The following is a 219337-nucleotide window of genomic DNA, read 5'->3' as shown; positions in this document are numbered from 1 at the left end:
CGCAATCCTGGTTTCTTGCGCGGCGGCCGTTCCGGCCATGCCCGCTGCACATGCGCCTGCTGCCAGCAGGGAAGCGACTTTCACAACTACCGTCTTGACCATGGGTACTCCTGGTTCCGTTTCTTGATGATGGCTAGGCGATGCGCTGCCGATCACGGGCTGCGCGCGCCTCGCATTGTTGCCGAGCGCCCCAACTTGTATATACAGGATAACCCGGGAGAGCCGTTTCGGTGCATGCCGTCAGGAAAATGCACCAGATTGCTGTCTATACAGGAAGGGTGGCGGGACGGGGTTTGCGATTGCAAACCTCGTGCCACAGTCATGCCGATGCCGCTGGGGGACAATCCGGCTTCGCTCTTTTTTTCTCCGTCTCGCCCTCGCACTGCCCGCTCCCGCCCTGTGTCCTCGCTCGCTCCCCTCCCCCTCGACGCTCCCGGCAGCAGCAGCGCACCCGCCGACATCCTTCACGAAGTCTTCGGCTACTCGCAGTTCCGCGGGCCGCAGCAGGAGATCGTCGACCATGTGGTGGGCGGCGGCGACGCCCTGGTGCTGATGCCCACGGGCGGCGGCAAGTCGCTCTGCTACCAGATACCGGCCATTGCGCGGCAACGTGCGGGGCGCGGCGTTTCGGTCGTGGTGTCGCCACTGATCGCGCTGATGCACGACCAGGTCGGTGCACTGCACGAGGCCGGCGTGAACGCGGCGTTTCTCAATTCGACGCTCGACTGGGAACAGACGCAGGACGTGGAGCGCCGCATGCTGCGCGGCGAAATCACGCTCCTGTATGCGGCGCCCGAGCGCGTGAATACGCCGCGCTTTCTCTCGCAGCTCGACTCCCTGAAGGAGCGCGGCAAGCTCTCGCTGTTCGCGATCGACGAGGCGCATTGCGTGAGCCAGTGGGGCCACGACTTCCGGCCCGAATACCGCGCGCTCACGGTGCTGCACGAGCGCTACCCCGGCGTGCCGCGCATTGCGCTCACCGCCACGGCCGATGCGCTCACGCGCGCCGACATCGTCGAGCGGCTGCAGCTCGAGGAAGCGCGGCAGTTCGTCTCCAGCTTCGACCGGCCGAACATCCGCTACACCATCGTCGAGAAGAAGGACGCGACCACGCAGCTGCTGCGCTTTATCGAGCGTGAGCACGAAGGCGATGCGGGCGTGGTCTATTGCCAGTCGCGCAAGCGCGTGGAAGACGTGGCCGTGACGCTGCAGGGCGCAGGCATCAATGCGTTGCCCTACCACGCAGGCCTGGATGCCGCGGTGCGCCAGAAGCACCAGGACCGGTTCCTGCGCGAGGAAGGCATCGTGATGGTGGCAACCATCGCCTTCGGCATGGGCATCGACAAGCCCGACGTGCGCTTTGTCGGCCACCTCGACATGCCCAAGAACATCGAAGGCTACTACCAGGAGACCGGCCGCGCGGGCCGCGACGGCGCACCTGCCGACGCCTGGATGGCCTACGGCCTGCAAGATGTGGTGAACCAGCGCCGCATGATCGACGAGAGCCCCGCGGGCGAAGAGTTCAAGCAGGTGATGCGCGGCAAGCTCGATGCGCTGCTGTCGCTGGCCGAGGCAAGCGACTGCCGGCGAGTGCGCTTGCTCGGCTACTTCGGCGAAAAGAGCACGCCCTGCGGAAATTGCGACAACTGCCTCAACCCGCCGCAGGTGTGGGACGGCACCGACGCCGCGCGCAAGCTGCTCTCCACCATCTATCGCGTGCAGCAGCTGAGCGGCATCAGCTTTGGCGCGGGCCACATCATGGACATCCTGCGCGGCAAGGAGACCGAGAAGGTCAAGCAGTTCGGGCATGAGCGCATCAGCACCTTCGGGCTGGGTGCGGAGTTCAGCGAGGTGCAGCTGCGCGGCGTGCTGCGGCAGCTCATTGCCACGGGCGCGCTGGCGGTGGATGCCGAGGCCTTCAACACGCTGAAGCTGACCGAAGGATCGCGCCCGGTGCTCAAGGGCGAAGCGAATGTCACGCTGCGCGAATCGATTTCGTCGCCGGCAGAGCGCAAGCCGCGGCGCGAAAAGGTGGCCAAGGGCGCGCCGTCGCCGGCCGCCGCCAAGCTCGACGATTCCGGCAAGAAGCGCTTCGAGGCGCTCAAGGCCTGGCGCGCGGAAGTGGCGCGCGAGCACAACCTGCCGGCCTACGTGATCTTCCATGACGCAACGCTGGCTGCCATTGCTGAGCGCGCGCCGGCCACGCTCGAGGACCTGCAGGGCATCAGCGGCATCGGCACCAAGAAGCTCGAGGCCTACGGCGCCGAAGTGCTGCGGGTCGCCTCGGCTTTCTAGGGCCCTGCGCCTTCGCGCTTGTTTCGTTCTGGTCAGCTCGCCGGCGGCAGCGTGATCGGCACCGGCCGCGTGAGCAGGTCGACGTAGAGCTCGAAGAAGCGCGCGTTGTCGAACTTCTTCACCACCGTCATCTTCTGCAGCGTGGGCCCCGCGGGCTGCGCGCTGTAGCCGATGGAACGGCCGTTTTCGGCGGCGCCGGGCCGCGCGACCACGTCGACATAGCGCTCGACTGTCTGCGTGGCGTAACTCGGATCGATGAGGTAGGCGAGCGTGAGCGTGTCCCAGATGTTCTGCGTGTACGCCGGGTTGTTCTCGAAGCCGTTGGTGCCGCTGAAGCCGTAACCGTTGAGCTGCCTGAACACCTCGGTCACGGCAGTCGGCTTGGCCGGGTGCGCAATGCGGTCGTAGATGGGCTTGGTCAGAAACACGGTGTCGGTCACGTCGAGCGGCACCACCACTTGCGGGATTGGCAGGCGCACGACGAACTGCGCCGCCTCGGGGTCGAACCACCAGTTGAACTCGGCGAACTTGGTGGTGTTGCCCGCCACGTCGACGGCGCCGCCCATGTAGATGATCTTCTTGATGAGCGGCACGATCTCGGGGTTCTGCTTGACCGCAAGAGCAATGTTGGTGAGCGGGCCAATGGCAAGAATGGTGATCTCGTTGGGGTTGGCTTTCACGGTGTCGACGATGAAGTCGACCGCGCTCTTGCGCTGCAGCACCGTGTGGGTTGCAAAGCCGTCGGGCGAGGGCTTCAGGTCGGCGTCGGTCTTGGGCTCGGGCGAGCTCCAGGCACCCAGGTAGCCGTCGCCCCCGGAGCCGGCGGCCATCTCGGCCTCGATGGTGGCGTAGTTGTGGTTGAAGGCGTAGTTGGCGCCGGCATAGATGCCGATGCGGTTGCCCACGCCAAGGCGCTCGACCGACATCAGCGCATCGGCCACGCCCTGCTTGAGCCACTGGTTGCCCGAGACCACGCTGATGCCCATGACCTGCACCTTGCCCGACGCCTGCAGCTGCGCGGCCATGACGCCCAGCTGGCCGTCGTCGCTCATGGTGTTGTAGTCGCTGTCGATGATGATCTTTTGCGCAGGAGGCGGGCCCGAGCCGTACCCCGGGGTGAGCCCGATGCCGCCGTTGTTGTTGCCGCCGCCTCCGCCACAGGCCGAAAGCACCGTGGCCAGCAAGGCTGCGGCCATCCATTGGCGGCGCTGAATCCGAATCTTCATTCCGGGCTCCTTTTTGAGTGGTTCTGCCATGTAGAACTAAATGCCAAACGATTGCGCAAACGTTTGCTACAACTCTAATGGGCAGGCCACGGGAGTGGCGAAGGGCAAGGTTTCAAGCGGTAACCGCGACACCGCGCGGACGCAAATCAGCTTGGCGAAGGCGCGGCTTCGAGCAAGCGGATTTCGCGCAGTGGCGTGCGATGAAGCAGGTAGGGCTGCTCTGCGGCAGCGTCCGGCTTTTCAAGCCCCGGAAGCGTCTTGGCCGAAGCGGATGCGGGGCATGCACCGCCATTTCGTATCGCCAGCGCGGCCGCCAGGCGGGCCTCGGCCGGGTCGCCGAGCGCATGATCGAAATCATCGGCCACGGTGCAGCTGGGTGCGAAGCCGTCGCCATAGTCGCCAAAGTCCTTGGCATTGACGCCCTGGAACTGAATGGCGAAGTAGCTGGTGCCGCAGTTGTCCTGCGGCGAAAAACCGTAGGGCTTGCCGCAGGTGGCGCCGCCCACAAGGTTGACCTGCACGTCGACGCCGCGCAGGCTGTTGATGACCGACTCGCTCGCCGAGCAGGTGTCGGGCCCAACCAGCACCGTGACCCGCGAGAGGCCGAGCGTTGGCAGCGGCGTGCCGCTGCGGCTGGTGCCGTAGAACGGAATGACGGCCTGCGCAGGCGTCAGGTTGAACGGGTTCTTGTCGTTGAAGACAAGGCGCTCGAAGGTCTTGCCCGAGGTTGCGGCCGGCGAAGCCACCATGGTGGCCAGCCGGCTTGCAATGTTGAGTTGGCCGCCGCCGTTGTAGCGCATGTCGAGCACCAGGTCCTGGATGCCGCTGCCGGCCTTCAGCTGGTTGACCGCATCGATGAGCTGCGCCTCGGAGGTGGTGATGTGGTCGTTGAAAAGCAGGTAGCCCACTCGGCCGCTGCTGGTGTCGATGGTCTTCACGTTCTGCACCGGCGTGCGCGTGATGCTCGCGGCCGCCAGCGTCACGGTGCGCGTCGCACTGCCTTCCTGCAGCTTGAAGGTGTGCGATTCGCCGACGGTGGTGGGCGAGATGCCGCGGTTGATGACGGTGGTGTTGGTGCCCTCGATCACGTCGATGCCGTCGACTTCGAGCACCTTTGCGCCGCGTGCGATGCCGGCCGATGCCGCAGGCGAACCCGGCTCGGTGAAAGCAATGCGCAAATCGCGCGGCCGCGAGTTGCGCACGAACGCGAACTCCATGCCGTAGCCCGGTGCCACGCCGTTCTGCGAAAGCTGCCGGTACCGCTCGGTGTCGTACACGTAGTGAAAGCGGTCCTTCGCACGGCCCGATGCGGTAGTGGCCGGGCTCTTGAGCACGCTGAAGTAGGCGACCGGCGTGGCGTAGTCGGCAGCCTTCAGGGTGGTCGGCACCTCGCCATACCAAAGATAGGTTTCGTTGATCCAGCCGCGCACCCAGCGCTTTTCGTCGGTGAGAGAGCCGGCCTTGTCGGGGTACGAGGTGCCGGTCTCTGGGTTGGTGCCGGTGCGCGGCGCGGCACAAAGGCCGGCCACGGTGGCCGATGCGACGATGGCGTCGTCATTGCCGCTGCTCGCGGGGGCCGCGGTGGTGGGCGGCAGGATGATTGGCAGCGCGACGCCGCCGCCGCCCCCTCCTCCTCCTCCACCGCCGCAACCGGCCAGCACGACGGACGCACAGGCGCAAACAATCGCCAATGCCGCTTGCATGCGTGCGGTGGAGCGCGGCTTCTTCAGCGCGTTCGCTTCGAGTGGATTCATCGAGCCCCTCCTCGCGTCCGCTGCGGCGGACGGTACTTGTTTTTTACCGCTTACCCGGCGGCCGTGCGCTGCCGCGGTACCTACTGCACGAAACCCATGCCGCGCGATTCGCGCACTTCGGGTTTGATGCGGTGCTCCGCCTCGAGCTGGTCAAGAAATTCGGCGGACGAAAAATCGACCGCCAGAATATCCGTCTGCCGTTTCACGGCCGCAAAGTCGCCCGGGCACAACTGCCTCATTTGCGCCAAGCGTGCCTTGGCTTCCGCGGTGAGCAATGCCGCATCGCCGGCCAGCGCCTCGGTAATGAACATGCGCTCGCGCTGCGCTGCGGTAAGCGGCATGAACTTGATCTTGAAGGTAAAGCGCCTGAGTGCCGCCTGGTCGAGCCGATCGAGCAGGTTGGTGGTGCAGATGAAGACACCGTTGAAGCGCTCCATGCCCTGCAGCATCTCGTTGACCTCGGTCACTTCGTACGTGCGCTGCGCACCGCGCCTGTCTTGCAGAAAGCTGTCGGCCTCGTCGAGCAGCAGCACGGCTTTTTCGGCCTCCGCCTCCTTGAACATGGCGGCCATGTTCTGCTCGGTTTCGCCGACGTACTTGCTCATGAGATCGCTGGCCTGCTTGATGATGAGCGGCCGGCCGATGGCCTTGGCGATGTGCTCGGCCAGCGCGGTCTTGCCGGTGCCCGGTGCGCCATAGAAGCACAGCGTGCCATGGCCCCGCGCCTTGATAGCCGCCACGATGCGCGGAATTTCAAAACGGGTCTCGACGTTGAGCATGTCCAGGTCGTAGGTGGTCACGCTGCGCCGTTCGCCCAGGCCGGTGTCGAGCGTGCCAAGCGCGAGGTCGGCATTCTTGAGCTGCCGCTCGATCAGCGCTTCCATCGATGCGCCCTCGGTTTGCGCCAGCCCCGCAAATCGCACCGCGGTGCGGATCTGCGCGGGCGTGAGGCCCTTGCGTTCGGCGAGCTTGGCGGTAAAGGCCTCGGACACCACGATGCCCTCGAGCGTTTTCTTGATCAGCTGCTCGCGCGCGCCGGGCGGCGGCGACTTGAGTTCGAGGTGATACGCAAAGCGGCGCCGGAACGCGGGGTCGATCTGCTCGATGCGGTTCGTGACCCACAGCGTCGGCACCGGGTTGGCTTCGAGGATCTGGTTGACCCATGCCTTGCCGCTCACGCTGCCGCTGGTGGGCGCCGGAATCTGCTCGGCACGCGCCATGAACTGCGCGGCTTCAGTGCTGATGGGCGGAAACACGTCTTCCACCTCATCGAACAGCAGCGCGGCCTGGGCGCTGCCCTTGAGGAACACCTGCGCAATCTGCAGCGAGCGGTAGCGGTCGCGGCCACTCAGCGAGTTGCCGTCGCGGTCGGCGTATTCGACCTCGAACAGTTCGAGCCCCGCAGCCTGCGCCACCACCTTGGCGAGCTCGGTCTTGCCAGTGCCGGGCGGCCCGTAGAGCAGCACGTTGACGCCGGGCTCCTTGCGCGCCACCGCGGCGCGCAGCAGCGTGACGAGCATTTGCGCGTCTTCCTGCACAAAGGAAAAGTCGTGCGTGGTGAGCGTGCTCTTGGCGGAGGGCCGCGTGAACACGGCCATGAGTTCGTTGTGGTCGCGGTATTCGCGCATCAGCACCGGCGGCAGCTTTTCGCTCACCTTCATGAGGTCGGCCAGGTCGGTGATGTTGTGCTCGGAAATCAGGTTTTCGACCAGGCCGATGCGCTCGAGGCGCGAGCCCGCGCGCAATGCTTCGCCCACCTCGCTCGCGTTGACGCCCGCAATGTCGGCAATGGCCGCATAGGCTTCGGGCGCATTGTTGACCTTGAATTCGACCAGCAGCGAACGCAGGTCGCGCTGGTAGCGGGCGAGCGTGCCATAGAGCAGCAGCGCACGCTCGGCCTTGTTGAGCTGCAGCAGGCCCGCGAGCGCATCGATGTTCTTTTCGACCAGCGTCGATTGCTTGCGCAGCGCGTGCGTGAGCCAGTCGCGCGTGACGGCCAGCACAGAGAGCAGGTCCTTGGGGTGGTCCTTGGCGTATTCGTCGAGGTAGAAGAAGAGCGTGCCTTCTTCATACGGGCCGCGCCACACGCCGTGCCGCTCGAGCAGGGTGCGGCCGTCGAAATCTTCTACGCCTTTCCAGGCCTCGTTGCCCGCGCAGCGGCGGCCGAGAAATTCGCGCAGCCGCTGCAGCACCGCAACGGGCCACACCAGGTGGCGGCCGGTGAGCGACAGCAGGCCGTTGATGTCGCGGCGCACGTTGAAGCGCGGCCCCTGCTTGGCGGCGAGCGTGAGCACGAAGTGCGAGCACATGAGCTCGAGCACCGGCGCACCCTTGAGCCCGGGCGACGGCAAGGCCTGCCCGCGTACCGCAGCAGCCACGACATCGACACCCGCACGCTTGACCATCAAACAACCTCCAGACGAGGAATTTCCTGGAGCGACCATAACGCAGACTTTTAGCTTGGGGAAGACGCCGGAACGGTAAAAACCCTGATGGTGCGATTCCAGCCACAATGCCCGCCATGGTCGGAATCGAAGAAATCCGGCGCGCCGCGGCGCGTCTGCAGGGTCAGGTGCTCAATACGCCCTGCGTGGAGTCGCGCACGCTCTCGGAGATCGTGGGCGCGCAGGTCTACCTGAAGTTCGAGAACCTGCAGTTCACATCCTCGTTCAAGGAACGCGGTGCGTGCAACAAGCTGGTCGATCTTTCGGAGAACGGCCCCGCAGGCGACGGCAAAGAAGCCGCGCGCGGCGTGATCGCCATGTCGGCAGGCAACCATGCCCAGGGTGTGGCCTATCACGCGCAGCGGCTCGGCCTTCGCGCGCTCATCGTGATGCCGCGCTTCACGCCCGGCGTCAAGATAGAGCGCACGCGCGGCTTTGGCGCCGAAGTGGTGCTGCATGGCGACACGCTCGACGCGGCGCGCGCGCATGCGCTGGAACTGGCCGAACGCGAGGGGCTGACCTTCGTACATCCGTATGACGACGAGGCCATCATCGCGGGACAGGGCACGGTGGCGCTCGAAATGCTCGACGTGGTGCCCGATCTCGATGTGCTGGTGGTGTCGGTCGGCGGCGGCGGTCTGATTGCCGGCATGGCCGTTGCGGCGCGCGACCGCAAGCCCGGCATCGAAATTGTCGGCGTGCAGACCACGCGCTTTCCGGGCATGGTGAATGCCGTGAAGGGCACGCAGCACCTGCAGGGCAAGAGCACCATCGCCGAGGGCATCGCGGTTGGCACGCCGGGCGTACTCACGCGCGAGATCATCGCCAGACATGTGGACGACCTGCTGCTGGTCGACGAGGGCGACATCGAGCAGGGCGTGCTGATGCTGCTCGAAATCGAGAAAACGCTGGTCGAGGGCGCCGGCGCCGCGGGCCTTGCGGCGCTGATCCGGCATCCGGAGCGCTTCAGGGGCAAGCGCGTAGGGCTGGTGCTTTCGGGCGGCAACATCGATCCGCTGCTGCTTGCAGCCATCATCGAGCGCGGCATGGTGCGGGCCGGCAGGCTGGCGCGCGTGCGGGTGAGCGCACGCGATGTGCCGGGCTCGTTGGCCCAGATCACGGCCACTGTGGCGGAAGCGGGCGCTAACGTCGATGAGGTTCATCATCAACGCGCCTTTACCATGCTGGCAGCGCAGAATGTCGATATCGAGCTGGTGCTGCAGACCCGCGGACGGGCCCACCTGGCCAGTGTGCTGGGCGCGCTGCACGACGCCGGCTTCGAGGCCGAGGAACAGCACTGAAGGGGCCCTGGCAACCCCCTAGACCGCCGGGCCGGGGCCCATCGGTAAAATGCCCGCAGTTTTGTATTTGTGTATTCAAGGTACTTTCAATGTCCAACCCTACGCCCGTCGAGCCGCACCACGCGGCCGCCGTTGAAAAAGACGCCGTCGAATCGGTCGTTCACCTGATGCCGCTCGTCCTGCCATTGGCCGGCGGCGTGCTGATGCTTTTGCTTGCATCTATCGCTGTCTATTTGGCCTGACAGGCATTAGCGTCTCCGTCCGCGGGCTTTGCGGCCCGCGTTGACGCAGTCTCCCAACGCGAAACGTTTTCTCAAACGGACCTCCGTGCCTCGATGGCGCGGCGTCCCGTTCGGAAAGACGATTTTTCAACTTAGGAGATTTCCGATGAACGCACCCACGATGCAGGGCCTTGCCATTCAGGCACCCTCATACGTCAAGAACGCAAAACTGATTGCCTGGGTGGCCGATATGGCCGCGCTCTGCAAACCCGAAGCCATCTACTGGTGCGACGGCAGCAAGGAAGAGTACGACCGCCTCTGCCAGAAGCTGGTCGACGCGGGTACCTTCAAGAAGCTCAACCCGGCCAAGCGCCCCAACTCCTTCCTCGCGGCTTCAGACCCGAGCGACGTGGCGCGCGTCGAAGACCGCACCTTCATCTGCTCCGAAAAGAAGGAAGACGCCGGCCCCACCAACAACTGGATGGCCCCGGCCGAGATGCGTGCCACGCTGCAGCCGCTGTTCGACGGCTGCATGAAGGGCCGCACGATGTACGTGGTGCCGTTCAGCATGGGCCCGCTCGGCTCGCCCATTGCGCACATCGGCATCGAGCTTTCCGACAGCCCCTACGTGGCGGTCAACATGAAGATCATGACCCGCATGGGCAAGGCCGTGTACGAAGTGCTCGGCGCCGACGGCGAGTTCGTGCCCTGCGTGCACACCGTGGGCGCACCGCTCGAGCCGGGTCAGAAGGACGTCACCTGGCCCTGCAACAAGACGAAGTACATCGTTCACTACCCCGAAACGCGCGAGATCTGGAGCTACGGCTCGGGCTACGGCGGCAACGCGCTGCTGGGCAAGAAGTGCTTTGCGCTGCGCATCGCCTCCACCATGGGCCGCGACGAGGGCTGGCTCGCCGAGCACATGCTCATCCTCGGCGTGACCTCGCCCCAGGGCAAGAAGTACCACGTGGCGGCCGCTTTCCCCTCGGCCTGCGGCAAGACCAACTTCTCGATGCTGGTGCCCCCGGCCGGCTTCGACGGCTGGCAAGTGACGACCATCGGCGACGACATTGCCTGGATCAAGCCCGGCAAGGATGGCCGCATGTACGCCATCAACCCCGAAGCAGGCTACTTCGGCGTGGCCCCCGGCACCAACCTCAAGACCAACCCTAACTGCCTGAAGAGCCTGGACCGCGACGTGATCTTCACCAACGTGGCGCTCACCGATGACGGCGACGTGTGGTGGGAAGGCCTTGAAGACGACGTGCCCGGCAAGAAGCTCCCCGAGCACCTGATCGACTGGCAGGGCAAGGACTGGACGCCGCAGATCGCCAAGGAAACCGGCGCCAAGGCCGCGCACCCGAACTCGCGCTTCACCGTGGCCGCCACCAACAACCCTGCGCTCGACCCGGCCTGGGACGATCCGGCCGGCGTGCCGATCGACGCTTTCATCTTCGGTGGCCGCCGCTCGACCACGGTGCCGCTGGTGACCGAAGGCCGCAACTGGACCGAAGGCGTCTACATGGCCGCCACCATGGGCTCGGAAACCACCGCCGCCATCGTCGGGCAGGTGGGCGTGGTGCGCCGCGACCCCTTCGCCATGCTGGCCTTCATGGGCTACAACATGAGCGACTACTTCCAGCACTGGCTCGACCTGGGCAAGAAGCTGGAAGCATCGGGTGCCAAGCAGCCGAAGATCTACACGACCAACTGGTTCCGCAAGGGTCCGGACGGCAAGTTCGTGTGGCCGGGCTACGGCGAGAACATGCGCGTGCTCAAGTGGATCATCGACCGCATCGAAGGCAAGGCCGAGGGCGTGGACCATGTCTTCGGCGTGAGCCCGCGCTATGAAGACCTCAACTGGACCGGCCTGGATTTCAGCGCCGAGCAGTACGCCACCGTCACCAACATCGACAAGGCTGCCTGGCAGGCCGAGCTGAAGCTGCACGCCGAACTGTTCGAACAGCTGGCGCATCACCTGCCGAAGGAACTGCCTGAAACCAAGGCGGCCATCGAGCAGCGCCTCGCGGCCTGACGCTTGCCACCGTGCGCCGCAAGCCGCACCAACGAAAAAAAGCCGCCCTAGGGCGGCTTTTTCATGACTCGGCCAGCGAAGCGATCGAAAGATCAGTAGTAGCGCGAGCTGTTCATGCGGCGCATGGCTTCGTAGAGCGTCGGCATGCGGGCGTCGTTGGTGCGTGCAGCCTTGCGGGCCGCTGCGTCCACCTTGGCAACGGCGGCGGTCGAAGCCTTGCCTTCCGACTGCTGGCGCCACACGGCGGCTTGCAGTTCTTGCATCACGCGCGGGTCGCTGTGCGCGGTGGCAAGAAAGCGAGCGTCGGCGCGGCTGGCCGCACGGCGCTGGGCGGCTGCGTTCCACAGGCCCGCAACCTTGCTGGCCGGTGCGCGCAGCGAGCTGGCAAAGAGAGCGATGCCGGCAAAAACGGCGCCGCAGAGCACGGCCCAGGCGGCGAGCAGAGCGCCTTCGTCCCAGGTTGAAACGAGCTTGTCGCCCACCACCAGCACCGCCGCGATCACGGCGACGACGAGCAGGGCAATCAGCGGGCGCGAACCGTTTGCGCTGGCGCGTGCGGCCTTGATCTGGCCGAAAAGAACCTCGGCGCGCTGCACGCCGGGGTGGGAAGTGGGTTGGTCAACGTGGACAAAGCTGGTCATGATGGAATCCCTCCAGGGATAAGTGGCTGAGTGCCGATGGGGTAGATATTAGGGTTTGCCCTAGTGTTACGCCACTTTATCTTTCTGATGTTTATCATTCACAACACTGATGGACGTCAACTTTCGCACACTCGACCTCAACCTCCTGCGCGTCTTCGACGAGGTCATGGCGGAGCGCAACCTGACCCGGGCGGCGCGCAACCTCTCGATCACACAGCCGGCGGTGAGCAACGCGCTGCGCCGCCTGCGCGAGGTGCTGGGCGACGAGCTGGTGATGCGGGCCGGCGCGGGCGTGGAGCCCACGCCGCGCGCTCTGGCGCTTTGGCCCACCGTGCGCGAGGCGCTGCGGCAGCTGCAGCACACCTTGGCGCCGGGCGAGTTCGACGCCGCGATTGCGGACACCACTTTTCTGTTGGCCATGGCCGACGCCACGGCCGCCGAGCTCATTCCGGGGCTGGTGCAGATCGTGGAGAAGGAAGCGCCCGCTATCTCGCTGCGCGTTCTGCCGCTTACAACCCGCGATCCGCGGCGCATGCTCGAGCAGGAAGAAGTCGACATGGCAATCGGCTACTTTCCGGCCGTGATCGCCAGCCTGGCGGCACGCGGGCAATCGGGCGTGGGGGTGGCTTTCGAAACCCAGCGCCTCTACCTGGGCCAGTACGTTTGCGTGATGCGGCGCGGCCATCCGCTGGCGAATGCACCGCTCACGCTGGACGACTACTGCGCCGCGCGGCACCTGCTGGTGAGCTTTTCAGGCCGCCCGTACGGCTTTATCGACCAGACGCTGGGCGCCCTGGGACGGGAGCGGCGCATCGTGGTGACGGTGAACCAGTTTTTCACGGCCGGTCGCGTCGTCGCCAATTCAGACCTGCTCACGGTGCTGCCGCGGCATTTCGTCACCGTGACCGGCATCGACGACCAGCTGGTGCTGAGAGACCTGCCCTTCGACCAGCCGATGGTGCACGTCGATGCCATCTGGCACCGGCGCGCACAGCACCTGCATTCGCACGAATGGCTGCGCACCGCGCTGCTGCGCTCCGCCGCGGCGGCTTTTGCGGATTCGGTACTCGGGCAAAAGGTGCCCGGGTGAACCGCCGCGGGTTTTCTTAGCGAACGACGGAGAGCCAGGCGCTGGCTGCAACACGCAGTTCCTGCGCCTGGTGGGCATCGAGGCCGGCACGGGCGTCGGCGCTTTCCATCAGCGCGGCGGCGTGGCTGACCGAAGCGTTGGCATTGGAAGAACTGAAGAAACGGGCCACTTGGGCAATGAGGCTGAACATGACAGTGCGCTGCTCTTGGCTGCGCTGGAGTGGTTGATGTACCAAGAATAGGGGTTATCCCTAATATTGAAAGCCCCAGTTCATGCGCTTTATGCATGGGTTGATTCACGAGGGCCTGCCCTAGACTGAGCAAGATGAAGCTGCAACTGCTCTCCGACCTGCACCTGGAGTCCCACCCCCGCTTTCACGCCGAGTCGGTGCCCGGCGCAGACATGCTGGTGCTGGCGGGCGACATCGGCTCCTACCAGGAAGGCTCCCGCCTGACGGACCCCGACTTCGGCCTTGGCCGCTTTTCCCCCCGCAACGGCTGGCCGGTGCCGGTGATCTACGTGCCCGGCAACCACGAGTACGACAACACCGATTTCGACGCGACCCACGAGCGCCTGCGCGCGCTTTGCGCGGAACTCGACATCCTGTGGCTGGAACGCGAAACGGCCGTCATCGGCGGCATCCGCTTTGTCGGCACCACCCTCTGGGCCGATTTCGACGCGCTGGTGGAGCCTACCGACGGCTTGGCCGACGCGCTCAAGAAGCGCGGCAAGGCCATGCGCGCAGCCGACTTCTACCTGGAGAAGGCGGCCACGGTGCGCAGCGGCCAGCCGTTCATGGCCGGTGCCATGCGCGAGCAGGCCCTGCTGTGCCAAGCCTGGATCGAGCAGGCGCTGGCCGAGCCCTTCGACGGCACCACGGTTGCCATCACGCATTTCGCGCCCAGCCTTGCCAGCGCCGATCCGCGCTACGGCCTTACGCCGGGCACTGCCGGTTTCTGCAATTCGCTGGATGCGCTGCTTCCCCGCGCCCAGCTGTGGCTGCACGGCCATCTGCACTGCCCGTTCGACTACGTGAAGGACGGCTGCCGCGTGGTCGCCAACCCGCTCGGCTACAAGGGCAAGGGCGAACAGGAAGGCTTTCGGCCCAACCTGCTGATCGAAGTTGCCTGAATCCAGGCCCAGGGCTACAGCAGCTCTTCACCCACGATCGGCAGCAGCAGCCAGTTCTTGAAGCGCAGCCAGAGAAACTCGCCGGGCTCGTCCTCGTGGACGATGTCGCCGCCCGCATCGTCGTATTCCAGCCACTGCACGCGGCGGCCATTGGGACCGATCCGCAGCCGGTAACCCAGGCTCACGCGCCCGCCGCTCAAGAGCTTTTCGTAGTCGGCCACCAGTTCCGGGCTGTCGATCACGAGCCCCATCTCGGTGTTGACCGCTGCGGAGCGGTGATCGAGGTTCATCGAGCCGATGAAAAAGCGCTGGTCGTCGATCACCGCGATCTTGGCGTGCAGGCGGCTGATCGACTGGCCGAAGTTGCCGAAGTGCGTCGAACGCGCGGTAAGCATCGGCGCAATCTCGTAGATGTTGACGCCGATCTTCAGCATGTCGGCGCGATAGCGTTCGTAGCCGGCATAGGCCAGCGGCTCGTCGGTCGCGCCCAGCGAGTTGGTTACCACGGTGATCTTCCCCCCGCGATCGATGGCCGCCTTCATCATGGCCATGCCGCGCGTGCCGGGAATGAAGTACGGCGATGCAATCTTCACTTCATCGCGGGCCGAATTGATGACGCCCAGCGCACCCTCGTTCACGCTGCCCGCATAGGCTGCCACGGGCGCGCGCGTGATCTTGGCGGGGTCGTCGACAAAGAGCGTGAACGGCGCCCAGCGCAGGTCGATCTTGCCGGTGGTGAGCTGCTCGCCCACCGGCGACCTGTTCATCACGTCGCGCTGGCGAATCGGCACGTCGGGCTGCGCGGTGCCGGCAATGGCATCGAAGCGCCTCTGCGCCTCGTCCGCCGTCATGCGCGGCGGCGCTATGCGCTCGATGGGCCACGCATGCTCGCTGTTCCAGTAGCGGTCGAAGCCTTCGGACATCTGGCGCACCACCGGCCCGCTGGAGAGCACATCCATGTCGATGAAGTTCGCCGCCGTGCCGCGCATGAAGTATTCGTTGGCGATGTTGCGTCCGCCCGAAACGGCAAAGCTGTTGTCGGCCACCAGCAGCTTGTTGTGCATGCGGTGGTTGATGCGGCCGAAATCCGAGGCCGAGAACAGGAGCCGCAGCGCGAGCGAGCCAGCCCGCGAAGGCAGCGGGTTGAACAGCCGGACCTCGATGTTCGGAAAGGCTGAGAGCGTAGCGAACACCTCGTCCTCGCCGGTCGTGTAGAGGTCGTCCACCAGGAGGCGCACCCGAACGCCGCGCGACGCCGCGTCGCGCAGTTCGCGCAGCAGCAGCAGGCCGACGTCGTCGTTCTGGATGAGGTAGTACTGCACGTCGAGCGACTTCTCGGCGTGCCGCGCGAGCGAAATGCGGGCGTCGAAGGCAAAGGCCGCTTCCGGCAGCAGCCGGAAGCCCGACAGCGGTGCCGCTCCACCGGGCGAGGCCGGCTGCACGAGCTGGCCGAGCGCCGTGCCGGCCACCTCGGTAAGCGCCGTACTCGGCGCGCGCGGCTGCGGCGGCGGCAGGCCCGCACAGCCCGACAGCCACGCCGAAGCCATGGCAACCCACACCAGGGCCGCGAGCCTGCGGATCAGCGAAGTGGCCGTCATGGCCCGCACTGTAGCCCGTGTAGCACGGACCGCGTGCGGGCGGGCCCTATGATCGACGCCACAAAAAAGGGAAAGAACACGCGTGCTCAACGGCTTGTGGCTGGGTTTCTTCGGAATGGCGATGCTGGCGGCGCTCGGGCGCTGGCTCGTGGGCGGCGACCCGGCCGTCTTTGCGGCCATCGTCGAAAGCCTGTTCGCCATGGCGCGGCTCGCAGTCGAGGTGATGGTGCTGCTGTTCGGCACGCTCACGCTGTGGCTCGGCTTTCTGCGCATTGCCGAGGCGGCGGGGCTGGTGGGCTGGCTGGCGCGCCTGCTCGGACCATTGTTCCGGCGGCTGATGCCTGGCGTGCCCGCCGGCCATCCGGCGCTGGGGCTAATCACCATGAACTTCGCGGCCAACGCGCTCGGGCTGGACAACGCAGCCACGCCCATCGGCCTCAAGGCCATGCGCGAACTGCAGCGTCTGAACCCCGACCCGGTCACGGCCACCAATGCGCAGATCCTGTTCCTGGTGCTCAACGCGTCGTCGCTCACGCTGTTGCCGGTAACCATCTTCATGTACCGCGCGCAGCAGGGCGCCGCCGATCCGACGATGGTGTTCCTGCCCATCCTGCTGGCCACCAGCGCATCGACGCTCGTGGGCCTGCTCTCGGTGGCCGTGGCGCAGCGCCTGCGGCTGTGGGACCCTGTGGTGCTGGCCTACCTGGTGCCGGGCGCGCTGCTGCTCGGCGGCTTCATGGCGCTGTTGGGCACCCTGTCGGCGGCGGCCATTTCTTCGCTCTCGTCGCTCATGGGCAATCTCGCGCTGTTCAGCGTGATCATCGTCTTCTTGCTGGCCGGGGCGATCCGCCGCATCAAGGTCTACGAATGTTTCATCGAGGGCGCAAAGGAAGGCTTCGACATTGCGAAGAACCTGCTGCCCTACCTGGTGGCCATGCTGTGCGCGGTGGGCGTGCTGCGCGCCTCGGGCGCGCTCGAGTTCTTGCTTGGCGGCCTGCGCTGGCTGGTCGACATGGGCGGCTGGGATTCGCGTTTTGTCGACGCCATGCCCACCGCGCTGGTCAAGCCCTTCTCGGGCAGCGCGGCCCGCGCAATGCTGATCGAAACCATGAAGACACAAGGCGTGGACAGCTTTCCCGCGCTGGTGGCAGCCACCATCCAGGGCAGCACCGAGACCACCTTCTACGTATTGGCCGTGTACTTCGGCGCTGTGGGCATCCAGCGGGCGCGCCATGCCGTGGCCTGTGCGCTTCTGGCCGAGCTGGCGGGCGTGGTGGCGGCCGTCTCGGTCTGCTACTGGTTCTTCGGCTGAGCCGCATCGCGCGGGTGCCGCCGGTTTAAGCTCAGAGGCCTATGAAGAAAACCTCCGCCTCAAGGTCGCAAGCCGAATCGCCCGCCGGTCCGGCGGCATCCGGCGCCGGTGCGCCGCTGGAGGCCGCGGAAACCAAACGCTCGACCTACCACCACGGCAACCTGCGCGATGCACTGGTGATGCGCGGCATCGAGATCCTCGATGCGCAGGGCCTTGCCGCGCTGAGCCTGCGCCAGGCGGCGCGCGACGTCGGGGTGTCGCAGACGGCGCCGCTGCACCACTTCGAGGGCAAGTCGGGCTACCTCGCGGCCATTGCCGCGCAGGGTTTTCGCATGATGTTCGACCAGCGCATCCGCGCATTGCGCAGCCTGCACGATCCGCGTGAACGGCTGCTCAGCGTGATGCTCGCGCACCTGCAGTTCTCGCTCGAGCGGCCCGCGCTGTTCCAGGTGATGTACGGCCCGGCCATTCCGCAGAAGCTGCAGTTCCCCGACCTGGAGCAGGCCGCCACGCGCTCCTACGGCATCCTGGAAACCTGCGTGGGCGACTACCTGAGCCACCGCAACGTGCCGCTCGCCCGCGTGCGGCCGGCGGCGCTGGCCGCGTGGACCGCCTGCCATGGCCTGGCCACCGTGATGGTCGACCGCCAGAACGCCTGGGACATCGTCGGCAAGGACCCGATGAAGATCGGCCACGACGTGTTCTCGATCTTCATCGCGGGGCTGGACTACCAGCCCGCGGCCGCCTAGCCCGGGGCCACCTCGAACAGGCCGGCGGCGCCCATGCCGCCCCCGACGCACATCGTCACCACCACGTACTTCACGCCGCGGCGGCGCCCTTCGTGCAGCGCGTGGCCGGCCATGCGAGCACCCGACATGCCGAAGGGATGGCCGATGGCGATGGCGCCACCGTTCACGTTCATGCGCTCCATCGGAATGCCGAGCCGGTCGGCGCAATGGAGCACCTGTACCGCGAAGGCTTCGTTGAGCTCCCAAAGGCCGATGTCGTCGACGGCAAGGCCTGCCTGCCGCAGCAGCCTGGGCACCGCAAAGACCGGACCGATGCCCATTTCGTCGGGTGCGCAGCCGGCCACCGCAAAGCCGCGGAACCAGCCCAGCACCGCAAGCCCGCGCCGCGCTGCCAAGTCGGCGTCCATCACCACGCAGGCGGCCGCGCCGTCGGACAGCTGGCTGGCATTGCCCGCGGTGACGGTGCCGTCCGCGAGCACCGGCTTCAATCCGGCCAGCGTTGCGGCGCTGGTGCCGGCGCGCGGGCCTTCGTCGCGCGCCAGCGTGGCGGCCTCGTCGCGCGTGGTGCCGTCACGCTCGTGGCGGCGCACAGTGGTGTGGATCGGCACGATCTCGGCGTCGAAGCGGCCCGCCGCCTCTGCCTCTGCCTGGCGCTGCTGGCTCAGCGCCGCATACGCGTCCTGCCGCTCGCGCGAGATGCCGTAGCGCTGCTGCACCACCTCGGCGGTCTCGAGCATCGGCATGTAGACCTGCGGCGCATGCGCGGCCAGCCAGGGCTCCTCTCGCATGAACTGGTTGGTGTGCTCGCGCACGCAGCTGACCGATTCGGTGCCGCCGGCCACCGCCACCTGCAGGCTGCCCGCGCGCACCGCCTCCGCGGCGATGGCGATGCTCTGCAGGCCCGACGAACAGTAGCGGTTGACCGTCATGCCCGGCACGCTCTCGGGCAGCCCGGCGGCAAGGGCCGAGATGCGCCCGACGTTGAAGCCGTTGGCGCCTTCGGGAAAGGCGCAGCCGAGGATCACGTCTTCCACCTCGTCGGCGGGAATGCCGGCACGCGCCACCGCATGCCGCACCACGTGGGCACCGAGCGTGGCGCCATGCGTCAGGTTGAGCGTGCCGCGAAAGGCCTTGCCGATCGGCGTGCGGGCGTAGGAAACGATGGCGGCATCACGCATGCTGGGGTTCCAGAAGATCGAAGGGGAAAACAGCGGGCGCCGTTGGGCTCGTGGCCGAGGCGCCGCGGTGCAGCGCAACGGCCTGCAATGCCTGCATGGCTTCGGCCTCGCCGGCAAACACCGCGAACCCGGCCTGGGCGAAGGCGGCCCGTACATGCGCATGGGGGCTGTAGACCGCGAGCGGCTTGGCCGCGCCGTCCATCACCGCCCGGCTTTCGCGCACGAAGCGCGCGAGGTCGTAGCTCGGTCCGCCCACCGCCAGCAAGCCCAGCACGGCGGCGTCCACGGCCGCGTCCTGCAGCACCACCTGCATCACCGCGCCGAGCAATGCCGGTTCGGCCAGCAGCATCGCCGTCAGGTCGACCGGATTGCGGTTGAGCGAAAAATTGGGCAGCAGTTCGGCCAGGCGCTGCTCCGCGTCCGCCGACAGCCGCGCCAGCGGCAGCCCGCGCGCCTGTGCCTCGTCGGCCGCCAGCACGCACGACGCACCGGAGTTGCTGACAACCGCGAGCCGCGGCACCCCGCCCGCGCCGCCGGCACCGGGCGCCGGTCCAAGGTACAGCGGCACGGCGCCGACAAGCTCGACCAGGCCGCCCACGGTGCGGCAGCCGTGCGACTCGAACATGGCGTCGAGCCCCGCACCGGCCGCCCCGCCCGAGCCCGTATGCAGATCGGCCGAACGCCTGCCGTGCGCCGAACGCCCGGAGCGCACCGCCAGCACCGCCACGCCGCTCTGGCGCGCCGTTTCGAGCGCCGCGGCCATGCGCACCGGGTCGGGCACATGTTCGACATAGAGCAGCACCAGCCGCACGCCGGGTTGACGCGCCAGTGCATCGACCAGGTCGGCCGTGTCGACATCGGCCTCGTTGCCGGTGGCGGCCACGCAGCGCACGCCCCAACCCGCTTCGCGCAGCAGCGCATAGGCGGAGACACCGAAGGCGCCGCTTTGCGAGACGATGGCCACCGGCCCGTCGAGCGGCGCATGGTCGCTGTAGATCGAGGCGAAGGAAAGCACCGCACCGCTGTCGAAACTGGCGACACCGATGCTGTTGGGCCCCACCAGGCGCACACCGCCGGCCCGGGCGATGCCGGCCAGGGTTTCCTGCCGGGCGCGGCCCTCGGCGCCGACCTCCGCATAGCCCGAGGCGAACAGCAGCGCATGCCCCACGCCCAGCCGCGCGCACTCGGCAAGCTGCTGCTCCGCCTGATCGGCACCGATGCACAGCACCACCGCATCGGGCACCTCGGGCAGCTGGTCGAGCGCCGCATAGGCCTGCAGGTCCTGCACCTCGCCGGCGCGCGGATGAACCGGATAGATGCGCCCGCCGAAACCTTGCTCCAGCAGGTAGCGGATCGGCCGGCCGCCGACCTTGTGCGGGTTGTCGGACGCGCCGACCACCGCCACCGAGCGCGGCGCCAGCAGCCGCTCGAGCGAGGGCCGCACCCGCGCCGGCACGGCTTGCGCCAGCACCTTCAGCTGCGCCTTGAGCAGCTTGCCGGTGGGGCTGGCGGGCAGTTGCGCCATCACATGCACCTCGGCCGGCACCTTGTACGGCGCCAGGCGTTCGCGCAGAAAGGCGCAGAGCCGCGCGGTGTCGATGCTGCGGCCCTGCAGCGGCTCGACGAAGGCGACGATCTCCTCGTCGCCCGGCACGCTGCGGCCGACCACCGCACACTGCGCCACTTCTGCAAAGGCGGCAATCGCTTTCTCGACCTCGGCCGGGTACACGTTGAAGCCGCCGCGGATGATCATCTCCTTGCTGCGCCCCACAATGGAAAGATCGCCCGCTGGCCCGAAGACGCCGATGTCGCCGGTGTGCAGCCATCCCTCGGCATCGACCGCCGTGCGCGTTTGCGCCGGATCGCGAAAGTAGCCCTTCATCACGTTGGGCCCGCGGATCAGGACTTCGCCGCGCTCGCCGCGCGCAACGGGCCGTCCGTCTGCATCTGCGAGCACCACCTCCACGCCCGGAATCGGCCAGCCGGCGGTCACGTCCGCGGGCGGCGGATGGCCGAAGGTGCGGGTTGCCGCGGGTGCCGACTCGGTCAGGCCGTAGCCGTGGTGCAGCGGCAGGCCGAGCAGCGCCTCGGTCTGCGCCTTGCGCGTGGCGTCGACCAGCGAACCGCCGATGTAGGCCATACGCAACCGGTTGGGGATCAGCGGGCGGCCCTGCTGCTGCGCCCACTCGTGCAGCCGCGCGTACATCGCGGGCACGCCCTGGAACACCGTCACCTGTCCACTGGTGATCGCCTCGGCCAGCAGCCCCGCCGAGAAGCGGCCCACCAGGCGCAGCGTGGCGCCGGCGCGCAGCGCGCACAGCAGCGCGGAGATCAACCCGAACGAATGCGAGATCGGCAGCGCGTGGAAGATCACGTCTTCCGGCAGCAGCACCTGCTGCACCATCGAGGCACGGGTGACGAAATCGAGATTGGCGTGGGTCAGCATCACGCCCTTGGGCAAGCCGGTGCTGCCCGATGTGTAGATCATCAGCGCGACCTCGCCGGACGCATCTTCGGGCGCCGTGCCCGGTCCTTCACAGCGCTGCAGGCGCCCGCCCGGCGTGCAGGCGAGCACGCCGCCGGCACCACGGCGTTCGGCGTGGGCCAGCGCCTCGCCCGACGCGCCGGCCGCGAAGTACACGAGCCGGGGTTCGCAGTGCGCACAGATCGCATCGATCTCGCCGCCCGACATGCGGGCATTGAGCGGCACCGCCCAGCCGCCGGCGCGGATGGCTCCGAGCAGCAGCACCACCATGTCCTCGCTGTTCTCGCCCACCAGCACCATGCGCTGGCCCGGCGCGAGGCCGGCCTCGGTGAGCGCGGCCGCCGCTTCTTCGATGCGCGCAGCCAGTTCCCCATACGACAGCGCGCGCCCTTCCTCCAGCACCAGCGCGGCGTGGCCACCGCGGCCTGCTGCGGCCACTTCGTCGACGATCCGGTCGATCCTCATGAATCGTCTCGCGGTGCGGCAACCGGCCCGCCGGGTTCCGAAGCCACTTCGCGCAGCGCCCGGTCGCGTGCGTCCTGCCCGCGTATCGCTTCGCGCATGTCGCGCCAGGCCTCGTCGTCCAGGTCGGCAAGTTCGGTGAAGGAGGCGCCGTTCTGCCGATGCCCTGCGCCGTCGATGGCGATGGTTTCGCCGGTGATCCACTCGACGCCGTCGGCCATCAGGAACACCGCCAGGTTCTGCAGCTCGGGCATGCGGCCCAGCCGGTTCATCGGGTTGCGTACCGCGCCGTCTTCCCAGGCCGCCTTGGGGCTGAGCCGGCTGTTCGCGCCTTCGGTCGGAAAGATGCCCGGCGCGATCGCGTTCAGCCGGATGCCGTAGCGGCCCCACTCGATGGCGAGCGACTTGGTCATCACGTCCACGCCGGCCTTGCTCATGGCCGAGGGCACCACGAACGGCGCGCCGGTGCGCACCCAGGTCACGACGATGGAGATCACCGAGCCCTTGTGGCCGGTGGCGATCCAGCGCCGCCCGACATGGTGGGTGACGTAATAGGTGCCGTGCAGCACGATGTTGGCGACCGCGTCGAAGCCGCGCGGAGATACGTCCTGCGTGCGGCTGACGAAGTTGCCGGCCGCGTTGTTGACCAGCCCGTCGAGCGGACCGTGCTCGGCCCAGATGCGCTCGACCATGGCATCGACGGCATCGGCATGGCGGATGTCCACCGCGTGCGCGCGCACCACGCCGCCGTGGCGCTCCATGAGCTCGGCGGCGGTGGCGTCGAGCATCTGCTGGCGGCGGCCGCAGATGTGGACCTCGGCACCCAGTTGCAGGTAACGCTCGGCAATCTCGCGGCCGAGGCCCGAGCCGCCGCCGGTCACGAGGATGCGCTTGCCGCGCAGAAGATTGGCTTCGAACATGCAATGACTTTCAGTGAGACTTACTCGAGGACGATGTGCTTGGCACGGATCAGCGGCGCCCAGCGCTCGCGCTCGCGGCCGATGTAGGTGTTGAACTCGGCGGCCGTCAGCGCCGGCGGCACCACCAGGCCGAGCGCCTCGAACTGGTCGCGGAAGCTGCGGTCCACCACCGCGTGCCCCGCAGAGGCGTTCAGCCGGTTCACCACGTCGGGCGGCGCGTTGCGGGGCAGCATGAGGCCGAACCAGGTGGTGACCTCGTAGTCCGGGTAGCCGCTCTCGGCGACCGTCGGCACCTCGGGCAGGGCCGGCAGCCGCTCGCGGGTGGTCACCGCCAGCGGGCGCAGCTTGCCGCCGCGCACCAGGCCCATGGCACTGCCCGTGGAGTCGGCAAAGAACTGGATGTCGCCGGCCATCAACGCCGCCTGGGCGGGCGCGCTGCCGTTGTAGGGCACATGCACCAGCGAGACACCGGTGGCGCTTTGCAGCAGTTCGACGGCCAGGTGCAACGAACTGCCGGTGCCGGTGGACGCGTAGTTGAGCTTGCCAGGGTTCGCCTTGGCTTCGGCGATCAAGTCGCGCAGCGTGCGGTGCGGCGAGCTGTTGCCGACCAGCATCACGATCGGCGTGACCGCGACGCGGGCCACGGGCTGCAGCTCCTTCTCGGGGTTGTACGACAGCTTGGGATAGAGCAGCGGATTCAGCACCGCCGTGGCGCCGGTGGCAAACAGCACCGTGTAGCCGTCGGGCTCGGCGGAAGCCACCAGGCGCGCGCCCAGTGCGGTGTTGGCGCCGGGCTTGTTGTCCACGATCACGGGCTGGCCCAGGTCCTTGCGCATGCGCTCGGCCAGCGCCCGCGCCAGCACGTCGCTGATGCCCCCCGGGGTGTAGGGCACAACCAGCCGGATTGGCCGGTCCGGGTAGGCGCCGGCTGCCGAGGCGGCGGCGCTGAAGAGCGCGAGCATGGCGAACGGCGCCCACTGCCGCAGGAACCGAGAGAGTTGTCGTCCGAGCATGTCGTCTCCTTTTTCTGGCTCGCCCCGGGGCCGTGGCAGGGCGCGAATTAATCTTATCAGCGTTAAGTTAATAAGAAAATATAGGAGCTTTCCCTATGCGTTTCAGGGAGTAAGACTCTTGGCAATCAAAAGATTAATCTGATCATCAACAAGATCAGCTGCATCCGAAAGGCGCCGGTCGGCGGCTCGCCCGGCCTTCGGCCAGAATAGAGCGGCGCCATCCTGCGCACTCTCTGGCTTTTCCGTGAACGCTCCCGCCCAGGCGCAACCGCCTTCCTTTTCGACCGAAGAATTCCGCAGCGCGCTCGGCATGTTCGCCACGGGCGTGACCATCGTCACCGCGCGGTCGGCCGACGGCGTGCTGGTCGGCCTAACGGCGAATTCGTTCAACTCGGTATCGCTTGCGCCTCCGCTGGTGCTGTGGAGCCTGGCGCGCGCGGCGGGCTCGATGCCGGCGCTCAGCACCGGTTCGCACTACGCCATCAACATCCTGGCGGCCAACCAGAAGGAATTGGCCGAGCGCTTCGCCACCAAGAACATCGACCGCTGGGCGGACGTGGCCTTTACCGAAGGCCTCGGCGGTGCGCCGGTGCTGGCGGGTGCGGCGGCAAGCTTCGAGTGCTTCAACCGCAGCCGCTACGACGAAGGCGACCATGTGATCTTCGTGGGCGAAGTGGAGCGATGCACGCACAACGCTGGCGCCTCGCCGCTGCTGTTCCACGGCGGGCGCTTCTACACGGAACATCCCTTGTGAGCCGTGCTGCCGCCCTCATGCCCGTGCTGCTGCTGGCCGCCCAGGCCGCGGCAGCGCAGGATGCGGGAGCACCGCTCAAGCAGAACTGGTTCGACGACCCGTTCTTTCGCGTTTCCGCCGGCCTCGCCGCTTGCGCCGTGCCGCAAGGCCCCTTCTATACCGCGGAGGAACGGCGCGCCCAGACCCATTCGCGGCTGGAGCGCGGCACCAGCTGCTGGCTGGCCGGCAAGTGCACCGACAGCAACGCCTATCGCTACGACAAGCCGCTCGCGCCCAAGGTGCGCGCCGCGCTGCTGGCCGTGCCGGGCGTGCAGAAGAGCAGCGTATGGGTGGTCATCCAGCGGCGCTGGGTCTACCTGCAGGGCTGCGTGCCCTCGAGCGCATTGGCCCGCAAGCTCGAACACGCCGCACGCGCGGTGCCCGACGTCGAGACCGTGGTGCCCGACCTGATGATCGGCACCCGCGGCAAACCACCCTACCCGACAGCCGGCCAGTGAGCAAAGCATTGGCGGCAACACAAGCGACAACAAAGACAGCAACGAGACGAATGATCCAGCGCAAGACCCACCTCGACTCCCTCGCCATCGGCCTTCTCATCGCTTGCTGCGCGTTCTGGGGGCTGCAGCAGATTCTCATCAAGACCACAGTCACCGAGGTGCCGCCGCTCTGGCAGGCTTCCATTCGCATGGCGGGCGCCGTCGTGCTGCTGTGGCTCTGGTGCGTATCGCGCCGGGTACCGCTTTTCGAGCGCGACGGCACGCTGCCGGGCGGCCTCTTGGTGGGGCTGCTGTTCGCGGGCGAGTTCGCCTGCATCTACCTGGGCCTGCAGCACACCTCGGCCTCGCGGCTCACGGTGTTTCTTTACACCGCGCCCTTCTGGGTGTCGCTGCTGCTGCCGCGCTGGGTGCCGGCCGAACGCCTGCGGGGCTTGCAATGGCTGGGCCTCGTCATCGCGTTCGCGGCCGTGGTGTTCGCATTCAGCGAGGGCTTCGGGCATTCGAGCTCGGGCCAATTGCTCGGCGATGCCATGGGGCTCGTCGGCGGCATGCTCTGGGGCCTGACCACGCTGGCGCTGCGCACCACGCGGCTGGCCACCGCGAGCGCCGAGAAAGCCTTGTTCTACCAAGTGGGCGTGACCGCGGCGGTGTGCCCGGTGATCTCGCTGGTGCTGGGCGAAAAGTGGGGCTTCTCGTATTCAGCCTGGGCATGGACATCGATCGGCCTGCAGACCGTGATCGGTGCCTTCGCGAGCTATCTCACCTGGATGTGGCTGTTGCGGCACTATCCCGCCACGCAGATGTCGTCGTTCAGTTTCTTGACGCCGCTGTTCGCGCTGGTGTTCGGCGTGGTGCTGCTCAGCGAACCGCTCACGCTGCAGCTCATGGTGGCGCTGGTGGGTGTGGGCCTGGGCATCGTGATGGTCAACCGGCGGAGGGGCCGCCCATGAAAGACACCGATTTTCAGCCGGTGCTCGACGAAATCGTCGCCACCCTGCGCCCGTTGCTGGGCACGGCCGGCACGGTGGCCAGCTACATACCGGCGCTGGCGTGCATCGATCCGCGCCAGCTCGGCATTGCGCTGCGCACCTGCCAGGGCGCCGAGGCTTTTGCGGGCGATGCCGAAACGCCGTTCTCGATCCAGAGCGTGTCCAAGCTCTTCACGCTCACGCTCGCCATGCAGCGCATGGGCGACGCGCTGTGGGAGCGCATCGGCCGCGAGCCTTCGGGAAACCCCTTCAACTCTTTGGTGCAGCTGGAAAACGAGCACGGCAAGCCGCGCAACCCCTTCATCAATGCGGGCGCCATTGCCGTGGCCGACCGCCTCGTGAGCCAGGCGCGCGCCAGCGGCGGCAGCGCCAAGGCCGACATTCTTGCGTTGATGGGCAGCCTGTGCGGCGAGCCGATTTCATTCGACGACGAGGTGGCGCGCTCCGAAGCCGCCACGGGCTTTCGCAACATCGCGCTGGCCAATTTCATGAAGAGCTTCGGCAAGATCGACAACGACGTGGCCGATGTGCTGGACACCTACTTTCACCAATGCGCGCTGCGGATGAACTGCCGCCAGCTTGCACGGGCGGCCGCGTTTTTGTGCCGCGACGGCGCGCATCCGATCGACGGCCAAGCCGAAGTCACCGGCGAGCGGCAGACGCGGCGCATCAACTCGCTGATGCTCACCTGCGGAACCTACGACGCGGCGGGCGACGTGGCGTTTTCGATCGGCCTGCCCTGCAAGAGCGGCGTGGGCGGCGGCATCGTGGCCGTGGTGCCAGACCGGCTCACGCTGTGCGTCTGGTCGCCGGCGCTGGACGCCACAGGCAACTCGCTGCTCGGCATGAAGGCGCTGGAGCTCTTCGTTGCGCGCACCGGTCTGTCGGTCTTCTGAGCGCTGAGTGCTCGTTCGCTGGCGCGGGCGAAAATGAGCCGCACACGAACACAAGCACCCGAATGACCGAAGCCACAGATTCCACCGACTCCGACGACACCCTCCCCCTTCAGGAACCCCGCCTCTGGCGCGACGGCCAATGGACCGCCCGCGTCATCAAGAACGAGGAAGACGACGGCTGGGCTGTCGAGATGACCCGCCACGGCGACCCCGAGCCAGCGCTGGTCGGCCCCTGGACCATGGGCCGCGACAAGAAGAACCCGAAGCCGCTCGACGGGCCCGCCTTCTCCACGCTGGTGAAGACCGCCGCCGAAGTCATTCGCCGCCATGAGCAGCAGCTGCACGCCGCGCTCAACAAGAGCGTGACCGTCACCGCCCGCAACGACCAGCGCGTGCGCGTGTCGCTCGCCATCGTGCCCGACGAGGACAGCCCCTCCGCCACGCTCACCGCGCATGACGACGCGGACGACACCGAGCTTGCCAGCGTCAACGTCTCGCCGGCCTTCAGGCTCACCACGTCCAGCGCCACGGCCTGGATCGAATCCGACTACGCACGCCCGCGCTGAAGGCCGCCGCAATCAGCGAAATGACGTATGGGCAGCCCCCGCTGAGTTGAGAACAATCGGCTTCGACGACACCAACCCGCCGCATCGCAGACAAGCCCGAGCCGGATGAACACCGGCCCGGGCTTTTTTCTTGTTTCTCAACCATCCTTCAGGAGCAGCGTCATGCGACATGGTGATATTTCGAGCAGCAGCGATTGCGTGGGCGTTGCGGTCGTCAACTACAAGATGCCCCGCCTGCACACCAAGGCCGAGGTGCTGGACAACGCCCGCAAGATCGGCGAGATGCTGGTCGGCATGAAGAAGGGCCTGCCGGGCATGGACCTGGTGATCTTTCCCGAATACTCCACGCACGGGATCATGTACGACACCAAGGAGATGTACGACACCGCCGCCACCGTGCCCGGCGAGGAGACCGCCATCTTTGCCGACGCCTGCCGCCGCGCCAACGTGTGGGGCGTGTTCTCGCTGACCGGCGAGCGCCACGAGCAGCATCCGGACAAGGCGCCCTACAACACGCTCATCCTCATGAGCAACCAGGGCGAGATCGTCCAGAAGTACCGCAAGATCATGCCCTGGGTGCCGATCGAGGGCTGGTACCCGGGCGACCGCACCTACGTGAGCGACGACCCCAAGGGCATGAAGATCAGCCTCATCGTCTGCGACGACGGCAACTACCCCGAGATCTGGCGCGACTGCACGATGCGTGGCGCCGAGCTCGTCATTCGCTGCCAGGGCTACATGTACCCGGCCAAGGAGCAGCAGATCCTGGTGTCCAAGGCCATGGCCTTCATGAACAACACCTACGTGGCGGTGGCCAACGCGGCGGGCTTCGACGGCGTGTACTCGTACTTCGGGCACTCGGCCATCATCGGCTTCGACGGCCGCACGCTCGGCGAGTGCGGCGAGGAAGAAATGGGCATCAACTACGCCGAGCTTTCCATGGGGCTGATCCGCGATGCGCGCAAGAACGGCCAGTCGCAGAACCACCTGTTCAAGCTCATGCACCGCGGCTACACCGGCGTCATCAACTCGGGCGACGGCGACAAGGGCGTGGCCGAATGCCCGTTCGACTTCTACAAGCAGTGGATCAACGATCCCGAAGCTGCGCGCAAGCAGGTCGAGTCGTTCACGCGCAGCACCATCGGCACCGCCGAGTGCCCGATCGAAGGCCTGCCGAACGAGCGCACGCAGAGCTGAATCAGAGCTGGCGAAACTCCGTCAGCACTTTCAGCACGCTCAACGTGGCGCCGTCCAACGTGGCGCGGTGCCGGTGTGCAATGCCGAGGCGGCGCGTGAGCCTGGGCGTCACCGGCAAGATCTGCATGCGCTCGTTCAGCGCTGCGTCGGTGGACTGCTGCAGCGGCAGCAGCGCGGCGCCGTAGCCGGCCGCCACCAGGCTGCGAATGGCGGCGTCGTAGTTCAACTCGATGCGTGCGCGCGGCGCGAAGCCGGCCGCCGCAAACCACTCCATCGTGAGCCGGTACATGTGGGTGGTGGCCTCGTTGAAGATCAGCGGCTGCGCCGCCAGCCAGGCCGGCGTCACGCGCTTGGGCGCCTTCCAGCGCTGCGGCACGAAAGCCATCATGGCCTGGTCGCGCCACGGCGTCACGACCAAATCGCGCAGCGGCGGCTGCGGCACGGCCACCAGGCCAATGTCGAGCGTGCCCGCAGCCAGCCGGGACATCGCATCGTTCGAGCCGAGGATGCTCACCTCCACGTCGATGCCCGAATGCCCCACGCCCAACGCCTCGAGCACCTGCGGCAGCAGGTCGACCACCACACCGGTGGACGTGCCGAGCCGCACGCGGCCGGTGCGGCCTTCGGCCTGGCGCTTGACGGCCTCGATGGCATCGTCGGTGTCCCGCAGCAGCTTGCGTCCGCGCTCGACCAATGCCGCGCCCGCCGCGGTGGGCGTGACGCGGCGGTTGCCGCGCACCACCAGTGAGGTGCCGAGCCGCGATTCGAGTTCGCTGATGTGCAGGCTCACGGTGGGCTGCGCAAGGTGCAGCGCATTGGCCGCCGCTGAGAAAGTGCCGAGGTCGGCAATGGCAATGAGCGTGCGGAGCTGGTCGAGGTTGAGGTGTCGCATCAGGAATGCTGATTGGAAGTGTCAGGAATCTCAACTTCCACAATAGCATGCGTCGCCGCAAGATCGGTGCTCCCAACAAGGAGCCCATCGTGACAGCGCCAACGCACTCGCCCTTTCATCAACGCCTGATGCATGCCTTGCGCAGCTGGCGCCGCCGCGCCGCAGAACGCCGCCGCAGCCGCGCGGACTCGCGGCATCTGGCCGGCATGAGCGACCACGAGCTGCGCGACCTGGGCATCGGGCGTAGCCAGGTCAGCGCGCTGCTGGACGAGCACAAGTACTGAAAGCGAAAGACTGTTTTTTTCTGCCTCCGCAAAATTGAGGTTCAATCCGGGGCGTGTCCAAACCCGCTGAACCCGCCCCGCTTTCCATCGAACTCACCTCGCCGCAATCGGTCGACGGCCGGCGCGCGGCCTTCCAGTCGCTCTGGCTGCTCGCGCGCATGAAGCATGCGCACGACGCGGAGGGCGGTCTGGTGCGGCTGTCCGACCTTCGCGGCGAAGTCACGGACGCGAGCACGCTGCGCATGGTGGTGAGCCGCGCCTTTCGCGACTTCAAGGCCTGGAATGTAGAGGTCGGCTGGGGCGAAGACACGCAGCGCGAGCCGCGCTTCTTGAACGACGAGCGGCGCAGCCAGGGGCCCTTCTGGTTGCCCGCGGCGGAGGCGAAGCGTGTGCACCTGCTGGTGGGTGGCCGCGCCGCCACCTCGGCCGAAGTGGCCTCTTTCCTCGGACTGCGTTCGCGCAAGAAGACTTCGGCCGAGCCGGGCTCGCCGACGCCACCCGATGCCGTGCACCTGCAAGACGCCGCGTTCTGGAAACAGCTGGTCGCCTCACAACAGGCAGCAAGGCAAGGAAGGCTCATGGCACCGGTGGCGGGCAGCGGCGGTGAGGGTGCCCAGCCGGCCAGCGCGCTCGAGTCGATTCGCCTTGCCGGCACACTGGCCGCCACGGACTTCCAGCGTGCGCTGGTCACGCTCAACGAGGCGATGCTGTGGCGCCGGCTCGGCGACAACGAACAGGCGCGCCGCCGCCTGCAGGCGCTCAAGCAACAGCGCCTTGCGCACCACGTGGCGGGCAACGACTATCTGGGTGCGATGGAATGCATCGTCTCGGCCTGGTGCGCCTACACCGCGCGCGACCTGCCGCTGGCCGAATCGCTGCTGGGCGGCATGGCCGGCGACGCGGCGCGCGGGCTGGTGCTGCGCCACCACCCCGACGTGCGCTTCGAGTGGTGCAACCTCTGGGCGCTGGTGTGCCGCTCGCGTGCGCTGGGGCTTGCCGCCGACGACAAACCCGCCTCCGCGGCACTGGCCGAAGAGGCATTGCGCCGCTTCGGCGAAGCGCTCGCCGCGGCCTTCGAATCGCACTCCTTCGATGCGGCGCAGCACGTGGCTGCCAACATGGGCATGGCCGCCTGGCTGTTCGACCGCGTCGGCCTCTCCGACCTGCCCGCCCTTTCGCACGACGGCAATGCCGACACCACGCGCCGCGCCGTGCAGTGGATCGCGTTCAGCGAATGGCTCTGCGGCCATACCGACGGCCAGGGCCGCTCCGCGTGGAATGCGATCTACCTGATGCGCATCGCACGCGGCCATTGCCGCCCAGAGCCGGAGCCCACGCTCGCGCAATTCCGTGCGCAGAATCCGCTGGAGCCGGCCGACATATCGAGGCTTGCCGGCCCGCTTGCAGATGCTTTCGATGCTGCGCATTGGCCGCCTCGCTGGGTCGACGTGGCAAAAGCACGGCTGGCCGATCACCTTGCGGGACGCCGTCGTTATCCGGGCCTGCAGCATTGCAGCCTCCTCTTCGAGCACGCCTGGTATGCGGCGCATGCGGGCGACCTGCAAGCAGCCGAGCAGTCGCTGGGCCTTCTGCGCGAAGCGCTGCCGCAGCTTGTGCCGAGCGACCGCGCCTATTTCACCGAATCATGGAACGACACGCTGCCGGCCGAGCTCGTGTTGGAGACAAGGCCGCCGCGCCGGCCCGCGGCGCGGAAGAAGGCGGTTCAAAAGTCCGGCAAGCTCAGCTAGCCGGCATTTGCCAGCACATGGCGCACGCGCTCGCGCAGAACCGGCAGGACGTCGCGCTCGAACCACGGATGGTGCTTGAACCAGCCCGTGTTGCGCGGTGACGGATGCGGCAGCGGGATGAAGCGCGGTGCGTACTCCGCAAAGGCCTCGACGGTTTCCGTCACACCGCCTTTGCTGGTGCTGCCCAGGAAATGGCGCTGCGCATACTGGCCGATGAGCAGCGTCAACTCAATGTGCTTCATCTGCGCGAGCAGGCGTTCATGCCATAGCGAAGCGCACTCCCTGCGCGGGGGCAAATCGCCGCTGCTGCCGCGGCCCGGGTAGCAGTAGCCCATCGGCATGATCGCCACTCGCGCCGGGTCGTAGAACACTTCGCGGTCGATGCCGAGCCAACGGCGCAACTGCTCGCCGCTCTTGTCGTTCCATGGCACGCCGGTGTTGTGCACCGTCATGCTGGGCGCCTGGCCGACGATCAGCAGCCGCGCACTTGCGCTGGCCTGCACCACGGGCCGTGGCCCCAGCGGAAGGTGGGCGGCGCATGCGCTGCAGCTGCGAATTCCCGCGAGGAGTTCATCCATGACCGAGCGGTCCGCGTCGGACGTTGTACCTGCCTTGTACCCGTTACTTGCCGAACGGCCGAAAGAATCCGTCGAGCTCGCCGCCTGTGGCCGCGCCCGCAAACCCGTCGAAGCGCCCCTCTTCCGCCAGTGTGCGCGCGGCGCGGATGAACCCGCCCCAGGCCGCGCGTGCAAGTGCACCGCCCACGCTCACGCGCCGCACGCCGAGTGCGGCGATGTCCTGCATGGTGAGTTCGCTCGTCGATCCGACAAGCAGGTTGACCGGCTTGGGGGCCACGGCCGCGACCACCGCAGCAATCTGTTCGCGCGTCTTGATGCCAGGTGCGTAGAGGCAATCAGCGCCGGCCTCGGCATAGGCCTTGAGCCGCGCGACGGTGTCGTCCAGGTCGGGTCGGCCCGCGAAGAAATTCTCGGCGCGGCCGATCAGCAAGGTGTCACCGCCCGCCGCATCGATCGCTTGGCGCGCAGCGCGGAGCCGCTCTACCGCCACGCCAATGGGAAAGAGCGGGTTCGCGGCATCGCCCGTCGAATCCTCGATGGAGAGGCCGGCCACACCGGTGTCGATGGCGAGCCGCACGCTTTCGGCAACGCCTTGCGCGTCGGCTGCAAAGCCGTTCTCGAAGTCGGCGTTCACCGGCAGGTCGGTGGCAGCGACCAGTTCGCGCAAATGGTCGAGGATCAACCCGCGTTGCAGCGCGCCGTCAGACTTGCCTCGAGACCATGCAAAGCCCGAACTGGTAGTGGCCAGCGCCTTGAAGCCCAAGCCTTCCAGGTAGCGTGCGCTGCCCGTGTCCCACGGGTTGGGAATGACGAAGCAGCCCTTCTCGTGAAGGTCGCGGAAGTCGGCGCGTTTTTGCGCGATGGTGCGGGTCATCGAAGCCTCGTCTTTCTGTCTTGCGTGCAAAAGATGGAGTTTTAACGCAACTGCGCCGGCATTGCGCACTCGCACCTTTCGGTGTTCTGATCGGCCCCCATGCCTCACGTCATCCTGCTCTTCATCCATCTTCTCGCCGCCGCCTTCTGGGTGGGCGGCATGGCGACCCTGCACTTTGCGGTGCGCCCCGCCGCCGTTGCCACGCTGGAGCCGCCGCTGCGCCTGCGCACGATGGCCGCGGCGCTGCGGCGCTTCTTCGTCGGCGTGGATGCGGCGGTCACCCTGCTGTTCGCGACCGGCGTGGCCATGATCCTGCTGATGGGCGGCTTCCGCGGCGTGCACTGGCGCGTCGAGGCGATGATGGGGATTGCCATCGTCATGGCTGGCATCTACGTGTACATCCGCGCCTCGGTGTTCAAGGCGCTGCGGCGGGCGGTGGATGAAAGCGCGTGGCCTGTCGCGGCAGGGCGGCTCGACATGGTGCGCAAGCTGGTGAGCCTGAATCTCGCGCTCGGTGTGGTGGTGTTCGGCGTGGCGATTGTCGGGCGCGCCGGCTGAGAGCCTGTGGTGGTTGCTCGTTGGAGCCGCCGCTGTTCAGGGCTGGTGCAAAGGCCACCGGGTACTCCCCTCCGCGAATGTCCCCCGCGGCTGCGCCCCTCCTCCTTTATTTCGCTGCGGAGGAGGGGCGGAAGCCCGCAGGCCGGGGGACATTCGCGGAGAAAGGTACCCCGTCGGCGGGTGCGCTCCCCGAACAAGGCACCCCACGATCGTCGAAAGGCTCCAAGCAGAGGATCGACCGTCAGTGCTCGCCCAGCGCCGCACCGTCCACCGGCTTCAGCAGCCACTGCGCGATGTCCTCGCCCAGCTTGTAGGTCACGACACCGACCATGCTGCAGGTACTGCGCGGCATGCCGAAGTAGATGAACATCTGGCGCTGCGCGGTGAACTTCGCGGGCGCGTCGCCCTGGCGCTCCAGCGTGCCGCGCAACTGAACGATCTTTGGGTCACCATAGAGGCCGCCCGCGTTCGCCAGCAGATCGGTAATTTCCAGCTTCAGCACGGGCGCGGCCTGCGCGTTGGCGGGTGCCGGCGGCGCGAGCAGAAATTCGTAGGGTTCAACCAGCTGATCCTGCACGGCTTGACGTAGCGAGGCAGGCACATCGCATGCGTCGTCGGCCTTCGACAGTTGCACGCCCTTGGTGGTGGTGCCGTAGGCGATGGCGGGCATGACGACGCTGTTGCGCGGCGTGGCGGTCGCGGGCGGTGGCTCGGGCGTGGCCGGTTGGCGCGAGCCGCAGGCGGCCAGCAGCGTGGCGACGGCCAGCGCGGACATGGCGACGGAAAGTCGCGCGGTCGCACGCGCGGCAGATGAATGTTCGGACATTGAAAAGCTCCCTTGAAAAATCGTTGTATGCGCGATGGCGCGCGCCGATTCTCCGCGAAGCTCAACGGGCGGAGCGGTAGTCGAGGTGCGGGTGCATTCGGGGAGGGTGCATTCAGGGCGTGCGCAAAGGCCACCGGGTACTCCCCTCCGCGAATGTCCCCCGGCCTGCGGCCTCCTCCTTTATTTCGCTGCTCTGTGCAACGCACCCGCTGGCGGGGTGCCTTGCGCAGCGAAATAAAGGAGGAGGCCGCAGGCCGGGGGACGCCGGGGGACATTCGCGGAGCAAGGTACCCCGTCGGCGGGTGCGCCGCCCTGAACGAACAGCCCGCCGAAACCAAAACCGCGGCAACCAGGAGACACGGAATCAACCCGCCGCGCCCTTGAGTTCGACGCTGTTGCCGTCCGGATCGGTGATATACATCGAAGGGCCATTCCCCTCGGCACCGAAGTTGTTCTGCACCTCGCCGTGCACCGGCACGCCGTGTCGGGCCATCAACGCGCGGATCGCCGTTTCGTCGAAGGGCTCGATGCGCAGGCAGATGTGGTCGACGTTGCGGCCTTCCTTGCCGGCCAGGGCGCCGCCCTGCTTGCCGAGCGGGCCATCGAGCGTGACAAGGTCGATGAGGTTGGTGCCGGCGCGCAGATGCACCAGGCCGAGGTCGTCACGGCGCTTCTCGACGACGCAGCCCAGCACATCGCGATAAAAGGCAATCGACTGCTCGACGTCCTTCACGCGCAGCACGACATGATCGATGCGCAGCACCGAGAACGGTGGGCTGTGCATCGGGTCGGTCATGGCCGGTTCTCTTTTCTTTAAACCACGCCCGCCGCGCGCAGGGTGTCGAAGCGCGCGGCGTCGATGCCGAACTCGGCCAGCACCTCGCGCGTGTGCTGGCCCAGCGCCGGCGGCGCATGGCGCAGCACCGGCGGCGTGGCCGTCAGACGCAGCGGGCTCGCCACGCCGGTGATGCTTTCGATGCCGTCGCCCGCATCGCGCGGCAGCGTCACGGCCAGGCCGCGCGACTTGACCTGCGCATCGTCGAAGGCTTGGGCAATGTCGTTGATCGGGCCGCAGGGCACGGCCTTGTCCTCGAGCAGCGTGACCCAATCGGCGGTGGTTCGGGTGCGCGTGAGCTCTTCCATCATCGGAATGAGCACGCCGCGGTGCTTCACGCGCAGGGTGTTGGTGGCAAAGCGCGCATCGGCCGCCCACTCCGGGTGGCCGGCCGCCTCGCAGAAGCGCGCGAACTGGCCGTTGTTGCCGATGGCCAGCAGCATCGAACCGTCCAGTGTCGGAAAGTCTTGATAAGGCGCAAGGCTCGGATGCGTGTTGCCCTGGCGCTGCGGCGCCTTGCCGGTGTTGAGAAAGGCGCTCGCCTGGTTGGCGAGGATGGCCATGCCCACGTCGAGCAGCGCCATGTCGATGTGCTGGCCTTCGCCGGTGCGGTCGCGCACCTGCAGCGCCGCGAGGACCGCAGTGCTCGCATAGACGCCGGTGAACAGGTCGGTGAGCGCCACGCCCACGCGCAGCGGGCCGCCGCCTGGCACGTCGTCGGGACGGCCGGTGATGCTCATCATGCCGGTCATGGCCTGGATCATCAGGTCGTAGCCCGCGCGCTCGGCATACGGGCCGTCGTGGCCGAAGCCGGTCACGCTGCAATAGATGAGCCGCGGGTTGGCCGCGCGCAGGCTCTTGTGGTCGAGCCCGTATTGCTCGAGGCCGCCGGTCTTGAAGTTCTCGACCACGATGTCGGCCTGCGCCGCCATCAGCTTGAGCAACGCCTGCCCATCGGGCGTGGCCATGTCGACCGTGACCGAGCGCTTGTTGCGGTTGCAGGCGGTGAAGTAGCTGGCCTGGTCGGTGTCGTTACCGTTCGCGTCCTTGATGAACGGCGGGCCCCAGGTGCGCGTGTCATCGCCCACGCCGGGCCGCTCGATCTTGATGACGTCGGCACCCAGGTCCGCAAGGATCTGCGTACACCACGGGCCCGCGAGCACGCGGGACAGATCGAGAACTTTGATGCCGCCGAGGGCTGCTGTACTGGTCATTGGATCGTCTATTCCTTGAGAAGAATGTAATCGCCGTTCTTGTCGTAACGCACTATGTTTTTTCCCGTCTTGATGCACAGCACGCCGCCACATTGGGTCAGGGCACCGGAGTGCGTGGCGCGGACGATCGCGGTGCTGAAGTCGGCTTGCCGGGCTGCTTCCAGGCTCTTCCAGACCAGGTAACCGGAGCCGCCGGCCGCCAGCACCGCTCCGACCAGCAGTGCGAGCCCGGCTTTCCAGATCAGGCCGCGCTGGGTGCGCTGCAGCGCAGCCCTCTGCTCATGCAGATTTGCCGCTGTCTGCGTCGCCTGGCGCGCAGTCTGCTGCAATTCATGGCTGCACTGGTCCAGCGCCTGCTTCAGCCCGCGCCTGATCACCTCTTGCGCAAGCGCGCCAATGGTGCTTACGGTTTCTTGTGCCAGTTGCTGCCCCGCCAGCCCCAGGCCCTGCGCAGTCTGCATCAACCGGTCGCCGCTTTGCGACACTTCGAGCACGCACTGCCGGCTGCGCTCCTCCAGCAAGTCGGTCAGGGCCGCCAACCGAATGGCCAATGTCTTGAGTTCTTCGGAATTCATTCTTTTTGCTCCCTGCATCATCCAAAGTCACATGCACATCACCGGCCCGCTTTGCCGGGGGGCGGCTTGCATCATGACGGCCTGTTCCGCCATTGCTTGTGCTTGCTGCGCCGCGAGCGCCGCCTCCCGCTCGGCCTGGTTGTGTTCGCGGCCTGCCTGCAGCCATTCCTGCCCCGAAGTGGACACGAGGAACTCCTGGCTCACCCCACGCATGGCGGCCCCATCGCGGGCCATGGCCGCGTCCGTCAAACGAATGAACAGGTCGTCGGTGCTGCCGCGCGGCGCGGACGGTTCGTGCGACAGCCCGCCCAGCTGCGTGGCTGGGGCAAGGCCGTGGCCGTTGTCTGCAATCGTGAACGGACTCTTCCTGATCGGAAGCGTGCGGTATGGGTCTTGCGCGTCGAACTGCATGGCCTTCTCCTGGCGCTCCAGCCGCACGGCACGCGCGTCGTCGAGTTCCCGGAGCCGGTCCCGGTCCTTGATGAGATCGTAGGTGGGCGCTCCCGCCATCGTCCCCTTCAACTCATCGCTGAACTGGTACCAGGTGCCTTTCTTCGGAAAATACTGCGCATGAAGGTCCTTGGTGCCGATCTTGTCGGGATCGTTATGCGCAAGGGTTCGGGACGCGGTGCCTGTCGCCAGGGTGAGCTTGCCCAGATACGTGAACGCATCGAGAGGGCGGTCGTACTCGAGCGCAATGACATCGGCCGTGGTGAAGCCGAGCCGCCTCGCGCCCAGGGCCGAGCTATCGAGCATCGTGTGCCAGATCTTCTGCGCATCCGCCTCGGTTCCATTGCGGCGGGCGGCTTCGAGAAGTTGGCGCGGTGTCCAGGCGTTGGGGTCGATGCGGGCGTTTTCGAAGGCTTTGTCATGCGCCTTCTGTACATCGCGGATTGGCAGGTTCAGCGCCAGTTCAGGACGCGGAACATGCCCCTCCTTGGTCGCCATGTGATCAAGCCGAAGCGCAAAGTCCTGCTGGATCAAGTCCTGGCCGAATTTTTCCCAGTCGCGCTCACTGAGATGGCGGCCGTCCGCTACCGCTTGCATCTGCGCGTAGCTGTTGGCCACCGCGCCCGGCATGCTGTCGTTGCGCACCACGCCCAGCGCCAGCAGGCCGTAGCCGTCATTGCCCGGGTGCTGCGCCAGGTAGTTCCAGTACAGCACGCGGTTGCCTGTCGCCGCGTAATGTTTGAGGACGTCCATGTCCTGCTGGTTGAGTCCCGCCATATGCTCCCCTTTGTTTTAGCGTTGAATGTTGATCACAAGTGCCACCTACTCAGCGCACCCGGTATTGCTTCAGGCGCTTGCGCAGTTCGGCTTCGAAGCGTTTCCAGTCCTTCAGGAGGACGCGAGAGTAGTCGATGCTGATCGAAAGCATGTGCTCTGGAATTACGAACCGGTGCGTGCATGAGGTGCCCCATGGACCAACCCACTCCACACGGTCTTCGCTGATGGCATAGCCGTCGGGCTTGAGGTGCGAGCCACACTTGATCAGTGTCGTAAGGCGGCCCTCGGCATCACGGTCGAGGTACCAGTCTTCCTGATTTTCCAAACGATAGTCAATGGACTCATAGCCATCGATGCGCTCCCGCTCCTTTTTGTGCGCTCGAAACTTCTGCTCGTTCACGTAGTAAGGGATAAGCCCGAAACGAGGGGGCTGCCTATCGCGCTGGTCCAACTTTTCATACCGATAGTCGGAGGGGTAGTCGATGAACTTCTCCAACAGCGGTCCGATGGACACGCGGTTGACGTATTCGAGAGAGCTTCTGATCAGCGTGTGCGCACGTTCCGCCTCCGAGCGCTTGCCCGGCAGCGGCGCCTGCAGGTCGGGCCACTGCATCAGCAAGACCACCCCGCCCTGGAAGTCCGGCCCCATCTGGTCATAGAAGTGGTTGGCCGGAATGCGGTAGCGGTTCGGCCCCAGGCAGGTGTCGACGGGCTCGTCGTTGTAGCCCGACCAGCGGTGAGGCTTGGCACCTTTCATGACCCAGCGGCTGGGTTCGTACATCTTGTAAGGCAACTCGACGCAGGGCTCCAGCGCCTCAGGCGGCGCTTCGCTTGCAAAGGCTGGCAAAGCGATGAAGCCTGCGCCAGCAATCATTGCCAAGGAGCGCAGCAAGCGATTGCGCGGGGTTCGGCTAAACGCGGCAAGCAATGCGGGCTGCGCTTGCCAAACTGCGGCCACGAGGGGCGCAAGAATGCCACGGACCGGCGACGGGGGCGTCGTTCTTTCCATTGATGTTCCGGGCCCTTTCAAGAGCCCGGTCTCCCTGATATTTATTCCCCCATCATATGTGGCAGCTTGCGGCGCCCCCTCAGCTTCCGCGGCAGCGATCGTTCCTGCCGGGAAGTAACGTGTCTTAGTTCGCGAAAGCCGCAATGCCCGTGATCGCGCGGCCCAGGATCAGCGCGTGGATGTCGTGCGTGCCTTCGTAGGTGTTCACCACTTCCAGGTTCACCAGGTGCCGCGCCACGCCGAACTCGTCGCTGATGCCGTTGCCACCCATCATGTCGCGCGCCAGGCGGGCAATGTCGAGGGCCTTGCCACAGTTGTTGCGCTTCATGATCGAGGTGATCTCGACCGAGGCGGTGCCTTCGTCCTTCATGCGGCCCAGGCGCAGGCTGCCTTGCAGGCCCAGCGTGATCTCGGTCTGCATGTCGGCCAGCTTCTTCTGGATGAGCTGGTTGGCCGCGAGCGGGCGGCCGAACTGCTTGCGGTCCAGCGTGTACTGGCGGGCGCGGTGCCAGCAGTCTTCGGCAGCGCCCAGTGCGCCCCACGAGATGCCGTAGCGTGCGCTGTTGAGGCAGGTGAACGGGCCCTTCAGGCCCTGCACTTCGGGGAACGCGTTTTCTTCAGGGCAGAACACGCCGTCCATCACGATTTCGCCGGTGATGCTGGCGCGCAGGCCCACCTTGCCGTGGATGGCGGGGGCGCTCAGGCCCTTCATGCCCTTTTCGAGCACGAAGCCGCGGATCGGGCCCACGGTACCGCTTTCGCTGACTTCCTTGGCCCACACCACGAACACGTCGGCGATGGGCGAATTGCTGATCCACATCTTGGCGCCGCTGAGCGAATAGCCGCCCGGCACCTTCTTGGCGCGCGTGACCATGCTGCCGGGGTCGGAGCCGTGGTCGGGTTCGGTCAGGCCGAAGCAGCCGATCCATTCGCCGGTGGCGAGCTTGGGCAGGAATTTCTGCTTTTGCGCTTCGGTGCCGAATTCAAAGATGGGCACCATCACCAGCGAGCTCTGCACGCTGGCCATCGAGCGGTAGCCCGAATCGACGCGTTCGACTTCGCGGGCGATCAGGCCGTAGGCGACGTAGTTGAGGCCGGGGCCGCCGTACTGTTCGGGAATGGTGGGGCCGAGCAGGCCGAGCGCGCCCATTTCGCGAAAGATGGCCGGGTCGGTTTCGCCGGTGCGAAAGCCCTCGATGACGCGGGGCGCCAGGCGCTCCTGGCAGTAGGCATTGGCCGCGTCGCGGATCATGCGTTCTTCATCGGTCAGTTGTTGGTCGAGAAGAAGGGGGTCGTCCCAGTGGAATTGCGCTTTGGCGGCCATGTGGCTGTCTCCGGAATAGGGGAAAAAAAAGAAACCGAGGGGAATGAGCCGATCCTAGCCATGCAAGGGGCCGGGCGCAAACGATGAATCCTCACCCAGATATGCGCACGACGCACATCTCGCCGCTGCGCACAAAGACGTTTCCATTGGTAGCGGCATCGTCCCAGTCATACACTAGCGGCATACATGCGCCGCAAGATCCCACCCCTGCAGACCCTCGTGTGCTTCGACGCCGCCGCGCGCCACGAGAGCTACACCCGCGCCGCGCAGGAACTCGCGCTCACGCAAAGCGCGGTGTCGCGCCAGATCGGCACGCTGGAAGCCTTCTTGGGCGTGGCGCTGTTCCGCCGCACCCGCCACGGCGTGGCGCTTACCGCGAGCGGCGCCGCCTACGCGCGGCAGATCACCAAGCGGCTCGAAGCCATGGAGCGCGACACGCTCGACGCCATGGCGCACCAGGGCGAAGGCGGCTCGCTTTCGCTGGCGGCCGTGCCCACCTTTGCCACACGCTGGCTGATGCCGCGCCTCAAGGGCTTTGCGGCGCTGCAGCCCGACGTGGTGGTGCACATCGAGACGCGCACCCGCCCTTTTCTTTTTGCCGATGCGGAGTTCGATGCCGCGCTGTATGCCGGCACGCCCGCGCAAGTAGAAAACTGGGCCGGCACGCGCGCACTCATGCTGATGCACGAAGACGTGGTGCCGGTCTGCAGCCCTTCGCTTCTGCCGCGCGGCAAACCGGTGGCGCCCGCAGCCATCGCGAAGATGCCGCTGCTGCAGCAAAGCACGCGGCCCGACGGCTGGCGCCAGTGGTTCGACGCGCAGCAGATCGACGCACCCAACGCGCGTGGCGGCCCGCGCTACGAGCTGTTTTCCATATTGGCCGCGGCCGCTTCGCACGGCCTGGGGGTCGCGCTGATGCCCACCATGCTGGTCGCCGATGAGCTTGCGCGCGGCGAACTGGTGGTGGCCTGCGCGCGGCCGCTCTCGGGCGAGCGCAACTACTACCTCGTAACACCCGAGCGCGCCGACCAGCGGCCGCTGCTGAAGTTCTTCAGCGACTGGCTGCTGGCCGAGGCACGGCGCGACCCATCCTGAGACGCTGCCGATATGATGGCCTGCATCATCGCGCGGGCCGTCTCTTGCACCCCTCACACCATGCTGAACAACCTCGTCCCCTTTCTCGTGCACTGGGCCATCACAGCGCTGTCGCTGTGGGTCGCAAGCCTGATCTTCCGCGGCCTCAAGTTCGAAAGCACATCGGCGCTGGTGATCTCGGCCCTGCTGCTCGGCCTCGCCAATGCCGTGGTCAAGCCGCTTTTAATCGTGCTCACGCTGCCGTTGACGCTGCTCACCTTCGGCCTCTTCCTGCTGGTGATCAACGCGCTGATGATCATGCTGGTGGCCGCGCTGGTGCGCGGGTTCAAGCTCTCGGGCTTCTGGACCGCGTTCTTCGCAAGCATCTTCATCTCGCTGCTGAGCATTGCGATCGGCGCGCTGGTGAGCGGCAGCGACCCGGCCACCAACATCCAGATGCCGACGGGCAGCGGCAAGTGGATATAGCCGGCGAGCAGGTATAGGCAGGCAACCTTGGCCGGACGTGGTGTCCGAAAACGGCCAGCGCCGCCGCCATTCCGGCAGCACACTGGCCGCATGCCGATCTCTCCCGAAAAATCTGTTGCCGTCCTCGACTGGCCGCGCATCGAAACCGAACTCGCCACGCGCGGCTGCGCCGCGACGGGCGTGCTGTTAAGCCCCAAGGAATGCACCGCACTGGCTGCGCTCTACGACGAGCCCGGCCACTTCCGCAGCCGCGTGGTGATGCAGCGCCACGGCTTCGGCCAGGGCGAGTACCAATACTTTGCCAACCCGCTCCCTCCGTTGCTCGCCGAGTGGCGCAGCGCCCTCTACGAGCGCCTGGCGCCTCTTGCCAACGCATGGGCCGCAGCCATGGGGCAGCCGGCCGACTACCCGGCGGACCACGCCTCCTACCTTGCGCGCTGCCATGCGGCGGGCCAGTTGCGCCCCACCCCGCTGCTGCTTCGCTATGACGAGGGCGACTACAACTGCCTGCACCAGGACTTGTACGGCGACCTGCAGTTTCCGCTGCAGCTCACGGTGCTGCTGAGCCGGCCGGGCGAAGACTTCACGGGCGGCGAATTCGTGCTGACCGAGCAGCGGCCGCGCATGCAGTCGCGCGCGGAGGTGGTGCCGCTCGCACAGGGCGAAGCGGTGATCTTCGCGGTGAACCAGCGGCCGGTGGCCGGCACGCGCGGCACCTACCGCGTGAGGATGCGGCATGGCGTGAGCCGGGTGCGCACGGGCCGGCGGCATACGCTGGGAATAATTTTCCACGACGCGCACTGACCCAGATAGTTCCCTTGCGCCGCTGAAGTGTTGCATCGGACGCGAAATTCTGCACACCTCCATTGAAAACTTAAGTGCGTTAGTAGCGCACTGCACACTTACGCTGACACCTGTTAGCGCACCCACCGCAAAATGACCGCTGCATTCCTCGACGGGGCAGCCGTCCTTTGCTTCTGTGGAGACAACACCAACACCGCCAAGGGCCACGGGCCCCTATCGCAAGCCGCGCCGCTTCAGAGTGGACGTGGGCACGGTCGTCAGCGCCGTCGCCCTGAGCCAGTCGCTGCTGCTGGTGGCGCTGGGCTACTGGGGCTCGCAGCGCTTGGTCTCCAGCATCGGCCAATCGGCCCACAAGGCAAACCACGACCGCACCGAAGACAAGGTGCTCGCCTTTCTGGCCAAGACCGAATCGGTGGTGGGCGCAATCAGCGACTCGCCCAACCTGCGCCCCGCGGGCGACAACAACGGCCAGACCGCCGAGCTGCTGTGGACGCTGCTGCAGCAATCGCCCGAACTCGACAGCACCTACGTGGCCAACGACGACGGGCAGATGCTGATGGTGTTGCGCTACCCCGCGCTGGCGGTGCGGCAGATCTCGCGCGGCCCGCAGTTCACCACCGAGACATGGCAGTACAAGCCGGCGTCCGACACACCAGGCGGCGTGCGGCAGCGCTACGGCACGACGCACATCGAGGCCTACCGCAGCAGTTACGACCCGACCAAGCGCAGCTGGTACATGCAGGCCCGCCAGGCCAAGGGCCCGATCTGGACGCAGCCCTACGTTTTTGCCGCCGCGCAGGAGCTGGGCGTGACCTATGCGTTGCCGAGCAGGCGCGGCCCCGAAGAAGGCAGCGACGGCGTGATGGTCGTGGCGGGCGACGTGTCGCTGGGGCGGCTGTCCGAATTCGTGCGCCTCTTCAGCAGTGGCAGCGGCCAAGGCAACAGCGCCCTGCTGAGCGCCGACTATCAGGTGCTTGCCCGCAGCGACGTGCCCGGCGTGGTGCGCGAACTGGCGCCGGCCAAGGGTGGCGTGCTCGGCGCGCTGCATGAGCACATGGTCGCCGACGGCCTTGCGGCCGGACCGCACGACACCAGCTTTTCCATCGCGTTCGACGGCAAGCGCTATCTGGTGCAGCACTCGCGCATTCCGTCCACCGGCTGGCAGCTGGTCAGCTGGGTGCCTGAAGACATGCTGCTGGGCGGCCTGCAGCGCGCCGTGCTGTGGGGGCTGCTGCTGGCCGTGATTTTCCTGGCGGCAACGCTGCTGCTGTCACTGCGGCTTTCCAAGCTGGTCACGTCGCCGGTCGAGAACCTGTCGCGCATTGCGCGGCGCATCGGCCTGCTGGAGCTGGACAACCTGCCCCGCGAGCCGAGCCGCGTGCTCGAAATCCAGCACCTGGACCAGGCCCTGGACGAATCGGCGCGAAGCCTCAAGGCCTTCAGCAAGTTCGTGCCGGTGGATGTGATCAACCGCCTCATCGCCGAAGGCCACACGCTGGCGCCCAGCGGCTCGCCGCGGCGCATTGCGGTGATGTTCACCGACGTCGAGGGCTTTACCCGCATATCCGAATCGCTCGAGGCCGATGTGCTGGTAGGCATGCTCACCGAGTATTTCAATCTTGCAGCGCGCGTGTTCGCACAGCACGGCGGCGTGATCGACAAGTTCATCGGCGACGGCATCATGGTGCTGTGGGGTGCGCCGGCAGACCTGCGCGACGCCGAGTACCAGGCCTGCACGGCGGCCCTTCAGCTGCACGCCGAAATGGGCGAGCTCAACCGCAAGTGGCGCGCCGAAGGGCTGCCTGAATTCCGCACGCGCATCGGCATTCATACCGGCGTGGTGATTGCGGGCGTGCTCGGATCGAACGACCGCCTGGCCTACACGGCATTCGGCGACGTGATCAACGTGGCGAGCCGCATCGAGGGCATCAACAAGCAGCTGGGCACGCAGACGCTGGTGTCGGAAGCCACCTTCGAGGCGCTGCGCGGGCGCCTGCGCACGCGCCGCATCGAGGAAGACGCGGAGATTCGCGGGCGCCGCACGCGCATGGTGCTCTACGAACTGCTGGCCTGAGCCGCGCGCCGCGCCGCAAAGGCCACGAACCAGTCGAGGCTGCCCGGGTTGGCCATGGCCTCGCGGTTGACTACTTTCTCGATCGGCTGGCCGAGCAGCAGCTTCTTGATGGGCAGCTCCTGCTTCTTGCCCGAAAGCGTGCGCGGGATTTCGTCGACCTGGAAGATGTCGTTGGGCGCAAAGCGCGGCGAAAGCGAGGTCTTGATGGCGTCGTTGATCTTCGCACGCATGGCGTTGTCCAGCGGCACGCCGGGGCGCAGCACCACGAACAGCGGCATGTAGCTTTCGCGGCCGAGGTATTCGAGATCGACCACCATCGAGTCGAGCACTTCGGGCAGGCCTTCCACGGCGCTGTAGATCTCGCTGGTGCCCATGCGCAGGCCCTGGCGGTTGATGGTGGCGTCGCTGCGGCCGTAGATGATGCAGCCGCCGTCTTCGCCGATCTTGATCCAGTCGCCGTGGCGCCAGATGCCGGGGTAGGTGTCGAAGTAGCTCGACAGGTAGCGTGCGTTGCCTTCGTCGCCCCAGAAGTACAGCGGCATCGATGGAATGGCCTTGGTGCAGACCAGCTCGCCCACTTCGCCGATGACGGGCTGGCCGTCTTCGTTCCATGCCTCGACCGAGTGGCCGAGTTGCCGGCACTGCATCTGGCCGGGTACCTCGGGCAGTTCGCGGTTGCCGCCAACGAACGCGCCGCAGAAATCGGTACCGCCTGAGATGTTGCACCACCACACGCTGTCGGCGCCCGCGGCCAGCAGCTGCTCCGTGCCCCAGCGCTGCACTTCTTCCGACAATGGCGAGCCGGTGCTTCCCAAGGCGCGCACGCGCGTGAGGTCTCCGCATTCGGCTGCCACCACGCCGGCCTTCATGCAGTTGGTGAAGTAGGCTGCGCCGGCGCCGAAGAAGGTGATGCGGTGCTTGGCGACAAAGCGCCACAGCACGGCCCAGTCGGGCTTCTCCTTGCTGCCGGCCGGGTGGCCGTCGTAGATGACGATGGTCGAGCCGAACGCCAGCCCGCCAAGCTGGCAGTTCCACATGACCCAGCCCGTGGAGCTGTACCAGTGAAAGCGCTCGCCGAAGTTGTTGGCACCGTAGCTCGCGCCCACGTCGTTGTGCAGCCCGCAGGCATACATGGTCATGAGGATGCCGCCCTGCCCGTGCACGATGGGCTTGGGCAGGCCGGTGGTGCCGCTCGAATAGACGATCCAGATCGGATGGTCGAACGGCAGCCACTCGGGTTCGAAGGCTGCCACCTCGGCATCGTTGCGCGCGATGGCACCCTGCCAGTCCGCATCGGCCGCGAGTTGTTGCGCGGCATACGGCGTTCTGAGCAGCAGCAGCTTCTGCACACTGGGCAGTGCGCCGCGCAGCTCTTGCACCACGGCGCTGCGGTCGAGGGGCTTGGCGCCGTAGTGCACGCCGTCGGCGGCAATCAGCAGCGTGGGTTCGATCTGGCGAAAGCGGTCGACCACGGCGGCCATGCCCATGTCGGGCGCGCACACGCTCCATACCGCGCCGATGCTCGAGCACGCGAGAAACGCCACCATGGTCTCGGGCACGTTGGGCATGTAGGCGGCCACGCGGTCTCCGCGCCGCACCCCAAGCGCACGCAGCGTGAGCGCAACCGAAGCCACCTGGCGGCGCAACTCGGGCCACGACATCTCGCGTACTTCGCCGAGCTCGTTGTCGCTCACGATGGCGGCCATGCCGGCCGCATGCGCCGCGTCCGCATGGCGCAGCACCTCGCGCGCGTAGTTGACCTGCGCGCCCGGAAACCACGTCGCGCCGGGCATGCGCGCTTCGGCCAGCACCGCGGTGTGCGGCGTGGGCGACTGCATGCCCATGTAGTCCCAGATGCTCTGCCAGAAGGCGTCCAGGTCGGTCACGGACCAGCGCCACAGCGCGTCGTAGGTGTCGAACGAAAGGCCGCGCTGGTCGCGCAGCCAGTCCTGGTAGAGGCGTATCTGGGGGATGTTGGGGGCTCGCATGGCTTGAGGGTAATGCCGCGTTCCGCATCGCTCAATCGGGGTTGACCTCAGGGTTTGTACGTGTGTTCAATAGTTTTGTACAGACGTTCAATACGCCCGATGAACACCCGGACCCCGCCCGCCAAACGAAGCGCCCACCGGGCTGCGGCTCCTGTGGCCGAAGCCACCCGGCCCGACCGGCGGCAGGCCATCCTGCTGGCGGCCGAAAAGCTTTTTGCACAGCACGGCTATCACGCGGTCACGATCCGCCAGATTGCCGAAGAGGCGGGCGTGCCGCTGGCCCTGGTGGGCTACTACTACGGCCCGAAGCATGAGCTCTTCCACGCGATCTTCGAGCACTGGAGCCACAGCATCGATGAGCGGCTCGCGGGCCTCAAGGCGGTGCACATCGACCCGGCCGACCTGCGCACGCTGCCGCGCATCATCGAGGCCTTTACCGGCCCCGTGCTTGCGCTGCGCGCCAGCGCCGAGGGCGAGTACTACGCACTGCTGGTGGCGCGCGAGCTCTACCACGCCACCGAGGAAGCCGACCGCGTGTTGCGCGGCTACTTCGATCCGCTGGCCGAGGCGTACATCGACGCACTGCACCTCGCCATGCCGCACGCCACGCGCGGGCAGGTGGCGTGGGCCTACCAGTTTGCGCTGGGCGCCTTGTTGCATCACCTGAACGACAGCCGCATCGAACGGCTTTCGCACGGCGAGAACGTGCGCAGCGATCCTGCGGCCACGCCGATGCTCGTGAACTTCATCGTCGGCGGGCTGCGTGCAGCGCTGCCGCGGCCGAAGGCCCCGCCAAAGAAAACCACCACTCCCAGGAGACAAAAGACATGATGAAACGACGCACCCTGCTGTCGGTGCTGGGCGCCGCATCGGCCGCCGCGGCGCTGCCTTCGCGCGCGCAATCGAACCCGAAGATCGTGTTCGGCTACACGGCCGTGTCGGACTTCGCCTCGGTGTTCGTGTCCGCCGAAGAGGGCTACTTCAAGAAGCGCAACCTCGAGGTGGAACTCAAGTTCATTCCGCTCAACTCCACCATTCCGGCCGCGCTGCAGTCCGACTCGCTGCAGATCGGCGGGCCCACGCCTTCGGTCTTCCTGCAGGCGGTAGACGGCGGGCTCGACCTGGTGCTGGTCGCGGGCGGCGGGCTCACGTCGAAGACGATCACAGGCTTTGGCCTGGTGGCGCGCGCGGGCTCGGGCATCAAGAACCCGCAGGATTGCGTGGGCAAGAAGATCGGCGTGCCCGGCCTCGGTGCTTTCCTGCACGTGACTTTTCGCGCATGGCTCAAGGACAGCGGCGTGGACTACCGCAAAGTCAACTTCGTCGAGGCGTCGTTTCCGCAGCATGCCGACCTGCTGCGCGGCGGCTCGGTCGATGCGGTGGTGTCGGCCGACCCGTTCATGAGCCGCATCACCGAGAGCGGCGCGGGCTACGTGGCCTCGTACTACTCCACCTTCCTGCCGGAGAACAACCAGACCATCGTGCATGCGGCCAAGCGCGAGTGGGTGGCAAAGAACCCGGGCGCCGCGCGCGCGTTCCGCGAATCGCTGGTCGAGGCCGCGGCCTTCATGCAGCAGCCGAAGAACGACGCCAAGGTGCGAGCGGCCATCGGCAAGTACATCAAGCTGCCGCCCGAAGTGCTCGCGAAGATCCAGATCTCGCCGCCGGGCGCCACCGTGAACGAAAAGCAGCTGGGCTACTGGGTCGGCCTGATGAAGGACCAGGACATGCTGAAGACCTCCATCGACGTTGCAAAGCTGATTGCCAAGTGAACGCTGCCGCCGACTTCCTTCGCTTCGACGGCGTCGCGATCCGGCTCGGCGGGCGCGAGATCCTGTCGCCCACTTCGTTCGACGTGGCGCGCGGCGAGTTCGTCTGCATCGTCGGCCCGAGCGGCTGCGGCAAGACCACGCTGCTGCGCGCGGCCAGCGGCTTGGTCACCGCCAGTGCCGGAGAAGTGCGGCGCAACGGCGTGAAGATGACGGAGCCTTCGCGTGAAGTGGCTTTCGTGTTCCAGGACTACGGCCGCGCGCTGCTGCCCTGGCGCACGGTGGAAGGCAACGTGAGCCTGGCGCTCGAAGCCGCCGGCGTGCCCGCGGCCGAGCGTGCGCCGCGCATTGCCGACGTGCTCGGCAAGGTGGGGCTTGCAAAGCACGCGCAGAAATTTCCGGTGCAGCTTTCGGGCGGCATGCAGCAGCGGGCGCAGATTGCCCGCTGCCTGGCGCAGAAGCCCGAACTCATGATGATGGACGAGCCCTTCGGCGCGCTCGACGCGCTCACGCGCCAGAGCCTGCAGGACGAGCTCGCGCGCCTGGTGCGCGACGACGGGCTGACGGTTCTGTTCGTCACCCACGACCTGGAAGAAGCCATTTATCTGGGCGACCGCGTGGTCGCCCTGCAGGCCAACCCCGGGCCGGGGCGGCCGAGCTTGGCGCGGATGATCGACGTGAAGATTCCGCGTCCGCGCGACCAGCTCACGACCAAGGAGCATCCGGAGTATTTGCGGCTGCGCCGCGAGCTGTTCGCCTTTATCGAGCAGGGCCATGACTGAAAGCGGCATCCTTCGCTGGCTTCGGCCATGGGTCTTTCCGGCCATGCTGGTCGGCGCCTTCGAGTGGTATGCACGCCGCGCGGCCGCATTGGGCAGCGACGCACTCGCTCCCCCGAGCGCCGCGGCCAAGGCCTTCATGGGTGCGGCGCTCGACGGCTCGCTGTGGCAGGCCACGGGCTTCACGCTGGGCACGGCTGCGCTCGGCCTGCTGCTGGGGGCCGTGCTCGGCATTGCACTCGGGCTGGTGATCGGGCTCTCGCGGCGCGCGGCGCAGCTCGGTTCGCTGTCCATCGAGGTGCTGCGGCCCGTGCCTTCGGTGGCACTGATTCCGCTCGCGATGCTGAGCTTCGGCTTCGGCGTGCGCATGGAGCTGGCCATCGTTGCGTTCGCCACCTTCTGGCCACTGCTGGTGCTGGTGCAGTCGGCGGTGCAGCAGATCGAGCCCCGGCTGCTCGAAGTGAGCCGCGTGCTGGGGCTCTCGCCGCGCGAGCGCGCCTTCAAGATCGTGCTGCCGGCCATCGTGCCGCGCCTGTTCGTGGCGCTGCGCCTCGGCGTGGCGGTGGCGCTGGTGGTGGCCGTGACGGTGGAGATTGCGGCCAACCCGCACGGCATGGGCTACGCAATGATGATTGCGCAGCAAAGCTTCGACCCTGCGCTGATGCTTGCCTGGCTGGGCTGGATCGGCGTGGTGGGCTTTGCGATCAATGCGGGCATGGTGCTGCTGCAGCGCGTGGTCGCGCAACGCATGGGGGTGCTGCCATGAACGAGGCAGGCCGCCGACGCGTCGGCACGGAATGGCTCGGCTCGTTGGCCGTGCTGTGCGCGCTTATTGCGCTGTGGTGGATTGCGAGCAACGCGGGCTGGGTGAGCCGCGTTTTCCTGCCGACACCGCAAGCCACCTTTGCGAGCCTGCTCGAAGGCCTCAACCTCTCGGGCGCGAACGGCAATGGAGGCGGAGAGCTGCTCGCGTTCACGCAGGCGACGGTCGGCCGAATGGTGCAGGGCTGGCTGCTGGCCTCGCTGTTCGGCGTGGTGCTGGGCGCGGCCATCGGCGTCTCGCCCGCGGTGCGCGCGTGGGTGCAGCCGACGCTTGAATTCATCCGCCCCCTGCCCGCTTCGGCGCTGCTGCCGTTGGCCATCTCGATCTTCGGGCTGAATCCCGGCATGGTGCTCTTCGTGGTGGCCTTCGGCGCGATGTGGCCGGTACTGCTGGCCACGGTGCACGGCTTTGCGGCCGTGGAGCCGCGGCTATCGGAAGTGGCGCGCTGCCTGCAGATGTCGCGCGCGGCCTTTGTCTGGAAGATGGGCCTGCCCAACGCCATGCCCGACATCCTGGCCGGCATGCGGCTCGCGCTGACCATTGCACTCATCGTTGCGGTGGTGGGCGAAATGATCGCCTCGCAAAGCGGCCTGGGCCAGGCCATTCTTCTCGCGGCGCGCGCGTTTCGCGCCAGCGATCTTTTTGCCGGCATCGTGCTGCTCGGGCTCATCGGCTTTGTGAGCAACGCGCTGCTGGCTTTTGCCGAGAAGCGGCTGCTGCGCTGGCAGCGGCCCTGACGAACCCTTCACGCCAACATCAATACCCTGCAAGGAGCCCCGCCATGCCACGCAAGTTTGTCGACCTTTCGATCTTTCTCGAAAACGATGTGCTGTCCGACCCGCCCGCCTTCGCGCCGAAGATCCAGTATTTCACGCACGAGCAAACGTACGAGCAGATCGAGCCTTTCTTTCCGGGCCTCAAGAAGGAAGACCTGCCCGACGGCGAAGGCTGGGCCGTGGAGTTGGTGCAGCTTTCCACGCACAACGGCACGCACCTCGATGCGCCCTATCACTTTCACTCCACGATGGATAAGGCGCTGGGCGAGAAGAAGCCGGCCATTGCCATTCACGACGTGCCGCTCGAATGGTGCTTCCAGCCGGGCGTGAAGCTCGACTTCCGACACTTTGCAGATGGCTACGTGGTGACGGCGGAGGACGTGGAGACCGAACTCAAGCGCATCGGCCACACGCTGAGCCCGCTGGAGATCGTGGTGGTGAACACGCGCGCGGGTTCGCGCTACGGCAACCCCGACTATGTCTCGGCCGGCGCGGGCATGGGCTACGAAGCCACCATGTACCTGCTGGAACGCGGCGTGCGCCTGACGGGCACCGACGCATGGAGCTGGGACGCGCCCTTTGTGCACACCGCCAAGAAGTACGGCGAAACGAAGGACGCCTCGCTCATCTGGGAAGGCCACAAGGCCGGCCGCGACATCGGCTACTGCCACATCGAGAAGCTGCACAACCTGGAGGTGCTGCCGCCCACGGGATTTTTCATCAGCTGCTTTCCGCACAAGATCCGCGGCGCATCGGCGGGCTGGACGCGCGCGGTGGCGATCTTCGACGATGCGCTGATGGCGTCGGTTTGAACACGGGACATCAAGACAGATGATTGCGCTCAACCACACGCATGACGCCGCCGCCAGGAGCTGGCTCGACACCGCCAATGCCGCGGGAACCGACTTCCCGATCCAGAACCTGCCCTACGCGGTGTTCCGCCGCGCGGGCAGCCCGGAGCCGTTTCGCGGCGGCGTCGCCATTGGCGACCAGGTGCTCGACATGGCGGCGCTTTCGGCGCGCCAGTTGCTCGACGGGCTCGCACTCGATGCGGCCCGTGCCGCCGCGCTGCCGGCGCTGAACGATTTCTTCGCGCTCGGCGGCGCCGCATGGCAGGCGCTGCGCCATGCGGTATTCGCATTGTTGCGGGGCGACGCACCGGTCGCGACCAGAAACGCCGTGCGCGAATGCCTGGTGCCGCAAGCCGAGGTCGAGTACACGGTGCCCGCGCGCATCGGCGACTACACCGACTTCTACACCTCCATCGACCACGCGCTGAACATCAGCCGGCTGATGAACCCCGATGGGGACGTGACGCCCAACTTCCGGTGGATTCCCACGGCGTACCACGGGCGCGTGTCGACCATCGGCGTGAGCGGCCAGCGCTTTCACCGCCCCATGGGCCAGACGATGGCGCCGGGCGCCAAGGCGCCGACATATCACGCTTGCGCGCGGCTCGACTACGAGCTCGAGCTCGGCGTGTGGATCGGCGAAGGCAATGCGGCGGGCGAGCCCATTCCGCTCGCGCATGCGGAAGAACATATCTTCGGCATCTGCCTGCTCAACGACTGGTCGGCGCGCGACATCCAGTTCTGGGAGATGGCGCCGCTCGGGCCTTTTCTGGCAAAGAACTTCGCGACCACCATCTCGCCGTGGATCGTGACGATGGAGGCGCTCGCGCCCTACCGCCAGGCCTGGACGCGGCCTGCGAACGAACCCCAGCCGCTCGACTACCTGGAAAACGAAGCGAACCGAGAGAGCGGCGCCATCGATATCCGGCTCGAGGTGTGGCTCGAAAGCGAGAAAGCGCGCAGCGACAAGAGCGGCCCTTCCCGCCTGTCGCGCACGAGCTTCAAGCACCAGTACTGGAGCGTGGCGCAGATGGTGGCGCACCACACAGTGGGCGGCTGCAGCCTGAACCCGGGCGACCTGTTCGGCAGCGGGACCATCTCGGGGCCCGGGCCCGGCGAGGCCGGCGCCATCATCGAACTGACCCGTGCCGCGCAAAGCCCGGTCACGCTGGCCAACGGCGAACAGCGCGGCTTCCTGGAAGACGGCGATGCGGTGCTGCTGCGCGGCTGGTGCGAGAAGCCGGGGCATGCGCGCATCGGCTTTGGCGAAAGCCGGGGGACGGTGCTGCCGGCAAGGGGCTGAAAACTTTGCAGCGCCCAAAAGAAAAGGCCACCGGTGAGGTGGCCTTTTGCACGAAATGTGGAGCGGGAAAAGAGTCTCGAACTCTCGACCTCAACCTTGGCAAGGTTGCGCTCTACCAACTGAGCTATTCCCGCATTTCAGGGCTCCGATTATAGAGCGATTTTGGGGCAGTTTCGGCCTGTCAGGTTTCGAACACCAGCGACCGGTGCAGAGACACCCCGGCCATGACGCCGTCGGCGGAGGCCAGCGTGGCGTTGTGCATCAGCATGGCGGCGTCGCCCGCGGCGAAAACGCCGGGCACCGTAGTCATCTTCATCGCGTCGGTGCGGATCACCGGGCCGAACGGGCCATCGTCGAGCGCGCAACCCAGCTGTTCGGCCAACGGGCTGCCCGGCCGCGTGCGGGGCGCCAGGAACAAAGCGTCGAGCGGCACGAGGCGGCCGCCCTCGAGGCGCACGGCCGAAAGCTCTTGCCCCGGCCCTTCGAGCGCCACGACGCGATCCGTTTCAATGGCCACGCCGCGCGCCCGCAGCTTGGCGCGCACTTCGTCGTCGACCGTGTTGTTGCCGTTCAAGAACAACGTGGCCGGCCCCCATTCGGCAATGAGCATGGCGTGTTCGGGCGCGTGCGGGCTTTCGAGCAGGATGCCCAGTTGCCGGCCGCTGAATTCATAGCCATGGCAATAGGGGCAGTGCAGCACGCTGGCGCCCCAGCGCTCGCGCACACCGGCGATGTCCGGAAAGCCGTCCTGCACGCCGAACGCCAGAACGATCTTGCCTGCCGACAGCTGCCGGCCGCCTTCCAGTGACGCGTTGAATCCGCCTGCACCATCGGCATGGGCGCCCGCCACGCTCCCTTCGATGAAGGTGACGTTCGAATACGCCAGCACCTTGGCGCGCGCGTCGGCAATCATCTTCAGCGGCGGTGTGCCGTCCTGGCCGAAAAAGCCGTGCGAGGCGGCGGCAAAGCGGTTGCGCGGCGCGCCCGCATCGACCACGCACACATTCTTGCGCGCGCGGGCAAGCTGCATCGCAGCGGAAAGGCCGGCAAAGCTGCCGCCCACGACAAGAGCGTCATAGCGCATGTTCAATGTCCTTGTGAGTGAAGCCGCCGCCCGTCATGCGGCGATGAAAGTCTTTCGACAGATCGGCCAGCGTGATGCCGTTGAAACGCTTGAGCAGCAAGGCCTCGGCCTCCTGGCAGGCGCCATCGAGCGCGGCGTTCACCGCCTGCTCGACCACGCAGCCGGGGCTTTCGGTGCGATTGCCCATGGCCAGCAGCGCGGGCGAACCGACCGCGTTGTGGATGTCGCCCAACGTGACCGCAGACAGCGAGCACGACAGCACCCACCCGCCGCCATGGCCCTTGGCCGAGCTCACGAAGCCCGCCTGCCGCAGGCCCGACATGACCCGCCGCACCACAACCGGGTTGGTGTGCATGGCCACGGCCAGCGATTCGGAGGTGACGGGCCCGTCCGTCTCGGCCATGTGCAGCAGCACGTGGAGAACTGCGGAAAGCTTGCTGTCTCGTTTCATGCAACATTATTAGTTGCGTGATCGTGCGCATGTATGCTGCACTCGTTTTTGACCCTTCAAGCCTCAAGGTTGCCGGTTGCTCGCCTGTTATTTTTGGCCGCTTTCAAACCGCTCTTTTCGCTGTATAGCTGTCGCATGCCCGTCTCCGCACCCTCCAACCTGGCCGACGCCGCACTACGCGGCGTCTTGATCGCATTGCTGCTCCTGCTGGGGCTGGTGCTGGGCCGCGACCGGCCTCGGCTGCCGGCCGCGCGTGCGGGCGCAGCATTGGCGCTCGGCCTTGCAGTGCAGGTGGTCGGCTCCACCCCGACGTTCGAGGCGCTCGTGCCCAGGCTCTGGCAGGCACCCCTGGTTGCGATCTCGGTAGGCAATGCGGTGCTGTTCTGGGTGTTCGTGCAGGCGCTGTTCGACGACGACTTCACGCTGCGGCCGATGCATGTCGCGGCCTGGGCCGGGGTTGCCGGGCTGGCCGCGTTCAATTGCGCAGCCTTGCCCGATGCCGCTTCGGCCACCGCCACCGTCACGCTGGGCCTGCAACGCGCCGTGCCGTTGTTTTTCCCGGTACTTGCCGCGTTGGCGGTGGCTTCGTACTGGCGCGGCGACCTGGTGGAGAAGCGGCGCAGGCTGCGCATGTTCATCGCAGTGACCGGCACCGGGTACAGCCTGGCAATGCTCGGAGCGAGGCTGGCCTCGCCGGATGGCCGGTTGTCAGATGCATGGGCTGCGGCGGATGTCGTGATGTTGCTGCTGATCGTGGCCGTTGTGGCGGCGCGGATGCTGCGCTTGGCGGGTTCGGATCTGTTTCCGGTGGGGCTTCCCACCGTGCTTCCGGCCGCACTTCCTGCGGCGGCCGAAGCCACCGCCCCACCCCCGTGCGTAGCCAGGCCCGGGGCCGCGTCCGACCCCGCAGAGGACCGGCTGGCGGAATCCCTTCAGCGCCTGATGGCGGACAACCGTGCCTACCGCAGCGAAGACCTGAGCATCGCCAGCCTGGCCGCGCGGCTGGCCGTTCCGGAATACCGGCTACGGCGGGTCATCAACCAGCGGCTTGGGCATCGCAACTTCAGCGCGTACGTCAACGGCTTTCGGCTTGCCGAGGCAATGGCCGCGCTGGCCGATCCGGACAAACGCGAGCTCCCCGTTCTCACCATTGCGCTCACTGCGGGGTTTCAGTCGATCGGACCGTTCAACCGCACATTCAAGCTGGCGACCGGCCTCACGCCCACCGAATTCCGCAAGCAAAAGCTGGCCGATTCCTGAAATCGGGCAGCCGAAAACCGCTCTTGCGGGTTTCGGCAAGACGCAGCGAGCGTGCCGCGGCATCGTCTCGGCCACCAAGGGCATGGGCCTTTGATGACCAGAGGAGTTCGATTCGATGCCACGTCTGTTTTTCCTTCTGCCAGCCTGGGGGCTGGCGCTGCTGGCCGGTTTGGCGCATGGCGCCATGGGGCTTTCGGAGATTCCCGGGGCCGACGGAGACGGCCCGGTGACGGTGTTCTACCCCTCCAGCAGCGAGACCCAGCCGGTGCGGCGTGGCCGCTTCACGCTGGAGGCGGCCCACCAAGGCGCTCCGGTTCGCGGCAACGGCAGGTTGATCGTCGTTTCGCACGGGTCGGGCGGCGCCCCGTGGGTTCACACAGACCTTATCCGGGGCATGGTGGATGCCGGCTTCGTCGTGGCCATGCCCGAGCACAAGGCCGACAACTACAAGGACGGCAGCAACCCCGGGCCCGACAGCTGGGCCATGCGCCCAGCCGAGGTCTCGCGCGCCATCGACGCCACCGCGCGCGATGCACGTCTTGCACCGCTGCTCAGCTTCGACAAGGTCGGGATGTACGGCATATCGGCCGGTGGCCACACCGCGCTGAGCCTGGCAGGCGGGCGCTGGTCGCCGGCGGCTTTCGCGCGGCATTGCGAGGCCGAGCTGGAAGGCGATTTCCAGGCCTGCGTCGGCCTGATCACGCGGCTGACCGGAAGCTGGTTCGACCACATCAGGAAGTGGGGCGCGCTGTTCGTGATTCGCCGCCGCTTCACCGACGCCGCGCCGCACGAACACCACGACCCGCGCATTGCCGCCGTGGTGGCGGGCGTTCCTTTTTCAGCGGACTTCGACCTGGCCACGCTTGCCACCCCAGGTGTCCCGCTGGGCTTGATCACCGCGCAGCAGGACCGCTGGCTGATTCCGCGCCATCACAGCGACCCGGTGCTCGCCGCGTGCCTGCCGCGCTGCGAACTGATTGCCGACCTGCCCGCAGGCGGGCATGGCTCGCTGCTCTCCCCGCTGCCGCCGGGACTCACGGGATTGATCGGTGAATTGCTCAACGACCCGCCGGCGTTCGATCGCGCCGCCGCACTGCCCGAGCTCAACCGCAAGACAACTGCTTTTTTCAGCGCGCACCTGCTGCCTTGATTCGCCGCGTCGAACCGGCCGCCTTAACGCACGAGCTCCGTTTTCCGCTGACGGAGGCGTCCCACGCAAGTGAGCGACTGCTTCGCACACGGCGACATATGGCGGTGTGGTCACGGTAGCGACCGAACTGGCCCAAAACCGGTTCTGGTCATCCGACCATTCAATCGAAAGGAAAAGTTACCTATGAAGCAGCAACAACAACACAAGTCCATCGTCGTCGGCGCCTTGCTCGCAAGCCTGCTCGCACTGAGCGGCTTTGCACAGGCGCAAGGCGTTGGAGTGGGTGTAGGCGTGAATGCCGATGTCAACACGTCGGGCGCGGTGAAGACTGCACCGGCCCAAGGCAGTGCAGGTGCAGGGGCGGGAACGGCCGCAACAGCGGGCACCTCTGCCAGCGGCAATGCCGGCGGTGGCACCGGCGGCGCAGCGGGCGGCCTGGGCAATACGCTCGGAGGCGTGGTCGGGGGTGCAACGGGCGCCGTAGGTAACGCGACCAACACGGTAGGCGGTGCCACCGGAGCCGTGAACGGTGCCACCGGCGCGGTGGGCGGCGCAACCAATGCAGCGGGCGGTGTGACCAGCACGGTCGGCGGCACGCTGAACAGCGCGACGGGTGCGGTGGGCTCGGCCGGCGGGGCCGTGAAGCCTTCGGGTGCCGGCGTGGGCGCGAAGGCCAGCGGCAAGGCCAAGGGCTCGGGCGCGGTCGATGTGACGAAGTAAACCGCTTCGTGACCGAAGGCCGCCAGCGGCCAGGAAGCCCGCAGCGCCCAGGCGTTGCGGGCTTTTCTTCATGGAGCGTCAGCCGGTCGCTTCAAGCCTGAATAGGCTCGTGACTTCCACGTCGAGCACCATCAGCTCGCGCTGGTTGAAGAGCCGCCAACGCCAGCGCATGATGCCCAGCGTGGGCCGTTTTTCCGATCGCCGCACCTCGATGACATCGGCCACGAGCCGCAGGGCATCGCCGGGCCGCACGGGATGCGGCCAGCGCACATGCTCGAGCCCCGGTGACGCGAACGATTCGGAGCCCGCGAGTGCAGCATCGACCACAAGACGCATCGCGATGGAGCAGGTGTGCCAGCCGCTCGCGATGAGTCCGCCAAAGGCGCTGCCGGCGGCGGCGTTTGCATCGGTGTGAAACCACTGCGGGTCGTACGCTTGCGCAAACCCGATCAGTTCCGCCTCGGAAACGACGTAGGGCCCGGCCTCGATGACCTGCCCCTCATGAAAGTCGGCGAACTTCATCCGCCGCAGCTTAATACGTCTCCAGGTGCAGCCGGCCTTCGCGCTTCAACGCAGCGCCTACGGTGTCCCAGTCCAGGCCCGCTTCCTTCGCCACGTCGCGCAATGCGAGCACCACGCCCTCTTCCATGCTCTTGAGGCCGCATACATAGAAGTGGCTTGCGCCGTCCTTGAGCAGCGCGGCCAGGTCGGCGGCGCGCTCGCGCATCAGGTCTTGCACATAGCGCTTGGGCTGGCCCGGCGTGCGCGAGAACGCCAGGTTGATGTCGATGAAGTCCTTCGGCAGCGACTGCAGCGGGCCGAAGTACGGCAGCTCCTGCTGCGTGCGCGCGCCGAAGAACAGCATGAGCTTGCCGCCTTCGAACTTGCCGCTCTTGCGCAGGCGGCGGCGCCATTCGGTCATGGCGCGCATGGGCGCGCTGCCGGTGCCGGTGCAGATCATCACGATGTGCGACTTGGGATGGTTCGGCATCAGGAACGAGGCGCCGAACGGCCCCACCACCTGCACCGTGTCGCCCACCTTCAGGTCGCAGACGTAGTTGGAGCACACGCCGCGCACCGGGTCGCCCTGGTGGTCTTCGGTCACGCGCTTCACGGTGAGCGACACGTTGTTGTAACCGGGCCGCTCGCCGTTGCGCGGGCTGGCCACCGAGTACTGGCGCGCATGGTGGCGCTTGCCGATGGCATCCACGCCCGGCGGAACGATGCCGATCGACTGGCCCTCGAGCACCGGAAACGGCACCACGCCGAAGTCGAGCACGATGTGATGCGTCTCGCTGTCGAAGCCCGCTTCAGTGCAGTTGAAGTTGCCGACCACCGTGGCCGTCGTCGGAGACTTCGGCGGGAAGAGATTGGTGTAGGCATGCGCGGCCGACCAGGGCGGCACGGTGGCGCCGTACTGGGCGGAATTGAAGACGGGCTCGGCGGCTTCGGCGGTGGCTTGCGCTTGCGTCGGCACGGGCGCAGCGGCCGCCTCGGTTTCATCGCCGCTGCCGGCCGCAACGCCCGCGGCTTCGAGCTCTTCGGGCGAGAGTTCGGCGGGCAGCGATTCCCACGTGAACTGTTCCTCGATGGAGTACGCGCGCACCACCGGCATCGTGCGCCAGTTGTCGATCGAGCCCGTGGGGCAAGGCGAGATGCAGGCCATGCAGCCATTGCAGATGTCGGCGCGAACGACATAGTTGTTGTCGTCGTGCGTGATCGCGTTGACGGGGCAGGTGGCCTCGCAAGTGTTGCAGCGGATGCAGATCTCGGGGTCGATCAGGTGCTGCTTGATGACCCCGGCTTCAACGGCCATGTCCATGTTGTTCTCCTGGAGCCCTCCCCTTCCGGGGGAGGGTTGGGTGGGGACAAGCGGCGCTTGTCGTGGTCACGCCGCTAGCCCCCATCCCTGCCTTCCCCCAGAGGGGGAAGGAGCAAATACCGATTACCCGAAACGCACGTACTCGAAATCCACCGGCTGGCGGTTGATACCCATCACCGGCGGCGAGATCCAGCCGGCAAACTTGCCCGGCTCGACCACGCGGCCCATCAACGATGCCACGAAAGCAAAGTCTTCGGTGCTCGGCAGCCATTCGTTCTTCTTCGCGGCCCATTCGACCTCGTTCACCACGCGGCCTTCAGGCGACATCTTGATGCCGGCGAGCGCGCCGATCTGGCGGTTGAATGCCTTGTGCGGCACCACCAGGCGGGTCGGAATGCCGGCCTTCTCGAGCACCTTGTTCCAGCGGCCGACGCCGGCCACCGAGTCCTTGATGAAGTCGTCGCGCAGCACTTCGTTCAGTGCGTTGAGCATTGGCACGTCCTTCTCGACGAGCTGGCCGTCCTTCACTTCGAGCACCTTGTAGGTCTGGCCCTTGAGCACGTGGTCGTCGGTGCGCTTGCCTTCTTCGTAGCGGCCCTTCAGGCCCGAGCTGTAGAAGATGGCGGCGTTGCTCGACTGGTCGGCGCCGAACAGGTCGATGGTCACGCTGTAGTGGAAGTTCAGGTAGCGCTGGATGGTGCCCAGGTCGATGGCGCCCGCGGCGCGCACCTTCTGCGCGTCGTCGGTCTTCAGTTCGTTCATGACCTGTGCGGTGCGCGCCAGGACGCGCGACACGCCGCTTTCGCCCACGAACATGTGGTGCGCTTCTTCGGTCAGCATGAACTTGGTGGTGCGCGCCAGCGGATCGAACGCGCTTTCTGCCAGCGCCGAGAGCTGGAACTTGCCGTCGCGGTCGGTGAAGTAGGTGAACATGAAGAACGCGAGCCAGTCTGGCGTGCGCTCGTTGAAGGCACCCAGGATGCGCGGATTGTTCTCGTCGCCCGAGGTGCGCTGCAACAGCGCCTCGGCTTCTTCGCGGCCGTCGCGGCCGAAGTGCTTGTGCAGCAGGTAGACCATCGCCCACAGGTGGCGGCCTTCTTCCACGTTGATCTGGAACAGGTTGCGCAGGTCATACATGCTCGGCGCGGTGAGGCCCAGGTGGCGCTGCTGCTCGACCGATGCGGGCTCGGTGTCGCCCTGCGTCACGATGATGCGGCGCAGGTTGGCGCGGTGTTCGCCGGGCACGTCCTGCCAGGCCTTTTCGCCCTTGTGGTCGCCGAAGTGGATTTCGCGGTTGGCATCGCCCGGGTTCAGGAAAATGCCCCAGCGGTAGTCGCGCATCTTCACGTGACCGAACTGCGCCCAGCCCTGCGGATCGACGCTCACGGCCGTGCGCAGGTACACGTCGTAGTTTGTCGAGCCGTCCGGACCCACGTCGTCCCACCAGTTGATGAAGTTGGGTTGCCAGCCTTCGAGCGCGCGCTGCAGCGTGCGGTCTTCGCCGAGGTTGACGTTGTTGGGGATCTTCTCGCTGTAGTTGATCGTGCTCATCGTTGTTCCTTGGGTTGTGCGAAGGACTGCGGGTTCAAACGCGGTTCAAATCGAAGCCGGCCTTTTCGCCGGTGCCGTAGACCTTGAGCGCGCCCTTTTCGCCGACGGCGTTGGGGCGGTTGAAGATCCAGTTCTGCCAGGCGGTGAGCCGGCCGAAGATGCGGGTTGCCATGTTCTCCTTGCTGGCAAAGCGCAGGTTGGCTTCCAGGCCGGTGAGGGCATCCGGCGACATGGCGGCGCGCTCCTCGACGGCGATGCGGATCTCGTCGTCCCAGTCGATGTCGTCGGGCGCGGCGGTCACCAGGCCGAGCTTCAGTGCTTCGTCCGCATCCAGCGGCTTGCCGGCGGCGGCGCGCGCGGCGTCGAGCGGCGCGGCTTCTTCGTAGAAGCGGCGCTCCAGGCGGCTCTGGTCATTCACCATCGGGTAGAAGCCGAAGTTGAATTCGTTGAGCACGAGCTTCGGTGCGCGCTCGGCATCGTCGGGCAGCGCGAGCATGTAGGTGCGGTCGGCCGCAAAGGCCAGCTCGGCCAGCGTGCCGGCGAAGCAGGAGCCCGCTTCAACCAGCGCGAACAGGCTGCGCGACGACACGTCCAGACGCGCCAGCGTGCGACGCAGCGCGCCGATGGTTTCGCGCACCAGCCAGTGGTCCTTGTGGGCGAGCATCACGGCATCGGACGCGAGCACGGCCTTTGCATCGCCTTCGGTCTTGAGCAGCCAGGTGCCGATGTCGAGTTCGTTGGTGCGCAGGTGAAGAATGGCGTCGTCCAGCTCGCGGCACACGGCCAGCGGCCACCATGCGGCGCCTGCGGCCTCGATGTCGGCAACGCCGGCCGGTTGCGTGCCGGTGGGTGCTTTCACTGTGATGGTGGCCGTGCGCTTGCTGCGGTCGATCTGGATCTCGACGTTCGAATAGCGCAGGCTGTCGGCGGTTTCCTCGCGCTCCAGGCGGGTCAGCGCCACGCCCTTGCCGCCCGCGGGGCGGTCGCTGCCGGCGGCGAGTTGCGCGGCGCGGTCTTGCACGGCGGCCGCAAATTGCGCGGGCTTGGTGACCGCATCGACCAGCCGCCACTCGACCGCGCGCTGGCCGCGCACGCCTTCGACGCTGGTGCAGAAGATGTCGGCGAGGTCATGGCGTACATGGCGCTTGTCGGTCACGCGGGTCAAGCCGCCGGTGCCGGGCAGCACGCCGAGCAGCGGCACTTCAGGCAGCGACACGGCCGAGGAGCGGTCGTCCACCAGCAAGATCTCGTCGCAAGCCAGCGCCAACTCGTAGCCGCCGCCAGCGCAAGCGCCGTTCACGGCCGCGATGAACTTCAGGCCCGAGTGCTTCGACGAGTCTTCGATGCCGTTGCGCGTTTCGTTGGTGAACTTGCAGAAGTTCACCTTCCAGGCGTGGCTCGAGACGCCGAGCATGAAGATGTTGGCGCCCGAACAGAAGATGCGGTCCTTGCCGCTGGTGACGATCACGCTGCGCACTTCGGGGTGCTCGAAGCGCACGCGGTTGAGCGCGTCGTTCAGTTCGATGTCCACGCCCAGGTCGTAGCTGTTGAGCTTGAGCTTGTAGCCGGGGCGAATGCCGCCGTCTTCCGCAATGTCGAGCACCAAGCGCGCCACCGCACCGTCGAAGCTGAGCTTCCAGTGCTTGTACTGCGCGGGTTCGATGCGGTAGTCGACGCGCGGAGGCGCCTGAAGGGTCGTGGATTCGGTCATACGGAAGTCTCCTGTGGGGGCCAGATGCAAACCGGAAGAATAATGCATCTTCTGGTTCCGATGACATGCATCATGCTGCATGCGAACAGGCAAGTCAATGCCTGAATCGCTTTTTTTCAAACTTCAGTTCAGGCGCCGATGCCCATGGCTTGGCGGGCGGCGCCGCGCAAGGCCTGGAAGCTCTGCGCCAGGCTCCGGCCACTGGTGTCCACCGAGAGGTCGGCCTTCGAATAGAAGGCGGCGCGCCCGTTCAGGATGCGCCGCAGATCTTCCATGGCCTCCTTGCTGGCGGCCATGGGGCGAGTGTCGCCCTGTGCGGCCACCCGGCCCATGTGCTCTTCGGGCGCGGCCTGCAGCCACACGGTGGTGCAGTGCGCGAGCAGTTCGTTGAAGGTGGCGGGGTCGGACACAATGCCGCCCGGCGTGGCAATGACCACTTCGCTGTAGATCTGGATCGTTTCTTCGAGCGCGCGGCGTTCGTAGCGGCGGTAGGCGTTGGTGCCGTACAGGTCGTGGATCTCGCGCACGCTGCAGCCCGCGAGCTTCTCGATCTCGCGGCTCAGCTCCACGAAGGGCAGCTCCAGGTCGTCGGCCAGCATTTGCCCGAGCGTCGACTTGCCCGCGCCGCGCAGGCCCACCAGCGCAATGCGGCGGTGCCGCGCCGGATCGACCGAGGCTGTGCCCAGCAGTTCGCCCAATGCCAGGCGCACCCGGCGCAGGTCGGTTTCGCTGCGGTTCTCTAGCAGTTCGCGAATCAGCAGCCACTCGGGTGAGCTGGTGGTCACGTCGCCGACCAGCTCGGCCAGCGAGCAATGCAGCGCACCGGCCACCTGCTGCAGCACCAGGATCGATGCGTTGCCGATGCCGTATTCGAGGTTGGCCAGGTGCCGCTCCGACACACCCGCCGAAATGGCCACCGCCTTGCGCGTGAGGCCGCGCTGCGCACGCAGGTTGCGCACGCGGTCGCCCAATGCCGCCAGCAATGGGTTGCGCGCCTCCCCGGCCGATGCCGTGGCTGCGTTGCCGGCGTGATTGCCGTCGTGCGCGGTGGACAGCACCGCGTCTACATGCTCGTTCATGCAAGTCCTCGTTCTTGGCCGGGATTGTGCGCGCTCAGGGTAAACACCATATATGCACTATATTGCTTGACACCTATTGACTCGGTGCTTATCGTTCGAACACAAGCAAGATACTGCACGCGCAACGATCCTGCAATGTAGTTCATAAGTTCGCTGTGGCGCCACCCCTGCCAGCCAGCCTCCAAAAAGGAAGCCCGCCAATGTCCAGCAAGGAAGCATTTCACCAGTTGATTGCCGGCCTGACCGCCGAAATTGCCGGCCGGCCGCTCGACGAACAGCTCGACCAATGGCTGAACGCCGCGCACGGCGCGGGCACCGCCACTTTCGAGCAACTGCGCCAGGCCTGCATCGGCGGGGTGGCCGAAGGCTGGCTGTGCGAGCGCGAGGGCGGCGGCATCCGCTACGGCCGCGTATTTAAGGCCGAAGACGCACTGCACCGCTTCTCGGTCGACGTGGTCGACATGCAGGACATCGCGGGGCCGCACCACACGCATCCCAACGGCGAGATCGACCTGATCATGCCGCTCGAAGGCAGCGCGGGCGCCACCTTCGACGGCCGGCCCGCGGGCTGGTGCGTCTACGGCCCCGGCACCGCGCACCGCCCGACCGTGGCACAAGGCCGCGCGCTCGTTCTCTATCTCTTGCCCGAAGGGCAGATCAAGTTCACCCAATGACCGAGCTCCTTTCCAATTACGTCGCAGGCCGCTGGCAAAGCGGATCGGGCGCCGGCACGCCCTTGTTCGACCCGGTGCTGGGCACCGAGCTCGTGCGCGTCGACGCCACCGGGCTCGACCTGCCCGCAGCCTTTGCCTTTGCACGCCAACAGGGCGGCAACGCGCTGCGCGCCCTCAGCTACCGCCAGCGCGCGGGGCTGCTCGCTGCCATCGTGAAGGTGCTGCAGGCCAACCGCGATACCTATTACGAGATTGCGACCGCGAACTCCGGCACCGTGAAGAACGACTCGGCCGTCGACATCGACGGCGCGATCTTCACGCTCGGCCAGTACGCCAAGTGGGGCGATGCGCTCGGCGACGTGCGTGCGCTGCGCGACGGCGATGCGGCGAAGCTCGGCAAGGAGCCGGTGTTCATGTCGCAACACCTGCAGGTGCCGACGCACGGCGTGGCGCTGTTCATCAACGCGTTCAACTTTCCCTCGTGGGGCCTGTGGGAAAAGGCCGCGCCCGCGCTGCTCTCGGGCGTGCCCGTGATCGTGAAGCCCGCCACGGCCACCGCCTGGCTCACGCAGCGCATGGTGCGCGACGTGGTCGATGCGGGCGTGCTGCCCGCGGGCGCGCTCTCCGTCATCTGCGGCAGCTCGGCCGGCCTGATGAATGCGCTGCAGCCCTTCGACGTGGCCTCGTTCACCGGCTCGGCCGAAACCGCGGCGGTCATCCGCTCGCACCCGGCCGCTACCGAGCGATCGGTGCGCGTGAACATCGAGGCCGACAGCCTCAACAGCGCGCTGCTGCTGCCCGGCGAGGCGCCCTGCAGCGAGGCCTTCAACCTGCTGGTGCGCGAAGTGGTGCGCGAGATGACGGTGAAGTCCGGCCAGAAGTGCACCGCCATCCGCCGCATCCTGGTGCCGGCCGAGGTGTACGAAGCCGCCGCTGAAGCCATCGGCGCCAAGCTCGAGGGCGTGACCGTGGGCAACCCGCGCAACGAGAGCGTGCGCATGGGTTCACTCGTGAGCCGCGCGCAGCTGAATGCGGTGAACGAGGGACTGGAAGCACTCTCTGCACAGACCACGGTGCTGCATGACGGCCGCAACACCCCGCTGATCGATGCCGAGCCCTCGGTGGCCGCCTGCATCGGCCCGGTGCTGCTGGGCGCGCGCGATGCCGTGCGCAAGATCGCGGTAGGGCCTGATCGATGCCGAGCCCTCGGTGGCCGCCTGCATCGGCCCGGTGCTGCTGGGCGCGCGCGATGCCGATGCGGCGCAGCGCGTGCACGACGTGGAAGTGTTCGGCCCCGTCGCCACGCTGCTGCCCTACCGCGATCTTGCGCACGGCATCGCGCTGGCGCATCGCGGCCAGGGCTCGCTGGTGACGTCGCTCTACGGCAGCGACGACGCCGCACTGGCGCAGGCCGCAGTTGCGGTTGCGCCGAGCCACGGACGCGTGCACGTGGTCACGCCCGAGGTGGCGCAGGCCCACACCGGCCATGGCAACGTGATGCCGATGTCGCTGCACGGCGGCCCCGGCCGCGCGGGTGGCGGCGCCGAGCTCGGCGGACTGCGCGCGCTGGACTTCTATCACCGCCGCAGTGCGGTGCAAGCGAGCCCCGGCGTGCTCGCGCAACTCGGCCTCTAGCCCTTCAGCAAGAAGAACCGAGAAGAAATGAACACGGCCCCAGGAGACACGCATGACAAGCCCGCCCGCACGATTCAACTTTGCCGAACACCTGTTCGCCCTCAACCGCGGCCGCGCCGAACGCATCGCCTACATCGACGACCGCGGCACGCTGAGCTATCGCCAGCTCGAAGACCGCGCGCTCCGCCTGGCTGCCGCTCTGAAGGCTGCCGGCGTGCGCCGCGAGGAACGCGTGCTGCTGCTGATGCTCGACAGCAGCGACTGGCCCGTGAGCTTTCTGGGCTGCCTTTATGCCGGCGTCGTACCGGTTGCGGTCAACACCCTGCTCACGCCCGACGACTACGCCTACATGCTCGACCACAGCCGCGCGCAGGCCGCGCTGGTGTCGGGCGCGCTGCTGCCGGGCCTGCAAGAGGCGATGGGCCGCGGCGCGCATGAAGTGCACACGCTGATCGTCTCGCAACCCGCGGGCGCGCTGCCCAAAGGCGCGCTGGAGTTCGACAGCCTGATCGCCGCCGCCGAGCCGATGGCAGCGGCCGCGCCCACTGCTTCCGACGACCCCGGTTTCTGGCTGTATTCATCCGGCTCCACCGGCAAGCCCAAGGGCACGGTCCACACGCATGCCAACCTCTGGTGGACGGCCGAGCTCTACGGCAAGCCGGTGCTCGGCCTCACCGAGAACGACGTGTGCTTCTCGGCCGCGAAGATGTACTTTGCGTATGGCCTCGGCAACGCGCTGACCTTTCCGCTGTCGGTGGGTGCCACGGTGGTGCTGATGGCCGAGCGACCCACGCCAGACGCCACCTTCCGCCGCTGGGTAGAGCACAAGCCCACGGTGTTCTTCGGCGCGCCCACCGGCTTTGCCGGCATGCTCGCATCGCCCAAGCTGCCGGCACCCGAAGCCGTGGCCCTGCGCATGTGCTCTTCCGCCGGCGAGGCATTGCCGGGCGAGATTGCACAGCGCTTCAAGGCGCACTTCGGCTGCGAGATCATCGACGGCATCGGCTCCACCGAGATGCTGCACATCTTCATTTCCAACCGCCCCGGCGACGTGCGCTACGGCACCACCGGCCGGCCGGTGGAAGGCTACGAGGTCGAGCTGCGCGGCGAAGACGGCCGCCCGGTGCCCGACGGCGAAGTGGGCGACCTCTACATCCGCGGCCCGAGCGCGGCGCTCATGTACTGGTGCAACCGCGAGAAGTCGCGCGAAACCTTCCAGGGCGGCTGGACCAAGAGCGGCGACAAGTACACGCGCGATGCCGACGGCTACTACACCTATGCCGGCCGCAGCGACGACATGCTGAAGGTCAGTGGCATCTATGTGTCGCCGTTCGAGGTAGAAGCCACGCTGATGCAGCATCCGGCCGTGCTCGAGGCCGCGGTGATCGGCAAGGAAGACGCGGACGGGCTGACCAAGACCAAGGCTTTCGTCGTGCTGAAAGATGGCCAGTCGGTCACGGACGAAGAACTGAAGGCGTTCGTGAAGGAACGGCTCGCTCCGTACAAGTACCCGCGGTTTCTGGAGTTTGTGCAGGAGCTGCCGAAGACGGCGACAGGGAAGATCCAGCGGTTCAGGTTGCGCGAGCGGGAGAGGCAGGCATGAGCGGCTCCCTGTCTTTCTCCCTCCCCTTCCGGGGGAGGGCTGGGGTGGGGGCAAGCGGTCTTTGCAAAGGCATGGCTCCTGCCAGCGCCGCGAGCCCCCATCCCAGCCTTCCCCCAGCGGGGGAAGGAGCAATGCAATGAGCACCGACTTCGCCACCATTGAATGGCGCAACCGCGCGGTGCGCATCGAATGCCAATGGATCGCCCCCGAGCGCACCGATGCCCCGCTCATCGTCTTCCTCCACGAAGGCCTCGGCTCCGTTGCCATGTGGAAGGACTTTCCCGCACAGGTCTGCAAAGCCGCCAACGCCCGCGGCCTGGTGTTCTCCCGCCCCGGCTACGGCCGCTCCACACCGCGTGAAGAAAACGAGATCTGGGATATCGACTTCATGCACCGCCAGGCGCACGAGGTGCTGCCCGCCCTGTTCGCCGCACTGCAGCTCGGCGATGATGAAAAGCCCTGGCTCTTCGGCCACAGCGACGGCGGTTCGATCAGCCTGCTGTATGCCTCGCGCTTTCCGGACAGGGTGCAGGGTCTCGTGGTCCTGGCGCCGCACATCTTCGTGGAAGACGTGACCGTCGCGAACATCGAGCAGGCCCGCACCGCGTACCTTTCCACCGACCTGCCGAAGAAGCTCGGGCGCTACCACGACAGCGCCGACTCGGCCTTCTGGGGGTGGAACCGCATCTGGCTGCACCCGCCGTTTCGCGAATGGAACATCGAGGCCGAACTCGACACCATCCGCTGCCCGGTGCTGGCCATCCAGGGTATCGACGACGAGTACGGCACGCTTGCGCAGATCCGCGGCATCGCGGCGCGCGTCAGTGGATGCGAGCTGCTCGAAATCCCTGAATGCGGGCATTCCCCGCATCGCGATCAGCCGGATCGTGTCATCGTCGCGACCACTTCTTTCATTGCCAAAAACAGGAGACAAACACCATGACCCCATTCACCCCGGTTCGCACCGCGCGCCTTGCGCTCACCGCGATCGCATTCGCCGCCCTGGCATCCGCCGCGGGCGCCCAGGGCACCGGCAAGCTCAAGGTCGGCCTGATGCTGCCCTACAGCGGCACCTACACCGCCCTGGGCGTGGCCATCGAGAACGGCTTCAAGCTCTACGTCGACGAGCAGGGCGGCAAGCTCGCCGGCCGCGAGATCGAATACTTCAAGGTCGACGACGAATCCGATCCGGCCAAGGCCACCGACAACGTCAACAAGCTCATCAAGCGCGACAACGTCGACGTGATCGTCGGCACCGTGCACTCCGGCGTTGCCATGGCCATGGCCAAGGCCGCAAAGGAAAGCGGCACCGTGCTGATCGTGCCCAACGCCGGTGCCGACGCGGTCACCGGCCCGATGTGCGCGCCCAACATCTTCCGCAGCTCGTTCAGCAACTGGCAGCCGGCCTACGCCATGGGCGAAGTCGCGGCCAAGCAGCAGGGCAAGAAGAAGGTCATGACCATCACCTGGAAGTACGCGGCCGGCGAGGAGTCGGTCAACGGCTTCAAGGAGGGCTTCGAGAAGGCCGGCGGCAAGGTCGACAAGCAGCTCACGCTGCCATTCCCGAACGTCGAGTTCCAGGCCCTGCTCACCGAGATTGCCGCGGCCAAGCCCGACGCGGTGTATGCCTTCTTTGCAGGCGGCGGCGCGGTGAAGTTCGTCAAGGACTACCAGGCCGCCGGCCTCAACAAGACCATTCCGCTCTACGGCCCGGGCTTCCTGACCGACGGCACGCTGGACGCGCAGGGCGATTCCGCGCAAGGCATGCTGACCACGCTGCACTATGCGGACGGCCTGAACACGGCGCGCGACAACGCGTTCCGCGTGGCTTATGCCAAGTCGTTCAAGCTGCAGCCCGACGTCTATGCCGTGCAGGGCTATGACGCGGCGCAGATGCTGGGCGTGGGCCTGGCGGCCACCAAGGGCGACATCGGCAAGAAGGCCGAGTTCACCGCCGCCATCGAGAAAGCCAAGATCGACAGCCCGCGCGGCGCATTCACGATGAGCAAGTCGCACAACCCGGTGCAGGACATCTACCTGCGCAAGGTGGACGGCAAGGAGAACCGGCTGGTGAGCATCGCGATCAAGGGCCTGACGGACCCGGCCCGTGGATGCAGGATGTGATTGACCCACCCCCGTCCCTCGCTCACTTCGTGTAGCTCGACTCCCCCCTCAAGGGGGCGACACCGGCGGACCGGCAAAGCCGGTTCCGCGGTGTCCCCCGAACATCGCGGGCGCTGCGCGCCTCGCTCTTTCTCTGAGCCCTCTACCGGGATGATCTAACGTGGATTTCGGCACCTTTCTTGTCCAGTGCCTGAACTCGGTTCAGTACGGACTCCTGCTTTTCCTGGTGGCCTCGGGGCTCACGCTGATCTTCGGGATCATGGGCGTGATCAACCTGGCTCACGGCAGCTTCTACATGATCGGCGCGTACATGGCGTTCACGCTCGCGCCGCTGTTCGGGGACCAGTTTCTGCTGATGCTGGTGGCCGGCGTGGTGCTGGCGACGGTCTTCGGCTACGTGCTCGAATGGGCGTTCTTCAGCTACCTTTACCAGCGCGACCACTTGCAGCAGGTGCTCATGACCTACGGTCTGATCCTGGTGTTCGAGGAGCTGCGCTCCATCCTCGTGGGCAACGACGTGCACGGGGTCAAGGTGCCGGCGTGGCTGGACGGCAGCTTTGCGCTCGGCAATGTCATGAGCTACCCGTGGTACCGGCTCTTTGCTTCTGCCGCGTGCATCGTGCTGGCGGTGGCGCTGTACTGGGTGGTCAACCGCACGCGGCTGGGCATGATGATTCGTGCGGGCGCGAGCAATCGCGACATGGTGCGCGGCCTGGGCATCGACGTGAAGCGGCTCTACCGCATCGTGTTTGCGGCAGGCGTGGCGCTTGCGGCGCTCGCCGGAATGATTGCGGCGCCGATGTCGTCGGTGTATCCGAACATGGGCGCGAGCGTGCTCATCATCTGCTTCGTGCTGGTGGTGATCGGCGGCATCGGCTCGATCACCGGTGCACTTCTGGCTTCGCTGCTGGTGGGCTTCGTCGACACCTTCGGCAAGGTGTTCTTCGCGGACCTGAGCGGCATCGGCATCTATCTGCTGATGGCCATCGTGCTCATCTGGAAGCCCGAGGGGCTGATGGGGAGGCGGACATGACGCAAGTCCACACCTCCGCGCGGGGCGGCGCATTCATCGTGCCGGTGATCTGCGCCATTGCCATCGGCGTGCTGGGTCCGATGATGGGCAACTACGTGTCGGACTTCGTCGTCAAGGTGATGATCCTGTCGATCTTTGCGCTGAGCCTCGAACTGCTGGTCGGCATGACCGGCCTCGTGAGCCTGGGCCATGCGGCGTTCTACGGCATCGGCGCGTATGTCACGGTGCTGGCCTCGGGCAACGAGGGCGGCAACCTTGCGCTGCTGCTGCCCGCGGCCATGGGTGCCGCCGCGCTCTACGCACTCTTCGTGGGGGCGCTCAGCCTGCGCACGCGCGGCGTGTACTTCATCATGGTGACGCTGGCCTTCGCGCAGATGGCGTTCTTCGTGTTCCACGACACCAAGGTGGGCGGCGGCAGCGACGGCATCTACATGTATGTGCGCCCCGCCATCGGCAAGCTCGACATGGAGAACCGCATGGTGCTCTTCTACGTGGTGCTGGCATCACTGGTGTTCACCTACGGCCTCCTGGCGCTGGTGCGCCGCTCGCGCTTCGGTGCGGCCCTGGCGGGCATTCGCGTGAACGAGCAGCGCATGCGCGCGGCGGGCTTTCCGGTGTATGGCTACAAGCTCGCGGCCTTTGTGCTGGCGGGTGCGCTGGCCGGACTCGCGGGTTTTCTGCTGGCCTCGCGAGACGGCGTGGTCAACCCGGAGCTCATGGCCTGGCACAACTCCGGAGAGGTGCTGCTGATGGTGATTCTCGGTGGCCTCGGGCATTTGCGCGGCGCGGTCATCGGTGCCATTGCGTTCACGTTGCTGAAGGAAATCTTCTCGACGCACGCGGTGATGGGGCCGCTCGCGGACCATTGGCAACTGACGCTGGGGATTGCGATCATCGTGTTCGTGGCACTGCTGCCGAAGGGGTTGATCGGCCTTGTGAAGCGCATCTCGCCGAAGGAGGCTGCATGACCTGCCTCCGTCTTCTGTCTTTCTCCCTCCCCTTCCGGGGGAGGGCCGGGGTGGGGGCACGCAGCGCCACCATCGGGCGCCCTGCCTCCCCCCATCCCAACCTTCCCCCAAAGGGGGAAGGAGCAAAACCATGAACGCCACCGCTCTTCTTTCCGTTCAAGGCCTCACACGCCGCTTCGGCGGCCTCACCGCAGTCAACGCCGTCACGCTCGACCTGCACGTCGGCGAAGTCCATGCGGTCATCGGAACCAACGGCGCCGGCAAGTCGACCCTCATCAACATGCTCTCGGGCGAGATCGAGGCCTCCGAAGGCCGCATCACGCTCGACGGCACCGACGTGACGCAGCGCGCGCAGTGGCGCCGCGCGCGCGCCGGCGTGGGCCGCAGCTACCAGCGCACGACCATCTTCCCCGAGTTCAGCGTGCACGAGAACTGCCGGCTCGCGGCGCAGGCGGCCACGGCACGGCCATGGACGGTGTGGCAGTCGTCGCAGCGCTGTGCGGCCAGCAATGCGGCGGCCGATGCGGCGCTGGAAGCGGCGGGCCTTTCGAACGAATCCCAGCGCATTGCCGGCACGCTGAGCCACGGCGCGCAGCGCCAGCTCGAAGTGGCGATGTGCCTGGCCACCAAGCCCCGCGTGCTGCTGCTCGACGAGCCGCTCGCGGGCATGGGCGCCGAGGAAACCGACCGCATGCTCACCCTGCTCGCGCGGCTGAAGGCCACGCACGCCATCTTGCTGGTGGAGCACGACATGGATGCGGTGTTCCGCATTGCCGACCGCATCACCGTGATGGTGAACGGCACGGTCATCGCCACCGGCGACCCTCGGTCGATCCGCGAGAACCCCGAAGTGCGAACCGCCTACCTCGGAGAGGACCACTGACATGCTCGTCGTACGCGATCTCAACACCTACTACGGCAACAGCCACATCCTGCGCGGCGTGCACGCCGGCATACCCGCCGCCACGTCGGTGGGCCTGCTCGGGCGCAACGGCATGGGCAAGACCACGCTGATCCGCAGCATGATGGGTTATGTGCGGCCCGCTTCGGGCGAAGTGCAGGTCGATGGCCGCACCGTCACCGGCTGGCCGCCCGAGAAGATGGCGCGCCTGGGCATCGGCTATGTGCCCGAAGGCCGCGGTATCTTCCCGAACCTCTCGGTGCGCGAAAACCTCGTGATGAGCGAACGCGCGGGCATCGACGGCCGCCGCGCCTGGACCTTCGACCGCGTGATGGCCACCTTTCCGCGGCTGGCCGAGCGGCTCTCGCATGGCGGCCAGCAGCTCTCGGGCGGCGAGCAGCAGATGCTCTCCATCGGCCGAGCGCTCATGACCAACCCGCGCCTGCTGATCCTCGACGAGGCCACCGAAGGGCTCGCACCGCTGATCGTGGCCGAGATCTGGCGCGTGATCGGCGAGATTCGCGCAACCGGCATCGCCACGCTGATCGTCGACCGCGACTACCGCAAGGTGCTTGCGCACACTGATTTGGCGGTGGTGATGGAAAAGGGCCAGATCGTGCGGCACGGGGCTTCGGCCGACTTGCTGGCGGAGCCGAAGGCGCTCGAGGAATTGCTGGGCGTGTAGCGCTCACACGCTGCGCTGCGCCATAAGAAAATCGATGAACACCCGCATGCGCAGCGGCACGTGTCGCCCGTCCGGGTACAGCAGCGTGTAGGGGCGCGAGCGGCCCGCAAAGGGCTTGAGCACTTCGACGAGCGTGCCGTCCGCCAGCTCTTTTTCCACGACGAAGCGGTAGGTCTGGAACAGCCCGGCGTCGCTCCTGGCGAGGGTGACACCGCCGAGCACGTCGTCGGAGCAGCTGTAGGCGCTGTCCGCGAAGACCTCGCGGTCCTTGCCGTTTTCCTTGAAGAGCCATGAGATGCGGCGGCCGCTGCTGGGCAGCTCGAACTGGATGCACTCGTGCGCGGAAAGATCGTCCAGCGTGCGCGGCGTGCCGGCCTTCTTCATGTACTTGCGGGTGGCGACCACGACCAGGCTCGCATCTTCCAGGTGCCGCGCGATCAGCGTGGAGTCGGGCTGGGCGCGCACGCGCACGGCCATGTCGTAGCCCTCTTCCACGAAGTCGATGTTGCGGTTGCTCAGGTGCACATGCAGCCGGATGTCGGGAAAGCGTTCGCGGAACGCCGGCAGCAGCGGCAGGATGCGGTGGTGGCCGTAGGTGGTGGGCACGCTGATGCGCAGCGTGCCCGAAGGCTGCGCCTGCTGGCCCATGACCTCTCGCTCGGCATCGGCAAGCTGCGCCAGCGCCTGCTGGCACTGCGCAAAGTAGGTGCGGCCCGCGTCGGTGAGCCGCACGCTGCGCGTGGTGCGCACGAACAGACGCAGCCCCAGCCGCTTTTCGAGCCGCGAGATCGAGCGGCTCACGGCCGCCGGCGTCACACCCGCCGCGAGTGCCGCCGAAGTGAAGCCGCCGGTTTCTGCCGCAAGGCAGAAGAGTTCGATGCTGCCCAGGAGGATGTCGCCGAACTGCCGCTGCATGGTTTGATTACCCCATGTATCAATTGAAGTGCGAGTCTAGTGATTTATCTATGTCTGCGTCATCAATACAGTTCTCCCCACGTCATCAACTTCTGGAGAACCCGACATGCAAGACAGCAGCACTTCATCCACGGTCGTCATCACCGGCGCCTCGAGCGGCATCGGGCTGGGACTCGCCGAGGCCTACCTCGAACGCGGCTTCAACGTGGTCGCCAACGCACGCACCGACGAGCGGCTCGCGGCCGCGGCAAAGCAGCTCGGCAACCCGGCACGCTTTCTCGGCGTCGCCGGCGATATCGGCCAGCGCGCGACCGCGCAGCAGCTCATCGACCGCGCCGTGGAGCGCTTCGGCCAAGTCGATGTGCTCATCAACAACGCGGGCATCTTCAACGCCAAGCCGTTCGTCGAGTACACAGAGGAAGAACTCGACCAGCTGGTGGCCACCAACCTCAAGGGCTTCGTCTACGCCTCGCAGGCCGCGGCAAGGCACATGGTGGCGCGCCGCCAGGGCCACATCGTGAACATCACCGCCAGCATCGCGCTGCAGCCGAACCAGCAGGTGCCGGCCCTGCTGCCGGTGCTGATCAAGGGCGGCATCAACGCCGCGACGCGCGCGCTGGCGCTCGAACTCGCGCCGCACAACGTCAAGGTGAATGCGGTGGCGCCCGGCATCGTCGACACGCCGCTGTACACGCCCGAGCAGCATGGATTTCTGAACGGCCTTGCGCCCGCCGGCCGCATTGCGACCGTGCGCGAAATCGCCGATGCGGTGCTCTACCTCACCAGCGCCGATTTCACGACCGGCGTGGTGCTGCCGGTGGACGGCGGCATGAGCACGGGCAAGTGGTAATCCCCTCGTTCATTCATCCAAGGAGCACACCATGCCTTTCATCAACCTGAAGATCACCCGCGACGGCGTGACGCGTGAACAGAAGACCCAGGTCATCGCCGAGTTCACGGAGACGCTTGAACGCGTGCTGAACAAGCCGCCCGAATGGACGCACATCGTGATCGAGGAGATCGACACCGATGACTGGGGCTTTGCGGGCCTGACGACGACGGAGTACCGCAAACGGCTGGCGGACAAGGCGAAGCCGGCGAAGTGAGGGCGCCCAGGCGCGGCGAGCCGCGCCTACTCGATGAACCGCCGCAGCCCTTCCAGGTCAATCACGGTGATGCCGCCGTATTCGATCCGCAGGAAGCCCGCCTCCTTCAGCCTGTTGAGCGCCGCATTGCAGCGCTGCCGCGAGACCCCCGAGAGATTCGCAATCTCTTCTTGCGAGGTCTGCAGATGCAGCTCGCTGCCCGGATACAGCCACGGATGGAACAGGCCCGCCAGCGCGCGGGCCACCTGGCTGTCGGCATCGAGCAGCCGGTGCGCCGCGTAGTTGCCCATGAACCAGTGCAGCCGTTCATTGAGCTGCTGCAGCAGAAAGTGATCGAAGCCGCGCTGGGTGCGGTGCAGCCACTCGAAAGCCTCCAGCGGCAGCTGGGCTACGCGGCTGGGCCGCAGCGCAATGACATCGGCCGAGCGCGGGGCGGCGCGCAGCAGCGTGCCTTCGCCGAACCAGCAGCCGACCGAGAGCCCGCCGAAGGTGACCGAGCGGCCGTCGCTGGAGGTGATCGACCACTTGAGCAGGCCTTCGAGCGTGCCGTACCAGTGCAGCGGCGTATCGCCGCGGCGGCACAGCGCGGCGCCGGCCGCAACCTCGACTTCGCGCATTTCGTCGAGCACCCGCTCGCGCGCCGCTTCGTCGAGCAGCGGAAACCAGGCCGAGCGCTGAAGCAGCTGCTCGATCGTGAGCGATGCCGCCTTGATGGCCGGCTTCGTCGTGGACATGAAAAGAAAGCTCCTGATGTCGCGGAAAAGGGGCCGCGCCGCGTAAACCCTGACTCCAAATGTCGTCGCAATGACTGAGTGTGCCTGCGCCTCCAAAAAATAATAGCGCGCCCCCCATGAACGAAGACACCAGGAGACCCGGAGCATGTCGTCGAAGCGCAAAGTGATCGTGACCATTGCCCCCACCGGCGGCATGGCGCACAAGTCGCAGAACCCGCACCTTCCCACCCAGCCAGGCGAAATCGCGGCCGACGTGCTGCGCTGCTGGAACGCCGGCGCCAGCGTGGCGGCCATCCACGCGCGGCGGCCCGACGACGGCGCCACCTGCGACGCCGAGGTGTACCGCGACATCAACAGCCGCATCCGCAATGCCGACTGCGACATCGTCATCAACAACTCCACCGGCGGCGGCGTGCACGGCGACATGGTGAAGCCGCTGGCGGGCGACCGCTGGGAGATCGCGTGGGAAGAGCGCATCAAGGGCATGGATGCAGGCGCCGAGATGTGCACGCTGGATGCGACCACGCTGAACCTGAGCTTCGAGGGCAAGCAGATCCTGATGGACACGCCCATTACCCGCGGCCGCGAACTGGCCGCCGGCATGAAGGCGCGCGGCATCAAGCCCGAGTGGGAGGTGTTCAGCCCCACCCACATCCTGCAGGACACGACCACGCTGATCGGCGAGGGCCATGACGACGAGCCCTACTTCATCAACCTGGTGATGAACGTGCACCGCAACTTCCAGAACGCGATGCCGTACTCGCCGCGCTTCCTGCAGATGATGGTGGACACATTGCCCCGCGGCAGCATCTTCGGCGTGAGCGGCATCGGCACCTCGCAGCTCGAAGCGAACGTGGCGGCGCTGCTCCTGGGCGGGCATGCGCGCGTGGGGCTGGAAGACAACCTTTACTTCCGCCATGGCGAGCTCGCCACCAACGTGCAGCTCACCGAGCGCATCGTGCGCGTTATCCATGAGCTCGACATGGAAGTGGCCACGCCGGCCGAAGCAAGGCAGATGATGGGACTGCCGCGCAGAGGCGGGCCGCGCCCCGAGTTCGCGCCGCGTTGAAGCGGCCGATCGAACCCGCAGAACCTTGCCGGATACCCGCCAGAAAAACAGGAGACATGCCATGAACAACCGCCGCCACTTCCTCCACACCCTGGGCGCAGCCACTGCGCTGGGCACCCTCTCGCCCTTGGCCGCGCTGGCCCAGGCGCTCGAGCAGGTCAAGATCTACTACGGCTTTCCGGCCGGCAGCTCGGGCGACAGCGTGGCGCGCCGCGTGGGCGAAAAGCTCGCGGGCTCGGCCTACACCCGCAACGTGGCCGTGGTCGAGAACAAGCCGGGCGCGGGCGGCCGCATTGCACTGGAAACGCTCAAGAGCGCGCCGGCCGACGGCAGCGTGCTGGCGCTGTCGCCGTTCTCGTGCACCTCGATCTATCCGCACATCTACAGCAAGCTCAGCTACGACCCGAGCAGGGACTTCGTGCCGGTGTCGATTGCCGCCGTCATGCACCACGGGCTGGCCATCGGCCCTCTGGTGCCGGCCGATGTGCGCACGGTAAAAGACTTCCTGGCCTGGGCCAAGGCCAACCCCAACCAGGCCAGCTATGGGTCGCCTGCCGCCGGCTCCACGCCGCACTTCATCGGCGCGCTGCTGGGTTTGAACAATGGGGTCGACCTGAAGCACGTGCCCTATCGCGGTTCGATTCCCGGCGTGACCGACGTGGTGGGCGGGCAGATCGCCGCCATGGTCACCCCGAGCGGCGACTTCATTCCCAACCACAAGGCCGGCAAGCTGCGGCTGATTGCCACATCGGGCAAGGCGCGCTCGCCCTTCTCGCCGGAAGTGCCGACCTTTGCCGAGCAGGGCTTCGGGGAGCTGACCACCGAGGAGTGGTTCGGCTTCTATGCACCGGCCAAAACGCCTGCCAGCGTGGTGGCCGCGGCCAATGCCGCGATCAATGCGGCCATCAAGGAAAAGGTGGTGACGGACAGCCTGGTCGTGGTCGGCCTGATCGCCCAGGGCTCCACGGCCGAGGAAATGGCGCGCTCGCAGCGGGCCGAGGCGGAGCGCTGGGGGCCGCTGGTAAAGAAGATCGGCTTCACGGCGGATTCCTGAGGCGATGCGGATGGAACCGACTCCCCAACCGGCGGAAATTCCCCAACGCGTGGCGGTGGTTGCCACTGGCGTCATCGGCGCCAGCTGGGCTGCCTTCTTCCTGGCGAAGGGCCTGGACGTGGACGCCACCGATCCCTCGCCCGACGCCGAAGCGCGGCTGCGCGCGGCGGTGGCCGCACACTGGCCGACGCTCGAACGCTTCGGCCTGGCCACCGGGGCCTCGCCCGGTCGGCTGCGCTTTCATGCGCGGCTTGAAGATGCAGTGGCGCACGCCGACTTCGTGCAGGAAAGCGGCCCCGAGCGGCTGGACTTCAAGGTTGACCTGTTCCGGCGCATGGACGAGGCCGCGCCGGCCCATGCCATCCTGGCGTCGAGCTCTTCAGGGCTGGCCATCAGTGCGGTGCAAGCCGAATGCAAGCACCCGGAGCGCGTGGTGCTGGGCCATCCGTTCAATCCTCCGCACCTGATTCCGCTGGTGGAAGTTGTCGGCGGCGAGCGCACTTCCGCCGAGACTATCGAACGCACGATGGCCTTCTATGCCGCTATCGGCAAGCGGCCGATCCATGTGAAGCGCGAGGTCAAGGGCCACATTGCCAACCGGCTGCAGGCCGCGCTCTGGCGCGAGGCCTTTCACCTGGTCAACGAAGGCGTGGCGAGCGTGGCCGACATCGACACCGCCATTGCGCACGGCCCCGGCTTGCGCTGGGCCGTGATGGGCCCTTTCATGAACCTGCACCTCTCGGGTGGCGCGGGCGGCCTCGAGCATGTGCTCGCCCATCTGGGCGGACCGATCGAAGACTGGTGGAAGGATCTCGGCGCGCCGTCGATGACGGAAGAGCTCAAAGAGAAGGTGGCCGAGGGCGTGGCCGAAGAACTGGGTTCGCGGCGCGTGGCCGACCTCGAAGCCGCCCGCGACATCCTGCTGTTGAACCTGATTCGCGCCAAAGCCGATACCGGCAAACTCGATTGACATGAACGACGACTTCCTCCTTGACGAGAGCCAGATCGCCCCGCCGCGCACGGTGCGCATCGATTTCGACGACGGCTCCTTCGCGCTGCGTTCGCCGATGGCGCTCAAGCCCTACGCGCGGTGCATCGGCGAATGGATCGAACGGTGGGCGCGCGAAACGCCCGATGCGCTGGCCTTTGCGGAACGCGACGAGAGCGGCGAAGGCTGGCGCAGGCTCGACTACCGCGCGCTGCGCCAGGCCGTGGGCGCGGTGGCGCAGGCCCTGCTCGACCTGAAGCTGCCCGAGGGCAAGCCCATTGCAATCCTCTCGGACAACTCGATCGACCATGCCGTGCTGATGCTGGCGGCCATGCACATCGGGCGCACGGCCTGCTCGCTGTCAAGCGCGTACTCGCGCATGGCCAAGGACCCGTCGCGGCTGCACGGCATGCTGCAGGCGCTGCAACCGGCGCTGGTCTACGCATCGGACGCCAAGGTGTACGGCGGCGCGCTCGCGGGCTGCGGCGTGGAGGCGGTGGCGGTGTTCAGCTGCAATGCCGACGCGCACGCCGGCGCCCTGCCCTTTGCGCAGTTGCTCGAGGCCAGCGAAACGCCGGCCGTGACGCAGGCCTACCAGGCCGTGCTGCCCGACACCCACGCCAAGTACCTGCTGACCTCGGGCTCCACGGGCAAGCCCAAGGTGGTGATCAACACCCATCGCATGCTGTGCGCCAACCAGCAGATGATGGCGCAGACCTGGCGCTTTCTCGCACTGGAGAAGCCGGTGCTGGTCGACTGGCTGCCCTGGAGCCACACCTTCGGCGCCAACCACAACCTGAACATGGTGCTGTGCCACGGCGGCGCGCTCTACATCGACGAAGGCCGGCCGGCGCCGGGGCTCATCGAAAAGACCGTGCGCAACCTGCGAGAGGTAAAGCCGACGCTGCTGTTCAACGTGCCGCGCGGCTTCGACATGCTGCTGCCGTTTCTCGAAGCCGACGACGCGCTGGCCGCCGAGGTGTTCTCGCGGCTGCGGCTGGCCTTCTACGCAGCGGCGGCGCTCGCGCCTTCGACCTGGCAGCGGCTCGAAGCGGTGGCCCAGCGCGTACGGCCCGAGCGCCCGCTGTGGCTCACCACCTCATGGGGCGCAACCGAGACGTCGCCGGCCATCACCTCGGCGCACTGGAAGCTCGACGGCGCGGGCTGCATCGGCGCGCCGCTGCCGGGGCTCGAGCTCAAGTTCGTGCCCAACGGGCAGAAGCTCGAGATGCGCGTGAAGGGTGTCTCGGTGTTTCCGGGCTATCGGCATGCGCCGCGTGAAACGGCGGAGGCTTTCGACGAAGAAGGCTACTACCGCATCGGCGATGCGGGCTACCTGGCCGATGCCGGCCGGCCCGAGCGCGGCGTGGTCTTCAACGGCCGCGTGGCGGAAGACTTCAAGCTCTCGAGCGGCACCTGGGTGTCGGTGGGTACCCTGCGCGTCAAGCTGGTGTCGATGCTGGCGCCGCATGCGCAGGACGTGGTGCTCACCGGCCACGACAGCGACGAGATCGGCATGCTGGTGTTTGCCGCTCCGCAAGCTGCGCCACAGGCACTTGCAGAGCGAATTGCCGACGTGCTGCGCACACTGCGGGACGAAGGCGCGGGCTCGTCGCAATGCCCCACGCGCGCGCTGGTGCTCTCCGAGCCGCCGAGCCTCGATGCGGGCGAGATCACCGACAAGGGCTACATCAACCAGCGAGCAGTGCTCACGCGGCGCGCGGCCGAGGTGGCACGGCTGCATGCCGGCGCGCACCACGACCTGCAGGTGATACACCTGCGCGCCTGATCACGAAGGCTGCTCGAACAGCGCCAGCAGCGTGTTCTTCAGCCACTGGTGCAGCGCCGAAGTCTCGTGCCGCTGGTGCCAGAAGAGTTCGATGATGCGTGCCGGAGCCTCCAGCGGCACCGGCATCCGGCGAAGGCCCGCCAGCGCGCGGGCTCGAACTTTTCGGACCACGGCAGCACCGCCATCAGGTCGGAACGGCGCACCACTTCGTACGCCGCGCCGTAGTGGTTCACCGTCGCGACCAGGTTGCGCTGCAGCCCGCGGCTGTGCAGGAACAGGTCGTAGGTGGGCGTGGTCTTGCCGACCAGGCTCACGTCCACGTGGCGCGCCGCCAGGAATTTTTTCAGCGGAATCCTGTCGGCGCGCGCCAGCGGATGCCCGGTGCGCATGACGCAGACGAAATCGGGCGACCACAGCGCCCTCGACTTGAGAAACGCCGGGCGCTGCACTTCCTCGTTGTAGACACTGATCGCGAAATCGGCCTTGTTGTCGGCCAGCACCTTGTCGAAATCGACCAGCGTGTTGGGAATGGCGTGGATCTGCATCGAAGGCCCCGACTTGCTGAGCCTGCTGGCGAGCCGGGGCACCACGATGCCCGACACGTAGTCGGACATTGCGATGCTCAGGCTTGCGGTGCTTCGCAGGGCATCGAAGCGCTCGACGTCGAGCGTGCCGCGAATCGCATGCAGCGACTGCGACAGCGGCTCCCACAGGTCGATGGCCCGCCGCGTCGGGTTGACGCCGGCACCGCTGCGCACGAAGAGCGCGTCGTCGAAGGTTTCCCGCAAGCGGCGCAGCGCATTGCTGACCGCGGGCTGCGTGAGCGACAGCTTGCTGGCTGCCCGCGTGACGTTGCCTTCGGTCATGAGGGCCTCGAACACCTTCAGCAGGTTGAGATCGGCAGAGCGGTAGTTCATTGTGTGCGGCCCGATCATTCACTGGATCTATAAACACAATCACACGTATAAATTTGTCGTGATATCCCCGCGATCCTACGATCTGCCGCTTCAACGCACCACCACCGAAGTCGAGGGATTCACATGACCATGCTGTCGGCTCGCATAGAGCGCCTGCCCTTCTCCGGTTTTCACCGCCGGCTGCTCATGATGGGAGGGCTGGGCTACACCTTCGACGCAATGGACGCCGCGGTGATCGCTTTCGTGCTGCCGGTGCTGCGCACCGAATGGGGGCTCAGCAGCGTGCAGATCGGCGTGCTGGCCAGCGCAAACTTCATCGGCTTCTTCTTCGGTGCGCTTGCGTCAGGCACCTGCGGAGACCTGTTCGGGCGGCGCGTGGTCATGATGTCGGCGCTGGCGATCTACTGCGTGGCGTCGCTCTTCAGCGGCATGGTCGACAGCTGGACGGTGTTCCTTGCGCTGCGCATCGTGGCCGGCTTCGGCGCAGGCGCGGAGAGCGCAATCATTGCGCCCTACCTTTCGGAGTTTGTGGCGCGCCGCTACCGGGGCACTTTCACCGGCGCACTGGCGGGCTTCTTCTCGTTCGGCTTCGTCGCGGCGGCGCTGCTGGGCTACTTCATCGTGCCGGCGCATCCGCAGGGATGGCGCATCGTCATCTTCATTACCGCAATGCCGGTGCTGCTGCTGTTGTGGTGGCGCCGTGCGCTGCCCGAATCGCCGCGCTGGCTCGAAAGCCAGGGCCGGCAGGCCGAAGCCGAAACCATCGTCGATGCAATGGAGTCCGAGACGGTGCAGCGCGGCCTTGCGCTGCCCGCGCTCAACGCGCAAGACGTGGCCGCGCCGCCGCCCAGCAACAGCCGCGGCAGCCTGCTGAAGAACTACGCCACGCTGGTCTCCAGCAAGCTCATCCGCATCAGCACCATGACCTGGCTGATGTGGCTGGCGATCACCTTCAGCTACTACTCGTTCTTCACGTGGATTCCCAGCCTGCTGATCCAGAACGGCATGACGATCACCAAGAGCTTCGGCTACTCGCTCGTGATCTATCTCGCGCAGATTCCGGGCTACTTCTCGGCCGCGTGGCTCAACGAGAAGATCGGCCGGCAGGCGACCATCGTGAGCTACATGCTGCTGGGCGGCATCTCGGCGCTGGGGCTGGCCTTTACGCACAGCGACGCGCAGATCATGGCGGCGGGCGTTCTGCTGTCCTTCTTCATGAACGGCACCTATGCGGGTGTCTACGCCTATACGCCAGAGGTGTTTCCGACGCAGGTGCGCGCCACGGGCTCCGGCCTGGCGTCGGCCATCGGGCGCATCGGGGGCATCACGGCGCCGATCCTGGTGGGCTTCATCTATCCGGCGCTGGGCTTTGCGGGCGTGTTCGGCATGACCACGGCGGTGCTGCTGCTGGGCGCAGCGGCCGTCACTTTCATGGGCATTCCGACGCGCGGGCGTTCGCTCGAGGACATCGCGGCAACCGAACTTTCCTGACCCAAGACATCCATGCAACCCAAGCCATTCGATGAGTCGCTGTCGGCCGTCGCACGCGCCCACGCCGACACGCAGCAACCCCAGGCCACCTTCGACGCGCTCGAGAAGGCGGTGGCCGCAACCATCGGCCACCGGCTCTTCACCATCCTGGTGCACCACCGGGAGGCGCGGGAGTCGGAGCGCGTGTACACCAACATGCGCGAGGCCTACCCGGTGGGCGGCCGCAAGCCGGTTACCGACTCGCCGTGGATGCAGCAGGTGATGCAGCGTGGCCTGCCTTACATCGGCCGCAACGCCGACGACCTGCGCGACGTCTTCTACGACCACGAACTCATCATTTCGCTGGGCTGCCGCAGCGTGCTGAACATTCCGCTGCGCTGGCGCGGCGAAACACTGGGCACGCTCAACATGCTGCATGAAGAGAACTGGTACGGCGCCGGGCACGTCGAGCTCGCGCGCGTGTTCGCGCAACTGGCGGTGCCGGCCGTAATGGCGCAACACACCAAGGAGCCCCTGGCATGACCGACGCGGTGCTTTTCAAGAACGCCTCCCTGCTCGATCCGCTGCGCGCCGAGCTGCTGGAAGGCCACGACCTCCTGGTCGAGGGCGGGGTGGTGCGCGAGGTCTCCGACAAGCCGCTCCAGAGCAAGGCGGCGCGGGTCATCGACCTGAAGGGCAAGACGCTGATGCCGGGCCTCATCGACCTGCACGTGCACGTGATTGCGGTGGAGCTCAACCTTGCGCGGCAGGTGCACATGCCGAACGTGCTCATTACGCTGCGCAGCGTGCCCATGCTGCGCGGAATGCTGCGCCGCGGGTTCACCACGGTGCGCGATGCGGGCGGCGCGGGGTTCGCGTTCAAGCAGGCGGTCGAATCGGGGTTGGCCCAGGGGCCGCGCCTGTTCGTCTCGGGCCGCGCACTGAGCCAGACGGGCGGTCACGGCGACATGCGGGCGCGCTCCGATTTTCTCGACCCCAACGCCCCCTGCCCGACCTGCGTGCGGGTGGGCGCGCTGGCACGCGTGGTCGACGGCGTCGACGCCGTACGCCGGGCGGTGCGCGAAGAGCTGCAGATGGGCGCCGATCAGATCAAGATCATGGCCTCGGGCGGCGTGGCCTCGCCGACCGACCCCGTTGGCGCTTTCGGCTACAGCGAGGACGAGATCCGCGCCATCGTCGAGGAAGCGCGGGCGCGCGGCACCTATGTGCTGGCCCATGCCTACACCGCGGAGGCCATTGCCAGGGCCGTGCGCTGCGGCGTGCGCACCATCGAGCACGGCAACCTGGTCGACGCGCCCACCGCGGCTCTCATGGCGCAAATGGGCGCCTACGCGGTGCCGACGCTGGTTACCTACGACGCGCTGGCCAACGAGGGTGAGAGCTTCGGCCTGCCCAAGGAGAGCGTCGCCAAGGTGGCCGACGTGCGCGAGGCGGGCCTGCGCTCGCTGGAGATCTACAAGGCGGCGGGCGTGAAGATGGGCTTCGGCTCCGACCTGCTGGGCGAATCGCAGCGGCTGCAGAGCGACGAGTTTCGCCTGCGTGCCGAGGTGCTATCGCCCGCCGAGGCCATTGCCAGTGCCACCGTCATCGGCGCCGAAGTGTTGGGCCTGCCGGAGCGCCTGGGCCGCCTGGTGCCGGGTGCGCTCGCCGACGTCCTGGTTGTCGACGGCAATCCGCTGCGCGACGTTTCGTGCCTGCTGGGGCAAGGCGAGCGCATTCCGCTGGTCATGAAGGAGGGCGTGATCCAGTTCAACGAACTGGCGTAGCGCCCTGCTTTCGGGGTGCAGGGGCCGCTTTTTTGGCGGGTGCCTCCGTGCCGAACAGCTTTTCCACCTGCTGCCCCAGGCGCGCGCCAATGGCCGTGCCCACGCCCGGCAGGACCGCGCTGCCGACCGCGGCGCCGGCCAGCGCGCCGCCCGTGAGTGAAATCTGCGGGTCGCTGGCGGTGCCGCCGATCTTGAGCGGCATCCCCACGACGCCGTCGACCAGGTCGACCGCCAGTTCGCCGTCCAGCTTGCGGTTGAAGAACCGCAGGTTGCCGCTGGCGGTGAGCACGCCCGAGCGCGCCTTCAGGTTGGTGTAGCGCAGCACGATGCCGTCTTCGGTGCCCTGCGTTTCGAGGGTGCCGGTGAGCTCGTCGAGCGGCGTGGTGCCGCTGCGGTCCGTGCCCGCGGTAAGCACTGTCTTGGCAAGGTCCAGCCCGGTGAGTGTGGCGGGGCGAACCGAAAAGGTGGTGCGCGTACGCATGCCGCGGACCAGCCCGCCCAGGTCGCCGGCTTCGGCCACCAGCGTGGAAAAGCCCGAGACCTTGCCGGCGACTGCAGTGCGCCGTCCGAAGGCTTGCACCAGGCCTTCGATGTCGACTTGCCGGGGCTCCAGCTCGGCCGACAGGCGCAGCTTGTCCTCCGGCTGCGCTTCCAGCAGGGTGACGCCGTTCCACGTGCCGCCGCCCACGTCGATGCGGGTGCGCCACCGGTCTTGCCCTGCGGCCGCGCGGTCAAGGCGCAAGCGGGCGGGAGGCGATGCGCCGGCGCGTTCGAGGCGCGCCTGGCGCGGGCGCCAGTTGGCGTCGAAGCTGATCTCTCCGTCGTAGGCCAGCGCAATGTCGCGCCGGTCGATCCAGACGACGTCGCGCCAGCGCAGCTTTTCGAGCGGCACGGGGGCCAGCGTCCAGGGCGAAGGCAACGCGACGATGTTGCCGGCCTCCTTCGGCTTGGGCTCCTTGCCGCGAAACGCGCGAAACGATTCGCGCGGCAGCACCAGGCTTTCGATCTCGGCTTCGTCCACGGCGACGACCCGGCCGAGCAGTTCCCTGAGCTTGAGCTGCACCGTGATGCGGCGCAGCGTGATCGGGCGGGGCTGGTCGGTAGAAACGTCGGAAAGCACGAGCACCGGCGCCGGCAGCAGCGACCAATGCGCACCGCCCACCTTGAGGCCGACGCCAAAGCGCTTCTCGAAGGCTTCGGAAATTCGTACCGCCACCTCTTCGTCGCTGGGCAAGCGGGTGCTCACCACCCATACCAGCACCCCGGCCCCGATCAACAGGACCACGGCAATGCCGGCCAGCCAGCGTCTGAGAGGGTGCTTCATCGCAGCAAGTTAGCACGCAAAGGAGACTGCCATTGTCAGCCGCCATCGCTATAGTTTCCAGCACATCCGTACTGGAGAAAACGAATGCGAATCTGGAAGAAAGAGATCTCGGTCGAAGAGCTGACCCGCAACCACGTCAACACCGCCGTTTCCACGCTGGGCATGGAATTCCTGGAGGTGGGCGACGACTTCATCCGCGCCCGCGTGCCGGTGGACGAGCGCACGCGCCAGCCCTACGGCATCTTGCACGGCGGCGTGTCGGTGGTGCTGGCCGAAACGCTGGGCTCATGCGGCGCGCACTACTCCGCCCCCGAAGGCGACCGGGCGGTGGGCCTGGACATCAACGCCAACCACATTCGCTCGGCCACCAGCGGCTGGGTCACCGGCACGGCACGGCCGGTGCACCGCGGGCGCACCACGCAGGTGTGGCAGATCGACATGACCAACGATGCCGGCGACCTGACCTGCGTCTCGCGCATCACAATGGCGGTGCTGCCGCCGCGCTAGCGATTGAAGAGCGGCCGAAAGAAGCCCACCGGGCACATAAAACCATCGAGGAGATAACCACTCATGAGCAATCTATTCAGCTGGCGCGAAGTCGCCGCCACCGAGGGCAGCGTGGTCGCGCCCGACGAACGCCTGCCCTGGCTGCAGACCGGCGCCATGGGCGTGCAGCACGTCATTGCGATGTTCGGCGCCACGGTGCTGGCGCCCATCCTCATGGGCTTCAACCCGAACATCGCCATTTTGATGAGCGGCATCGGCACGCTCATCTTCTTCCTGGTGACGGGCGGCAAGGTACCCAGCTACCTGGGCTCGAGCTTCGCTTTCATCGGCGTGGTCATTGCAGCCAGCGGCTATGCGGGCAAGGGCCCCAATACCAACATTGCGGTGGCGCTGGGCGGCATCGTGGCGTGCGGGGTGATCTACATCCTCATCGGCGCCATCGTGCAGGCCGTTGGCACGGGGTGGATCGAACGCTTCATGCCGCCGGTGGTTACCGGGGCCGTGGTGGCGGTGATCGGGCTCAACCTGGCGAGCGTCCCGGTCAAGAACATGGCCGCCGGCAACTTCGACGCCTGGATGCAGGCCGTGACCTTTCTCTGCGTGGGACTGGTGGCGGTGTTCACGCGCGGCATGCTGCAGCGCCTGCTGATCCTGGTCGGGCTCATCCTGGCGACGGTGGTGTATGCGGCGCTGACCAACGGCATGGGGCTGGGCAAGCCGGTGGACCTGAGCGGCATCGCCAATGCGGCGTGGTTCGGCCTGCCGACCTTCACCGCGCCGGTGTTCACGGCCAACGCCATGCTTCTCATCGCTCCCGTGGCCATCATCCTGGTGGCGGAAAACCTCGGCCACCTGAAGGCGGTCACGGCCATGACGGGCCGCAATCTCGACCCCTACATAGGCCGCGCCTTCATCGGCGACGGCATTGCCACGGTGGTGAGCGGCGCGGCCGGCGGCACGGGCGTCACCACTTATGCCGAGAACATCGGCGTGATGGCGGCCACGCGCATCTATTCGACGGCGGTGTTCGTGGTGGCCGCGGTCATTGCGCTGGTGCTGGGCTTCAGCCCGAAGTTCGGCGCGCTGATCCAGGCAATTCCGCTGCCGGTGATGGGCGGCGTGAGCATCGTGGTGTTCGGCCTCATTGCCATTGCAGGCGCCAAGATCTGGGTCGATAACCGGGTCGACTTCTCGCAGAACAAGAACCTGATCGTGGCCGCGATCACGCTGATCATCGGCACCGCCGACTTCACCTTGAAGTTCGGCGACTTTGCTCTGGGCGGCATCGGAACCGCCACTTTCGGCGCGATCATTCTTTACGCATTGCTCGGCCGATCGCGCAACGCCTGAGCGCCTTGAAAGTGAAACGCCGTGCAAGAAGTGTTGTTGCGGGTGATTGATGCAGGGGCCGGTCGCCGGCCCGAAGCCCGCGCCCGTTAGACTCCAACGCTTTTCGCACCGACGTTTTCCAATGGCCGATGTCTCCGCCGCGCGCACCAAGGCGGTTTTCGAATTCAAAAGCGCCACGCTGCCGCTGATTGCAGTGATCCTCAAGACGGCCGACCTGGCCGTGCTGGCCGAGGCACTCGATGCGCAACTGGCCGACTCGCCCGATTTCTTCGAGCAGGAGCCGGTGGTCATCGACCTCTCGCAGCTGCAGCCCGACGAAGAGAGCGGCGAGGAACCCGCCGAGCTCGACTTTGCGGCGCTGCGCGGCCTCTTGGCGCGCCACCAGACGCAACCCATTGCGGTGCGCGGGGGCAACGACGCCCAGAATGCCGCGGCCCGCGCGGCCGGCCTCTCGCTGACGGCCATGCCGGTGGCGCCCGCGCCGCGCGCCCCGGCCCCGCCAGCCGCGCCCGCAACCACTGCCAGCGAGGCCCCGCAAATCGTGCGCGAAGTGCCGGTGCCCGCCAATGGCACCCTGGTGATCGACAAGCCGCTGCGCTCGGGCCAGCAGGTCTACGCCCGCGGCGGCGACGTGGTGGTGACCGCAGTGGTGAGCTTTGGCGCCGAAGTCATCGCCGACGGCAACGTGCACGTGTATGCGCCGCTGCGAGGCAAGGCGATTGCCGGCGCCCGCGGCAACACCGAGGCGCGCATTTTCTCGACCTGCATGGAAGCGCAGCTGGTGGCCATTGCGGGCATTTACCGCACCAACGAAGTGCCGCTGCCCGACCCCGTGCTCGGCAAGCCTGCGCAAATACGCCTCGATGGCAAAAAGCTAGTGATCGACGCGATTCCCTGACCGGGCACGCGGCGAATCTTAAAAACCAACAACCGAATCGAAACAAGAAGGAATGGCCATGGCCAAAATTGTGGTGGTGACCTCAGGCAAGGGCGGCGTCGGCAAGACCACGACGAGCGCCAGCTTTGCGTCGGGCCTCGCGCTCGCGGGCAAGAAGACGGCGGTGATCGACTTCGACGTGGGCCTGCGCAACCTCGACCTGATCATGGGATGCGAGCGCCGCGTGGTGTACGACCTGATCAACGTGATCCAGGGCGAAGCCAACCTGAGCCAGGCGCTCATCAAGGACAAGCAATGCGACAACCTCTTCGTGCTGGCCGCCTCGCAGACGCGCGACAAGGAAGCCCTGACGCAAGAAGGCGTTGAAAAGGTGCTGAACGACCTGGCCGCCATGGAGTTCGACTACATCGTTTGCGACTCGCCCGCGGGCATCGAAACCGGCGCGATGATGGCCATGCACTTTGCCGACGAGGCGCTGGTGGTGACCAACCCCGAGGTATCCTCGGTGCGCGACTCCGACCGCATCCTGGGCATGCTGAGCAGCAAGACCAAGCGGGCGAAGGAAGGCGGCGACCCCATCAAGGAGCACCTGCTGATCACCCGCTACAACCCCAACCGCGTGGCCGGCGGCCAGATGCTCTCGCTGGAAGACATCCAGGACATCCTGCGCATCAAGCTGATCGGCGTCATTCCCGAATCCGAAAGCGTGCTGCAGGCATCCAACCAGGGCGTGCCTGCCATCCACGACAAGGACACCGACGTGGCCAAGGCCTACAGCGACGTGGTCGCGCGCTTCCTGGGCGAAGACCGCCCGATGCGCTTCGTCGATGCGGAAAAGCCGGGCTTCTTCAAGCGAATCTTTGGAGGCAAGTAGGCCATGTCCTTTTTCTCGTTCCTGCTCGGCGAAAAGAAGAAGACGGCCAGCGTCGCCAAAGAGCGGCTGCAGATCATCCTCGCGCACGAGCGGTCCAGCCTCAGCGGCAAGAAGCGCCCCGACTACCTGCCCGACCTCCAGCGCGAGCTGATGGCGGTGATCTCCAAATACGTGAAGATCAATGCCGAGGACATCAAGGTTCACCTGGAAAAGCAGGACGACCTCGAAGTGCTCGACATCAAGATCGAACTGCCCGACGCCTCGCCCACGCCGGCGCGCTGAGCGCCTGCCTTGCGGGCCGCGCAACCCGCACGGCCTGCGGCTTTCGGTCAGTCCCCACGCGCAATGAAGCGCGTCACCTGCTGGACCACGCCCTCCTCCTTGAGGATGCGGCGGTGCCCCAGCCCCTGCGTGGCCACCAGCTGCGCCCCCTTGATTGCATCGCGGTAGGCCTCCGCGTCGGCGAACCGGTTCACGCGGTCGTCCCGGTCATGCACGATCAGCGTCGGCTGCACGATGCGCGGCCCGACGGCGGGCGGCTCGAGCTGCGCCATCAAGAAGCCTTCCTGCGCCTCGAACAGCCGCTGCATGGCGAGCCGCGTTGTCTCCCTCAGCCCGAATGTGTGCGCGAAGTAGCGTGTGAATTCGCGCGCCGAAGCCGGTGGGGCGAGCAGCACCAGCCGCTCGGCGAGCAGGCCCTGCGCAGCGGCCACCCCGAGCGCATTGGCGCCCATCGAATGCGCCACCACTGCGCGGATTGCATGTCCGTCTGCGACCAGCCTCGACACCACGTACGAGATGGCACGGGCGAACTGCGGCGCGTTGCTCATCATGCCGGCGCTGCGGCCATGGGCCGGCAGCTCGAGCAGCACCGGCCGGAGGCCCTCGCGGGCCACGGCCTCCGCCAGGGTCAGCATCTGCCCCGCGTGGCCGCCCCAGCCGTGCACCAGCAGCACGAGGGGAGCGGATTCCGCGCCTGAATCCTGCGTGGCGAGGTGATAAAGCCCGAGGCTCGCGTTCTCGAAACTCCAGGCTTCGCGCCGCCATCCTGCGCCGGGCGCCTGCGCGCGGTAGAGCCACTTGAGCGGCAGCGGCGTGCCGAACAGCCGATGGGCCGCACGCACGCCCAATGCGGGCCAGAGGCGCTCCGAAGCGGTCAGGCCGAGGCGCACTGCGCGCATCAGGCGGCTCGCGCGGTAGTAGTTCGATTGCGCGGCATGCGTTGCCGCGGAGGTGCTGCTGGTGCTTGTCATTCGATGGCCCCCCGCGTTCAGAACCAGACCCAGTCGTCGTTGCTGCGCGGCAGGCTGCGCAGTGCATCGCGAACAGTTTCGGCGCCGATGGCGCCCACGTAGACGGCAAGGCAGAGGGCGATGATCAGCATGGTGCTTCTCCTTTTTATCGCACGACTGTGCGAAATTAAGACAAAGAAAGACGAAAGAAACTGCTCGCCCGATGGCTCAGGCGCGGTAGCTGGAAAGTAGCCTCTGCCAGGTGCGCATGGCGCGCTCGGCGGCCTGTGGGTCGCGCAGAAAGCGCGCGTCGTGCAGAAGGCCGATGATGAGGCCGTTGATTTCGCTGACCACCTGCCCGGCATCGGTGTCGGCGCGGAGTTCGCCGGTGTCGACCGCCTGCAGCACCGTGCGGCGCAGCGCGGCGCGCCAGCGGGTGATCTCGCTGAACAGCAGGTCGCGCAGCTCACCTTCGCGGTCGTCGTATTCGAAAGCGCCCGCCGTGTAGATGCAGCCGGTTTCGGCCTCGATGTCGCGGGTGCGGGCAATCCAGCGGTCGACAATGTCATTGAGCCGCGCAAGGCCCTTGGGCTTTTGCATGGCGGGCACGAACACGTCGGCAAGGAAGCGGCGGCCGTACTCTTCGATGACGGCCTTCTGCAGCGCCTCGCGCGAGCCCACGCGGGAGAACACGCCGCTCTTGGACAGCGCCAGGCGGCTGGCCACGGCCTGGAGCGTGATGGCTTCCAGCCCCTCGGTCAGCGCAACGTCCATCGCCGCACCGATGATGGCGGTGCGGGTGAGTTCGCTTTTCTGGGTCTTGGCGTCCATGCGGGGAACTTTAGCACATGCGTGCGAAATTGCAAATCAACCTGCGGACGCAATGCAGCAGGTCCGCAAAGATGATTTGCTCATGTGAAACCAACAAACGCATCGTTCCCCGCATAAGCGCTTCTGCCGAGAATCGCCGGGCGGCCTTCTCGGGGCCACTTTCCGTTTCCCTGTCTTCCTCTTCCGATCCCTTCGCGCCAGATGAACTTCCAACAACTGCGCTCGGTACGCGAGGCCGTTCGTTGCGGCTTCAACCTGACCGAGGTTGCCAACACGCTGCACACCTCCCAGCCGGGCGTGAGCCGGCAGATCCGCGAACTGGAGGAAGAACTGGGCATCGAGCTGTTCGTGCGCGCCGGCAAGCGGCTCACCGGGCTCACGGAGCCGGGCGGCCATGTGCTGCCGATCATCGAGCGCATGCTGATGGAGAGCAGCAACCTGCGGCATGCGGGACAGGAGTTCGTGGCACAGCAGAGCGGGCTGCTCTCGGTGGCGGCCACGCACTCGCAGGCGCGCTATGCAATGCCGGTGGCGGTGCAGGAATTTCGCGCGCAGTTTCCCAACGTGAAGCTGCACCTGCACCAGGGCTCGCCCAAGCAGATCGCGCAGATGCTGATCGAGGGCGAAGCCGACGTGGGCATTGCAACCGAAGCGCTCGGCGATTACCCCCAGCTAGTGGCCCTGCCCTGCTACCGCTGGACGCACTCTGTGGTGGTGCCGCCGGGCCATGCGCTGCTCGACGCGCCGCTGACGCTCGAGGCACTCGCGCGCTTTCCGCTCATTACCTACGACACCGGCTTTACCGGCCGCTCGCGCATCGACGAGGCGTTTGCGCAGCGCGGGCTCGCACCCAACATCGTGTTGTCGGCCATGGACGCCGACGTGATCAAGACCTACGTGCAACTGGGCATGGGCGTGGGCATCGTGGCCGGCGTGGCCTACGAGGCCGAGCGCGACACGCAGCTGCGCGCACTCGATGCGGGCCGGCTCTTCGGCATCAACCTGACCAAGCTCGCGGTGCGGCGCGGCAACTACCTGCGCAAGTACGTCTATGCGTTCATCGAATCGTTCGCACCCACGTTGACGCGAGCCGTCGTCGAAAAGGCTCTGGGCGGCGAAGCGACGGGATCGCACTACGAAATCTAGCGCGGATGCAACGTATTCGACGCTCCGAGCAACAGGTTTAAAAAAGAAGCATGAGGCTTCACACAGGGAGCGTACATTCGGGTTAATTCCTTGGCTTCCCGGAACGGATCAGCAATGGCATCGACCCCGCAGCAGCAACAGCAAACCAAGGCCGCCCTCAAGGCGGCCGACGCCGCCGAACGGCGCGAGCGGCTGAGACGGGCATTGCCCGCCACCGTGGAGTTGCTGCAAAGCCGCCAGGCCGACCGCATCGACGACAGCGACATCGAAGCGTATGTGAGCCTTAACTGGCTCGAATGGCACGGCGGCGGCCTGCGGCTCACCATTACCGGGCGCAACGTGTGCGCCCAGTCGCTGCCCACAGTGACGGCCTGAGCCGGGCGCTTGCTTACTGGTTGCCCACGATGATCTGGGCAATCAGGCCCGTGGCAATGGCCGCGAGCACATAGTCGCCGCCCACACCCACCCATTGGTAGCCACGGGGCGGCGCCTGCAGCTGGTAGGCACGGTAGTCGTTCACCACGTAGTTGCGGCCACGGTACTCGGGAGGCACGCGCCCACCGCGGCGCCATTCGGCGTGCGGCTGCGGATAACCGCGGCGGTCGAAGTGGCGGCCTTCCCGGTAGTCCTCACGGCTGTAGCGATCACCGCGGCCACCCCAATCACCCCGGTCGCCGCGGCGGTTGTCGTGCCGATCGAACTGGCGGTGCTGTTGTTCGTAGCGGCCATTGCCTCGATCGTCACCGCGGTCATGACCGCGATCGTGGCCACGGTCTTGTGCGAAGGCGCTTCCCGCTGCCATGCACATCGCGAGTGCCGCAGCAGCGACGGCCATGCTCTTTGACTTGATGATCATCTGGAACTCCTTCGTGTTGATGACGAGTCCATTGTCAGTGGCGCTTGTGTCTGCCCGGAGCACATCAGGTCGCCGTCAGGTGAAATCAAGTAAGCGCAGGTATCGGGGCGGCCTGCTGTCCTTCAATCCCGGCGTCGTGTAGGTGATTTGCGCCGGGCCCGAGGGGCTTTGGGGACAATGCGCAGAGAGATCAACAGGCGCTGGAGGCGCCATCATCAAATATGCGCGACAAGATCATTGGTGCCATCGGCGTTCTGTGGGGTGGCGGCATGCTCGTGAGGTGGTTCATGACGGGCCCGCCTGCTGGTGTGGGCGGCTACGAGGGCGGCCAGACGGCCGTCGCGTTCCTGGGCGCCGTCATGGTGGTGGCCGGCCTGTACCGATTCTTCAAACCTCGTGATTGAACAGGGCCATGCAGGCACGCGACTCTTCCTCGACTGCGTTTGAGCTCGCGCGCGGCATGAAGCGGCGACACCTGTTCCACCTGCTTGCCGGCGTGCCCGCAGCCGCCCTCCTGGCAGCCTGCGGCAAGCGCAAGCCTTCTGCTGCAGCGTTGAAACCGGATGCCCGCGTGCTCGCCCTGGGCGACAGCCTGACCTTCGGCTACGGCGCACCGCCCGGCGCGGCGTGGCCCGTGAAACTGGGCGAGCTCACCGGCTGGCAAATCGAAAACGCCGGCATCAATGGCGACACTTCAGCCGGCGCGTTGGAGCGCCTGCCGGCTCTGCTGGCTGCAGAAAGCTATGACGCCATCCTGATCGGCATCGGCGGCAACGACATGCTGCGCGGCGTGCCGCCCTCGGCCACGCGCGAGAACCTCGCAGCTCTTGTCAGCCAGGCCCGTGCGCACACGCCCTACGTCGCGCTGCTGGCCACGCCAGCACCCGATGCCATGCGCGCGGCTGTAGGCTCGCTGAGCGATGCGCCGTTCTACGAGGAAGTCGCGAAGTCGGGGCAGGCACTGCTGGTTGCCAATGTGTATTCGAGCGTGCTGTCGGACACGTCGCTGCGCTCCGATCGCATCCACGCCAACGCGCAGGGCTACGCCAAAGTAGCGGAGCAGCTCGCGGACCAGCTCAAGGCCGCGGGCTGGTGCTGACAACGGCGCTCAGGCGGCCTGCTGCAGCAGATCGACGTAGGCGCCCTGCACCAGCTGGTCGGATGCAATGCCGAGTTGCGCCATGAGCCCATGGGCCTCGGCCACGCCAGCCTCGGCGGATTCGCCTTCTTTCAGCACCACTTCAAGCTCGAGAAATTCACCGAGCCCTTCCACACGGTCGAGGTGTACGCGCGTGCGGCCCACGATGAAAAGCCGGCGCTGCTTGCGTACACGGCCGGCTTGACCCCACGCGAGCGTGAGCGATTCGCGCAGCGTGTCGGGCGTGGTGGTGGGCGAGATCAGATAGAACGATTCCTTGGGGCCACTGCTGTTCGCGCGGCGATAGAAGATCAGCTCGGCGCGGTCGGGCGCAAAGGTGCGCAGCTTGAGACGGTCGGCGCTGTTCTCGCAGCGGAAAAAAGTGTCATCCTGTGCGATTTCGATGGGACCTGAATCAGCGAGCTTCGCGGCAATGAGTGCCACGCGTTCCACGCTGTCGATGCGGGCCTTGATCTCTATGTTTCTTGCCATCTGTGGTGGATCGCTGTGTGCGGTATGGAGGGCTTATGGAGGGCTTTGTTCAGGGCGTCATTGTTCTTGGCGCTGCTGTTCAGGGCTTGTGCAAAGGCCACCGGGTACTCCCCTCCGCGAATGTCCCCCGGGGCTGCGCCCATGTCCCCCGGGGCTGCGCCCCTCCTCCTTTATTTCGCTGCGCGGAGCACCCGATGCCCTGTGCACCTGGGCACGCCGCAGCGAAATAAAGGAGGAGGCCGCAGGCCGGGGGACATTCGCGGAGCAAGGTACCCCGTCGGCGGGTGCGCACCACGAACGAGGCGCTCCAATCAGGGCGCGTTCCCTTGCGGCCCCACAGGCGGGGGCGCAGCGCGCCCACTGGAACCCGGCGCCAGCTTGCGCCCGAAGGACTCGCCCACTCGGCGCACAGGCCGGCTCGCTTTTTCCGATACGTTGTTGACACCGCGCCGCGTTGCGTCTTCCGCGCGATCGATGCCTCGGCCCGCGGCATTGGTGCCGCGCTGCACGCTATTCACAACCTTGCTGTCGCGCGGCGGCGGATTGAGCGTGTGGGCACGCTCTGCCTTGGGCGGGTTGTCCGCGCTCTGCGCATGCACGGCGGGCACGGACAACAGCAGTACCGCTGCTGCTGCAACGGAAAAGGCGTGGGCAATTGTCTTCAACGTCTTCATGATGGGCTTCCTTCGTCTTTGGCATCGGCGGCCGCTGCGCGCGCCATGCGCTCGCTCTTCCAGTACACGTCGTCGCCGCCGTTCATGCGATTGAGCACACGTGCGAGCACAAAGAGCAGGTCGCTGAGCCGGTTGAGATACTGGCGCAATGCCTCGTTGAGTTCGGCCGTGGCACCGAGTGCCACCACCGCGCGCTCGGCCCGGCGTGCCACCGTGCGGCACACATGCGCGAGCGAGGCCGCGCGCGTGCCCGCGGGCAGGATGAATTCAGCCAGGCGCGGCAAGGCGGCGTTGTGCTCGGCAAGGGCATTGTCCAGCTGCAGCAGTGCATCGGCCTTCAGCAGCGTGTAGCCGGGCATCGAAAGCTCGCCGCCCAGGTTGAAGAGCTGATGCTGCACGTCGACCAGCAGCTCGCGCACGGGCTCTGGCATGGGCTCGCACAGCAGCAGGCCGAGCTGCGAGTTGAGTTCGTCCACGTCGCCCATGGCATGCACGCGCAAGTGGTCCTTGGGTACGCGGGTGTTGTCGCCCAAGCCTGTGGTGCCGTCGTCGCCGGTGCGGGTGGCAATTTGTGAAAGTCGGTTGCCCATGGGCGCTCCTGTTCTTGTGTTTTCTACGGCCCGACCCTGGACGCGTCGATCTTGCCGAGCAGCCACTGCAAGCCTGCAAGATGCTGCTGGTCGTGGCTGCAAAGGTAATGAATGAGGCTGCGCATGGTGAGCGGTCCGTAGCCCTCGAACACCGCAGGGCGTGCGAGTTGCTCTTCGCTCAGCTGCGAGATGATTTCCATCGTCTGCGCACGTGCAATCCGGAACTCCGCCAGCACCCGTGCCGAATCGGCCTTGCCGTACGCGCGTTCGATGGCAAGCGGTTCGCTGTCGATCGATGCCAGCGTGGGGTTGTCTTCTTCGAGCGTGCGTCGAAAGCGCTCGTGGTAGCCCTCGATCTCGATGTCCCGTACATGGCACAGCTGTTCGATGGCGGTGAAGGCCTCGCTGGGCACGCCGTTCCATGACCGCGGGGCCCAGTGGCGGTGTGCCTCCGGAATGATCGCGTAATGGGCCTCGAGCAGTGTGGGAAATGCCGCAAGGGCAGCGAGCGTCGTAGGGTTCATGGCTTTTTCCGAAGCGCATTATGGTGCTCGCTCCGTAAAATGGCCGAACAGCGCCCCCCGCACCCACATCACTCCAGGAGACACCCGATGAACGCCCCGACCCAAACCTCGCACCTGCTGCCGGAGCTTCATCTGCGCGACGTGCCTGCCGCCCTCATCGACGGACTGAAGGCCCGCTTCGGTGCCAACTGTTCCACGGCCATGGCGGTGCGCACCCAGCATGGCCGCGACGAGTCGTCGTTCGACGCCCCGCCCCCTTCGGCCGTGGTGTTTGCCGAAAGCACGCAGGACGTCGCCGACGCCGTGAAGCTCGCGAGCGAACACAGCGTGCCGGTCATTCCCTTCGGCGTGGGCTCATCGCTCGAAGGCCACCTGCTGGCGGTGCAAGGCGGCATCAGCATCGATGTGTCGCGCATGAACAAGGTGCTGTCGGTCAACGCCGACGACCTCACGGTCACGGTGCAGCCAGGCGTCACGCGCAAGCAGCTCAACGAAGAGATCAAGAGCACGGGCCTGTTCTTCCCCATCGATCCGGGTGCGGACGCTTCCATCGGCGGCATGACGGCCACGCGCGCGAGCGGTACCAATGCGGTCCGCTACGGCACGATGCGCGAAAACGTGCTGGCGCTCGAAGTGGTCACGGCCAGCGGCGACGTCATCCGCACCGGCACCCGTGCCAAGAAATCTTCCGCCGGCTACGACCTCACGCGCCTCATGGTGGGCAGCGAAGGCACGCTGGGCGTGGTGACCGAGGTCACGCTGCGCATCTACCCGCTGCCCGAGGCCGTGTCGGCCGCAATCTGCTCGTTCCCGAGCATCGAAGCCGCCGTGCGCACCACCATCGAGACCATTCAGCTGGGCGTGCCGATTGCGCGCGTGGAACTCATCGACGTGAACACGGTGCGCATGGTCAACGCCTATGCCAAGCTCAACTTGCGCGAAGAGCCGATGCTGCTGATGGAATTCCACGGCTCGCCGGCCGGCGTGAAGGAACAGGCCGAGACGGTGCAGGAGCTCGCCAGCGGCCACGGCGGCAATGCCTTCGAATGGGCCAGCACGCCGGAAGAACGCACACGGCTGTGGACCGCGCGGCACAACAGCTACTTTGCCGCCGTGCAATCCCGTCCGGGCTGCCGCGTGATCTCCACCGACACCTGCGTGCCCATCTCGCGCCTGGCAGACTGCCTGCTCGACTCCGTGGCCGAGGCGGACGCCAGCGGCATCCCCTACTTCCTGGTCGGCCACGTGGGCGACGGCAATTTCCACTTCGGCTATCTGCTCGACCCGAACATTCCCGAAGAGCGCGTGAAGGCCGAAAAGCTCAACCACGACCTGGTGAGCCGCGCGCTGGCGCTCGAAGGCACCTGCACCGGCGAGCACGGCGTGGGGCTGCACAAGATGGACTTCCTGGTGACGGAAGCGGGCGTGGGCGCCATCGACATGATGCGCACGATCAAGCGCGCGCTCGATCCCAAGAACATCATGAATCCCGGAAAGATCTTCGCGCTCTGATCCGCTCGAAGACGCATTGAAAAAGCCCGGGGCTCTTGCGAGCCGCCGGGCCTTTTTAATGCCAAATGCCGCGTGTTACCTGCGGCGGCGGGCCGGTTGCTCCGCCGGTGCCGAGGTCTGCGACGGCGCAGCGCCGCCGTCCACGCCCAGTCGGCCGCCGCCGCCAAGGCCCTGCCCGCGCACGGTTTGCGCCTTGTAGTTGCGCAGCGAACGAACCATCTGGTTGAACGCATCCATGAAGGCCGCGGCAATCACCTTGCCTTGTGCCGTGTTCGTGTAGCCGCCCAGGCCGCCGCCGGCACGGCCGCCGAATACCGAGCCGAAGGCCCCGAAATCGGTCTTCGAGGCGCTGCCTTCCGAAGCCGCGACCTGCACGCCGGAGCGGTTGTCGATGAGGGTCAGGAGCGCGCTGGCTTCCTTGGTCTGCATGCTGCCGCCGACAGCGGCCAGGGCACGGCCACGGTTGCCGCCGACCAGCCCGCCCAAGGCCCCGCCGATGCCGCCCGCATCGCTGTTGCTGAAAACGATCTCGGGCGAAAGGCCGTAGTCGGAGGCCACCATCTGGCCGCGTCCGAAGTTGCTGCCACCGCGCATTTCGCCCGACTGCATGAGCGCGCGTTCACGGTTCATGGCGTTCATGCCGGCCGCGCCGCGTTCGACCACCACGAAGCAGTTCGACTGCTGCACCAGGAGGCGCAGCAGGTTGGCCGTGGGCGGCAGGCGGTACTCGCCGGTGAGAATGGTGTACCAGCCGGAGTTCACGTTCTCGATGAGCGAGACGGTGCCGAGTGGCGACTCGCAGCGCTCGAGCTGGCTGCTTTCGCCTGCGGTTGCCGAACCTGCGGCGCTGCCGGTGGCGGTGGTCTTGGCAGACTGGCTGCCCATCTGCATGTCCGTGGTCACGCAGCCGGTCAGCAGCAGCGCACCCGCGGCCACGGCCGCGAACGGAAACTTGTTGAATTTCATGAAGGACTCCCTCTCCTCGAGATTTGCGATTTGAAATCAGCGGAGAGGATACGCGTAAAAGATTGCAAGAAACAATCACGCAAACGTTCGAGCCGCGGCCTGCCGGCTAGGCCGTTCGGCGGATGCGTTCTATCAGGCCGTTGAGCGCCTCGATGGAGCCGAAGTGAATGGCGAGTTCCCCGCTCTCCTCAAGCTTGCCGCCGCGCTTGCTGCGCTTCTTGATGCGGACCTCGACCTCTGCAGTGAGCAGGTCGGCCAGCTCTTCTTCCACGCGCTGCAGGTCGCGAGACTTTTCGCCGTCGTTCCCGCGGCGCGAAGGCGTCAGCGTGAACTCCGCGGCGAGCCGCTTCACCAGTGCTTCGGCTTCGCGCACCGACATCTTCTTGGCGGCGATCTGGTTGGCGGCGGTGATCTGCGTGCCGCGGTCCAGCGAGAGCAGCGCCCGGGCGTGGCCCATGTCGATGTCGCCCGCCATCAGCATCTGTTGTGCCGGTTCGGCCAGGTTCAACAGGCGCAGCAGATTGCTGGCGGCGCTGCGCGAGCGGCCCACAGCCTGCGCCGCAGCTTCGTGAGTGAGCCCAAACTCCGAGACCAGGCGTTGCAGGCCTTGGGCTTCTTCGAGCGGGTTGAGGTCTTCGCGCTGGATGTTCTCGATCAGCGACATGGCTGCCGCAGACTCGTTGGGCACGTCGCGCACCAGCACCGGCACCCGGTCGAGGCCCGCCAGCTTGGCCGCACGGAAGCGGCGCTCGCCCGCAATGATTTCGTACTCGGCGTTCTTGGCGGCGGCCGATGCCTCGTCGAGCCGGCGCACCAAAATCGGCTGCATGATGCCCTGCACCTTGATGCTCTCGGCCAGCTCGTACAGCGCGCCTTCGTCCATGCGGGTGCGCGGCTGGTAAACGCCGGCCACCATCTGGTCGAGCATCAGCGTGTTCGGGTTCTGCGCCGCGGCGCCCTCTTCCGACCCGTTGTTGTTATCGGCGGCGGGTGCGGCCGTGGGGCCGAGCAGCGCTTCGAGGCCGCGCCCCAGGCCCTTGGGTTTCTTGGTCGCCATCAGTGCTTGTCTTTCGAGATTTCGTTCAATAGTTGCCGGCCTTCGGGCCAGTCGCCCAGGCCGGACTCGGCGTTCAGGTGGCCGCCCGCGCCGGCGTCGACAAAGCGCGCACCCCAGTCGTCGGCCATTTGGCGGGAGCGCTTGGCGTCGCAGTAGGGATCGTCGTTGGCGGCAATCAGCACCGACGGAAACGGCAGTGGCTTGCGCACGATGGGCGCCCAGCCGGGAATCAGCTGACGCAGGTCGTCGCGTTCCAGGTCACCGGGCGCAACCAGCAGCGCGCCGAGCACCTTGTGCGTGTTGCGTGAATGCGCAGCCCAGGCGGCCACGAGGATGCAGCCGAGGCTGTGCGCCGCAAAGGCCACCGGGCCGGGCGCGGCCAGCACTTCTTCCTCAAGCCGCGCGGACCAGTCGCCCCGCAGCGGGCGCATCCAGTCATGCTGCTCGACGCGGCGATCGCCGTACAGCGACTCCCAGCGGGTTTGCCAATGGCCGGGGCCGCTGTTCTGCCAGCCCGGCAGCAACAAGATGCGTGAGGTTGTCATTTGCTCGCTACGAACTTGAAGGCGCGCGTCCTGCGGGGACGGCGTCAGATGCTTTTTTCGCTGGTGTCGGGCGCGGTTGCCGGTGCCAGCACGTCTTCCGGAATCGCGAGGTTGGGAGCGGCCGGCGCCACCTCTGCAATCGGAGGCGCCACGGCGCCCGACGCGAATGCACTGGCGGGCGGCATCTTCTCGACCAGCTCCTTGGCAAAGGCAATGAAGGCTTGGCTGCCGCGGGCGGCGGGGTCGAACACCACACCAGGAAGCCCGTAACTCGGCGCTTCGGCAAGCCGCACATTGCGCGGAATGACCGTGTCGAACACCTTGTCGCCGAAGTGGGACTTGAGCTGTTCGCTCACCTGCTGCTGCAGGGTGATGCGCGGATCGAACATCACGCGCAGCAGGCCGATGATCTGCAGGTTCTTGTTGAGGTTGGCATGCACCTGCTTGATGGTGTTGACCAGGTCGGTCAGCCCTTCGAGCGCAAAGTATTCGCACTGCATCGGCACGATCACGCCATGGGCGGCGCACAGGCCGTTGAGCGTGAGCAGGCTCAGGCTCGGCGGGCAATCGATCAAGACGAAGTCGTACTCGGCGCCCACGGCCGCCAGTGCGGTGCGCAGGCGCTTCTCGCGGCGGTCGAGCGCCACCATTTCCACCTCGGCGCCGGCCAGTTCGCGGTTTGCGCCCAGCACGTCATAGCCGCAGCCGCCCTCCACCAGCTTGTCGGCCTGCACGCGCGCCTCGGCCACGGAGGCCGATTCGAGCAGCACGTCGTACACCGTCAGCTCCAGCTGGCGCTTGTCGATGCCCGAGCCCATGGTTGCATTGCCCTGGGGGTCGAGGTCGATCATCAGCACACGCTGGCCGACCTTGGCCAAGCCGGCGGCAAGGTTGACGGTGGTGGTGGTCTTGCCGACGCCGCCCTTCTGGTTGGCAATGCAGAAAATCTTGGCCATGTGGGGATCAGCGGGAAATGGCGAGCTTGACGCCGAAGGCAATCAGAAAAACGCCCGCAAGCTTTTCGAGAGCGCCTGAAATACGTGGATTGGCACGGATGCGTTCAGCCAGAAAGTGCGTGAGCAGCGTGGATGTGAGACCGTACATGAAGGTGAGCGCGGCAATCGTCACTGCCATGGCGCCGAAAGTGACCACGCCCTGATGGCGCGCCGGATCGACGAACAATGGGAAAAAGGCCATGTAGAACACGATTGCCTTGGGGTTCAGCAAGGTGATCATCAATGCCTGCCGCAAGAAGTGGCTGGGCCGAATGTTGAGAATCGGTGCTGCGCCGGGCTTGGCAAGCAGCATCTTGAAGCCGAGCCAGGCAAGGTAAGCAGCGCCCAGCCATTGCACCGCCTTGAATGCGGTCGGGTACGCGGCCAGCACCGCAGACACACCCGCCACGGCGGCCCACATCAGGAACTGGTCCCCGATGATCACGCCCATGGTGGCAGCCAACCCGCCGCGAATTCCGCCTTTGCTGGTCGAAGTGATCAGCGCCAGATTGCCCGGGCCGGGAATCAGGAGAAAGAGGATGATGGCAGCGACGAATGCGCCGTAGTCAGCAATGCCGAACATGGGATTTGCCTCGAAAAAGAGAGCCAAGGGGAGGCGTCGAGTCTAAGCGAGGCGAGCGCTGCAGAGAGCGTGAAGCACCGGCTTTCGCCGGGTGACTCCGCTTCTTTTTCCGGTTCAGCCGACTTCTTTGCGCGCCCAGACGATGCAGCGCTCCGCATCCAGGCCGGGAACCGCGAGTTGTTCCACGTGAAACACTTCGACGGCGTCGGGCAAAGCGGCAAGTTCTTCCGTCGGCACCTTGCCCTTCATGGCCAGCCAAACGCCATCTGGTGGCAGCAGATGCTTCGACCCATTGAAAAAATCCGGCAGAGACGCGAAGGCGCGCGAACTGATGATTTCATAGCTGCCCGTTAGCGACTCGACCCGGGCATGCAGTCCGCGCAGGTTGGACAGTTCCAACTCGGCAGCCACCTGCTGGACAAAGGCCGCCTTCTTGGCAACCGCATCCAGGCAGCTCACGTCAAGATCGGGGCGCATGATGGCAATTACCACGCCCGGCAGTCCACCGCCTGATCCCACATCGAGCAACTTGCCCTCCCCTGCCCACTCGCGCTGCAGCGGCGCGACTGCGGCCAAGCTGTCGAGCAGATGGTGCGTCAACACACTGGCCGGGTCGCGCAGGGCTGTCAGGTTGTAGACCTTGTTCCACTTGAGCATGAGCGTGCCGTAGGCCAGCAACTGCTCTGACTGTTTATCGGACAAGGCGGTGCCCAGGGCTGCCGCGCCTTGGCGCAGCGTATCGATGGGCGCGCTCATTGGGCGGATTGCGATTCGGGAGTCGCTGCTTCCGTCGCCGCGTCACGATTGAAAGCCTTGTGGCCGCCCTTTCGCAGATGGATCATCAGCAAGGAAATTGCAGCGGGCGTCACACCCGAGATGCGCGAAGCCAAGCCCAGCGTCTCGGGCCGGTGCTTGTCGAGCTTCTGGCGGACTTCAAAGCTGAGCGCCTTGACCTGGCCGTAGTCGAAATCAGGTGGCAGGCGCAGGTTCTCGAAGTGCGCGGCTCGTTCCACTTCGTCATGCTGTCGCTCGATGTAGCCAGAGTATTTGGCCGAAATCTCGATCTGCTCGATCTCCGTCTCGCTGAGCGCGGAGGCCGCGCTGTACTTTCCACCGTCCAGCGACATCAGGGTTTGATAGTTCACATCCGGACGGCGCAGCAGATCGGCCAGGTTGTATTCATGTTCGATGGCCTTGCCCAGCACGCGCTCCGACTCGGCCGCCGGCAGATTGCGCGGATTCACCCAGATCGACTTGAGCCGTTGTGTTTCACGTGAAACAGCATCGCGCTTGCGGCTGAAAGCGTCCCATTGCTCATCGCCGACCAGGCCGAGCTTGCGCCCTGCTTCGGTCAGGCGCATGTCTGCGTTGTCCTCGCGCAGCTGCAACCGAAACTCGGCGCGGCTGGTAAACATGCGATACGGCTCGGTCACGCCCTTGGTAATAAGGTCGTCGACCAGAACGCCCAAGTAGGCTTCGTTGCGGCGCGGCAGCCAAGCCTCTTCGTCCCGGCACTGCAGTGCGGCATTGATGCCGGCAAACAAGCCTTGCGCTGCAGCCTCTTCGTAACCCGTGGTGCCGTTGATCTGACCGGCAAAGAACAGGCCCTTGATTGCACGCGTCTCGAAGCTGCTCTTGAGCTCACGCGGATCGAAGTAGTCGTACTCGATGGCATAGCCTGGCCGCAGGATGTGGGCGTTCTCCAGGCCCGGCATCGAGCGCACAAGCTGGTACTGAATGTCGAACGGAAGGCTGGTCGAAATCCCGTTCGGGTAGTACTCGTTCGTGGTCAAGCCTTCGGGCTCGAGAAAGATCTGATGGCTTTCCTTGTCGGCGAAGCGGTTGATCTTGTCTTCCACGCTCGGACAGTAGCGCGGACCGACGCCATCGATCTTGCCGGTGAACATCGGGCTGCGGTCGAAGCCGGAGCGAATGATGTCATGCGTGCGCTCGTTGGTGTGGGTGATCCAGCAGGCCATTTGCTGCGGGTGCATGTCGACGCGGCCCATGAAGCTGAACACCGGCATGGGCCCTGCTCCGCCCGGCATGCCGTCACCCGGTTGCTCGGTGCACCTCGAAAAATCGATGGTGCGGCCGTCGAGCCGCGGCGGCGTTCCGGTCTTGAGGCGGCCCTGGGGCAGCTTCAGTTCCTTGAGCCGCGCCGACAGGCTGATGGCCGGCGGGTCACCCGCGCGCCCGGCTTGGTAGTTGTCGAGGCCGACGTGAATACGGCCATCGAGAAAAGTCCCGGCGGTGAGCACCACGGTGCGCGCGCGAAATGCAATGCCCACTTGCGTGACCGCGCCCACCACTCGGTCGCCTTCCACCATGAGGTCGTCCACTGCTTGCTGGAACAGGCTCAGGTTCGGCTGGTTCTCCAGGCGGCGGCGGATCGCGGCCTTGTACAAGACGCGGTCGGCCTGAGCGCGGGTGGCGCGAACGGCCGGGCCCTTGCTCGAATTGAGAATACGAAACTGGATACCGGCCTCGTCGGTCGCAATGGCCATGGCGCCGCCCAGCGCATCGACCTCCTTCACCAGGTGGCCCTTGCCGATGCCGCCGATCGACGGGTTGCAGCTCATCTGCCCCAGCGTCTCGATGTTGTGGGAAAGCAGCAGCGTCTTGGCGCCCATGCGGGCAGCAGCAAGCGCGGCTTCAGTGCCGGCATGGCCACCGCCGACGACGATGACATCGAATTCTTCGGGATACAGCATGAAAGAGGGGGCGCACTGACGCGTGCGCTGCGCAAAGGGGGCACCAATTTTAATCGGGGGTGCTGCTTTGCGCCTGGAATGGGGGCAACGTGGTTAATTGCCTTGGAAAAGCCTCCGACCCCATACCTATCACTTGGCCAGTGCTATTATTTTAATAGCGCGCAACCAAGGTTGCACAAGGCCTAATCAGCAGCGGCGGCCAGCTCCACCACAGGCACCGGCTTTTCGATGCCCACCAGAGCGCCTGTGGGTTCGGGCTCGGCCGGCGGCGCCACGCTCTCGTCCTGCAGTTCGCGAATCACCAGCGTCTTGTCCGTCATGGCCACGGCGCCGAATATCGTGCAGAAGGCCACGTCCTTCGCGTCGCGCCCGGTGCCCACGCGCACCAGCCGATCGACCGGCGCCATGCGCGTCGGATCGAACAGCACCCATCGTCCGCCAAGCCAGGCTTCGAACACGGCATGGAAGTCTTGCGGCGGTTCGTCGAACCACACGTAGCCCACCACCAGCCGCGCCGGAATGTTCAGCGCACGGCAGAAGGTGATGCCCAGGTGCGCAAAGTCGCGGCACACGCCCGCGCGCTCCACGAACACTTCGCGCGCGGTGGTGGTCGAGTCGCTGCTGCCCGGTTCATAGGTGATGCTGTCGTGAATCCAGTCGACGATGGCCTGCACCCGCCCGATGCCCGGCGCAAGATCGCCAAAGAGCTGCTGCGCACAGCGAGACATCAGATCCGACTCGCAGTAGCGCGACGGCATCATGTAATGGAGTATTTCGTTCGACACCTCGTTGACAGGCACCTCCTGCAGATCGAGCGGAACGTCGACCTGCCTGCGCTGCACGGTTGCGCTGTAGCGAATCTTCAGCGGCCCGGGCTTGGCGTCGAAGCGCACAAAGCGATTGCCGCTTGACTCGTCGCAATACACCTGCACCTCCGTCGGCGGCTCGACAGTCAGCGATTCCCTGACCACGGCCTGCGAGCCCGCCTGCGCAGCCTCGATGTTGAGCAGCATGTGCGCGGGCGCGCTCACTTCGTAGCCGAGCTCTGCCTCAATGTGGGAGATGTGCATGCGCGCCTTGGGTTGTACGTTGTCGATCGATTCAGGCGTGCCGCCGGCGCGAGCGATGCTCCGGCAGTTGCCAATGCGTTTGGGTCACCAGCAGCACGCGCATCACGCGGTGCGCCGGGCTTTGCAGCAGCACACCCAGCGGACGCGCGCGCGGCCACCTCGGAACAAGACTGCGCATCAGTCGATGGCCTTTTTCACTGCCCCGATTCCCAATGCCGCGAGAACCACGAACACCACGGCCAACAGCAGGAACAGGCCGAACAGCAGCTTGGCAATACCGGCTGCACCGGCAGCAACGCCGCCGAAGCCCAGCACACCGGCCACCAGCGAAATGACCGCAAAAATGATTGCGTACTTCAACATCTGAGACTCCTTGCGGTGGGCCACCCCACCAGTGCGGCGAGCTTAGAAAGAGCCCGGCGCTGCACCGATAGTCGGCGCGCGCGAGCGGCCGTAGGACAAAACGCGCACCTCGAAACCCGCTAGCATGCACGGCGGTTCAAAGATCTTTTTCGCTATCCACATCCTTCGGAGATTCCTCGCATGAAGCTGTATTACTCGCCCGGCGCCTGCTCGCTCTCGCCCCACATCGCGCTGCACGAAGCCGGAATCGCCTTCGAACCCGTGCTGGCCAGCACCAAGAGCCACAAGCTGCAAGACGGCACCGACTACTACGGCATCAACCCGCTGGGCTATGTGCCGCTGCTCGAGCTCGACGACGGCACGCGCCTGCGCGAAGGCCCGGCCATCGTCCAGTACATTGCCGATCTCGCACCCACCAAAAATCTTGCACCGGCCGCCGGCACCCTGCAGCGCTATCGCCTGCAGGAGTGGCTGACCTTCATCGGCACCGAAATGCACAAGGGATACAGCCCGCTGTTCAACTCGGCCATGCCCGAAGAAGCCAAGAACATCTTCAAGGACAAGCTCAAGTCGCGCTACCAATGGCTCGACGGCCAGCTCGCGGACAAGCAGTACCTGATGGGCGAGCACTTCAGCGTGGCCGACGGCTACCTGTTCACCGTGACCAACTGGGCCAAGCCTACCGGCCTCGACATTTCAGGCTTCCCCAACCTGCAGGCATGGCATGCGCGCGTCGGCGCCCGCCCTGCCGTCCAGGAGGCGATGAAGGCCGAAGGCCTGTTGAAGTAAGACGAAGCGTTCTGAACGCACCTGCTAGCCTGCAAGCGGTCCGGCCCTCTAGGGAAAACCCCGGCCGCTTCAGCCACAAGCCGCATGTTGCGGCTTTTTTTTCGCGCCACGCTACGGGCTCCAGACTCCGAAGCGAAGGACCGACGATGGCCGAAGCCCCCTCCCCACCAGAACTGCGCGAGGAGATGCGCGGGCCCGTGATGTGGCTCACCATCGACCGCGAAGAGCGCCGCAACGCGATCAGCGCGGGCGTGCTCTCGGCCATGTCGAATGCGCTGGTGCGCGCCAACCAGGACCGTGCGGTGCGTGCCGTCGTCATTACCGGCAGCGGCACGCGCGCCTTCTGCGCCGGTGCCGATCTGCAAAGCGGCACCTCCTTCAAGTTCGACTACGCCGAGCCGCATCAAGGCTTTGCAAACCTCTTTCGCCAAGCGCGGCAATCGACCGTGCCGCTCATCGCGCGCGTCAACGGTGCCTGCATGGCGGGTGGCATGGGGATCATGGGCATGTGCGACATGGCAGTGGCAGGCAGCCACGCCGTGTTCGGCCTGCCCGAGGTCAAGGTCGGCCTCTTCCCTGCGCAGGTGCTCAGCGTGCTCGGCAACCTGCTGCCGCGGCGCGTGCTGGCCGAGATGTGCATCACCGGCGAACCCATCACCGCCGCCGAGGCCCTCGGGTACCGGCTCGTCAACCACGTGAGCGACGACCTCGATGCGAGTGTCGAGGGGCTGCTCGGCCGCCTGCTCGACAAGTCGCCCGCCGCCATACGCCGCGGCCTCTACACCATGAAGAAGATCGAAGCCATGGCCTTCGAGGAATCGATGGCGTTCACCGAAAGCCAGATCGGCCTCTTCGCGCTGACCGAGGATGCGGCCGAAGGCCAACTCGCCTTCCGCGAAAAGCGCAAGCCGCAGTGGAGCGGCCGGTGAACCGCATCGGCAGCCGGCAGCAACGCATGGTGCGCATCGGGGGCGCATCGGGCTTCTGGGGCGACAGCAGCGTGGGCGCACCGCAGCTCGTGGCCAGCGGCCACATCGACTACTTGGTATTCGACTACCTGGCCGAACTCACGATGTCGATCCTCGCGGGTGCGCGGCTCAAGAAGCCGGAACTCGGCTACGCCACCGACTTCGTCGCCGTTGCGATGAAGGCCGTGTTGAAGGACATCGTGCAGCAAGGCATTCGCGTGGTGAGCAACGCGGGCGGCGTCAATCCGGAGGGCTGTGCCAACGCGCTTGCCGCACTGGCCGCCGAGCAAGGCATCGCACTGAAGATCGCGGTGGTGAGCGGCGACGATGTATTGCCTTTGCTGCCGCAACTGCGCCAGGCGCAACCGCCCGTGCGCGAACTGCAAAGCGGTGCGCCGCTGCCCGAGCGCGTGCTCACGGCCAATGCGTATCTCGGTGCAAGGCCCATCCAGGCCGCCCTGGATGCTGGTGCGCAGGTGGTCATTACCGGCCGGTGCGTCGATTCGGCCGTGACGCTCGGGGTGCTGATGCATGAGTTCGGTTGGCAACCCGGCGACCACGACCTGCTTGCAGCCGGCAGCCTTGCCGGCCACATCATCGAATGCGGCTGCCAGGCCACGGGCGGCCTGCACACGGACTGGGACACCGTGCCCGACTGGCCGAACATCGGCTATCCGATCGTCGAATGCAGCGCCGACGGGAGCTTCGTCGTCACCAAGCCCGCGGGTACGGGCGGCAAGATCACACCCGCCGTGGTGGGCGAGCAGATGCTGTACGAGATCGGCGATCCCTCCGCCTACCTGCTGCCCGACGTGGTGGCCGATTTCACGCAGGTTCGCATCGAACAAGCCGGCGAACACCGCGTGGGCGTGCACGGCGCGCGCGGCCGCCCGCCCACTGCAAGCTACAAGGTGTGCGCCACGTACGTCGACGGATTCAAGACTGCATCGCAGCTCACCATCGTCGGCTTCGACGCGGTCGCAAAGGCACGCCGCACGGGCGAGGCGATCCTCGCGCGCACGAACACGCTGTTTGCGCAGCATGGCTACGGCCCCTACAGCGGCACGCAGCTCGAGGTGCTCGGCGCAGAGTCCTGCTACGGTCCGCACGCAAGCGCCCTGCAGACGCGCGAAGCTGTGCTCCGGCTCGCGGTCACGCATCCACGCAAGGAGGCGCTCGAGCTGTTCGCGCGCGAGGTGGCACCGGCTGGTACCTCGTGGGCGCCGGGCACCACGGGCGCCGGCGGCGGGCGCTCGCCGGTGTCGCCCTCGATCCGCCAGTACGCATTCCTGATCGACAAGCCGAAGGTCGAGCCGGGCGTGACGATCGACGGACAGCGCATTGAAGTGCCGCGCGATGCTGGTCCACAGGCCATTGATGCAATGTCGCCGGGGGCACCGGTGGATGCCAAAGCGGTGGAGTCTTCCCTGGACGCTGCTGCGGACGAAACAGATGCCCTCGAGGTGCCGCTCATCCGCCTCGCCTGGGCTCGCAGCGGCGACAAGGGCGACACATCGAACATCGGCGTCATCGCACGCCACCCTGCCCTGTTGCCGCTGCTGCGCACGCAGCTGACCGAAGCGCGCGTGGCCGACTGGCTTGCGCACTTGGTCAAGGGACCTGTCACTCGCTACGAAGTGCCGGGCATCGGCGCCTTCAACTTCGTCTGCGAACAGGCGCTGGGTGGCGGCGGCATGGCGTCGCTGCGCAACGATGCGCTAGGCAAGGGCATGGGGCAGATCCTGCTCGCAATGCCCGTGCGCGTGGGCGCCGCCCGGCTCGCGCTGCTGGAGGCCAGCGCCTCTGCAGTTCGGGCTGCGCCGCACGCCTAGCAGCAAACGGGCAACCGTGCCGCAGCAGGGTTGGCCGTGCGGGCTTAGCCTCGCGGCCTCTGTCCCACTTTTTCCGGCACTCTCCGGCCACACGCAATGCCTTCTCTTTTCGACCCCGTACAAGCCGGCGACCTGCAACTCGCCAACCGCATCGTGATGGCGCCGCTCACGCGCAACCGCTCGCCCAATGCCATTCCGCGCGACATCACCGCCACCTACTACGCGCAGCGCGCCACGGCCGGCCTGCTCATCACCGAAGCCACCGCCATCAGCCACCAGGGCCAAGGCTACGCCGATGTGCCGGGCCTCTACGGCACCGAGCAGCTCGACGGCTGGAGGCGCGTGACCGATGCGGTGCATGCCAAGGGCGGCAAGATCGTGGTCCAGCTCTGGCATGTGGGCCGCGTGTCGCACACCGAACTCCAACCTGACGGCGGCAAGCCTGTCGCACCCTCGGCCATCACGGCCAAGACCAAGACCGTGCTCATCAAGGACGGCGTGCCGACCTTTGTCGAAACCTCGGCGCCCCGCGCGCTCGATGCCGAAGAGCTGCCCGGCATCGTCCACACCTACGCCGCCGCCGCACGCAACGCAGTGGAAACCGCCGGCTTCGACGGCGTGGAACTGCACGGTGCCAACGGCTACCTGCTCGACCAGTTTTTGAAAGACGGCAGCAACAAGCGCACGGACGACTACGGCGGCAGCATCGAGAACCGCGCCCGCCTGCTGCTCGAAGCCACGCGCGCCGTGGTCGATGCCGTCGGCGGCGGCAAGACCGGCATTCGCCTGTCGCCTGTCACGCCCGCCAACGACGTGCACGACTCCGACCCGCAGCCGCTCTTCACCTATGTGGTGAAGCAGCTCGCCCCGCTGGGCCTCGCCTACATCCACATCATCGAAGGCGCCACCGGCGGCCCGCGCGAAATCGAAGACCGCCCCTTCGACTACGAAGCACTCAAGGCCGCGTACCGCCAGGCCGGCGGCAAGGGCGCATGGATGGTCAACAACGGCTACGACAAGCCGCTGGCCGATGAAGCCGTCAAGGAAGGCGACGACCTCGTGGCCTTCGGCAAGCCGTTCATCGCCAACCCCGACCTGGTGCGCCGCCTGCGCGAGAACGCACCGCTCAATGAAGTGGACAAGGCCACGATGTACGGCGGCGGCACCAAGGGCTACACGGACTATCCGACGCTGGCCTGAGCTCGCGAGCCGCGCGAGGGCCATGGCAAGATGCGGCGGTGCAACCACCCGCCACAGGAGAGAAACGCCATGGCCCGCATCGAACAGCGACTCGCAACCCTCGGCCTCGTGCTGCCGCCGCCGGTCTCACCCCCGCCCGGCGTGGTGCTGCCTTTCAGCTTCGTGCGCATCGCGGGCAGCCGCGCGCTCATCTCCGGCCACGGCCCGCTCAACCCCGACGGCACCATTGCCGCGCCGCTCGGCAAGCTGGGCCGCGAGCTCACCGTGGAACAGGGCTATGCATCGGCACGGCTCACCGCGCTCGCAGTGCTGGGCAGCCTGCAGCGCGCACTCGGCGACCTCGACCGCATCACCGCATGGACGCGCGTGTTCGGCATGGTGGCCTCCGCGCCCGGCTTCGACAAGCAGCCCGCCGTCATCAACGGTTTCTCGGACCTCGTGCTCGAACTCTTCGGGCCGGACGTCGGGGGGCATGCCCGCAGCGCCGTGGGCATGGCGGAGCTTCCGTTCAACATTCCCGTCGAGATCGAAGGCGAAGTGGAGTTCGAAGCTTGAGCACCATCCAACCTGGCAGGCTGCATCACGTCGCCGTCATCTGCGCCGACTACGCGGTGTCCAAGCGCTTCTATACCGAAGTGCTGGGCCTGCGCGTCATTGCCGAAAACTACCGCGCCGCGCGCAACTCGTACAAGCTGGATCTTGCGTTGCCCGACGGCTCGCAGATCGAGTTGTTTTCTTTTCCGGACGCACCGCCGCGCCCCACCCGGCCCGAGGCGCAAGGCCTGCGTCACCTGGCCTTCGAAGTGCCCGATGTACAGGCCGCAGCCGACGCGCTGGCCGCGCAAGGCATTGCAGTGGAGCGGCTGCGCACCGACGAATACACCGGCCGCCGCTTCACCTTCTTTGCAGACCCGGATGGCCTGCCGCTGGAACTCTACGAGGCCGGGCCGGAAGTCACACCCGGCACATTGCCGTAGCCTTCCTGCAGCGGACGATGATGCAGCTCCGCAAACGTCACGCTCACCCGCAGCCCTGAGGGCTCGGCGGCATCGAGCCGCAGCTCGGCGCCCAGCAGCTCTGCATAGCGCGCGACGATCGACAGGCCCAGCCCCGAACCTTGCCCCAGCTTCTGGCCAGCCGGGCCTTGGGCCCAGCGCTGCATCAGGTCGCGCTGTGCCTCGAGTGGAATGCCCGGGCCGTCATCGATCACGCTCAGCGTACGGCCCTCCAGTTCGACGGTGATGGTCCGTCCGCCGTAGCGCAGTGCGTTGTCGATCAGGTTGTCCAGGATGCCTTCGACAAGCGCTTCATTCGCCAGCACCGTGACGCGCTCGTCGAGGCCGCGTGCGCCCAGGTCGACACCGCGCGCATCGGCTCGGGCCAGGTGCCGCAGCACCGTTTGTTCCGCGAGGGCGTCGAGCCGCACGGGTTCGCGCGCAAGGCCGGTACGCGCCTCGTCGGCAAGCGCCAGCGCCAGCAGCTGGTCGATGAGATGGCTTGCGCGGGCCTGCCGCTCGGCCACACGCACGAGCTGTTCGCGCCACACATTGGAATCGTGCTGCGCAAGCCCGTATTCGGCCAGCGCGCGAATGCCGGCAAGCGGCGTGCGCAGCTCGTGCGCCACGTTGCCCACGAACTCGCGCTGCGCACGCACGCTGTGGTTCAACCGCTCGAACAGTGCGTTGACGGCATTGCCCAGGCGCTCCACTTCGCGCGAGGTGTCGACCACCGCCACCGGTGAAAGGTCATACACGTCGCGGCGGTCCAGCGCCTGCTGGAGTTCGCCGAGCGGACGCAGGTCGCGCCGGATGCCACGCCAGAGCCATACGGCAAGCAGAACCAGCAGCAGTGCCTGCGGCGTGAGCGCAAAGCCGAGCAGCTGCCGCACCAGCGCCGCACGGCTGAGCGTGGTCTGCGCAATGATCACGCGGTACGGCAAGAGCACCCCGGCGTCGGCCCCGTGATCGAGCACCACCGCGCGCAGGACCTTGCCTTCGTAGGTCAGGTCGGAGAAACGATAGCGGGCGCCCTCCTCGGGCAGCGCCGCATTCAGGCCCGCCTGGCCCGAGATCAACGTGCCGTCGGGCCGCTGCACGGCAAAGTACACCTGGTCGACCTGGTCGAACAGCACCGAGGCCACTTCACGCGGCGACAGCAACAGCTCGATGCCGCGTTCTCCCGCTTGCACGTTGGCAGAGAGCGCATAGGCATCGTCCAGCATGCTGCGATCGAAGGCCCGCTCCGAAAAATAATTGGCGACGACCAGCGCAATGACCGCGCCCAGCATCCAGGTAAGCGCCAACGGCACCAGCACGTTGCGCAGCACGCGGTGCGTGAGCGAAGGCGCGGCCTTCTGCCGGTGCGGCGCAGCGGGTGCGGTGCGGCTCACACTTCGGCTTCGAGCAGGTAGCCGATGCCGCGCAGCGTGCGAATGCCCGCACCCGAGCCCGCCAGCTTCTTGCGCAGGCGCGAGATGAAAGCCTCGAGCGCGTTGTCGCCCAGCGATTCGTCGAAGCTGGAGAGCTTGTCGGACAACGCGCGCTTGCTCACCGTGCGGCCCGGCGGACTCATCAGCTCCCACAGCACTTCGAACTCCCGCGCGGGCAGGTCGAGCGGCCCGTTCGCGGTCGAAAAACGACGCGCCTTGCGGTCGAGCTTCAGGTGGCCGAGCAGCACGATGTCTTCGGTTCCCTTGGCGCGCCGCACCAGTGCCCGCAGGCGTGCTTCGACCTCTGCCAGATCGAAGGGCTTGCCCAGGTAGTCGTCGGCGCCCGCATCGAGCCCGGCAATGCGTTCTTCGGTTCGGCCGCGCGCCGTCAGCACGAGCACCGGCGTGCGGTCGCCTCGCGCGCGCGCCTGGCGCAGGGCATTGAGCCCGCTCGCCAGGCCGCTCGTGGGGCTTGCCGTGGCCGGCAGGTTCAGGTCGAGCAGCACTGCGTCGAAGGGCTGCACCCGCCAGAGGTGGTCGGCGTCTTCCACATTGGTCGACACATCGACGCGATGGCCGGCGTCCGCAAGGCTGCGCAGCATCACGTCGCGCAGTACGGCATCGTCTTCGACAAGCAGGATTCGCATGGTGTGTGTGGTGGGTTGAGATGCCTATTCTTGCGCGAAGGAGGGTCAGCGGCCGGTCAGTGCCCAGCAGCGATAAACGCGCCATGAGCATACGACAGCAACCCGCGGCACGGGCCCTTTCTGGCACCGCTGCAATGCAATGAGCGCCCGCGATCCCTCCGACATGTTGAGCGTGCTGCACCCCGCGGTGCGACGCACGGCCATCGTGCTGCTGCATGGTTTATGCAGCACACCTGACGAGCTCCTGACCGTGCAATCGGCCCTGCGCGGCAGCGGTTATTCGGTGCATCCGATGCGAGTGGACGGCTACTCGTTCGATGCGGCCGCGCCGGTACAGCATGCCAAGCCCTACGAGCGCTGGATCGATGCCATCGAGGCGCAGGTCAAGGCATTGCGCGAAGGGCATGAGCGCGTGATGCTGATCGGCATTTCCGCGGGCTCGTCCCTTGCGCTCGGCGCGGCCATCCGCTGCGGCCGCGGCGTCGATGCGCTGGTGCTGATGTCGACCACCCTGCGCTTCGACGGATGGGCGATTCCGCGCACCCGCATGCTGCTGCCGCTGGCGCTTTACACACCGCTCGGCCGCCTGTGGCAATACCGCGAGCGGGCACCCTACGGCGTAAAGAACGAACGCGTGCGCGCATGGATCGAGCGCGAGCTGCGGCAGCGCAAGGTGTCGAGCGCCGGCAGCGCGCTGATCGGCATCGGCCACTTGCGCGAGCACGACCGGCTGATTCGCCACGTGAGGCGCAACCTGGGCCGCGTGCAATGCGCCAGCGTGCTCGCGCTGCATGCGCGTCAGGACGAAGTGGCCAGCGTGGCCAACCTCGACATCCTTGCGCGCGGGCTGCGCTGCAAGGAATTCCGCACCGTGGTGCTGCCCGACAGCTATCACATGATCACGATCGACAACGACCGCCACCACGTCGCGCGCGAAACGCTCGCCTTCGCCGATGCCGTGGCCCACGCCTTGCCCGCCTGAAAGAAACCGCCCATGTCTTCTCCCCTGCCCTCACTGATCTTCAACAGCATCACCGCCATCCTGGTCGGCAAGTTCGATGTCGAGCGAGCGGCCGTCACGCCCGGCACCGCGTTGTCCGACCTGGGTCTCGACTCGCTCGGCCTGATGGAATTCGTCTTTGCGGTGGAAGATGCCTTCCATCTTCGCCTGCCCGAGGACCGGCTCGATCCGCGCGAGGCCGGCATCACGATCCAGCGCCTGTGCGAAGCCATCGAGGCGCAGATCGACTGCGAGGCCGAATCGGAACCGATGGCTGCCCACGCGTGAACAGCGGCACCGCCCGTTCGATGCACGGCGCCTCTGCGCCGGTGCTTGTAGCGGGCATGGGCTTCGTCACACCGTTGGGCCAAACCGTCGATGCATTCGACGACGCGCTCTTCAACGGACGTTCCGCGGTGCGCGCGCGAACGCTCCGCATCGAGGGCCTCGACCCGGTTGAACTTGCCGTGGCCGCCTGCGAGTTCGAATCGGCAGGCGTGCGCAGCAGCTCACGGCTGCCGCTCGACCGCGGCACTGCGATGGCGCTCGCGGCAGCATGCGATGCTGGCGCTGATGCGGGGCTCACCCCGGGCAGCGTCGAGCCCGAACGCCTGGGCATCTTCTGGGGAAGCGGCCTGGCCGGTGCAGGCGCCTTCGACGACACCACGCAGGCGCTCTACGGCGAGCAGCGCCGCATGCGGCCCACCACGGTGCTCACTGTGATGCCTAACGCGGCCGTGGCAGAACTCGCATTGCAGTTCGGAGCGCAAGGCGCCGCCATTGCCTACGCGTGCGCCTGCGCGTCTTCGGCCGTGGCCATCGGCGAGGCGATGCGCGCCATTCGCGGCGGCTGGATCGACGTGGCCATTGCAGGCGGACACGACGCCATGCTCACGCCGGGCGTGATGGCCAGCTGGCACGCCATGCGGGTGACAGCGCCGCTGCCGCCCGGTGCACCTGAAAGCGCCTGCAGGCCGTTCTCCAGCGACCGCGCGGGCTTTGCGCTCGGCGAAGGCGCAGTGGCCCTGGTGCTCGAATCGGAAGCGCATGCGCGTGCACGCAAGGCCACGCGCGAGTCGACGCGCACACCGCTCGCACTCGTGGGCTACGCCACCAACTGCGATGCCACGCACATCACCAACCCCGACGCTTGCGGCCAGGTGCGCGCCATGCGCGCGGCATTGCGCGACGCGGGCATAGAGCCGGCGCAGGTCGGCAACATCAATGCGCACGGTACCGCCACACGGGCAGGTGATGCCGCGGAGGCTGCTTCCGTGCGCGAAGTGTTCGGCAATGCCACGCCGGTGAGCGCCACCAAAGCCATTCACGGCCACGTGCTCGGTGGGGGCGGTGCCATGGAGTTGGCCGCCGCACTGCGTACGCTGGCGCGTGGGCTGCTTCCGCCTACTGCCAACCTGCGGCTGCCCGATGCGGCCTTCGATCTGGACTTTGTGCGAGGCGAAGCCCGTGAAGCACGCGGCCTTCGCTACGTGCTCTCGAATTCGTTCGCCTTCGGCGGCACCAACGCCGTGCTGGTAGCCGGCCGCGCCACGAACCCCTGAAGCAGCGCGCAAAGCGATACCGGACTGGGTATGCTGGCAGCCTCATTCGCATCCGCAGACAACCAGCCACCATGCGCCGGCTCGCAACACCTCAAGATCTCGAAGCGGTCTTCTCCATCTACATGCACGAGCGGGTCGTGCCCTTTCTCGGCTACGACCCGATGCCGCTGGATGAATTTAGCGCCATCTACAAGGAGCTGGTCGACAGCCGCAGCTTCTACATCTATGAAGACGACGGCCGCGTGGCGGGCTTCTACCGCGCAACACGCTACCCCGGCCGCGTGCGGCATGTTGCCTGCTTCGGCACGCTGGCGGTCGATCCGGCGCTGCATGGCAAGGGCATTGCGCACGCAATGGTGAGCGATGCCATCGCGCATTTGAAAGCCGACGGCGTGAAGCGCATCGAGCTTTATGTGGAAAGCGACAACGCGCCCGGGCTGCGCTTCTACAAGAAACTCGGTTTCGAGCACGAAGGCACGCTGCGCAAGTTCTACAAGCGTGCGGACGAGGCCGAATACATCGACGACCAGTTGCTTGCGCTACTGATCGACTGACTCCAACGAAGCCCTGGAGGCTTGAGGCCTCAAGGCTTCCAGCGCCGCAGCAGAAGCGCATTGGCCATGACGCTGACGCTCGAGAGTGCCATGGCCCCACCTGCCACCACGGGGCTCAGCAGCCCGAACGCCGCGAGCGGAATGCCGGCCACGTTGTAGGCAAAGGCCCAGAACAGGTTCTGCCTGATCTTGGCCACCGTGCGCGCCGAAAGCTCGAACGCCTCGGCCACCAGCGCCAGGTCGCCGCGCATCAGCGTGATGGCCGCAGCTTCCATTGCCACGTCGGTGCCGCCACCCGAAGGCGCCATTGCAATGCCGACATCGGCTGCGGCGAGCGCGGGTGCATCGTTGGCGCCGTCGCCCACCATCGCAACCACATGGCCCTCTTCGCGCAGTGCGCTGACCTGCGCTGCCTTGTCGGCAGGCAGCACATCGGCGCGCACGTCCGCGGCCGCAATGCCCAGCCGAGCCGCCATGGCTTGGGCAGCACGCACGTTGTCGCCCGAGATCATCACCACGCGCAGACCTCGCGCACGCAATGTGCGAACGGCTTGCGCGGCCTCTGGCTTCGGCTCGTCGGCAAAGGCCAGCAAGGCCTGTACCTGCGCCGCGCCTGCCTCATCGAAGCGCAACAGCGCCGACACGGTGGCACCCTGCGCGTGCAGGCGCTCGACCTGCGCGGCGTCGAGAACGGCGCCCAGTTCAGCGCACCAGCGCAGGCTCGCGATGGCCCACTGCTCGCCATTCACGTCGCCGCGAACGCCGCGGCCGGGCATTGCCTGCATCGTGCCCAGGCGCGGCACCTGCAACCCGCGTTGCAAGGCGGCAGCAACCACGGCGCGCGCCAGCGGATGTTCGCTGCCGCCTTGCAGGCTCGCGGCAGTTGCAAGCAGTCCGGCTTCGTCGCCGGGATCTCCGACGGGAACAAGCGCCGTCAGCACCGGGCGGCCGAGCGTCAGCGTGCCTGTTTTGTCGAAGGCCACGGTGCCGACCCGGTGCGCAACCTCCAGCGCGCGTGCATCCTTGATGAGAATGCCGCGGCGCGCCGCAACGCCTGTGCCGGCCATCACCGCAACTGGCGTTGCGAGCCCTAGCGCACACGGGCAGGCAATGACCAGCACGGCCACGGCGTGGATCATTGCAACCTCGATACCGGCGCCCGCCAGCAGCCAGCCGGCCAGAGTGGCGAGCGCAACCAACAGCACCACAGGCACGAACACGGCCGCCACCTGGTCGACCAGCCGCTGGATTGGCGCCTTCGCAGCCTGCGCGTCCTCGACCAGGCGGATGATGCGCGCGAGCACGCTTTCGGCACCGACTGCCCTCACCTCGACGACCATGCGGCCATCGCCGTTGACGGCACCGCCCGTGAGCGCATCGCCGGGGCCCTTGGCCACCGGCAGCGGTTCGCCGGTGAGCATCGATTCATCGACTTCGGACTGCCCTTCGACCACGCGCGCATCGGCCGGCACGCGTTCGCCAGGCCTCACCGCGAGCCGGTCGCCCACCATCACTTCGGCCAGCGGTACATCGGTTTCGCCGCGTTGGCCGACAAGGTGCGCCACCTCGGGCCGCAATTGCTGCAGCGCGCGAATGGCCGAGGTGGCCTGCCGCTTGGCGCGCGCTTCGAGCCACTTTCCGAGCAGCACCAGCGTGATCACCACGGCCGACGCCTCGAAGTAGAGGTGCGGTACGGCGCCATGCCCCGCGTGCTCGCCCGTGGCCGCGCGCCACCAGAGCCAGAGCGACAGCCCGAAGGCCGCGCTGGTGCCAAGCGCCACCAGCAGGTCCATGTTGCCGGTGCCGGCCTTTGCGGCATGCCAGCCCGCACGATAGAAACGCGCACCCAGCCAGAATTGCACCGGCGCCGCCAGCAGCAGCTGCACCCATGGCGGAAGCATCCAGTCATGGCCGAAGGGTTGCCCCAGCATGGGTGCCAGCAACGGCATGGAGAGCAGGAGCCCGATGCCCACCGGACCGAAGCCGTGCCACGGCGATACCGCCGCGGCCTCGTCAGCTGTATTGCCGGCCGCGCGCGGTTCGTAGCCCGCGGCGCGCACGGCGCGGCGCAAGCGGGCATCCATGTCTTCGCCGTCGGCCGCCACCACGCGCGCCGACTCGGTCGCCAGGTTCACGCTGACGTCCTGCACGCCGGGCACGCTCTTGAGCGCACGCTCCACGCGCATCACGCACGATGCGCAAGTCATGCCGCCAACGGAAAGATCCAGGGTGCTCATGGGGTTGAAAGGGTAGTGCTGCAGATTTTCCATGCACCGAAGCTAAGGTCTCACATCATGGCAAGGTCAAGCGCAAGGCGCAGTGTCCCTGCACTGGACATTGACATCGTGAGAGGGTTCAAACTGGCGTCTTCCTTCATTCAACTTCAAAAGGAGCAAGAACGATGAGCCAGAAATTCCAGGTCGCGGGCATGAGCTGCGGCCACTGCGTCAACGCAGTGCAAAACGCGGTGCAGACGGTCGATCCCGAAGCGCAGGTCACCGTCGATCTTGAAACGGGCCATGTCGACGTGCTGAGCGCGCAGCCTCGCCAGGACATCGTCGCCGCCATCGAAAACGCCGGATACAGGGTGCAATGAGCAGTTTCGGAACCGTGAGCATCGGAGAGGCGGCGCGGCTCTCGGGCGTTTCGGCACGCATGGTGCGGCACTACGAAGGCCTGGGCCTGCTGCCCGCGGTGCCGCGCACCGAAAGCGGCTACCGGCAATACGGCGACGCCGACATCCATACGCTGCGCTTCATCAAGCGCTCGCGCGATCTCGGTTTTTCGATGGAAGAAATTGCCGAACTGGTCGGGCTATGGCACAACCGACGGCGTACCAGTTCGAGCGTGAAGCGCGTGGCGCAAAAGCACTTGGACGAACTGGAGCAGCGCATCGCCGATATGCAGTCGATGCGCAGCACGCTCGCGCACCTGGTGCATTGCTGCCATGGCGACGCGCGCCCCGACTGCCCCATCCTCGACGACCTCGCGAAATAGGCTCGTCCAGGTAAAAGACTCAGGCTCCTCTGACGAGCGACAGCACCTTGCCGGCGTCGAGCGTGCGGGCTTTCTCCTGGATGGCGGGCAGGTATTGGGTCTGCAGGCCCTTGCCTTCCTGCATCACGCCCGCGAAGGTGTCCTTCAGCATCTGCGTGGAAAGCGTGCGGCCTCCGGCGTAGTAGCGTTTGGCCACGTGCCCCAGCGCATAGGTCGAGGCGAAGCTCATGCCCGAACTCACCGCCTGGTTGCCGAGGCCGCGCAACATGCCCCCGCCCATCTTGCCGAGCAGGCCGCCGAGCAGCTTGCGCCCGGCCTGCTCCAGGTACTGCGAAGTCAGGCCCACGCCGACCGTCGCCAGAAAATCCTTGACGTGGCCGCTGTCGAGCTCGTAGCCATGGGCCTTGCCGATGCGGTAGACCAGCTTCATCTGCAGCGGAATGATCGCCATGGTCGAGAGCGTTTCCGGCAGCAGCTCGAGCGCGCCGTTGAGGATGGCCGCATTGAGAATGGATTTGTCGAGCTCGGCGCTGTCGGGCGATGCAGTGACGGACGCAGCCACGGGCACTTGCGCAGCTGCCGCTGCGGCACCGGTGGCCGCCACCGGCACCGCGGCAATTTCCTCCGCCTGGCGCGAGAACTGGGCGGCCGAGGCGTCGAGACCCAGCGAGGTGCGCACGTCGGCCAGGAACATGCGCTCCGCCTCCGATTGCGTGCCGTCCGCGTCGCACACGCACACCGCCATTTCATAGGCCAGCTGCTTCGATTCGGTGCTTTGCAGCTCACTGGCGACCGAAGCCAGCGAAACCCGCTTCATCAGCACGTCCTGGTAGAGCGTGGGCAGGTTCACCCCGTCCGCTTGCGAAAGGCCTTCTGCGATGCGCTTGATTTCCGCGCGTTCGCGCTCGTGCTTTTCGCCGTCGACAAAGGCGGACAGGAGGCCGAGGGTCACGATGGCCTTGGTTTCGGTAGGTGTCACGTCAGAAATTCCGCTGGTTGAAGGACAAAGTTCGTTCGGCGATGCGTCCGAAGGTTCCGCTGCGGTTGTCCCCGCAAAGCTTGGGCAACTCTGTGGATAACACCCGCACTTCCTTGTAGGAGAAATCTAAGCTGTTGATTTCAAAAGGAAATCTACAGTCTGCCTAAATAAGCGGCAATGAATTTCTCGCGTCGAAAACCGTCTTTCGCAGAATTCCGGAACCCTGTCAAAGGACAACTCTGGGGAGAGTTCTGGCACAAGCAGGTGGTTATCCACAGGGCGGACGCGCCGGGCAATGTTGTTCCTTTTTGCGCGACAGCACGGAAGCGCGGCTGCGCACAGTGACAGGGGTATGACAAGTGACTGTCACACAAGGAAAAAAGCGGCATGTCCACAGACAGGTGCGACCCTTATCTACTACTACTAATTTGAATAAGAGAGATAAGAAGAAGACAAGGAGCCAACGCCGCGCCGGAAAAAAAGACCGCGAAAGGCCGCGCCGTGTCCTTGGCGCCACGCCGCAAAACCAGCCGCGCCGGACGGCGCCCTCTCGCTAACATCCGGGGATGAGTTTCAAACCCCGGATCCTGATCGCCGAAGACGAATCGGGCATTGCCGACACGCTGCAGTACGTGCTGAAGAGCGATGGCTTCACGCCGGTCTGGTGCGCAACGGCCGAAGAGGCCATCGCGCAGTTCGCGCAGGAGCCACCGGCGTTGGCCATACTGGATGTCGGCCTGCCCGACCTCAACGGATTCGAGCTGTTCAAGCGCCTGCGGGCGCTGAACCAGTCGCAGGGCGGCACCGAGGTGCCCATGCTGTTTCTCACCGCGCGAAGCGACGAAATCGACCGCGTGGTCGGGCTGGAGCTCGGTGCCGACGACTACATCGCCAAGCCCTTCTCGCCGCGCGAACTGGTGGCGCGGGTGCGCACCATCCTGCGGCGCAGCGCACGAGCGGCCCCAGGAGGCCCCGCAGCGGCAAACAATGGGGGTCTCCCTCAAATTCCGGCTGCGGCGGCTCCAGCGAGCTCTCAGCCTGCCGCAATGCCGTTTGCGCTGGACAACGAGCGCATGCAAATCCGCTACTACGGGCGGCTGCTCGAGCTCTCGCGCTACGAATACGGCCTGCTGCGGCTCCTGGTGCAGCGGCCGGGCCGAGTTTTTACGCGCGACGAGCTGCTGCAGCTGGTCTGGGACGATGCGAGCGACAGTTTCGACCGCACGGTCGATGCGCATGTGAAGACCTTGCGCGCCAAGCTCAAGGCCGTGGCGCCCGACGTGGAGCCGATCCGCACGCTGCGCGGCACCGGCTACGCGCTGAACGAAGAACTGCCCCAGACGCCGTGAGCCGCCGCACGCGGATATTCATCGGCATCCTGCTGATCTACACCGCGGGCATCGCGTTTTTGCTCTACCGCGTGGTGTCGGACATCGATCCGCGCTACCGCGAATCGGCGGAAGAGTCGCTGGTCGAAACCTCGCAGCTCATTGCCAGCCTGGTCGAGCAGGACGTGATTGCCGGCGCCATCAACACCGCGCGGCTCGAGCCGCTGTTTCGCACCGTCTACGCGCGCGAGTTCTCCGCCCAGATCTACAACCTGCACAAGAACCGCGTCGAACTGCGCGTGTACGTCACAGACCGCAGCGGCCGCGTGATGTTCGATTCGCTCGGCAGGCACCTGGGCGCCGACTACTCGCAGTGGAGCGACGTGAGCCGCACGCTCGCGGGGCTGTATGGCGCGCGCACGTCGCGCGACGTCGATGGCGATCCGCGTACCTCGGTGATGTACGTGGGCGCGCCGATCCGCTGGAACAACGAGATCGTCGGCATGGTGAGCGTGGGCAAGCCGGTGCAGAGCTTCGGCCAGTTCGTGGAAGACGCGCGCGCCCGCACGCTGTGGGTGGGCGTGGGTTCGGGCCTGGCGCTGTTGCTGCTGGCGATCATCGTCTCGGTGTGGCTGGTACGGCCGTTCGGGTTGATATCGGACTACTGGACGTGGGTGCGCGCGCAGCGCACGTTGAGCGTATCGCGCATGGCGCGCCGCGCGGTCGATGCGGTGCGCACCGGCTTCAGCGAAATGCGCGATGCGCTCACCGGCCGCAACTACGTGGCCGACTACGTGCAGACCTTCACGCATGAAGTGAAGAGCCCGCTGTCAGCGATTCGCGGTGCGGCCGAACTGCTGCAGGAGCCTTCGATGCCGCATGCGGAGCGCGAGCGCTTCCTGAAGAACATCGAGCGCGAAACGCAGCGCATCCAGGAGATCGTCGATCGCATGATGGAGCTCACCGCGCTCGAGACCCGGCGCGGACTCGACCGCACCGAGCCGGTGGCGCTGGCTTCGCTGATCGAGGACGTGGCCCTCAGCGCGCAGCCCGCGGCAGCCAAGCGCAGCATTGCTGTACGCGTGAACATTCGCACCGATGCGAGCGCCGAGGGCGATCCGTTCCTGCTGCGGCGCGCCATCAGCAACCTGCTGGACAACGCCATCGATTTTTCACCGCAGGGCAGCGAGGTGCTGCTCACGCTGGAAACCACCTCGAAGCTCGCGCGCGTGACCGTGCGCGACCATGGCCCGGGCATTCCGGACTACGCGCAGGAAAAAGTCTTCCAGAAGTTCTATTCGCTCGCGCGGCCGCACAGCCAGAAGAAGAGCACCGGCCTCGGGCTTGCCTTTGTGAAAGAGATTGCCGCGCTGCACCGCGGGCGCATCGAGCTTGGCAATGCGGCGCGCGGCGGCGCGGTGGCCACCCTCACCTTGCCGCTCTTGCCGTCGTCACATCACTGAGAGTGCGTGCAACTGCGGTTCACTGGCCGGTGAGCGCGCCGTAGGCCTGGCGTGTTGCCGGGGTCACTGCTCCCAGCAACTGCTCGTAAGACGTCTTGTGCCGCGCCAGCATGCGCGCCGACGCCACGGTTTTCGACTTGCAGAACCAGTGGCAGGTGTGCTGCATCAGGAAGAGCTCGGCCGACATGGTGAAGGCCTTGGCCTTGGGCGTGCGGCCCGCTTCGTTGCGCATGACCTCGGCAATCCCGCGTGCATGAATGGCGAGCGCTTCGCGCAGATCGAAGGTGACGGCCGGAAACAGCTTGTGCGCGAACGGAATGGCCAGCGGCAGCTTGCTCACGCGTGCATCGGCCGCATCGACGCGTGCAAAGCCGGCGGCAAAGCTGTCGAACTGGGCCGAGAGCTTTTCCTCTGTGGAATCGAGCAGGCTCCAGATCTGCTGGCGCCGTTCGGCGTCGTCTTCGCCGAGGCAGCGCAGATAGCCTTCGGTGAGGGTCTCCATCAGCCGTTCGATCTGGTATCTGCCGAGATGGCTTCCGAGCAGCGCAATGCGCTGGCGCTGGTCGCGGGACCTGAGGATGTAGGCGCCGATGACGAACAACGTCACCAGGGTAAGAATTTCCATGGGGGGCGTGGGCAAGGTGGAGCAAAAGCAGCACCGAGTGTAGAGACCCGGAACCGCCCTCCTCCAGCTGCTTGCCTGGTGCCGCCTACCGGAAGAAATCGAGAATGCGGTTGCGTTCCTCGGGCTGGGGCGGCGGGCCCAGCGGCACACCCGAGAGTTCTTCGGCTGACGGCGTTGCCGCTTCTGTGTTTTCGACGCCCAGGCTCGCCACGCCGCGGCCCGGCGCGAAGTCGTCGAAGTACCACTCGCCGTCGATGTTGACCACGCCCGCGGGTTCGGCAACTTTGCTCACCGGCACGCCCTTGAGCGCAGTCTGCATGTAGCCGATCCAGATCGGCAGGCTGAGGCTGCCACCGGTTTCGCCTCGCACGCCCAGTTGGCGCGGCGTGTCGTATCCGATCCATGCAATGCCCACCGTGGTGGGCTGGAAGCCCGCAAACCAGGTGTCGAACGAATCGTTGGTGGTGCCGGTCTTGCCGAACAGGTCGTCGCGCTTGAGTGCCTGGTAGGCGCGTGCGGCGGTGCCGCCCTTCACCACGCTCTGCAGCATTGAATCCATGATGAATGCATTGCGCTCGGGAATGGCGCGGCGCGTTTCGTCGAGCACCGGCGTTTCGGTTTCGAGCAGCACCTTGTCGCGCAGATCGGTCACGCGCGTGACCAGGTACGGATTGACGCGGTAGCCACCGTTGGCAAACACCGAGTAGGCAGTGGCCATTTGCATCGGCGTGACCGAGCCCGCACCCAGCGCCATGGGCAGGTAGGCGGGATGCTTGTCCTTGTCGAAGCCGAACCTGGTGATCCAGTCTTGCGCATACGGCGCACCAATGGACTGAAGCAGGCGAATGGTCACGAGGTTCTTCGACTTCATGAGCGCGGTGCGCAGCGGCATCGGCCCCTCGAAGCCGCCATCGAAATTCTTCGGTTCCCAGGGCTGGCCGCCCGGGGTGCTGGGCTCGAAGTACATGGGCGCGTCGTTGACGATGGTGGCCGGCGTAAAGCCCTTCTCGAGCGCGGCCGAATAGATGAACGGCTTGAAGCTCGAACCCGGCTGGCGCCAGGCCTGCGTGACATGGTTGAACTTGTTCTTGCCGAAGTCGAAGCCGCCCACCAGCGACTTGATGGCACCGGTACGCGGGTCCATGGCAATGAAGGCGCCCTCGACCTCGGGCAGCTGGGTGATCTCCCAGGTGTTCTTCGGCGTCTTCGCCACCCGGATCACCGCGCCGCGGCGAATCTTGATGTTCGGCGGCGCCTTTGCGGCAAGGCCCGACTGCGCAGGGCGCAGGCCCTCGCCGGTGATCTGAACGGTTTCGCCGTTGGCGCGCACCGCGTTGATTTCCTTGGTGCTGGCCTCCAGCACCACCGCCGCCATCACGTCGCCGTTGTCGGGATGTTCGGCCAGCGCATCGTCCACCGCCTCGTCGGCCTCCTTGGCGTCGCTCGGCAGGTCGATGAAGCGCTCGGGCCCGCGGTAGGGCTGGCGCCGCTCGTAGTCCATGATGCCCTTGCGAAGCGACTTGTAGGCTGCCGCCTGGTCGGCCGCAACCAGCGAGGTGTAGACCTTCATGCCGCTGGTGTAGATGCTGTCGCCATACTGGGCATACATCATCTGGCGCACCGTCTCGGCCACGTACTCGGCATGCAGCCGGTTGGGGTCGGCCGCATCGCGCAGGTGCAGTTCTTCCTTCTTGGCTTCAGCCGCCTGCTCGGCGGTGATGAAGCCGGTCTCCTGCATGCGGTCGATCACATAGAGCTGGCGTGCGCGGGCGCGGCGAGGGTTGGCCACCGGGTTGTTGGCGCCAGGTGCCTTCGGCAGTCCGGCCAGCATCGCGGCCTCGGCCGTGGTGATGTTCTGCAGCGGCTTGCCGAAATACGCCTCCGACGCCGCCGCAAAGCCATAGGCGCGGTTGCCCAGGTAGATCTGGTTCAGGTAGATCTCCAGGATCTGGTCCTTGGTGAGCTGCTGCTCGAGCCGCAGCGCCAGCAAGATCTCGTAGGTCTTGCGGCTCAGCGTGCGCTCGGAGCTGAGGTACACATTGCGCGCCACCTGCATGGTGATGGTCGATGCGCCCTGCTTGCGGCCGCCCTTCAGGCTGGCCACCGCCGCGCGCGCAAAGCCCTTGTAGTCGATGCCGCCATGGTCGTAGAAGCGCGCGTCTTCCACGGCCAGCACGGCGTCTTTCATCACCTTTGGAATGTTGGCAAACGGCGTGAGCGTGCGGCGCTCTTCGCCAAACTCGCCAATGAGCGTACCTTCGACCGTGTACACGCGCAGCGGCAGCTTGGGCCGGTAGTCGGCAAGCTCCGAAATGTCGGGAAGGCGCGGCGAGATGACGGCCACCGCCACCCCGGCGGCCACCAGCAGAACCAGCGCGGCCGAACCGCCCACGATGGCGCTCCACCGCGCCATGCGCCGCAGCCGCATCGAGCGCTCGGAGCGCGCCGGTTCTGTGGAAGGAGAGGAATCGTCCATGGAAATCAGTAAGTAAGAAAACAGTCGGTAGCGTCAGTTACACGGACGGAGCCAGTGCAGGTGAGACTGGTTCGGGCGTTCGGGGGTTCCCGGCGGACAACGCATACCAGTCGACCTTGCGCGTGGCGAGCATCAGCACCGTGAGCATGCCAAATGTCAGCAGGGCGCCGAGCAGAAGGGCATTGCTTTCCGATGCCAGCAGGCCGTAGAGCGCGCCATAGAGTACCGCGACATAGGCCCCGAAGCCCGCGCCGCGCTTCCAGCTTTGCAAAACGGCGCTGAAATAAATAGCGAGCAGCAGCACGCTCGCGCCGGCCGCGCTGGCATAAGCGAGCCAGAAAGCCAGCTTCTCGGACAGCGCCAGCAGCAGCAGGAAAAACAGCGCAATCGAGAGGCCGACCAACCCGTATTGCACCGGGTGCATGCGCTGCCTGCGGAACAGCTCGAACATGAAGGCGGCCATGATCACCAGGCCGATGAAGAGCGCGCCGTACTTGCCGGCACGCGTGCTCATCGAATACACGTTGATGGGCTGCGCGAGCGACACGTCGAATGTCTGCAGCGGGCCGAGGTTGCGCGACGCATGGCCGGCTGTCGCCGCGGCGGTGGCAGTGGCAGCAGCGCTGCGATCATCGCGGTCCGACAGTCCGGCGCGCACCTGCTCGCGCGCCGAGGTCACCAGCGACGACACGCGCCAGTGCGCATCGAAACCCTGCGGCGTCACGTCGCGCTTCGCGGCGAGAAAACGGCCGCCGAAGCTCGGGTGCGCCCATGGCGAACTCAGGTGGGCGGTGGTCTCTTCGGCAATCGGCACCATCGAGAGCGTGTCTTGCCCGACAAGGCCGACCTTCATTTCGAAAGGCATCGGTGCCTTCGATTCCCATGCGGCAAGCGCGGCGCCGGTGAGCGGCGCGTGGACCCCATCGGCCAGCCAGCTGTTGTCGGCCAGGCCGGGCACGCGCTGCCTGAAACGCAGGCCTTCTCCGTTCATCGCGATGGAAGGCGAACCGTCGAGCCCGCGCAGGTCGCTCACGTAGAAGACGACGAAAGGCGCCTTGAACTCGATGCGGGAATCAGCCTCGCTGTGCGCCACCGACTTGGGGTCGAAGGCCGCGAAGCCGCCGCCGAGGGTGGCGTTGAGCGTATAGAACGGAATCTTGAAGATGCCCCTGTAGCGCTCCTGCGGCGTCATCGAACCTTCGATGTGCAGCTTGTCGGGAAACACCGCGTGGGCCATTTCCTTGCTGCGCGCCTCCTGGCCGATCACCTTGCCTTGCGCATTGCGCTGCGGCTCCATCCAGCGCTCGACATATGGCACCAGCAGCACCGGGCCCACCATGGTCTGTGCGCTCGCGTAGGTGGCGGCAAGCTCTTCGGCAGCCTCCCGCTGGCTGCGGCCGCGCTCGCGGTTGATCGAATTGATTTCGGCCAATGGAATGCACAGCAGGAGCGTGAGCAAGAGCAGGCCCGCCACCTTGACCAGCATGGAGCTCTGCAGGGCCTTGAACAACTGGAACATGTTTTTTTCTCCTCTTCGATAACGAAGCGGCGATGCTCGCCGCGCGATCCGAAGGCCGTGTGAAGCGCGTGCGCCGGCAGACTTCACACAGGCTTCACACAAGGCTGCATCGAGGGTGCCGGACTTCAAGCAGCCTTCCAATTTCCTTCTCGCGCGGTGTCGACAGTTGCGGCTGTGCAAGTTCGCACGGACACCACCCCACACCGCCATGGACGCCCAAATCTCCACCCGCCCCGGCCGCTGGCTCTGGCTCGCCACCGTGAGCTTGGCCGCCGCGGGCTTCGTCGCGCTCAGCGTCAACCCCGTGCATGCGCAAGAAGCGCCCGGCCCGCGGCTGAAGACCGAGAGCCCGTATTTCTTCGTGAAGAGCGACGACCCCACCGTCGATCGCCTGCCGCTGAAGGGAACCGAGGTGTCGGTGAAGATCTCGGGCGTCATTGCCGACGTGACCGTGACGCAGACCTACCGCAACGAAGGCCAGCGCGCCATCGAAGCCAAGTATGTTTTTCCTGGCTCGACCAAGGCAGCGGTAAGCGGCCTCAACGTGCGCCTGGCCGACCGGCTCATCACCGCGCAAATCCGCGAGAAGCAGCAGGCGCAGATCGAATACGACACCGCCAAGAAGGAGGGCAAGACCGCCGCGCTGCTCGAGCAGCACCTGCCCAACGTGTTCCAGATGAACGTTGCCAACATCCTGCCGGGCGACGACGTGAAGGTCGAACTGCGCTACACCGAACTGCTGGTGCCGCAGTCGGGCAACTATGCCTTCGTGTTTCCCACCGTGGTGGGACCGCGCTACAACAGCCCGCAGTCGGAGAACGCGCAGGCCCAATGGGTGGCGCAGCCCACGCTGCGTGCGGGCGTGGCGCCCAGCACCCGCTTCACGCTCAAGGCCAGCATCGACACGCCAATGGGCCTGAAGGAGGTGCGCTCCTCGTCGCACACCATCGAGGTGAAGAAGAGCGATGAAGACCGGCACGCCGACGTGGCACTTGCGGCCGATGGCCGGCCCGCCGACAACCGCGACTTCGTGCTCGACTACCGTCTTGCGGGCGAAAAGATCGAATCGGGCCTGATGCTCTACAAGGGCCAAGGGCAGAACGCCGATGGAAGCGCCGAGAACTTCTTCCTCGCGATGGTCGAGCCTCCGAAGGCGGTGGCCGCCAGCGCCATCTCGCCGCGCGACTACATCTTCGTGGTCGACATCTCGGGTTCGATGCACGGTTTTCCGCTGGACACCGCCAAGACCGTGCTCGAGCGCCTGATCGGCGGGCTGCGCCCGAGCGACACCTTCAATGTGCTGCTGTTCTCGGGCAGCAGCAAGATGCTTGCGCCCAAGTCGGTGCCCGCCACGCGCGCCAACATCGAGCAGGCGCTGGCGACCATCCAGAGCTACAGCGGCAGCGGCAGCACCGAGCTCATACCCGCGCTCAAGCGCGTCTATGCCGAGCCGAAGGAAGAGAACGTCTCGCGCACCGTGGTGCTGGTGACGGACGGCTACGTGACCGTGGAGCGCGAGGCTTTCGAGCTGGTGCGAAAGAACCTCTCGAAGGCCAACGTGTTCGCCTTCGGTATCGGTTCGTCGGTGAACCGCAGCCTGATGGAAGGCATTGCACGTGCCGGCATGGGCGAGCCCTTCATCATCACCGACCCGATCCAGGCGCCGGAGCAGGCCGCGCGTTTCCGCCGCATGGTGGAGTCGCCGGTGCTCACCAACGTGAAGGTCACTTTCGGCGGCCTGGACGTGTACGACGTGGAGCCGCAAGCGCTGCCCGACGTACTGGGCGAACGCCCGGTGATCGTGTTCGGCAAGTGGCGCGCCGATGCAGAAGGCAAGGCCCGCGGCCGCGTGATCGTCGAAGGCCAGGGCGCCAACGGCCCGTACCGCCAGGAGCTGCGCATTGACCCGCAGCAGCGCCAGGACACGGCCGCGCTGCGCACCCTGTGGGCTCGCCACCGCATCCAGAGCCTGAGCGACCAGGAAACCCTCGAGGGCGGCACCGCATTCAAGGAACGCATTACCGAGCTTGGCCTGAAGTACAGCTTGCTGACGCAGTACACCAGCTTCATCGCGGTCGACAAGGTGGTGCGCAACCTCGCACCGCAGAACAGCGTGGACGTGAACCAGCCGCTGCCGCTGCCCCAGGGCGTGAGCGAGCTTGCGCTGGGCGCCGAGGTGCCGAGCACGCCCGAACCCGAAACGCTTGGCGCCATTGCCGTGGTGCTGTCGATGCTCGCCATGCTGCGCCGCCGTGCGCGCCGCAACGATCCGCGCCGTTTCACGGCCTGAGTGCGGCAGAAGGAAGGAAAAAGAAATGTCATTGGCCGCACTTGCCCACCGCCACCCGCGTGTCGTGGATTGGGGCATTCATATCGACCGCGCGCCGGCCGCCTTCTGGCTTGCGCTGCAATTCGCGGCGCTCGCGCCGACTTGGGCCTGGATGGTTCGGCGCATGCGCGACGGTTCGGACGATCCGCTGGGCTTGCTGGCATTGGCCACATTGGCCGCTCTGGCATGGCAGCGGCGGCGCGAACTGCGTGCCGCACCGCGGCTCGGCTGGCTGGCACTGGCGGGCGCCGGCACCTTGCTGGCGACGCTGTTGCGCACCGGCATCGGCGAACTGCCCGCCTTGCCGCCCCTTGCGGTGGGGCTGATGGCCGTGCTGGCGCTGGCGTGCGGGCTGCTGGCCTTTCTTCCGCGGCGGGTGGCCGCGGTGCCGGTCGCGGGGCTGGCGGTGCTGGCTTTGCCGCTCTTGTCGTCGCTGCAGTTCTACGCAGGCTATCCGCTGCGCGTGGTCACGGCCGAAGCAAGCCGATGGTTGCTGGCGCCGGGCTTCAGCGTGGCGCGCGAGGGCAGCAGCCTTGTGGTCGATGGCCGGCTGGTCATCGTCGATGCCCCGTGTTCAGGCGTGCAGATGGTGTGGCTCGGCTACTTCACGGCATGCGCCGTCGCGCTTTGGGCGCGGCAGAGCGACCGCGGCTTCCTGCGCCGGCTGCCGATGGTCGGCCTGCTGGTGCTGGGCGGCAACATACTGCGCAACAGCGTGCTGATCGCGTTCGAAGGCGCGGGCCACCCGCTCGCGCCATGGGCGCACAACACGCTCGGCCTGCTGGTGCTGGCTGCCGTGTGCGGCGGCATTGCCCGGCTGATGGTGCCGGAGCGCACGGAGGGCAGGCTGGCCGACCAACCCATTCCCGGAATGATCACCACGCAGGGAGGCCGTAATGTCGACACGGTTCTTTGAGCGCATGTTTGCCAACCACTTCATCAACCGCATCGGCCACAAGACGGCGTTTGCGCTCGCCATGTTGCTCTGCCTGCTGTGGTCGACCGCCGCCGCTGTGCGCGCGCCGCAGGAGCGCGTGGCGGCCATGGCATCGCAGGAGTGGCCGCGCGAATGGGACGGCGTTCCGCTCCGGCCCATGGCGCTCGGCGAAGTCGAGCAGCGCTTTGCCGATCGCTTCCCGGGCGCCATCGGCCGCATGACGGACGGCACGCAGATGATCGTCATGCGTGCGGTGAACACGCCGACGCGCATGCTTCATCCGGCGGCCGACTGTTACCGCGCACTCGGCTACCGCATCGACCAGGCGCGCCTTGAACGCGATGCGCAAGAGCGCTTGTGGCGCTGTTTTGTTGCGCAATTGCACGGACAGCAAAAGTTCCGCGTTTGCGAGCGCATCGTCGATGCCGAAGGCACTGCTTTCACCGACACTTCAGCTTGGTACTGGGCGGCGGCCAGCGGGCAGTCGACCGGTCCGTGGCAAGCCGTCACGGTGGCGAGACCCTTGTGAGAGTTGTGTGAACAAGACCCTGAGATCTGCGCTTTACGGGCTGTTGGCCCTTGTAGTCACTGCAGCGATAGCTATCTTCCTGATAGTGAAGTTCGCACTTGCGCCTGCGCCCGGTGAATGGCGCAGCACGGTCAAGGCCGGGCCGTTGAGTTTCGACGTCGGCGTGCCGACCGCAGTGCGGCTGGCCACCTCCTCCTGGCTTGCACCGCGGCTCGACGGGCATTCGCTCGACACGCGTTTCGGCCTCGTGCATTTCGCGTGGAAGGGCGCGGCCGGCGCGCTCGAACTGCGCTGCGCGCCCTGCACGGTAGAGGTTCCGGCGCTCGGCACGCAGCCCATCCAGGTCGAAGGCCTGGTTGCCACCGTCAAGCGCGATGGCAACACCCTGACCGGCACGCTCGAGGCCACCCCCCGCGGCGCCGATGCGGCAGCCGCCATCCACGGCCAATGGGAAGGCCGGCTCACGCCCAAGAACCTGCTGCTCAGCGCCGACATCAAGGATGCGCCCATTGCGCGCTGGTACGCGGTGCTGGCGCCCAACCTGCCCGAACTGCAGCGCGCGCGCATCGGCGGCACGCTGGCCTTGCGCGGACAGGTTGCGCTGCCCGAAGGCACCTTCGGCGTCATTCCCGTCGTGAGCCAGTTCACCGTCGAAGGGCTGGGCACCGAAGCCATGCTCGGCGCACGCACCAGTTGCGGCGCGCCGTCCAAGCTGGCCAGCGACAGCTGGCTGGCACGTTCCGTCATCGCGGCCGAAGACCAGCGGTTTTTCAGCCATGCCGGCTACGACCTCACCGAAATCGTTGCATCGCTCGACAACAACCAGAAGGACGGCCAGACGAAGCGCGGCGGCAGCACGCTCACGCAGCAGCTCGCCAAGCTGCTCGTCACCGGCAGCGACCGCACGGCGGAGCGCAAGTTGCGTGAGCTGCTCTACGCGGTCGAAATGGAGCAGACGCTCGGGAAGGCGCGCATCCTGCAGCTCTACCTGGACAACGCGCCCTGGGGCGGCAACCTGTGCGGTGCCGAAGCCGCCGCGCGCCGCTATTTCAAACGGCCGGCGCGCAACCTGGAGCCGGCGCAGGCGGTGTGGCTGGCGGCCATGCTGCACAAGCCGAATGCGGTGCTCGAACAATGGCGGCACGATGGCCGCATCGACCCGGACCGCACCAAATGGGTGGCCGAAGGCGTGCGCGGCATCAGCCGCAACCAGCGCGAATCGCTGCTCAAGAGTGTTGCGGCCGCCAAGTTCGCGGCGCCCGAGGCGGCCCCATGAGCGAAACGGGCGGAGCTGTGCAGATCGGCGACATCGAGGCCATCGAGCGCGCCACGGTCGCGGCCGTGTCGCCCCTTGCCGTCGAAGAACTCGACGGCTGGCTGTTGCCGTTCGACGACGGCACCGTGAAGCGCGCGAGGTCGGCCGTTCCGCTGCACCGCGGGGCAGTCAGCGACAGCACGCTCGACCGCATCGAGGCCCGCTACGACAGCCGCCAGTTCGTGCCCGCGTTTCGGGTGGCCGACACCGCCTGCTTCGACGCCCTGCGGGCCGAACTCGAGCAGCGGCACTACATGGGCGATTCGCCCACCTGCGTGCAGATCGGCTCGGCAAGGCGCATGCAGCAGGTGGCTGCGGCGGGCGCGGCGCTGGCCGACGTCGACGCCGCACCCGACGAGGCCTGGGCCACGCTGTTCCTCGGCGAAGGCTTCGATCCGGTCGACGGTGTGCACCGCGTGCGGGCGCTCTCCCGCGCCAAGGGTTCGCTCTATGCCAGCGTGCGTGAGGGGCGCCGCACCGTTGCGGCGGGCGCCATGGCCTTCAGCCACGGATGGGCGAGCGTGCACGGCATGCGCACCGAGCAGTCGCAGCGCGGCCGGGGCCTGGCGGGGCGTGTGCTCGCCGGGCTGGCGCAGGCGGCGCTCGAACGCGGCTTCGAGCGCGTGTTCCTGCAGGTCGATGCGCACAACATGCCGGCCCATGCGCTCTACCGGCGCGCCGGTTTTTCCACTCGGTGGCAGTACCGCTACTGGCAGCGGCAGCAGTGGCCGCGCTAGCCCGGCTATCCTGAAACCGTCACCCCCACGGGTGGCGCGGTCGGCTCGTTAGTGCCACCATGGCCGTATGACGAATGCAAACCACCCCACCGATCCCGTGGCCACGCCGCGCGGCATCGACCACATCGTGGCCGGTGTTTCCACCAGCGACGGCGACGGCGTCAAACTCACCCGCGTGCTGCAGCAGCCGCTGCAGAAAAGGCTCGACCCCTACCTGATGCTCGACGCCTTCGGCAGCGACAACCCGGGCGACTACATCGGCGGCTTTCCGAGCCATCCGCATCGGGGCTTCGAAACCGTCACCTACATGATTGCGGGCCGCATGCGCCACCGGGACAGCGCGGGCCACGAGGGGCTGCTGCAAAACGGCGGCGTGCAATGGATGACGGCCGGGCGCGGGTTGGTGCACAGCGAACTGCCCGAGCAGGAAGAAGGCCTGATGGAGGGATTTCAGCTCTGGCTCAACCTGCCCGCCAAGGACAAGATGCGCGAGCCCTGGTATCGCGACATCCAGAGCGAGGAAATTCCCGAATACACCACCGCTGCGGGCGTTCATGTGCGCGTGATTGCCGGCGAAAGCCACGGCATCCAGGGCGCGGTGCGGCGCGAACACACCGAGCCGCTGTACCTCGACATCACCGTGCCGCCGGGCGCCGAGTTTGCCCAGCCGCTGCCCGACGACCACAACGCGCTGGTGTATGTGTACCGCGAGTCGGTGTGGATCGCGGGCAGTGAGGTGCCCACGCGCCGCATGGCCATTCTTGCCAACGACCCCGGCAGCGACGGCGTGGTGCTGCGCGCGGGTGCCACCAACCACAGCCCTGCGCGCGTGCTGCTGATTGCCGGCAAGCCGCTGAACGAGCCCATCGCGCAATACGGCCCTTTCGTGATGAACACGCAGGAGCAGGTGAAAGAGGCCGTGCACGATTTCCAGAACGGCAAGTTCTGATGATCCTGTAGTCGCAGGCCTACCGAAAATCGGCACTGCCCGCAGGTCACAGGCGCTGCCGCGCGGCTTAGATTGGCCGGCATGGCCCCCAGCACGCCCCGCCCCGCCCCCCCGACCACCACCAGCAAAGCTCCCCAGGTTCGCAAGGGCCAGGCTCCCGACACGTTGAAGCGCGAGCAGTTTCATGAGCGCTTCATGCAGCCGTTTCTCGACCCAGCCTTCGAGGCCGAGAAGGAGGCATTGCAGCGCATCGAGCTTGTTGCGTGGGAGGCCTACCAGGAGGGCCGCAAGGCGCCCGTCACGCGCAAAGCCGGCCCGGGCTATGCCGATCCGGACTACGACCTGTCCGTCGACTGGCTCGAAGCCAAGGCGCGCATCGATGCAGCCCAGGCTGCGTGGCGCAGCCCGCAGACGCGGTCGCGCGTGCTGCTGGTGAATGGATCGCCGCGCAACGACGGCACCTGTCCCGGTGAAATTTCGAAGACATGGCGGCTGGTGCAGCTTGCGCGCGAAGTGCTCGAGGGCTGCGGCATCGAGGCCGACGTGCTCGACCTCAGCCTGCTCACCTCCGAATACGGGCGCCATATCCATCCTTGCAAAGGCTGCGCTTCCACCGCCATGCCGCTGTGCCACTGGCCCTGCAGCTGCTACCCCAACCACTCGATGCGCCAGACCGGCGACTGGATGAACGAGATCTACGAACGCTGGGTGGCCGCGCACGGCGTGATCCTGTTCACGCCCACGCATTGGTACCAGGCTGCCAGCCCGCTCAAGCTCATGATCGACCGCCTGGTGTGCGCCGACGGCGGCAACCCCGATCCCACCAGCACCCACGGCAAGAAGCCCGAAGAAGCCAAGGCGCTCGAACTCGAGGGCTGGGGCTATCCCAAGCATCTCGATGGCCGCGTCTATGGCGTGGTGGTGCACGGCGACGTGGCAGGCGCGGAAAGCGTGCGCCGGAACCTGTCGGACTGGCTCGACTGGATGGGCCTCATCGATGCCGGCCCGCAGGCGCGCCTCGACCGCTACATCGGCTACTACGAACCCTATGCCACCAGCCACGAGACGCTGGACGCCGATGAGGACGTGCAGGAAGAGGTGCGCAACGTGGCGCGCGCCGTGGCGCTTGCGGTCGGCGAGATGCGCACGGGCAAGCTGCAGTCGCCCGATCGTGGATTGAAGCCCGCGAGGCCCAAATAAGTCACGCTGCGGGGGCGCAGGGCCCACGCGGTTCATGATTCTTTACGCACGCTCACTTCCGGCTCACCGGGGAGATACAGAGGTCTTCCACACTTCGCTTCACCTGCTGCCCATTGGCGGCAGGCTTCTTCGAAAGGAAGCACTTTTCATGATCTCTCTTCGCCAACGCATTGTCTGGGCCAGCCTTCTCGGTTCGGCCGCCCTCGCCTCTTCGGGTGCCTTTGCGCAGGCTCCGGCTGCGCCCGCCACGTCTTCCACGCCCCCTGCGGCCGTTGCGCAAGCAGACGCTGCCGCGCCCAAGGCGCAGCACAAGCGCATGGATCCGGCCCAGCGCATGGAACGCATGCAAGAGCATCGCGCCAAGCGCCTGGCTGCGCTGAAGGAAAAGCTCAAGCTGACCTCCGCCCAGGAAGGCGCATGGACCAGCTTCACGTCGGCCACCCAGCCGCCGGCCGGTGCCCGCCCGCAGCGCATGGACCGCGCGGAATTTGCCAAGCTCACCACGCCGGAGCGCCTGGAACGCATGCAGGCCCGCCAGGCCGAGCGCAGCGCAAGGTTCGCGAAGCGCGCCGAAGCCACCAAGACCTTCTACGCCACGCTGACGCCCGAGCAACAGAAGACCTTCGACGCGGAAACGGTGCATGCCGGCATGCACGGCCATCGTGGCCACCGCGGCGGCCATGGCCCCGACCACTCGGCAGCGCCCGCCAAGAGCTGAGCACGAGTGACTGAACGCAGCGCCTGAAAAGGCGCATGCATCAAAAAGCCCGCCATGCATGCGCATCGGCGGGCTTTTTTCGTACACGCAGTGCTTTATTGCGGTGTACCCGTCTTTTCAGTCGGGTTCGTCGGCACGTCCGGCCGTTCGCCCTTCTGGCCGAACTGGGGCTTGGTCTTGCGGGCTTGCTGGCTCACCTCGGCACGCGACATTTCGCCCGTGGGCCGCGGCATGGCATTGGGCTGCGCGTTGACCGTGGTGCTGGCTTCACCCTTGGGCACCGGGTTGTTGGCGTTGTTGCGGTTGTGGGCGCGGGCCTCGGCCTTCACGGCCTCGCGCGAATTGGGCATGCTCGCATCGGGCCGCTGCGGCGGGTTGGGCACGCCGGAGGGCGTCTGCGTGCTGGCCTGGCCGCCCACGGCCGGGTCGGGCTGGGCGGGTATCGAGGTGGCCTGCGCCATCGCGGTGCCGGCCATGGCCATCAGGCCGGCCAGCGCCGTGGCGCGAAAGATTGCGTGCTTCATGGTGTGTTCCTTTGCTTGTCTCGACGGATGAACGAAGTGGAAAGACGGACCTATGGACCTGGACCTTTTTCTGGGTCCTGAAATCACCGTAGGAGGCCCGCAATGGCGCAGGTGTCGGGGTGAGGCAGGCCTGCCTGTAGGAACTCGCGCCCCTGCCGCGAAGGCCGGCGGCAAAGCCTGTGAATAAGGTGGCGCGTTCCTACAGGCGCGGACGGCGCGGCAACGTACAACGGCAAGACCGATGTCTTCCTCACCGATTCCACTCGCCGCCGCTTCGCCGACCTCGATCAAGGTGATGACCGTGAACACCCACAAGGGCTTCACTGCACTCAACCGCAAGTTCATTCTTCCGGAACTGCGGGATGCGGTGCGCACCGTGGGCGCCGACGTGGTGTTCCTGCAGGAAGTGCTGGGCACCCATTCGCGCCATTCGCGCAAGGTGAACAACTGGCCCGAGGCGCCGCACTACGAATTTCTGGCCGACACCATGTGGCCCCAGTTCGCCTACGGGCGCAATGCCGTGTACCCGCGGGGGCATCACGGCAACGCGGTGCTTTCCAAATTTCCGATCGTGCATTACCGCAACCACGACGTGTCGGTGGCCGGCCCCGAAAAGCGCGGGCTGCTGCACTGCGTGATCCGCCTGCCCGGCCGCCCCGTCGACGTGCATGCGATCTGCGCCCACCTGGGATTGGCAGAAGCGCACCGGCAGCAGCAGCTGGAGCTGCTTTGCCATATCGTGCGCGACGAAGTGCCGGCCGATGCGCCGCTGATCGTCGCGGGCGACTTCAACGACTGGCGCGGCCGCGCCCACCGGGTGCTCGAAGAAGGCGCCGCCTTGCGCGAGGTGTTCGTCAGTGCGAACGGCTCGGCTGCCAAGACTTTTCCGTCGCGCTTTCCGCTGCTGTCGCTCGACCGCATCTATGTTCGCAACGCCGGGGTGCATGCGCCGGTGGTACTGCCGCGCAAGCCCTGGTCGCACCTGTCGGACCATGCGCCGCTGGTGGCGAACATCGACCTTTGAAGATGGCGGCCGACATGGACCAGAGAGCCCGCTGGGTCGGTGGCAACAGCATCTCGTTGCTCGAGAACGGCGAGGAGTTTTTTCCGCGCGTGTTCGACGCCATTCGCCAAGCCAAGCGCGAGGTGATCGTCGAGACCTTCATCCTCTTCGAGGACAAGGTGGGCATGGCGCTGCATGCCGCCATGCGGGCGGCGGCCCAGCGCGGCGTGAAGGTCGACGTGCTGGTCGACGGATTCGGTTCGCCCGATCTCTCGCGGGAGTACATCGAAGAGCTGAGCTCGGCCGGCGTGAAGATGCGCGTGTTCGATCCGGGCAAGCGCATCCTGGGCCAGCGGCTGAATGTGTTCCGCCGCATGCACCGCAAGATCGTGGTGATCGACGGTGAGCTGGCCTTTGTGGGCGGCATCAATTATTCGGCCGACCACCTGCTCGACTTCGGGCCCAAGGCCAAGCAGGACTACTCGGTCGAGCTGCGCGGGCCCATCGTGGCGCAGATTCACCAGTTTGTGCTGCGTGCCATTGCGCTCGGGGACAAGGGGCCGCGCTGGTTCCGGCGCCGCCTCAAGCAGGCGCCGCCGGTCGCGCGGGAATCCGTGGGCCAAGTCGAGGCGATGTTCGTCACGCGCGACAACCGCCGCCATACCAACGACATCGAGCGCCAGTACCTGGCCGCGATTCGCGCCGCGCGACGGCGCATCGTGATTGCCAATGCGTATTTCTTTCCGGGCTACCGGCTCATCAAGGAGCTGCGGCGCGCCGCGCGCCGCGGCGTGGACGTACGGCTGATCCTGCAGGGCGAGCCCGACATGCCGATCGTCAAGACGGCTGCGAGCATGCTCTATCACCACCTGCTGCATTCGGGCGTGCGCATCTTCGAATACTGCGACCGTCCGCTGCACGCGAAGATTGCGCTGATCGACGACGACTGGACCACGGTGGGCTCGAGCAACCTCGATCCGCTGAGCCTTTCGCTCAACCTCGAAGCCAACGTGATCGCGCGCGACAAGGCGTTCAACCAGCTGCTGTGGCAGCGCATGGACACGTTGATGCGCGAGAGCTGCAAGGTGATTGGCGAGGACGACCTGGCCAGCGAATGGAGCGGCTGGCGGCTGGTGCGCAGCTTCTTCATCTTTCACTTCCTGCGCTGGTATCCGTCATGGCTGGGCTGGTTGCCGCGCCAGGTGCCGCGGCTGACGCTGGCCGAAGCCACCGACCTTGCCGAAAAGCGCGAGCAGCGAGAAAAAGCCGGCGAGAACGGCGCCACCCAGACCACGGAAGCCGCATGAACCGGCAAGCCGCTCACAGGGCGACTACGGCTGCAAACCGCACGGCGGCTTTTCCATGATGAGCACCATGAGCATTGCGCACCGCCCCTGGTGGCCTTGGATGCGCCGCATCGCGCTGTGGGGCTTCTTCGGCCTTATTGCATGGCTGCTCGTGAACCAGGCGCGCGCCATCGATTGGCAGGAGGTGTTCGACGCGATGCGCTCGCTGCCCGCCTCCACGCTGCTGCTGGCGGGCGCGCTTGCCGCCGGCAGCTTTGCAACCTACAGCACCTACGACCTGCTGGGCCGGTACCTCACCCGCCACAAGCTGCGCGCGGCAAGCGTGATGGGGGTGACCTTCATCAGCTATGCCTTCAACCTGAACCTCGGCTCGCTGGTGGGTGGCGTGGCGTTCCGGTATCGGCTGTATTCGCGCCTGGGGCTTTCGAACGAGACCATCACCCGCGTGCTCGGCTTCAGCATGCTCACCAACTGGCTCGGCTACCTGGTGGTGGCGGGCGCGGCCTTCTGCTTCTGGCCGATGGACTTGCCCGAGGAATGGAAGATCGACAACGGCGGCCTGCGGATTCTTGGCGCGGTGCTGCTGCTGCTGGCGGCGGCCTATCTTGTGCTGTGCGCGTTTGCCAGCGGGCGCGTGTTTCGCGTACGGCGCTTTTTCTTCAAGGTGCCGGCGCTGCGCATGGCGCTGCTCCAGCTGGCCATGTCGTGCCTGAACTGGTCGCTGATCGGCGGCGTGATCTGGGTGCTGCTGCAGGGCGAGGTGGCTTTCCACCAGGTGCTCGCAGTGCTGCTGGTGGCCGCGGTGGCGGGCGTGGTCACGCACGTGCCGGCGGGCCTTGGCGTACTGGAAGCGGTGTTCATCGCCCTGCTCTCGCACCAGGTGCCGCAAGGCAAGCTGCTGGGCGTGCTGCTGGTCTACCGCGGGCTGTATTACCTCTTGCCGCTGGCGGTGGCCACCGTGGCCTACTTTGTCACCGAGCTGCGCACCCGGCGCAGGCGCGCCAGGCCGCGCCGAGCGGGCGGCTAGAAGTGATACGTGTAGCGCAGCCGGACAAAGTTTTCGCCCGGGTTCGGCTTCTTGATGCCCGCGTTCGAAAAATGCTGCACGCGCAACGTGAGCTCGTGCTTCCCGTTCTCGCCAAAACTGCGTCCCACGCCCAGCACTTCGGTGAACTGGAATGCGGTGCTGAAGGTGCGGTCCGGCGTGTTGTAGAGGTGGTCCATCACCGTGCCGCCCACGCCGCCTTCGGCGAACCACGGGGAGCTGCCGGCGCCGAAGCGGTAGCGCCAGGTGTAGATGGCACCAATTTGCGTGTAGTTGCGCGAACCGCTGCCAAGCGCCGGCGCATGCCACTGGCTGATGAACAGGTCCCAATAGGAAGTCAGTGCGCCTTCATGCACCGGCTGGCGCAGAGACCAGGGCAACGTTACCCCTACCGTGGCCGAATTGGTGGCCCCTTTGTCGCCGTGCGGTGCACGGCCGCCCTCGAAGTAGAAGCCGCGTGCGCTGTCTTCGAACGCATGAGCTTCGGTGCCCAGCAGGCCAAGAATGCCTGCGAACACCGCAGCCCCGAGGGACGCGGAAGGAGGTACTTTCATGATGTGGTTTTTGAAAGCAAATGATGGAAAGGACGGAAATAATTACTTTCCGCCCCGTTTCGCGCCTCAAGCCGAGGCTATTGCCATATCGCAAAGTAGGACTTGTTCAACATTCCTGCAGAGTTGATTTTGTTGCAGTGCAGCAATCCGGGCGCTCGCGGGCCTATAGTGGTGTTCATTCATCCTCATAGATCGGCCCTCGCCCATGTCGTCTCTTACCTCTGCCGCCCGTTTGGCCAGCCCGCTGATGCTGTGGGCCGACATGGCCCTGAAGACCCACGAGATGCTGCTGTCCTCGGGCTCGGTAATCCAGATGCGCACCGAGCGCATGGCCAAGGCGGGGCTCACGCCCAGCCCGGCGGACCTTGCGGAGTTCCAGCTCATGGGCGATGAAAAGCTCGCTGCCGCGGGTGAAGCGGGCGCTGCGATGGCCAGGCAATGGCACAGCAGCCATGTCTCGCTCACGAGCCGCGTGCTGCAGCAATGGTTTCTGAGCGCCGGGGCTTTTCTGTCGATGGCCGGCAGCATCACGCCCGCGCAGGCGGCGGTGCGGGGCGATGCGTTCGTCAAGGCCACCACCCGCGCGGTCAGCACCGCCGGCCAGCTCTCGGGCACGGCGGTCCGCATTGCGCGCGAAGGGCTCAAGCCGATCCACGCAGCGGCTACCTCCAACGCCCGCCGCCTGGCGGAGCAGCGCGCCTGACCTGACCGGGAAAAGCAGCGTCAGCCGCGCGCCGGAACCAGCGTGACCAGGGTGATTTCGGAAGGTGCGCCAAATCGCTTGGGCGGCCCCCAGTAGCCGGTGCCGCGGCTCACGTAGATCCACATGTCCTGCAGCCGGTGCAGGCCGGCGGTAAAGGGCTGCTGCATCGGCACGAACAAGTTCCACGGGAAGAACTGCCCGCCATGCGTGTGGCCCGACAGCTGCAGCTGGTAGCCGGCCCGGGCCGCGAGCGGCGCACTGCGCGGCTGGTGGGCCAGCAGCACGCGCGTGTGCACCAGCGGCGGCGCGTCGTGCAGCGCAAGATGCGGATCGCTTTCATGCGCGGCATCGAAATGGCCGGCGGTGAAGTCGGTCACCCCGGCAAGCACCAGCTGGCTTTCGAACAGTTCTTCGTCGTTCTGCGCACCGCGCACATTGCGCGTCTGCAACACCACGTGCTCGTTGAGCAGCACCTTCAGCCCGAGCCGGCGCAGTTCGTCGATCCACGCGTGGGCGCCGGCGTAGTACTCGTGGTTGCCCGTGACCACGAAGGTGCCGTGCCGCGCGCGAAGGCCGGCCAGGGGTGCAATGTGCTCGCGCAACTCGGCCACGGTGCCGTCCACCAGGTCGCCGGTGATCGCGATGGCGTCGGCGCCGAGGCGGTTCACGGCGTCGACGATGCGCTGGATGTAGTCGCTCCGGATCGTCGGCCCAACGTGGATGTCGCTGAGCTGCGCAATCGTGAAGCCCTCGAGCGCGGAAGGCAGTCCCTGGATGGGAACCTCCACACGCTTGACGGCCGCGGTGCGGCGGGCATTGAGAAAACCCACCAGCGATGCCAGTGTGGCCACCACCGGAACGGCCATTGCGCTCCACGGCAGCACCGCGCTCCAGGACACCTGCAGGCCGGCCACCGCGCTCGCAAGCCAGGTGAGCAACAGGCCCACGTCGCGCAGCAGCGTCAGCACGAACATCGAGGAGAACCAGCCCATGCTGATCAGCCCGGTCCATTTGAGCGCCTCTTTCAGCGAAGCGCTGCGCTCCGAGCGGCGCGAAACGAACGGCAGCGGAATCGTGAAAGCCGAAACGGCGAGCGCGGCAAGCGGCAGCGGCCAGGCGGGCGTGAGCATGGCCAGCGCCGGCACCAGGCGCAGCGCTATGTAGACATGCAGTAGCGCGGTGAGGACGCTCAGGGGACGTATCGGCATGGGGGCAATGGGAACGGGCACTGCCCGGGACGCAACATGTGCAAGGCGCATGCCGCGCATTCAAGACGGCCGCTCGGCCACAGGCCGCTATTTTTTCTATAGCGTCGGGTATCCAGATAGCAGGCGTTGCCGGCGATACATGCGCCGAACCGCACGGCTCAGCGGCAAGGGTACCGGCCGCACACGCGCGCTACTGCACCGGGCGCGTGCCGGCAGATGCCATGTCGGTGCCGGCTGGCCACACGAATGCCACCTTTGCGGGCGTACCCGGCAAGACGTGCAGCGTTTGCTTGAGCGTGTTTCCAAGCAAGCGAGCCTCCACTTCGTAAGTCCCGGGGTCGAGCCGGGCCACCATGAACGGGCCGCCCGACACCACGTTGTCGATCAGCGCGGCGCCCTTGCTGTTGCGCACCGTCACGTGAACGTCGGCCGCGAACTCGGCGCCCTTGTGGTCCTTGATGGCAAATTCGAAGGTGGCCGGCCAGCGTGGCGCCACGGTTTCCATCAGCTGGGCCTCGTCGCTGCCGATGCCGCCGCTCATGTACTCGATGCCGTGCGTCATGTAGATGGGCGGGTTGACCGCCGCGTGCGCCGGAGAAAGCGCCGCAAGAAGAACGGCGCCGCACAGCGCGGCGGCCGCAAGGGGCCGCCGGCGAGATGAAATCAGGGAGGTCATGGTCTGAAATCCTTTCTTCCTTGTCTGCGTGGCAAAGAGCCACGACGCCACTGTGCGGCGCGGGCCTTAGGCAAGGCTTAACAAGAAAAGAGGAAAGACCGGCCCCGTCGTCCCCGCAGCCTGAACCGGGGGAAAGCGGGGTTCAGCGGGCGGCGGATGTCTGCGCGAATGCCTGCGTTTGCGGCGCGGGCGGCAGCACCGACGCCATGTCGAAGTTCGAAGGCCACATGAAGACCGCGCGGGCCGGCACGCCGGCAATCACGGTCAGTGTCTGCGTGATCGTCAGGCCGCCGAGCGTCACGTTCACGTCGTATGCGCCGGGATCGAGCCGGGCCAGCATGTAGGGGCCGTTCGACTGCGCCTCCATCACGGGGCGGCCCGTGTACTTTTCGCGCACCTGAACCGCGGCCCGCACCGGGAAATTGCTCTTTTGCGTGCTGTCGTTGATGCCGAACTCGATGGTCGCCGCCCACCGCGGCGACACCATCTGCATGAACGACGCCTCGGCCTTGCTCGTGCCCCCGCACATGTATTCGACGCCTTGCGCCATCTGTATGGGCGGGTTCGAGAACGCATGGGCCGATGTGGCCATGGCCCCCAAGAATGCTGCTGTGCCGCCCAATACCAACGCAGCCATCGGCTGCCGGAGACGCAAAAGGTTCATTGCTTCGATGTCCTCGATCATGGGTGACGTGAATCCGTCGAGGATTTTGCTTAGCAAGAGTCGGGCTAGATATAGCGTTTACGAGGAACGATCCTCGCGAAAGTATTGAACGCTATTGTTTTAATAGCTTGTGACGCCTGTATGACGGGCCGCCCGGCCGTTTTTGGTCTTCCTCTATGTGAAAACCCTGAGAGCGGTGCCGTACGCCCGATTCGGCACGTTGCACGTGACCGGCGCCTACACCGGTGCATTGCCTCGCTTGATATGAAGAAGTTCGTACAGAAAAGGAGCTTCCAATGAACATCGGATCCAGGATCGAGGCAGTCAAGAAGATGGACGCCCAGCGGCCGGACTTTCCGGGTGAGCACCTCGCCGTTCTGGGCGCGGGCGTTCTGCTGCTGCTGACGGCCGGGCGCAGCCGGTCGCTCGTGCGCCGCGTGCTGGCGGGCGCTGCAGGCGGCGCACTGGTTGGCCGAGCGGCCAGCGGGACCGGCGGGCTGGCGCGCGTCGCCCGCGTGTTGCAGGGCGGCATTGGCGGCAGGCGCGCGATGCGTATGCCGTAACCGGAACCGTCACATCAATTCGCGGTAAATTTTGCTGGCGTCAGTCATCGAATTAAATCAATGTCAAGTATTTACTTGAATTAGACGTTCAGGCGTTTTCTTCCAGCAATTCCCCCGAGCTTGGATCGTGAAAGATATCTCGATCTCGCTCAAAAAAACACCCCGGATCGCGGGTTCACATAAGCGGCGGCAAAGCGAATCTAGACTCGCGCAGGGCTAATTTATTACGCCCTTCGCGCCGCTTTTTTTGTGGCTTTCCGAGACAGTCAAGAGTCGGCCACAAATATCGTTTGTCGGCCCGCTCCGGGGAGGTTTTCTGGTGACGATCAGCCGACGTAATTTCAATGCAGCCGGGTCCATTTTTTCAGTCTTGACCCTCGCCGGCTGCGGCGGAGGAGGAAGTGGCGAGGGCGGCAATGCCGTCTGGCCCATCGCTCCTTCGCCTGCTCCCAAAGCCGAGACTTCGGGGTTCGCTTCCGTGAACGGAAAAAACCTTTACCACGTGAGCTCCGGCAAGGGGGTTCCAATCGTCTTCATGCACGGCGGCCTGGGCCTGGATCACCAATACTTCCGCCCTTTCATCGATCCGCTTGCCGACCACGCCCGCATCGTTTGCTACGACCAGTTGGGACAAGGCAAATCGGACCGCCCGGCCAGCTATGACGAGCTGACCCTCGAGCGCATGAGCGCGGATTGCAACGCATTGACCAAGGCGCTCGGCATCGACAAGTTCGTTCTTGTCGGCCACTCGTTCGGTGGTTTTGTTGCGCTAGATTTCGCGTTGCGGTTTCCTGATCGCCTTTCGGGGCTGGTGTTGTCGTGCACGGCGGCAGACACCGCATCTTTCGTTCAGCGCAATCCGGTCGGCGGAACGCCTGACCAGCAAGCAGCCCTGGGCCAATTGCTGACAGCTCCAGTCGCGAGCGATGAGGATCTTCGTAAAAAATGGACCGCCGGCGCGCCTTTGTATTACAACAATGCAACCCCGCCGCCCGGGGTTATCGCAGACGTCGATCAAAGGACAATTTACTCAGGCGCGGCGTTCAATCGCGGCAACCAGCTTCTGGCCGACTACAACTTTGTTTCGCGGTTGTCGTCCATCAATGTTCCCACGTCGGTTAACTATGGCTCGGGTGATATCTGGCGTTTTGGCGATGACGAAAAGCTGGCAAAGAACATTCCGGGCGCCGCGCTGAAGTATTTCGCCAATAGCGGACACTGGCCGTTTCAGGAAGAGCCGGCAGAGTTCATTCGGTACATGCGCAGCTTCATTGCTCGTCTCCCGGCTTGAAGCCGTGAATCCAGAACAGGCGTGCCGCGCTCGGCGCGCCTGATGGCCTGCCTGTAAGCGGATGGGCGTGTGGTGGTGGATATTCTGGGGGCAGGGGCAGTAGCTCCCAATCCTCGGTAGAGGTCCCGAAGAAATCCAAGCCACAGTTGGGCTTGGAATAAAAAAAGCGCCCAGCATCGCTGGGCGCTTTATCGTTTTTACAGCAGCTGTTCGCGGCGGCGACTTAGCTGCCGTGCTTGCTACACGTCGATATTCGCAGCCCGCAGCGCGTTCTGCTCGATGAACTCGCGGCGCGGCTCCACTTCGTCGCCCATCAGCATCGTGAACACGCGGTCGGCTTCGATCGCGTCGTCGATCTGCACGCGCAGCAGGCGGCGCACGGTCGGGTCCATGGTGGTTTCCCACAGCTGTGCGGGGTTCATTTCGCCCAGGCCCTTGTAGCGCTGGCGCGAGGTGGCGTTTTCGGCTTGGCCGATGAGCCACTTCATCGCGATGCGGAAGTCGGCCACCTTTTCTTCCTTGGCGCGCTCGCCTTCGCCGCGGCGGACGATGGCGCCCTCGCTGCTCAGCAGGTTGCGGAAGGTGTTGGCGGCTTCGGCGAGCGCAGCGTAGTCGGCGCCGTGCACGAAGTCTTGCGTGAGCACGCTGCTCTTGATGTTGCCGTGGTGGCGGCGGCTGATGCGCAGCAGCGGCTTGTCGGTGCGGGCGTCGAACTCGCTGCTCACTTCGGCGGGCACGCCGGTGGTGTTGAGTTCGCGCAGCTTGGCTTGCAGCGCCACGGCCGAGGCTTCGGCCGCGGGCGTGGTGTCCAGGTCGAGCGCCACGCCGTCGGCAATGGCGCGTAGCGCTTCGGCGTCCATGAAGTTGCGCAGGCGCGCAATCACGGCTTCGGCCAGCTGGTGCTTGCGCGCGAGCTCGGCCAGAGTGTCGCCACTCAGGGTGGTCGAGTTGGGGCCGCCGGTCTCGATGCTCGCGTCCTTCAGGGCCACCTTGAGCAGGAAGGCGTCCAGCGCGGGGCCGTCCTTCAGGTATTGCTCTTCCTTGCCGACCTTCACCTTGTAGAGCGGCGGCTGGGCAATGTAGATGTGGCCGCGCTCGACCAGCTCGGGCATCTGCCGGTAGAAGAACGTGAGCAGCAGCGTGCGGATGTGCGCGCCGTCAACGTCGGCGTCGGTCATGATGATGATGCGGTGGTAGCGCAGCTTGGCAACGTTGAAGTCGTCCGCCCCGCCGCCCGCGGTGGTGGCGCCGGCGCGGCCGATACCGGTGCCCAGCGCCGTGATCATGGTGAGAATTTCGTTGCTGGTGAGCAGCTTCTCGTAGCGCGCTTTTTCCACGTTCAGAATCTTGCCGCGTAGCGGCAGGATGGCCTGGAACTTACGGTCGCGGCCCTGCTTGGCGGAGCCGCCGGCGGAGTCGCCCTCCACCAGGTAGACCTCGCACAGCGCCGGGTCCTTTTCCTGGCAGTCGGCCAGCTTGCCGGGCAGGCCCATGCCGTCGAGCACGCCCTTGCGGCGCGTCATTTCGCGGGCCTTGCGCGCGGCTTCGCGGGCGCGGGCGGCCTCGATGATCTTGCCGCAGATGATCTTCGCGTCGCTCGGGCGCTCTTGCAGGTAATCGGTGAGCAGGCGTCCGACGATGTCTTCGACCGGCGCGCGCACTTCGCTGGACACCAGCTTGTCCTTGGTCTGGCTGGAGAACTTGGGCTCGGGCACTTTCACGCTCAGCACGCAGCACAGGCCTTCGCGCATGTCGTCGCCGGTGACTTCGACCTTGGCCTTCTTGGCCAGCTCGTTTTCTTCGATGTACTTGTTGATGACGCGGGTCATCGCGGCACGCAGGCCCGTGAGGTGGGTGCCGCCGTCACGCTGCGGAATGTTGTTGGTGAAGCACAGCACCTGCTCGTTGTAGCCGCTGTTCCACTGCATGGCCACTTCAACGCCGATGTGCGTGCCGGGAATGCCGCCGTAGGTGTCGGCCGGCTTTTCGCCCGCTGCATAGAACGAGTTCGGATGCAGGACGGTCTTGCCCTTGTTGATGAATTCGACAAAGCCGCGCACGCCGCCGGCGCCCGAGAAGTCGTCTTCCTTGCCGGTGCGCTCGTCCTTCAGGCGGATGCGCACGCCGTTGTTCAGAAAGCTCAGCTCGCGCAGGCGCTTGGAGAGGATTTCGTAGTGGAAATCGTTGTTCTCCTTGAAGATTTCCGTGTCGGGCAGAAAGTGCACCTCGGTGCCGCGCTTGTCCGTGTCGCCGATGATCTTCATGGGCGAGACTTCGAAACCGTTCACGGTTTCGAGCAAGCGGTTCTGCACGAAGCCACGGCTGAATTCGAGTTCGTGGATCTTGCCCTCGCGGCGCACTACCAGGCGCAACATCACGCTCAGCGCGTTCACGCAGCTCACGCCCACGCCGTGCAGGCCGCCCGACACCTTGTAGCTGTTCTGGTTGAACTTGCCGCCGGCGTGCAGCTCGGTCAGCGCAATTTCGGCAGCCGAGCGCTTGGGCTCGTGCTTGTCGTCCATCTTCACGCCGGTGGGAATGCCGCGGCCGTTGTCGGTGACGGAAATCGAGTTGTCGCTATGGATGGTCACGACGATGTCGTCGCAGTGGCCGGCCAGCGCTTCGTCGATGGAGTTGTCGACCACTTCGAACACCAGGTGGTGCAGACCCGTGCCGTCGGAGGTGTCGCCGATGTACATGCCGGGGCGCTTGCGCACCGCCTCGAGCCCTTCGAGGATCGTGATCGAGCCTTCGCCGTAGCTGGTGTCGGCGGGCGTGATCTCGATCGGCACCGCACTCTCGATCTCGGGCGTGTAGACCGGTTCGGTGTGGGGCACTTCGGGCTTGTTTTCTTCTGCACTCATTCGGATATTCCTCTATCTCTCACGGCATTCACGGGATTTTTCGGGCCTTGGCGGCCTGCTTTTCCTGCCTCTTGAAAGCGCAAACCCGCGGAGGGCCGCGGGCTGTCTGCGCAAGGCGCTGTGTTTTCTGTCTTCTAGATCCGCATCGGCATCACGACATATTTGAAGGATGCGTTCTCGGGGATGGTCAAAAGGGCGGAACTGTTGGAGTCGGCCAGGTCCAGCTTGACCATGTCCTGGCCCATATTGGCGAGGGCGTCGATCAGGTAGGTTACGTTGAAGCCGATCTCGATGGCGTCGCCGCCGTAGTCGATGTCGAGCTCGTCCTGTGCTTCTTCCTGCTCGGCGTTGTTCGATGCAATGCGCAGCGTGCCGGGCTCGATGTTCAGGCGCACGCCCTTGAACTTTTCGCTGGTCAGAATGGCGGTGCGCTGCAGGCTGGCCAGCAAAGGGGCGCGGCCGAGCGTGACGCTGTTCTTGTGGTTCTTGGGAATCACGCGGTTGTAGTCGGGGAACTTGCCCTCGACCAGCTTGGTAACGAACTCCATGCCGCCAAAGCTGAACTTGGCCTGGTTGTTCGCAAACTGCATCTCGATGGCGCCTTCGGCGTCAGACAGCAGGCGCTGCATTTCGAGCACGGTCTTGCGCGGAAGAATCACTTCCTGGCGCGGCACTTCGACGTCGAGCGTGGCCGACGAAAACGCCAGGCGGTGGCCGTCGGTGGCCACCAGGCTCAGCTGCTTGCCTTCGGCCACGAACAGGATGCCGTTGAGGTAGTAGCGGATGTCGTGCACGGCCATGGCAAAGGAGACTTGCGAGAGCAGGTCCTTCAGCGTCTTTTGCGGCACGCTGAACACGGGGCCGAAATTGGCGGCCTCTTGCACCAGCGGAAAGTCTTCGGCCGGCAGCGACTGCAGCGTGAAGCGGCTCTTGCCGCCCTTGAGCACCAGCTTGCTCGCGCTCGATTCGAGGCTCACGGTCTGGTCGGCCGGCATGGTGCGCAGGATGTCGATGAGCTTGCGCGCGCCGATGGTGGTGGTGAAGTTGCCTTCGTCGCCGCCAAGCTCGGCCGTGGTGCGGATCTGGATCTCGAGGTCGCTGGTTGTGAGCTGCAGCTGGCCGCCGGTCTTGCGAATCAGCACGTTGGCCAGGATAGGCAGGGTATGGCGCCGTTCCACGATGCCCGCCACCGATTGCAGCGCGGCGAGGACTTTGTCTTGGGTTGCCTTCAAAACGATCATGTCTTCTTCCTCTTCTCTTATCTCTTTGAATCCGCTTGTAAGACGCCATTCTCCGCTGTTGCGGGTGGCTTTCTTGATGACATCCGGGGTCAGCCCTTGAGCGTTTGTTCGAGCACGTGGAGTTGCTGGTTCAGTTCGGTGAGCTGCTGGCGCTCGCCCGAGATCTTGCGCACCGCATGCAGCACCGTCGTGTGATCGCGCCCACCGAACAGCTCGCCGATTTCCGGCAGGCTCTTCTGGGTGAGTTCCTTGGCCAGGTACATCGCGATCTGCCGCGGCCGCGCAATGCTGGCCGGGCGCTTCTTGCTGTACATGTCGGCGACCTTGATCTTGTAGTAGTCGGCCACCGTCTTCTGGATATTTTCGACCGAGATCTGCCGATTCTGGATCGACAGCAAGTCGCGCAGCGCCTCGCGCGCCAGGGCGATCGAGATTTCTTTCTGGTTGAAGCGCGAGTAAGCCAGGATCTTGCGCAGCGCGCCTTCGAGCTCGCGCACGTTGGAGCGCACGTTCTTGGCAACGAAGAAGGCGACTTCTTCCGGCATTTCGGCCGATTCGGCGCGCGCCTTGTTGATCAGGATGGCCACGCGCATTTCGAGCTCGGGCGGCTCTATGGCGACCGTCAGGCCCGAATCGAAACGCGAAACCAGGCGCTCGTGGATGTCGGCCAGGCCCTTGGGATAGGTGTCGCTGGTCATCACGATGTGCGACTTCTTGGCCAGCAGGGCCTCGAACGCATTGAAGAATTCTTCCTGCGTGCGGTCCTTGTTGGCGAAGAACTGCACATCGTCGATCAGGAGCAGGTCGAGCGAGTGGTAGCGCTCCTTGAATTCGTCGAAAGTCTTGCGCTGGTAGGCCTTGACCACATCCGACACGAACTGCTCGGCGTGGATGTAGAGAACTTTGGAATCGGGCCGGTCGGCGAGCAGCCGGTTACCCACAGCATGCATCAGGTGGGTCTTGCCCAGGCCCACGCCGCCGTAGATGAACAGCGGGTTGTACAGATGCCCCGGCATGCCGGCCACGTGCATGGCGGCAGCGCGCGCCATGCGGTTGGCCGTGCCCTCCACCAGCGTGTCGAAGGTGAGGCCCGAATTAAGGCGATTCTTGAAACCTGCAGCGGCCGGCTCCTCGCCCGGGCCGGCCATGTCGCGCGGCACGTCGGTCTCTGCCATGACGGCAATGGGGGCAGACCGCACGGGCGCTTCGCGCGGAGCAAGCGCTAACTCTACTGCCACGGGCTGGCCGTACATCTTCTCGGCCATGGCGGCAATCTTGCCGGCGTACTGGGCGCGGATCCAGTCGAGCTTGAAGCGGTTGGCAACGAACACCGTCATGCGCGAAAGGTCGTCGGTGACCTGCGCCGTCAGGGGTTTGATCCAGGTATTGAATTGCTGCTCGGACAGCTCCTGCGCGAGCTGGTCGACACAGGCCTGCCAGAGGCTTTCACCGATGCCGTCAGTCGACATGGGTGCTTGAAAAAGTGGTTCGTCCCTCGTCCATTTTTTGGTATATGTATTGTGGATATTCTCTGCTGCAAGGCGGCCCGCATTCTAACTTGTCAAAACCTTATCCACATCCCCCGGGGCACCATGCAAAGGCCCGCAAAGTTACTCGATGTTTGGTGTTGGGCCGAATGTTTGCGATAATTGCGGGTTTCCCTGAAAACCTCATTGCGTCTTTCGGGGGTCATCCGAAAAACGCTCCCAGCGCCCGCCTGCTCAATGCGGCCTTTCAAGGCTTCGTCGGGCACGGTGGATATCGGGGGAATCAGCAGGAAATCTCATCATGAAACGCACTTACCAAGCTTCCAAAGTCCGCCGCGCCCGTACCCACGGCTTTCTGGTCCGCATGAAGACCCGTGGCGGCCGCGCCGTCATCAACGCACGCCGCGCCAAGGGCCGCAAGCGCCTGGCCGTCTGACGGCAGTTCCTCTGCCGTTGCCAGCCGCCGATCCGCCAGCGCCAGCTTTTGTAGCCAGTGTTTCTGGCGTGTCCGGCCCGGCTTCCATGCAGCGGCTCAAGACCCGCGCGCAATTCCAGGCCGTCCTCGCAGGTGCCACCGTGGCGCGCACTGCTCATTTCGCATTGCATCGCTGCGCACTCGATTCAACATCGAGCGCGCAGCCCTTGTTCGCGTCCGACGACGTCTGGCTGGGCGCCATGGTGCCCAAGCGCTGGGCGCGCCGCGCTGTCACGCGCAACGCCATCAAGCGCCAGATCTATACCGTGAGCGCCGCGCCTGGCGTCGGCCTGCCCCGTGCGGCGCACGTGGTGCGGCTGCGCGCGGCGTTTGACCGCAAGGAATTCGTGAGCGCCAGCTCCGACAAGCTCAAGGCCGCAGTGCGCGCCGAGCTCCAGCAACTGCTGGCGCGGGCCGCGCGCGCACCCGCATCCGCACCTTCGTCATGAAACGCCTGCTGATCGGCCTCGTGAAGGGCTACCGCCTGCTGCTGAGCCCCTGGCTCGGCCAGTCGTGCCGCTTCGAGCCGACCTGCTCGCGCTATTCGATCGAAGCGCTCGAGACGCACGGCGCCCTGAAGGGCAGCTATCTCACCCTGCACCGCATCGTGCGCTGCCAGCCCTGGTGCCAGGGCGGGCACGATCCGGTTCCACCGAAATCACCGCGTCGCACTGGCAAGCCAGGCTCGCTGTTTTCGTCTCTTCTCTCCTCCGACAAGAAGTCTTCGTCATGAACGATATACGCCGCACGATCCTGTGGGTGATTTTTGGTTTCTCGCTGGTGCTGCTGTGGGACCAATGGCAGGTCTTCAACGGCAACAAGCCGACCTTCCTGCCGTCGACCAAGCCGGCCGCCGTGGCCACCGCGCCCGCAGGCAGCACGCCGGCCGCCGCCAACGGCGTTCCGACTGCATCGGCCCCGGGCAGCAGCGCCGCGGCCGTGCCCGCGCAAGCTGCGCCGGCCGCACCGCGTGAGCGGGTCAGCGTTACCACCGACCTGTTCAAGGCGGTGATCGACAGCGAAGGCGCCACGGTCAACTATCTCGAGCTGCTGAAGTTCGACGAAGCCGACCGCACCAAGCACGTGGTGCTGTTCGAGAACGATTCGCCCGCCACCCGCTACGTCGCACAAACCGGCCTGCTGAGCCAGAGCGGGGAAGCCTTTCCCAACCACCTGACGCCGATGACGCCGAAGGCCGGTCCGCGCGAAATGGCCGAGGGCCAGAACACGCTCGAAGTGAGCTTCGAAAGCGCACCCTCGGGCGGCCTCAAGTACGTCAAGACCTACGTGTTCAAGCGCGGCGAATACACCGTCGGCGTGCGCCACGAAGTGGTCAACGTGAGCGACCAGCCGCGCGACGCGCAGCTCTACATGCAGCTGCTGCGCCACGGCACGGTGGCCGCGGGCACGATGTTCGGCACCAACACCTTCACCGGTCCGGCGGCCTACACCAACGAGAAGAAGTTCCACAAGCTCGACTTCAAGGACATTGCCAAGGGCAAGGTCGAGCCGCCGCCGCCCGCCAACGACGGCTGGATTGCAATGGTGCAGCATTACTTCGTGTCGGCGTGGCTCCTGAAGGGCGACCCGGCGAGCGAGCAGCTCAAGCGTGAGTTCCGCGTGAAGGACCTGGGCGACAACCTCTTTACCGTTGCCATGGTGGCTACGCTGCCGAAGATCGCCCCGGGCCAGACCCTGGTGGTCAACAGCGCGCTGTTCGCGGGCCCCGAAGAAGAAAAGAAGCTCGAAGCCATTGCGCCGGGCCTCGACCTGGTCAAGGACTACGGCATCTTCGCGATCATTTCCAAGCCGCTGTACTGGCTGCTGAACCAGCTGCACGGCATTCTGGGCAACTGGGGCTGGTCCATCGTGGCGCTGGTGGTGCTGCTGAAGGCAGCCTTCTACTGGCTCAACGCCAAGGCCTACGCCAGCATGGCCAAGATGAAGGCCATCAACCCCAAGATCATGGAAATGCGCGAGCGGCTGAAGGACAAGCCGCAGGAAATGCAGCAGGAGATGATGCGCATCTACAAGACCGAGAAGGTCAACCCGATGGGCGGCTGCTTCCCGATCGTGATCCAGATCCCGGTGTTCATCGCGCTCTACTGGGTGCTGCTGTCGTCGGTCGAAATGCGCCACGCACCGTGGATCGGCTGGATCACCGACCTTTCGGCACCCGACCCCTGGTACATCCTGCCGATCGTGATGACCCTCACCTCGCTGTTCCAGACCTGGCTCAACCCGACGCCACCCGATCCGATGCAAGCCAAGCTGATGTGGATCATGCCGCTCGCGTTCAGCGTGATGTTCATCTTCTTCCCGGCCGGCCTGGTGCTGTACTGGATCACCAACAACGTGCTGTCGATCGCGCAGCAGTGGTTCATCAACAAGCGGCTGGGCGTGCTGGGCAAGTAAGCCGCGGCAGTCTTTGCCACTCCGCAAAAGGGCCGCACTCGCGGCCCTTTTGCTTTTGCTGAAAGAATCGCGCTTCCATGACATTCGCCCGCACCACCGATCCCATCGTCGCCATTGCCACCGCCTCGGGGCGCGGAGCGGTGGGCATCGTGCGCGTATCTGGCGCGCGGCTCGCACCGCTTGTCGACGCGCTCTGCGGGCGGGTGCTCAAGCCGCGCGAGGCCACCTACCTTCCCTTTCGCGATGCGGCCGGCGAACCGGTCGACCATGGGCTGGCCATCCACTTTCCCTCGCCGCATTCGTTCACCGGCGAAGACGTGCTCGAACTGCAGGCGCACGGCGGAACAGTGGTGCTGCAACTGTTGCTGGCGCGCTGCCTCGAGGCGGCCGCCGAGCCCGATCCGATTACCGGCCGACCGCGGCTGCCCGGCCTGCGCGTGGCCGAGCCGGGCGAGTTCAGCCAGCGCGCTTTTCTCAACGGCAAGATCGACCTGGCCCAGGCCGAGGCCATTGCAGACCTGATCGACGCCAGCACCGAGGCGGCAGCGCGCAGTGCCGGCCGCTCGCTTTCGGGCGCGTTCTCACGCGAGATCCATACGCTGCGCGACGCACTCATCCACCTGCGCATGCTGGTCGAGGCCACGCTCGACTTTCCTGAAGAGGAAATCGACTTTCTTCAAAAGGCCGATGCGGCCGGCCAGTTGGCGAAGTTGCAGGCGCAACTCGCGGCGGTGCAGCAGCGCGCCAAGCAAGGGGCGCTCCTGCGCGAGGGCATCAAGGTGGTGATCGCTGGGCAGCCCAATGCAGGCAAGAGCTCGCTGCTCAATGCGCTCGCGGGCGCCGAACTGGCTATCGTGAGCGCGGTGGCGGGCACAACCCGCGACGTGGTTTCGCAAACCATCCAGATCCACGGCGTGCCGCTGCACGTGGCCGACACCGCGGGGCTGCGCGAGAGCAGCGACGAGGTCGAACAGATCGGCGTGGCACGGGCCTGGGGCCAGATCGAAACCGCCGACGCCGTGCTGTTCCTGCACGACCTGACGCGCGCGAGCCTTGCCGACTACGCCGCCGCCGACGCGGAGATTTTGCGCAACCTGCGGCAGAAGCTGCCAGCGAGCGTGCCGGTGCTGGATGTCTGGAACAAGCAGGACGCCGCGCCGGCGGCCGGCATGGCTGGCACAGCCCAGGGCATCGTGTTGTCCGCAAAGACGGGTCTCGGCATCGAGGCATTGCGCGAGCAGTTGCTGGCCATGGCGGGCTGGCAGTCGGTGCCCGAAGGTGCTTACCTCGCGCGAGCCCGCCATGTGCAGGCGCTCGGCCGGGTCGAAACCCACCTGGGGTTGGCTGCAAGCCACCTGGCGGCACAAGCCCAGTTGCTCGATCTGCTGGCCGAGGAGTTGCGTCTTGCGCAGAACGCACTGAACGAAATCACCGGCGAATTCGGCGCGGACGACCTGCTCGGAGTCATCTTTTCGCGCTTCTGCATCGGCAAATAGCGACATCCGCAACGAAAAACGTAAAGAGTTGTAGCCGAAACCTGCGGCCTTCGCGGATACTTCGGCACTGATGCGGGGGTCGAGAAAAGCATGTCCATCCAGAACCTGAGCCGCGCCATCGCGGACAACAACAGCAACGACGCCTTTGCGTTGACGCTCAACGTACAGCAATGGGAAACGCTGGCGGGCTACCTGCAGCCCATCGATACCGGCGTCGGCGACGTTCTCATCGAACAAGGCACGCACGACCGTTCGGTGTACTTTCTTGAAAGCGGCGCGATCAGCGTGCATCGCGTGAGCAGCAAGGAACAGATGAAGCTGGCCGTGCTCATGCCGGGCTCCGTGGTGGGCGAAGGCTCTTTTTTCTCGCGCGAGCCGCATTCGGCCAACGTGGTGGTTACCGGTGCGGGCCGCGTCTGGCGGCTCACGGCCATCCGTTTCGCGGAAATGTCGAATCGCCAGCCGAACCTGGCTCTCGAAATTGCCATGGGACTCGGCGCGGTGATCGCCAAGCGCATGGCGCACCGGTCCAAGCGCGTCGCGGTGACCTGAACATCCATCGGGTCAGTTCCGCAATCCAGGCCCAGACGGCTCTTCGCAGCCAGTTTTTTTGAAATCGTTTCCCCAGAAGTCAGTCGTCATGGCCTTGATCTGTCCGGTGTGCAGCGCGGAGAACCGCGAAGGCGCGAATTTCTGCAGGAGTTGCGGTGGCAAGCTGGCGGCAGCGCCATCCACACCCCCCGCGCCCACATCCCCCACATCCCCTGCACCAATGGCGCCCCCGCCTGCGCCAGAAGGCCGGTCGGAGCGCGAATGGGCCGCTACAGCTCCCGCGCAACTGCGCGCCCCCACCATTCCGGGCGGACTCTTCGACGCCAATTTGCCGCTTGCTTCGCAAGCTCCTTACGCTGATGCAGCGGCGGAGCGGGCCGAAGAAAAGACCGTCATCGTCGGGGCGGGCCGCTCCAAACGGCCGCCTTCGCCGCCGCGCGAGCCCCGCGCCAGGAAGTCCTCCAGGCCAAAGACCCCGCGGCCCGCACCCGCCGAGGTACCCAAACCGTCGCGCTTGCGCGGGATGCTGCTTTGGCTGGTGTTGCTGGCGGTGGGCCTGCTCATGATCGTTGCCGGCTGGCACGGCTACGGAAAGGGCAAGCCGGCCGAGCGGGTTGAAGCCGCGGCGCCGGACGCGCCCGGAACCCCGCCCGCTACGCAGGCCGTTGCGCCCGCCGCAGTGCCCGAGACCCCCCCGGCAGCACCGGAGCCTCAGCCTGCCGAGCCACCAGCTGCCGCAGACGCCGCACCTGCTGCCGCGGCCGCGGCCACGGCCACGGCGATCCCTGCGCCCACGACCCCCCCGAAGCCTTCCGCCGCGGCAAAGCTGCGCAAGCCGGCGCCAGCGGCGGCATCGCAACCCGGCGCGCCCGAAACCGCGCCGGCAGCCGCCGCCGCGCCCGCGCCGCAGCCCGCAGCGGCCGGGCCGGCCGATCCGATGTCCGCCTGCGGCGACCGCAATTTCATCGCGAAGGCCCAATGCATGGCCGCGCAATGCCTCAAGCCCGAATTCAAGCCGCACGCGCAATGCGAGGCAGTGCGCCGGCAACAGCGGATCGAAGAAGAAAAGCGCAATCCCACGCTGGTGAACTGAGCACGTCCCAAAGCGGCCGTAGCTCCTGCTGCCCAAGTTGCCAAGTCAGCCTTTTTGCAGCCGCTCGATGGCGATGGCCAACGCGGCGGGCTTGCCCGACAGCACCAGGGTGTCGCCGTCCGTCAGCACCGTGTCTTCGGTGGGCACCTGCGGTTGCCCGTCATGCCGGCGCAGGCCGGCGATGCGCACCCCCAGCGTTTCCAGTGCCACCCGCGCCAGCGTCTGGCCCACGGCCCGGGCTCCGGGGGTGAGCGTGAAGGTGTCGAGCCGCTCGTGGTCGAGCTCGTCCGCGTTGTCGTCGTCGGCACCGTGAAAGTAGCCGCGCAGCAAGTTGTAGCGCGCGTCGCGCTGGTCCTGCACCACGCGGATCACGCGCCGCATCGGCACGCCGACCAGCGCCAGCGCATGGCTTGCGAGCATCAGCGAACCCTCGATGGCTTCGGGCACCACTTCGGTCGCGCCGGCCGCCTGCAACTTTTCCAGGTCGTGGTCGTCCTGCGTGCGCACGATCACCGGCACCTGCGGCGCATGGGCGCGCGTGTTGGCCAGCACCTTCATGGCGCCGGGCACGTCGAGATAGGTCACGACCACGGCGCTGGCGCGGGCCAGGCCGGCCGCCATCAGCGCCTGCAGCCGCGCCGCATCGCCGAACACCACCGAATCGCCGGCGGCCGCAGCCTGGCGTACCCGGTCGGGGTCGAGGTCGAGCGCCATGTAGGGAATGCCTTCGCGCTCCAGGATGCGGGCCAGGTTCTGGCCGCAGCGCCCGTAGCCGCAGATGATCACGTGCTTGGCGGTGTTGATGGTCTTGCGCGCGATGGACGTCATCTGCAGCGACTGCTGGAGCCAGTCGCTCGCCACCAGCTTGCGCACGATGGCGTTGGTGTACATCACGATGAACGGCGTGGCCAGCATCGACAGCACCATCGACGCCAGCACCGGATTGGCCAGCCACGGCGGCAGCAGGCTGCGCTCCTGCGCGAGCGTCAGCAGCACAAAGCCGAATTCGCCGGCCTGCGCCAGGTAGAGGCCGGTGCGCAGCGACACGCCCGATGTGGCGCCAAGCACTCGCGCCAGCACCGTCACCAGGACGAGTTTGAAGGCCAACGGTACCAGCAGCAGCACACCCACCAGCGCCCAGCGGTCCACCACGATGTGCCAGTCGAGCGACATGCCCACCGTGATGAAGAAGAGGCCCAGCAGCACGTCGTGGAACGGTCGGATGTCGGTTTCCACCTGGTGCTTGTATTCGGTCTCCGAAACCAGCATGCCGGCGATGAAGGCGCCCAGCGCGAGGCTCAGGCCGGCCAGCTCGGTGAGCCAGGCCAGGCCGAGCGTGATCAGCAGCACGTTCAGGATGAAGAGCTCTTCGCTGCGCCGCCGGGCCACGAGCGTGAGCCACCAGCGCATGACCCGCGGCCCGCCATAAAGCAGCACGCCGATCAGCAGGACCGCCTTCACCATCGCGAAGCCGATCGCCTTGGCCAGCGCCTCGGGTGGCGCGCCAAGAGCGGGAATCAGCACCAGCAGCGGCACCACCGCCAAGTCCTGGAACAGCAGCACGCCCATCACGCGCTTGCCGTGCTCGCTTTCAAGCTCGAGCCGCTCGGCCATCAGCTTGACCACGATGGCAGTGCTGCTCATGGTGAGCGCGCCCGACAGTGCCAGCGCCGTTTGCCAGCCGAGCCGCCAGGCCGGCGGCAGCTGCGAGGCGATCAAGAGCGCGCCCGCGGTGGCGAGCGTCATGGTCAGCAGCACCTGGAGCAGGCCGAGCCCGAAAACGTGCTTGCGCATGGCGCGCAGCTTGGGCAGGCTGAACTCCAGCCCGATGACGAACATCAGGAACACCACGCCAAACTCGCCCAGGTGGCGAATGCCTTCGGAGTTCTGAGCCAATGCCAGCGCATGAGGGCCGATCAGCACGCCGGCAGACAGATAGCCGAGCATCGGCGGCAGCTTCAGCGAGCGGCAGACCACGACGCCGATGACAGCGGCAAGCAAATACAACAGCGTGAGATCGAACGAAGACATGGCTGGATGCTAGAGCAATGTCCATGCCCCGCACGCGCCGCTTTCCCCCGATGACGGCAGAGGCCGGGCGGCCCGTAAAATCCGCCGATGAGTTCAGCTCCCCTGCCCCCCGTGGTCGACGCCGACGCAATACTCGCGCGGGCCCGTGCCACCTTCGACATCGAGTCCGATGCCGTACTCGGCCTCAAGTCGCGCGTGGGTCCCAGCTTCGTGGAGGCCGTGCGCAAGGTCCTCGAAGTGCGCGGCCGCGTGGTCGTCATGGGCATGGGCAAGAGCGGCCATGTCGGCCGCAAGATTGCCGCCACCCTGGCCTCCACCGGCACGCCGGCCATGTTCGTCCACCCGGCCGAGGCCAGCCACGGCGACCTCGGCATGATCAAGTCGGTCGACCTGGTGCTGGCCATCTCCAACAGCGGCGAGGTCGACGAGCTCACCGTGATCCTGCCCGTGGTCAAGCGCCAGGGCGTGCCCCTCATCGCCATGACCGGCCGCACCGATTCCACCTTGGCGCGCCATGCCGACATCGTGATCGATGCCGGCGTTGCCAAGGAAGCCTGCCCGCTCAACCTGGCCCCCACCGCAAGCACCACCGCGCAGATGGCGATGGGCGATGCACTGGCGGTGGCGCTGCTCGACGCGCGCGGTTTCGGCTCCGAAGACTTCGCGCGCTCGCACCCCGGCGGTGCGCTGGGCCGCAAGCTCCTTACCCATGTGAGCGACGTGATGCGCTCGGGCGACGAGGTGCCGCGCGTGGCGCCCACCGCAACGCTCAGCGAATTGATGCGCGAAATGAGCTCCAAAGGCTTGGGCGCCACGGCCGTGGTCGACGCTGATGGCCGCGCCATCGGCATCTTTACCGACGGCGATTTGCGCCGCCAGGTCGAAACCGGCGGCGACCTGCGCGGCCTCACCGCCGCCGACGTGATGCACCCCGGGCCGCGCACGCTGCGTGCCGAGGCGCTGGCGGTCGAGGCGGCCGAGCTGATGGAAGAACACCGCATCACCAGCGTGCTCATCGTCGACCCCGCAGGGCATTTGATCGGCGCGCTCAGCATCAACGATCTGATGCGCGCGAAGGTCATCTGATGCCGCTCGACTTCCAGGCCGAAACCTTGCTGGCCGCACAGGATGTGCGCATGGCCTTCTTCGACATCGACGGCGTGCTGACCGACGGCGGCGTTTATTTCACCGAACACGGCGAAACCCTCAAGCGCTTCAGCATTCTCGACGGCTACGGGCTCAAGCTGCTTCGCCTCGCCGGCATCACGCCGGCGGTCATTACCGGGCGCGATTCCAAGCCGCTGCGCGTGCGGCTCGAGGCGCTCGGCATCCAGCATGTGCGCTACGGCACCGAAGACAAGCTGCCCGCGGCCGAAGCCATGCTCGAACAGCTGGGCTTCGGCTGGCACCAGGCCGCGGCCATCGGCGACGACTGGCCCGACCTGCCGGTGCTGGCGCGCGCCGGGTTTGCAGCGGCGCCCGCCAACGCGCATGTGGAAGTGCGAGACGCCGTCAACTACGTGACCCGTGCGCGCGGCGGCGAAGGCGCGGCGCGCGAGTTCTGCGATCTGCTGCTGACGGCCTGCGGCCAGTACAGGCGCCTGCTCGATGCCGCGCGAGGTCCCACGCAATGAGCCGCGCCTGGAACCTGCTGCGCAACGCGGTCGACCGCGCCACCATCTACCTGCCCATCATCCTGACGGCGGCCGTGGCGCTCGGTACCTACTGGCTGGTGCGCAATGCGCCCAAGCTGCTCGAGCCCACCACCAAGGCCGCGCCCACGCACGAGCCCGACTATTTCATGCGGGGCTTCGTCATCAAGAACTACCTGCCCAACGGTGACTTGCGCAGCGAACTCCACGGCAAGGAAGGCCGGCATTACCCCGACACCGACACCACCGAAGTCGACGACGTGCGCGTTCGCTCCGTGTCGCCGCAGGGCTACACGACCCATGCCACCGCCAATCGCGGCCTCTCGAATTCCGACGGCAGCGAGATCCAGCTGTTCGGCAACGCGGTCGTCATCCGCGATCCGGTCGTCAATCCCAATGGCAAGGGCACGCCGCGGCTCGAGTTTCGCGGTGACTTTCTCCATGCCTTTCTCGACAGCGAACGCGTGACTTCGAACAAGCCTGTCACGCTCATCCGCGGGACCGACCAGTTCACTGCGGACAACCTCGACTACGACAACCTGAGCGGGGTCGCCAACCTGACCGGGCGGGTGCGCGGCGTTCTGATTCCGTCGGCGGCCACCCCAGGCGGCAAGCCGCGCTGAAACAGAAAAATCTACCGTAAGCCCCTCGCACCCCATGAGTACGTCCCCGCTAGTCTTCATCACCGGTGCATCGAGCGGCATCGGCCAGGCTCTGGCCGCCAGCTTCCACGACGCCGGCTACCGGCTGGCACTCGTCGCGCGGCGCACCGCCGAGATCGAATCGTGGGCAGCCGCGCGCAACCTGGATCCGGCCCGCTACCAGGTCTATAGCGCGGACGTGGCGCAGACAGACAGCATCGTGGCCGCCGGGGCCGCCTGCATCGAGCGCCAGGGCCTGCCCGATGTGGTGATTGCCAACGCGGGCATCAGCGTCGGCGTCGACACGACCGAGCGGGAAGACATCGACGTGATGGCGCGAACCTTTGCCACCAACAACGTGGGCCTGATGGCCACCTTCCATCCCTTCGTGGCGGCGATGCGGCAGCGCGGCAGCGGCCGGCTCGTTGGCATCGGGAGCGTCGCGGCCATTCGCGGCCTGCCCGGACATGGCGCCTATTGCGCCAGCAAGGCGGGCGTGGTCGCGTACTGCGAGAGCTTGCGGGGCGAATTGCACAAAAGCGGCGTCAAGGTCGTCACCATCTGCCCCGGCTACATCGACACGCCGCTGACACAGGGCAACCGGTACGGCATGCCCTTTCTCATGAAGGCCGAAGACTTTGCGGAACAGGCGCTCGGCGCCATCGAGGCCGGCACCAGCTACCGCGTCATTCCGTGGCAGATGGGTGTCATTGCCAAGTTCATGCGCATGCTGCCGAACGCCCTGCTCGACCGCGCCGTGCAAGGGCGGGGCCGCAAGAAGCGCAGCGGCGAAAGCTGATTTTTTTCGCCGCACGCCGGCCTGCAGCAAAGACCAACAAAAAAGGCTCCCGAGGAGCCTTTTTTTGTGTGCCCGGAAGGCAGGGCTCAGTAGCCGCTGTTTCCGCCGCCGTAGCCGCCACCACCGCCGGAGCGGCCACCGCCGCCGCCACGGGGACCGGCGCCGTAGGGGCTGCGGAAACCGCCGTCGCCACCACCACCGCCGCCGCCACTGCGGCCACCACCGCTATAGCCGCCACCACCGGAACGGCCACCGCCGCCGCTGCGATCGCCGCCACCGCCGTAGCCACCACCACCGCCGCTGCGATCGCCACCACCACCGTAGCCACCACCGCCGCCGCCGTAGCCACCGCCACCACCGCCGCCATAACCACCACCGCCGCCGCCGTAGCCGCCACCACCGCTGCGCGGGGGACGTGCTTCCATCGGGCGTGCTTCATTGACGACGACGCTGCGGCCGCCCAGGGGCTGGCCGTTCATGCCGTTGATTGCTGCCTGGGCTTCCGCGTCGCTGCCCATCTCGACAAAGCCGAAGCCCTTCGAGCGGCCCGTGTCGCGTTCCATCATGACCTTTGCACTGGTCACCGAGCCGAATTGTCCGAAAGCCTGTTCGAGATCACCGTCGCGCACCGAGTAAGGCAGGTTGCCGACATACAGTTTGTTGCCCATCAAGGGACTCCTATAAACACATAGCAAGAAAAGCGATGGAGTCCCGAAAGCATCACTCAACCAAGAGCTGTCGAGTCGCGCGAAACTGACCGATCACCGAACTGCCGCCCCGGCAAAATGAAGAGGGAGGCTCGTGCATTATGGGTGAAATACACAAAATGCAAGCAGGAATTTGCTGCTTCCTGTAGGGCCGATAGAAATTAGAAGAAGCTAGCGCCCGCTTACAAAATGGTGCCCGAAGGGGGCTGCAAACGGCACAGGTAGAATCCACCCGTCATTGGGGAGTAGCCGCCTTCCACCGCGAGAAGGGCCCGCGTCAACAGACTTGTCCTGCCCCACACAGGACATGGCGCGTGCAGTGATTCACCTGGCGAGACCTTTGACCGTGCAACTTCGGGAATATGGCCGAAGGTGTTGCACGGTCAATTGCGTCCTTCGGCCCAAGGAACCTCTCTCTCATGGAAGCTTTTCTCGTTGCAACCGGCGTGGTCGCGCTCGCCGAAATGGGCGACAAGACCCAGTTGCTGGCCCTCTTGCTTGCCGCCCGCTTCAGGAAACCCTGGCCGATCGTGCTCGGGATCTTCGCTGCCACCATCGTCAACCATGCCTTGGCGGGTGCCGTCGGCAACTACATCACCCATTGGCTCGGCCCCGAGGTCCTGCGCTGGATACTTGGCGGCTCGTTCATTGCCATGGCCGCCTGGATGCTGATTCCGGACAAGCTCGACGAAGACGACGCTCCCGCGGCCTCGCACTACGGTGTCTTCGGCACCACGCTCATTGCGTTCTTCCTGGCCGAGATGGGCGACAAGACCCAGATTGCCACCGTGATGCTCGCTGCCCGTTTCACCGAGGCCTACATCTGGGTGGTTGCGGGCACCACGCTCGGCATGATGCTGGCCAATGCACCGGTCGTCTGGCTGGGCGACAAGATCGTGAAGCGGGTGCCGATCACGCTCGTGCACGGCATATCGGCGGCGATCTTCCTCGTGCTTGGCATCGTGATGATCATCGGCTGGTAACGCGGCGGAGCGATATACTGCCGGCTGCGCCGATTTGCTTCAGCTTGCGGGCGCTTTATAAATTCAGCTAAAGACAGTCAGTTGGCGAACAACCCGGCTCGTTTTTGGCGAGGCCGGGTTTTTTCATTGATGTCGTCATCTTCTTTGGTCGTCTCTGCGCAGTCGATGCAGTTCGCGGGCCCGCTGGCCTTGCGCAGCGGCGCGTCGCTCGGCAGCTACACGCTCGCCTACGAAACCTACGGCACCCTGAACGCCGAGCGCAGCAACGCGGTGCTGGTGTGCCATGCGCTCAATGCGTCCCACCACGTGGCCGGCGTCTATGAAGGCCAGGCCAGGTCCGAAGGCTGGTGGGACAACATGGTGGGACCCGGCAAGCCGGTCGACACCGACCGCTTCTTCGTGATCGGCGTGAACAACCTCGGCTCATGCTTCGGCTCGACCGGCCCGATGCACACCAACCCCGCCACGGGGCGCATCTACGGCGCGGACTTTCCGGTGGTCACGGTCGAAGACTGGGTCGATGCGCAGGCCGCGCTGCTCGACGCGCTCGGCATTCGCACGCTCGCCGCCGTGATGGGCGGCAGCCTGGGCGGCATGCAGGCGCTGTCGTGGACGCTGCAGTACCCGGACCGCGTGCGCCACGCCGTCGTGGTGGCCAGTGCGCCCAACCTCACGGCCGAGAACATTGCCTTCAACGAAGTGGCGCGCCGCGCCATCGTGACCGACCCCGACTTTCACGGCGGCCACTTCTATGAACACGGCGTCGTTCCCAAGCGGGGCCTGCGCATCGCGCGGATGATCGGCCACATCACCTACCTGAGCGACGACGTCATGAACGAGAAGTTCGGACGCATCCTGCGCAGCGCGGTCGAAGGCGAGGCGGCCACGCTTGACTACCGCTATTCCACGCAGGAAATCGAGTTCCAGATCGAAAGCTACCTGCGCTACCAGGGCGACAAGTTCAGCGAATACTTCGATGCGAACACCTACCTGCTGATCACGCGCGCACTCGACTACTTCGACCCCGCGCGCGCGCATGGCGGAAACCTCAGCGCCGCGCTTGCGAAGGCCACGGCCAAGTTTTTACTCGTCAGCTTCAAGACCGACTGGCGGTTTTCGCCCGCGCGCAGCCGCGAACTGGTAAAGGCGCTGCTCGACAACCGGCGCAACGTGAGCTACGCCGAAATCGATGCGCCGCACGGCCACGACGCATTCCTGCTCGACGACGTGCGCTACATGGGCGTGGTGCGGTCTTACTTCGAGCGCGTGGCGCACGAGATCCAGGCCGAAGGGAGTGCTGCCCAATGAGCGATATCGAAACCCAGCGCCTCATCGCGAACCTTGTGCCTGAAGGCGCCCGCGTGCTCGACCTCGGCTGCGGCGACGGCGCCCTGCTCGACCTGCTGCAGCGTGAGCGCGGCTGCACCGGCTACGGCGTGGAAATTGCCGACGGCAATGTGCTGCAGTGCATTCGCCGAGGTGTCGACGTGATCCAGCTGAATCTCGACGAAGGCCTGGCGGTGTTCGACGACGCCACGTTCGACGTGGTGCTGCAGATCGACACGCTGCAGCATCTGCGCAATGCCGAGGTCATGCTGCGCGAAACTGCGCGCGTGGGCCGCATCGGCATCGTCGCGTTTCCAAACTTTGCCCACTGGCCGAACCGCATCAGCATTGCGCGCGGCCGCATGCCCGTGACGCGCCGCTTGCCCTACCAGTGGTACGACACGCCCAACATCCGGGTCGGCACCTTCAAGGACTTCGAGGTGCTGGCGCAAAAGAACAGTCTGCGCGTGCTCGATGCCTTCGGCGTGCAGGAAGGCCGCAGCGTGCGCTGGCTGCCCAACGCGCGCGCGGGCACCGCGGTGTTCAAGTTCGAGCGGGAGCGCTGAGCGCTTTCGCATCCCCGCAAAACGGGAACACGGCGCGCTCATGAGCTTCACGCTCTCGCATCCGGCGCACAGCGAACTGCTGGTCAAGAAAAGCCGCTTCATCGGTTGTGTGCAGCCTGTGGCGGACCGCGCCGCAGCGCTCGCCATCGTGGCGGCGCTGCGCAACGAACACCCCGCCGCCGCGCATGTGTGCTGGGCGCTCATGGCCGGCGGCCAGTCGGCGGCCAACGACGACGGCGAGCCAGGTGGCACGGCCGGACGGCCGATGCTCGAGGTGCTGCGGCACCAGCAGCTCGAAGGCGTGCTCGCCACCGTGGTGCGCTACTTCGGCGGCATCAAGCTGGGCGCGGGCGGACTCGTGCGGGCCTATACCGATGCGGTTGCGCAGGCTTGTGCCGGCGCAGCGCTGGTTCCGCTGGTGCGCCAGCGGCAGTTGCAATGCACCGTGCCCTATGCGCTGGAAGGGCTCGTGCGGCGCGAGATTGCAGCCGTGAGCGGCGCCGCGCTCGTGGAGGTGCGGCACGGAGATGCGGTGGACTTCACGTTCACGCTGCCCGAGCCCGATGCCGACGCCTTCATCGCCCGCCTCGACGATGCTGCGCAAGGGCGCGCCGTCTGGCCGCAGGCGTAATCCGCCGCGCAGGAACCGCCGGGGCCGGGGGCGGCGTCATCGCCAGCACGCCGCGCGGCGCGAGCGCCACCGGTGCCTCGTCGTCGCCCGGACCGCGGCGCGCCATTTCGGCGGTGACGATGCCCGTCGGCACCGCCAGCACACCCCAGCCGAGCAGCATCATCACGGACGCGATCGCGCGGCCGAGATCGGTCTTGGGCACCAGGTCGCCGAAGCCCACCGTGGCCATTGTCGAGATGGCCCAGTAAATCGCAACCGGAATGCTGGTGAAGCCGTGCACCGGCCCTTCGACCACGTACATCAGCGTGCCCATGACCAGCACCACGAGCATCACGAAGCCGACGAACACCGTGATCTTCCTGCGGCTTGCGGCCACGGCCGTGACCAGCGCACGGTATTCCACCGAGTAGCGCGACAGCTTGAAGATGCGAAACACGCGCAGCAGCCGCAGCACGCGCACATCGATGAGATAGGCGAGCTCGGGCGCGAACGCCACCAGGTACGTTGGCAGCAACGCAAGCAGGTCAATGACGCCGTAGAAGCTCAGCGCATAGCGCATAGCGCATCGGCTTGTTCACGCAGGCGAGACGCGCGATGTATTCGAGCGTGAAAAGAATCGTGAACCCCCACTCGAACGCATTGAACAGCGGGCGCCACTGATCGCGGATCGACTGCACGCTGTCCAGAATGACCACCAGCACGCTGGTCACGATGACGGCGATCAGCGCAAGGTCGAAAAGCAGCCCGGCGCGCGTGTCGGCCTCGAAGATCACCCCGAACAGCCGCCGCCGCCATCCGCTTGCCGGCTTGTCGAAGCGCGCATCGATCGTCGATGAGATAGCCAGGTTCCGGGAAGCGGGAGCAGTGTTCGATCGGGTCATCTTTGCGGGCCAGGAGATCACGGAAGAGGCGATTGTCCAACTCGCCGGAGATTTATTCAGTTACGTTTATTGCGCAATGAAGTGCGGCAGGCCATGGAGTGGTTCTTACGATAGCCCCTTTGTTGAGGAGCTCCCCATTGGCTACACAGTCCCCATTTTTCGGCAAGCGTGATCGTGACACCGACTCGTTGACCTCCCGCCCCGCGCCGCTGGTGGGCTCGGGTACCAATCTCTCTGGTTCGCCCGTCAATCCTTCTTCGCTGACCGCACAGCAAGGCGGCTTGGCACCGGCTGCGGCCCCTGCCGCCAAGGAAGGCGGCAGCAAGCTCACCGTCGGCCCGAACATCAAGCTCAAGGGCGTCGAGATCACCGATTGCGACACGCTCGTGGTCGAAGGCCTGGTCGAAGCCACCATGGACTCGCGCCTGATGCAGATCGCCGAACAAGGCGAATTCAAAGGCTCGGCCGAAATCGACATCGCCGAAATCCGCGGCATTTTCGACGGCAGCCTCACGGTGCGCGAAAAGCTCGTGATCCATTCGACGGGCAAGGTCACCGGCAAGATCCGCTACGGCAAGATCGTGATCGAAGAAGGCGGCCAGCTCTCGGGCGAAATCAGCTTCGGCGCCAAGCAGTCGCTGCAAGCGGCCGCTTGATCCGTTTCTAACGTTCAGCTGTCAGGCCGCCTCTTCGGGCGGCGTCCAGCCCAGGCGCTCCAGCAAGGCACCGGCCGCGGCCGGTGCTTTTTCTTTGGCGCCATTGATGAAGTAAACGAACACGTCGCGCTTCTTGGGCGACCCGGCCCATTGCTGCGCGCGCTCGGCCCAGCTGTCGAGCGCTTTGGGCGCATAGCCGGTCTTCAGCTTGGCGTCGGCCATCATGAGCCGCGCGTAAGCAACATCCCCCTCGGGCTCTTCGAACGACGGAAACTTGTCGGCATCGGTGAACACGGTCGACACCTTGTGCTTCTTCGCAAGCGCCCGGTAGGCGGGCGTGATGAAGCTTTCGTGCCGCACGTCCATCACGTGGCGCAGCGCGCGGCTGCCCTCCTTCTTGGGCAACAGCTCCAGAAAGGCCTCGAAGTCTTCCGCATCGAACTGCTTGGTAGGCATGAACTGCCAGACGATCGGCCCGAGCTTGTCGCCCAGCTCGCTCACCCCGCTGTCGATGAAGCGCTTGATCGAGTCTTCCGCGGTAGCCAGCACCTTGCGATTGGTGGAAAAGCGCGAGGCCTTCATCGAGAACATGAAGTCGTCGGGCACCTCGTCATGCCACTTGCGGAAAGTCTCAGGCTTGAAGGTGCTGTAGTAGGTGCCGTTGATCTCGATGGCGCTGACCTTGCGGCTGGCATAGCGCAGCTCCTTCGCGTGCGCGAGCCCCTTGGGATAGAAGTTGTCGCGCCAGGGCTCGTAGGTCCAGCCGCCGATGCCCACCTTGATGTTTGCCTGGGTCCGAGTCGATGTTGCCTTGCTCACATTGCCCTCCGGGTTGAGATCGCCGCACTCTACGCGGGGTCGCGGCGAGGCGCAAAATGCGATTTTTCGTCACCCCCGCGGAGAACCCACCGATGAACGCCCCCCTGCACCGCGAAATGCCCGCCGGAACGCTCGACGCCGAGCGCGCCCTCTCCGATGTCACCGCCCAATGGGACGGCGACATCCTCAGGCAACTCACCGACTACATCGCCATTCCCGCCAAGTCACCGGGCTTCGACAAGGACTGGTCGGCCAACGGCTACCTGGAAACGGTGCTGCGCAACGCGGCCGCCTGGGTCGAGGCGCAAAAGGTCGAAGGCCTGAAGCTCGAGATCGTGCGCCTGCCGGGCCGCACGCCGGTGCTGTTCTTCGAAGTGCCGGCCACCGGCACAGACATGGGCGAAACGGTGCTGATGTATGGCCACCTGGACAAGCAGCCCGAGTTCACCGGCTGGCGCAACGACCTCGGCCCCTGGACGCCCAAGTACGAGAACGGCCTGCTCTACGGCCGCGGCGGAGCGGACGACGGCTACGCGGTCTACGCAAGCGTGGCGGCGCTGCAGGCGCTCAAGAACCAGGGCGCAGCGCACCCGCGCATCGTCGGGATCATCGAAACCTGCGAGGAAAGCGGCTCCTACGACCTGCTGCCCTACGTCGATGCGCTGCGCCCGCGCCTTGGCAATGTCGAACTGGTGATCTGCCTCGATTCCGGCGCGGGCAACTACGATCAGCTGTGGCTCACGACGTCGCTGCGCGGCATGGCCAGCGGCACGCTCAAGGTCGAAGTGCTGACCGAGGGCATTCACTCCGGCGACGCATCGGGCCTGGTGCCCTCGAGCTTCCGCATCATGCGGCAGGTGCTCGACCGCCTCGAAGACAGCGCCACCGGCCGCCTGCTGCCCGCCAGCTTCCATTGCGAAGTGCCGGCCGACCGCCTGGCGCAGGCCAAGGCCACCGCCGCCATCCTTGGCGAAGAGGTCTACAAGCGCTTTCCGTGGGCGCACTACGACTGCGGCGGCTCGACCATGTTCGCGCTGCCGACCACCACCGACCCGGTCGAGGCGCTGCTCAACCGCACCTGGAAGCCCACGCTGTCGGTCACCGGCGCCGAAGGCTTTCCGGCGTTGAAGGATGCGGGCAACGTGCTGCGCCCCTACACCGCGTTCAAGCTCTCGCTTCGCCTGCCCCCGCTGGTCGATGCGGCCGAGGCAGTACAGAAGCTGAAGGCCCTGCTCGAGGACAACGCGCCCTACCAGGCCCGGGTCACCTTCGAAAGCGGCGGCGGCGCCACCGGCTGGAACGCGCCGACGATCACACCGTGGTTCGAGGACGCGCTCAACAAGGCCTCGCAGGCGCACTTCGGCGCTTCGTGCGGCTATATCGGCCAGGGTGGCACCATTCCGCTCATGAACATGCTGAGCGCAGGCTTTCCCAAGGCGCAGATGATGGTCTGCGGCGTGCTCGGCCCAAAGAGCAATGCGCACGGCCCCAACGAGTTCCTGCATGTGCCCTATGCCAAGAAGCTGACCGCGGCCGTGGCAGAAGTGATTGCGGCGTTGCCCGCTGCGCATCGCGCCGCCGCAATGGAGCCGGCCGCCGCTTGACCGGTACCGCGCTGCGGCAGCCCCCGCTGCAGCGCGTTTCACCGTCACGCCCGCTTGAAGCGGCGCCTCACGCGTTTGCGGCGGCCTCGCGCCGACGGGTTCGCGCAAGCCACAGCAGCCCCGCGCCCGTGAGCACCACCGGTACCAGCGAGCCGTAGTTCAAGAGCTGCCAGCCCTGCGTCGTCACCAGCACGCCGGAGGCGAATGAAGTGAGCGCCACGGTGGCAAACACGCAGAAATTGAGCGCACCCTGTGCCCTGTCGCGTTCCTCCGCCGTGTAGGCCGTGAGCGAAAGCGTGGTGCTGCCGGTAAAGAGGAAGTTCCAGCCCACGCCCAAGAGGCAGAGCGCCACGAGAAAGTGCTGCAGCTCCACGCCCGACAGCGCCACCGCAATGCAGCAGAAGTTGAGGAGCAGCCCCACACCCATGACCGGCAGCGCACCGAAGCGGCGGATCAGGTGGCCCGTAAAGAAGCCCGGCGCGAACATGCCGATCACGTGCCATTCGAGCACCAGCGCGACATCGGAGAATGGCAGGCTGCAGATCTGCATGGCAATTGGCGTAGCGGCCATCAGCAGGTTCATCACGCCAAAGCCCAGCGCCCCCGAAGCCGCCGCCACGATGAAGACCGGCTGCCGCATGAGTTCCGGCAAGGTTCGCCCGCCGAGCGCCTGCTCGCGCGTGAGCGGGGCCGGAAACTCGATGAAGCGCATGATCGCCATGGACAGCAGCGCGACGCCCGCCAGCGCAATGTAGGCACCCGCGAACGGCACTGCGAACACTTCGCGCGTGACCGCCGCCAGGTTGGGTCCTGCCACGGCGCCGATCAATCCGCCGGCCATGACCAGCGACACGGCCTTTTCGCGCCACGCCGGGGCCGCAAGTTCGGCGGCTGCAAAGCGGTAGAGGCCGGCGTTGGCGTTGTAGTAGCCGGCCACCAGCGTGGCAAGGCACAGCAGCCAGAAGTTCTTCGAAACGGCTGCGAATGCGCACAGCAAGGCCGATGCGAACCCGACAGCCAGGCCGATCTGGAACGACCCGCGCCGGCCGAAGCGCTGCTGCGTGCGTGCCACCAGCCCGGTGGTGAGCGCGCCGCCCACCACGTAGCCCATGATCGGCAGGGTGGCCATCCAGCCGCGCGGCGCAATGCTCAGGCCCACAAGGCCGTTGATGGCAATGAACGTGACGTTGTTGGTCAGGAACAAGCCCTGGCAGATGGCAAGCAGCCAGAGATTGCGGTTCATGGAAAGGAGCTGGAAGCAGGTTGCGGCATGAAGGCTGAGGTTCTACGTGATTCGCCCCGGCTGCGCCAGTCGAAATGAGCGGCCAAAAAAAAGCGCCCTCGCGGGCGCTTGGACTTCAATGAGCAAATTTGCTTACAGCTGCTTGTTCTGCAGCAGGCCGCTGAGCGAACCCAAGAGGTCGTTGGGGGTGTCGAGGCCTTGCTCGGGCACCTTGCCGTGCGGCGTGAGTTGATCGATGAGGGCCGGCAGCATCGTGGCCAGCATGGGGAGCAGCGTTTGTGCATTGATGCCGAGCTTGGAGGCGATGCTGGCAATGGTGTCGCTGCCCAGCACGTCTTGCAGCTGGCCGCCCGAGACTGGCTGGTTTTCTCCCTTGCCGATCCACGAGCCGATCACATCGCCCATGCCGGCCTGCTCGAACTTCGAGACCAGCCCTCCCAAGCCACCTTGGCCGCCGTTATTTGCGAGCAGGCCGCCCAGTGCGCCAGCAAGGCCGCCCAGGTCTCCCAAGCCGCCGCCTTGCGGTTGCTGCTGCTGGGCAGCGCCTCCCAGCACTTGGCCGAGTACTGAATCGAGCAATCCCATGACGTTTCCTTGGTGTGTGACAAAACTGCTGGCATTGTCCCAGCGCGGTGGGACGCGGGCGAAAGAGGTTGCCCCACTTTCGCCTGCGCTGCGTGACAAATTACTTGGTGCGCACCGCGCGTTTCGGCAGCAGGGCCGGGCTCACCCCTTGCACGCCGACCAGCCCTAGCACTGTCACGAGCGAATTCTGCGCGCCTTTCCATGCGTCTGTCACGTCGATCGACTCGCTGAGGGCATGGAAGCCGGTGGACTTGCCGCCGCCGCCGATGATGATGGCGGGAATGCCGTACGACATCGGCACGTTGGCGTCGGTGCTGCCGCCGCGCAGCAATGTCTTGTGGCCGAAGGCGGTGTTCGATCGGATGGCCGCTTCCACGATCACTGAATCCGAGGGCGTGCGGCCGCCGGGCCGGTCGCCGATCAGCTTGTTGCTGGCGCTCAGCGTGGTGACGTTCCAGCGCTTGTTCTCCTCGGCCACGGCTTCGTCGATGGCGGCGAGAATCTTCTTTTCGGTTTCGAGCAGCGACGCCATGTCGTCCGAGCGAATGTCGATGGCCATGCGCGCATCCGGCGCAATGGTGTTCACCGACGTGCCGCCGCCCACGGTGCCGACGGTGAACGTCGTTTTCGGGAAGCTGGGCGTGCGAACCTCGGCAATCTTGGCGATGGCGCGGCCCATGCCGTGGATCGCGCTCGGCACCTGGCCGAAAGCGGCAAAGCTGTGGCCGCCCGGGCCCTTGAAAGTGACTTCATAGCGGTGGCTCGCGGTGCCCAGCACCAGCACGTTGCCATCTGGCGAAGGCTCCAGTCCCACCATGCCGTCGATGTCGAGGTGGTCGCGGAAGATCGCCTTCATGCCGCGCAGATTGCCCAGTTCCTCCTCGCCGACGTTGGCAACGAACAGCAGGTCGCCTACGGTCTGCACCTTGTTGTCGTTGAGCACCTTGAGCCATGACAGCAGCACCGACAGGCCGCGCGTGTCGTCGGCGATGCCGGGCGCGTGCAGCTTGCCGTCGCGCTCCTTCACCTTCACGTCAGTGCCGGCGGGGAATACGGTGTCCAGGTGCGCAGAAACCAGCAGCTTGGGGCCGTTGCCGGTGCCCTTGCGAAGACCCACCACGTTGCCTTCTGCATCGATCCTTGCATCGCTGAGGCCCAGCGCCTTCATGCGGGCCAGGAAGGCTTCGGCACGTTTCTGTTCCTTGAAGGGAGGCGCCTCGATCTCGGTCAGCATCTTCAGGTCTTCGACAGAGCGCTCATGGTCGGCCTTGACCGCGTCGAGCAGCTTTTGGATCGAAGGCGCGGCTGTCAGCTGGGCAAAGGCCTTGTCCACCTCCGGAGCGACCTGTGCGGGCGTGGGGGCCACGGCGGTGTTCTGGGCTCGCGCGCCGTGGGCGGCGAAGAACATGGCCAGCACAAGGGGAGCAAGGGGTGCGAATCGGAGCGCGCGTGGCGAGCGAAGCATGGCGTGAAGATCCTTCTCTTGTCGTGACGAAAGGGGTGGAACAGGCATTGTTCCGCAACTTGCTCGCCCGCGTGCCTAGCTCCCGGCCAGCGACACCAGCGCGGCGAGCGCTGCGGTTTCTGCGCGCAGCACGCGGGGGCCGAGCGTGACCGGCGCAAAGCCGCACGCAATCGCTTCCTGCTCTTCGGCGCCGCTCAAGCCGCCTTCGGGGCCGCTCAGCACCAGCACGCTGCGTCCGGCCGGAGCCGATGCGATGGCGTCCGCAAGACGGCGCGTGCCTTCGGCGAGGCTCAGGATGACGCGCAGAGCGCCTTCCCGGGCTGCTGCATCGGTCCATGCCGATGGGCTCGAGAAAGACCGCACCGGATGAATCACCGGCACACGGTTGCGGCCGCATTGCTCGCAGGCCGCAATGGCAATGGCCTCCCAGTGCGCCCGCTTCTTCTCGGCGCGTTCGCCCGAAAGGCGCAGGACGCCGTGGGCGGTTGCCAGGGGTTGGATGCTTGCGACACCCAGTTCGGTGGCCTTTTCGACCAGCCAGTCCATGCGTTCGTTGGCTGGCATGCCGACGGCGAGATGCACCGCCCGCGCGGCTTCGCGCTCCGCCGGCGCATGGGCGCCGACCGTGACCGAAACGTCGCTGCGCCCCATGCGCTCGACAACGGCGGCGTATTCGCCGCCTGAGCCGTTGAACAGCGTGAGCGCATCGCCGGGTTGCATCCGCAGCACTTGCACATGGCGGGCGGCGCCGGGCGGCAACGCCAGCGTGGCGCCGGAGGCCAGCGGCACCGGGCAGTGGAAGCGGGGCATCTAGACCCTGCCGTAGGCGAAGCCGGTGATGGCCGAGCTGCCTTCGATTTCGTCGATCACGCGCAGCAGGGGGGTCAGCTCCATGTAGCGGCTGGCCGTGGAGCGGATGTAGGCGATGAAGCGCGGTGTGTCGGCCAGGTAGCGCGGCTTGCCGTCGCGCAGCGTCAGGCGCGCGAAGATGCCGGCGACCTTGAGGTGGCGCTGCAGGCCCATCCATTCCACCGAACGATAGAAGGCCCCGAAATCGGGATCGACCGGCAGCTTGGCCTTGCGGGCGGCCTCCCAGTAGCGGACGGTGATGTCCAGCACGAACTCTTCCTCCCAGCTCAGGAAGGCGTCGCGCATCAGGCTTGCGATGTCGTAGGTGATGGGGCCGTAGACCGCGTCCTGGAAATCGAGCACGCCCAGGTCGGCCCCGCTGCGGACCATGAGATTGCGGGGCATGAAGTCGCGGTGGACGTAGACACTTGGCGAGGCCAGGTTGCTCTCGACAATGAGCTTGAAGCTGCGCTCCAGCCGCTCCTTGAGCTTGCCTTCGACGGCAATGCCGCGATGGCGGCCGATGTACCACTCGGGGAAAAGCGCCAGCTCGCGTTCGAGCAAAGCCCTGTCGTAGGGCGGCAGCACACCCGGCCTGGACGCCAGCTGCCAGCGGATCAGCGCGTCGATCGCCTCGTCGTAGAGCGGACGGCTCGCATCGGGCCTGGCCGGATCGATCACATCGAGCATGGTCTGGTGGCCGAGATCGTCGAGCAGCAGAAAGCCGTTGGGCCGGTCCCATTCGAGCACTCGCGGCGCCGTCACGCCGGCTTCGGCCATGAGGCGCGCGATGTGCACGAACGGTTCGCTGTTTTCCTTGTCGGGCGGCGCATCCATCACGATGCGCGTGCCGGCGGCTTCGGTGGTGCCGACGCGGAAGTAGCGCCTGAAGCTCGCATCCGCCGAGGCAAGGCGCACGGTACCGGGCAGCAGGTGGTGTGCGGCGGCAATGCCGGCCAGCCAGCCTTCGAACACTGCGGCGCGCTGCGGATCGGCCCACAGAATGGGGTTGGCAGGGGGTGCGGGCTCGGCGGCCGGGGACGGGGGTGCTGTCATGGATAATCGATTCTACAAATCCGCCTGGCGCGGCAACTCCTGCGGTCCCCTGGTCGAACAGAGTTGCCGCCGGCTCCTGCAACCTGCCGGCCTGCCGCGCCGTCCTCCCGACGATCCTTCGTTCCTGACCGATGCCTACGATCCAAAGCTCCCACGTTTGGCACCCTGTGCACTCGCAGCCCTCCTCGGGGAGACTGCGGTCCTTCTCCGGAACGATGCGGCGGGAGGCTTGATGAGCCGACGTGCTGCCGCCCTGCGGCGTTCCGGCCCGCCGCTGCCATTGGCGTTGCTGTCGCTTGCGCTGCTGCACGCGCACGGCGCTTTCGCGCAGCCGGCGGGCGGCCTCGACGGCCCGCTGGTGCTCAAGCGCACGCCGCAGCTGACCGAAACCCTGCCGCCGGCCGAGCGCGGCCAGCTGCCGAGCCTGATTACCGGCGACCGCCTGTCGGGACGCCAGGATCTCGAAACCGTGGTCGAAGGCAACGCCACCCTGCGGCGCGGCGAAGTCGCCATCACCGCCGACCGGCTCGAGTACTACCAGCCCGACGACCGCGCCAAGGCGCGCGGCAACGTGCGTGTTAACCAGGCCGGCAACGTGTACGAAGGCCCCGAACTCGAACTCAAGCTCGAGACCTTCGAAGGCTTCTTCAACAACGTGCGCTACAGCTTCCTGGCCACCGGCGGGCACGGCGAGGCCCAGCGCATCGACTTTGTCGACAGCAGCGTGTCCGTGGCCCGCCGCGCCACCTACACCACCTGTCGCCGCGAAGACTACCCGGGCTGGATGCCGGCATGGCTCCTGACTGCCGCAACCATGACCACCGACACCGAGGAAAACGTCGGCGTGGCCACCGATGCGCGGCTGAGCTTCATGGGCATCAGCACGCCGCCGCTTCCGAGCGTGAGCTTCCCGCTGTCGAGCGAACGCAAGAGCGGCCTGCTGCCGCCCACGATCGGCGTCGACAACACCAACGGCATCGAGATTTCGCAGCCGTACTACTGGAACATCGCACCCAACCGGGACGCCACCTTCACGCCCACGCTGATGAGCAAGCGCGGGCTCAACCTGGGCTCGGAGTTCCGCTATCTCGAGAAGGGGTACGACGGGACCATTCGCCTCGACTTCATGGGCAGCGACCGCCTGGTGGGCCAGCGCTACAACGAGTTGCGCACCACGCAGCTTCAGCAGCTGGCCAATGGAGAAATCCAGGCCAAGGACCTGACCGCGGCGCCCAACGGCACCAAGCGCTGGGGTATCTGGGCCAGCCACCACCAGGAGTTCAACGCCAAGGCTCTGGGCCTGGATTCGCTGACGGCCAACATCAACATCAACCGCGTCAGCGACAACGACTACTGGCGCGACTTCACGCGCACCCCCACGCTGGCACAGCGGCAGCTGCCCAACGAAGCGGCACTCAACTGGGCCAAGGACGACTGGAGCGGCATTCTGCGCACCACGCGCTACCAGACGCTGCAATACACCGCGTCGCCCATCGTGCCGTCCTACGACCGCATGCCGCAGATCACGGCCAACTACAAGAAGTACGACTGGCACGGCTTCGATGTGGGGCTGAACCTCGACTACACGCGCTTTCGCGTCAACAGCATCCTGAACGGCCAGCCCGGCTACGACTTCAACCAGCAGTCGCAACCCGATGGGGACCGCGCCTTTGCGCAGGCAAGCATCAGCCGCCCGTTCATCACGCCAAGCTCGTTCATCATTCCGAAGCTGCAGCTGCACGCGACTTCGTACAACTACTACCTGCCGCAGGCGGACATTCCGAAGCTCACCGTCAACGGAATCACGTACGTCAACGGCGTGCCCTACAACCCGAATTCGCTGTACTACTTTCCGACTTCGAGCAGCCGCACGGTCCCGACCTTCAGCCTCGACAGCGGCCTGATCTTCGAGCGCGACGCGAACTATTTCGGCCGTGCCTTCCGCCAGACGCTCGAACCGCGCGCCTACTACGTCTATACGCCGTACCGCAACCAGAGCATGCTGCCGAACTACGATTCGGCCGCCAACGATTTCAGCTTTGCGACCATCTATACCGAGAACGCGTTCTCGGGCAACGACCGCATTTCCGACACCAACACGCTCACGCTCGGCGTGACGTCCCGGCTGATCGACCCCGACACAGGCGTCGAAGCGGCGCGGTTCGGCATTGCGCAGCGGCTGCGCTTCAGCGACCAGAAGGTCACGCTGCCGGGCGGCGTGCCGGTCACCGATCGTGCGAGCGACCTGCTGGTGGGTGCCCAGATCAACTGGACGCCCAAGTGGAGTCTGGACACCGTCGTGCAATACAACCCCGACACGCAAAGATCCACGCGTTCGGCCATCAGTGCACGCTACAACCCCGAGCCGTACCACAACCTCAGCGCCGCATTCCGCTACCAGGCGCCCAGCACCCCGACCGCCACCGACGGCAACAAGTCGATCGACGTGGGCTGGCAGTGGCCGCTCAACGACCTGTGGGGCGACAAGGGCAAGGACCTCGGCCCGGGCAAGGGCCAGGGCGGCGGCCGTTGGTATGCAGTGGGCCGGCTCAACTACAGCCTGCAGGACAGGAAGCTCACGGACGGCGTGCTCGGTTTCGAGTACGACGGTTGCTGCTGGATCGGCCGCGTGGTGCTGCAGCGCGTGACCACCGGCCAGGTGACGGCCAACACCCGCATCATGTTCCAGCTCGAATTTGTCGGATTTTCCAGCATCGGATCGAGTCCCATGCAGGCCCTGCGGCAAAACATCCAGCGCTACCAGCCCCTGCGCGAGCCCACCGAGGCGCCGAGCCGCTTCACCAATTACGACTGAGACGATTGAGCAACGCCATGAAACACATCCGTTCCATCCTTACCCTGAGCTGCCTTGCGGCGCTGGCCGCAACCTCGGGCGCGCAGGGCCTGCGTACCGGCGGCGGCGGCATCACGGACATCATGCGCGCGGGGCCGCGCCTTGCGCCTCCGGTGCAGCGCAGCGCGCCTCCGGCTGCGGCACCCGTGCAGCGCTCGGCCGAGTACATCGTCGCCCTGGTCAATTCCGAGCCCATCACCAACACCGAGGTGCAGACGCGCGTCACGCGCCTCGTCCGGGAGAATCCGGAGGCCGAACGCGTGCCGCGTGCCGAGCTCACGCGCCTGGTGCTCGAGCGCCTGATTTCCGAGCGAGCCCAGCTCCAGTTGGCGAAGGAAAACGGCATCAAGGTGGACGACGTGGCGATCGACCAGGCCGAACAGACCGTGGCGCGCCAGAACGAACTCAGCGTTGAAGAACTGCGCCGCCGCGTGGTCGCCGAAGGCATCTCGGCACGCCAGTTCCGCAACGACCTGCGCGACCAGCTGCTGCTCACGCGCCTGCGCGACCGCGAAGTCGAGTCGAAGGTCAAGATCAGCGATTCCGAAGCCGACGAATACCTGCGCGACCAGCGCAACTCGCCCACCAAGGCCGCGGCCCTGCAGAACATCAACCTTGCGCAGCTGCTCGTCGCCGTGCCCGAGAGCGCCACCGACGCGCAGGTCGCCACGCTGCAGCAGAAGGCCCAGGGCCTCGCGCAGCGCGCCCGCTCGGGCGAAGACTTCGCAAAGCTGGTGCAGGAAAACTCCGATTCGCCCGATCGCGCCAACGGCGGCGCCATCGGCATGCGCAGCGCCGACCGCTATCCCACGCTGTTCGTCGAAGCGACGCAGTCGACGCCGGTCAACGGCATTGCGGGGCCCATCCGCTCGGGGGCGGGCTTTCACGTGCTGAAGGTGCTGGCCAAGGCCCAATTGGGCGCTGTGGACGCGACCGTTACGCAAACCCAGGTGCGCCACATCCTGCTGCTCAACGACCCCAAGCGCACGACGGCGCAAGCGGTGGCGCAGCTGGCGGAATTCAAGCGCCGCGTGCAAGCCGGCTCGGCCGACTTTGCCGGCCTGGCGCGCGACAACTCGCAAGACGCCAGCGCCAAGGAAGGCGGCGATCTCGGCTGGTCGCGCCCGGGCCAGTTCGTGCCTGAATTCGAAGAAGCGATGGACCGTCTCGCACCCGGCCAGATCAGCGACCCGGTGGTGTCCCGCTTCGGCGTTCACCTGATCCAGGTCGTCGGCCGCCGTGAATCCAAGCTCACCCAGGCCGAGCAGCGCGAAGCCGCACGCGCCGTGCTGCGCGAGCAGCGAGTCGAGGAAGCCTTCACCACCTGGGTGCAGGAAGTGCGCGCGCGCGCCTACGTCGAGTACCGCGAGGCGCCCCAGTCCTGATGGCACACATCGCCAGGAAGCGGTTCGGGCAGCACTTCCTGTCCGACGGCGGCATCATCGATGCGATCGTGCACGAGATCGCACCGCAGCCCGGCGATGCCATGGTCGAAATCGGCCCGGGGCTCGCGGCGCTCACGCAGCCGCTGGTCGAACGGCTCGGGCGCCTCACGGTGGTCGAGCTCGACCGCGACCTCGCCAAGCGGCTGCGGGACCACCCGCAACTCGACGTGATCGAGTCGGACGTGCTCAAGGTCGACTTCGCCGAACTAGCCGCCCGGTTTCCGACACCGCTTCGCGTGGTCGGCAACCTGCCCTACAACATCTCGACGCCCATTCTTTTCCATTTGCTGGGCTTCGCCCACCTGATTGCCAACCAGCATTTCATGTTGCAGAAGGAAGTGATCGACCGCATGGTCGCCAAGCCCGCCACCTCCGACTACAGCCGCCTGAGCGTGATGCTGCAGTGGCGCTACGAGATGGAAAACGTGCTGTTCGTGCCGCCGGAGAGCTTCGACCCGCCGCCGCGTGTCGACAGCGCCGTGGTGCGGATGGTGCCGTTGGCGCAGCCGCCGGCCGTCGATGCCGCGCGGCTCGGTGAGATCGTGCAGGTCGCCTTCAGCCAGCGCCGCAAGATCATGCGGCATACCCTGGGCAGGTGGCTCGAAGAGCATGGCTTTGCGGGCGAATTCGACGCCCAGCGCCGGGCCGAGGAAGTGCCCGTGGCCGAATACGTGGCCTTGGCGCAGGCCGTCCCCCCCGAGCCCAAATAAAAAAAGCCCGTCGAAACGGGCTTTTTTCTTGCGCCGGAGGCGAGGGCTATTTTTTAAGCCGCCGCCAGCCAGTAACCCGCATTGAACGGGCTGCTCATGCGCAATGCGAGCGGCGAAACGTCGACCAGTTTATCGGTCGGCATTTTTTCGCCTTCCGGCTCCGTGCCGGTTGCCGCGGCAGCTGTGCTGCCGTTGATTTCGATGCCATCGAGTGCTGCGCCGTTCGGCTGAGCCTCGTTCGCCCGTTCTGCTTGGCTGGTGTGTGCAGAACGGGCTACAGAAAAGAATAGAAGCACCGGAAGGGGACTTTCCGGTCTCCCCAGTAGTCGGAGGCATCGCGGAAGATGTCGAGCAGCTGCTCGCGCGCTTCCTTGTCGAACTTGGCGTTGGCCGGGATCTGCTCGAGCACGATGACAAAACCGGGCTGCGGGCCCGATTTATGCAACGGGTCGGTCATGCAGTCGTACAGCGCGTCGAAATTCTTGCCGAAGTGCGCCGGAAAGGTGAACTGCTGCGCGATGAGGTCGAGAACGTCCTGCTTGGTCTGGGCGTTGCCCAGGTTGGCGTACAGGAAGTGCTGGCCGGCTGCGTTGGCGGCTTCCTGCAGGTCGTTCACGCGGAACGCACGAATCGATTGCACGATGTTCGGGCGTACGGCACGAAGGGATAAGGTCATCTCCGCTGGTCTTTCCATAGTCATCATCATTTCTTCGGGGCGCTTCGGGGCGCCGCTCAAGTCGTTGTCATCGCTCATGGTGCAATCCGTCTGAAACTCGCGTAGTGGTCTGCCGTGTACCAGCAGGCCTCGGGTGTGGTGCGCTGTTCACCGCCGCAGACAATGCGCCGTGCACCGCGATCGCGCGAGCCGGGTGTTGCCACCGTGTACTCGCGGTAGTGACCGCGCCGCGCCGGCGGCAAAAGACGCTCGCGATTGCCAAATACCGTGCCGTCCTTTTCGTATCGGAAGGGGCCGCCACTCAGAATGGCTTCGTAGGTTCGCTGGCCCTGTGCCGGCAATTCGGACAGTGCGATCGATTCCTGGGCGGGCTTTCCGGTGCCGAACCACTCGCGGCGGGCCTCGGCCCCCGTCGCCAACGCCGCCAGCACAAAGCCGGTGAGCGCAAACTTAGTGACAGAGGACGTGATCGAGGCGTAAGCCGCCATGGGGCACCACAAGAAAAGAGCGGGGTTCCGAATTGCAGGAAACCATGGGGTTAACCCGCAAATTCAAGCCCGCGAGTGTGCACCACGCTGGCGAAAATAGCAAGCGACTGCCCAAAGTTTGAGCAGTGCAAAGGGGCGGAGAGTGGTCGCTTAAGTGGGCAGCCACTCTCGCCGGATGACTTATCGCTCGGCGTTTGCGTCAGCGACTGTCAAGGCTGTCATGTTCACGATGCGCCGAACAGTTGCGCTGGCCGTGAGAATATGCACAGGTTTGGCGGCGCCGAGCAGCACCGGGCCGATGGCGATATTTCCGCCTGCCGCAGTCTTGAGCAGGTTGTAAGAAATATTGGCTGCATCGATGTTTGGGAAAACCAACAGGTTGGCGTCTCCCGCGAGCGCGCTGTGCGGCATGACCACTGCGCGTTGCTTGCTGTCCAGCGCCACGTCGCCGTGCATTTCGCCGTCCACTTCGAGCCACGGCGCCTGTACGCGCAGCAGGTCGAGCGTCTTGCGCATCTTGACCGCGCTGGGCTCGTTGCTGGTGCCGAAGTTGGAATGAGACAACAAAGCGGCCTTGGGCTTGAGGCCGAAGCGCATCATTTCCTCGGCCGCCATGGTGGTGATTTCGGCCAGTTCCTCGGGCGAAGGGTCGTAGTTGACGTGGGTGTCGACCAGGAACACCTGGCGGTCGGGCAGCAGCAGGCCGTTCATGCAGGCGTACACCGGCACGTCCTGCGGGGTGCTTTCGCAGCCGCCAGGGCGCTTGCCGATCACCTGGTCGATGTAGTGCAGGTGGATCAGCGTGGTGCCCCAGGTGCCGCAGATCATGCCGTCGACCTCGTCCTTGTGCAGCAGCATGGCGCCGATCAGCGTCAGGCGGCGGCGCATCTCGATCTTGGCGGTTTGCACCGTCTGGCCCTTGCGCTCCGTCATGCGGTGGTAGGTCTGCCAGAAGTCGCGGTAGCGGTGGTCCTGCTCGACGTTGACGATGTCGTAGTCGAGCTCTTCCTTCAGGCGCAGGCCGAACTTCTCGATGCGCTGCGCAATGATGGCCGGGCGGCCGATCAGCGTGGGGCGGGCAATGCCTTCGTCCACCACGATCTGCGCGGCGCGCAGGACGCGCTCTTCCTCGCCCTCGCAATACGCCACGCGCTTCTTCTGCGCCCGCTTGGCGGCGTCGAAGATCGGCTTCATGGTGGTGCCCGAGGCATAGACGAAGCTCTGCAGGCGGTCTCGGTAGGCGTCCATGTCCTTGATGGGACGCGTGGCCACGCCGCTTTCGGCGGCGGCCTTGGCCACTGCCGGAGCGATCTTCATCATCAAGCGCGGATCGAACGGCTTCGGAATGAGGTATTCAGGGCCGAAAGACAGCTTTTCGCCGACGTAGGCGGCAGCTACGCGCTCGCTCTGCTCGGCTTGGGCCAGGTCCGCAATGGCGTGCACCGCCGCAATTTCCATCTCGTCGGTGATGGTGGTGGCGCCCGAGTCGAGCGCACCGCGAAAGATGTACGGAAAGCACAGGACGTTGTTGACCTGGTTCGGGTAGTCCGTGCGGCCCGTGGCCATGATCACGTCCGGGCGCACCGCGTGGGCGTCCTCGGGAGAGATTTCGGGGTTCGGGTTGGCCAGAGCAAAGATCACCGGCCGGGGCGCCATCTTGGCCACCATGGCGGGCTTGAGCACGCCGCCGGCCGACAGGCCCAGGAACACGTCGGCGCCTTCGATCACCTCGGCGAGCGTGCGCGCCGTGGTTTTCTGCATGTACTGGCGCTTGTCGTCGTCCATGAGCTCTTCGCGGCCTTCGTAGACCACGCCGGCCAGGTCGGTCACGAACACGTTCTCGCGCTTCAGGCCCACCTTGAGCAGAAGGTTCAGGCAGGCCAGCGCCGCGGCGCCCGCACCGGAGGTGACCAGCTTGACCTGGGTGATGTCCTTGCCCGCCACCTTCAGGCCGTTGAGCATGGCCGCCGCCACGGTAATGGCCGTGCCGTGCTGGTCGTCGTGGAACACCGGGATCTTCATGCGCTTGCGCAGCTCGCGCTCGACGTAGAAGCAGTCGGGGGCCTTGATGTCTTCCAGGTTGATGGCGCCGAAGGTCGGCTCCAGCGCGGCAATCACCTCGACCAGCTTGGCCGGGTCTTTTTCGTCGATCTCGATGTCGAACACGTCGACGCCGGCGAACTTCTTGAAAAGCACGCCCTTGCCTTCCATCACCGGCTTGGCCGCCAGCGGACCGATGTCACCCAGGCCCAGCACCGCGGTGCCGTTGGTGATCACCGCCACCAGGTTGCCGCGCGCCGTGTATTTGAAGGCGTTGGCCGGGTCCTTGACGATTTCCTCGCAGGGCGCGGCAACGCCGGGCGAATAGGCCAGCGACAGGTCGCGCTGGTTCACCATCTGCTTGGTCGCGGCGATGGCAATCTTGCCCGGCACCGGAAGCTCGTGATATTCGAGGGCTGCGCGACGCAACTCGGCGCGCTTGTCTTCGGGCGTAGGGGTCGATGAGTTCGTCGAATCGGACATGTGCCGTTGCTCCTGGTGGCGCTTCTTCTGGGGGCGCCGATTGTAGACCTCGGCCCATGACGCCATAGGCCGCATGGCGAGGTACCAGGCATGCCGAAAGCAACACGGCCTGTCAAGCCGATGTGGCAATATGCGCAGTCTGCAAAAAAACTCGACGAGGAGCGGCCATGGCCCTGATGGATTTCATCAAGAAACAGTTCATCGACATCATCCAGTGGACCGAGACTGGCGATGGCACGCTGGCCTGGCGTTTCCCCATGGCCGAGATGGAAATCCAGAACGGCGCCTCGCTCACCGTGCGCGAGTCCCAGGTGGCCGTGTTCGTCAACGAAGGCCAGGTGGCCGACGTGTTCGGCCCCGGCATGTACAAGCTCACGACGCAGACCCTGCCCGTGCTCACGTATCTCAAGAACTGGGACAAGCTCTTCGAATCTCCCTTCAAGAGTGACGTGTACTTCTTCAGCACGCGCCAGCAGGTCGACCAGAAGTGGGGCACGCCGCAGCCCATCACCATCCGCGACAAGGACTTCGGCGCCGTGCGCCTTCGCGCCTTCGGCAACTACTCGTTCCGCATTGGCGACGCCAAGCTGTTCCACACCGAGATTTCCGGCACGCGCGACATCTACAGCGCGGCCGACCTCGACGGCCAGCTGCGCGGCCTGGTGCTGCAGAACATCAGCAACGCCATTGCCTCGAGCGGCGTGCCCTTTCTCGACCTTGCGGCCAACCAGATCCAGTTTGCGCAGGCGCTGGCCGCGCAATTGGTGCCCGAGTTCGAGAAGATCGGCATCAAGCTCGAGAACATCACGGTCCAGAACGTCTCGCTGCCCGAAGAGCTGCAGAAGATCCTCGACCAGAAGATCGGCATGGGCATGGTCGGCAACGACATGGGCAAGTTCATGCAGTACCAGACGGCGCAGGCCATTCCCAAGTTTGCCGAGGGTGCCGGCAACGGCGGCGGCATTGCGGGCGACGCCATGGGCCTGGGTGCCGGCGTGGCGCTCGGCCAGGTGCTGGCGCAAAACCTCGCACAGGGCCTGAGCCCGAATGCTGCTGCCCAGGCTGCGGCAACGCAGCAGCAGCCCGCCGTTGCCGTGGTGAGCCCGAACGATGTCATGACCACGCTCGAGAAACTCGGCGAGCTCAAGGCCAAGGGCATCCTCACGCAGGAAGAGTTCGACGCCAAGAAGGCGGAGCTGCTCAAGAAGCTGGTCTAAGCACCGGCAATGGCTGAGCAACCAGGCGCCCAGCGCGCCTACCGTGCGCCCTGCCCCGGCTGCGGCGCACCGGTCGAATTCCGTTCCGCGCAATCGACGCATGCGGTGTGCCCGTACTGCCAGAGCACGGTCGTGCGCCAGGGCGACACGCTCGCGCGCATCGGCAAGATGGCCGAACTGTTCGACGATTTCAGCCCGCTGCAGCTGTTTGCGGCGGGCCGCATCCAGGACAAGCCGTTCACCATCGTCGGGCGGCTGCAATACAGCAACCCCGGCGGCCGCTGGACCGAATGGATTGCCGCGCTCGACGGCGACCGCACCGGCATCCTCAGCGAGGACAACGGCGCCTATGTCTTTGCGTTGCCCTTCGAGCTGCAGCGCGACCCGCCGCCGCCAACCGACCTGCGCGTGGGCGCGACCAGCGCGTTCAACGGCCAGAGCTACACCGTTTCGTCGAACGAACAGGTGGCGCTGCTTTCCGCCCAGGGCGAGCTGTCGCATCTGCCGGAACTGGGCCGTTCATTCCCCATGGTCGAACTGCGCAGCGGTAACGGGCTGGTGCTCAGCCTCGACTACAGCACGCACCCGCCCAGCGCGTACCTGGGCCGCTCCGTACAGCTCGAAGACTTGCAGCTCACCGGCCTGCGCGACGAGTCCGCCAAGGACGAAAAAGGCCGCGCCTTCAACTGCCCCAATTGCGGTGCGCCCGTTACCGTCAACCTGGCCGACAGCAAGAGCATTACCTGCGGCTCGTGCAACAGCATCATCGACCTGTCGCACGGCATTGGCGGGGAGCTGAAGCACGCCGAGCAGAACGAACCCGTTCGTCCGCTCATCGCCATCGGCAGCGTGGGCCAGCTGCAGGGTGCGCAGTGGCAGGTGGTGGGCTTCCAGCACCGCATGGGCACCGAGCCCGGCGACGACGAGCACTTCGGCTGGAGCGAGTACCTGCTGTACAACAAGAAGCGCGGCTTCAGCTTCCTTGTCGATGCCGAAGACGGCTGGAGCATGGTCAAGCCGACCACCGGCGCGCCCGTGATGGCCGAGAACGGCAGCAGCGCCACCTACCTTGGCAAACGCTTCACGCAGCAATACGCCTACAACGCCGAGACCACCTATGTGGCGGGCGAGTTCTACTGGCAGGTCGAGCGAGGGCAGAAAACCTTCAACCGCGACTTCGCCAGCGGCAATTCGCTGCTGTCGATGGAGCGTTCGGCCAACGAGCTGACCTGGTCTTCGGGCAGCAAGCTCGACAGCGGCGCGGTGTCCGCTGCGTTCAAGCTCGACGACAAGAAGGACATGTTCGTGCGCGGCGACGCGCTGCCCGTCAGCGCTGCATCGGGCCTGGGCTGCGGCACGATCATCCTCATTGCGGTCGTCGTCATCGTTTTGCTCATCATCCTGAGCACCTGCAGCAGCTCGTCCAGCGGATCGCGCAGTTCGGGCGGCTCGTACGGCGGCTACTCGAGCGGAGGCGGCCATAAATGAAGAACGCAACCAGGTTCGCGTCGATGACACTCACTACTGCTACTACGACTGGAGGTCCCCATGGGATTTGAATGGCTGAAACCGGGCGTGGTCCTCGGATCGCTCGTGTATGCGCTGCTTGGCGTGCTGATCTTCTGGCTCTGTTTCCTGATCATCGACAAGCTCACCCCTTATGACCTGTGGGGCGAGATCGTCGAGAAGCAGAACGTCGCGCTGGGGCTGGTGGTCGCGGCGATGAGCCTGGGCATCTGCGTCATCGTGGCGGCGGCAATTCATTAGCGCTTCGTTGGCTTCCGTGGATGCTCCTGCCAGCCCGGCGCGGCCGGCCAAGGGGCCGCAGCCCGTTGAAATTGCGCTGCTCGCCAGCGTGTTCGTGGTGGCCGCCTGCGGCCTGGTCTACGAACTGACCGCCGCAGCGCTGAGCTCCTACCTGCTCGGCGATTCGGTGCTGCAGTTCAGCACCATCATCGGCACCTACCTGTTCGCCATGGGCGTCGGCTCGTGGCTCTCGCGCTACTTCGAGCGGCAACTGCCCGCGCACTTCCTTCGCATCGAGCTGCTCGTCGCGCTCGTCGGCGGCGCGCTGCCGGCCATTCTTTTCCTGGCGAATGCGTACGTGCCCGGCGCGTTCCGCCTGTTGCTCTACGGCCTTGTGATGGTGGTGGGCACGCTGGTGGGGCTCGAGATACCGCTCGTGATGCGCATCCTCAAGCGCAACATCCAGCTCAAGAACCTCGTGTCGCAGGTGCTCACGTTCGACTATCTCGGCGCGCTCGCGGTGTCGGTCGCCTTTCCGCTCATCCTGGTGCCGCAGCTCGGCATGATTCGCACGGGGCTCCTGTTCGGCTTCATGAACGCGGCCGTGGCCGTATGGGCACTTTGGCTGTTTCGCCATGAGCTGCGCCGCATCGGTGCGCATGCGCTGGCTTGCTTTCTTGCGCTCGCCGCGCTGCTCGGCGCCTTTGTGTGGGCCGACCACATCACCACCCTGGCCGAAGACAAGTTCTACCAGGACCGCATCGTGTTCAGCGCCACTTCGCCTTACCAGCGCATCGTGGTCACGCGCGGGCAACTCGGCCATCGTCTTTTCCTCAATGGCAACCTGCAGTTTGCGGAGCGCGATGAATACCGCTACCACGAGGCGCTCGTTCATCCGGCGATGGCCGCCCATGGCGCGCCGAAGAAGGTGGCGGTGCTCGGCGGCGGCGACGGCATGGCGGTACGCGAGATCCTGAAATACCCCTCGGTCGAATCGGTCACGCTGGTGGAGCTCGACCCGAACATGACCCGGCTCTTCACCGAGCATGAAACGCTCGCGGCACTCAACGGCCATTCGCTGTCTTCACCCAAGGTGAAGGTCGTCAACACAGATGCCTTCCAGTGGCTGCAGCAGCCAGGAGACGTGTTCGACGTCATCGTGGTCGACTTTCCCGACCCCACCAACTTTGCCATTGGCAAGCTCTACACCAACAGCTTCTATTCGCTGCTCGAAAAGCGCCTTTCCGCGAGCGGCTATGCGGTGATCCAGACTACCTCTCCGCTGGTGGCGCGCAAGAGCTACTGGACCGTGGCAACCACCATCGAGTCGGTCGGTCTGAAGGCCACGCCGTATCACGCGCATGTACCGAGCTTCGGCGAGTGGGGCTACATCATTGCCAGCCGCCGCCCGTACCGCATGCCCGATGCGCTGCCCTCCGGACTGCGTTTTCTGGCACCTTCGACATTGCCGTTGATGTTCGACTTTCCGCTCGACATGGCGCGTGTGCCGGCCGAGGTCAACCGCCTGTCGAACCAGACCCTTGTCACCACTTACGAGCAGGAGTGGGGCAAGGTCATGACGCACTAGCCCCGACATGCAGCGGCGCGATTTTCTGGGTGTGGCAGGTGCGGCAGGCGCATTGGCGCTCGCCGGCTGCGAGGCGCCGCTGCCAATCATCGAAGGCGGCTTCACCGGCATCGACATGGCGCGGGGCCACGCCATGCGGGATGGCGCGCTCAAGAGCCAGGCACCCGCAACCGTGAAGCGCACGCGCGTGGTCATTGCCGGAGGCGGGGTCGCAGGCCTCGCGGCGGCGCGCGCCTTGCGGCTTTCGGGCGTCGAAGACTTCGTCCTGCTCGAGCTCGAAGACACGGCCGGCGGCAATTCGCGCGGCGGCATGGTCAACGGCATTGCGTGTCCGCTAGGCGCACATTACCTGCCGGTGCCCGACGACAACGCCCGCGAAGTGCAAGACCTGCTCGAAGAGCTGGGCCTGCGCCGGCGCGTGTCGGGCCGCTGGGAATATGACGAGCGCCATCTTTGCCACAGCCCCCAGGAGCGCCTGTTCTTTCGCGGCGAGTGGCAAGAGGGCCTCTTGCCCGTTCATGACGTCGGCGAAAGCACCCATGCCCAGTACCGCAAGTTCGCGCAGCGAATCGAGGCACTGCAGCACGCCGAGCATTTCGCCATCCCCACACTCAAGGTAGCAACAACCCCCGAACTGCTCGCGCTCGACGCCGTTCCGTTCGAGCGCTGGCTCGACAGCGAAGGCTTCGGCGACCCGCAACTCAGGTGGTATCTCGACTACTGTTGCCGCGACGACTATGGCGCCGGCATCGCCCATGTTTCGGCTTGGGCCGGCATCCATTACTTCGCCAGCCGGCACGGGTTTCACGCGCCGGGTTCATCGGGCAGCGTTGCCGATTCGAACCTGGAGCGCGACGGCGTACTCACCTGGCCCGAGGGCAACGGCTGGCTCACGAAGCGGCTCGCAGAGCCCCTTGGTGACCGGCTGCGTACGGGGCAGGTCGTCACGCGCATTGCCGATCTGCGCAGCGGCGTGGAGGTCGACGCATGGGACGCCGAAACGAAATCGCTGGTGCGCTGGCAAGCCGAGCGCTGCATCGTCGCCCTGCCGGTGTTCATTGCCGCCCGCATCGTCGAGAACGCGCCAGAGGTACTGAGCAATGCTGCAGCGCATGTGCGCCATGCGCCATGGCTGGTTGCCAACGTGCACCTGAGCGGCCCGTTGGCCGACCGTCTTGGCGCCGCACCGAGCTGGGACAACGTGGTCTACGGCACGCGAGGCCTGGGCTACGTCGACGCCCGCCACCAGACGCTCGATCCGACGCCGCGCGGCACCGTCATCAGCTGGTACCGGCCGCTTGGCCCCAGCCGCTATGACGCGCCCGACGGGCGTAGCGTGCTGCAGGAGCGCCCGTGGACCGGCTGGCGCGACGATCTGCTTGCCGAACTCTCGGTGCCGCACCCAGACCTGCCGCAGCTGGCAACGCGCGTCGAGATCACCCGCTATGGGCACGCCATGGCCATTCCCACACCGGGCTTGCTGGCACGGCTAGGGCCCGCGCACCGCGGCCCCATTTCTGCCGGCCGGCTCTCCTTCGCGCATGCGGACTGGTCGGGCTATTCGATTTTTGAAGAAGCCTTCACGCGCGGGCACGTTGCGGGCACGGTCGCCACATGAAGATCTTTGTCGCGGTTGCCGTGTTCCGCGCAATGGTGAACAAGCCCCCGCTCCATTTCTGAGCGTTGCATGTCACGGCCGCGTCACGCGCAATCGGCATGGTCTCGCGTTTCGACTGAAACCTCTCTGCTTGCTCTCATGACGCGCCTCGCTCCCCTCTCCTTCATCGCCCTTGCCGCCGCATTTGCTTGCGGCAACGCCGCCGCACAGGCGGCCTTTCCCGCCACGCTCGCCGGCCATGCCGTGCTGCCCGCGCAGAGCTTCGTGGCCGCGCCCAAGGATGCGCCGGCCGATCTGCAGGTGAGCGGCAAGTTCACCTCGGGCAAGCGCGTCGAGGCGCTGGGCACAGTAGAGGGTCTCTCGGGCGGGCGCGGCACCGGCGTGTCGGTGCCCTTCAAGGGCCAGCCGCTGCAAGGCCATTCGGGCATCAAGAAGATGGACGATGGCTCGTTCTGGATCCTTACGGACAACGGCGCCGGTGCCAAGGCCAACTCGCCCGACTTCATGCTCTACCTGAACCACTACAAGGTGGACTTCAAGAGCGGCAAGTTCAACCGCCTCGAAACCGTCTTTCTGCACGACCCCGACAAGAAGGTGCCTTTTCGCATCGTCCACGAAGGCACGAAGCAGCGCTACCTGACGGGCTCCGACTTCGACCCCGAGAGTTTCCAGTTCGCGGGTGGCGCGACGTGGATCGGCGATGAGTTCGGCCCTTTCCTGATCAAGGCCGACCTCAAGGGCAAGGTGCTCGCGGTGTTCGATACGCTGGTGGACGGCAAGGCCGTGCGCTCGCCTGACCATCCTGCAGTGACGACGCCGGGCGCGCCACGCGGCGCGGTCGATTTCCAGACCAAGCGCTCCAAGGGCTTCGAGGGCATGGCGGCGTCGAAAGACGGCAGCAAACTCTATGCGCTGCTGGAAGGCCCGGTGTGGAACGCCGACGCGAAGGACTACGAGAAGCAGGACGGAAAGGAAGCGCTGCGCGTGCTGGAGTTCGACGTGGCTTCGGAAAAGTGGACCGGCCGCCACTGGAAATACGTGCTCGAAACCAACGGCCACGCCATCGGCGACTTCAACATGATCGACGGCACCACGGGCCTCATCATCGAGCGCGACAACGGCGAAGGCACGAGCGACAAGGCCTGCCCCGAAGGCCAGAAGCGCACCGACTGCTTCCACGACATCGCCAGGTTCAAGCGCGTCTACAAGGTCGAACTGAACGACGCCAACGTGGGCGGCGCAGTGCGCAAGATCGGCTACATCGACCTGCTGAACATCGCCGACCCAGCCAAGCTCGCGCGCAAGCCGCTGGACGAGGGTGTGCTCAAGTTCCCGTTCTTCACCATCGAGAACGTCGATGTGGTCGACGCCACGCACATCGTGGTGGGCAACGACAACAACCTGCCGTTCTCCAGCAGCCGCGAGCCCAACAAGGCGGACGACAACGAGCTGGTGCTGCTTGAGGCGGGCGCGCTGCTGCAGGCCAAGTAGCTGGGGTCTGCCGAGGTCTCGATAATCGGGCGCATGTCGCCCGAACTGCTTCCCGCCATTGCCGCCTTCGCACGCGTTGCGCACCACGCCAGCTTCACGCGGGCGGCGGAAGAGCTGGGCGTCTCGCCCTCTGCCCTGTCGCAGACCTTGCGCACGCTCGAGCGGCGGTTGGGCGTGCGCCTGCTCGATCGCACCACGCGCCGCGTGGGCGTGACCGAGCTGGGCCAGCAACTGCTGAAGGGTGCGCAGCCGGCGCTTGCCGCGATCGCGCAAACGGTCGAAGGCATCAACGAGGCGCGCGACAAACCGGCCGGGCTGCTGCGGCTGAACGTTGCGCGCGCGTCGGCCGAGCTCCTGCTGTACCCGCACCTGGGGGACTTTGCCGAAGCGTTTCCGGACATCACGCTGGAGCTGGTCTGCGACAACCGCATGGTCGATCTGGTCGAAGGTGGTTTCGATGCGGGCATCCGGCTTGGCGAAAGCCTGGCGCAAGACGTGGTGGCGTTGCCGATGGGCGGGCCGCAGCGCATGGTGACTGTTGCGTCGCCGCGCTACCTTGCGAAACGCCAATTGCCGAAGACGCCCGAAGACCTGCGCGAGCACCAATGCATGAACTACCGCCTGACCACGGGCGGCCTTTATCGGTGGGAGTACGCGCAGGACGGCCGCGTGCTCGACGTCGAAGTGGCCGGCCCGCTGATCAGCAACGACGGCGACGTGCTGCTGGCCGCCGCGCGCGACGGCGCGGGCATTGCGGTGGCTTTCGAAGGCTCGGTGCGCGGCGATCTCGACAGCGGCCGGCTGGTGCCGCTGCTCGAACCCTGGTGGCCGACCTTTCCGGGCTTCTACCTCTATCACCCGAGCTCCGCGCAGATACCGCGCAAGCTGCGGGTGTTCATCGACTTCCTGCAGGCGCGGCACGCGCCGCCGCCGGTCTCTCAGCGGGCGGTCAAGCTCGCATCAGTGCCTCGATCTCGTCCGCCTTCACCGGCACGCCGCGCGAAATAAGCTCGCAGCCGGTGGCCGTGACGATGGCGTCGTCCTCGACGCGAATGCCGATGTTGTGGAACTGCTCGGGCACGCCCTCGCCGGGCCGCACGTAGATGCCGGGTTCCAGCGTCAGCACCATGCCGGGTTGCAGGATGCGGCTCGGCCGGTTCTTGATGACTTCGTTCGAGAGCGGATCTTTCCGTTCGCTCACTTCGCCCACCTGCGTAGGCTCGACGTAGCTGCCGCAGTCGTGCACGTCCATGCCCAGCCAGTGGCCGGTGCGGTGCATGTAGAACTGGAAATAGGCGCGGCTGTCGATCACGTCGTCCACGCTGCCGACCTTGTTGCCATCGAGCAGGCCCAGGTCGAGCATGCCTTGCGCAAGCACCTTCACGGCCGCATCGTGCGGGTCGTTGAAGCGGTTGCCGGCCTTGGTGGCCGCGGCCGATGCGTCCTGGCTTGCAAGCACCAGGTCGTACAGCGCGCGCTGCGGGCCGCTGAACTTGCCGTTGGCCGGAAAGGTGCGCGTGATATCGCTGGCGTAGCCGTCGAGCTCGCAACCTGCGTCGATGAGCACCAGCTCGCCGCTTCGCACCGGGGCAGCGTCGGCGCGGTAATGCAGCACGCAGGCATTGGCACCCGCGGCCACGATGGAGCCGTACGCCGGGTACTGCGAGCCGCCCAGGCGAAACTCGTGCAGCAGCTCGGCGTCGAGGTGGTATTCGCGCACGTCCTTGCCCTCGCGCAGCATGCGGGCTGAAAGCTGCATCGCGCGAATGTGCGCCTTGGCGCTGATCTGCGCGGCACGCCGCATGATGTCCTGCTCGTGTGCGTCCTTGACCAGGCGCATTTCATCGAGCGGGCCGCACAGGTCGTGCTGCTCCTGCGGGCACAGCGCGCCGTAGCGCACGCGCGCACGCACCGATTGCAGCCAGCCGTCGACGCGGGTTTCGAGTCCCTTGTGGGTGGCGAACGGAAACCACACGGTCGACCTGTTCTCGAGCAGCTTGGGCAGCTTGGCGTCGAGGTCGTTGACCGAGAAGGCCTCGTTCACGCCAAGCGCCTCGGGGGCTGCGTCGGGGCCCAGGCGATAGCCGTCCCAGATTTCGCGTTCCAGGTCTTTGGGGGCACAGAACAGCGTGCTTCGGCCATCGCCCGCCAGCACCAGCCAGGCGTTCGGCTCGGTGAAGCCCGTCAGGTAGTAGAAGTAGCTGTCGTGCCGAAACAGGAAGTCGCTGTCGCGGTTGCGCTGCCGCTCGGGCGCGGTCGGCACGATGGCGATGCCGTCCTTGCCCAGTTGCGAGGCGAGGCGCGCGCGGCGCTCGGCGTAGATCTTGTGGTCTTCTGAGGTCATCTTGGCGTGTTCAGTTGAAGAAGCCGTTCGGGCGTTCCCACATCGGTCCATTGCCCGGTGTAGAGCTCGGCGCTCACGAGTTCATTGTCCATCGCGGCGCGCAAGATGGGTGCCAACGGGGCTTTGAGGCCCGCCGGGTTGCCGGCGGGAATATTGCAGTAGGGCGCCGCAAAGAGCGCAGCGCGGTACAGGCCGATGGTCGAGAAGGTGTATTTCTCCGCCGCCGATTTGAGCGCGAGTCCCTCGGTCGAAAGCCCGAAATCGCCCTTCGGGTTGTGCGCCGGGTTGGGTACGAGCCACAGGTGTGCGAGCTTGCCGCCGGCCATGAACCGCGCCACCGAAGCCTGCGTGAAGGCGAAATCCGGCGCGAACACATCGCCAGCCGCCACCCAGAAAATATCGCCCAGCCGCGGCAGAGCGCGCACGATGCCGCCGGCCGTTTCAAGCGCGCCGCCAAAGTCGCGGCCTTCGTCGGAATATGAAATTGATAGCGCTGCCTGCTCGCCAAGCTGCGGTTCGGCACCGAAGCGACCCGAAATCTGCTCGCCGAGCCAGTCGGTGTTGACCACCAGTTCGGTGAATCCACCGGCGGCAAGGGCTTCCATGGGCCATTGCATCAGCGGCTTGCCGCGCACTTCGAGCAGCGGCTTGGGCGTGATGTCGGTCAGCGGCCGCATGCGCTCGCCGCGGCCGGCCGCGAGGATCATGGCTCGCACGGAGGAAGGCGCTGTCGGCTTCAAGCGGCCACCTGGCCGACCTGGCCGCGTACGAGCTCGTTGCGTTCGCTGAGGCCGGGTTGGAACAGCGCCACCAGGCATTCCATCAGCGCATGGGCCTTGGCCGAATGGTCGGCGCCGAAGTTGCACACATACACGTCGAGCGTGGCGCCGCGCTGCTCTGGCCAGGTGTGGATGCACAGGTGCGATTCGGCCAGCAGCACCGTGGCCGTGACGCCGCCCGGCCCCTGCGGAGTGGCCGGAAACCCGTGCACCAGTTTGCCCACCGGCTGCAGCCCGGCGGCCGTGACGGCCTTCAGGCAAACGGCGCCGAGCGCCTCCTTGTCGGTGAGCCATTGCATTGCGCATTGGCAGTCGTGGAGATCGGCGGTGAGGTGCAGCCCGTGCATGGGTGGCAACTCTAGCAGTCCGGCTGTCGCCAAAGAACATCAGTCGGGTGTTCAGGCCGTATTGGAGCGGGTTGGAGCGAGCCCGGTAAAATCGCGGGTTCCCCCCAATCCACATTCCCCGAAAGTCCACCGCCCATGGCAAACCAAGCCCTGATGGCCAACGCGATTCGCGCGCTGGCCATGGATGCCGTCCAACAAGCTAACTCCGGACATCCGGGCGCACCGATGGGCATGGCCGACATGGCCGTCGCACTCTGGGGCGAACACCTGCGCTACAACCCGGCCAACCCGCACTGGTTCGACCGCGACCGCTTCGTGCTCTCGAACGGCCACGCCTCGATGCTGCTGTACGCGGTGCTGCACCTCACCGGCTACGACCTGCCCATCGGCGAGCTCAAGAACTTCCGCCAACTGCACAGCAAGACCGCCGGCCACCCCGAGGTCGACGTGACCCCCGGCGTGGAAACCACCACCGGCCCGCTGGGCCAGGGCATCACCAACGCGGTTGGCTTTGCATTGGCCGAGAAGCTGCTCGCCGCCGAATTCAATCGCAAGAACCACGACATCGTCGACCACCACACCTACGCCTTCCTGGGCGACGGTTGCATGATGGAAGGCATCAGCCACGAAGCCTGCGCGCTGGCCGGCGCCTGGCACCTGAACAAGCTGATTGCGCTGTACGACGACAACGGCATCAGCATCGACGGGCAGGTGAAGCCCTGGTTCATCGACAACACCGAAGAACGCTTCAAGGCCTACGGCTGGAATGTCATCGGCCCGATCGACGGCAACGACGCCAAGGATGTGTCCAAGGCCATTGCCAAGGCCAAGAAGGAAGATTCGAAGCCCACCCTCATCATCTCCAAGACGCAGATCGGCAAGGGCAGCCCGAATCGCGCCAACACTGCCAAGGCCCATGGCGAGCCGCTGGGCGCCGATGAGATCACCCTCACCCGCGCCGCTCTCAACTGGCCGTACCCGGCCTTCGAAGTGCCGCAAGAAGCCTACGCCGACTGGGACCACAAGGCCGAGGGCGCCAAGGCCGAAGCCGCCTGGAACGACAAGTTCGCCGCCTACACACAGGCCTACCCGGGCTTGGCCGCCGAGTTCACCCGCCGCATGAAGGGCGAGCTGCCCAAGAACTTCCACCAGGTGGCGTTCGACACCGTGGTCGCTGCTCACACCAAGGGCGAAACCGTGGCCAGCCGCAAGGCCAGCCAGCTGGCGCTGGAGGCCTTCACTGCAGCCCTGCCCGAAATGCTCGGCGGCAGCGCCGACCTCACCGGCTCCAACCTCACCAACACCAAGAGCACCGCGGCCCTGCGCTTCGACGCAAAGACCGGTGCCGTGGTCATGGGCCAGCCACAGCAGCCCGCCCAGGGCGCCGAAGACGAACCCAAGCCCGACAGCACCGCCGACAAGGCCGAGCCGCCCCACGGCGTGATCGGCCGGCACATCAACTACGGCGTGCGCGAGTTCGGCATGGCGGCCATCATGAACGGCGTGGCGCTGCATGGCGGCTTCATTCCGTACGGCGGCACCTTCCTCACCTTCAGCGACTACAGCCGCAACGCCATCCGCATGGCCGCGCTCATGAAGCGCCGCGTGGTGCACGTGTTCACGCACGACTCCATCGGCCTGGGCGAAGACGGCCCCACGCACCAGTCGATCGAGCACGCCGCCTCGCTGCGCCTGATTCCGAACCTCGACGTCTGGCGTCCGGGCGACACGGCCGAAACCGCCGTGGCCTGGGCCGTGGCGCTGCAGAACCAGTCGCGCCCCACCGCGCTGCTGCTGAGCCGCCAGAACATCGCCTATGCGCCCAAGGGCGACCTCGGCGACATCAGCCGCGGTGCGTATGTGCTGTCGGAGCCCGAGGCCGTCGGCCTCAAGAGCAAGAAGACCGCCGCGGTCATCATTGCCACCGGCTCCGAAGTGCAATTGGCCCTTGCCGCGCAAAAATTGCTGGCCGAGAAGAAAATTGCAGTGCGCGTGGTGTCGATGCCCTCGACCACCACCTTCGACCGCCAGGACGTGGCCTACAAGAAGAGCGTGCTGCCCAAGAAGCTGCCCCGCATCGCCGTCGAAATGGGCTGCACCGGCGGCTGGTGGAAATACGGCTGCGCGGCCGTCGTGGGCATCGACAGCTACGGCGAGTCGGCACCCGCACCGGCGCTGTTCAAGCATTTCGGTTTCACGGCAGAGAACGTTGCCGCCACCGTCGAGGCCGCCCTGCGCGACTGAGCCGGCGGCAAGGCGTTTCTTCTTTCCGTCAGATCACAAGTTTTTCAACCTTAGGAGCAAATCAGATGGCTATCAAACTCGGTATCAACGGCTTCGGCCGCATCGGCCGCAACGTGCTGCGCGCCGCGGTGCAGAACTTCAAGAACGACATCGAGATCGTCGCCATCAACGACCTGCTCGAGCCCGACTACCTGGCCTACATGCTCCAGTACGACTCGGTGCACGGCCGCTTCAAGGGCGAAGTCACGGTTGAAGGCAACATGCTGATCGTCAACGGCAAGAAGATCCGCCTCACGCAGGAGCGCGATCCCTCGCAGCTGAAGTGGAACGAAGTCGGCGCCGACATCGTGCTCGAGTCGACCGGCCTCTTTCTCACCAAGGAAACCTGCCAGAAGCACCTCGATGCGGGCGCCAAGAAGGTGATCATGTCGGCTCCGTCGAAGGACGACACCCCCATGTTCGTCTACGGCGTGAACGACAAGAAGTACGCCGGCGAAGCCATCGTGAGCAACGCCAGTTGCACCACCAACTGCCTGGCCCCGCTCGCCAAGGTGCTGAACGACAAGTGGGGCATCAAGCGCGGCCTGATGACCACCGTGCACGCCGCCACCGCCACCCAGAAGACCGTCGACGGCCCGAGCAACAAGGACTGGCGCGGCGGCCGCGGCATCCTGGAAAACATCATTCCCTCGAGCACCGGCGCCGCCAAGGCCGTGGGCGTGGTGATCCCCGAGCTCAACAAGAAGCTCACCGGCATGAGCTTCCGCGTGCCGACCTCCGACGTGTCGGTGGTCGATCTCACGGTCGAGCTCGAGAAGGAAGCCACGTACAAGGAAATCTGCGCTGAAATGAAGTCGCAGAGCGAAGGCGCACTCAAGGGCGTGCTGGGCTACACCGAAGACAAGGTGGTGGCCACCGACTTCCGCGGCGACCCGCGCACCTCGATCTTCGACGCCGAAGCCGGCATTGCGCTCGACGGCACCTTCGTCAAGCTCGTGAGCTGGTACGACAACGAATGGGGCTACTCGAACAAGTGCCTCGAAATGGTGAAGGTCGTCTCGAAGTAAGCCTTCGCAGCTCTTCAATAAAAATGCGCCCCGAGGGGCGCGTTTTTTTTGAGGGGGCCGGACGACAGGACCGCTCAGCGCAATTTTTCGTTTTTGGCAATCTCGCTGCTGAGTTCGGTGGCCACCTTGGTTGCGGCGCGCTTGGCGGAAAGGCCGAACTCGCCCTTGAACTCGCTGAACTCCGCTTCGCCTCGGCCCGACGCCTTGACGCGGGTGATCTCGGCGCCTGAAGGATCGGTTACGACACACGACACCTCGGTCGTGAAGTATGTGGGCGGCCAGGTGAAAGGCGACGGCGAGCCCGAGTCGGTCTTGATCTCGGGAGTGAACACGAGAGAGGCGCCCGACGCTTGGACAGCGCCGACATCCGCAGTGGACTTAAGGACAACCACGTCCTGGTAGACCGCGCGTAGCGCATCGCGGATCGACTTCTCCAGATCTCGGTACGGGTAGTAGCTGATCCGGTCGCCGCCGCCGCCTGGCGTCACTGCCTGCAAAGCCCGTTGCGCGTCGGTCATGGTGTAGGCCACCTTCTTCTGGATCAGGTTGGCTTCCACGCGCGGCGGCGAGGTGTCGGTGCCAACGTTTATAGGATGCGCGCAGCCTGCAAGCACGGCCACGACAGCGAACGCCGTGGCGGCGTGAAGGATTCTGGAAACGAGGGACATGAAATTTCTTCTCCGGGTTCTGTTTTTTAGGAAGCAAGGGCGGTAGCAAACTGCGGATCGGCATACACCTGCCGCAGCAGCGCGCGCACGAGATCCGAGTAGGCGGCTTGTCCTGCCGGGATGGCCACGATGCCTGCGAAGCTCGATTCGAAGCTGGTGTTCGCCTTGTAGGTTTTCTTGAGTCGCTGCACGCCCTCGCGCGTGACCTCGATCTGCACCTCCATCACACCGGTTCCGGTGACGATGTTCCCGACGCTGATCTCGTTGCTGAGGATGCGTGCGTCGATTCGCGTGCGCGATTTCGCGTCGTACGCCGATACTTCCTTGAGGTCGCTGATTAGAGCGTCTTCGAGGTACTTGGCGAATGTGCCGCTAGGAGAAACCAGGCGCGCGCCGCGCAGTGAAAGATTGTTCACCGCGTCGTTCGGATCGGTCGGCTCAACTTTCACTACCGCCACGGCGGCAGGCTTGGTTGCCTTGAGGTGGTCAAGGGCTTCATAGTCCGCCGCATAGGGCGGGGCCTTCAATTGCGCACACCCTGTGGCCAGGATGGCCAAGGCGCAGAAGGCAAATCCATGCATGCGAGTCACTGTCACGTTCTCCCCCCTCTATGGGTGTTTTGGAGACGGAACGGTAACACGGTGATACGGCCGAGACGCGGTATTACTTCACAGAGATTGGCGCTGCTGTCGATCGCACGATGCACTCAACGCAGCTTCTCGTTCCGCCGGATCTCGCTGCTGAGCTGCGAAGTCATCTGCTTTGCCGCACGTCGGGCGGCAAGGCCATAGTCGCCGTTGAACTCGCCGAAATCCGCCATGCCGTTGCCCACCGCGCGCACGCGCGTGACCTCGGCGCCCGCGGTGTCGCTCACCACGCAACTCACCTCGGCCGTGAACGACGTGGGCGGCCAGGTGATCCATGAGGACGAGCTCGAATCGGTCTTGATCTGCGGCGTGAATACCAGCGACACGCCCGCCGCCTCGTTGGCCTTTGCATCGCCCGCGGTGCGCAGCACGATCACGTCCCGGTACACCGCGCGCAGTGCATCTCGAATCGACTTTTCGAGATCGCGGTAGGGGTAGTAGCTCACGCGGTCGCCGCTGCCGCCGGGGCTTGTCACCTGCTGGTCGCGCTGGCCGTCGGTCATCACATAGGCCACTTTCTTCGGGATGAGATGGGCCGTCGATCGCGGCGGCGCGGTCTCGGTGATCATGGTGATCGGATGGGAGCAGGCGGCCAGCAAGGCCGCGAGCGCAGTGGCGGTGCACAGGCGTGCGGCCGGAGAAAAAGCGAACGTCATGGTGCGGCTCTCTCCGGTTCTACGGCGCAATGGCCGCGATGAATTGCGGGTCGGCATACATCTGCCGCAAAAGCGCGCGCACCAGCCTCGGGTAGGCGGCCTGCCCGGCGGGCACGGCCACGATGTTCGCGTAGCTCGAATCGAAGGCGATTTCGCCGCGGTAGGTCTTGCGCAGCCGCTGCGTGCTGGCGCGCGTTACCACCACCTCCACGTCCATGCGGCCCGTGCCGTTGATCACGCCAAGGTCGAGTTCATTGACCAGTATTCGCGCCGCGATGCGGGTCGGGGCCTTGGGGTCGTACGCCGATATTTCTCCCAGGTCGCGCATCAGCGCGTCTTCCAGGTATTGCGCAAAGGTGCCGCTGGGCGAAAGCAGTTTCGCGCGGCGCAGGCTCAAGCTGTTGATGTTGTCGCCGGGGTCGCTCGGCTGCACTTTCGCCACGGCCACCATGCCGGGGCGCGTGGCTTCGAGCCGGTCGAGCGCCTCGTAGTCGGCTGCGTAGGGCGGCGCGGCGAGTTGCGCGCAACCGGCCAGCAGCACGGCCGTGGCTGTTGCACAGAGCCAGGGGGTGAAAGCGCGCAAGCGCCAGCCGCGCGGTCTGAAGAAGATCGCCATGCAGTGAGTCCCTCCTCGGGGTGCCTGATCCCGGCGCGAGGGTAGCAGGCATTGCCCTGCGCGCGAAGGGCCGCTGCCGGGCCTCTCAGACGGGTTCGAGCACGTGGATCAGCTTGCTCTCGACCAGTGCCTTGGTCTTCTCGCCATGGGCTTTCATGTGCGGCGCGACGGCGTGCGCCTGCAGGTGGCCCAGCGTTTCCCACTTCTCGATGACCACGAAAGTGTCGGGCCCGAAGCTGGCTTTCGACGGCGGAACGCCCTGCGCGTCGATGGTGGCGCCGTACTCGATGCAGCCCTCTTCGGCCAGCACGGCTGCGCGGTTGGCGGCAAAGGCTTCGAGCAACTGGGCGCGCTGGCCGGGCTTGGCGGTAATGACGGCGACGACATGGATCATTGAAACGGACTCCGATGTTGTGAAGGTGATGGAATGGCGAGCGTCGAATCTAAAAGATCCGGCGCTTTGGTGTCGGTCCCGCGCGAGACCCGATGCGCCACCCTATCATCGCGCGCATGTTCTTTCCGCTGCCCCGCACCGCCACCGCGCCCTTCTGCCCTTCCGAAGTCAAAGGCAGCGTGGCGGTCCCGCAGGACATGCCCTTCGGCAAGAAACTGCTGCGCTATGCCGGCCCCGGCCTTCTGGTGTCGGTCGGCTACATGGACCCGGGCAACTGGGCGACCGACATCGAGGCGGGCTCGCACTTCGGCTACGGCCTGCTCTTCGTGGTGCTGCTTGCAAGCCTGGCCGCGATGCTGCTGCAAACGCTGTGCGTGCGGCTCGGCCTTGTGGCGCAAAAAGACCTTGCGCGCGCTTGCCGAGAACATTACTCGCCGCGCATCAGCCGCTTTCTGTGGCTGGGCGCGGAGCTCTCCATCGTCGCCTGCGACTTGGCCGAGGTGCTTGGCAGTGCGCTCGCACTGCATCTGCTGTTCGGTGTGTCGATTCCGGTCGGCATTGCAATCACGGCATTCGATACGCTGCTCGTGCTGGGGCTGCAAGGCGCTGGCTTCCGGCGCGTCGAAGCGATCGTGCTCGGGCTGGTGGGCACCATTGCAGGCTGCTTCGTGGTGGAGCTTGCGATGTCGCAGCCCAACTGGTTCGGCGTGGCAATGGGTTTTGCGCCGACCTTCGAGCGGCTGCAGCAGCCGGGCGCGCTGTACCTTGCAATCGGCGTGGTCGGCGCCACGGTCATGCCGCACAACCTGTACCTGCATTCGTCCATCGTGCAGACCCGGCTTGTGGGCGACAGCGATGCGGCGCGGCGCGAGGCGGTGCGCTTCTGCACCTTCGATGCGGTGTTCTCGCTTTCGCTCGCGCTGCTGATCAATGCGGCCATCATGGTGCTTGCGGCCAGCGCCTTTCACAGCACGGGCCATGTGGAAGTCACGGAGATCGACGAGGCCTACCGGCTCATCGAACCCATCGTGGGCAGTACGCTGGCGGCCACCCTGTTCGGCATTGCGCTGCTGGCCTCGGGCCAGAGTTCGACCTTCACCGGCACCATTGCGGGCCAGATCATCATGGAAGGGTTTCTGGACCTGAAGATTCCGTGCTGGCAGCGCCGCCTCATCACGCGCGCGCTCGCCCTGGGCCCCGCTTTCCTCGGCGTCTGGTGGTTTGGCGACGGCGGCGTGGGCAAGATGCTGGTGCTGAGCCAGGTGGTGCTCAGCTTTCAGCTGCCGTTCGCAATGTGGCCGCTCATCCGGTTCACAAGCAGCCGTGCGCTGATGGGCGCCTTTGCCAATGGCTCCGTCATCAAGCTGCTGGCTTGGGGACTGTTCGGCGTGATCAGCGCGGCCAACGTGTGGCTGGTGGCCTCCACAATTCGCGGCGGTTTGTAGAGAAGAGAAGGGCCCGCCCGCACTTGCCAGGAAGGCCGCGCCTCAGCGGTCGGCCGCGTCCTTCCAGAGATGCACCAGCGCTTCCGGTGCATCGCTCTCGGGCACCTCGAAGCTGATTGAGCCCGTATGCGTGGTGGCGCTCTCCACCACCACTTCGACGCGGTAGAAGCGCTGGTCTCCGCCCGCCGAACCGGGTCCGTCACGCTGTTCTGCATGTGGTGCGGCGCTTTGCAAGGCTTCGCCGATCTGCTGGCGCAATTCTTCGCTGCAGTTGCCCAGTTGATAGCTGCGCGGCCGAGAAAGGCCCGGCAGGTAGGCGACGCCGCCTTCGCGCGTGACCCGCACGACCGAAGCCTGGTCCAGAGGCGGAAGCTGAATCATGATGGTGTAACCCCCGCGGTGTTCCATGCGGCGCCGATAGCCTTGTGCGCCGCGCTGCCGGCGCCGAAGCGCTTGGCCGCATTCTCCGCGCTCAATTGCGCGAAGGCCAGGAAGTCGGCGTCCGGGCGCAGCCGCCTGTCGCACACGGTGTCGTACCAGACGCGGCCTGCAGTCTCCCAGGCCGGGCCCTGGATGGCGGTGGCCGCAAGATAGAAAGCGCGGTTCGGAATGCCGGAATTGATGTGCACGCCGCCATTGTCCTGCCGCGTGACGACCAGGTCTTTCATGTGGGCAGGCTGCGGGTCTTTGCCGAGCACCGGGTCGTCGTAGGCGGTGCCGGGCTCGGCCATCGAGCGCAGTGCGCGCGCCGCGACCTTGGCAGTGAAAAGCCCTGCGCCGATGAGCCAGTCGGACTGCTGCGCCGTCTGCTTCAGCAAGTGCTGCTTGACCAGCACGCCGAACACGTCGCAGATCGATTCGTTCAGTGCGCCCGATTGCCCCTGGTAGACCAGGCCGGATTCGTGGTCGATGACACCGTGCGTCAGCTCGTGGCCGATGATGTCCACCGCAATGGTGAAGCGGTTCATGACCTCGCCGTCGCCATCGCCGAACACCATCTGCTTGCCGTTCCAGAACGCGTTGTCATAGTCGTTGCCGTAGTGCACGCTGCCCGTCAGGGGCATGCCGGCGCCGTCGATCGAATCGCGCTCGTAGATGTCGCGGTACAGCCGGTAGGTGGCACCCAGGTAGTCGTAGGCTTCGTCGGCCGCGATGTCGTTGGTGGGGGCTTGCCCCTCGGCGCGCACCAGCTTGCCGGGCAGGCTCATGGTGTGTTCGGCGTCGTGAACGGCGCGCTGCGGCGAGTCGCGCCGCACATAAGCCGGCGGGCGGCCCGACGACACGCCTTGCGTGGCGGCCGCCTCGCGAAGGCCGCGATGCTCGCGGTCGATCATCAGTGTTTGTGCCGCCCGCGCACTGGCATGGGCGCCCGCCCGCTCCGCCAGCCGATCGAGCAGATACGGCGGTACGAAACCAGGCGGCAAAAGGCGCGGCGACTGAAGCGGCATCGAACGGCTCCCCTACGGCAATTGAAGGCGACAAAAAAGAAGGTATCAGAAGCTGCAAAACATGGATCACTCCGTTACTTCTCGTGTCACGGATGCCCACGCTTCAGGCCATAGGATCGGTAGTTCCAGATCTACTGCCGCCTTGTCCATGTTCATCGTCACTCTCACCTACATTCGTCCGCTTGAAGAGCTCGATGCATTGATGGATGGGCACATGACCTGGCTACGAAAGCACTACGCAAGCGGCCTGTTCGTGGCCTCTGGTCGTCAGGTGCCACGCAAGGGCGGCGTGATCCTCGCGCGTTCGGGCGACCGGGCCGCGCTCGACGCGGTGCTGGCGCGCGACCCGTTCGTTCAGAGCGGCGTGGCAAGCACGCACGTGATCGAGTTCGTGCCCAGCATGACCGCGCCGGCGGTCGAGCTGCTTAAGACTTTTTGATTCGTCGCCGGGGCAGCTCGCCGCTTCTTCAGGCGTTTGGCTTTTCTTCGCGTCCGCCCGGGTGCCGCGCAAAACGCGCCGCGTCGCGGTCATGCACCGGCGCCGGATCGCTCCAGGGCCAGCCACCAAATTGTGTGCGGCGGTAGTCGGCGAGGGTCTGGCTGATCTCTGCCTGCGTGTTCATCACGAAGGGGCCGTATTGCACCACCGGCTCCGCAATGGGACGGCCTTGCAGCAGCAGGAACTCGCTCGCTTCGCCGTTGCCGTTGACCAGCTCCACCGCCGCATCGGCGCGCAACTCGATGGCGGCCGGGCCTTCGATGCGCTGTCCCGCAATGTGCGCTACGGCACCCTTGAAGAAGTAAAGCATGCGACGCGTGCCCTCGCCCGCTGCAGCAGGCAGCGTCCACCGCGCACCGGGCGTCATTTTCAACGTCCAGATCGCGACGTCGGCGCTGGCTTGCGCGGCCCATGAATCGGGCGGCGGTGCAAGCGGTGCGATTGGCTCTGGTGCGTTGCCGTTGCCTGCCGCATCGCCGAAGCGGCCTGCTATCACAGCGACCTCTGTGCGGCCGCCCTTCGCATCGTCTGACGAGAAACGCGGAATCGCTTCCGACCAGAACATCGTGAAGTGCGGATCGGCCATCTTGCTCTTGGCGGGCAGGTTGAGCCAGATCTGGAACAACTCCAACGGGTTGGCCGCGCCGGTGTCGAGCAGCGGAAACATCTCCGAATGCACGATGCCCTTGCCGGCCGTGAGCCACTGCACATCGCCGCCGCCAAAGCGTGCGGTGGCGCCCAGCGAATCGGAGTGGTCGACCAGCCCCTTGCGCACGATGGTCACCGTCTCGAAGCCACGGTGTGGGTGCGACGGAAAGCCCGGCACCGTTTCGCCGTGGTACATGCTCCAGCCGTCCTTGCGGCTGAAGTCCTGGCCGATCTGCCGGCCCGCCAGCGGGGCCTCGGGCCCCATCTGCGCGTTGGCCTTGGGATAGGCATCGTCGTGATAGACGCAGAACAGGAACGGGTCGATCGTCTGCCACGGAAAGCCGAGCGCGCTCACTTGCAGCACGGGGCTGCGGCCTTCTTCATTGCTGTTGTTGTTGCTGGACACCTCGATATTCCTTTCCGTTGATCGCGCCGTGGAATGCGCGGCAGCATTGTTCTTCGGAATATCGGGGCGAACGTGCTTCAGGGAAGGTGCCTTCCGTGCAACAGTGAAGAGCGCATATGGAACGATGGGCATCGTTCTTGTTTTCCTTGGGCGCCGGAAATCACGGATTCTGGTGCTGGACTTCGGCGTTCGGGTCCATGTAGCTCAGCTCCCACAGATGGCCGTCGATGTCCTGGAAGCCGTGGCCGTACATGAAGCCGTAGTCTTGCGGCGCGCGGGGCACCGTGCCGCCCGCGGCCACCGCCTTGGCCACCAACTCGTCGACCTCTGCGCGGCTCTCGCACGAAAGGCACAGCAGCACCTCGGTGCTCTTGCTCGTGTCCGTGAGGCTCTTGTCCGTAAAGGTCTTGAAGAAGTCTTCGACCAGCAGCATCGCGTGGATGCTGCCTTCCTGGATCACCATGCACGCGGCGTTGGCGTCGGTGAATTGTTCGTTGAAGGTGTAGCCCAGCGCGGCAAAGAACGCCTTCGACTTTTCCAGGTTCTTGACGGGGAGGTTCACGAAGATCTGCTTGTTGGCCATGGTTGTCTTCCTATGTCGATGAAGAGTGGATCGGATGTTTGCCGACGTTTTGTGTACGCCGTCCACAAAAGATATCAAAGAAAATGGACGGCGTCCACATGTTTTTTAATTTGCAGTCGTCGCCAGCAGTCCAGCCAATTGCAGGGTGCTGCGGTCTTCGAAATACGGACCGACGATCTGCACGCCCACGGGCAGTCGGTCGGCAGTGAAGCCTATAGGGGCGACGGTGGCGGGAAGGCCGCCCAGGCTTGCCAGCCCGGCCCATGCGGCCAGCGCGCCATAGGGTGCCGGCTTGCCGTCGATGGTGAGCGCGCGCTTGTCCCACTCCGGCTCGGCCATGTGCTCGAAGGCCGCGCATCCCACTGCCGGGCACAGCACTGCATCGATCTGCGTGAACAGTGCGCGCAGCTGCGCCCGAATGCGCGTGCGCGCAGCCAGCAGGTCGAACCAGGTGTGCAGCTGCTTGGGCGAACGGCCGCCGGGCTCTGCATGCGCAAGCACGATCTGCACGATCTGGTCATAGGTGTCGCTGACTTCCGCCAGATCGGGCAGAAGGTCGGATGCATGAACCACCGAGGCGCCGGCCTCCATCAACCGTTGCCCGGCGCCCTCGACGGCGGCGCGCACATCGGCCGCGACCGCGGCCTGCGGATGCGCGGTGACCACGAGAACACGCCAATCCTTCACGGCCGCGCGGCGCGGCGCCGGCAGCATGAAGCGGCCTTGCGCCACATGGGCCGCATCGGGCCCGGCCAGCACGTCGAGTGCCAGCGAGAGGTCGTCCGTGCAACGGCCGATGGGCCCGATCACCGAGGGCAAGCCGGCCGGCGCTTCTTCGGTCCCTGGAAATGCAAAGCCGCGCGTCGGCAGCAGGCCGTGGCTTGGCTTGTGCGTGTACACGCCGCAAAAGCTCGCAGGGATGCGCAGAGAACCCGTCAGGTCGGAGCCCAGTTCCAATGCCACCATTCCGGTAGCCACGGCCGCTGCGCCGCCACCCGACGATCCCCCCGGCGTACGCGTCGCATCGAGCGGGTGCACCGTCCGGCCGTACACCGGATTGGCGCATTGCCAGTCGGCCAGCGCAGTTGGCACGTTGGTCTTGCCGAGAATCACCGCGCCTGCTGCCTTGAGGCGCGCAACCGCCACGGCGTCCTGCTGCGGCACGAAGTCGCGAAACGGCGGAAGCCCCCAGCTGGTCGGCAGGCCGGCCACGTTGAAGGCTTCCTTCACGGTCATCGGCACGCCCAGCAGCGGCCGGCGTTCGCCACGCGCAAGGGCCGCGTCGGCTGCGGCCGCCTGGCGGCGTGCGCGGTCGAAGTCGCGCACCACCACTGCATTGAGCGTGCCGTCAAGCGACTCGATGCGGGCGATGGCTGCATCGCACAACTCCGCGGCGCTCAGCTGGCCGGCGGCCAGTGCGGCGGCCGATCGGGCGGCGCCCGCAGCCAGAAGGGAGGTGGGATCGGAGCCTATGGCCATGGCGAGCCTTTCTTGCTTGCTGCAGCGGCAGACGGAGCCGCGTGCACGATGAAAAAAAGACAGGGCATCATGGTCGTCATGGAGATCGAGTTCAAGTTTCATATTCCCGCGGAGCGGCTGAAAGCGGTGGAAACCGCCATGCGGCGCGGCGCCGTGGTGAGCACCCGCCTGCAAGCACGCTATTTCGACACCGCCGACCAGGCGCTGGCTGCCCAGGGTATGGTGCTGCGCCTGCGCAAGGAAGGGCCGCGCTGGGTTCAGACCGTCAAGGCCACCGGGGACAACGCCCTGCACCGGCTCGAGCACAACGTCGATCTTGGCGCCGTGTCGGGCGGCGCATCGCCCGCGGTCGACCCCCAGCGCCACCAAGGCACGTCGGTTGGCGAGCGGCTTGCCATGGTGCTGGCGGAGAGCGGCGCGCCGCTGGTCGAGCGCCAGTCGACCGACATCGTCCGGCTCACGCGCGACGTGCGTGTCGCTGGCACCGATGCCGCCGTTGTGGAACTGGCACTCGACGTCGGCAAGGTCGTCGCCAATGCAGGCACGCCCGAGCAGCGCGAATCGCCTGTCTGCGAGCTGGAACTCGAACTCAAGCGAGGCAATGTGCAAGGGCTCGTCGAGCTTGCGCGCCGCTGGTCGCAGCAGCACGGCCTGTGGTTCAGCACAGTTTCCAAGGCCGAGCGCGGCGCGCGCCTGCTCGCAAGGCTCGAAGCGGTGCCGGCTGTCAAGGCTGAAGCTCCACGCTTTGCCGATGAAAAAGACGACAAGCGCGACGGCCGTGCTATCCAGAAAGCCGTGGTCGCAGCGTGCTTGGCCCAGATACTGCCCAACGGCAGCGAGATCGCGGCCGGCAGCACCGACGAAGAACAGATCCACCAATTGCGCATCGGCATCCGCCGGCTGCGCACCGCATTCCGCGAACTCGCGGGGCTTGACGCGCGCGGAGGTTTTTTCGACGTTGCCGGATGGGAGCCACCCCTGGTCGAAGCCTTTCGCGCCCTTGGTGCGCTGCGCGATCGAGAGCAGGTCGCGAAGCTGGCGCAGCCGCAATTGCGCAGCGCGGGCGCACCGGAATTCGATCCGCTTGCAGGCGAACAGGCAGCGGCCGGCGCACCGTCTCCGGGCGAGATCGTGCGCGCGCCGGCATTCCAGTCGGTGCTGGTTTCGCTCATCGGCTTTACCGTCGCAACGCACGCTGAAGTGGCGAAAGCCGGAGAAACTGCGCAGGACCAATCGGCACCGCTGCACGCCGGCGGTGCGCGCCGCTTCTTGCGAAAGCGCCTGCAGCGTTTGCACAAACAGGTCGTCCGAGACGGACTGCGCTTCGAATCCCTGCCAACCGAAGTCCAGCATCGCACCCGCAAGCGGCTCAAGCGCCTGCGCTACCTGGCCGAGTTCGCGGCGCCGCTGTTCGGTGATGCGGACGGTGAAAAAAGCTCAGCCGCCGCGCGGTACCTGAAGCGCCTGCGGCCCGCGCAAGACGCGCTGGGCGAGTTCAACGACGAAGCGGTTGCGCTCAAGCTCTACCAGGAGGCTGCCGAGCGCAATGCGCGTGCGTGGTTCGGCGTCGGCTGGTTCAGCGCGCGCCATGCGGCCGGCGCGAAGGCGTGCCGCAAGGCGCTGGGCAAGATCGAGAAGGCGCCGCGCTTCTGGGCAAAGAAGTAGCAGGCGCGGCGCTGAAAAGCCGAAATAACCGGCAATCGATCAGTGATGGTGCCCATGCGCGCCATGCACGTGCCGATGCTCGATCTCCACCGGCAACGCCGCGCGCACGTCCGTCACCTGCAGGCTGAACTTCAGCGCCTTGCCCGCCCACGCGTGGTTGCCGTCGAGCAGCACCACCGGGCCCTTGATCTTCATCACCGTGAAAACGTGCTCGGTGCCGTCATCGAGCCGCCCCTGCAGCTGTCCACCCACCTTCACGCCCGGCGGAAACTCGGCCTTGGGAATGCTGCGCACCAGCGATTCGTCGCGCAGGCCGAAGGCGTCTTCAGGCGCTAGGTTCAGCGTGGTCTGGTAGCCCTTTTCCTTGCCATCGAGCGCTTCCTCGATCTTGGGCAGCGTGTTCTCGTACCCGCCATGCAGGTACGCCATCGGCTCGGGGCTGGCTTCGATGAGCTTGCCCTGGGCATCGGCGACCTTGTACTTGAGGGTGACGACGGTGTCTTTTTCGATTTTCATGCAGGCATTTTCTGTGGAAATCGATCAGGCCGTGGGCAAGGTATTCGCGAGGCGCAGCATCTCCGGCAACGCCTCACCTGCGCTCAGCTTCTCCACCACCATCCCGACAAACGCCGAGACCGCAGGCGGCAGGTGCTTACGGCTCGTATAGAGCACGCTCAGCCCCTGCCCCGTTCGCTGGTACTGCGGCAGAACCGGGACGAGCCGTCCGGCCTCGATGTCCGCCCGCGCCATGGTGGGGGGCAGCAGCGCAACGCCGAGACCGGCGAGCGCGGCTTTGCGCAAGGCCTGGGCGGTGTTGCCGCTGAAACGGCCCGCGACTTGCACCTCTTCTTCCACGCCGTCAGGGCTGGTCAGGCGCCAGACGGTGCGGCCGCTCGGATGGGGCGAGGTAACGCAGTCATGGTCCGCCAGGTCTTGCAGCGTGGCGGGCGCGCCGCGCGCCGCAATGTAGGCAGGGCTGGCGACCAAGCCATCGGTTCGGGCGCTCATGAGCTTGCGGGCAACGTAGCCTGAATCGGGCAATGCACCGCCGCGGAATGCGATGTCGATCTGCTCGGCGATCAGGTCGGCTTTTGCGTCGCTGAGTACAAAGTCGACGCGCACCCGAGGGTGCGCGGCCAGAAAGTCGGCAACCCATTCCATGGGGAAAAAGTCGAAGAAGTCCGCCGTGGCCGCCACGCGGATCAGGCCGCTGGGCTCCCGGCTGCCCGTAATCAACTCTTGCCCGGCTTCGACCAGCCCGTCGACCGCGCCCGCACAGCGCTCGTGAAACGCCTCGCCCGCACTGGTAAGGGTGAGTTTGCGGGTGGAGCGCTGCATCAGCCGCGTGCCCAGTTGCGCCTCCAGTTGCTGGATGCGCCGGCTCACCGTATTGGGCGGCAGGCCAAGCTTGCGCGCCGCCCCGGCAAAGCTGCCATGGCGCACCACCTGCACAAACATGGCGATGTCGTTGAGATCGAGCATGGCGGCAATTCCTTCTTTGAATGGACGAGTGCAATCCGATTCTGCCGTCTAGTCGATCAATGGATGCGACCCTAACCTTGTGCCCATGACCACGCAACAACAATCACCCCGCATCGGAATCATCATCGGCTCGACCCGCGAAGGCCGCTTCGGCGAAAAGCCTGCGCACTGGATCTACGAGCTGGCCAGGCAGCGCACCGATCTGTCGTTTGAACTGATCGACCTGCGCGACCATCCGCTGCCCTTTTTCAACGAGGCGGGTGCGCCGGCCTGGGGGCCGGTAAAGAACGAGGCTGCGCAGCATTGGGCCGCCAAGCTCGACACACTGGACGGCCTGATCGTCGTCACGCCCGAATACAACCATGGCCCGAGCGCAGTGCTGAAGAACGCGATCGACTGGGCCTACAAGGAGTTCATCCGCAAGCCGATCGGCTTCGTGGGCTATGGCGGCGTGGGCGCTGCGCGCGCGGTGGAGCAGCTGCGGCTCATCGCAGTCGAGATGCAGATGGCGCCCGTGCGCAATGCGGTGCACATCGGCATGGTCGAGTTCCTCGGTATCTGGCAGCAGGGCAAGACCTTCGAAGACTTTCCGCACCTGGCGCAGGCCGCCAGCGGCATGCTCGACGACCTTGCCTGGTGGACCAAGGCGCTGAAGAACGCCAGGGAGGCTGCATGACTACCGCAACCGCCACCCTCCCCGCCGCCACCGAAGCCCGCGCCATCGTCTACCGCACGATGGGCTCGCAGCACGGGCCGATCATCCGGCTGATGAGCCCGGGCGATCTGGGCGAGTTTCTCAAGCCATTCGTGTTTCTCGACCTCTTTGGTTTCGACACGGCGGGCGGCCGCAAAGGCTTCGGCATGCACCCGCACTCGGGCATTGCCACGCTCACCTGGCTGATCGAAGGCGACACGCTGTACGAAGACACGACCGGCGAAAAGGGCGTGCTGCCTGCCGGCGGCGTCGAGTGGATGCGCGCCGGCAACGGCGTGTGGCACGACGGCGCGCCCGCGCCCGACACCAGGCGCGTGCAAGGCTTCCAGCTCTGGGTGGCCCTGCCGGCATCCGAAGAAAACGCACCGGCCCAAAGCATCTACCTGGCGCCCTTGCAGGTGCCGGTCGAAGGCCCGGCGCGCGTGCTGCTCGGCCGCTATGGCGCGGCCCAAAGCCCCATTCCGGCACCGGCACCGATGAACTATCTGGCCGTGCAGCTGAAAGACGGCGAGCACTGGCGCTACACGCCGCCCGCAGGCCACACGGTGGGCTGGGTCGCGGTCAGCGCGGGCCGGCTCGACGCGGGCACCGGCGGCGAACCCATCGGTACAGGCGAGCTGGCGGTGTTCGAAGAATCCGGCGGGGCCATCGACTTCGTGGGGCGCGGCAATACGTCCTTCGTCCTCGGGTCGGCTGTGAAGCATCCGCACGAACTGGTGATGGGCCACTACTCGGTGCACACGAGCAAGGCCGCGCTGGACCAAGGCGAAGCCGAGATCCGCCGCATTGGCGCGCGGCTGCGGCAGGAAGGCCGGCTGGCCTGAGCCTGTGTTTTTGCACCGGGTGGGCAGCTGCGCCAGAATCGTTCGCTTCGAACGACTCCGCCGCAGCTTCCACCCTCATGAACATCGTCGACTCCTTCGCCAACAACGTCTCCCGCTTCGTCGATATCCGACGCGACATTCACGCCCACCCTGAACTCGGTTTCGAAGAGCACCGCACCTCTGAAAAGGTGGCGGGCCTGCTTGCCGAATGGGGCATCGAAGTGCACCGCGGCATTGCCGGCACCGGCCTTGTGGGCGTGCTGCGCAAGGGCACCAGCTCGCGCACCATCGGCCTGCGCGCCGACATGGACGCGCTGCCGCTGCACGAGGCCAACGAATTCGCCCACAAGTCGACCCACGCCGGCCGCATGCACGCCTGCGGCCACGACGGCCACACCACGATGCTGCTGGCCGCGGCCTGGCACTTGTCGCAGCAGGGGCCGGACGACTTCGACGGCACGGTGCATTTCATCTTTCAGCCCGCGGAAGAAATGGGCAAGGCCGGCGCCAAGAAGATGATCCAGGACGGCTTGTTCGAGCGCTTTCCGTGCGACGCGGTCTTTGCGCTGCACAACTTTCCGGTCGGCGACGTGGGCCGCTTTGCGCTCAACGAAGGCGCGCTGATGGCGTCGAGCAATACCTACAAGATCACCGTGCGTGGGCGCGGCACGCATGCGTCGATGCCGCACACGGGCATCGACCCGGTGGCAGCGGTAGTCACGCTCGCGCAGCAACTGCAGACCATCGTGCCGCGCACCATTCCAAGCACCGAACGCGCGCTGCTCGCCGTGACGCAGCTGCAGGGCTCCGATGCACCCAACGTGATTCCCGATATGGCCACGGTCGGCGGCACCATCCGCACCTTCTCGATCGATGCCATCGACAAGATCGAGGCACGGCTGCGCGAGGTGGCCGCCGGCGTGGCTGCCGCGCACGGCTGCACGGCCGAGGTTTTTTTCAACCGCTCTTCGCCGCCGGTGGTCAACCACGCGGCCGAGGCGCGCTTTGCCGCGGGCGTGATGCGGGAGGTGGTGGGCGACGGCATGGTCACCGACAACTTCCCCGCCGTGATGGGCGCCGAAGACTTCGCACACATGCTGCTCGCGCGGCCCGGCTGCTACGCCTTCCTCGGCAATGGCGACGGCGACCATCGGCTCGACGGTCACGGGCCCGGCCCTTGCATCATCCACAACACCTCGTTCGACTTCAACGACGAGATCATCCCGATCGGCGCCAGTTATTTCGTGAAGCTGGTACAGCGCTGGCTGCCATCGGGTACCTGAAGTTTTATTGCCACTCAATGATGATGAAAGCGGCCACTCCGATGACCCCGACCCTGTTCACCCGACGTTCGCTGGCTGCAGTTGCAGCCGCCACGGCGCTTGTTGGCGCCTTCGCACCTGTGCAGGCGCAGCAACAACAGCAGCAGCGCGTGATTCACATCGTTGTGCCGTTTGGCACCGGCGCGGTGCAAGACACGGTGGCCCGATCGCTCAACGCGGAGCTTGGCGCGGCGCTGAATGCCGGTGCCATCGTCGAGAACCGTGCGGGTGCGGGTGGCACGGTGGGCGCGGCGGCGGTGGCCAAGTCCGCGGCGGACGGCAACACACTGCTGCTCGCGGCGGCAAGCCACAACATCGCCGGCTTTTTGTACAGCAAGCTCTCGTACGACCCGCTGAAGGATTTCGTGGGAGTGGCCAACATCGGCAATGCGGGCTATGTGCTGGCGGTGGCAAGCGGGCTCAACGTGTCGAGTACGGCCGACTTCATCAAGGAGGTGAAGGCCAACCCGGGCAAGTACAACTACGCCTCGGCGGGCAACGGCAGTGCCACGCATCTGGCAATGGCATCGTTCCTTGCCAAGGCAGGATTGGAGATGACGCATATTCCAACCAAGTCCACGGGCGAAGCGGTGAACGAGGTGCTCGCGGGGCGGGTGCAAGCGGTTATTTCGTCGAGCATCGGCGTGATGGGTTTCCAGGCCGACCCGCGCATGAAGCTGCTCGCTTCCACAGGCAAGGCGCGCAGCCCTTTCCTGCCGAGCCTGCCGACGGTTGCGGAGAGCGGTCTGCCGGGCTATGCCTTCGATTCATGGATTGGCCTGCTCGCACCCGCCGGCACGCCCAAGGCAGAGGTCGAGCGCCTGAACGCGGCCACCAACAAGGTGCTGGCCGATCCGGTGATTCAGGAGCGCTTCAAGCGCTTGGGCGTGGAGCCGCGTACGCAGAGCGCGGAGGACTTCCAGAAGCTGTTGCGCGCCGATTGGGATGCAATGGGAGCGGTGGTGAAGGCTTCTGGGGCGAAGATCGACTAGCGAGATATAGATATAGGCTAAGTCTTGTTTTGCGAAATTACTGGCTCAGGCAAGTATCCGGTAAAAATAAGCTAAACCTTGTATGTTGACAAAATAAGCCAAGGCCGATATCTTGCTTGCAAGATGGACTATCCCCTTCGCTTTGTCGACCAGTTGCGGCCCCACCTGAAGGCGCTACGCAAAAAACGCGGCCTGACTCAGGCGCAAGCCGGTGCGCTCGTGGGTGTCAGCCAGGCACGAATAGCGGAGATCGAAGCGAATCCCGGGGCTGTCAGCCTCGAGCAACTGACAAAGCTCCTGTCGACCTTGGGCGCGACCTTTTTCCTGCGTGAGGAAACGCCTTCGGGCGGCGTCCAGTACGCGATGGAAGAGCCCTCGAAAAGGTATGAGCCGCCCCAGGAAACAGCCGTGAACCTTCCGGCGGGACCATGGACGACAAAGACGATGGGTGATGGCTCCGTGCTGGTCACGCTGTCTCCCAGGGAGGCCAGCGCTCCGCCGCTCCAATCGTCCGAGGCCGGCTCGGCTCAAGTTCAACCGACCGCGCCGGGCGCATTGCTCCGGCAGCTGGAAGCCCTCAATCCGGGCAAGGATGTCAAGCCGACATCGCGCCGCAGTTTCGTCGTCCGGCCGAAGACTGGCTCCTGGTGATGCAGGCGCTGAATGCGTGGATGAACGGGGAGCTGGTCGGCACCTGGCTTGTCGATCGGGATTCCCACACTTTCCGGTATCACCCGAAGTGGCTTGAGTCACCGCGGCAGCGGTCGCTGTCGCTGTCAATTCCGATCAACAGCACGCTCGAAGTCCGGGGCGACGCGGTCAGGAACTACTTCGACAATCTGCTGCCGGACAACATCGCGGTACGGATGCGCCTGGGTCATCGCTTCAAGCTCAAGGACATCGGTACCTTCGACTTGCTCGAAGCCATTGGCCGCGACTGTGTCGGCGCCGTGCAGCTGCTGCCCGCAGGTGCCGAGCCCGAGGGCTGGAAGGCCATGAACTGCGAGCCCCTTGGCAATAAAGAGGTCG

The 219337-nt window shown here is 66.1% G+C and carries 216 protein-coding genes, 1 tRNA gene, 2 pseudogenes and 1 riboswitch (2 of these 220 cut by a window edge); of the genes and pseudogenes, 125 read left to right on the top strand and 94 right to left on the bottom strand.

What is annotated here, in order from left to right; all coding sequences use genetic code 11:
* On the bottom strand, positions 1-102 hold the 5' end (the start) of the coding sequence (locus QHG62_RS01580) for an ABC transporter substrate-binding protein (protein WP_281149066.1). 867 nt of this gene lie to the left of the window's left edge; only the first 102 of its 969 coding nucleotides appear in the window; the start codon lies at positions 100-102; the stop codon falls past the left edge of the window.
* Positions 103-399: 297 nt separating this feature from the next.
* Between QHG62_RS01580 and recQ the strand changes: the two genes are divergently transcribed.
* A complete protein-coding gene (gene recQ, locus QHG62_RS01575; RefSeq protein WP_281149065.1) occupies positions 400-2295 on the top strand; it encodes a DNA helicase RecQ in 1896 nt (631 codons plus the stop codon).
* Between the two features lie 32 nt (positions 2296-2327).
* Here the strand turns inward: recQ and QHG62_RS01570 are convergent, their stop codons facing one another.
* The 3 genes from QHG62_RS01570 to QHG62_RS01560 all read right to left on the bottom strand — a co-directional run bounded on the left by QHG62_RS01570 (position 2328) and on the right by QHG62_RS01560 (position 7680).
* A complete protein-coding gene (locus tag QHG62_RS01570; protein ID WP_281149064.1) occupies positions 2328-3521 on the bottom strand; it encodes a nucleoside hydrolase in 1194 nt (397 codons plus the stop codon).
* Positions 3522-3667: 146 nt separating this feature from the next.
* Positions 3668-5275: a S41 family peptidase gene (locus QHG62_RS01565; protein ID WP_281149063.1), complete on the bottom strand. Its 1608-nt coding sequence runs from the start codon at positions 5273-5275 to the stop codon at positions 3668-3670.
* 80 nt (positions 5276-5355) lie between these two features.
* Positions 5356-7680: an ATP-binding protein gene (locus tag QHG62_RS01560; protein ID WP_281149062.1), complete on the bottom strand. Its 2325-nt coding sequence runs from the start codon at positions 7678-7680 to the stop codon at positions 5356-5358.
* A gap of 116 nt (positions 7681-7796) precedes the next feature.
* Between QHG62_RS01560 and QHG62_RS01555 the strand changes: the two genes are divergently transcribed.
* The 3 genes from QHG62_RS01555 (at position 7797) to QHG62_RS01545 (ending at position 11276) form a co-directional block, all read left to right on the top strand.
* Positions 7797-9020 (top strand): threonine ammonia-lyase, encoded by a 1224-nt coding sequence (locus QHG62_RS01555; protein ID WP_281149061.1) that lies wholly within the window; start codon positions 7797-7799, stop codon positions 9018-9020.
* Between the two features lie 89 nt (positions 9021-9109).
* Entirely contained in the window at positions 9110-9262 is a 153-nt protein-coding gene (locus QHG62_RS01550) for a hypothetical protein (RefSeq protein WP_165442056.1), read from the top strand.
* Between the two features lie 145 nt (positions 9263-9407).
* A complete protein-coding gene (locus QHG62_RS01545; protein WP_281149060.1) occupies positions 9408-11276 on the top strand; it encodes a phosphoenolpyruvate carboxykinase (GTP) in 1869 nt (622 codons plus the stop codon).
* Positions 11277-11368: 92 nt separating this feature from the next.
* On the opposite strand, the gene QHG62_RS01540 is transcribed toward QHG62_RS01545, so the two are convergent.
* Positions 11369-11917: a hypothetical protein gene (locus QHG62_RS01540; protein ID WP_281149059.1), complete on the bottom strand. Its 549-nt coding sequence runs from the start codon at positions 11915-11917 to the stop codon at positions 11369-11371.
* A 109-nt stretch (positions 11918-12026) separates the two neighbouring features.
* On the opposite strand from QHG62_RS01540, the gene QHG62_RS01535 reads away from it, so the two are divergent.
* A complete protein-coding gene (locus QHG62_RS01535) occupies positions 12027-13007 on the top strand; it encodes a LysR family transcriptional regulator (protein ID WP_281149058.1) in 981 nt (326 codons plus the stop codon).
* 16 nt (positions 13008-13023) lie between these two features.
* On the opposite strand, the gene QHG62_RS01530 is transcribed toward QHG62_RS01535, so the two are convergent.
* Complete coding sequence (locus QHG62_RS01530) at positions 13024-13197, bottom strand: hypothetical protein (protein WP_281149057.1); 174 nt, start codon at positions 13195-13197, stop codon at positions 13024-13026.
* A 134-nt stretch (positions 13198-13331) separates the two neighbouring features.
* Between QHG62_RS01530 and QHG62_RS01525 the strand changes: the two genes are divergently transcribed.
* Positions 13332-14138 (top strand): metallophosphoesterase, encoded by an 807-nt coding sequence (locus QHG62_RS01525; protein WP_281149056.1) that lies wholly within the window; start codon positions 13332-13334, stop codon positions 14136-14138.
* Between the two features lie 14 nt (positions 14139-14152).
* Here the strand turns inward: QHG62_RS01525 and QHG62_RS01520 are convergent, their stop codons facing one another.
* On the bottom strand, positions 14153-15736 hold the full coding sequence (locus QHG62_RS01520) for a phospholipase D family protein (RefSeq protein ID WP_281149055.1): 1584 nt from the start codon (positions 15734-15736) through the stop codon (positions 14153-14155).
* An 82-nt stretch (positions 15737-15818) separates the two neighbouring features.
* Between QHG62_RS01520 and QHG62_RS01515 the strand changes: the two genes are divergently transcribed.
* Both QHG62_RS01515 and QHG62_RS01510 read left to right on the top strand, forming a co-directional pair.
* On the top strand, positions 15819-17048 hold the full coding sequence (locus QHG62_RS01515) for a nucleoside recognition domain-containing protein (RefSeq protein ID WP_281149054.1): 1230 nt from the start codon (positions 15819-15821) through the stop codon (positions 17046-17048).
* Positions 17049-17089: 41 nt separating this feature from the next.
* Positions 17090-17797 (top strand): TetR/AcrR family transcriptional regulator, encoded by a 708-nt coding sequence (locus QHG62_RS01510; RefSeq protein ID WP_281149053.1) that lies wholly within the window; start codon positions 17090-17092, stop codon positions 17795-17797.
* Here the strand turns inward: QHG62_RS01510 and QHG62_RS01505 are convergent.
* The 4 genes from QHG62_RS01505 to QHG62_RS01490 are packed head-to-tail and all read right to left on the bottom strand — an operon-like array spanning position 17794 to position 23855.
* Complete coding sequence (locus QHG62_RS01505; protein ID WP_281149052.1) at positions 17794-18975, bottom strand: acetyl-CoA C-acyltransferase; 1182 nt, start codon at positions 18973-18975, stop codon at positions 17794-17796. The two genes, QHG62_RS01510 and QHG62_RS01505, sit on opposite strands and share 4 nt — an antisense overlap.
* Entirely contained in the window at positions 18968-21925 is a 2958-nt protein-coding gene (locus tag QHG62_RS01500; RefSeq protein WP_281149051.1) for an AMP-binding protein, read from the bottom strand. The genes QHG62_RS01505 and QHG62_RS01500 overlap by 8 nt, the downstream gene beginning before the upstream one ends.
* Positions 21922-22842, bottom strand: a complete 921-nt coding sequence (locus QHG62_RS01495; RefSeq protein ID WP_281149050.1) for an SDR family oxidoreductase — start codon at positions 22840-22842, stop codon at positions 21922-21924. The genes QHG62_RS01500 and QHG62_RS01495 overlap by 4 nt, the downstream gene beginning before the upstream one ends.
* Positions 22843-22862: 20 nt before the next feature.
* Positions 22863-23855, bottom strand: a complete 993-nt coding sequence (locus QHG62_RS01490; RefSeq protein ID WP_281149049.1) for a Bug family tripartite tricarboxylate transporter substrate binding protein — start codon at positions 23853-23855, stop codon at positions 22863-22865.
* Between the two features lie 310 nt (positions 23856-24165).
* Between QHG62_RS01490 and QHG62_RS01485 the strand changes: the two genes are divergently transcribed.
* The 6 genes from QHG62_RS01485 to QHG62_RS01460 all read left to right on the top strand — a co-directional run bounded on the left by QHG62_RS01485 (position 24166) and on the right by QHG62_RS01460 (position 28754).
* Positions 24166-24609, top strand: a complete 444-nt coding sequence (locus QHG62_RS01485; protein WP_274708910.1) for a flavin reductase family protein — start codon at positions 24166-24168, stop codon at positions 24607-24609.
* Positions 24606-25106 carry a BON domain-containing protein gene (locus QHG62_RS01480; protein ID WP_281149048.1) on the top strand — a complete coding sequence of 167 codons (501 nt, stop codon included), beginning with the start codon at positions 24606-24608 and terminating at the stop codon, positions 25104-25106. The genes QHG62_RS01485 and QHG62_RS01480 overlap by 4 nt, the downstream gene beginning before the upstream one ends.
* Before the next feature lie 50 nt (positions 25107-25156).
* Entirely contained in the window at positions 25157-26056 is a 900-nt protein-coding gene (locus QHG62_RS01475) for a DMT family transporter (RefSeq protein ID WP_281149047.1), read from the top strand.
* Positions 26053-26991, top strand: a complete 939-nt coding sequence (locus QHG62_RS01470; protein WP_281149046.1) for a glutaminase — start codon at positions 26053-26055, stop codon at positions 26989-26991. Before QHG62_RS01475 ends, QHG62_RS01470 begins: the two co-directional genes overlap by 4 nt.
* A 62-nt stretch (positions 26992-27053) precedes the next feature.
* Positions 27054-27557: a hypothetical protein gene (locus tag QHG62_RS01465; protein ID WP_281149045.1), complete on the top strand. Its 504-nt coding sequence runs from the start codon at positions 27054-27056 to the stop codon at positions 27555-27557.
* 162 nt (positions 27558-27719) lie between these two features.
* Positions 27720-28754 carry an aliphatic amidase gene (locus QHG62_RS01460; RefSeq protein ID WP_281149044.1) on the top strand — a complete coding sequence of 345 codons (1035 nt, stop codon included), beginning with the start codon at positions 27720-27722 and terminating at the stop codon, positions 28752-28754.
* 1 nt (position 28755) lies between these two features.
* Here QHG62_RS01460 and QHG62_RS01455 read toward each other — a convergent pair whose 3' ends face one another.
* Positions 28756-29646: a LysR family transcriptional regulator gene (locus tag QHG62_RS01455; protein WP_281149043.1), complete on the bottom strand. Its 891-nt coding sequence runs from the start codon at positions 29644-29646 to the stop codon at positions 28756-28758.
* Positions 29647-29735: 89 nt separating this feature from the next.
* Here QHG62_RS01455 and QHG62_RS01450 point away from each other — a divergent pair, with 89 nt between their 5' ends.
* Positions 29736-29930, top strand: a complete 195-nt coding sequence (locus tag QHG62_RS01450) for a DUF1127 domain-containing protein (protein ID WP_281149042.1) — start codon at positions 29736-29738, stop codon at positions 29928-29930.
* Between the two features lie 53 nt (positions 29931-29983).
* The gene (locus QHG62_RS01445; RefSeq protein WP_281149041.1) at positions 29984-31678 is read left to right on the top strand and encodes a hypothetical protein; all 1695 of its coding nucleotides are present in this window, start codon (positions 29984-29986) and stop codon (positions 31676-31678) included.
* Here the strand turns inward: QHG62_RS01445 and QHG62_RS01440 are convergent.
* Both QHG62_RS01440 and QHG62_RS01435 read right to left on the bottom strand, forming a co-directional pair.
* On the bottom strand, positions 31675-32256 hold the full coding sequence (locus tag QHG62_RS01440) for a uracil-DNA glycosylase family protein (protein ID WP_281149040.1): 582 nt from the start codon (positions 32254-32256) through the stop codon (positions 31675-31677). The two genes, QHG62_RS01445 and QHG62_RS01440, sit on opposite strands and share 4 nt — an antisense overlap.
* 43 nt (positions 32257-32299) lie before the next feature.
* Positions 32300-33130: an isocitrate lyase/PEP mutase family protein gene (locus tag QHG62_RS01435; RefSeq protein ID WP_281149039.1), complete on the bottom strand. Its 831-nt coding sequence runs from the start codon at positions 33128-33130 to the stop codon at positions 32300-32302.
* 99 nt (positions 33131-33229) lie between these two features.
* On the opposite strand from QHG62_RS01435, the gene QHG62_RS01430 reads away from it, so the two are divergent.
* Complete coding sequence (locus QHG62_RS01430) at positions 33230-33688, top strand: CopD family protein (protein WP_281149038.1); 459 nt, start codon at positions 33230-33232, stop codon at positions 33686-33688.
* Between the two features lie 241 nt (positions 33689-33929).
* Here the strand turns inward: QHG62_RS01430 and QHG62_RS01425 are convergent, their stop codons facing one another.
* The 7 genes from QHG62_RS01425 to QHG62_RS01395 all read right to left on the bottom strand — a co-directional run bounded on the left by QHG62_RS01425 (position 33930) and on the right by QHG62_RS01395 (position 40698).
* Positions 33930-34514, bottom strand: coding sequence for a hypothetical protein (locus tag QHG62_RS01425; RefSeq protein WP_281149037.1), 585 nt, complete (start codon positions 34512-34514; stop codon positions 33930-33932).
* Positions 34515-34878: 364 nt separating this feature from the next.
* Positions 34879-35310 (bottom strand): VOC family protein, encoded by a 432-nt coding sequence (locus QHG62_RS01420; protein WP_281149036.1) that lies wholly within the window; start codon positions 35308-35310, stop codon positions 34879-34881.
* A 17-nt stretch (positions 35311-35327) separates the two neighbouring features.
* A complete protein-coding gene (locus tag QHG62_RS01415; RefSeq protein ID WP_281149035.1) occupies positions 35328-36563 on the bottom strand; it encodes a CaiB/BaiF CoA transferase family protein in 1236 nt (411 codons plus the stop codon).
* 8 nt (positions 36564-36571) lie between these two features.
* Positions 36572-37138, bottom strand: a complete 567-nt coding sequence (locus QHG62_RS01410; RefSeq protein WP_281149034.1) for a hypothetical protein — start codon at positions 37136-37138, stop codon at positions 36572-36574.
* Positions 37139-37165: 27 nt separating this feature from the next.
* A complete protein-coding gene (locus QHG62_RS01405; RefSeq protein WP_281149032.1) occupies positions 37166-38365 on the bottom strand; it encodes a hypothetical protein in 1200 nt (399 codons plus the stop codon).
* Between the two features lie 49 nt (positions 38366-38414).
* Positions 38415-39374, bottom strand: a complete 960-nt coding sequence (locus QHG62_RS01400) for a hypothetical protein (protein WP_281149031.1) — start codon at positions 39372-39374, stop codon at positions 38415-38417.
* Between the two features lie 124 nt (positions 39375-39498).
* Positions 39499-40698: an acyl-CoA dehydrogenase gene (locus QHG62_RS01395; protein ID WP_042580725.1), complete on the bottom strand. Its 1200-nt coding sequence runs from the start codon at positions 40696-40698 to the stop codon at positions 39499-39501.
* A gap of 186 nt (positions 40699-40884) precedes the next feature.
* Between QHG62_RS01395 and QHG62_RS01390 the strand changes: the two genes are divergently transcribed.
* The 4 genes from QHG62_RS01390 (at position 40885) to QHG62_RS01375 (ending at position 45136) form a co-directional block, all read left to right on the top strand.
* A complete protein-coding gene (locus tag QHG62_RS01390) occupies positions 40885-41793 on the top strand; it encodes a LysR substrate-binding domain-containing protein (RefSeq protein WP_281149030.1) in 909 nt (302 codons plus the stop codon).
* Between the two features lie 60 nt (positions 41794-41853).
* Positions 41854-42258 (top strand): phage holin family protein, encoded by a 405-nt coding sequence (locus tag QHG62_RS01385; RefSeq protein ID WP_281149029.1) that lies wholly within the window; start codon positions 41854-41856, stop codon positions 42256-42258.
* Between the two features lie 90 nt (positions 42259-42348).
* Positions 42349-43062, top strand: a complete 714-nt coding sequence (locus tag QHG62_RS01380) for a 2OG-Fe(II) oxygenase (RefSeq protein WP_281149027.1) — start codon at positions 42349-42351, stop codon at positions 43060-43062.
* 175 nt (positions 43063-43237) lie between these two features.
* Positions 43238-45136 (top strand): adenylate/guanylate cyclase domain-containing protein, encoded by a 1899-nt coding sequence (locus QHG62_RS01375; protein WP_432445569.1) that lies wholly within the window; start codon positions 43238-43240, stop codon positions 45134-45136.
* On the opposite strand, the gene QHG62_RS01370 is transcribed toward QHG62_RS01375, so the two are convergent.
* On the bottom strand, positions 45118-47124 hold the full coding sequence (locus tag QHG62_RS01370; RefSeq protein ID WP_281149026.1) for an acetoacetate--CoA ligase: 2007 nt from the start codon (positions 47122-47124) through the stop codon (positions 45118-45120). The genes QHG62_RS01375 and QHG62_RS01370 overlap by 19 nt on opposite strands.
* Before the next feature lie 99 nt (positions 47125-47223).
* Here QHG62_RS01370 and QHG62_RS01365 point away from each other — a divergent pair, with 99 nt between their 5' ends.
* From QHG62_RS01365 to fahA, 7 genes are read left to right on the top strand one after another with little or no spacing between them, the layout of a single operon-like run.
* A complete protein-coding gene (locus QHG62_RS01365) occupies positions 47224-47955 on the top strand; it encodes a TetR/AcrR family transcriptional regulator (protein WP_157611219.1) in 732 nt (243 codons plus the stop codon).
* Complete coding sequence (locus QHG62_RS01360) at positions 47952-48896, top strand: ABC transporter substrate-binding protein (RefSeq protein ID WP_281149025.1); 945 nt, start codon at positions 47952-47954, stop codon at positions 48894-48896. The genes QHG62_RS01365 and QHG62_RS01360 overlap by 4 nt, the downstream gene beginning before the upstream one ends.
* Positions 48893-49675, top strand: coding sequence for an ABC transporter ATP-binding protein (locus QHG62_RS01355; RefSeq protein WP_281149024.1), 783 nt, complete (start codon positions 48893-48895; stop codon positions 49673-49675). The genes QHG62_RS01360 and QHG62_RS01355 overlap by 4 nt, the downstream gene beginning before the upstream one ends.
* A complete protein-coding gene (locus QHG62_RS01350) occupies positions 49668-50438 on the top strand; it encodes an ABC transporter permease (protein ID WP_281149023.1) in 771 nt (256 codons plus the stop codon). The genes QHG62_RS01355 and QHG62_RS01350 overlap by 8 nt, the downstream gene beginning before the upstream one ends.
* Positions 50435-51232 (top strand): ABC transporter permease, encoded by a 798-nt coding sequence (locus tag QHG62_RS01345; protein ID WP_281149022.1) that lies wholly within the window; start codon positions 50435-50437, stop codon positions 51230-51232. The genes QHG62_RS01350 and QHG62_RS01345 overlap by 4 nt, the downstream gene beginning before the upstream one ends.
* A 44-nt stretch (positions 51233-51276) precedes the next feature.
* Positions 51277-52083, top strand: coding sequence for a cyclase family protein (locus QHG62_RS01340; protein WP_281149021.1), 807 nt, complete (start codon positions 51277-51279; stop codon positions 52081-52083).
* Between the two features lie 19 nt (positions 52084-52102).
* On the top strand, positions 52103-53425 hold the full coding sequence (gene fahA / locus QHG62_RS01335; protein ID WP_281149020.1) for a fumarylacetoacetase: 1323 nt from the start codon (positions 52103-52105) through the stop codon (positions 53423-53425).
* Positions 53426-53483: 58 nt separating this feature from the next.
* On the opposite strand, the gene QHG62_RS01330 is transcribed toward fahA, so the two are convergent.
* The 3 genes from QHG62_RS01330 to QHG62_RS01320 all read right to left on the bottom strand — a co-directional run bounded on the left by QHG62_RS01330 (position 53484) and on the right by QHG62_RS01320 (position 54960).
* Positions 53484-53559 (bottom strand) — tRNA-Gly (locus tag QHG62_RS01330).
* A 47-nt stretch (positions 53560-53606) separates the two neighbouring features.
* Positions 53607-54509, bottom strand: a complete 903-nt coding sequence (locus QHG62_RS01325) for an NAD(P)/FAD-dependent oxidoreductase (RefSeq protein WP_281149019.1) — start codon at positions 54507-54509, stop codon at positions 53607-53609.
* Positions 54499-54960, bottom strand: coding sequence for an RrF2 family transcriptional regulator (locus tag QHG62_RS01320; protein WP_281149018.1), 462 nt, complete (start codon positions 54958-54960; stop codon positions 54499-54501). Before QHG62_RS01320 ends, QHG62_RS01325 begins: the two co-directional genes overlap by 11 nt.
* Before the next feature lie 135 nt (positions 54961-55095).
* On the opposite strand from QHG62_RS01320, the gene QHG62_RS01315 reads away from it, so the two are divergent.
* From QHG62_RS01315 to QHG62_RS01305, 3 genes are all read left to right on the top strand, one after another.
* Entirely contained in the window at positions 55096-56220 is a 1125-nt protein-coding gene (locus QHG62_RS01315; protein ID WP_281149017.1) for a helix-turn-helix domain-containing protein, read from the top strand.
* Between the two features lie 115 nt (positions 56221-56335).
* The gene (locus tag QHG62_RS01310) at positions 56336-57370 is read left to right on the top strand and encodes an alpha/beta hydrolase family protein (RefSeq protein ID WP_281149016.1); all 1035 of its coding nucleotides are present in this window, start codon (positions 56336-56338) and stop codon (positions 57368-57370) included.
* A gap of 183 nt (positions 57371-57553) precedes the next feature.
* A complete protein-coding gene (locus tag QHG62_RS01305) occupies positions 57554-58090 on the top strand; it encodes an adhesin (RefSeq protein WP_281149015.1) in 537 nt (178 codons plus the stop codon).
* Positions 58091-58168: 78 nt separating this feature from the next.
* Here the strand turns inward: QHG62_RS01305 and QHG62_RS01300 are convergent, their stop codons facing one another.
* The 5 genes from QHG62_RS01300 to QHG62_RS01280 all read right to left on the bottom strand — a co-directional run bounded on the left by QHG62_RS01300 (position 58169) and on the right by QHG62_RS01280 (position 64253).
* Positions 58169-58612: a MaoC family dehydratase gene (locus QHG62_RS01300; RefSeq protein WP_281149014.1), complete on the bottom strand. Its 444-nt coding sequence runs from the start codon at positions 58610-58612 to the stop codon at positions 58169-58171.
* A gap of 10 nt (positions 58613-58622) precedes the next feature.
* The gene (gene boxA, locus QHG62_RS01295) at positions 58623-59912 is read right to left on the bottom strand and encodes a benzoyl-CoA 2,3-epoxidase subunit BoxA (protein WP_281149013.1); all 1290 of its coding nucleotides are present in this window, start codon (positions 59910-59912) and stop codon (positions 58623-58625) included.
* A 123-nt stretch (positions 59913-60035) separates the two neighbouring features.
* Positions 60036-61463 carry a benzoyl-CoA 2,3-epoxidase subunit BoxB gene (gene boxB / locus QHG62_RS01290; RefSeq protein ID WP_281149012.1) on the bottom strand — a complete coding sequence of 476 codons (1428 nt, stop codon included), beginning with the start codon at positions 61461-61463 and terminating at the stop codon, positions 60036-60038.
* Positions 61464-61497: 34 nt separating this feature from the next.
* On the bottom strand, positions 61498-63174 hold the full coding sequence (gene boxC / locus QHG62_RS01285) for a 2,3-epoxybenzoyl-CoA dihydrolase (RefSeq protein WP_281149011.1): 1677 nt from the start codon (positions 63172-63174) through the stop codon (positions 61498-61500).
* Between the two features lie 128 nt (positions 63175-63302).
* Positions 63303-64253: a helix-turn-helix transcriptional regulator gene (locus QHG62_RS01280; protein ID WP_281149010.1), complete on the bottom strand. Its 951-nt coding sequence runs from the start codon at positions 64251-64253 to the stop codon at positions 63303-63305.
* Positions 64254-64453: 200 nt separating this feature from the next.
* Here QHG62_RS01280 and QHG62_RS01275 point away from each other — a divergent pair, with 200 nt between their 5' ends.
* The 9 genes and pseudogenes from QHG62_RS01275 (at position 64454) to QHG62_RS01235 (ending at position 73876) form a co-directional block, all read left to right on the top strand.
* The gene (locus QHG62_RS01275) at positions 64454-64927 is read left to right on the top strand and encodes a DUF4863 family protein (protein WP_258503241.1); all 474 of its coding nucleotides are present in this window, start codon (positions 64454-64456) and stop codon (positions 64925-64927) included.
* Positions 64924-66562: pseudogene (locus tag QHG62_RS01270) on the top strand (3,4-dehydroadipyl-CoA semialdehyde dehydrogenase). The gene QHG62_RS01275 and the pseudogene QHG62_RS01270 overlap by 4 nt, the downstream one beginning before the upstream one ends.
* 52 nt (positions 66563-66614) lie before the next feature.
* Entirely contained in the window at positions 66615-68165 is a 1551-nt protein-coding gene (locus QHG62_RS01265; RefSeq protein ID WP_281149009.1) for a benzoate-CoA ligase family protein, read from the top strand.
* 136 nt (positions 68166-68301) lie between these two features.
* Entirely contained in the window at positions 68302-69108 is an 807-nt protein-coding gene (locus QHG62_RS01260; protein ID WP_281149008.1) for an alpha/beta fold hydrolase, read from the top strand.
* Positions 69105-70289 (top strand): ABC transporter substrate-binding protein, encoded by a 1185-nt coding sequence (locus tag QHG62_RS01255; RefSeq protein ID WP_281149007.1) that lies wholly within the window; start codon positions 69105-69107, stop codon positions 70287-70289. The genes QHG62_RS01260 and QHG62_RS01255 overlap by 4 nt, the downstream gene beginning before the upstream one ends.
* Positions 70290-70449: 160 nt before the next feature.
* On the top strand, positions 70450-71322 hold the full coding sequence (locus tag QHG62_RS01250) for a branched-chain amino acid ABC transporter permease (protein WP_281149006.1): 873 nt from the start codon (positions 70450-70452) through the stop codon (positions 71320-71322).
* On the top strand, positions 71319-72290 hold the full coding sequence (locus QHG62_RS01245) for a branched-chain amino acid ABC transporter permease (RefSeq protein ID WP_281149005.1): 972 nt from the start codon (positions 71319-71321) through the stop codon (positions 72288-72290). Before QHG62_RS01250 ends, QHG62_RS01245 begins: the two co-directional genes overlap by 4 nt.
* A 130-nt stretch (positions 72291-72420) precedes the next feature.
* Positions 72421-73173: an ABC transporter ATP-binding protein gene (locus QHG62_RS01240; RefSeq protein ID WP_281149004.1), complete on the top strand. Its 753-nt coding sequence runs from the start codon at positions 72421-72423 to the stop codon at positions 73171-73173.
* Between the two features lies 1 nt (position 73174).
* Positions 73175-73876 carry an ABC transporter ATP-binding protein gene (locus QHG62_RS01235; RefSeq protein WP_126746614.1) on the top strand — a complete coding sequence of 234 codons (702 nt, stop codon included), beginning with the start codon at positions 73175-73177 and terminating at the stop codon, positions 73874-73876.
* 3 nt (positions 73877-73879) lie between these two features.
* Here QHG62_RS01235 and QHG62_RS01230 read toward each other — a convergent pair whose 3' ends face one another.
* Positions 73880-74791: a LysR family transcriptional regulator gene (locus QHG62_RS01230; protein WP_281149003.1), complete on the bottom strand. Its 912-nt coding sequence runs from the start codon at positions 74789-74791 to the stop codon at positions 73880-73882.
* 106 nt (positions 74792-74897) lie between these two features.
* On the opposite strand from QHG62_RS01230, the gene QHG62_RS01225 reads away from it, so the two are divergent.
* Together QHG62_RS01225 and QHG62_RS01220 are read left to right on the top strand one after the other, a co-directional pair.
* The gene (locus tag QHG62_RS01225) at positions 74898-75641 is read left to right on the top strand and encodes an SDR family NAD(P)-dependent oxidoreductase (RefSeq protein ID WP_281149002.1); all 744 of its coding nucleotides are present in this window, start codon (positions 74898-74900) and stop codon (positions 75639-75641) included.
* Between the two features lie 31 nt (positions 75642-75672).
* Positions 75673-75897 carry a tautomerase family protein gene (locus QHG62_RS01220; RefSeq protein ID WP_281149001.1) on the top strand — a complete coding sequence of 75 codons (225 nt, stop codon included), beginning with the start codon at positions 75673-75675 and terminating at the stop codon, positions 75895-75897.
* A gap of 26 nt (positions 75898-75923) precedes the next feature.
* Here QHG62_RS01220 and QHG62_RS01215 read toward each other — a convergent pair whose 3' ends face one another.
* A complete protein-coding gene (locus QHG62_RS01215; RefSeq protein ID WP_281149000.1) occupies positions 75924-76631 on the bottom strand; it encodes a Crp/Fnr family transcriptional regulator in 708 nt (235 codons plus the stop codon).
* Between the two features lie 145 nt (positions 76632-76776).
* On the opposite strand from QHG62_RS01215, the gene QHG62_RS01210 reads away from it, so the two are divergent.
* The 4 genes from QHG62_RS01210 to QHG62_RS01195 all read left to right on the top strand — a co-directional run bounded on the left by QHG62_RS01210 (position 76777) and on the right by QHG62_RS01195 (position 81531).
* Positions 76777-77700: a 3-keto-5-aminohexanoate cleavage protein gene (locus QHG62_RS01210; protein ID WP_281148999.1), complete on the top strand. Its 924-nt coding sequence runs from the start codon at positions 76777-76779 to the stop codon at positions 77698-77700.
* Positions 77701-77761: 61 nt separating this feature from the next.
* Entirely contained in the window at positions 77762-78754 is a 993-nt protein-coding gene (locus QHG62_RS01205) for a Bug family tripartite tricarboxylate transporter substrate binding protein (protein WP_281148998.1), read from the top strand.
* Between the two features lie 10 nt (positions 78755-78764).
* Positions 78765-79724 (top strand): 3-hydroxyacyl-CoA dehydrogenase NAD-binding domain-containing protein, encoded by a 960-nt coding sequence (locus QHG62_RS01200; RefSeq protein ID WP_281148997.1) that lies wholly within the window; start codon positions 78765-78767, stop codon positions 79722-79724.
* 1 nt (position 79725) lies between these two features.
* Positions 79726-81531, top strand: a complete 1806-nt coding sequence (locus tag QHG62_RS01195) for a feruloyl-CoA synthase (protein ID WP_281148996.1) — start codon at positions 79726-79728, stop codon at positions 81529-81531.
* Positions 81532-81569: 38 nt separating this feature from the next.
* Here the strand turns inward: QHG62_RS01195 and QHG62_RS01190 are convergent, their stop codons facing one another.
* Positions 81570-82448, bottom strand: coding sequence for a LysR family transcriptional regulator (locus QHG62_RS01190; RefSeq protein WP_281148995.1), 879 nt, complete (start codon positions 82446-82448; stop codon positions 81570-81572).
* A 123-nt stretch (positions 82449-82571) separates the two neighbouring features.
* Here QHG62_RS01190 and QHG62_RS01185 point away from each other — a divergent pair, with 123 nt between their 5' ends.
* Genes QHG62_RS01185 through QHG62_RS01175 form a run of 3 tightly spaced genes read left to right on the top strand, consistent with a single transcriptional unit; the run spans position 82572 to position 85705 of the window.
* Positions 82572-83939, top strand: coding sequence for an MFS transporter (locus tag QHG62_RS01185; RefSeq protein ID WP_281148994.1), 1368 nt, complete (start codon positions 82572-82574; stop codon positions 83937-83939).
* A 12-nt stretch (positions 83940-83951) separates the two neighbouring features.
* A complete protein-coding gene (locus QHG62_RS01180) occupies positions 83952-84461 on the top strand; it encodes a GAF domain-containing protein (protein ID WP_281148993.1) in 510 nt (169 codons plus the stop codon).
* Entirely contained in the window at positions 84458-85705 is a 1248-nt protein-coding gene (locus QHG62_RS01175) for a metal-dependent hydrolase family protein (RefSeq protein WP_281148992.1), read from the top strand. Before QHG62_RS01180 ends, QHG62_RS01175 begins: the two co-directional genes overlap by 4 nt.
* Here QHG62_RS01175 and QHG62_RS01170 read toward each other — a convergent pair.
* On the bottom strand, positions 85689-87029 hold the full coding sequence (locus QHG62_RS01170; RefSeq protein ID WP_281148991.1) for an AsmA-like C-terminal region-containing protein: 1341 nt from the start codon (positions 87027-87029) through the stop codon (positions 85689-85691). The genes QHG62_RS01175 and QHG62_RS01170 overlap by 17 nt on opposite strands.
* Positions 87030-87113: 84 nt before the next feature.
* On the opposite strand from QHG62_RS01170, the gene QHG62_RS01165 reads away from it, so the two are divergent.
* From QHG62_RS01165 to minE, 5 genes are all read left to right on the top strand, one after another.
* The gene (locus QHG62_RS01165) at positions 87114-87536 is read left to right on the top strand and encodes a hotdog fold thioesterase (RefSeq protein ID WP_281148990.1); all 423 of its coding nucleotides are present in this window, start codon (positions 87114-87116) and stop codon (positions 87534-87536) included.
* Between the two features lie 63 nt (positions 87537-87599).
* Positions 87600-88886 carry a solute carrier family 23 protein gene (locus QHG62_RS01160; protein ID WP_281148989.1) on the top strand — a complete coding sequence of 429 codons (1287 nt, stop codon included), beginning with the start codon at positions 87600-87602 and terminating at the stop codon, positions 88884-88886.
* Between the two features lie 121 nt (positions 88887-89007).
* Positions 89008-89784, top strand: a complete 777-nt coding sequence (gene minC, locus QHG62_RS01155; RefSeq protein WP_281148988.1) for a septum site-determining protein MinC — start codon at positions 89008-89010, stop codon at positions 89782-89784.
* 58 nt (positions 89785-89842) lie between these two features.
* Positions 89843-90658 (top strand): septum site-determining protein MinD, encoded by an 816-nt coding sequence (gene minD, locus QHG62_RS01150; protein ID WP_157611179.1) that lies wholly within the window; start codon positions 89843-89845, stop codon positions 90656-90658.
* 3 nt (positions 90659-90661) lie between these two features.
* A complete protein-coding gene (gene minE / locus QHG62_RS01145) occupies positions 90662-90940 on the top strand; it encodes a cell division topological specificity factor MinE (protein ID WP_126746603.1) in 279 nt (92 codons plus the stop codon).
* A gap of 47 nt (positions 90941-90987) precedes the next feature.
* Here minE and QHG62_RS01140 read toward each other — a convergent pair whose 3' ends face one another.
* Both QHG62_RS01140 and QHG62_RS01135 read right to left on the bottom strand, forming a co-directional pair.
* A complete protein-coding gene (locus tag QHG62_RS01140; protein WP_281148987.1) occupies positions 90988-91911 on the bottom strand; it encodes an alpha/beta hydrolase in 924 nt (307 codons plus the stop codon).
* Between the two features lie 207 nt (positions 91912-92118).
* Positions 92119-92721: a TetR/AcrR family transcriptional regulator gene (locus tag QHG62_RS01135; RefSeq protein ID WP_281148986.1), complete on the bottom strand. Its 603-nt coding sequence runs from the start codon at positions 92719-92721 to the stop codon at positions 92119-92121.
* 201 nt (positions 92722-92922) lie between these two features.
* On the opposite strand from QHG62_RS01135, the gene QHG62_RS01130 reads away from it, so the two are divergent.
* Both QHG62_RS01130 and QHG62_RS01125 read left to right on the top strand, forming a co-directional pair.
* Positions 92923-93867 carry a CysB family HTH-type transcriptional regulator gene (locus tag QHG62_RS01130; protein WP_281148985.1) on the top strand — a complete coding sequence of 315 codons (945 nt, stop codon included), beginning with the start codon at positions 92923-92925 and terminating at the stop codon, positions 93865-93867.
* 114 nt (positions 93868-93981) lie between these two features.
* Positions 93982-94242 carry a hypothetical protein gene (locus tag QHG62_RS01125; RefSeq protein ID WP_126746599.1) on the top strand — a complete coding sequence of 87 codons (261 nt, stop codon included), beginning with the start codon at positions 93982-93984 and terminating at the stop codon, positions 94240-94242.
* A 13-nt stretch (positions 94243-94255) separates the two neighbouring features.
* Here the strand turns inward: QHG62_RS01125 and QHG62_RS01120 are convergent, their stop codons facing one another.
* Positions 94256-94723, bottom strand: coding sequence for an RcnB family protein (locus QHG62_RS01120; RefSeq protein WP_281148984.1), 468 nt, complete (start codon positions 94721-94723; stop codon positions 94256-94258).
* Between the two features lie 221 nt (positions 94724-94944).
* Here QHG62_RS01120 and QHG62_RS01115 point away from each other — a divergent pair, with 221 nt between their 5' ends.
* A complete protein-coding gene (locus QHG62_RS01115) occupies positions 94945-95127 on the top strand; it encodes a hypothetical protein (RefSeq protein WP_281148983.1) in 183 nt (60 codons plus the stop codon).
* Positions 95128-95183: 56 nt separating this feature from the next.
* The gene (locus tag QHG62_RS01110) at positions 95184-95822 is read left to right on the top strand and encodes a GDSL-type esterase/lipase family protein (RefSeq protein ID WP_281148982.1); all 639 of its coding nucleotides are present in this window, start codon (positions 95184-95186) and stop codon (positions 95820-95822) included.
* Between the two features lie 9 nt (positions 95823-95831).
* On the opposite strand, the gene QHG62_RS01105 is transcribed toward QHG62_RS01110, so the two are convergent.
* The 4 genes from QHG62_RS01105 to QHG62_RS01090 form a co-directional block, all read right to left on the bottom strand.
* On the bottom strand, positions 95832-96353 hold the full coding sequence (locus QHG62_RS01105; RefSeq protein WP_281148981.1) for a class IV adenylate cyclase: 522 nt from the start codon (positions 96351-96353) through the stop codon (positions 95832-95834).
* Between the two features lie 311 nt (positions 96354-96664).
* Positions 96665-97027, bottom strand: a complete 363-nt coding sequence (locus QHG62_RS01100) for a hypothetical protein (RefSeq protein ID WP_281148980.1) — start codon at positions 97025-97027, stop codon at positions 96665-96667.
* Positions 97024-97617 (bottom strand): cob(I)yrinic acid a,c-diamide adenosyltransferase, encoded by a 594-nt coding sequence (locus tag QHG62_RS01095; protein WP_281148979.1) that lies wholly within the window; start codon positions 97615-97617, stop codon positions 97024-97026. The genes QHG62_RS01100 and QHG62_RS01095 overlap by 4 nt, the downstream gene beginning before the upstream one ends.
* A gap of 23 nt (positions 97618-97640) precedes the next feature.
* Positions 97641-98141, bottom strand: coding sequence for a DinB family protein (locus QHG62_RS01090; RefSeq protein ID WP_281148978.1), 501 nt, complete (start codon positions 98139-98141; stop codon positions 97641-97643).
* A gap of 87 nt (positions 98142-98228) precedes the next feature.
* On the opposite strand from QHG62_RS01090, the gene QHG62_RS01085 reads away from it, so the two are divergent.
* Entirely contained in the window at positions 98229-99653 is a 1425-nt protein-coding gene (locus QHG62_RS01085; RefSeq protein ID WP_258503188.1) for an FAD-binding oxidoreductase, read from the top strand.
* Positions 99654-99728: 75 nt separating this feature from the next.
* Here QHG62_RS01085 and QHG62_RS01080 read toward each other — a convergent pair whose 3' ends face one another.
* The 10 genes from QHG62_RS01080 to QHG62_RS01035 form a co-directional block, all read right to left on the bottom strand.
* Positions 99729-100619 carry a CsgG/HfaB family protein gene (locus QHG62_RS01080; RefSeq protein WP_281148977.1) on the bottom strand — a complete coding sequence of 297 codons (891 nt, stop codon included), beginning with the start codon at positions 100617-100619 and terminating at the stop codon, positions 99729-99731.
* A 106-nt stretch (positions 100620-100725) separates the two neighbouring features.
* Complete coding sequence (locus tag QHG62_RS01075) at positions 100726-101676, bottom strand: ParB/RepB/Spo0J family partition protein (protein ID WP_281148976.1); 951 nt, start codon at positions 101674-101676, stop codon at positions 100726-100728.
* Positions 101676-102221, bottom strand: a complete 546-nt coding sequence (locus tag QHG62_RS01070; RefSeq protein WP_281148975.1) for an RBBP9/YdeN family alpha/beta hydrolase — start codon at positions 102219-102221, stop codon at positions 101676-101678. The genes QHG62_RS01075 and QHG62_RS01070 overlap by 1 nt, the downstream gene beginning before the upstream one ends.
* Positions 102222-102265: 44 nt before the next feature.
* Positions 102266-103177: a ParA family protein gene (locus tag QHG62_RS01065; RefSeq protein WP_281148974.1), complete on the bottom strand. Its 912-nt coding sequence runs from the start codon at positions 103175-103177 to the stop codon at positions 102266-102268.
* A gap of 7 nt (positions 103178-103184) precedes the next feature.
* Positions 103185-103799 (bottom strand): LysE family transporter, encoded by a 615-nt coding sequence (locus QHG62_RS01060; protein WP_281148973.1) that lies wholly within the window; start codon positions 103797-103799, stop codon positions 103185-103187.
* Between the two features lie 114 nt (positions 103800-103913).
* On the bottom strand, positions 103914-104555 hold the full coding sequence (gene rsmG, locus QHG62_RS01055) for a 16S rRNA (guanine(527)-N(7))-methyltransferase RsmG (protein WP_281148972.1): 642 nt from the start codon (positions 104553-104555) through the stop codon (positions 103914-103916).
* Positions 104552-106513, bottom strand: a complete 1962-nt coding sequence (gene mnmG, locus QHG62_RS01050; protein WP_281148971.1) for a tRNA uridine-5-carboxymethylaminomethyl(34) synthesis enzyme MnmG — start codon at positions 106511-106513, stop codon at positions 104552-104554. Before mnmG ends, rsmG begins: the two co-directional genes overlap by 4 nt.
* 182 nt (positions 106514-106695) lie before the next feature.
* Positions 106696-107583 carry a transglutaminase-like domain-containing protein gene (locus QHG62_RS01045; RefSeq protein ID WP_281148970.1) on the bottom strand — a complete coding sequence of 296 codons (888 nt, stop codon included), beginning with the start codon at positions 107581-107583 and terminating at the stop codon, positions 106696-106698.
* Positions 107584-107614: 31 nt separating this feature from the next.
* Positions 107615-107761: a hypothetical protein gene (locus QHG62_RS01040; protein ID WP_281148969.1), complete on the bottom strand. Its 147-nt coding sequence runs from the start codon at positions 107759-107761 to the stop codon at positions 107615-107617.
* Complete coding sequence (locus QHG62_RS01035) at positions 107761-107946, bottom strand: DUF1328 family protein (RefSeq protein WP_281148968.1); 186 nt, start codon at positions 107944-107946, stop codon at positions 107761-107763. Before QHG62_RS01035 ends, QHG62_RS01040 begins: the two co-directional genes overlap by 1 nt.
* A gap of 180 nt (positions 107947-108126) precedes the next feature.
* Between QHG62_RS01035 and gstA the strand changes: the two genes are divergently transcribed.
* The 6 genes from gstA to gloA2 all read left to right on the top strand — a co-directional run bounded on the left by gstA (position 108127) and on the right by gloA2 (position 113712).
* On the top strand, positions 108127-108735 hold the full coding sequence (gstA, locus tag QHG62_RS01030) for a glutathione transferase GstA (RefSeq protein WP_281148967.1): 609 nt from the start codon (positions 108127-108129) through the stop codon (positions 108733-108735).
* 146 nt (positions 108736-108881) lie between these two features.
* Entirely contained in the window at positions 108882-109664 is a 783-nt protein-coding gene (locus tag QHG62_RS01025; protein WP_281148965.1) for an enoyl-CoA hydratase-related protein, read from the top strand.
* A 26-nt stretch (positions 109665-109690) separates the two neighbouring features.
* Positions 109691-111535, top strand: coding sequence for an acyclic terpene utilization AtuA family protein (locus QHG62_RS01020; RefSeq protein WP_281151465.1), 1845 nt, complete (start codon positions 109691-109693; stop codon positions 111533-111535).
* Between the two features lie 96 nt (positions 111536-111631).
* A complete protein-coding gene (locus tag QHG62_RS01015) occupies positions 111632-112735 on the top strand; it encodes an alkene reductase (protein WP_281148964.1) in 1104 nt (367 codons plus the stop codon).
* A 69-nt stretch (positions 112736-112804) separates the two neighbouring features.
* Positions 112805-113290 carry a RidA family protein gene (locus QHG62_RS01010; protein WP_281148963.1) on the top strand — a complete coding sequence of 162 codons (486 nt, stop codon included), beginning with the start codon at positions 112805-112807 and terminating at the stop codon, positions 113288-113290.
* Positions 113287-113712 (top strand): SMU1112c/YaeR family gloxylase I-like metalloprotein, encoded by a 426-nt coding sequence (gloA2, locus tag QHG62_RS01005; protein ID WP_432445568.1) that lies wholly within the window; start codon positions 113287-113289, stop codon positions 113710-113712. The genes QHG62_RS01010 and gloA2 overlap by 4 nt, the downstream gene beginning before the upstream one ends.
* Here the strand turns inward: gloA2 and QHG62_RS01000 are convergent.
* A complete protein-coding gene (locus QHG62_RS01000; protein ID WP_281148962.1) occupies positions 113670-115124 on the bottom strand; it encodes a sensor histidine kinase in 1455 nt (484 codons plus the stop codon). The genes gloA2 and QHG62_RS01000 overlap by 43 nt on opposite strands.
* Positions 115121-115810 carry a response regulator transcription factor gene (locus tag QHG62_RS00995; RefSeq protein ID WP_281148961.1) on the bottom strand — a complete coding sequence of 230 codons (690 nt, stop codon included), beginning with the start codon at positions 115808-115810 and terminating at the stop codon, positions 115121-115123. Before QHG62_RS00995 ends, QHG62_RS01000 begins: the two co-directional genes overlap by 4 nt.
* A 139-nt stretch (positions 115811-115949) precedes the next feature.
* Between QHG62_RS00995 and QHG62_RS00990 the strand changes: the two genes are divergently transcribed.
* From QHG62_RS00990 to QHG62_RS00975, 4 genes are read left to right on the top strand one after another with little or no spacing between them, the layout of a single operon-like run.
* Entirely contained in the window at positions 115950-116792 is an 843-nt protein-coding gene (locus tag QHG62_RS00990; protein WP_281148960.1) for an alpha/beta hydrolase, read from the top strand.
* Between the two features lie 12 nt (positions 116793-116804).
* A complete protein-coding gene (locus QHG62_RS00985; protein ID WP_281148959.1) occupies positions 116805-117098 on the top strand; it encodes an acyl carrier protein in 294 nt (97 codons plus the stop codon).
* Between the two features lie 20 nt (positions 117099-117118).
* Positions 117119-118372 carry a beta-ketoacyl-[acyl-carrier-protein] synthase family protein gene (locus QHG62_RS00980; protein ID WP_281151462.1) on the top strand — a complete coding sequence of 418 codons (1254 nt, stop codon included), beginning with the start codon at positions 117119-117121 and terminating at the stop codon, positions 118370-118372.
* Positions 118369-118926: a GNAT family N-acetyltransferase gene (locus QHG62_RS00975; RefSeq protein WP_281151461.1), complete on the top strand. Its 558-nt coding sequence runs from the start codon at positions 118369-118371 to the stop codon at positions 118924-118926. Before QHG62_RS00980 ends, QHG62_RS00975 begins: the two co-directional genes overlap by 4 nt.
* 29 nt (positions 118927-118955) lie before the next feature.
* Here the strand turns inward: QHG62_RS00975 and QHG62_RS00970 are convergent, their stop codons facing one another.
* A complete protein-coding gene (locus QHG62_RS00970) occupies positions 118956-121196 on the bottom strand; it encodes a heavy metal translocating P-type ATPase (RefSeq protein WP_281148958.1) in 2241 nt (746 codons plus the stop codon).
* Positions 121197-121327: 131 nt separating this feature from the next.
* On the opposite strand from QHG62_RS00970, the gene QHG62_RS00965 reads away from it, so the two are divergent.
* The gene (locus QHG62_RS00965; RefSeq protein WP_281148957.1) at positions 121328-121522 is read left to right on the top strand and encodes a heavy-metal-associated domain-containing protein; all 195 of its coding nucleotides are present in this window, start codon (positions 121328-121330) and stop codon (positions 121520-121522) included.
* Complete coding sequence (gene cueR / locus QHG62_RS00960; RefSeq protein ID WP_281148956.1) at positions 121519-121923, top strand: Cu(I)-responsive transcriptional regulator; 405 nt, start codon at positions 121519-121521, stop codon at positions 121921-121923. Before QHG62_RS00965 ends, cueR begins: the two co-directional genes overlap by 4 nt.
* 19 nt (positions 121924-121942) lie before the next feature.
* On the opposite strand, the gene QHG62_RS00955 is transcribed toward cueR, so the two are convergent.
* Positions 121943-122902, bottom strand: a complete 960-nt coding sequence (locus tag QHG62_RS00955; RefSeq protein ID WP_281148955.1) for a YcjF family protein — start codon at positions 122900-122902, stop codon at positions 121943-121945.
* Positions 122903-123468: 566 nt separating this feature from the next.
* Here QHG62_RS00955 and creB point away from each other — a divergent pair.
* Entirely contained in the window at positions 123469-124251 is a 783-nt protein-coding gene (gene creB, locus QHG62_RS00950) for a two-component system response regulator CreB (RefSeq protein ID WP_281148954.1), read from the top strand.
* On the top strand, positions 124248-125693 hold the full coding sequence (creC, locus tag QHG62_RS00945) for a two-component system sensor histidine kinase CreC (RefSeq protein ID WP_281148953.1): 1446 nt from the start codon (positions 124248-124250) through the stop codon (positions 125691-125693). Before creB ends, creC begins: the two co-directional genes overlap by 4 nt.
* 19 nt (positions 125694-125712) lie before the next feature.
* On the opposite strand, the gene QHG62_RS00940 is transcribed toward creC, so the two are convergent.
* From QHG62_RS00940 to creD, 3 genes are all read right to left on the bottom strand, one after another.
* Positions 125713-126318 (bottom strand): hypothetical protein, encoded by a 606-nt coding sequence (locus QHG62_RS00940; RefSeq protein WP_281148952.1) that lies wholly within the window; start codon positions 126316-126318, stop codon positions 125713-125715.
* Between the two features lie 85 nt (positions 126319-126403).
* Positions 126404-128794 carry a penicillin-binding protein 1A gene (locus tag QHG62_RS00935; protein WP_281148950.1) on the bottom strand — a complete coding sequence of 797 codons (2391 nt, stop codon included), beginning with the start codon at positions 128792-128794 and terminating at the stop codon, positions 126404-126406.
* Positions 128795-128831: 37 nt separating this feature from the next.
* Positions 128832-130313, bottom strand: coding sequence for a cell envelope integrity protein CreD (creD, locus tag QHG62_RS00930; RefSeq protein ID WP_281148949.1), 1482 nt, complete (start codon positions 130311-130313; stop codon positions 128832-128834).
* Between the two features lie 208 nt (positions 130314-130521).
* Between creD and QHG62_RS00925 the strand changes: the two genes are divergently transcribed.
* From QHG62_RS00925 to QHG62_RS00890, 8 genes are all read left to right on the top strand, one after another.
* Positions 130522-132603, top strand: a complete 2082-nt coding sequence (locus QHG62_RS00925; RefSeq protein WP_281148948.1) for a VIT and vWA domain-containing protein — start codon at positions 130522-130524, stop codon at positions 132601-132603.
* A 25-nt stretch (positions 132604-132628) separates the two neighbouring features.
* On the top strand, positions 132629-133558 hold the full coding sequence (gene xrtQ / locus QHG62_RS00920; RefSeq protein WP_281148946.1) for an exosortase Q: 930 nt from the start codon (positions 132629-132631) through the stop codon (positions 133556-133558).
* Positions 133539-134108, top strand: coding sequence for a hypothetical protein (locus QHG62_RS00915; protein WP_281148945.1), 570 nt, complete (start codon positions 133539-133541; stop codon positions 134106-134108). The genes xrtQ and QHG62_RS00915 overlap by 20 nt, the downstream gene beginning before the upstream one ends.
* 85 nt (positions 134109-134193) lie before the next feature.
* Complete coding sequence (locus QHG62_RS00910) at positions 134194-135384, top strand: biosynthetic peptidoglycan transglycosylase (protein WP_281148944.1); 1191 nt, start codon at positions 134194-134196, stop codon at positions 135382-135384.
* Complete coding sequence (locus tag QHG62_RS00905; RefSeq protein ID WP_281148943.1) at positions 135381-136160, top strand: GNAT family N-acetyltransferase; 780 nt, start codon at positions 135381-135383, stop codon at positions 136158-136160. Before QHG62_RS00910 ends, QHG62_RS00905 begins: the two co-directional genes overlap by 4 nt.
* 67 nt (positions 136161-136227) lie before the next feature.
* Complete coding sequence (locus QHG62_RS00900; RefSeq protein ID WP_281148942.1) at positions 136228-137109, top strand: pirin family protein; 882 nt, start codon at positions 136228-136230, stop codon at positions 137107-137109.
* 81 nt (positions 137110-137190) lie between these two features.
* Positions 137191-138309: a flavodoxin family protein gene (locus QHG62_RS00895; protein WP_281148941.1), complete on the top strand. Its 1119-nt coding sequence runs from the start codon at positions 137191-137193 to the stop codon at positions 138307-138309.
* Between the two features lie 148 nt (positions 138310-138457).
* Positions 138458-139027, top strand: coding sequence for a Spy/CpxP family protein refolding chaperone (locus QHG62_RS00890; RefSeq protein ID WP_281148940.1), 570 nt, complete (start codon positions 138458-138460; stop codon positions 139025-139027).
* 95 nt (positions 139028-139122) lie between these two features.
* Here the strand turns inward: QHG62_RS00890 and QHG62_RS00885 are convergent, their stop codons facing one another.
* Positions 139123-139551, bottom strand: coding sequence for a serine/threonine protein kinase (locus tag QHG62_RS00885; RefSeq protein WP_281148939.1), 429 nt, complete (start codon positions 139549-139551; stop codon positions 139123-139125).
* A gap of 241 nt (positions 139552-139792) precedes the next feature.
* Between QHG62_RS00885 and QHG62_RS00880 the strand changes: the two genes are divergently transcribed.
* From QHG62_RS00880 to QHG62_RS00870, 3 genes are read left to right on the top strand one after another with little or no spacing between them, the layout of a single operon-like run.
* Complete coding sequence (locus tag QHG62_RS00880; protein ID WP_281148938.1) at positions 139793-140575, top strand: endonuclease/exonuclease/phosphatase family protein; 783 nt, start codon at positions 139793-139795, stop codon at positions 140573-140575.
* 14 nt (positions 140576-140589) lie between these two features.
* Positions 140590-141861: a cardiolipin synthase ClsB gene (clsB, locus tag QHG62_RS00875; RefSeq protein ID WP_281148937.1), complete on the top strand. Its 1272-nt coding sequence runs from the start codon at positions 140590-140592 to the stop codon at positions 141859-141861.
* A 58-nt stretch (positions 141862-141919) separates the two neighbouring features.
* Positions 141920-142888 carry a lysylphosphatidylglycerol synthase domain-containing protein gene (locus tag QHG62_RS00870; RefSeq protein WP_281151460.1) on the top strand — a complete coding sequence of 323 codons (969 nt, stop codon included), beginning with the start codon at positions 141920-141922 and terminating at the stop codon, positions 142886-142888.
* Here QHG62_RS00870 and QHG62_RS00865 read toward each other — a convergent pair.
* A complete protein-coding gene (locus QHG62_RS00865; RefSeq protein ID WP_281148936.1) occupies positions 142885-143460 on the bottom strand; it encodes an acyloxyacyl hydrolase in 576 nt (191 codons plus the stop codon). The genes QHG62_RS00870 and QHG62_RS00865 overlap by 4 nt on opposite strands.
* Positions 143461-143665: 205 nt before the next feature.
* Between QHG62_RS00865 and QHG62_RS00860 the strand changes: the two genes are divergently transcribed.
* Positions 143666-144163 carry a polyhydroxyalkanoate granule-associated phasin gene (locus QHG62_RS00860; protein WP_281148935.1) on the top strand — a complete coding sequence of 166 codons (498 nt, stop codon included), beginning with the start codon at positions 143666-143668 and terminating at the stop codon, positions 144161-144163.
* A 20-nt stretch (positions 144164-144183) separates the two neighbouring features.
* On the opposite strand, the gene QHG62_RS00855 is transcribed toward QHG62_RS00860, so the two are convergent.
* The 3 genes from QHG62_RS00855 to QHG62_RS00845 all read right to left on the bottom strand — a co-directional run bounded on the left by QHG62_RS00855 (position 144184) and on the right by QHG62_RS00845 (position 146711).
* The gene (locus QHG62_RS00855) at positions 144184-145431 is read right to left on the bottom strand and encodes a metallophosphoesterase (protein WP_281148934.1); all 1248 of its coding nucleotides are present in this window, start codon (positions 145429-145431) and stop codon (positions 144184-144186) included.
* Between the two features lie 130 nt (positions 145432-145561).
* Positions 145562-146047, bottom strand: coding sequence for a hypothetical protein (locus QHG62_RS00850; protein ID WP_281148933.1), 486 nt, complete (start codon positions 146045-146047; stop codon positions 145562-145564).
* Positions 146048-146189: 142 nt separating this feature from the next.
* Positions 146190-146711: a hypothetical protein gene (locus QHG62_RS00845; protein ID WP_281148932.1), complete on the bottom strand. Its 522-nt coding sequence runs from the start codon at positions 146709-146711 to the stop codon at positions 146190-146192.
* A 296-nt stretch (positions 146712-147007) separates the two neighbouring features.
* Between QHG62_RS00845 and QHG62_RS00840 the strand changes: the two genes are divergently transcribed.
* Positions 147008-147274, top strand: a complete 267-nt coding sequence (locus QHG62_RS00840) for a hypothetical protein (RefSeq protein WP_281148931.1) — start codon at positions 147008-147010, stop codon at positions 147272-147274.
* 319 nt (positions 147275-147593) lie between these two features.
* The gene (locus QHG62_RS00835; RefSeq protein ID WP_281148930.1) at positions 147594-148565 is read left to right on the top strand and encodes an alpha/beta fold hydrolase; all 972 of its coding nucleotides are present in this window, start codon (positions 147594-147596) and stop codon (positions 148563-148565) included.
* 239 nt (positions 148566-148804) lie between these two features.
* Here QHG62_RS00835 and gyrB read toward each other — a convergent pair whose 3' ends face one another.
* The 3 genes from gyrB to dnaA form a co-directional block, all read right to left on the bottom strand.
* Positions 148805-151429: a DNA topoisomerase (ATP-hydrolyzing) subunit B gene (gene gyrB, locus QHG62_RS00830; protein WP_281148929.1), complete on the bottom strand. Its 2625-nt coding sequence runs from the start codon at positions 151427-151429 to the stop codon at positions 148805-148807.
* Between the two features lie 134 nt (positions 151430-151563).
* On the bottom strand, positions 151564-152670 hold the full coding sequence (dnaN, locus tag QHG62_RS00825) for a DNA polymerase III subunit beta (RefSeq protein WP_157611122.1): 1107 nt from the start codon (positions 152668-152670) through the stop codon (positions 151564-151566).
* Positions 152671-152759: 89 nt separating this feature from the next.
* The gene (gene dnaA / locus QHG62_RS00820; RefSeq protein WP_126749323.1) at positions 152760-154139 is read right to left on the bottom strand and encodes a chromosomal replication initiator protein DnaA; all 1380 of its coding nucleotides are present in this window, start codon (positions 154137-154139) and stop codon (positions 152760-152762) included.
* Between the two features lie 319 nt (positions 154140-154458).
* Here dnaA and rpmH point away from each other — a divergent pair, with 319 nt between their 5' ends.
* From rpmH to QHG62_RS00785, 7 genes are all read left to right on the top strand, one after another.
* Positions 154459-154593 carry a 50S ribosomal protein L34 gene (gene rpmH, locus QHG62_RS00815; RefSeq protein WP_007834827.1) on the top strand — a complete coding sequence of 45 codons (135 nt, stop codon included), beginning with the start codon at positions 154459-154461 and terminating at the stop codon, positions 154591-154593.
* Between the two features lie 86 nt (positions 154594-154679).
* Positions 154680-155081 carry a ribonuclease P protein component gene (locus QHG62_RS00810; RefSeq protein ID WP_281148925.1) on the top strand — a complete coding sequence of 134 codons (402 nt, stop codon included), beginning with the start codon at positions 154680-154682 and terminating at the stop codon, positions 155079-155081.
* The gene (gene yidD / locus QHG62_RS00805) at positions 155078-155365 is read left to right on the top strand and encodes a membrane protein insertion efficiency factor YidD (RefSeq protein ID WP_281148924.1); all 288 of its coding nucleotides are present in this window, start codon (positions 155078-155080) and stop codon (positions 155363-155365) included. Before QHG62_RS00810 ends, yidD begins: the two co-directional genes overlap by 4 nt.
* Positions 155362-157047, top strand: coding sequence for a membrane protein insertase YidC (yidC, locus tag QHG62_RS00800; RefSeq protein ID WP_281148923.1), 1686 nt, complete (start codon positions 155362-155364; stop codon positions 157045-157047). The genes yidD and yidC overlap by 4 nt, the downstream gene beginning before the upstream one ends.
* A 77-nt stretch (positions 157048-157124) precedes the next feature.
* Positions 157125-158543 (top strand): tRNA uridine-5-carboxymethylaminomethyl(34) synthesis GTPase MnmE, encoded by a 1419-nt coding sequence (mnmE, locus tag QHG62_RS00795; protein ID WP_281148921.1) that lies wholly within the window; start codon positions 157125-157127, stop codon positions 158541-158543.
* A gap of 90 nt (positions 158544-158633) precedes the next feature.
* Entirely contained in the window at positions 158634-159095 is a 462-nt protein-coding gene (locus tag QHG62_RS00790; protein ID WP_281148919.1) for a Crp/Fnr family transcriptional regulator, read from the top strand.
* Between the two features lie 88 nt (positions 159096-159183).
* Positions 159184-160188 (top strand): zinc ribbon domain-containing protein, encoded by a 1005-nt coding sequence (locus QHG62_RS00785; protein ID WP_348638678.1) that lies wholly within the window; start codon positions 159184-159186, stop codon positions 160186-160188.
* Positions 160189-160233: 45 nt separating this feature from the next.
* Here the strand turns inward: QHG62_RS00785 and QHG62_RS00780 are convergent, their stop codons facing one another.
* Positions 160234-162219, bottom strand: coding sequence for a monovalent cation:proton antiporter family protein (locus QHG62_RS00780; RefSeq protein WP_281148917.1), 1986 nt, complete (start codon positions 162217-162219; stop codon positions 160234-160236).
* Between the two features lie 87 nt (positions 162220-162306).
* On the opposite strand from QHG62_RS00780, the gene QHG62_RS00775 reads away from it, so the two are divergent.
* From QHG62_RS00775 to QHG62_RS00760, 4 genes are read left to right on the top strand one after another with little or no spacing between them, the layout of a single operon-like run.
* Complete coding sequence (locus QHG62_RS00775; protein WP_281148916.1) at positions 162307-163305, top strand: KpsF/GutQ family sugar-phosphate isomerase; 999 nt, start codon at positions 162307-162309, stop codon at positions 163303-163305.
* A complete protein-coding gene (locus QHG62_RS00770) occupies positions 163305-163853 on the top strand; it encodes a KdsC family phosphatase (protein WP_281148915.1) in 549 nt (182 codons plus the stop codon). The genes QHG62_RS00775 and QHG62_RS00770 overlap by 1 nt, the downstream gene beginning before the upstream one ends.
* A complete protein-coding gene (gene lptC, locus QHG62_RS00765) occupies positions 163850-164494 on the top strand; it encodes an LPS export ABC transporter periplasmic protein LptC (protein WP_281148914.1) in 645 nt (214 codons plus the stop codon). The genes QHG62_RS00770 and lptC overlap by 4 nt, the downstream gene beginning before the upstream one ends.
* 34 nt (positions 164495-164528) lie before the next feature.
* Positions 164529-165311, top strand: a complete 783-nt coding sequence (locus QHG62_RS00760) for an SDR family oxidoreductase (RefSeq protein WP_281148913.1) — start codon at positions 164529-164531, stop codon at positions 165309-165311.
* Between the two features lie 86 nt (positions 165312-165397).
* Here the strand turns inward: QHG62_RS00760 and QHG62_RS00755 are convergent, their stop codons facing one another.
* Entirely contained in the window at positions 165398-165979 is a 582-nt protein-coding gene (locus QHG62_RS00755) for an RNA recognition motif domain-containing protein (RefSeq protein WP_281148912.1), read from the bottom strand.
* A 267-nt stretch (positions 165980-166246) separates the two neighbouring features.
* Positions 166247-166429, top strand: a riboswitch (yybP-ykoY riboswitch).
* Between the two features lie 8 nt (positions 166430-166437).
* Between QHG62_RS00755 and QHG62_RS00750 the strand changes: the two genes are divergently transcribed.
* The 4 genes from QHG62_RS00750 to QHG62_RS00735 all read left to right on the top strand — a co-directional run bounded on the left by QHG62_RS00750 (position 166438) and on the right by QHG62_RS00735 (position 169524).
* Entirely contained in the window at positions 166438-167001 is a 564-nt protein-coding gene (locus QHG62_RS00750) for a TMEM165/GDT1 family protein (RefSeq protein ID WP_281148911.1), read from the top strand.
* Between the two features lie 129 nt (positions 167002-167130).
* A complete protein-coding gene (gene metX, locus QHG62_RS00745; RefSeq protein ID WP_281148910.1) occupies positions 167131-168309 on the top strand; it encodes a homoserine O-succinyltransferase MetX in 1179 nt (392 codons plus the stop codon).
* The gene (gene metW / locus QHG62_RS00740) at positions 168306-168893 is read left to right on the top strand and encodes a methionine biosynthesis protein MetW (protein ID WP_281148909.1); all 588 of its coding nucleotides are present in this window, start codon (positions 168306-168308) and stop codon (positions 168891-168893) included. Before metX ends, metW begins: the two co-directional genes overlap by 4 nt.
* Positions 168894-168933: 40 nt before the next feature.
* On the top strand, positions 168934-169524 hold the full coding sequence (locus QHG62_RS00735; protein WP_281148908.1) for an IMPACT family protein: 591 nt from the start codon (positions 168934-168936) through the stop codon (positions 169522-169524).
* Here the strand turns inward: QHG62_RS00735 and QHG62_RS00730 are convergent.
* A pseudogene (locus QHG62_RS00730) lies at positions 169469-170405 on the bottom strand (ion transporter). The gene QHG62_RS00735 and the pseudogene QHG62_RS00730 overlap by 56 nt on opposite strands.
* 137 nt (positions 170406-170542) lie before the next feature.
* Here QHG62_RS00730 and QHG62_RS00725 point away from each other — a divergent pair.
* Positions 170543-171061: a bactofilin family protein gene (locus QHG62_RS00725; protein ID WP_281148907.1), complete on the top strand. Its 519-nt coding sequence runs from the start codon at positions 170543-170545 to the stop codon at positions 171059-171061.
* A gap of 21 nt (positions 171062-171082) precedes the next feature.
* On the opposite strand, the gene QHG62_RS00720 is transcribed toward QHG62_RS00725, so the two are convergent.
* Positions 171083-171880 (bottom strand): DUF72 domain-containing protein, encoded by a 798-nt coding sequence (locus QHG62_RS00720; RefSeq protein WP_281148906.1) that lies wholly within the window; start codon positions 171878-171880, stop codon positions 171083-171085.
* 92 nt (positions 171881-171972) lie between these two features.
* Between QHG62_RS00720 and QHG62_RS00715 the strand changes: the two genes are divergently transcribed.
* Positions 171973-173484, top strand: coding sequence for a M20 family metallopeptidase (locus QHG62_RS00715; protein ID WP_281148905.1), 1512 nt, complete (start codon positions 171973-171975; stop codon positions 173482-173484).
* A 67-nt stretch (positions 173485-173551) separates the two neighbouring features.
* Here QHG62_RS00715 and QHG62_RS00710 read toward each other — a convergent pair whose 3' ends face one another.
* The 5 genes from QHG62_RS00710 to QHG62_RS00690 form a co-directional block, all read right to left on the bottom strand.
* Positions 173552-174727 carry an MFS transporter gene (locus QHG62_RS00710; RefSeq protein ID WP_281148904.1) on the bottom strand — a complete coding sequence of 392 codons (1176 nt, stop codon included), beginning with the start codon at positions 174725-174727 and terminating at the stop codon, positions 173552-173554.
* 132 nt (positions 174728-174859) lie between these two features.
* Entirely contained in the window at positions 174860-175312 is a 453-nt protein-coding gene (locus QHG62_RS00705; RefSeq protein ID WP_432445567.1) for a YidB family protein, read from the bottom strand.
* A 100-nt stretch (positions 175313-175412) separates the two neighbouring features.
* Positions 175413-176777, bottom strand: a complete 1365-nt coding sequence (locus tag QHG62_RS00700) for a M20/M25/M40 family metallo-hydrolase (protein ID WP_281148902.1) — start codon at positions 176775-176777, stop codon at positions 175413-175415.
* A gap of 75 nt (positions 176778-176852) precedes the next feature.
* Positions 176853-177587, bottom strand: a complete 735-nt coding sequence (locus QHG62_RS00695) for a 16S rRNA (uracil(1498)-N(3))-methyltransferase (RefSeq protein WP_281148901.1) — start codon at positions 177585-177587, stop codon at positions 176853-176855.
* A complete protein-coding gene (locus QHG62_RS00690; RefSeq protein ID WP_281148900.1) occupies positions 177588-178682 on the bottom strand; it encodes an aminoglycoside phosphotransferase family protein in 1095 nt (364 codons plus the stop codon). It lies immediately after the preceding gene.
* Positions 178683-178914: 232 nt separating this feature from the next.
* On the opposite strand from QHG62_RS00690, the gene QHG62_RS00685 reads away from it, so the two are divergent.
* Genes QHG62_RS00685 through rsmA form a run of 3 tightly spaced genes read left to right on the top strand, consistent with a single transcriptional unit; the run spans position 178915 to position 183691 of the window.
* Complete coding sequence (locus QHG62_RS00685; protein ID WP_281148899.1) at positions 178915-181497, top strand: LPS-assembly protein LptD; 2583 nt, start codon at positions 178915-178917, stop codon at positions 181495-181497.
* A gap of 17 nt (positions 181498-181514) precedes the next feature.
* Positions 181515-182921, top strand: coding sequence for a peptidylprolyl isomerase (locus QHG62_RS00680; RefSeq protein WP_281148898.1), 1407 nt, complete (start codon positions 181515-181517; stop codon positions 182919-182921).
* Positions 182921-183691, top strand: coding sequence for a 16S rRNA (adenine(1518)-N(6)/adenine(1519)-N(6))-dimethyltransferase RsmA (rsmA, locus tag QHG62_RS00675; protein WP_281148897.1), 771 nt, complete (start codon positions 182921-182923; stop codon positions 183689-183691). Before QHG62_RS00680 ends, rsmA begins: the two co-directional genes overlap by 1 nt.
* 53 nt (positions 183692-183744) lie before the next feature.
* On the opposite strand, the gene QHG62_RS00670 is transcribed toward rsmA, so the two are convergent.
* The 4 genes from QHG62_RS00670 to QHG62_RS00655 all read right to left on the bottom strand — a co-directional run bounded on the left by QHG62_RS00670 (position 183745) and on the right by QHG62_RS00655 (position 187378).
* Positions 183745-183987: a hypothetical protein gene (locus tag QHG62_RS00670; protein WP_281148896.1), complete on the bottom strand. Its 243-nt coding sequence runs from the start codon at positions 183985-183987 to the stop codon at positions 183745-183747.
* A complete protein-coding gene (locus tag QHG62_RS00665) occupies positions 183966-184391 on the bottom strand; it encodes a barstar family protein (RefSeq protein ID WP_086012221.1) in 426 nt (141 codons plus the stop codon). Before QHG62_RS00665 ends, QHG62_RS00670 begins: the two co-directional genes overlap by 22 nt.
* 50 nt (positions 184392-184441) lie before the next feature.
* The gene (locus QHG62_RS00660) at positions 184442-184855 is read right to left on the bottom strand and encodes a ribonuclease domain-containing protein (protein ID WP_281148895.1); all 414 of its coding nucleotides are present in this window, start codon (positions 184853-184855) and stop codon (positions 184442-184444) included.
* 180 nt (positions 184856-185035) lie between these two features.
* Positions 185036-187378, bottom strand: coding sequence for an NADP-dependent malic enzyme (locus tag QHG62_RS00655; protein WP_281148894.1), 2343 nt, complete (start codon positions 187376-187378; stop codon positions 185036-185038).
* Positions 187379-187545: 167 nt separating this feature from the next.
* Here QHG62_RS00655 and QHG62_RS00650 point away from each other — a divergent pair, with 167 nt between their 5' ends.
* From QHG62_RS00650 to QHG62_RS00620, 7 genes are all read left to right on the top strand, one after another.
* Positions 187546-188595, top strand: coding sequence for an SPFH domain-containing protein (locus QHG62_RS00650; protein WP_281148893.1), 1050 nt, complete (start codon positions 187546-187548; stop codon positions 188593-188595).
* 9 nt (positions 188596-188604) lie between these two features.
* Positions 188605-190083 carry a DUF4178 domain-containing protein gene (locus QHG62_RS00645; RefSeq protein WP_281148892.1) on the top strand — a complete coding sequence of 493 codons (1479 nt, stop codon included), beginning with the start codon at positions 188605-188607 and terminating at the stop codon, positions 190081-190083.
* A gap of 60 nt (positions 190084-190143) precedes the next feature.
* Positions 190144-190362 carry a DUF350 domain-containing protein gene (locus QHG62_RS00640; protein ID WP_015868006.1) on the top strand — a complete coding sequence of 73 codons (219 nt, stop codon included), beginning with the start codon at positions 190144-190146 and terminating at the stop codon, positions 190360-190362.
* Between the two features lie 16 nt (positions 190363-190378).
* Positions 190379-191929 (top strand): polyamine aminopropyltransferase, encoded by a 1551-nt coding sequence (locus QHG62_RS00635; RefSeq protein WP_281148891.1) that lies wholly within the window; start codon positions 190379-190381, stop codon positions 191927-191929.
* A 7-nt stretch (positions 191930-191936) separates the two neighbouring features.
* Complete coding sequence (locus QHG62_RS00630) at positions 191937-193547, top strand: FAD-dependent oxidoreductase (protein WP_281148890.1); 1611 nt, start codon at positions 191937-191939, stop codon at positions 193545-193547.
* 138 nt (positions 193548-193685) lie between these two features.
* Complete coding sequence (locus QHG62_RS00625; protein ID WP_281148889.1) at positions 193686-195038, top strand: esterase-like activity of phytase family protein; 1353 nt, start codon at positions 193686-193688, stop codon at positions 195036-195038.
* A gap of 33 nt (positions 195039-195071) precedes the next feature.
* The gene (locus QHG62_RS00620; protein ID WP_281148888.1) at positions 195072-196046 is read left to right on the top strand and encodes a LysR family transcriptional regulator; all 975 of its coding nucleotides are present in this window, start codon (positions 195072-195074) and stop codon (positions 196044-196046) included.
* Here QHG62_RS00620 and QHG62_RS00615 read toward each other — a convergent pair.
* The 3 genes from QHG62_RS00615 to speD are packed head-to-tail and all read right to left on the bottom strand — an operon-like array spanning position 195988 to position 198508.
* Positions 195988-197382 (bottom strand): aminopeptidase P N-terminal domain-containing protein, encoded by a 1395-nt coding sequence (locus tag QHG62_RS00615; protein WP_281148887.1) that lies wholly within the window; start codon positions 197380-197382, stop codon positions 195988-195990. The genes QHG62_RS00620 and QHG62_RS00615 overlap by 59 nt on opposite strands.
* Entirely contained in the window at positions 197379-198089 is a 711-nt protein-coding gene (locus QHG62_RS00610) for a nucleotidyltransferase family protein (RefSeq protein ID WP_281148886.1), read from the bottom strand. Before QHG62_RS00610 ends, QHG62_RS00615 begins: the two co-directional genes overlap by 4 nt.
* 29 nt (positions 198090-198118) lie before the next feature.
* Positions 198119-198508 (bottom strand): adenosylmethionine decarboxylase, encoded by a 390-nt coding sequence (gene speD, locus QHG62_RS00605; protein ID WP_281148884.1) that lies wholly within the window; start codon positions 198506-198508, stop codon positions 198119-198121.
* 135 nt (positions 198509-198643) lie between these two features.
* On the opposite strand from speD, the gene QHG62_RS00600 reads away from it, so the two are divergent.
* Both QHG62_RS00600 and gap read left to right on the top strand, forming a co-directional pair.
* Positions 198644-200752, top strand: a complete 2109-nt coding sequence (locus QHG62_RS00600; protein WP_281148883.1) for a transketolase family protein — start codon at positions 198644-198646, stop codon at positions 200750-200752.
* A gap of 65 nt (positions 200753-200817) precedes the next feature.
* Complete coding sequence (gene gap, locus QHG62_RS00595; protein ID WP_126749283.1) at positions 200818-201819, top strand: type I glyceraldehyde-3-phosphate dehydrogenase; 1002 nt, start codon at positions 200818-200820, stop codon at positions 201817-201819.
* 74 nt (positions 201820-201893) lie between these two features.
* Here gap and QHG62_RS00590 read toward each other — a convergent pair whose 3' ends face one another.
* The 5 genes from QHG62_RS00590 to QHG62_RS00570 form a co-directional block, all read right to left on the bottom strand.
* A complete protein-coding gene (locus tag QHG62_RS00590; RefSeq protein WP_281148882.1) occupies positions 201894-202487 on the bottom strand; it encodes a hypothetical protein in 594 nt (197 codons plus the stop codon).
* A 26-nt stretch (positions 202488-202513) separates the two neighbouring features.
* Entirely contained in the window at positions 202514-203068 is a 555-nt protein-coding gene (locus QHG62_RS00585) for a hypothetical protein (protein WP_281148881.1), read from the bottom strand.
* Positions 203069-203193: 125 nt separating this feature from the next.
* A complete protein-coding gene (locus QHG62_RS00580) occupies positions 203194-203790 on the bottom strand; it encodes a hypothetical protein (RefSeq protein ID WP_281148880.1) in 597 nt (198 codons plus the stop codon).
* A gap of 19 nt (positions 203791-203809) precedes the next feature.
* A complete protein-coding gene (locus QHG62_RS00575; RefSeq protein WP_281148879.1) occupies positions 203810-204406 on the bottom strand; it encodes a hypothetical protein in 597 nt (198 codons plus the stop codon).
* Between the two features lie 85 nt (positions 204407-204491).
* Positions 204492-204800, bottom strand: coding sequence for a putative quinol monooxygenase (locus QHG62_RS00570; protein ID WP_281148878.1), 309 nt, complete (start codon positions 204798-204800; stop codon positions 204492-204494).
* A gap of 116 nt (positions 204801-204916) precedes the next feature.
* Between QHG62_RS00570 and QHG62_RS00565 the strand changes: the two genes are divergently transcribed.
* The gene (locus QHG62_RS00565; protein ID WP_281151843.1) at positions 204917-206245 is read left to right on the top strand and encodes an Nramp family divalent metal transporter; all 1329 of its coding nucleotides are present in this window, start codon (positions 204917-204919) and stop codon (positions 206243-206245) included.
* A 42-nt stretch (positions 206246-206287) separates the two neighbouring features.
* Here QHG62_RS00565 and QHG62_RS00560 read toward each other — a convergent pair whose 3' ends face one another.
* On the bottom strand, positions 206288-206626 hold the full coding sequence (locus QHG62_RS00560) for a protealysin inhibitor emfourin (protein ID WP_281148877.1): 339 nt from the start codon (positions 206624-206626) through the stop codon (positions 206288-206290).
* Positions 206623-207693, bottom strand: a complete 1071-nt coding sequence (locus tag QHG62_RS00555; RefSeq protein WP_281148876.1) for a M4 family metallopeptidase — start codon at positions 207691-207693, stop codon at positions 206623-206625. The genes QHG62_RS00560 and QHG62_RS00555 overlap by 4 nt, the downstream gene beginning before the upstream one ends.
* A gap of 148 nt (positions 207694-207841) precedes the next feature.
* Between QHG62_RS00555 and QHG62_RS00550 the strand changes: the two genes are divergently transcribed.
* Positions 207842-208132 carry a YciI family protein gene (locus QHG62_RS00550; RefSeq protein WP_157616473.1) on the top strand — a complete coding sequence of 97 codons (291 nt, stop codon included), beginning with the start codon at positions 207842-207844 and terminating at the stop codon, positions 208130-208132.
* A gap of 28 nt (positions 208133-208160) precedes the next feature.
* Here the strand turns inward: QHG62_RS00550 and QHG62_RS00545 are convergent, their stop codons facing one another.
* From QHG62_RS00545 to QHG62_RS00535, 3 genes are all read right to left on the bottom strand, one after another.
* Positions 208161-209327 (bottom strand): pirin family protein, encoded by a 1167-nt coding sequence (locus QHG62_RS00545; RefSeq protein WP_281151842.1) that lies wholly within the window; start codon positions 209325-209327, stop codon positions 208161-208163.
* 79 nt (positions 209328-209406) lie between these two features.
* Positions 209407-209829 (bottom strand): VOC family protein, encoded by a 423-nt coding sequence (locus QHG62_RS00540; RefSeq protein WP_281148874.1) that lies wholly within the window; start codon positions 209827-209829, stop codon positions 209407-209409.
* 105 nt (positions 209830-209934) lie between these two features.
* Complete coding sequence (locus QHG62_RS00535; protein WP_281148873.1) at positions 209935-211308, bottom strand: amidase family protein; 1374 nt, start codon at positions 211306-211308, stop codon at positions 209935-209937.
* Positions 211309-211356: 48 nt separating this feature from the next.
* Between QHG62_RS00535 and QHG62_RS00530 the strand changes: the two genes are divergently transcribed.
* Positions 211357-212973: a CYTH and CHAD domain-containing protein gene (locus QHG62_RS00530; protein ID WP_281148872.1), complete on the top strand. Its 1617-nt coding sequence runs from the start codon at positions 211357-211359 to the stop codon at positions 212971-212973.
* A gap of 39 nt (positions 212974-213012) precedes the next feature.
* On the opposite strand, the gene QHG62_RS00525 is transcribed toward QHG62_RS00530, so the two are convergent.
* A complete protein-coding gene (locus QHG62_RS00525; protein WP_281148871.1) occupies positions 213013-213489 on the bottom strand; it encodes an FKBP-type peptidyl-prolyl cis-trans isomerase in 477 nt (158 codons plus the stop codon).
* Positions 213490-213513: 24 nt separating this feature from the next.
* Positions 213514-214455 (bottom strand): LysR family transcriptional regulator, encoded by a 942-nt coding sequence (locus QHG62_RS00520; protein WP_281148870.1) that lies wholly within the window; start codon positions 214453-214455, stop codon positions 213514-213516.
* 85 nt (positions 214456-214540) lie between these two features.
* Between QHG62_RS00520 and QHG62_RS00515 the strand changes: the two genes are divergently transcribed.
* The 6 genes from QHG62_RS00515 to QHG62_RS00490 all read left to right on the top strand — a co-directional run.
* Positions 214541-215131: an NADPH-dependent FMN reductase gene (locus QHG62_RS00515; protein WP_281148869.1), complete on the top strand. Its 591-nt coding sequence runs from the start codon at positions 214541-214543 to the stop codon at positions 215129-215131.
* Complete coding sequence (locus QHG62_RS00510; protein WP_281148868.1) at positions 215128-215994, top strand: pirin family protein; 867 nt, start codon at positions 215128-215130, stop codon at positions 215992-215994. Before QHG62_RS00515 ends, QHG62_RS00510 begins: the two co-directional genes overlap by 4 nt.
* 77 nt (positions 215995-216071) lie before the next feature.
* Positions 216072-217277 carry a M20 aminoacylase family protein gene (locus QHG62_RS00505; RefSeq protein ID WP_281148867.1) on the top strand — a complete coding sequence of 402 codons (1206 nt, stop codon included), beginning with the start codon at positions 216072-216074 and terminating at the stop codon, positions 217275-217277.
* A 41-nt stretch (positions 217278-217318) separates the two neighbouring features.
* Positions 217319-218308: a tripartite tricarboxylate transporter substrate-binding protein gene (locus QHG62_RS00500; RefSeq protein WP_432445566.1), complete on the top strand. Its 990-nt coding sequence runs from the start codon at positions 217319-217321 to the stop codon at positions 218306-218308.
* 123 nt (positions 218309-218431) lie between these two features.
* The gene (locus QHG62_RS00495; protein ID WP_281148864.1) at positions 218432-218959 is read left to right on the top strand and encodes a helix-turn-helix domain-containing protein; all 528 of its coding nucleotides are present in this window, start codon (positions 218432-218434) and stop codon (positions 218957-218959) included.
* A protein-coding gene (locus tag QHG62_RS00490; RefSeq protein WP_281148863.1) for a type II toxin-antitoxin system HipA family toxin crosses the window boundary here: on the top strand, positions 218959-219337 show its beginning. Its footprint extends 965 nt past the window's final position; the window shows 379 of its 1344 coding nt (coding positions 1-379); it begins with the start codon at positions 218959-218961; its stop codon lies off the right edge, out of view. Before QHG62_RS00495 ends, QHG62_RS00490 begins: the two co-directional genes overlap by 1 nt.

Source organism: Variovorax paradoxus, from assembly GCF_029919115.1.
Lineage (GTDB): Bacteria > Pseudomonadota > Gammaproteobacteria > Burkholderiales > Burkholderiaceae_C > Variovorax > Variovorax paradoxus_O.
Note: the sequence above shows the minus strand (reverse complement) of the source record. Positions and strands in the feature narration are given on the sequence as shown.

What these genes read in the sequence shown, in the direction of transcription:
- QHG62_RS00655 (WP_281148894.1), bottom strand. Translation starts at nt 187,378, where the DNA reads ATGTCCGATTCGACGAACTCATCGACCCCTACGCCCGAAGACAAGCGC.
- QHG62_RS00750 (WP_281148911.1), top strand. Translation starts at nt 166,438, where the DNA reads ATGGAAGCTTTTCTCGTTGCAACCGGCGTGGTCGCGCTCGCCGAAATG.
- QHG62_RS01035 (WP_281148968.1), bottom strand. Translation starts at nt 107,946, where the DNA reads ATGTTGAAGTACGCAATCATTTTTGCGGTCATTTCGCTGGTGGCCGGT.
- QHG62_RS01235 (WP_126746614.1), top strand. Translation starts at nt 73,175, where the DNA reads ATGCTCGTCGTACGCGATCTCAACACCTACTACGGCAACAGCCACATC.
- minE (WP_126746603.1), top strand. Translation starts at nt 90,662, where the DNA reads ATGTCCTTTTTCTCGTTCCTGCTCGGCGAAAAGAAGAAGACGGCCAGC.
- QHG62_RS00705 (WP_432445567.1), bottom strand. Translation starts at nt 175,312, where the DNA reads ATGGGATTGCTCGATTCAGTACTCGGCCAAGTGCTGGGAGGCGCTGCC.
- QHG62_RS00645 (WP_281148892.1), top strand. Translation starts at nt 188,605, where the DNA reads ATGGCTGAGCAACCAGGCGCCCAGCGCGCCTACCGTGCGCCCTGCCCC.
- QHG62_RS01095 (WP_281148979.1), bottom strand. Translation starts at nt 97,617, where the DNA reads ATGGGCAACCGACTTTCACAAATTGCCACCCGCACCGGCGACGACGGC.
- QHG62_RS01040 (WP_281148969.1), bottom strand. Translation starts at nt 107,761, where the DNA reads ATGCGCAGTCTTGTTCCGAGGTGGCCGCGCGCGCGTCCGCTGGGTGTG.
- QHG62_RS00640 (WP_015868006.1), top strand. Translation starts at nt 190,144, where the DNA reads ATGGGATTTGAATGGCTGAAACCGGGCGTGGTCCTCGGATCGCTCGTG.
- metW (WP_281148909.1), top strand. Translation starts at nt 168,306, where the DNA reads ATGAGCGATATCGAAACCCAGCGCCTCATCGCGAACCTTGTGCCTGAA.
- QHG62_RS00625 (WP_281148889.1), top strand. Translation starts at nt 193,686, where the DNA reads ATGACGCGCCTCGCTCCCCTCTCCTTCATCGCCCTTGCCGCCGCATTT.
- QHG62_RS00650 (WP_281148893.1), top strand. Translation starts at nt 187,546, where the DNA reads ATGGCCCTGATGGATTTCATCAAGAAACAGTTCATCGACATCATCCAG.
- rsmG (WP_281148972.1), bottom strand. Translation starts at nt 104,555, where the DNA reads ATGAGCGCGCCCATCGATACGCTGCGCCAAGGCGCGGCAGCCCTGGGC.
- QHG62_RS00860 (WP_281148935.1), top strand. Translation starts at nt 143,666, where the DNA reads ATGTCGTCTCTTACCTCTGCCGCCCGTTTGGCCAGCCCGCTGATGCTG.
- QHG62_RS00780 (WP_281148917.1), bottom strand. Translation starts at nt 162,219, where the DNA reads ATGTCTTCGTTCGATCTCACGCTGTTGTATTTGCTTGCCGCTGTCATC.
- QHG62_RS01135 (WP_281148986.1), bottom strand. Translation starts at nt 92,721, where the DNA reads ATGGACGCCAAGACCCAGAAAAGCGAACTCACCCGCACCGCCATCATC.
- QHG62_RS00515 (WP_281148869.1), top strand. Translation starts at nt 214,541, where the DNA reads ATGACCACGCAACAACAATCACCCCGCATCGGAATCATCATCGGCTCG.
- QHG62_RS01365 (WP_157611219.1), top strand. Translation starts at nt 47,224, where the DNA reads ATGAACACCCGGACCCCGCCCGCCAAACGAAGCGCCCACCGGGCTGCG.
- QHG62_RS01280 (WP_281149010.1), bottom strand. Translation starts at nt 64,253, where the DNA reads ATGAACGAGCATGTAGACGCGGTGCTGTCCACCGCGCACGACGGCAAT.
- QHG62_RS00530 (WP_281148872.1), top strand. Translation starts at nt 211,357, where the DNA reads ATGAAAAAAAGACAGGGCATCATGGTCGTCATGGAGATCGAGTTCAAG.
- QHG62_RS01470 (WP_281149046.1), top strand. Translation starts at nt 26,053, where the DNA reads ATGAAAGACACCGATTTTCAGCCGGTGCTCGACGAAATCGTCGCCACC.
- QHG62_RS01185 (WP_281148994.1), top strand. Translation starts at nt 82,572, where the DNA reads ATGACCATGCTGTCGGCTCGCATAGAGCGCCTGCCCTTCTCCGGTTTT.
- QHG62_RS00665 (WP_086012221.1), bottom strand. Translation starts at nt 184,391, where the DNA reads ATGACTATGGAAAGACCAGCGGAGATGACCTTATCCCTTCGTGCCGTA.
- QHG62_RS01555 (WP_281149061.1), top strand. Translation starts at nt 7,797, where the DNA reads ATGGTCGGAATCGAAGAAATCCGGCGCGCCGCGGCGCGTCTGCAGGGT.
- QHG62_RS01165 (WP_281148990.1), top strand. Translation starts at nt 87,114, where the DNA reads ATGCGAATCTGGAAGAAAGAGATCTCGGTCGAAGAGCTGACCCGCAAC.
- rsmA (WP_281148897.1), top strand. Translation starts at nt 182,921, where the DNA reads ATGGCACACATCGCCAGGAAGCGGTTCGGGCAGCACTTCCTGTCCGAC.
- QHG62_RS00865 (WP_281148936.1), bottom strand. Translation starts at nt 143,460, where the DNA reads ATGAAAGTACCTCCTTCCGCGTCCCTCGGGGCTGCGGTGTTCGCAGGC.
- QHG62_RS01540 (WP_281149059.1), bottom strand. Translation starts at nt 11,917, where the DNA reads ATGACCAGCTTTGTCCACGTTGACCAACCCACTTCCCACCCCGGCGTG.
- QHG62_RS01520 (WP_281149055.1), bottom strand. Translation starts at nt 15,736, where the DNA reads ATGACGGCCACTTCGCTGATCCGCAGGCTCGCGGCCCTGGTGTGGGTT.
- QHG62_RS01545 (WP_281149060.1), top strand. Translation starts at nt 9,408, where the DNA reads ATGAACGCACCCACGATGCAGGGCCTTGCCATTCAGGCACCCTCATAC.
- QHG62_RS00700 (WP_281148902.1), bottom strand. Translation starts at nt 176,777, where the DNA reads ATGCTTCGCTCGCCACGCGCGCTCCGATTCGCACCCCTTGCTCCCCTT.
- QHG62_RS01130 (WP_281148985.1), top strand. Translation starts at nt 92,923, where the DNA reads ATGAACTTCCAACAACTGCGCTCGGTACGCGAGGCCGTTCGTTGCGGC.
- boxB (WP_281149012.1), bottom strand. Translation starts at nt 61,463, where the DNA reads ATGAGCACGATCAACTACAGCGAGAAGATCCCCAACAACGTCAACCTC.
- QHG62_RS00495 (WP_281148864.1), top strand. Translation starts at nt 218,432, where the DNA reads ATGGACTATCCCCTTCGCTTTGTCGACCAGTTGCGGCCCCACCTGAAG.
- QHG62_RS00845 (WP_281148932.1), bottom strand. Translation starts at nt 146,711, where the DNA reads ATGAACCTTTTGCGTCTCCGGCAGCCGATGGCTGCGTTGGTATTGGGC.
- yidD (WP_281148924.1), top strand. Translation starts at nt 155,078, where the DNA reads ATGAAACGCCTGCTGATCGGCCTCGTGAAGGGCTACCGCCTGCTGCTG.
- QHG62_RS01015 (WP_281148964.1), top strand. Translation starts at nt 111,632, where the DNA reads ATGCCTTCTCTTTTCGACCCCGTACAAGCCGGCGACCTGCAACTCGCC.
- QHG62_RS00940 (WP_281148952.1), bottom strand. Translation starts at nt 126,318, where the DNA reads ATGGAAATTCTTACCCTGGTGACGTTGTTCGTCATCGGCGCCTACATC.
- QHG62_RS01255 (WP_281149007.1), top strand. Translation starts at nt 69,105, where the DNA reads ATGACCCCATTCACCCCGGTTCGCACCGCGCGCCTTGCGCTCACCGCG.
- QHG62_RS00615 (WP_281148887.1), bottom strand. Translation starts at nt 197,382, where the DNA reads ATGACCTCAGAAGACCACAAGATCTACGCCGAGCGCCGCGCGCGCCTC.
- gstA (WP_281148967.1), top strand. Translation starts at nt 108,127, where the DNA reads ATGAAGCTGTATTACTCGCCCGGCGCCTGCTCGCTCTCGCCCCACATC.
- QHG62_RS01070 (WP_281148975.1), bottom strand. Translation starts at nt 102,221, where the DNA reads ATGACAACCTCACGCATCTTGTTGCTGCCGGGCTGGCAGAACAGCGGC.
- QHG62_RS01460 (WP_281149044.1), top strand. Translation starts at nt 27,720, where the DNA reads ATGCGACATGGTGATATTTCGAGCAGCAGCGATTGCGTGGGCGTTGCG.
- QHG62_RS01080 (WP_281148977.1), bottom strand. Translation starts at nt 100,619, where the DNA reads ATGAAATTCAACAAGTTTCCGTTCGCGGCCGTGGCCGCGGGTGCGCTG.
- QHG62_RS00925 (WP_281148948.1), top strand. Translation starts at nt 130,522, where the DNA reads ATGGACGCCCAAATCTCCACCCGCCCCGGCCGCTGGCTCTGGCTCGCC.
- QHG62_RS01530 (WP_281149057.1), bottom strand. Translation starts at nt 13,197, where the DNA reads ATGTTCAGCCTCATTGCCCAAGTGGCCCGTTTCTTCAGTTCTTCCAAT.
- QHG62_RS01260 (WP_281149008.1), top strand. Translation starts at nt 68,302, where the DNA reads ATGAGCACCGACTTCGCCACCATTGAATGGCGCAACCGCGCGGTGCGC.
- QHG62_RS01045 (WP_281148970.1), bottom strand. Translation starts at nt 107,583, where the DNA reads ATGCACATCTCCCACATTGAGGCAGAGCTCGGCTACGAAGTGAGCGCG.
- QHG62_RS01085 (WP_258503188.1), top strand. Translation starts at nt 98,229, where the DNA reads ATGAACGCCCCGACCCAAACCTCGCACCTGCTGCCGGAGCTTCATCTG.
- xrtQ (WP_281148946.1), top strand. Translation starts at nt 132,629, where the DNA reads ATGTCATTGGCCGCACTTGCCCACCGCCACCCGCGTGTCGTGGATTGG.
- QHG62_RS00540 (WP_281148874.1), bottom strand. Translation starts at nt 209,829, where the DNA reads ATGGCCAACAAGCAGATCTTCGTGAACCTCCCCGTCAAGAACCTGGAA.
- creD (WP_281148949.1), bottom strand. Translation starts at nt 130,313, where the DNA reads ATGTTCCAGTTGTTCAAGGCCCTGCAGAGCTCCATGCTGGTCAAGGTG.
- mnmE (WP_281148921.1), top strand. Translation starts at nt 157,125, where the DNA reads ATGACATTCGCCCGCACCACCGATCCCATCGTCGCCATTGCCACCGCC.
- QHG62_RS01525 (WP_281149056.1), top strand. Translation starts at nt 13,332, where the DNA reads ATGAAGCTGCAACTGCTCTCCGACCTGCACCTGGAGTCCCACCCCCGC.
- QHG62_RS01315 (WP_281149017.1), top strand. Translation starts at nt 55,096, where the DNA reads ATGCCCGTCTCCGCACCCTCCAACCTGGCCGACGCCGCACTACGCGGC.
- QHG62_RS01360 (WP_281149025.1), top strand. Translation starts at nt 47,952, where the DNA reads ATGATGAAACGACGCACCCTGCTGTCGGTGCTGGGCGCCGCATCGGCC.
- yidC (WP_281148923.1), top strand. Translation starts at nt 155,362, where the DNA reads ATGAACGATATACGCCGCACGATCCTGTGGGTGATTTTTGGTTTCTCG.
- QHG62_RS00755 (WP_281148912.1), bottom strand. Translation starts at nt 165,979, where the DNA reads ATGGGCAACAAACTGTATGTCGGCAACCTGCCTTACTCGGTGCGCGAC.
- QHG62_RS00550 (WP_157616473.1), top strand. Translation starts at nt 207,842, where the DNA reads ATGTTCATCGTCACTCTCACCTACATTCGTCCGCTTGAAGAGCTCGAT.
- clsB (WP_281148937.1), top strand. Translation starts at nt 140,590, where the DNA reads ATGGACCAGAGAGCCCGCTGGGTCGGTGGCAACAGCATCTCGTTGCTC.
- QHG62_RS01310 (WP_281149016.1), top strand. Translation starts at nt 56,336, where the DNA reads ATGCCACGTCTGTTTTTCCTTCTGCCAGCCTGGGGGCTGGCGCTGCTG.
- QHG62_RS01265 (WP_281149009.1), top strand. Translation starts at nt 66,615, where the DNA reads ATGACAAGCCCGCCCGCACGATTCAACTTTGCCGAACACCTGTTCGCC.
- QHG62_RS00980 (WP_281151462.1), top strand. Translation starts at nt 117,119, where the DNA reads ATGCACGGCGCCTCTGCGCCGGTGCTTGTAGCGGGCATGGGCTTCGTC.
- creB (WP_281148954.1), top strand. Translation starts at nt 123,469, where the DNA reads ATGAGTTTCAAACCCCGGATCCTGATCGCCGAAGACGAATCGGGCATT.
- QHG62_RS01550 (WP_165442056.1), top strand. Translation starts at nt 9,110, where the DNA reads ATGTCCAACCCTACGCCCGTCGAGCCGCACCACGCGGCCGCCGTTGAA.
- QHG62_RS00695 (WP_281148901.1), bottom strand. Translation starts at nt 177,587, where the DNA reads ATGCCCCGCTTCCACTGCCCGGTGCCGCTGGCCTCCGGCGCCACGCTG.
- QHG62_RS00535 (WP_281148873.1), bottom strand. Translation starts at nt 211,308, where the DNA reads ATGGCCATAGGCTCCGATCCCACCTCCCTTCTGGCTGCGGGCGCCGCC.
- QHG62_RS00785 (WP_348638678.1), top strand. Translation starts at nt 159,184, where the DNA reads ATGGCCTTGATCTGTCCGGTGTGCAGCGCGGAGAACCGCGAAGGCGCG.
- QHG62_RS01350 (WP_281149023.1), top strand. Translation starts at nt 49,668, where the DNA reads ATGACTGAAAGCGGCATCCTTCGCTGGCTTCGGCCATGGGTCTTTCCG.
- QHG62_RS01200 (WP_281148997.1), top strand. Translation starts at nt 78,765, where the DNA reads ATGGAACCGACTCCCCAACCGGCGGAAATTCCCCAACGCGTGGCGGTG.
- QHG62_RS00580 (WP_281148880.1), bottom strand. Translation starts at nt 203,790, where the DNA reads ATGACGTTCGCTTTTTCTCCGGCCGCACGCCTGTGCACCGCCACTGCG.
- QHG62_RS01160 (WP_281148989.1), top strand. Translation starts at nt 87,600, where the DNA reads ATGAGCAATCTATTCAGCTGGCGCGAAGTCGCCGCCACCGAGGGCAGC.
- QHG62_RS01180 (WP_281148993.1), top strand. Translation starts at nt 83,952, where the DNA reads ATGCAACCCAAGCCATTCGATGAGTCGCTGTCGGCCGTCGCACGCGCC.
- QHG62_RS01340 (WP_281149021.1), top strand. Translation starts at nt 51,277, where the DNA reads ATGCCACGCAAGTTTGTCGACCTTTCGATCTTTCTCGAAAACGATGTG.
- QHG62_RS01305 (WP_281149015.1), top strand. Translation starts at nt 57,554, where the DNA reads ATGAAGCAGCAACAACAACACAAGTCCATCGTCGTCGGCGCCTTGCTC.
- QHG62_RS01320 (WP_281149018.1), bottom strand. Translation starts at nt 54,960, where the DNA reads ATGAAACGAGACAGCAAGCTTTCCGCAGTTCTCCACGTGCTGCTGCAC.
- QHG62_RS01455 (WP_281149043.1), bottom strand. Translation starts at nt 29,646, where the DNA reads ATGCGACACCTCAACCTCGACCAGCTCCGCACGCTCATTGCCATTGCC.
- QHG62_RS01380 (WP_281149027.1), top strand. Translation starts at nt 42,349, where the DNA reads ATGCCGATCTCTCCCGAAAAATCTGTTGCCGTCCTCGACTGGCCGCGC.
- QHG62_RS00660 (WP_281148895.1), bottom strand. Translation starts at nt 184,855, where the DNA reads ATGGCGGCTTACGCCTCGATCACGTCCTCTGTCACTAAGTTTGCGCTC.
- QHG62_RS01100 (WP_281148980.1), bottom strand. Translation starts at nt 97,027, where the DNA reads ATGAAGACGTTGAAGACAATTGCCCACGCCTTTTCCGTTGCAGCAGCA.
- QHG62_RS01495 (WP_281149050.1), bottom strand. Translation starts at nt 22,842, where the DNA reads ATGTTCGAAGCCAATCTTCTGCGCGGCAAGCGCATCCTCGTGACCGGC.
- QHG62_RS01140 (WP_281148987.1), bottom strand. Translation starts at nt 91,911, where the DNA reads ATGACAAGCACCAGCAGCACCTCCGCGGCAACGCATGCCGCGCAATCG.
- QHG62_RS01565 (WP_281149063.1), bottom strand. Translation starts at nt 5,275, where the DNA reads ATGAATCCACTCGAAGCGAACGCGCTGAAGAAGCCGCGCTCCACCGCA.
- speD (WP_281148884.1), bottom strand. Translation starts at nt 198,508, where the DNA reads ATGCACGGGCTGCACCTCACCGCCGATCTCCACGACTGCCAATGCGCA.
- QHG62_RS00505 (WP_281148867.1), top strand. Translation starts at nt 216,072, where the DNA reads ATGAACATCGTCGACTCCTTCGCCAACAACGTCTCCCGCTTCGTCGAT.
- QHG62_RS00990 (WP_281148960.1), top strand. Translation starts at nt 115,950, where the DNA reads ATGAGCGCCCGCGATCCCTCCGACATGTTGAGCGTGCTGCACCCCGCG.
- QHG62_RS01385 (WP_281149029.1), top strand. Translation starts at nt 41,854, where the DNA reads ATGCTGAACAACCTCGTCCCCTTTCTCGTGCACTGGGCCATCACAGCG.
- QHG62_RS01060 (WP_281148973.1), bottom strand. Translation starts at nt 103,799, where the DNA reads ATGTTCGGCATTGCTGACTACGGCGCATTCGTCGCTGCCATCATCCTC.
- QHG62_RS01115 (WP_281148983.1), top strand. Translation starts at nt 94,945, where the DNA reads ATGCGCGACAAGATCATTGGTGCCATCGGCGTTCTGTGGGGTGGCGGC.
- QHG62_RS01400 (WP_281149031.1), bottom strand. Translation starts at nt 39,374, where the DNA reads ATGGAAAGAACGACGCCCCCGTCGCCGGTCCGTGGCATTCTTGCGCCC.
- QHG62_RS00680 (WP_281148898.1), top strand. Translation starts at nt 181,515, where the DNA reads ATGAAACACATCCGTTCCATCCTTACCCTGAGCTGCCTTGCGGCGCTG.
- QHG62_RS00850 (WP_281148933.1), bottom strand. Translation starts at nt 146,047, where the DNA reads ATGACCTCCCTGATTTCATCTCGCCGGCGGCCCCTTGCGGCCGCCGCG.
- QHG62_RS00735 (WP_281148908.1), top strand. Translation starts at nt 168,934, where the DNA reads ATGAGCTTCACGCTCTCGCATCCGGCGCACAGCGAACTGCTGGTCAAG.
- QHG62_RS01230 (WP_281149003.1), bottom strand. Translation starts at nt 74,791, where the DNA reads ATGCAGCGGCAGTTCGGCGACATCCTCCTGGGCAGCATCGAACTCTTC.
- QHG62_RS01090 (WP_281148978.1), bottom strand. Translation starts at nt 98,141, where the DNA reads ATGAACCCTACGACGCTCGCTGCCCTTGCGGCATTTCCCACACTGCTC.
- QHG62_RS01010 (WP_281148963.1), top strand. Translation starts at nt 112,805, where the DNA reads ATGGCCCGCATCGAACAGCGACTCGCAACCCTCGGCCTCGTGCTGCCG.
- QHG62_RS00985 (WP_281148959.1), top strand. Translation starts at nt 116,805, where the DNA reads ATGTCTTCTCCCCTGCCCTCACTGATCTTCAACAGCATCACCGCCATC.
- minD (WP_157611179.1), top strand. Translation starts at nt 89,843, where the DNA reads ATGGCCAAAATTGTGGTGGTGACCTCAGGCAAGGGCGGCGTCGGCAAG.
- QHG62_RS01025 (WP_281148965.1), top strand. Translation starts at nt 108,882, where the DNA reads ATGGCCGAAGCCCCCTCCCCACCAGAACTGCGCGAGGAGATGCGCGGG.
- dnaN (WP_157611122.1), bottom strand. Translation starts at nt 152,670, where the DNA reads ATGATCGTTTTGAAGGCAACCCAAGACAAAGTCCTCGCCGCGCTGCAA.
- QHG62_RS01300 (WP_281149014.1), bottom strand. Translation starts at nt 58,612, where the DNA reads ATGAAGTTCGCCGACTTTCATGAGGGGCAGGTCATCGAGGCCGGGCCC.
- QHG62_RS01105 (WP_281148981.1), bottom strand. Translation starts at nt 96,353, where the DNA reads ATGGCAAGAAACATAGAGATCAAGGCCCGCATCGACAGCGTGGAACGC.
- QHG62_RS00855 (WP_281148934.1), bottom strand. Translation starts at nt 145,431, where the DNA reads ATGCGCGGCATGCGCCTTGCACATGTTGCGTCCCGGGCAGTGCCCGTT.
- boxA (WP_281149013.1), bottom strand. Translation starts at nt 59,912, where the DNA reads ATGGACATGGCCGTTGAAGCCGGGGTCATCAAGCAGCACCTGATCGAC.
- QHG62_RS01425 (WP_281149037.1), bottom strand. Translation starts at nt 34,514, where the DNA reads ATGTCCGAACATTCATCTGCCGCGCGTGCGACCGCGCGACTTTCCGTC.
- QHG62_RS01370 (WP_281149026.1), bottom strand. Translation starts at nt 47,124, where the DNA reads ATGCGAGCCCCCAACATCCCCCAGATACGCCTCTACCAGGACTGGCTG.
- boxC (WP_281149011.1), bottom strand. Translation starts at nt 63,174, where the DNA reads ATGACCGAATCCACGACCCTTCAGGCGCCTCCGCGCGTCGACTACCGC.
- QHG62_RS01245 (WP_281149005.1), top strand. Translation starts at nt 71,319, where the DNA reads ATGACGCAAGTCCACACCTCCGCGCGGGGCGGCGCATTCATCGTGCCG.
- QHG62_RS00895 (WP_281148941.1), top strand. Translation starts at nt 137,191, where the DNA reads ATGGCCCCCAGCACGCCCCGCCCCGCCCCCCCGACCACCACCAGCAAA.
- QHG62_RS00970 (WP_281148958.1), bottom strand. Translation starts at nt 121,196, where the DNA reads ATGGAAAATCTGCAGCACTACCCTTTCAACCCCATGAGCACCCTGGAT.
- QHG62_RS00810 (WP_281148925.1), top strand. Translation starts at nt 154,680, where the DNA reads ATGCAGCGGCTCAAGACCCGCGCGCAATTCCAGGCCGTCCTCGCAGGT.
- QHG62_RS00630 (WP_281148890.1), top strand. Translation starts at nt 191,937, where the DNA reads ATGCAGCGGCGCGATTTTCTGGGTGTGGCAGGTGCGGCAGGCGCATTG.
- QHG62_RS01440 (WP_281149040.1), bottom strand. Translation starts at nt 32,256, where the DNA reads ATGGATGAACTCCTCGCGGGAATTCGCAGCTGCAGCGCATGCGCCGCC.
- QHG62_RS00885 (WP_281148939.1), bottom strand. Translation starts at nt 139,551, where the DNA reads ATGAAGCACGCAATCTTTCGCGCCACGGCGCTGGCCGGCCTGATGGCC.
- mnmG (WP_281148971.1), bottom strand. Translation starts at nt 106,513, where the DNA reads ATGCTGTATCCCGAAGAATTCGATGTCATCGTCGTCGGCGGTGGCCAT.
- QHG62_RS00900 (WP_281148942.1), top strand. Translation starts at nt 136,228, where the DNA reads ATGACGAATGCAAACCACCCCACCGATCCCGTGGCCACGCCGCGCGGC.
- QHG62_RS01020 (WP_281151465.1), top strand. Translation starts at nt 109,691, where the DNA reads ATGGTGCGCATCGGGGGCGCATCGGGCTTCTGGGGCGACAGCAGCGTG.
- QHG62_RS01560 (WP_281149062.1), bottom strand. Translation starts at nt 7,680, where the DNA reads ATGGTCAAGCGTGCGGGTGTCGATGTCGTGGCTGCTGCGGTACGCGGG.
- QHG62_RS01500 (WP_281149051.1), bottom strand. Translation starts at nt 21,925, where the DNA reads ATGAGGATCGACCGGATCGTCGACGAAGTGGCCGCAGCAGGCCGCGGT.
- QHG62_RS00525 (WP_281148871.1), bottom strand. Translation starts at nt 213,489, where the DNA reads ATGAAAATCGAAAAAGACACCGTCGTCACCCTCAAGTACAAGGTCGCC.
- QHG62_RS00585 (WP_281148881.1), bottom strand. Translation starts at nt 203,068, where the DNA reads ATGCATGGATTTGCCTTCTGCGCCTTGGCCATCCTGGCCACAGGGTGT.
- QHG62_RS01395 (WP_042580725.1), bottom strand. Translation starts at nt 40,698, where the DNA reads ATGGCCGCCAAAGCGCAATTCCACTGGGACGACCCCCTTCTTCTCGAC.
- QHG62_RS01475 (WP_281149047.1), top strand. Translation starts at nt 25,157, where the DNA reads ATGATCCAGCGCAAGACCCACCTCGACTCCCTCGCCATCGGCCTTCTC.
- QHG62_RS01510 (WP_281149053.1), top strand. Translation starts at nt 17,090, where the DNA reads ATGAAGAAAACCTCCGCCTCAAGGTCGCAAGCCGAATCGCCCGCCGGT.
- QHG62_RS00715 (WP_281148905.1), top strand. Translation starts at nt 171,973, where the DNA reads ATGAACGCCCCCCTGCACCGCGAAATGCCCGCCGGAACGCTCGACGCC.
- cueR (WP_281148956.1), top strand. Translation starts at nt 121,519, where the DNA reads ATGAGCAGTTTCGGAACCGTGAGCATCGGAGAGGCGGCGCGGCTCTCG.
- QHG62_RS00575 (WP_281148879.1), bottom strand. Translation starts at nt 204,406, where the DNA reads ATGGCGATCTTCTTCAGACCGCGCGGCTGGCGCTTGCGCGCTTTCACC.
- QHG62_RS01190 (WP_281148995.1), bottom strand. Translation starts at nt 82,448, where the DNA reads ATGAACTACCGCTCTGCCGATCTCAACCTGCTGAAGGTGTTCGAGGCC.
- gap (WP_126749283.1), top strand. Translation starts at nt 200,818, where the DNA reads ATGGCTATCAAACTCGGTATCAACGGCTTCGGCCGCATCGGCCGCAAC.
- QHG62_RS00620 (WP_281148888.1), top strand. Translation starts at nt 195,072, where the DNA reads ATGTCGCCCGAACTGCTTCCCGCCATTGCCGCCTTCGCACGCGTTGCG.
- QHG62_RS00685 (WP_281148899.1), top strand. Translation starts at nt 178,915, where the DNA reads ATGAGCCGACGTGCTGCCGCCCTGCGGCGTTCCGGCCCGCCGCTGCCA.
- QHG62_RS01120 (WP_281148984.1), bottom strand. Translation starts at nt 94,723, where the DNA reads ATGATCATCAAGTCAAAGAGCATGGCCGTCGCTGCTGCGGCACTCGCG.
- fahA (WP_281149020.1), top strand. Translation starts at nt 52,103, where the DNA reads ATGATTGCGCTCAACCACACGCATGACGCCGCCGCCAGGAGCTGGCTC.
- QHG62_RS01065 (WP_281148974.1), bottom strand. Translation starts at nt 103,177, where the DNA reads ATGGCCAAGATTTTCTGCATTGCCAACCAGAAGGGCGGCGTCGGCAAG.
- QHG62_RS00915 (WP_281148945.1), top strand. Translation starts at nt 133,539, where the DNA reads ATGTCGACACGGTTCTTTGAGCGCATGTTTGCCAACCACTTCATCAAC.
- QHG62_RS00690 (WP_281148900.1), bottom strand. Translation starts at nt 178,682, where the DNA reads ATGACAGCACCCCCGTCCCCGGCCGCCGAGCCCGCACCCCCTGCCAAC.
- QHG62_RS01275 (WP_258503241.1), top strand. Translation starts at nt 64,454, where the DNA reads ATGTCCAGCAAGGAAGCATTTCACCAGTTGATTGCCGGCCTGACCGCC.
- QHG62_RS00965 (WP_281148957.1), top strand. Translation starts at nt 121,328, where the DNA reads ATGAGCCAGAAATTCCAGGTCGCGGGCATGAGCTGCGGCCACTGCGTC.
- QHG62_RS00770 (WP_281148915.1), top strand. Translation starts at nt 163,305, where the DNA reads ATGCCGCTCGACTTCCAGGCCGAAACCTTGCTGGCCGCACAGGATGTG.
- QHG62_RS00500 (WP_432445566.1), top strand. Translation starts at nt 217,319, where the DNA reads ATGACCCCGACCCTGTTCACCCGACGTTCGCTGGCTGCAGTTGCAGCC.
- QHG62_RS01535 (WP_281149058.1), top strand. Translation starts at nt 12,027, where the DNA reads ATGGACGTCAACTTTCGCACACTCGACCTCAACCTCCTGCGCGTCTTC.
- dnaA (WP_126749323.1), bottom strand. Translation starts at nt 154,139, where the DNA reads ATGTCGACTGACGGCATCGGTGAAAGCCTCTGGCAGGCCTGTGTCGAC.
- QHG62_RS01240 (WP_281149004.1), top strand. Translation starts at nt 72,421, where the DNA reads ATGAACGCCACCGCTCTTCTTTCCGTTCAAGGCCTCACACGCCGCTTC.
- QHG62_RS00995 (WP_281148961.1), bottom strand. Translation starts at nt 115,810, where the DNA reads ATGCGAATCCTGCTTGTCGAAGACGATGCCGTACTGCGCGACGTGATG.
- QHG62_RS01490 (WP_281149049.1), bottom strand. Translation starts at nt 23,855, where the DNA reads ATGCTCGGACGACAACTCTCTCGGTTCCTGCGGCAGTGGGCGCCGTTC.
- QHG62_RS01415 (WP_281149035.1), bottom strand. Translation starts at nt 36,563, where the DNA reads ATGACCAGTACAGCAGCCCTCGGCGGCATCAAAGTTCTCGATCTGTCC.
- metX (WP_281148910.1), top strand. Translation starts at nt 167,131, where the DNA reads ATGTCGTCATCTTCTTTGGTCGTCTCTGCGCAGTCGATGCAGTTCGCG.
- QHG62_RS00905 (WP_281148943.1), top strand. Translation starts at nt 135,381, where the DNA reads ATGAGCGAAACGGGCGGAGCTGTGCAGATCGGCGACATCGAGGCCATC.
- QHG62_RS01435 (WP_281149039.1), bottom strand. Translation starts at nt 33,130, where the DNA reads ATGACCCGCACCATCGCGCAAAAACGCGCCGACTTCCGCGACCTTCAC.
- QHG62_RS00565 (WP_281151843.1), top strand. Translation starts at nt 204,917, where the DNA reads ATGTTCTTTCCGCTGCCCCGCACCGCCACCGCGCCCTTCTGCCCTTCC.
- QHG62_RS00790 (WP_281148919.1), top strand. Translation starts at nt 158,634, where the DNA reads ATGTCCATCCAGAACCTGAGCCGCGCCATCGCGGACAACAACAGCAAC.
- QHG62_RS00710 (WP_281148904.1), bottom strand. Translation starts at nt 174,727, where the DNA reads ATGAACCGCAATCTCTGGCTGCTTGCCATCTGCCAGGGCTTGTTCCTG.
- QHG62_RS01205 (WP_281148998.1), top strand. Translation starts at nt 77,762, where the DNA reads ATGAACAACCGCCGCCACTTCCTCCACACCCTGGGCGCAGCCACTGCG.
- QHG62_RS01125 (WP_126746599.1), top strand. Translation starts at nt 93,982, where the DNA reads ATGGCATCGACCCCGCAGCAGCAACAGCAAACCAAGGCCGCCCTCAAG.
- QHG62_RS01075 (WP_281148976.1), bottom strand. Translation starts at nt 101,676, where the DNA reads ATGGCGACCAAGAAACCCAAGGGCCTGGGGCGCGGCCTCGAAGCGCTG.
- QHG62_RS01485 (WP_274708910.1), top strand. Translation starts at nt 24,166, where the DNA reads ATGTTCGCCACGGGCGTGACCATCGTCACCGCGCGGTCGGCCGACGGC.
- QHG62_RS01210 (WP_281148999.1), top strand. Translation starts at nt 76,777, where the DNA reads ATGTCGTCGAAGCGCAAAGTGATCGTGACCATTGCCCCCACCGGCGGC.
- rpmH (WP_007834827.1), top strand. Translation starts at nt 154,459, where the DNA reads ATGAAACGCACTTACCAAGCTTCCAAAGTCCGCCGCGCCCGTACCCAC.
- QHG62_RS01420 (WP_281149036.1), bottom strand. Translation starts at nt 35,310, where the DNA reads ATGACCGACCCGATGCACAGCCCACCGTTCTCGGTGCTGCGCATCGAT.
- QHG62_RS01110 (WP_281148982.1), top strand. Translation starts at nt 95,184, where the DNA reads ATGAAGCGGCGACACCTGTTCCACCTGCTTGCCGGCGTGCCCGCAGCC.
- QHG62_RS01325 (WP_281149019.1), bottom strand. Translation starts at nt 54,509, where the DNA reads ATGCGCTATGACGCTCTTGTCGTGGGCGGCAGCTTTGCCGGCCTTTCC.
- QHG62_RS01225 (WP_281149002.1), top strand. Translation starts at nt 74,898, where the DNA reads ATGCAAGACAGCAGCACTTCATCCACGGTCGTCATCACCGGCGCCTCG.
- QHG62_RS01170 (WP_281148991.1), bottom strand. Translation starts at nt 87,029, where the DNA reads ATGAAGCACCCTCTCAGACGCTGGCTGGCCGGCATTGCCGTGGTCCTG.
- QHG62_RS00775 (WP_281148916.1), top strand. Translation starts at nt 162,307, where the DNA reads ATGAGTTCAGCTCCCCTGCCCCCCGTGGTCGACGCCGACGCAATACTC.
- QHG62_RS00555 (WP_281148876.1), bottom strand. Translation starts at nt 207,693, where the DNA reads ATGCCGCTTCAGTCGCCGCGCCTTTTGCCGCCTGGTTTCGTACCGCCG.
- QHG62_RS01405 (WP_281149032.1), bottom strand. Translation starts at nt 38,365, where the DNA reads ATGGCGGGACTCAACCAGCAGGACATGGACGTCCTCAAACATTACGCG.
- QHG62_RS00520 (WP_281148870.1), bottom strand. Translation starts at nt 214,455, where the DNA reads ATGCTCGATCTCAACGACATCGCCATGTTTGTGCAGGTGGTGCGCCAT.
- QHG62_RS01345 (WP_281149022.1), top strand. Translation starts at nt 50,435, where the DNA reads ATGAACGAGGCAGGCCGCCGACGCGTCGGCACGGAATGGCTCGGCTCG.
- QHG62_RS01430 (WP_281149038.1), top strand. Translation starts at nt 33,230, where the DNA reads ATGCCTCACGTCATCCTGCTCTTCATCCATCTTCTCGCCGCCGCCTTC.
- QHG62_RS00590 (WP_281148882.1), bottom strand. Translation starts at nt 202,487, where the DNA reads ATGTCCCTCGTTTCCAGAATCCTTCACGCCGCCACGGCGTTCGCTGTC.
- QHG62_RS00560 (WP_281148877.1), bottom strand. Translation starts at nt 206,626, where the DNA reads ATGATTCAGCTTCCGCCTCTGGACCAGGCTTCGGTCGTGCGGGTCACG.
- QHG62_RS01410 (WP_281149034.1), bottom strand. Translation starts at nt 37,138, where the DNA reads ATGAATTCCGAAGAACTCAAGACATTGGCCATTCGGTTGGCGGCCCTG.
- QHG62_RS00870 (WP_281151460.1), top strand. Translation starts at nt 141,920, where the DNA reads ATGAGCACCATGAGCATTGCGCACCGCCCCTGGTGGCCTTGGATGCGC.
- QHG62_RS00610 (WP_281148886.1), bottom strand. Translation starts at nt 198,089, where the DNA reads ATGATCCTCGCGGCCGGCCGCGGCGAGCGCATGCGGCCGCTGACCGAC.
- QHG62_RS00760 (WP_281148913.1), top strand. Translation starts at nt 164,529, where the DNA reads ATGAGTACGTCCCCGCTAGTCTTCATCACCGGTGCATCGAGCGGCATC.
- QHG62_RS01390 (WP_281149030.1), top strand. Translation starts at nt 40,885, where the DNA reads ATGCGCCGCAAGATCCCACCCCTGCAGACCCTCGTGTGCTTCGACGCC.
- QHG62_RS00510 (WP_281148868.1), top strand. Translation starts at nt 215,128, where the DNA reads ATGACTACCGCAACCGCCACCCTCCCCGCCGCCACCGAAGCCCGCGCC.
- QHG62_RS00600 (WP_281148883.1), top strand. Translation starts at nt 198,644, where the DNA reads ATGGCAAACCAAGCCCTGATGGCCAACGCGATTCGCGCGCTGGCCATG.
- QHG62_RS01465 (WP_281149045.1), top strand. Translation starts at nt 27,054, where the DNA reads ATGACCGAAGCCACAGATTCCACCGACTCCGACGACACCCTCCCCCTT.
- QHG62_RS00840 (WP_281148931.1), top strand. Translation starts at nt 147,008, where the DNA reads ATGAACATCGGATCCAGGATCGAGGCAGTCAAGAAGATGGACGCCCAG.
- QHG62_RS01570 (WP_281149064.1), bottom strand. Translation starts at nt 3,521, where the DNA reads ATGAAGATTCGGATTCAGCGCCGCCAATGGATGGCCGCAGCCTTGCTG.
- lptC (WP_281148914.1), top strand. Translation starts at nt 163,850, where the DNA reads ATGAGCCGCGCCTGGAACCTGCTGCGCAACGCGGTCGACCGCGCCACC.
- QHG62_RS01220 (WP_281149001.1), top strand. Translation starts at nt 75,673, where the DNA reads ATGCCTTTCATCAACCTGAAGATCACCCGCGACGGCGTGACGCGTGAA.
- gyrB (WP_281148929.1), bottom strand. Translation starts at nt 151,429, where the DNA reads ATGAGTGCAGAAGAAAACAAGCCCGAAGTGCCCCACACCGAACCGGTC.
- QHG62_RS00935 (WP_281148950.1), bottom strand. Translation starts at nt 128,794, where the DNA reads ATGGACGATTCCTCTCCTTCCACAGAACCGGCGCGCTCCGAGCGCTCG.
- QHG62_RS00890 (WP_281148940.1), top strand. Translation starts at nt 138,458, where the DNA reads ATGATCTCTCTTCGCCAACGCATTGTCTGGGCCAGCCTTCTCGGTTCG.
- minC (WP_281148988.1), top strand. Translation starts at nt 89,008, where the DNA reads ATGGCCGATGTCTCCGCCGCGCGCACCAAGGCGGTTTTCGAATTCAAA.
- QHG62_RS01175 (WP_281148992.1), top strand. Translation starts at nt 84,458, where the DNA reads ATGACCGACGCGGTGCTTTTCAAGAACGCCTCCCTGCTCGATCCGCTG.
- QHG62_RS01195 (WP_281148996.1), top strand. Translation starts at nt 79,726, where the DNA reads ATGAACGACGACTTCCTCCTTGACGAGAGCCAGATCGCCCCGCCGCGC.
- QHG62_RS00570 (WP_281148878.1), bottom strand. Translation starts at nt 204,800, where the DNA reads ATGATCCATGTCGTCGCCGTCATTACCGCCAAGCCCGGCCAGCGCGCC.
- QHG62_RS01505 (WP_281149052.1), bottom strand. Translation starts at nt 18,975, where the DNA reads ATGCGTGATGCCGCCATCGTTTCCTACGCCCGCACGCCGATCGGCAAG.
- QHG62_RS00880 (WP_281148938.1), top strand. Translation starts at nt 139,793, where the DNA reads ATGTCTTCCTCACCGATTCCACTCGCCGCCGCTTCGCCGACCTCGATC.
- QHG62_RS01215 (WP_281149000.1), bottom strand. Translation starts at nt 76,631, where the DNA reads ATGTCCACGACGAAGCCGGCCATCAAGGCGGCATCGCTCACGATCGAG.